This is a genomic window from Microbispora cellulosiformans (assembly GCF_008728085.1).
Lineage (GTDB): Bacteria > Actinomycetota > Actinomycetes > Streptosporangiales > Streptosporangiaceae > Microbispora > Microbispora amethystogenes.
In genome coordinates this window covers 395,705-624,480 of sequence record NZ_VYTZ01000003.1, presented here as the reverse complement: position 1 = coordinate 624,480, position 228,776 = coordinate 395,705, and the positions used below count along the sequence as shown (strand labels likewise).

At 71.7% G+C, this 228,776-nt stretch carries 210 protein-coding genes, 2 tRNA genes and 2 pseudogenes (2 of these 214 running past the window's edge); 85 read left to right on the top strand and 129 right to left on the bottom strand.

All coding sequences use genetic code 11. The annotated features are described in order from the left end of the window. A protein-coding gene (locus tag F5972_RS10860) for a phospholipase D-like domain-containing protein (RefSeq protein ID WP_150933312.1) crosses the window boundary here: on the bottom strand, positions 1–2,077 show its 5' portion. Its footprint begins 515 nt before the window's first position; 2,077 of the gene's 2,592 nt are visible here — the first part of the coding sequence; its start codon is at positions 2,075–2,077; the stop codon falls past the left edge of the window. Beyond that, positions 2,074–3,528 carry a hypothetical protein gene (locus F5972_RS10855; protein ID WP_225311338.1) on the bottom strand — a complete coding sequence of 485 codons (1,455 nt, stop codon included), beginning with the start codon at positions 3,526–3,528 and terminating at the stop codon, positions 2,074–2,076. The genes F5972_RS10860 and F5972_RS10855 overlap by 4 nt, the downstream gene beginning before the upstream one ends. Before the next feature lie 283 nt (positions 3,529–3,811). Here F5972_RS10855 and F5972_RS10850 point away from each other — a divergent pair, with 283 nt between their 5' ends. Further along, a complete protein-coding gene (locus tag F5972_RS10850; protein WP_150933310.1) occupies positions 3,812–4,330 on the top strand; it encodes a DUF2199 domain-containing protein in 519 nt (172 codons plus the stop codon). A 235-nt stretch (positions 4,331–4,565) separates the two neighbouring features. Here the strand turns inward: F5972_RS10850 and F5972_RS10845 are convergent, their stop codons facing one another. The 7 genes from F5972_RS10845 to F5972_RS10815 all read right to left on the bottom strand — a co-directional run bounded on the left by F5972_RS10845 (position 4,566) and on the right by F5972_RS10815 (position 9,505). After that, positions 4,566–5,117, bottom strand: coding sequence for an HAD domain-containing protein (locus tag F5972_RS10845; RefSeq protein ID WP_150933309.1), 552 nt, complete (start codon positions 5,115–5,117; stop codon positions 4,566–4,568). An 18-nt stretch (positions 5,118–5,135) separates the two neighbouring features. Further along, positions 5,136–5,786, bottom strand: coding sequence for a class I SAM-dependent methyltransferase (locus F5972_RS10840; protein ID WP_150933308.1), 651 nt, complete (start codon positions 5,784–5,786; stop codon positions 5,136–5,138). Further along, positions 5,783–6,700 carry a phosphotransferase family protein gene (locus F5972_RS10835; protein ID WP_225311337.1) on the bottom strand — a complete coding sequence of 306 codons (918 nt, stop codon included), beginning with the start codon at positions 6,698–6,700 and terminating at the stop codon, positions 5,783–5,785. Before F5972_RS10835 ends, F5972_RS10840 begins: the two co-directional genes overlap by 4 nt. A gap of 69 nt (positions 6,701–6,769) precedes the next feature. Beyond that, positions 6,770–7,516, bottom strand: a complete 747-nt coding sequence (locus F5972_RS10830; RefSeq protein WP_150933307.1) for a hypothetical protein — start codon at positions 7,514–7,516, stop codon at positions 6,770–6,772. A 44-nt stretch (positions 7,517–7,560) separates the two neighbouring features. After that, the gene (locus F5972_RS38000) at positions 7,561–7,713 is read right to left on the bottom strand and encodes a hypothetical protein (RefSeq protein ID WP_225311336.1); all 153 of its coding nucleotides are present in this window, start codon (positions 7,711–7,713) and stop codon (positions 7,561–7,563) included. Between the two features lie 189 nt (positions 7,714–7,902). Further along, entirely contained in the window at positions 7,903–8,196 is a 294-nt protein-coding gene (locus F5972_RS10820) for a hypothetical protein (protein WP_150933305.1), read from the bottom strand. Between the two features lie 58 nt (positions 8,197–8,254). Then, positions 8,255–9,505 carry a helix-turn-helix domain-containing protein gene (locus F5972_RS10815; protein ID WP_150933304.1) on the bottom strand — a complete coding sequence of 417 codons (1,251 nt, stop codon included), beginning with the start codon at positions 9,503–9,505 and terminating at the stop codon, positions 8,255–8,257. A 111-nt stretch (positions 9,506–9,616) separates the two neighbouring features. On the opposite strand from F5972_RS10815, the gene F5972_RS10810 reads away from it, so the two are divergent. The 3 genes from F5972_RS10810 to F5972_RS10800 all read left to right on the top strand — a co-directional run bounded on the left by F5972_RS10810 (position 9,617) and on the right by F5972_RS10800 (position 14,090). Continuing rightward, the gene (locus tag F5972_RS10810) at positions 9,617–10,177 is read left to right on the top strand and encodes a flavoprotein (protein WP_150933303.1); all 561 of its coding nucleotides are present in this window, start codon (positions 9,617–9,619) and stop codon (positions 10,175–10,177) included. Positions 10,178–10,285: 108 nt separating this feature from the next. Then, positions 10,286–10,699 carry a hypothetical protein gene (locus tag F5972_RS10805; RefSeq protein ID WP_191910056.1) on the top strand — a complete coding sequence of 138 codons (414 nt, stop codon included), beginning with the start codon at positions 10,286–10,288 and terminating at the stop codon, positions 10,697–10,699. A gap of 1,348 nt (positions 10,700–12,047) precedes the next feature. After that, positions 12,048–14,090 carry a protein kinase domain-containing protein gene (locus F5972_RS10800; RefSeq protein ID WP_150933302.1) on the top strand — a complete coding sequence of 681 codons (2,043 nt, stop codon included), beginning with the start codon at positions 12,048–12,050 and terminating at the stop codon, positions 14,088–14,090. A 205-nt stretch (positions 14,091–14,295) separates the two neighbouring features. Here F5972_RS10800 and F5972_RS10795 read toward each other — a convergent pair whose 3' ends face one another. Further along, positions 14,296–14,748, bottom strand: a complete 453-nt coding sequence (locus F5972_RS10795; RefSeq protein ID WP_150933301.1) for an XRE family transcriptional regulator — start codon at positions 14,746–14,748, stop codon at positions 14,296–14,298. Between the two features lie 154 nt (positions 14,749–14,902). Here F5972_RS10795 and F5972_RS37125 point away from each other — a divergent pair, with 154 nt between their 5' ends. Genes F5972_RS37125 through F5972_RS10775 form a run of 5 tightly spaced genes read left to right on the top strand, consistent with a single transcriptional unit; the run spans position 14,903 to position 17,929 of the window. Continuing rightward, the gene (locus tag F5972_RS37125) at positions 14,903–15,163 is read left to right on the top strand and encodes a hypothetical protein (RefSeq protein ID WP_225311335.1); all 261 of its coding nucleotides are present in this window, start codon (positions 14,903–14,905) and stop codon (positions 15,161–15,163) included. Next, positions 15,160–16,008 carry a DUF2637 domain-containing protein gene (locus F5972_RS10790; protein ID WP_191910054.1) on the top strand — a complete coding sequence of 283 codons (849 nt, stop codon included), beginning with the start codon at positions 15,160–15,162 and terminating at the stop codon, positions 16,006–16,008. Before F5972_RS37125 ends, F5972_RS10790 begins: the two co-directional genes overlap by 4 nt. 12 nt (positions 16,009–16,020) lie before the next feature. Next, positions 16,021–17,082 (top strand): toprim domain-containing protein, encoded by a 1,062-nt coding sequence (locus tag F5972_RS10785; protein ID WP_150933298.1) that lies wholly within the window; start codon positions 16,021–16,023, stop codon positions 17,080–17,082. Next, positions 17,051–17,686 (top strand): hypothetical protein, encoded by a 636-nt coding sequence (locus tag F5972_RS10780; RefSeq protein WP_150933296.1) that lies wholly within the window; start codon positions 17,051–17,053, stop codon positions 17,684–17,686. Before F5972_RS10785 ends, F5972_RS10780 begins: the two co-directional genes overlap by 32 nt. Before the next feature lie 27 nt (positions 17,687–17,713). Further along, a complete protein-coding gene (locus F5972_RS10775; RefSeq protein WP_191910053.1) occupies positions 17,714–17,929 on the top strand; it encodes a superinfection immunity protein in 216 nt (71 codons plus the stop codon). 6 nt (positions 17,930–17,935) lie between these two features. On the opposite strand, the gene F5972_RS10770 is transcribed toward F5972_RS10775, so the two are convergent. The 4 genes from F5972_RS10770 to F5972_RS10755 all read right to left on the bottom strand — a co-directional run bounded on the left by F5972_RS10770 (position 17,936) and on the right by F5972_RS10755 (position 22,880). Then, the gene (locus F5972_RS10770; RefSeq protein WP_150933292.1) at positions 17,936–18,748 is read right to left on the bottom strand and encodes a hypothetical protein; all 813 of its coding nucleotides are present in this window, start codon (positions 18,746–18,748) and stop codon (positions 17,936–17,938) included. An 820-nt stretch (positions 18,749–19,568) separates the two neighbouring features. After that, positions 19,569–21,011, bottom strand: coding sequence for a relaxase/mobilization nuclease domain-containing protein (locus F5972_RS10765; protein ID WP_150933290.1), 1,443 nt, complete (start codon positions 21,009–21,011; stop codon positions 19,569–19,571). After that, entirely contained in the window at positions 21,008–21,442 is a 435-nt protein-coding gene (locus F5972_RS10760) for a plasmid mobilization protein (protein ID WP_150933288.1), read from the bottom strand. The genes F5972_RS10765 and F5972_RS10760 overlap by 4 nt, the downstream gene beginning before the upstream one ends. A 172-nt stretch (positions 21,443–21,614) precedes the next feature. Further along, on the bottom strand, positions 21,615–22,880 hold the full coding sequence (locus F5972_RS10755) for a DUF4041 domain-containing protein (protein WP_225311334.1): 1,266 nt from the start codon (positions 22,878–22,880) through the stop codon (positions 21,615–21,617). Positions 22,881–23,499: 619 nt separating this feature from the next. On the opposite strand from F5972_RS10755, the gene F5972_RS10750 reads away from it, so the two are divergent. Then, entirely contained in the window at positions 23,500–23,721 is a 222-nt protein-coding gene (locus tag F5972_RS10750; RefSeq protein WP_142575038.1) for a hypothetical protein, read from the top strand. Positions 23,722–23,774: 53 nt separating this feature from the next. Here F5972_RS10750 and F5972_RS10745 read toward each other — a convergent pair whose 3' ends face one another. The 6 genes from F5972_RS10745 to F5972_RS10720 all read right to left on the bottom strand — a co-directional run bounded on the left by F5972_RS10745 (position 23,775) and on the right by F5972_RS10720 (position 29,973). Continuing rightward, a complete protein-coding gene (locus F5972_RS10745) occupies positions 23,775–24,137 on the bottom strand; it encodes a hypothetical protein (RefSeq protein ID WP_150933286.1) in 363 nt (120 codons plus the stop codon). Between the two features lie 242 nt (positions 24,138–24,379). After that, positions 24,380–24,823 (bottom strand): GH3 auxin-responsive promoter family protein, encoded by a 444-nt coding sequence (locus F5972_RS10740; RefSeq protein ID WP_150933284.1) that lies wholly within the window; start codon positions 24,821–24,823, stop codon positions 24,380–24,382. Between the two features lie 40 nt (positions 24,824–24,863). After that, on the bottom strand, positions 24,864–25,928 hold the full coding sequence (locus F5972_RS37995; RefSeq protein WP_211591410.1) for a hypothetical protein: 1,065 nt from the start codon (positions 25,926–25,928) through the stop codon (positions 24,864–24,866). A 56-nt stretch (positions 25,929–25,984) separates the two neighbouring features. After that, the gene (locus F5972_RS10730; protein WP_150933282.1) at positions 25,985–27,955 is read right to left on the bottom strand and encodes a hypothetical protein; all 1,971 of its coding nucleotides are present in this window, start codon (positions 27,953–27,955) and stop codon (positions 25,985–25,987) included. Continuing rightward, on the bottom strand, positions 27,952–28,668 hold the full coding sequence (locus F5972_RS10725; protein ID WP_150933280.1) for a toll/interleukin-1 receptor domain-containing protein: 717 nt from the start codon (positions 28,666–28,668) through the stop codon (positions 27,952–27,954). Before F5972_RS10725 ends, F5972_RS10730 begins: the two co-directional genes overlap by 4 nt. A 15-nt stretch (positions 28,669–28,683) precedes the next feature. Then, positions 28,684–29,973, bottom strand: a complete 1,290-nt coding sequence (locus tag F5972_RS10720; protein WP_225311333.1) for a helix-turn-helix domain-containing protein — start codon at positions 29,971–29,973, stop codon at positions 28,684–28,686. Between the two features lie 541 nt (positions 29,974–30,514). Between F5972_RS10720 and F5972_RS10715 the strand changes: the two genes are divergently transcribed. After that, positions 30,515–31,705, top strand: a complete 1,191-nt coding sequence (locus F5972_RS10715) for a 3'-5' exonuclease (protein ID WP_263641814.1) — start codon at positions 30,515–30,517, stop codon at positions 31,703–31,705. A 237-nt stretch (positions 31,706–31,942) separates the two neighbouring features. Here F5972_RS10715 and F5972_RS10710 read toward each other — a convergent pair. Then, a tRNA-Pro gene (locus F5972_RS10710) sits at positions 31,943–32,016 on the bottom strand. A 91-nt stretch (positions 32,017–32,107) separates the two neighbouring features. Here F5972_RS10710 and F5972_RS10705 point away from each other — a divergent pair. Next, positions 32,108–32,554 carry a hypothetical protein gene (locus tag F5972_RS10705; RefSeq protein ID WP_150933275.1) on the top strand — a complete coding sequence of 149 codons (447 nt, stop codon included), beginning with the start codon at positions 32,108–32,110 and terminating at the stop codon, positions 32,552–32,554. A 92-nt stretch (positions 32,555–32,646) separates the two neighbouring features. On the opposite strand, the gene F5972_RS10700 is transcribed toward F5972_RS10705, so the two are convergent. Continuing rightward, positions 32,647–32,985, bottom strand: a complete 339-nt coding sequence (locus F5972_RS10700; RefSeq protein ID WP_150933273.1) for a DUF6458 family protein — start codon at positions 32,983–32,985, stop codon at positions 32,647–32,649. A gap of 118 nt (positions 32,986–33,103) precedes the next feature. Here F5972_RS10700 and F5972_RS10695 point away from each other — a divergent pair, with 118 nt between their 5' ends. From F5972_RS10695 to F5972_RS10690, 3 genes are read left to right on the top strand one after another with little or no spacing between them, the layout of a single operon-like run. Further along, positions 33,104–33,823, top strand: coding sequence for a hypothetical protein (locus tag F5972_RS10695; protein ID WP_225311332.1), 720 nt, complete (start codon positions 33,104–33,106; stop codon positions 33,821–33,823). A gap of 2 nt (positions 33,824–33,825) precedes the next feature. Then, a complete protein-coding gene (locus F5972_RS37120) occupies positions 33,826–34,833 on the top strand; it encodes a hypothetical protein (protein ID WP_191910052.1) in 1,008 nt (335 codons plus the stop codon). 7 nt (positions 34,834–34,840) lie between these two features. Next, positions 34,841–35,029 (top strand): hypothetical protein, encoded by a 189-nt coding sequence (locus F5972_RS10690; RefSeq protein ID WP_150933272.1) that lies wholly within the window; start codon positions 34,841–34,843, stop codon positions 35,027–35,029. Between the two features lie 91 nt (positions 35,030–35,120). On the opposite strand, the gene F5972_RS10685 is transcribed toward F5972_RS10690, so the two are convergent. The 8 genes from F5972_RS10685 to F5972_RS10655 all read right to left on the bottom strand — a co-directional run bounded on the left by F5972_RS10685 (position 35,121) and on the right by F5972_RS10655 (position 44,257). Then, a complete protein-coding gene (locus F5972_RS10685) occupies positions 35,121–36,380 on the bottom strand; it encodes an MFS transporter (RefSeq protein WP_150933270.1) in 1,260 nt (419 codons plus the stop codon). Continuing rightward, positions 36,377–37,741: a glycosyltransferase gene (locus F5972_RS10680; RefSeq protein WP_191910051.1), complete on the bottom strand. Its 1,365-nt coding sequence runs from the start codon at positions 37,739–37,741 to the stop codon at positions 36,377–36,379. The genes F5972_RS10685 and F5972_RS10680 overlap by 4 nt, the downstream gene beginning before the upstream one ends. Beyond that, on the bottom strand, positions 37,738–40,005 hold the full coding sequence (locus F5972_RS10675) for a prolyl oligopeptidase family serine peptidase (RefSeq protein WP_150933268.1): 2,268 nt from the start codon (positions 40,003–40,005) through the stop codon (positions 37,738–37,740). The genes F5972_RS10680 and F5972_RS10675 overlap by 4 nt, the downstream gene beginning before the upstream one ends. Continuing rightward, positions 40,002–41,195, bottom strand: coding sequence for a radical SAM protein (locus tag F5972_RS10670; protein WP_225311331.1), 1,194 nt, complete (start codon positions 41,193–41,195; stop codon positions 40,002–40,004). Before F5972_RS10670 ends, F5972_RS10675 begins: the two co-directional genes overlap by 4 nt. A gap of 138 nt (positions 41,196–41,333) precedes the next feature. Continuing rightward, a complete protein-coding gene (locus F5972_RS38795) occupies positions 41,334–41,468 on the bottom strand; it encodes a hypothetical protein (RefSeq protein WP_263641813.1) in 135 nt (44 codons plus the stop codon). 157 nt (positions 41,469–41,625) lie between these two features. Next, the gene (locus tag F5972_RS10665; RefSeq protein WP_150933266.1) at positions 41,626–42,924 is read right to left on the bottom strand and encodes an NAD(P)/FAD-dependent oxidoreductase; all 1,299 of its coding nucleotides are present in this window, start codon (positions 42,922–42,924) and stop codon (positions 41,626–41,628) included. 15 nt (positions 42,925–42,939) lie between these two features. Next, entirely contained in the window at positions 42,940–43,356 is a 417-nt protein-coding gene (locus F5972_RS10660) for an ATP-binding protein (RefSeq protein WP_225311330.1), read from the bottom strand. A 121-nt stretch (positions 43,357–43,477) separates the two neighbouring features. Further along, a complete protein-coding gene (locus F5972_RS10655) occupies positions 43,478–44,257 on the bottom strand; it encodes a SigB/SigF/SigG family RNA polymerase sigma factor (protein WP_150933264.1) in 780 nt (259 codons plus the stop codon). A gap of 189 nt (positions 44,258–44,446) precedes the next feature. Between F5972_RS10655 and F5972_RS10650 the strand changes: the two genes are divergently transcribed. Next, on the top strand, positions 44,447–44,803 hold the full coding sequence (locus tag F5972_RS10650) for an STAS domain-containing protein (RefSeq protein WP_225311329.1): 357 nt from the start codon (positions 44,447–44,449) through the stop codon (positions 44,801–44,803). A 38-nt stretch (positions 44,804–44,841) separates the two neighbouring features. Here the strand turns inward: F5972_RS10650 and F5972_RS10645 are convergent, their stop codons facing one another. After that, positions 44,842–45,552 (bottom strand): GAF and ANTAR domain-containing protein, encoded by a 711-nt coding sequence (locus F5972_RS10645; protein ID WP_150933259.1) that lies wholly within the window; start codon positions 45,550–45,552, stop codon positions 44,842–44,844. 97 nt (positions 45,553–45,649) lie between these two features. On the opposite strand from F5972_RS10645, the gene F5972_RS10640 reads away from it, so the two are divergent. From F5972_RS10640 to F5972_RS10630, 3 genes are all read left to right on the top strand, one after another. Further along, positions 45,650–47,455 carry a SpoIIE family protein phosphatase gene (locus F5972_RS10640; RefSeq protein WP_225311328.1) on the top strand — a complete coding sequence of 602 codons (1,806 nt, stop codon included), beginning with the start codon at positions 45,650–45,652 and terminating at the stop codon, positions 47,453–47,455. Positions 47,456–47,604: 149 nt separating this feature from the next. Next, positions 47,605–48,657 carry a glycosyltransferase gene (locus tag F5972_RS10635; RefSeq protein WP_150933257.1) on the top strand — a complete coding sequence of 351 codons (1,053 nt, stop codon included), beginning with the start codon at positions 47,605–47,607 and terminating at the stop codon, positions 48,655–48,657. Between the two features lie 91 nt (positions 48,658–48,748). After that, positions 48,749–49,990, top strand: a complete 1,242-nt coding sequence (locus F5972_RS10630; RefSeq protein ID WP_225311327.1) for a glycoside hydrolase family 16 protein — start codon at positions 48,749–48,751, stop codon at positions 49,988–49,990. A gap of 46 nt (positions 49,991–50,036) precedes the next feature. On the opposite strand, the gene F5972_RS10625 is transcribed toward F5972_RS10630, so the two are convergent. Next, complete coding sequence (locus F5972_RS10625; RefSeq protein WP_150933254.1) at positions 50,037–51,266, bottom strand: PucR family transcriptional regulator; 1,230 nt, start codon at positions 51,264–51,266, stop codon at positions 50,037–50,039. Positions 51,267–51,349: 83 nt separating this feature from the next. Here F5972_RS10625 and F5972_RS10620 point away from each other — a divergent pair, with 83 nt between their 5' ends. Together F5972_RS10620 and pruA are read left to right on the top strand one after the other, a co-directional pair. Then, positions 51,350–52,261 carry a proline dehydrogenase family protein gene (locus F5972_RS10620; RefSeq protein WP_150933252.1) on the top strand — a complete coding sequence of 304 codons (912 nt, stop codon included), beginning with the start codon at positions 51,350–51,352 and terminating at the stop codon, positions 52,259–52,261. Beyond that, positions 52,261–53,934, top strand: a complete 1,674-nt coding sequence (gene pruA / locus F5972_RS10615; RefSeq protein WP_150933251.1) for an L-glutamate gamma-semialdehyde dehydrogenase — start codon at positions 52,261–52,263, stop codon at positions 53,932–53,934. The genes F5972_RS10620 and pruA overlap by 1 nt, the downstream gene beginning before the upstream one ends. A gap of 48 nt (positions 53,935–53,982) precedes the next feature. Here the strand turns inward: pruA and F5972_RS10610 are convergent, their stop codons facing one another. Beyond that, a complete protein-coding gene (locus F5972_RS10610) occupies positions 53,983–54,996 on the bottom strand; it encodes an NADPH:quinone reductase (RefSeq protein ID WP_150933249.1) in 1,014 nt (337 codons plus the stop codon). 180 nt (positions 54,997–55,176) lie between these two features. Here F5972_RS10610 and F5972_RS10605 point away from each other — a divergent pair, with 180 nt between their 5' ends. Together F5972_RS10605 and F5972_RS10600 are read left to right on the top strand one after the other, a co-directional pair. After that, entirely contained in the window at positions 55,177–55,563 is a 387-nt protein-coding gene (locus F5972_RS10605) for a winged helix-turn-helix transcriptional regulator (RefSeq protein ID WP_150933247.1), read from the top strand. Positions 55,564–55,669: 106 nt separating this feature from the next. Next, positions 55,670–56,239: a copper chaperone PCu(A)C gene (locus F5972_RS10600; protein ID WP_150933246.1), complete on the top strand. Its 570-nt coding sequence runs from the start codon at positions 55,670–55,672 to the stop codon at positions 56,237–56,239. A gap of 4 nt (positions 56,240–56,243) precedes the next feature. Here F5972_RS10600 and F5972_RS10595 read toward each other — a convergent pair whose 3' ends face one another. From F5972_RS10595 to F5972_RS37980, 4 genes are all read right to left on the bottom strand, one after another. Continuing rightward, complete coding sequence (locus F5972_RS10595) at positions 56,244–57,305, bottom strand: hypothetical protein (RefSeq protein WP_150933245.1); 1,062 nt, start codon at positions 57,303–57,305, stop codon at positions 56,244–56,246. An 89-nt stretch (positions 57,306–57,394) separates the two neighbouring features. Further along, positions 57,395–57,682 (bottom strand): PP2C family protein-serine/threonine phosphatase, encoded by a 288-nt coding sequence (locus tag F5972_RS37990; protein WP_225311359.1) that lies wholly within the window; start codon positions 57,680–57,682, stop codon positions 57,395–57,397. Further along, entirely contained in the window at positions 57,634–57,816 is a 183-nt protein-coding gene (locus F5972_RS39315; protein WP_225311358.1) for a SpoIIE family protein phosphatase, read from the bottom strand. Before F5972_RS39315 ends, F5972_RS37990 begins: the two co-directional genes overlap by 49 nt. 439 nt (positions 57,817–58,255) lie before the next feature. Next, complete coding sequence (locus F5972_RS37980; protein WP_225311326.1) at positions 58,256–58,519, bottom strand: alpha/beta fold hydrolase; 264 nt, start codon at positions 58,517–58,519, stop codon at positions 58,256–58,258. On the opposite strand from F5972_RS37980, the gene F5972_RS37975 reads away from it, so the two are divergent. Further along, positions 58,518–58,751, top strand: coding sequence for a hypothetical protein (locus tag F5972_RS37975; RefSeq protein ID WP_225311325.1), 234 nt, complete (start codon positions 58,518–58,520; stop codon positions 58,749–58,751). The two genes, F5972_RS37980 and F5972_RS37975, sit on opposite strands and share 2 nt — an antisense overlap. Before the next feature lie 105 nt (positions 58,752–58,856). Then, a complete protein-coding gene (locus tag F5972_RS10580) occupies positions 58,857–59,273 on the top strand; it encodes a CBS domain-containing protein (protein ID WP_150933242.1) in 417 nt (138 codons plus the stop codon). A gap of 117 nt (positions 59,274–59,390) precedes the next feature. Here F5972_RS10580 and F5972_RS10575 read toward each other — a convergent pair whose 3' ends face one another. From F5972_RS10575 to F5972_RS10565, 3 genes are all read right to left on the bottom strand, one after another. Then, positions 59,391–60,491 carry an ROK family protein gene (locus F5972_RS10575; protein ID WP_225311324.1) on the bottom strand — a complete coding sequence of 367 codons (1,101 nt, stop codon included), beginning with the start codon at positions 60,489–60,491 and terminating at the stop codon, positions 59,391–59,393. Between the two features lie 194 nt (positions 60,492–60,685). Next, the gene (locus F5972_RS10570; RefSeq protein ID WP_150933238.1) at positions 60,686–61,195 is read right to left on the bottom strand and encodes a hypothetical protein; all 510 of its coding nucleotides are present in this window, start codon (positions 61,193–61,195) and stop codon (positions 60,686–60,688) included. Between the two features lie 74 nt (positions 61,196–61,269). Continuing rightward, a complete protein-coding gene (locus F5972_RS10565; protein WP_150933236.1) occupies positions 61,270–63,663 on the bottom strand; it encodes a ThuA domain-containing protein in 2,394 nt (797 codons plus the stop codon). A gap of 362 nt (positions 63,664–64,025) precedes the next feature. Here F5972_RS10565 and F5972_RS10560 point away from each other — a divergent pair, with 362 nt between their 5' ends. From F5972_RS10560 to F5972_RS10550, 3 genes are all read left to right on the top strand, one after another. Beyond that, the gene (locus F5972_RS10560) at positions 64,026–64,436 is read left to right on the top strand and encodes a hypothetical protein (protein ID WP_150933234.1); all 411 of its coding nucleotides are present in this window, start codon (positions 64,026–64,028) and stop codon (positions 64,434–64,436) included. 85 nt (positions 64,437–64,521) lie between these two features. Further along, a complete protein-coding gene (locus F5972_RS10555; protein ID WP_150933233.1) occupies positions 64,522–64,992 on the top strand; it encodes a DUF6789 family protein in 471 nt (156 codons plus the stop codon). After that, the gene (locus F5972_RS10550; RefSeq protein WP_150933231.1) at positions 64,989–65,801 is read left to right on the top strand and encodes an SDR family NAD(P)-dependent oxidoreductase; all 813 of its coding nucleotides are present in this window, start codon (positions 64,989–64,991) and stop codon (positions 65,799–65,801) included. The genes F5972_RS10555 and F5972_RS10550 overlap by 4 nt, the downstream gene beginning before the upstream one ends. A 79-nt stretch (positions 65,802–65,880) precedes the next feature. On the opposite strand, the gene F5972_RS10545 is transcribed toward F5972_RS10550, so the two are convergent. Beyond that, a complete protein-coding gene (locus F5972_RS10545; RefSeq protein WP_150933229.1) occupies positions 65,881–66,306 on the bottom strand; it encodes a PPOX class F420-dependent oxidoreductase in 426 nt (141 codons plus the stop codon). A gap of 544 nt (positions 66,307–66,850) precedes the next feature. Here F5972_RS10545 and F5972_RS10540 point away from each other — a divergent pair. Next, positions 66,851–69,082, top strand: a complete 2,232-nt coding sequence (locus F5972_RS10540) for a M4 family metallopeptidase (RefSeq protein WP_150933227.1) — start codon at positions 66,851–66,853, stop codon at positions 69,080–69,082. Positions 69,083–69,157: 75 nt separating this feature from the next. On the opposite strand, the gene F5972_RS10535 is transcribed toward F5972_RS10540, so the two are convergent. The 4 genes from F5972_RS10535 to F5972_RS10520 form a co-directional block, all read right to left on the bottom strand. After that, a complete protein-coding gene (locus tag F5972_RS10535; RefSeq protein WP_150933226.1) occupies positions 69,158–71,974 on the bottom strand; it encodes an ATP-binding protein in 2,817 nt (938 codons plus the stop codon). A gap of 162 nt (positions 71,975–72,136) precedes the next feature. Further along, on the bottom strand, positions 72,137–72,874 hold the full coding sequence (locus tag F5972_RS10530; RefSeq protein WP_150933224.1) for a lysophospholipid acyltransferase family protein: 738 nt from the start codon (positions 72,872–72,874) through the stop codon (positions 72,137–72,139). A 102-nt stretch (positions 72,875–72,976) separates the two neighbouring features. Next, positions 72,977–74,749, bottom strand: coding sequence for a thiamine pyrophosphate-binding protein (locus tag F5972_RS10525; RefSeq protein ID WP_150933222.1), 1,773 nt, complete (start codon positions 74,747–74,749; stop codon positions 72,977–72,979). Further along, positions 74,746–75,519, bottom strand: a complete 774-nt coding sequence (locus F5972_RS10520) for a cyclase family protein (RefSeq protein ID WP_150933219.1) — start codon at positions 75,517–75,519, stop codon at positions 74,746–74,748. The genes F5972_RS10525 and F5972_RS10520 overlap by 4 nt, the downstream gene beginning before the upstream one ends. 192 nt (positions 75,520–75,711) lie before the next feature. On the opposite strand from F5972_RS10520, the gene dhaK reads away from it, so the two are divergent. From dhaK to dhaM, 3 genes are all read left to right on the top strand, one after another. Then, positions 75,712–76,704 carry a dihydroxyacetone kinase subunit DhaK gene (gene dhaK, locus F5972_RS10515; RefSeq protein ID WP_150933217.1) on the top strand — a complete coding sequence of 331 codons (993 nt, stop codon included), beginning with the start codon at positions 75,712–75,714 and terminating at the stop codon, positions 76,702–76,704. Between the two features lie 160 nt (positions 76,705–76,864). Beyond that, complete coding sequence (dhaL, locus tag F5972_RS10510; RefSeq protein ID WP_150933216.1) at positions 76,865–77,494, top strand: dihydroxyacetone kinase subunit DhaL; 630 nt, start codon at positions 76,865–76,867, stop codon at positions 77,492–77,494. Positions 77,495–77,543: 49 nt separating this feature from the next. After that, positions 77,544–77,918, top strand: coding sequence for a dihydroxyacetone kinase phosphoryl donor subunit DhaM (dhaM, locus tag F5972_RS10505; RefSeq protein WP_150933214.1), 375 nt, complete (start codon positions 77,544–77,546; stop codon positions 77,916–77,918). A gap of 102 nt (positions 77,919–78,020) precedes the next feature. Here the strand turns inward: dhaM and F5972_RS10500 are convergent, their stop codons facing one another. Then, a complete protein-coding gene (locus tag F5972_RS10500; RefSeq protein ID WP_150933213.1) occupies positions 78,021–78,536 on the bottom strand; it encodes a MarR family winged helix-turn-helix transcriptional regulator in 516 nt (171 codons plus the stop codon). A gap of 67 nt (positions 78,537–78,603) precedes the next feature. Between F5972_RS10500 and F5972_RS37110 the strand changes: the two genes are divergently transcribed. Further along, complete coding sequence (locus F5972_RS37110; protein ID WP_191910049.1) at positions 78,604–79,056, top strand: HGxxPAAW family protein; 453 nt, start codon at positions 78,604–78,606, stop codon at positions 79,054–79,056. 143 nt (positions 79,057–79,199) lie between these two features. After that, the gene (locus F5972_RS10490; RefSeq protein WP_150933211.1) at positions 79,200–79,922 is read left to right on the top strand and encodes a VOC family protein; all 723 of its coding nucleotides are present in this window, start codon (positions 79,200–79,202) and stop codon (positions 79,920–79,922) included. 10 nt (positions 79,923–79,932) lie between these two features. On the opposite strand, the gene F5972_RS10485 is transcribed toward F5972_RS10490, so the two are convergent. Together F5972_RS10485 and F5972_RS10480 are read right to left on the bottom strand one after the other, a co-directional pair. Next, positions 79,933–80,187: a Smr/MutS family protein gene (locus tag F5972_RS10485; RefSeq protein WP_150933209.1), complete on the bottom strand. Its 255-nt coding sequence runs from the start codon at positions 80,185–80,187 to the stop codon at positions 79,933–79,935. An 80-nt stretch (positions 80,188–80,267) separates the two neighbouring features. Continuing rightward, a complete protein-coding gene (locus F5972_RS10480) occupies positions 80,268–80,696 on the bottom strand; it encodes a CBS domain-containing protein (RefSeq protein ID WP_117409046.1) in 429 nt (142 codons plus the stop codon). Positions 80,697–80,859: 163 nt separating this feature from the next. Here F5972_RS10480 and F5972_RS10475 point away from each other — a divergent pair, with 163 nt between their 5' ends. Beyond that, the gene (locus tag F5972_RS10475) at positions 80,860–82,254 is read left to right on the top strand and encodes an aminopeptidase P family protein (protein ID WP_150933208.1); all 1,395 of its coding nucleotides are present in this window, start codon (positions 80,860–80,862) and stop codon (positions 82,252–82,254) included. Between the two features lie 138 nt (positions 82,255–82,392). Continuing rightward, on the top strand, positions 82,393–83,040 hold the full coding sequence (locus F5972_RS10470; protein ID WP_150933206.1) for a 4'-phosphopantetheinyl transferase family protein: 648 nt from the start codon (positions 82,393–82,395) through the stop codon (positions 83,038–83,040). Here the strand turns inward: F5972_RS10470 and F5972_RS10465 are convergent. Then, on the bottom strand, positions 83,020–83,961 hold the full coding sequence (locus F5972_RS10465; protein ID WP_150933204.1) for a cation diffusion facilitator family transporter: 942 nt from the start codon (positions 83,959–83,961) through the stop codon (positions 83,020–83,022). The two genes, F5972_RS10470 and F5972_RS10465, sit on opposite strands and share 21 nt — an antisense overlap. 39 nt (positions 83,962–84,000) lie before the next feature. Here F5972_RS10465 and F5972_RS10460 point away from each other — a divergent pair, with 39 nt between their 5' ends. From F5972_RS10460 to F5972_RS10450, 3 genes are all read left to right on the top strand, one after another. Further along, positions 84,001–84,477: a MarR family winged helix-turn-helix transcriptional regulator gene (locus tag F5972_RS10460; RefSeq protein WP_225311323.1), complete on the top strand. Its 477-nt coding sequence runs from the start codon at positions 84,001–84,003 to the stop codon at positions 84,475–84,477. A 116-nt stretch (positions 84,478–84,593) separates the two neighbouring features. Beyond that, positions 84,594–85,241, top strand: coding sequence for an LppX_LprAFG lipoprotein (locus F5972_RS10455; RefSeq protein ID WP_150933201.1), 648 nt, complete (start codon positions 84,594–84,596; stop codon positions 85,239–85,241). Positions 85,242–85,252: 11 nt separating this feature from the next. After that, a complete protein-coding gene (locus tag F5972_RS10450; RefSeq protein ID WP_150933394.1) occupies positions 85,253–86,737 on the top strand; it encodes an MFS transporter in 1,485 nt (494 codons plus the stop codon). Between the two features lie 21 nt (positions 86,738–86,758). Here the strand turns inward: F5972_RS10450 and F5972_RS10445 are convergent, their stop codons facing one another. Next, positions 86,759–87,229, bottom strand: a complete 471-nt coding sequence (locus F5972_RS10445; RefSeq protein ID WP_191910048.1) for a MarR family winged helix-turn-helix transcriptional regulator — start codon at positions 87,227–87,229, stop codon at positions 86,759–86,761. A gap of 61 nt (positions 87,230–87,290) precedes the next feature. Between F5972_RS10445 and F5972_RS10440 the strand changes: the two genes are divergently transcribed. The 3 genes from F5972_RS10440 (at position 87,291) to F5972_RS10430 (ending at position 90,330) form a co-directional block, all read left to right on the top strand. Continuing rightward, a complete protein-coding gene (locus F5972_RS10440; RefSeq protein WP_150933200.1) occupies positions 87,291–87,707 on the top strand; it encodes a cupin domain-containing protein in 417 nt (138 codons plus the stop codon). A 176-nt stretch (positions 87,708–87,883) separates the two neighbouring features. Further along, entirely contained in the window at positions 87,884–88,336 is a 453-nt protein-coding gene (locus tag F5972_RS10435) for a DUF6220 domain-containing protein (protein ID WP_150933199.1), read from the top strand. Then, the gene (locus F5972_RS10430) at positions 88,333–90,330 is read left to right on the top strand and encodes a multicopper oxidase family protein (protein WP_150933198.1); all 1,998 of its coding nucleotides are present in this window, start codon (positions 88,333–88,335) and stop codon (positions 90,328–90,330) included. Before F5972_RS10435 ends, F5972_RS10430 begins: the two co-directional genes overlap by 4 nt. A 37-nt stretch (positions 90,331–90,367) precedes the next feature. On the opposite strand, the gene F5972_RS10425 is transcribed toward F5972_RS10430, so the two are convergent. The 5 genes from F5972_RS10425 to cmk form a co-directional block, all read right to left on the bottom strand. Further along, a complete protein-coding gene (locus F5972_RS10425) occupies positions 90,368–91,015 on the bottom strand; it encodes a response regulator (RefSeq protein WP_150933197.1) in 648 nt (215 codons plus the stop codon). Continuing rightward, on the bottom strand, positions 91,006–92,253 hold the full coding sequence (locus F5972_RS10420) for a sensor histidine kinase (RefSeq protein WP_150933196.1): 1,248 nt from the start codon (positions 92,251–92,253) through the stop codon (positions 91,006–91,008). The genes F5972_RS10425 and F5972_RS10420 overlap by 10 nt, the downstream gene beginning before the upstream one ends. Positions 92,254–92,324: 71 nt before the next feature. Next, a complete protein-coding gene (locus F5972_RS10415) occupies positions 92,325–93,029 on the bottom strand; it encodes an alpha/beta fold hydrolase (RefSeq protein ID WP_150933195.1) in 705 nt (234 codons plus the stop codon). A gap of 101 nt (positions 93,030–93,130) precedes the next feature. Then, positions 93,131–94,549, bottom strand: a complete 1,419-nt coding sequence (gene der, locus F5972_RS10410; RefSeq protein ID WP_225311322.1) for a ribosome biogenesis GTPase Der — start codon at positions 94,547–94,549, stop codon at positions 93,131–93,133. Positions 94,550–94,564: 15 nt separating this feature from the next. Next, on the bottom strand, positions 94,565–95,233 hold the full coding sequence (gene cmk / locus F5972_RS10405) for a (d)CMP kinase (RefSeq protein WP_404803047.1): 669 nt from the start codon (positions 95,231–95,233) through the stop codon (positions 94,565–94,567). Between the two features lie 175 nt (positions 95,234–95,408). Here cmk and F5972_RS10400 point away from each other — a divergent pair, with 175 nt between their 5' ends. Next, entirely contained in the window at positions 95,409–96,668 is a 1,260-nt protein-coding gene (locus tag F5972_RS10400) for a MerR family transcriptional regulator (protein ID WP_225311321.1), read from the top strand. Continuing rightward, positions 96,665–98,035, top strand: coding sequence for an MFS transporter (locus tag F5972_RS10395; protein ID WP_150933192.1), 1,371 nt, complete (start codon positions 96,665–96,667; stop codon positions 98,033–98,035). The genes F5972_RS10400 and F5972_RS10395 overlap by 4 nt, the downstream gene beginning before the upstream one ends. On the opposite strand, the gene F5972_RS10390 is transcribed toward F5972_RS10395, so the two are convergent. The 9 genes from F5972_RS10390 to F5972_RS10350 form a co-directional block, all read right to left on the bottom strand. Next, positions 98,028–99,122 carry a prephenate dehydrogenase gene (locus F5972_RS10390; RefSeq protein ID WP_150933191.1) on the bottom strand — a complete coding sequence of 365 codons (1,095 nt, stop codon included), beginning with the start codon at positions 99,120–99,122 and terminating at the stop codon, positions 98,028–98,030. The genes F5972_RS10395 and F5972_RS10390 overlap by 8 nt on opposite strands. A gap of 102 nt (positions 99,123–99,224) precedes the next feature. Next, complete coding sequence (gene aroH / locus F5972_RS10385; RefSeq protein ID WP_150933190.1) at positions 99,225–99,584, bottom strand: chorismate mutase; 360 nt, start codon at positions 99,582–99,584, stop codon at positions 99,225–99,227. A gap of 120 nt (positions 99,585–99,704) precedes the next feature. Continuing rightward, entirely contained in the window at positions 99,705–101,879 is a 2,175-nt protein-coding gene (locus F5972_RS10380; protein WP_150933189.1) for a pseudouridine synthase, read from the bottom strand. After that, positions 101,879–102,610 carry an SMC-Scp complex subunit ScpB gene (gene scpB / locus F5972_RS10375; protein WP_150933188.1) on the bottom strand — a complete coding sequence of 244 codons (732 nt, stop codon included), beginning with the start codon at positions 102,608–102,610 and terminating at the stop codon, positions 101,879–101,881. The genes F5972_RS10380 and scpB overlap by 1 nt, the downstream gene beginning before the upstream one ends. 135 nt (positions 102,611–102,745) lie before the next feature. Further along, positions 102,746–103,621 carry a segregation and condensation protein A gene (locus F5972_RS10370; RefSeq protein ID WP_150933187.1) on the bottom strand — a complete coding sequence of 292 codons (876 nt, stop codon included), beginning with the start codon at positions 103,619–103,621 and terminating at the stop codon, positions 102,746–102,748. 60 nt (positions 103,622–103,681) lie between these two features. Then, positions 103,682–104,575, bottom strand: a complete 894-nt coding sequence (locus F5972_RS10365; RefSeq protein WP_191910047.1) for a ParA family protein — start codon at positions 104,573–104,575, stop codon at positions 103,682–103,684. 97 nt (positions 104,576–104,672) lie between these two features. Further along, on the bottom strand, positions 104,673–105,605 hold the full coding sequence (locus F5972_RS10360) for a site-specific tyrosine recombinase XerD (RefSeq protein ID WP_263641811.1): 933 nt from the start codon (positions 105,603–105,605) through the stop codon (positions 104,673–104,675). Between the two features lie 34 nt (positions 105,606–105,639). Next, positions 105,640–106,278, bottom strand: a complete 639-nt coding sequence (locus F5972_RS10355) for an NUDIX domain-containing protein (protein ID WP_150933391.1) — start codon at positions 106,276–106,278, stop codon at positions 105,640–105,642. Positions 106,279–106,316: 38 nt separating this feature from the next. Then, positions 106,317–107,987: a CTP synthase gene (locus tag F5972_RS10350; RefSeq protein WP_150933184.1), complete on the bottom strand. Its 1,671-nt coding sequence runs from the start codon at positions 107,985–107,987 to the stop codon at positions 106,317–106,319. A gap of 156 nt (positions 107,988–108,143) precedes the next feature. Between F5972_RS10350 and F5972_RS10345 the strand changes: the two genes are divergently transcribed. Both F5972_RS10345 and F5972_RS10340 read left to right on the top strand, forming a co-directional pair. Next, complete coding sequence (locus F5972_RS10345) at positions 108,144–108,830, top strand: acyltransferase (protein WP_150933183.1); 687 nt, start codon at positions 108,144–108,146, stop codon at positions 108,828–108,830. A gap of 135 nt (positions 108,831–108,965) precedes the next feature. Next, a complete protein-coding gene (locus F5972_RS10340; RefSeq protein WP_150933182.1) occupies positions 108,966–109,544 on the top strand; it encodes a Uma2 family endonuclease in 579 nt (192 codons plus the stop codon). Between the two features lie 103 nt (positions 109,545–109,647). On the opposite strand, the gene F5972_RS10335 is transcribed toward F5972_RS10340, so the two are convergent. Next, entirely contained in the window at positions 109,648–110,253 is a 606-nt protein-coding gene (locus tag F5972_RS10335) for a DUF4126 domain-containing protein (protein WP_150933181.1), read from the bottom strand. A gap of 320 nt (positions 110,254–110,573) precedes the next feature. Here F5972_RS10335 and F5972_RS10330 point away from each other — a divergent pair, with 320 nt between their 5' ends. Then, positions 110,574–111,632 (top strand): serine hydrolase domain-containing protein, encoded by a 1,059-nt coding sequence (locus tag F5972_RS10330; RefSeq protein WP_150933180.1) that lies wholly within the window; start codon positions 110,574–110,576, stop codon positions 111,630–111,632. A gap of 159 nt (positions 111,633–111,791) precedes the next feature. Here the strand turns inward: F5972_RS10330 and uvrB are convergent, their stop codons facing one another. Then, the gene (uvrB, locus tag F5972_RS10325) at positions 111,792–113,903 is read right to left on the bottom strand and encodes an excinuclease ABC subunit UvrB (RefSeq protein ID WP_150933179.1); all 2,112 of its coding nucleotides are present in this window, start codon (positions 113,901–113,903) and stop codon (positions 111,792–111,794) included. Between the two features lie 265 nt (positions 113,904–114,168). Between uvrB and F5972_RS10320 the strand changes: the two genes are divergently transcribed. The 3 genes from F5972_RS10320 to F5972_RS10310 are packed head-to-tail and all read left to right on the top strand — an operon-like array spanning position 114,169 to position 116,801. Further along, positions 114,169–115,206 (top strand): hypothetical protein, encoded by a 1,038-nt coding sequence (locus F5972_RS10320; RefSeq protein WP_150933178.1) that lies wholly within the window; start codon positions 114,169–114,171, stop codon positions 115,204–115,206. Positions 115,207–115,260: 54 nt separating this feature from the next. Next, a complete protein-coding gene (locus F5972_RS10315) occupies positions 115,261–115,914 on the top strand; it encodes a hypothetical protein (RefSeq protein WP_150933177.1) in 654 nt (217 codons plus the stop codon). Then, positions 115,887–116,801, top strand: a complete 915-nt coding sequence (locus F5972_RS10310; RefSeq protein ID WP_150933176.1) for an inositol monophosphatase family protein — start codon at positions 115,887–115,889, stop codon at positions 116,799–116,801. Before F5972_RS10315 ends, F5972_RS10310 begins: the two co-directional genes overlap by 28 nt. A 59-nt stretch (positions 116,802–116,860) precedes the next feature. Here F5972_RS10310 and F5972_RS10305 read toward each other — a convergent pair whose 3' ends face one another. From F5972_RS10305 to F5972_RS10280, 6 genes are all read right to left on the bottom strand, one after another. Continuing rightward, positions 116,861–117,466: an energy-coupling factor transporter transmembrane component T family protein gene (locus tag F5972_RS10305; protein ID WP_150933175.1), complete on the bottom strand. Its 606-nt coding sequence runs from the start codon at positions 117,464–117,466 to the stop codon at positions 116,861–116,863. Then, the gene (locus F5972_RS10300) at positions 117,463–118,137 is read right to left on the bottom strand and encodes an energy-coupling factor ABC transporter ATP-binding protein (RefSeq protein WP_150933174.1); all 675 of its coding nucleotides are present in this window, start codon (positions 118,135–118,137) and stop codon (positions 117,463–117,465) included. The genes F5972_RS10305 and F5972_RS10300 overlap by 4 nt, the downstream gene beginning before the upstream one ends. After that, positions 118,138–119,280, bottom strand: coding sequence for a thiolase family protein (locus tag F5972_RS10295; protein ID WP_150933173.1), 1,143 nt, complete (start codon positions 119,278–119,280; stop codon positions 118,138–118,140). It lies immediately after the preceding gene. A 1-nt stretch (position 119,281) separates the two neighbouring features. Further along, on the bottom strand, positions 119,282–120,775 hold the full coding sequence (locus F5972_RS10290) for a class I adenylate-forming enzyme family protein (protein WP_150933172.1): 1,494 nt from the start codon (positions 120,773–120,775) through the stop codon (positions 119,282–119,284). Between the two features lie 7 nt (positions 120,776–120,782). Further along, positions 120,783–121,394: a biotin transporter BioY gene (locus F5972_RS10285; protein ID WP_150933171.1), complete on the bottom strand. Its 612-nt coding sequence runs from the start codon at positions 121,392–121,394 to the stop codon at positions 120,783–120,785. A 104-nt stretch (positions 121,395–121,498) separates the two neighbouring features. Further along, the gene (locus F5972_RS10280) at positions 121,499–122,170 is read right to left on the bottom strand and encodes a TetR/AcrR family transcriptional regulator C-terminal domain-containing protein (RefSeq protein WP_225311320.1); all 672 of its coding nucleotides are present in this window, start codon (positions 122,168–122,170) and stop codon (positions 121,499–121,501) included. 49 nt (positions 122,171–122,219) lie between these two features. On the opposite strand from F5972_RS10280, the gene F5972_RS10275 reads away from it, so the two are divergent. After that, positions 122,220–123,215, top strand: a complete 996-nt coding sequence (locus F5972_RS10275) for an abortive infection protein (RefSeq protein ID WP_150933169.1) — start codon at positions 122,220–122,222, stop codon at positions 123,213–123,215. Between the two features lie 7 nt (positions 123,216–123,222). On the opposite strand, the gene F5972_RS10270 is transcribed toward F5972_RS10275, so the two are convergent. Further along, positions 123,223–124,413: an ArsB/NhaD family transporter gene (locus F5972_RS10270; protein WP_150933168.1), complete on the bottom strand. Its 1,191-nt coding sequence runs from the start codon at positions 124,411–124,413 to the stop codon at positions 123,223–123,225. 190 nt (positions 124,414–124,603) lie between these two features. Here F5972_RS10270 and F5972_RS10265 point away from each other — a divergent pair, with 190 nt between their 5' ends. After that, positions 124,604–130,390, top strand: a complete 5,787-nt coding sequence (locus tag F5972_RS10265) for a WD40 domain-containing protein (protein WP_225311319.1) — start codon at positions 124,604–124,606, stop codon at positions 130,388–130,390. Between the two features lie 28 nt (positions 130,391–130,418). Here the strand turns inward: F5972_RS10265 and F5972_RS10260 are convergent, their stop codons facing one another. The 6 genes from F5972_RS10260 to F5972_RS10235 all read right to left on the bottom strand — a co-directional run bounded on the left by F5972_RS10260 (position 130,419) and on the right by F5972_RS10235 (position 136,028). Further along, a complete protein-coding gene (locus F5972_RS10260; protein WP_150933167.1) occupies positions 130,419–131,006 on the bottom strand; it encodes a TetR/AcrR family transcriptional regulator in 588 nt (195 codons plus the stop codon). Continuing rightward, on the bottom strand, positions 130,999–131,874 hold the full coding sequence (locus tag F5972_RS10255) for an alpha/beta fold hydrolase (RefSeq protein ID WP_225311318.1): 876 nt from the start codon (positions 131,872–131,874) through the stop codon (positions 130,999–131,001). The genes F5972_RS10260 and F5972_RS10255 overlap by 8 nt, the downstream gene beginning before the upstream one ends. A gap of 147 nt (positions 131,875–132,021) precedes the next feature. Continuing rightward, positions 132,022–132,627: a dephospho-CoA kinase gene (gene coaE, locus F5972_RS10250; RefSeq protein WP_150933166.1), complete on the bottom strand. Its 606-nt coding sequence runs from the start codon at positions 132,625–132,627 to the stop codon at positions 132,022–132,024. A gap of 10 nt (positions 132,628–132,637) precedes the next feature. Continuing rightward, entirely contained in the window at positions 132,638–133,105 is a 468-nt protein-coding gene (locus F5972_RS10245; protein ID WP_150933165.1) for a GNAT family N-acetyltransferase, read from the bottom strand. Between the two features lie 159 nt (positions 133,106–133,264). Beyond that, positions 133,265–134,743, bottom strand: coding sequence for a 30S ribosomal protein S1 (rpsA, locus tag F5972_RS10240; protein WP_150933164.1), 1,479 nt, complete (start codon positions 134,741–134,743; stop codon positions 133,265–133,267). Between the two features lie 208 nt (positions 134,744–134,951). Further along, positions 134,952–136,028, bottom strand: a complete 1,077-nt coding sequence (locus F5972_RS10235) for a polysaccharide deacetylase family protein (protein WP_150933163.1) — start codon at positions 136,026–136,028, stop codon at positions 134,952–134,954. Positions 136,029–136,102: 74 nt separating this feature from the next. Here F5972_RS10235 and F5972_RS10230 point away from each other — a divergent pair, with 74 nt between their 5' ends. Further along, positions 136,103–136,888: a DUF2127 domain-containing protein gene (locus F5972_RS10230; protein WP_150933162.1), complete on the top strand. Its 786-nt coding sequence runs from the start codon at positions 136,103–136,105 to the stop codon at positions 136,886–136,888. A gap of 3 nt (positions 136,889–136,891) precedes the next feature. On the opposite strand, the gene polA is transcribed toward F5972_RS10230, so the two are convergent. Next, positions 136,892–139,573, bottom strand: coding sequence for a DNA polymerase I (gene polA, locus F5972_RS10225; RefSeq protein WP_150933161.1), 2,682 nt, complete (start codon positions 139,571–139,573; stop codon positions 136,892–136,894). Positions 139,574–139,671: 98 nt separating this feature from the next. Between polA and F5972_RS10220 the strand changes: the two genes are divergently transcribed. The 6 genes from F5972_RS10220 (at position 139,672) to F5972_RS10195 (ending at position 145,224) form a co-directional block, all read left to right on the top strand. Beyond that, positions 139,672–140,046 carry a PaaI family thioesterase gene (locus F5972_RS10220; RefSeq protein ID WP_150933389.1) on the top strand — a complete coding sequence of 125 codons (375 nt, stop codon included), beginning with the start codon at positions 139,672–139,674 and terminating at the stop codon, positions 140,044–140,046. Positions 140,047–140,634: 588 nt separating this feature from the next. Continuing rightward, complete coding sequence (locus tag F5972_RS10215; protein ID WP_225311317.1) at positions 140,635–141,789, top strand: branched-chain amino acid ABC transporter permease; 1,155 nt, start codon at positions 140,635–140,637, stop codon at positions 141,787–141,789. A 13-nt stretch (positions 141,790–141,802) separates the two neighbouring features. Further along, on the top strand, positions 141,803–142,792 hold the full coding sequence (locus tag F5972_RS10210; RefSeq protein ID WP_150933159.1) for a branched-chain amino acid ABC transporter permease: 990 nt from the start codon (positions 141,803–141,805) through the stop codon (positions 142,790–142,792). After that, complete coding sequence (locus F5972_RS10205; RefSeq protein ID WP_150933158.1) at positions 142,782–143,711, top strand: ABC transporter ATP-binding protein; 930 nt, start codon at positions 142,782–142,784, stop codon at positions 143,709–143,711. Before F5972_RS10210 ends, F5972_RS10205 begins: the two co-directional genes overlap by 11 nt. Next, entirely contained in the window at positions 143,708–144,628 is a 921-nt protein-coding gene (locus tag F5972_RS10200; protein WP_191910046.1) for an ABC transporter ATP-binding protein, read from the top strand. The genes F5972_RS10205 and F5972_RS10200 overlap by 4 nt, the downstream gene beginning before the upstream one ends. A 119-nt stretch (positions 144,629–144,747) precedes the next feature. Further along, positions 144,748–145,224 (top strand): hypothetical protein, encoded by a 477-nt coding sequence (locus F5972_RS10195; RefSeq protein ID WP_150933157.1) that lies wholly within the window; start codon positions 144,748–144,750, stop codon positions 145,222–145,224. A 57-nt stretch (positions 145,225–145,281) separates the two neighbouring features. On the opposite strand, the gene F5972_RS10190 is transcribed toward F5972_RS10195, so the two are convergent. Together F5972_RS10190 and F5972_RS10185 are read right to left on the bottom strand one after the other, a co-directional pair. Further along, positions 145,282–146,580 (bottom strand): ABC transporter substrate-binding protein, encoded by a 1,299-nt coding sequence (locus tag F5972_RS10190; RefSeq protein WP_150933156.1) that lies wholly within the window; start codon positions 146,578–146,580, stop codon positions 145,282–145,284. A 211-nt stretch (positions 146,581–146,791) separates the two neighbouring features. Continuing rightward, positions 146,792–147,388 carry an ANTAR domain-containing response regulator gene (locus tag F5972_RS10185; protein ID WP_263641810.1) on the bottom strand — a complete coding sequence of 199 codons (597 nt, stop codon included), beginning with the start codon at positions 147,386–147,388 and terminating at the stop codon, positions 146,792–146,794. A 120-nt stretch (positions 147,389–147,508) separates the two neighbouring features. Between F5972_RS10185 and F5972_RS10180 the strand changes: the two genes are divergently transcribed. Next, positions 147,509–147,583: transfer RNA gene (locus F5972_RS10180), tRNA-Leu, on the top strand. Between the two features lie 13 nt (positions 147,584–147,596). Next, on the top strand, positions 147,597–147,770 hold the full coding sequence (locus F5972_RS39310; protein ID WP_150933155.1) for a helix-turn-helix domain-containing protein: 174 nt from the start codon (positions 147,597–147,599) through the stop codon (positions 147,768–147,770). Positions 147,771–147,995: 225 nt separating this feature from the next. On the opposite strand, the gene F5972_RS10170 is transcribed toward F5972_RS39310, so the two are convergent. The 3 genes from F5972_RS10170 to pyk all read right to left on the bottom strand — a co-directional run bounded on the left by F5972_RS10170 (position 147,996) and on the right by pyk (position 153,296). Continuing rightward, positions 147,996–149,822 carry an ABC transporter ATP-binding protein gene (locus F5972_RS10170; protein WP_150933154.1) on the bottom strand — a complete coding sequence of 609 codons (1,827 nt, stop codon included), beginning with the start codon at positions 149,820–149,822 and terminating at the stop codon, positions 147,996–147,998. Positions 149,823–149,917: 95 nt separating this feature from the next. Beyond that, a complete protein-coding gene (locus tag F5972_RS10165; protein ID WP_150933153.1) occupies positions 149,918–151,699 on the bottom strand; it encodes an ABC transporter ATP-binding protein in 1,782 nt (593 codons plus the stop codon). A 163-nt stretch (positions 151,700–151,862) separates the two neighbouring features. Beyond that, positions 151,863–153,296: a pyruvate kinase gene (gene pyk / locus F5972_RS10160; protein WP_150933152.1), complete on the bottom strand. Its 1,434-nt coding sequence runs from the start codon at positions 153,294–153,296 to the stop codon at positions 151,863–151,865. Positions 153,297–153,401: 105 nt separating this feature from the next. On the opposite strand from pyk, the gene F5972_RS10155 reads away from it, so the two are divergent. Next, positions 153,402–154,253 (top strand): hypothetical protein, encoded by an 852-nt coding sequence (locus F5972_RS10155; RefSeq protein WP_150933151.1) that lies wholly within the window; start codon positions 153,402–153,404, stop codon positions 154,251–154,253. On the opposite strand, the gene F5972_RS10150 is transcribed toward F5972_RS10155, so the two are convergent. The 4 genes from F5972_RS10150 to gltB form a co-directional block, all read right to left on the bottom strand. Further along, complete coding sequence (locus F5972_RS10150; RefSeq protein WP_150933150.1) at positions 154,177–154,593, bottom strand: DUF2784 domain-containing protein; 417 nt, start codon at positions 154,591–154,593, stop codon at positions 154,177–154,179. The two genes, F5972_RS10155 and F5972_RS10150, sit on opposite strands and share 77 nt — an antisense overlap. A 102-nt stretch (positions 154,594–154,695) precedes the next feature. Continuing rightward, positions 154,696–156,405, bottom strand: a complete 1,710-nt coding sequence (locus F5972_RS10145) for a S8 family peptidase (protein WP_225311316.1) — start codon at positions 156,403–156,405, stop codon at positions 154,696–154,698. 226 nt (positions 156,406–156,631) lie between these two features. Beyond that, complete coding sequence (locus F5972_RS10140) at positions 156,632–158,116, bottom strand: glutamate synthase subunit beta (protein ID WP_150933149.1); 1,485 nt, start codon at positions 158,114–158,116, stop codon at positions 156,632–156,634. A 60-nt stretch (positions 158,117–158,176) separates the two neighbouring features. Further along, entirely contained in the window at positions 158,177–162,718 is a 4,542-nt protein-coding gene (gene gltB / locus F5972_RS10135; protein ID WP_150933148.1) for a glutamate synthase large subunit, read from the bottom strand. Between the two features lie 169 nt (positions 162,719–162,887). Here gltB and F5972_RS10130 point away from each other — a divergent pair, with 169 nt between their 5' ends. Then, positions 162,888–164,633 carry a bis-aminopropyl spermidine synthase family protein gene (locus F5972_RS10130; protein ID WP_150933147.1) on the top strand — a complete coding sequence of 582 codons (1,746 nt, stop codon included), beginning with the start codon at positions 162,888–162,890 and terminating at the stop codon, positions 164,631–164,633. 171 nt (positions 164,634–164,804) lie between these two features. Here the strand turns inward: F5972_RS10130 and F5972_RS10125 are convergent, their stop codons facing one another. The 4 genes from F5972_RS10125 to F5972_RS10110 form a co-directional block, all read right to left on the bottom strand. Next, a complete protein-coding gene (locus F5972_RS10125) occupies positions 164,805–165,719 on the bottom strand; it encodes a hypothetical protein (protein ID WP_150933146.1) in 915 nt (304 codons plus the stop codon). Further along, a complete protein-coding gene (locus F5972_RS10120; protein WP_150933145.1) occupies positions 165,716–166,435 on the bottom strand; it encodes a VIT1/CCC1 transporter family protein in 720 nt (239 codons plus the stop codon). Before F5972_RS10120 ends, F5972_RS10125 begins: the two co-directional genes overlap by 4 nt. Continuing rightward, complete coding sequence (lgt, locus tag F5972_RS10115) at positions 166,432–167,535, bottom strand: prolipoprotein diacylglyceryl transferase (RefSeq protein ID WP_150933144.1); 1,104 nt, start codon at positions 167,533–167,535, stop codon at positions 166,432–166,434. The genes F5972_RS10120 and lgt overlap by 4 nt, the downstream gene beginning before the upstream one ends. A gap of 88 nt (positions 167,536–167,623) precedes the next feature. Continuing rightward, a complete protein-coding gene (locus F5972_RS10110) occupies positions 167,624–168,691 on the bottom strand; it encodes an ADP-ribosylglycohydrolase family protein (RefSeq protein WP_191910044.1) in 1,068 nt (355 codons plus the stop codon). A 144-nt stretch (positions 168,692–168,835) separates the two neighbouring features. Between F5972_RS10110 and F5972_RS37105 the strand changes: the two genes are divergently transcribed. Beyond that, positions 168,836–169,162 carry a hypothetical protein gene (locus tag F5972_RS37105; RefSeq protein WP_191910043.1) on the top strand — a complete coding sequence of 109 codons (327 nt, stop codon included), beginning with the start codon at positions 168,836–168,838 and terminating at the stop codon, positions 169,160–169,162. A 288-nt stretch (positions 169,163–169,450) separates the two neighbouring features. Further along, a complete protein-coding gene (locus F5972_RS10100; protein WP_150933142.1) occupies positions 169,451–170,233 on the top strand; it encodes a phytanoyl-CoA dioxygenase family protein in 783 nt (260 codons plus the stop codon). Positions 170,234–170,338: 105 nt separating this feature from the next. Here F5972_RS10100 and F5972_RS10095 read toward each other — a convergent pair whose 3' ends face one another. The 12 genes and pseudogenes from F5972_RS10095 to F5972_RS39305 all read right to left on the bottom strand — a co-directional run. Next, positions 170,339–171,088 (bottom strand): DsbA family protein, encoded by a 750-nt coding sequence (locus F5972_RS10095; protein ID WP_150933141.1) that lies wholly within the window; start codon positions 171,086–171,088, stop codon positions 170,339–170,341. A 60-nt stretch (positions 171,089–171,148) separates the two neighbouring features. Further along, on the bottom strand, positions 171,149–171,718 hold the full coding sequence (locus F5972_RS10090; protein WP_150933140.1) for a DoxX family protein: 570 nt from the start codon (positions 171,716–171,718) through the stop codon (positions 171,149–171,151). Positions 171,719–171,856: 138 nt separating this feature from the next. Beyond that, complete coding sequence (gene trpA / locus F5972_RS10085) at positions 171,857–172,651, bottom strand: tryptophan synthase subunit alpha (protein ID WP_150933139.1); 795 nt, start codon at positions 172,649–172,651, stop codon at positions 171,857–171,859. Positions 172,652–172,674: 23 nt separating this feature from the next. Further along, entirely contained in the window at positions 172,675–173,880 is a 1,206-nt protein-coding gene (trpB, locus tag F5972_RS10080) for a tryptophan synthase subunit beta (RefSeq protein ID WP_225311357.1), read from the bottom strand. A gap of 65 nt (positions 173,881–173,945) precedes the next feature. Then, positions 173,946–174,770 carry an indole-3-glycerol phosphate synthase TrpC gene (trpC, locus tag F5972_RS10075; RefSeq protein WP_150933137.1) on the bottom strand — a complete coding sequence of 275 codons (825 nt, stop codon included), beginning with the start codon at positions 174,768–174,770 and terminating at the stop codon, positions 173,946–173,948. Between the two features lie 157 nt (positions 174,771–174,927). Beyond that, a complete protein-coding gene (locus F5972_RS10070) occupies positions 174,928–175,353 on the bottom strand; it encodes a DUF2752 domain-containing protein (RefSeq protein ID WP_150933136.1) in 426 nt (141 codons plus the stop codon). Between the two features lie 17 nt (positions 175,354–175,370). Beyond that, entirely contained in the window at positions 175,371–176,024 is a 654-nt protein-coding gene (locus tag F5972_RS10065; RefSeq protein ID WP_150933135.1) for an RDD family protein, read from the bottom strand. Between the two features lie 58 nt (positions 176,025–176,082). Further along, entirely contained in the window at positions 176,083–176,493 is a 411-nt protein-coding gene (locus F5972_RS10060) for a DUF4190 domain-containing protein (protein WP_191910042.1), read from the bottom strand. Between the two features lie 150 nt (positions 176,494–176,643). Next, complete coding sequence (locus F5972_RS10055) at positions 176,644–177,321, bottom strand: TIGR02234 family membrane protein (protein WP_191910041.1); 678 nt, start codon at positions 177,319–177,321, stop codon at positions 176,644–176,646. Then, a complete protein-coding gene (gene hisI / locus F5972_RS10050; RefSeq protein ID WP_150933132.1) occupies positions 177,318–177,677 on the bottom strand; it encodes a phosphoribosyl-AMP cyclohydrolase in 360 nt (119 codons plus the stop codon). Before hisI ends, F5972_RS10055 begins: the two co-directional genes overlap by 4 nt. Positions 177,678–177,718: 41 nt before the next feature. Continuing rightward, entirely contained in the window at positions 177,719–178,450 is a 732-nt protein-coding gene (locus F5972_RS10045) for a PDC sensor domain-containing protein (RefSeq protein WP_150933131.1), read from the bottom strand. Between the two features lie 109 nt (positions 178,451–178,559). Then, a pseudogene (locus F5972_RS39305) lies at positions 178,560–178,700 on the bottom strand (GntR family transcriptional regulator); the annotation flags it as partial. Between F5972_RS39305 and F5972_RS37970 the strand changes: the two are divergent. Beyond that, positions 178,663–178,869, top strand: coding sequence for a hypothetical protein (locus F5972_RS37970; protein ID WP_204283727.1), 207 nt, complete (start codon positions 178,663–178,665; stop codon positions 178,867–178,869). The pseudogene F5972_RS39305 and the gene F5972_RS37970 overlap by 38 nt on opposite strands. On the opposite strand, the gene F5972_RS10035 is transcribed toward F5972_RS37970, so the two are convergent. The 5 genes from F5972_RS10035 to F5972_RS10015 form a co-directional block, all read right to left on the bottom strand. Further along, positions 178,870–180,150, bottom strand: a complete 1,281-nt coding sequence (locus F5972_RS10035; protein ID WP_150933130.1) for an alpha/beta fold hydrolase — start codon at positions 180,148–180,150, stop codon at positions 178,870–178,872. Between the two features lie 113 nt (positions 180,151–180,263). Then, entirely contained in the window at positions 180,264–180,944 is a 681-nt protein-coding gene (locus F5972_RS10030; protein ID WP_150933129.1) for a response regulator, read from the bottom strand. Beyond that, entirely contained in the window at positions 180,908–182,959 is a 2,052-nt protein-coding gene (locus F5972_RS39165; RefSeq protein WP_150933128.1) for an ATP-binding protein, read from the bottom strand. The genes F5972_RS10030 and F5972_RS39165 overlap by 37 nt, the downstream gene beginning before the upstream one ends. A 69-nt stretch (positions 182,960–183,028) precedes the next feature. After that, positions 183,029–184,849 carry an ABC transporter ATP-binding protein gene (locus F5972_RS10020; protein WP_150933127.1) on the bottom strand — a complete coding sequence of 607 codons (1,821 nt, stop codon included), beginning with the start codon at positions 184,847–184,849 and terminating at the stop codon, positions 183,029–183,031. A 49-nt stretch (positions 184,850–184,898) separates the two neighbouring features. Beyond that, positions 184,899–186,677: an ABC transporter ATP-binding protein gene (locus F5972_RS10015; protein WP_225311355.1), complete on the bottom strand. Its 1,779-nt coding sequence runs from the start codon at positions 186,675–186,677 to the stop codon at positions 184,899–184,901. A gap of 329 nt (positions 186,678–187,006) precedes the next feature. Here F5972_RS10015 and F5972_RS10010 point away from each other — a divergent pair, with 329 nt between their 5' ends. The 4 genes from F5972_RS10010 to F5972_RS10005 all read left to right on the top strand — a co-directional run bounded on the left by F5972_RS10010 (position 187,007) and on the right by F5972_RS10005 (position 189,077). After that, positions 187,007–187,642, top strand: coding sequence for a TIGR03085 family metal-binding protein (locus F5972_RS10010; protein ID WP_150933125.1), 636 nt, complete (start codon positions 187,007–187,009; stop codon positions 187,640–187,642). Positions 187,643–187,733: 91 nt separating this feature from the next. Then, entirely contained in the window at positions 187,734–187,898 is a 165-nt protein-coding gene (locus F5972_RS37100; RefSeq protein ID WP_167521588.1) for a hypothetical protein, read from the top strand. Between the two features lie 160 nt (positions 187,899–188,058). Next, positions 188,059–188,226, top strand: a complete 168-nt coding sequence (locus F5972_RS37095) for a hypothetical protein (protein WP_165900427.1) — start codon at positions 188,059–188,061, stop codon at positions 188,224–188,226. A 599-nt stretch (positions 188,227–188,825) separates the two neighbouring features. Then, entirely contained in the window at positions 188,826–189,077 is a 252-nt protein-coding gene (locus tag F5972_RS10005) for a hypothetical protein (RefSeq protein WP_150933124.1), read from the top strand. A gap of 75 nt (positions 189,078–189,152) precedes the next feature. Here F5972_RS10005 and hisF read toward each other — a convergent pair whose 3' ends face one another. The 9 genes from hisF to hisD form a co-directional block, all read right to left on the bottom strand. Continuing rightward, positions 189,153–189,923: an imidazole glycerol phosphate synthase subunit HisF gene (hisF, locus tag F5972_RS10000; RefSeq protein ID WP_150933123.1), complete on the bottom strand. Its 771-nt coding sequence runs from the start codon at positions 189,921–189,923 to the stop codon at positions 189,153–189,155. 3 nt (positions 189,924–189,926) lie between these two features. Further along, positions 189,927–190,415: a RidA family protein gene (locus F5972_RS09995; protein ID WP_225311314.1), complete on the bottom strand. Its 489-nt coding sequence runs from the start codon at positions 190,413–190,415 to the stop codon at positions 189,927–189,929. Further along, positions 190,412–191,137: a bifunctional 1-(5-phosphoribosyl)-5-((5-phosphoribosylamino)methylideneamino)imidazole-4-carboxamide isomerase/phosphoribosylanthranilate isomerase PriA gene (gene priA, locus F5972_RS09990; protein ID WP_150933122.1), complete on the bottom strand. Its 726-nt coding sequence runs from the start codon at positions 191,135–191,137 to the stop codon at positions 190,412–190,414. The genes F5972_RS09995 and priA overlap by 4 nt, the downstream gene beginning before the upstream one ends. 4 nt (positions 191,138–191,141) lie before the next feature. Beyond that, complete coding sequence (locus F5972_RS09985) at positions 191,142–191,504, bottom strand: hypothetical protein (protein WP_150933121.1); 363 nt, start codon at positions 191,502–191,504, stop codon at positions 191,142–191,144. A 280-nt stretch (positions 191,505–191,784) separates the two neighbouring features. After that, the gene (hisH, locus tag F5972_RS09980) at positions 191,785–192,417 is read right to left on the bottom strand and encodes an imidazole glycerol phosphate synthase subunit HisH (protein WP_191910040.1); all 633 of its coding nucleotides are present in this window, start codon (positions 192,415–192,417) and stop codon (positions 191,785–191,787) included. Next, a complete protein-coding gene (locus F5972_RS37090; RefSeq protein WP_165900426.1) occupies positions 192,414–192,566 on the bottom strand; it encodes a hypothetical protein in 153 nt (50 codons plus the stop codon). The genes hisH and F5972_RS37090 overlap by 4 nt, the downstream gene beginning before the upstream one ends. Beyond that, positions 192,566–193,171, bottom strand: a complete 606-nt coding sequence (hisB, locus tag F5972_RS09975; RefSeq protein ID WP_150933119.1) for an imidazoleglycerol-phosphate dehydratase HisB — start codon at positions 193,169–193,171, stop codon at positions 192,566–192,568. The genes F5972_RS37090 and hisB overlap by 1 nt, the downstream gene beginning before the upstream one ends. Continuing rightward, the gene (locus tag F5972_RS09970; protein ID WP_150933118.1) at positions 193,168–194,244 is read right to left on the bottom strand and encodes a histidinol-phosphate transaminase; all 1,077 of its coding nucleotides are present in this window, start codon (positions 194,242–194,244) and stop codon (positions 193,168–193,170) included. Before F5972_RS09970 ends, hisB begins: the two co-directional genes overlap by 4 nt. Further along, positions 194,241–195,548, bottom strand: coding sequence for a histidinol dehydrogenase (gene hisD / locus F5972_RS09965; protein WP_150933117.1), 1,308 nt, complete (start codon positions 195,546–195,548; stop codon positions 194,241–194,243). Before hisD ends, F5972_RS09970 begins: the two co-directional genes overlap by 4 nt. Positions 195,549–195,761: 213 nt before the next feature. Between hisD and F5972_RS09960 the strand changes: the two genes are divergently transcribed. The 5 genes from F5972_RS09960 (at position 195,762) to F5972_RS09940 (ending at position 202,146) form a co-directional block, all read left to right on the top strand. Next, entirely contained in the window at positions 195,762–196,526 is a 765-nt protein-coding gene (locus F5972_RS09960) for a DeoR/GlpR family DNA-binding transcription regulator (RefSeq protein WP_150933116.1), read from the top strand. Positions 196,527–196,783: 257 nt separating this feature from the next. Continuing rightward, positions 196,784–197,506, top strand: coding sequence for a maltokinase N-terminal cap-like domain-containing protein (locus tag F5972_RS09955; protein ID WP_150933115.1), 723 nt, complete (start codon positions 196,784–196,786; stop codon positions 197,504–197,506). 538 nt (positions 197,507–198,044) lie between these two features. Further along, positions 198,045–199,925 (top strand): HNH endonuclease, encoded by a 1,881-nt coding sequence (locus F5972_RS09950; RefSeq protein ID WP_191910039.1) that lies wholly within the window; start codon positions 198,045–198,047, stop codon positions 199,923–199,925. A gap of 210 nt (positions 199,926–200,135) precedes the next feature. Beyond that, positions 200,136–200,633 carry a Cys-tRNA(Pro) deacylase gene (gene ybaK, locus F5972_RS09945; RefSeq protein WP_150933113.1) on the top strand — a complete coding sequence of 166 codons (498 nt, stop codon included), beginning with the start codon at positions 200,136–200,138 and terminating at the stop codon, positions 200,631–200,633. A 76-nt stretch (positions 200,634–200,709) separates the two neighbouring features. After that, positions 200,710–202,146: an amidase gene (locus F5972_RS09940; protein WP_225311313.1), complete on the top strand. Its 1,437-nt coding sequence runs from the start codon at positions 200,710–200,712 to the stop codon at positions 202,144–202,146. 34 nt (positions 202,147–202,180) lie between these two features. Here the strand turns inward: F5972_RS09940 and F5972_RS09935 are convergent, their stop codons facing one another. Both F5972_RS09935 and F5972_RS09930 read right to left on the bottom strand, forming a co-directional pair. Continuing rightward, a complete protein-coding gene (locus F5972_RS09935) occupies positions 202,181–203,149 on the bottom strand; it encodes an ArsR/SmtB family transcription factor (RefSeq protein WP_150933112.1) in 969 nt (322 codons plus the stop codon). A 68-nt stretch (positions 203,150–203,217) separates the two neighbouring features. Next, entirely contained in the window at positions 203,218–203,706 is a 489-nt protein-coding gene (locus tag F5972_RS09930) for a hypothetical protein (protein WP_150933111.1), read from the bottom strand. A gap of 99 nt (positions 203,707–203,805) precedes the next feature. Here F5972_RS09930 and murA point away from each other — a divergent pair, with 99 nt between their 5' ends. Together murA and F5972_RS09920 are read left to right on the top strand one after the other, a co-directional pair. Next, the gene (gene murA, locus F5972_RS09925; RefSeq protein WP_150933110.1) at positions 203,806–205,110 is read left to right on the top strand and encodes a UDP-N-acetylglucosamine 1-carboxyvinyltransferase; all 1,305 of its coding nucleotides are present in this window, start codon (positions 203,806–203,808) and stop codon (positions 205,108–205,110) included. A gap of 52 nt (positions 205,111–205,162) precedes the next feature. Next, positions 205,163–207,889: a transglycosylase domain-containing protein gene (locus F5972_RS09920; RefSeq protein WP_225311312.1), complete on the top strand. Its 2,727-nt coding sequence runs from the start codon at positions 205,163–205,165 to the stop codon at positions 207,887–207,889. Between the two features lie 282 nt (positions 207,890–208,171). Here F5972_RS09920 and F5972_RS37955 read toward each other — a convergent pair whose 3' ends face one another. Beyond that, positions 208,172–208,432: a chorismate mutase gene (locus F5972_RS37955; RefSeq protein WP_225311354.1), complete on the bottom strand. Its 261-nt coding sequence runs from the start codon at positions 208,430–208,432 to the stop codon at positions 208,172–208,174. A gap of 432 nt (positions 208,433–208,864) precedes the next feature. Continuing rightward, positions 208,865–209,287: pseudogene (locus F5972_RS37950) on the bottom strand (chorismate mutase); the annotation flags it as partial. A 357-nt stretch (positions 209,288–209,644) separates the two neighbouring features. Between F5972_RS37950 and F5972_RS09910 the strand changes: the two are divergent. Continuing rightward, positions 209,645–212,221 carry a serine/threonine-protein kinase gene (locus F5972_RS09910; RefSeq protein ID WP_150933108.1) on the top strand — a complete coding sequence of 859 codons (2,577 nt, stop codon included), beginning with the start codon at positions 209,645–209,647 and terminating at the stop codon, positions 212,219–212,221. An 85-nt stretch (positions 212,222–212,306) separates the two neighbouring features. Here the strand turns inward: F5972_RS09910 and F5972_RS09905 are convergent, their stop codons facing one another. Continuing rightward, positions 212,307–212,798 (bottom strand): hypothetical protein, encoded by a 492-nt coding sequence (locus F5972_RS09905; RefSeq protein ID WP_150933107.1) that lies wholly within the window; start codon positions 212,796–212,798, stop codon positions 212,307–212,309. Positions 212,799–212,996: 198 nt separating this feature from the next. After that, the gene (locus F5972_RS09900; RefSeq protein WP_150933106.1) at positions 212,997–213,770 is read right to left on the bottom strand and encodes a MerR family transcriptional regulator; all 774 of its coding nucleotides are present in this window, start codon (positions 213,768–213,770) and stop codon (positions 212,997–212,999) included. A 202-nt stretch (positions 213,771–213,972) separates the two neighbouring features. On the opposite strand from F5972_RS09900, the gene F5972_RS09895 reads away from it, so the two are divergent. Next, positions 213,973–214,671, top strand: coding sequence for a GNAT family N-acetyltransferase (locus F5972_RS09895; RefSeq protein WP_150933105.1), 699 nt, complete (start codon positions 213,973–213,975; stop codon positions 214,669–214,671). A 37-nt stretch (positions 214,672–214,708) separates the two neighbouring features. Here F5972_RS09895 and rpsD read toward each other — a convergent pair whose 3' ends face one another. Continuing rightward, positions 214,709–215,323, bottom strand: coding sequence for a 30S ribosomal protein S4 (gene rpsD / locus F5972_RS09890; protein ID WP_150933104.1), 615 nt, complete (start codon positions 215,321–215,323; stop codon positions 214,709–214,711). Between the two features lie 66 nt (positions 215,324–215,389). Here rpsD and F5972_RS09885 point away from each other — a divergent pair, with 66 nt between their 5' ends. From F5972_RS09885 to F5972_RS09870, 4 genes are all read left to right on the top strand, one after another. After that, complete coding sequence (locus F5972_RS09885) at positions 215,390–216,109, top strand: DUF2470 domain-containing protein (protein WP_150933103.1); 720 nt, start codon at positions 215,390–215,392, stop codon at positions 216,107–216,109. A 167-nt stretch (positions 216,110–216,276) separates the two neighbouring features. Then, entirely contained in the window at positions 216,277–218,133 is a 1,857-nt protein-coding gene (locus F5972_RS39600) for a cellulose binding domain-containing protein (protein WP_150933102.1), read from the top strand. Positions 218,134–218,272: 139 nt separating this feature from the next. Beyond that, entirely contained in the window at positions 218,273–219,424 is a 1,152-nt protein-coding gene (locus F5972_RS09875; protein WP_150933101.1) for a sensor histidine kinase, read from the top strand. Continuing rightward, positions 219,421–220,059, top strand: a complete 639-nt coding sequence (locus F5972_RS09870) for a response regulator (protein ID WP_150933100.1) — start codon at positions 219,421–219,423, stop codon at positions 220,057–220,059. Before F5972_RS09875 ends, F5972_RS09870 begins: the two co-directional genes overlap by 4 nt. A gap of 6 nt (positions 220,060–220,065) precedes the next feature. Here the strand turns inward: F5972_RS09870 and F5972_RS09865 are convergent, their stop codons facing one another. Both F5972_RS09865 and F5972_RS09860 read right to left on the bottom strand, forming a co-directional pair. Next, positions 220,066–221,496: a M1 family metallopeptidase gene (locus F5972_RS09865; protein ID WP_150933099.1), complete on the bottom strand. Its 1,431-nt coding sequence runs from the start codon at positions 221,494–221,496 to the stop codon at positions 220,066–220,068. A gap of 99 nt (positions 221,497–221,595) precedes the next feature. After that, positions 221,596–224,436, bottom strand: coding sequence for a M14 family zinc carboxypeptidase (locus tag F5972_RS09860; protein WP_225311311.1), 2,841 nt, complete (start codon positions 224,434–224,436; stop codon positions 221,596–221,598). A gap of 386 nt (positions 224,437–224,822) precedes the next feature. Here F5972_RS09860 and F5972_RS09855 point away from each other — a divergent pair, with 386 nt between their 5' ends. Both F5972_RS09855 and F5972_RS37085 read left to right on the top strand, forming a co-directional pair. After that, positions 224,823–226,739, top strand: a complete 1,917-nt coding sequence (locus F5972_RS09855) for a serine/threonine-protein kinase (RefSeq protein WP_150933098.1) — start codon at positions 224,823–224,825, stop codon at positions 226,737–226,739. Between the two features lie 92 nt (positions 226,740–226,831). Next, positions 226,832–228,529: a serine/threonine-protein kinase gene (locus F5972_RS37085; RefSeq protein WP_225311310.1), complete on the top strand. Its 1,698-nt coding sequence runs from the start codon at positions 226,832–226,834 to the stop codon at positions 228,527–228,529. A gap of 26 nt (positions 228,530–228,555) precedes the next feature. On the opposite strand, the gene F5972_RS09845 is transcribed toward F5972_RS37085, so the two are convergent. Next, positions 228,556–228,776, bottom strand: partial view of an RluA family pseudouridine synthase gene (locus tag F5972_RS09845; protein ID WP_117410369.1) — the 3' portion only. The gene runs 709 nt beyond the window's last position; the window shows 221 of its 930 coding nt (coding positions 710–930); its start codon lies off the right edge, out of view; its stop codon occupies positions 228,556–228,558.

Below are 228,776 nucleotides of genomic sequence, written 5' to 3'. Positions count from 1 at the left end.
TGATGAGCAGGTCCTCGGCCAGATCAGGGTCGGCCTCGGCGACCAGGGACTCGACTGCGGTCCAGGTGTGGGCGGCAAGGAGGTCGTTCGGCCCTCCACCGGTGAGGGAGACATCCTGAGTCAGGAGGGCCGTGCAGGTGGCGACAACGGAGCACAGCCGCCCTCTGGTCTCCACGGGCGGGTCGTCCCTGTCCGTGGGGACCAAGGCCCGGGTCAGTCGTCCGAGAGGCTCCCTCCAGGAGTCGTCGGACAACTCCCACGCCCCTGCAGCCAGTAACTTCACAAACATTCCGGCCACCAGCATGCGCAGCGGCAACGGCGCGAGCCCACCGGGCCGGTTCACCGCCTCGACCCACCGGCAGGCCCAGCGCCGGTACACCGGGCGCTTCGAGGTATCGATCTCCGGGGCGGCGCCATCCTCCTCCGGCGGGTTCTCCTCCTCTTCGTTCTCCCCGGTCACGCTCACGGTGACATTCCAGCGCGATATGCGAGAAGAGTCCGGGAGCACTGCGACGGCCGGCCCGTAGACCAGACTGGTGAGCGAGGCCCCATAGACCTTGCCGCACTCCTCCAGGTGGGCGCTCCAGCGATCCTCGATCACCGACCGGGTCGCCGTGCCACGCGCTGGCGCGCCCGCCGGGCGGGCGCCGGAGTCCTGCGACAAAAGCTCCGCCAGGCGGATGAGATCGGCGTTGAAGCGGGCGGCCAGCTCTGCGTCGGTGAAGACCTCCTCCACGGTGTATTCCCGGCGCAGGCGCGGACCTTCGGCTTCCGAGACGCGGCGAGCGCATCGCACCGGGTTGACCGCGAACACAGGCGGGGACTGCACGACACGGCCATCGGCCAGAGCCATTTCTGCGCGGACGACGGAACCAGATGCCTCCGGCAACGTGGACAAGAGCGTGACTTCTCCGGGCGCAATGACGCCTACCGTCTGCCAGGAGCCGGGAGAGCCGTCCGGCGAGCTTCTGACCACGACGTCTGCCCTCTGCGGTTTCGCGAGGGTGACCTCCAGTCCCTTGCCGTTCATCAGCGCGCCGAGCAGGATCAGTGACGGAGACGGCTTCGACATGCGGACCGTAGATCGGCCGGCCACCGTCTCGGACGCCGTGGCCATCCCCTCGGGCATAAGGCCCTCCGACAGAGGCGCCAGGATAGCGAGCTCGCAGTTTCCACCCTCGGCGGTCGAGGCGCACAGAGCACTCCGAGTGAGATTCGGGCTGCCGACGAGTCCATACAACCGGTCATCGATGCGCCACTGGACAAGCTTGCCGTGCCGTACGGCGCTCTCCTTCAGGGACCGCAGTTCCACGTCGTGTTTAATCAGGACGGCGAGCAGTGCGTCACCGTCATAGCTGGTCCAGCGCGGTTGCAGACCGAGGACGGTGGACCGTGGCCGGAGGCGGTCGATCAGGGCCCCTATCGCCTGGGCATCAGTGAAGGGCGCGTACAGGCACAACTCGTCCACGGGTCCGAGCGGAAGCCGGTTAAGGAACGCCTCATTCAGGTTGTCCAGCAGCCGTACCTGCGGTTCCACGGCCTCCGCCGCCGGTCGGGTGACGAGATCGCCGGCGACCTCGCGCAGGAGTTCGGCGGCCCACGGTGTCATCGACACCCGGTCGGCGTCCGCCAGCCGCCGCAGCCATGCTCCTGTCTGCGGAACTACCGGGTGGACGGCGCCGCCGGACGAGATGACTACCGTCCACAGCTCGTCATTGGCACCCCATCCGGACATGGTGGGATTGCCGGAGCCGACGGCGATCCACACCTCGTCCTCCCCAACAAGCAGGGCGAGCTTTGGATGGAACGCCCCTGCACAGGTGACGAGGCTGTGCAGGTAGGAGTTTCCGGCCAGGCGCACGTCGATCGGGTCGTACAAGCCCTGGCCCGCGTCACCGAGCACGCTGATCCGCGCGCCCAGCGCCCTGGCCGTGGGAATGGCGACCTGCTCCAGGAACGGCAGGTCGACGGTGAAGCCGAGCAGCAGGACCTCGTGCAGGGGCGCCTGGTCGGCCCGGTCGCGCCAGTCGTTAAGTAGCGACAGCGGAGAGGAGAAACGCCACGTCGTCCGGTTCATGCCGTCAGCTCCAGCGCCGTCCGGGCCTCGTCGGTCACACCCCAGCCGTTGTCACTCGCTTGCAGAAGGCCGAGCTGGGCGGCAAAGCCGCCGAGCTGTTCGATACGCGTGCCGACGTCACTGTCGCCCTCGTCACTGGTCTTATAAAAGCGGTCGTTGCGCTCATGCACGCGGGAGAACAGCCGAAGTCTCTGTGTCACAGGGTCGATACGCATCTTGGCACGGGCGACTCGCATCGCCTGGGCGAGCATGTCGTCCGCGAGGCGTGCCGCCAGGTCCTTCAGCGAACGGCCGCGATACTCCTCGGTCAGGAGATGAACCCAGGTGGGGTCGAGGATCTCTCCCATCCCTCGCCGCCGTGGTCCCAGGAACGTCTTTTGGGCAATGCCGGACAGTTCGCGGGCGCGCATACCGCCCACCAGCAGCAGCTTGATGTTGGTCAGCGGTGCACGCCGGTCGCCATCGAGCAATTGCCGTTCACGGGGATATGGATGGCCGGACCCGTCCTGCAGCGGCTGAAGCCCGTCTAGAGCCTTCGTCACGCTCACGTCCTCAACCTGGTCGGCGAGCCACGTCCGCAGTTCCTCGCGGGTTCGGTCCGCCTCGCCGTCCTCGCCCCCCATCGAGGCGACCAGGGTCGCCCACAGACGCCGCCAAGCGCCCACTGAGTAGTGGCGCAGCAGCACCCCGCGCCAGCCCTGACTCTGTTCAATCGACGACAGGACCGGATCGCGGTCGATCTGATCGCCGAAGGCCACAGCCGAGCGGAGCATCCCTTCGAACGAGCCACCGTCAGTTCCGTGCAGTTCGACGGAGCGGGCCAGTACCCGGAGAGTGGCCCGCCGGGTCCGGTCATCGGGCTCCCAATGGTCGGGGTCGTGGAGGTTCATCCGGGAGGCGGTGAACAGGTCCCTCAACCACGGAACCTCCGGTCGATGCTCCGAAGACAGGGCCAGATCGCCCAGTTCGACCAGGTCCCTAGCTGACATCGAGTCAGCCTCGGCGTGAGTGAAGAGCGGCTCGAATAACTCCCGAACCTCCGGCGGGCAGGGATGCCGTCCCGGCCGCAGGGCTCCGTTCTCCAGCACGACAGTGCCCAGAACTGTGCTCGGCCCACCGTACTGGGCCCAGAATCCCCACGGTCGCGGTGAGTAGGAGGTCTGTCCCTCACTCGCGCTGTGCGCCACATCCAGCCGCTCACCGTTGAACGCTCGAACCCGGTCGATGCCATGCGCGGGCCCCGGTGGGGTTTCCGCCGGAATGCCGAGGTGCGTCCCGGCGAAGATGACCTCACTCCGTCGCAGTAGCCGCCGACACGCCTCACGGTCCAAGTCCCGTTCGGCGGCGTGAGCCGCCAACGCCGCATACAAGGCGTAGTAGCGGATATAGCGGGTCACGGTGGACACGCCAGGCACGAGCACTTCCACGGCCTGCATGACCGGCGCCTCCACCGACAACGGATATCGGCCGGCCCGCTGGTCAAGTCCTCGGACGGCCCAGTTCGGTCCAAGTACACCCATCACATGACCATCACAACATAAAGCTCCCCTCAAGATCGATACCCCTCGGATTTTTCCCACTACAGACCGTCTCCGGCGGTACGGGAAACGGCATACCCTGGCCTAAAACTCTCGTGTGCCGGCTAACCGAGGCCGCGCTCGCCGGAACCCGCAAGCACCTCGCGAATGGCATAGAGGAGACTTCCGATCCCGCGCCTTCGCTACGCTGACGCCCGTGTCGATCGATTCCGGTTTTCTTTGCTCCTGCTGCGGCGGGCGCCATGACGAGCTTCCGCTGAGCTTCCACATGCCCGCGCCCGCCTACTGGAGCCCTGAGATGACCGGCGCGCCCGGCAGCGTGCTCTCCTCCGACCAGTGCATTATCGAAGCGGAGCACTTCTTCGTCCACGGCCTTATCGAGATCCCCATCATCGACACGGACGAGACTTTCAGCTGGGGCGTATGGGTCTCATTGAGCCGGGACAGCTTCGCTCGGATGAGCCGGCTGTGGGAAACCCCGGGCCGGGAGTCCGAACCTCCCTATTTCGGCTGGCTCTCCTCTGAACTGCCGGTCTACGAACCGACGACGCTCAACCTCAAGACCAACCTCCACACGCGGCCGGTCGGGCTGCGCCCGGCCGTCGAGCTGGAGCCCACCGGCCATCCCCTCGCCGTCGAGCAGCGGACCGGCATCACTTCCGCCCGCGTCCGGGAACTAGCCGAGCTGCTCCTCCACCCGGGTCATCAGATGTAATCACCCCACCGCGGCCGGGATGGGCCAACGGGGGCACGGCGCCGCGGTCGATGCTGTCGCCGTGCGCAAGACGCGGCACCAAGCCACGGACTCGGTTGGCCCAGGTGGCGAACCCTTCACTCCTCATTAGAACTGTGACGGCGCGGAGGCGGGATACGAACTGCCTGCGAGCCCGGCTGCTGAACGCACTTCGCCCTGCTCACGCGACGCTCGTATCAATCGCGCAGTCCTCGGATCATGAAGGGCCGGATGGCATGCCGACGAGCTCGGCCATCCACGAACGGATCGTCTCCAGATGCGCCGGCAGCAGCCCGACCCTGGGATCTGGCTGGACGAGCAAGGTGGGAATGCCTGCTGCCGTCCGGCCTGCGGCCCAAGCATGGTCGGCGGCGGTGAAGTCGTCGTCGATCCAGGCGGCCTGAGCGGTGCCGAGCCAGGCCGAGACGTCGTCCCGCTTCCAGAGGTAGCCGTTGGGGTGGCTCGTCGTGATGTCCTGACGCGCCAGCTCGACATGCGGGAACGGCTCCAGGCCCAGCTTGGCGCCGATCAAGGGGCTGGCGTCGCCACGCCAACTGGTGCACCAGACCGGTGTCAGAGGCAGCTCGCTGATCAGCTCAGCCAGCATGGAGCCGTGCGTGGGATTCAGCCATATGGGGACCGGTGAGCCCGCGTCATAGCCGGTGGGTACGACGCTGTGCCTCACGTGAGTAGCCGGTCCGTTCCCCTCACTGTCGGGGAACGGAATCAGCACGCCGTCGACGTCGATGAGCAGATAAACCTCGGGCACGACAGCCTCCTCGAACCGTCATGATTTCCGGGCGACAATGAGCAAGGTCTTCGGGCCAGCTGGCGGCTCACCCAGGTGCTGGAGGTCGTCGACTCGGAAATCGGCTGCCGACAGCAGCGCGACCCAGCCGAGCACGCTCAGCTCCCAGCGGCGGATCGGCACCCTGTCGCCGGACGGCAACAGCGACGTGCTGCCCCGGTCACTGCGTCTGGGATGCGGAACGGCGAAGGCCAACACTCCGCCAGGCCGCAGCGCCCGCGCGATCAACGGCACGAGCACATTCGGCGAGGTGAGCCCCACGGCGCCGAAGACGGAGTAGCAGACGTCGTACGAATGGCACGACGCCTCCAGGAACTGGGCCGCGTCGTCGGCAACGAAGGCGATCCCCGGCAGGTCCCCGTAGCGCGTGCGCGCCCGTTCGATTTGCCTCTCGGAGATGTCGACGCCGACCCCGGTGGCGCCGTGGACTCCGACAAGGTGAGCGAGATGATGGCCCGCGCCACACCCCAACTCGAGGACGCCCGCACACGCGAGGTGTCCCAGGATCTCGGCTCCTGGCCCACCGTCAGGCTCCGGCGTCCAATACATGCGAGACGGAGCCGCCGCCGGCAATGCGGGCTCGACGGCCTGACGTTGCCGGGCGTGCTCCTGCCATGCCTGGCGGTTCATCGCACGAGCAGCCGTACGGCTTCGCGAAGGTGACGCCGAACGGCCTTGATGTAGACCGGATCGCTGCTCGGGTCGTTGATCCAGTGCACGGTCTGGTCCATGAACCACTCCACGATCCAGACCCGGTGCCAGCCGAGGGCCCACGCCTCGGCGGACAGTCCACCCCGTGGCGCCAAGGCCTCCTGTGGTCCGCCAGCGGCGACGTAGGCTTCGATCAGCCGACGGACCCGTTGGACGTTGGCGGCCTGTTGGGTTCCCGGCCAGGAGGCCAGGTCGAGCAATCCGGGGCCGTTGAACGCGCGGGCGAAGTCCAGCAGCCGCCATCCCGATCGCCCGACGTGCAACGAGCTGGGGTGAAACTCCGAGTGGCACAGCCCGAACGGCGCCAGCTCCGCCCCCTGGGCACGTGCGGGAGCCACCTTGTCCAGGGCGGAGAGCATCTCGGCGATATCGAGAGTGGATTTCCAGCGCCGGACCTGCCGCAGGTAGTCCAGGTGTGCGAGCGCACGCAAGGGCAGGGCCCGCAGTTTGTCGGCATCAAGCGTCGTCGGCAGGATCTCCGATGGGCGAACCCGGTGGAGGACCACCGCCGCCTTGACCCCGTCGTCGTCCGCTGCCTCTCGGACCGGCTCGCCAAGGTCCTGCATCAGCATCCCGAGGACGCCACCGCTGACAGCGCAGGCGTACAGCTCGGGGACGGGCACGCCATGGACAGCGGCCAGCTTGAGGGCCCGGTCCTCGCCCGTGAACGGCTCGGCGGCGAATTTGAAAATGGCCGTGGAGCCGTCGGGAAAGTGCAGGCGTTCCACCGCCGACAGCGACCAAGCCCGCATCGGCTCACGTTTCGGCTCACCCGGGAACCTCGCCTTAGCGCACAGTTCGGCGCACAGCCGGGTGACGGTCGGCTCGTCCACGAGGGTTACTCCTTCGGCATTTGGGGCGTACGGCCCGCGCTCACCGAAGCGCGGGCCGTACGGGATGGGTCAGCTGGCGGTGCGGCAGGCGTAGACCTTGGCGAGCCACTCCTCGCGGAAGCTCGTCAGTTCGGTGCGGAAGGTCTGCATCGAGGCGCCGTACGGCACGCAGGCGCCGCCGGACTGGTTGGGCACGGACTGGCAGCCGTGGACCAGCCGTCCGCCGAGCGCGGCGTGCGCCTTGATCGACTCGATGCGGCGGTACTCGTTGAACCAGGTGCCGTGGTAGACCTCGTCGAGCATGCCGCCCTCCTCCTCGTCCAGCTCGTAGACGACGGAGGTGGCGGCGGGGAAGAACCAGCATGGGCCGACGTTGGAGATGTGGCCGTCCAGCTCGACCTTGTTGAGCGCCATGAAGGTGGCGGCCTCGCGGAGCATCCGCAGGTGGTCGGCGGTGATCTGGGGCAGGCCGAGGGTGGGCAGGTGCTCCTCGCGGAACAGGTAGCTGTAGACCTCCCAGGCCGTGGCCAGCACCCGGCCGGCGTCGGAGGTGGAGAAGCCGTGCTCCTGCACGAACTCCAGGGCGAGCTGTTCGACGGCGGTCTCCGCGGACTCCTCGATGCCGAGAAGCTGGCTGGCGACGAGGTTCCAGTCGCACAGGAGCCAGGTGGAGTTCTCGAACCGGAAGAAGTACTTCTCAGGGTCGACCGTGATGGTGGCTCCGTCCACGGTGATCCCGGGGATACGGTTCCAGCGCGGGTCGAAGGCGACCGGCAATTCGACGGCGAACGCGTCGAGCTGGGCGCTCAGGGTCATTGAGGCACTCTCCTTCTGACGTGGGTTTCCTGGTGGAGGGGGAGCTATCGGGCCTGCCCGGTGAGCAGGCGCTGCCAGAGCTCCATGGCTCTGGCCGTCAGGAGCCACTCCGTCTCGCGTACGGACAGACCGGTCGGCTTGCGGACGGTGCGGCGGATGAACACCAGGCCGCCGGAAACGCACAGCTCGTAGACCACCGGCTGGCACTCACAGGTGTGCCGTCGTACCCGCAGGTGTGTGCACCGCGCCGTCGGTTTCCTCCACACGAGCCTTTCGCAGCCTGTCTGCGGTGGCGCGACGTGGACGCCGTGGAACGGCGCGGGAAGCTGCGCGTCCTTGGGAACGCCGCGAGGTGCACCGCGCGAGACCATACGGGCGCACTCCGGCTAACGGTCTACCTCGGCCAGCACACGCTCGATGCGGTCTGCGGCCTCGGTGACGTTCGTGACGAGAGCGATCCGTTCGGGCCAGGGGAACCAGAAGCTCCACTCCCCCTCCGCATCCGGCACGATCATGATGTGTTCCGTGAGGACGGGAGCCTCAGGGTTCATCACGAACAGGCGGAGCGAAGACCCCTCACCGCTGCGGAGCCGCGCGGCGAAGCCCCGGCCTTCGAGTGCGGCGGCGAGCGACTGGAGCGCGTCGCGGACCACCGCCGGATTGGCAAGCTGCGTACTCATGGCGCGACCGTACGGCCGGCTCACAGGGGCAAACCCAACCAGCGGTTGGGGGTGACATTCAGGCGATGACGCGGGCTCGCGTCGCGAGGTCCAGCAGCGGAGCGGGAGGACGACGCTTCGCCTCGATCATCTCGCTGATGGTCTGCCGTGCGAGCGGGTTGAAGACCACGGTCTCCGTCGACTGTGTCTCCGACATCCGGAGGCAGGTGAGGGCTGCGTCGAAATCCCGCTGCCGCATGTGCCCTCGCGCCAGATCCAGCAGGTGCTGGGCCCGCCGATTCGTCGAGGGAATGGCCGAGACGGTGATGGCCTTGGCCCGGTCGATCGCCGCGCTGGACCGCCCTGTCTCCACCTCTATCGCCACACCGTAGATGGCGACGTTGGCCTGGCCGAACATCGTCAGAGGGTTGTGATGAGCAGGGCCGAGAGCGGAGGCGGCCCGGTGCGCGAGGTCCCAGTGCCGCCAGGCGTCGGCGCCGCGGTGGTTCTTCGCGCAGGCGATGGCGGCGAACAGGTGCAACGAACCCCACGCCGACAGCACTGCCTGCGAGGAGTTCGACCTTGGCTCCAAGTAGGTCGCCGCGGTCGACGCCACTTCGAATGCCTCGTCAGTCTGGCCGCGCCCGAGTGCGGCCATCGTGGAAGTCCAGGCGGAGATCGCCATCAGTTGCGGATCGTCGGTCTCCTCAGCGGCGACCATCGCGCGGTCGGCTGCGCGGGCCGCCAACTCGGCTTCTCCGACGCAGTAGAGGAAACGCTGCGCGAGCTGGAAGGTCTCGGCGAGAAGAGCCCAGGTGGTGCGCCGTATGCTGGGCGCGGCCGCTCGGTGCAGGTTCAGTGCGTCTTGAAGCAGGCCGGGCGCCACCGCGCCCAAAGCGGTGTACGGCCGAGCCGACCCGTGCCAGGCCGACCAGGCGACAGCCAGCCGGCGCCGCAGCTTCTCGCTCTCGGCGGGCAGGTCGTCCACAAGCTGCGGCGGATAGATCGGCGTGGACAGCACCTGGCGAATGGCGGGAACGGCCTCGTGCCGGATCCTGCCGCCCTCGGTGACGGTGCACGTCATGCCCTGAAGCCGGTCTTCGACGATAAGGCTCAGATCTCGTACGCCGAGCACGTTCGCCAAGGCGACGAGGGTGGAGAGCTTGTCCAGGCGCTGCTCACCGCGCTCGACCTGACGCAGCCACTCCTCGGTCCGTCCGCACAACTCCGCGCAGGCGCGCAGTCCAAGGCCTCGACGCAACCGAAGCGCTCGGACGCGCCTGCCGATGCGCCGGTCCAGCTCTCCACTTTCCACGTGCTCAGTCGCCATGGCACGACCTCACGTTGGGGACGTAGTGTTCGCCTCGACCACGGTAACCGTGTCCGTGGGTCAGCGGATAGTAACCAATGGTGATCGCAGAGGAATGGGGAACGGCGGGATATGGCAGAAGGCAAGCCGGTTCTGTATGTGATCGCGTGCGGAGGTCGGCCGGCGGGCGACCTCCCCGCCTTCGTCGAGCGCCTGCAGGCGGACGGCTGGACGGTCTGCGTCATCGCGACGCCGTCAGCGACGAAGTTCGTCGACGCCGAGCGGCTCAGCACACTCACCGGCTACCCCGTACGGCACGACTACAAGCGGCCGGAAGAACCGGACGTCCTGCCGGTGGCCGACGCCATGGCGGTCGTCCCGGCGACCTTCAACACGACCAACAAGTGGGCCCAGGGCATCAGCGACACCTTGGCACTGGGCCTGCTGAACGAAGCCCTCGGGCTCGGCCTGCCGATCGTGGCCGTCCCCTGGCCCAACCACGCGCTCGCGAAACATCCCGCCTTCCCCAACAGCGTGGCCCGGCTCAAGGAATGGGGCGTACGGGTGATCCTCGACTGGGACCGTCTCCCGGCACCCAATTCAGGCGCCCCAGGAGCGGTCTCCTTCCCCTGGGACGATCTCTACAAAGCAGTGCACGCCATACGCGAAGACTTCGACTCTTCATCCAGCTGAAGTTCACTGCCGCGCTCTCGCGCCTCTCTTCCAACTGCTCGACCCTGTGAGCCAGTCAACTCCGTGGCTCGACATCCGGATCGCCTCCACAGGAAGGACACCGACACGATGATGCAGCCCGGCGACTACGGCGTGTCCGGGTCGCTGCAACGAGTAATGAGCGACGTGGCAGCGGAACGAGCCGCCCAGGACGCGATGTGGGGCCTGCAGGAACACCCCGACGGCACCGGGCCCGCGTACGCGCCCGAGGCCGACCTCGCCAAACAGGTCGTAACCGACGCCGCAGCCGAAGGGCGGCTGACCTGGCGGCACATCCTGCACGAAGAGGTCCTCGAAGCGTTCGCCGAAGACGACACCGACCGCCTGCGCATTGAGCTGATCCAGGTCGCCGCGGTCGCGGTTAAGTGGGTGCAGGACCTCGACCGACGCCGATCACGCAGCGGGCCTCAAACCGTATCAGCCGAGCAGATCGTGTCGCCGTGGCCGGATTCCGCAGAGCCGGAGACCACGGCGACTCCTTGAGTGGCGAAGCTGTGATCGCGAGCTTCGAGATGTCCGGCACGACCCGTTCCACCTGGAGATTTACGGGAGACGGCCCCTTGTCCAGCCCGTTGACCGAATGTTCCGGCAGCTTGCACATAGGTAAAGGTAGTTGCGGAGCAGCTTCATCGCACCTACTCCCGTCGGTCCTGTGTATCACCTTCAGATTGCGACCGCACTAGAGAATGCAGCCGAGAGCCTTCAGCGGCAACATGTGCATTCCCAGCGAGATGCAATATTAGAGTGTTACTCCGTCTTGATGCTGGCGTTACACGTCACGGCGACGACGATTGTGAGCAGCGCTCCCTAATTGGCTGTCATTAATCCGGCAGGCCGCGAGGGGAACAACCAGCGGTCGTGACGGCCTCGCAGGCGCGGTCGCGGGAGCCGATTACCAGAAGGGTGTACGCGCGAGGTCGCCTATTGACGCCACACCTCAGCCTCGATAGATTTCCAGTTCCTGCAGTGCATCGTTCCAACAGTAGATAGCTGGTCACAGATGGCGTCCTTACATACTTCCCTCGAAGCCCTCACCACCAAAAAAGTCTGGATAGCCCTATTTTCAGCTCTAGCTTTAGCGGGCTGCTCGGGAGGTGAAGTTTCTGCAAGCTATAGTGATCCACAAGGACTGATAGCCGCATTGGGCATGCCGGGCCTCTCCTGCAAAAAACCCTTAGACATTATTCCTCCACCCGCCTACCAAACGGGCGCTCTGCAGTGTTCGTACCAGGGCACCCCAGGATCACTTACCGTGGTCACATTCAACGACAAGAATGCGTTCCTTGAACTGCGAAAGAAGGACGTGGGGACATACTATGGGGATGTTCATGCACTCATTGGCGACAGCTGGTTTGTGCTGATTACTAATCAGCCCGAATTATTCCAGCGCGCGAGAGAGAGATTGGGCGGCGAAGAAGTTGCTCTTCGAACTGGCGCCCCCGAGTCCTAGTTTCCATTAGAGTTCGCCGCCAGAAGAGGCGTGCGCATCAGTAGGATTTTCGATCCTACGTGTGATTTTATTTCCGTCCGAGGATGAGGCGTCGATAGCAGCGGCCAAGCCGAGGATACAACCGAGCACGCCAAGAGCAGCGCATCGGGGATGTGGGCCAGAGGGCCCGGACCGCATAGCTTCCCATACTTCCAAAGCACTGCAGCCCGGCTCTATACACGCCACCACTATGGCGTGAGTCCGTAGCGAGAACCTACCTGCGACTACTTCAATTCAGAATAAGTCGAGGTACAGCCGGAACGTCGTAGACATCGTCGGCGCTCCTGCATCGGTTGTTGATTTGGTTACCCTCCCTGCGAGATTCAGTTAAGGCAGGATAGCATGACAAACAGATCCAGTTCGGCCTTGCCTTCCCTTAAGCCTTTAGCCAAGAGCGACCCTTCGCGCGTTGGGAAATACCGTCTTGTCGGCCGCCTCGGGACGGGCGGAATGGGAGTGGTTTACGCAGGTGTCGATAGATCTGGTCGACGCGCCGCAGTTAAACTCATCCATAATGTACTGGCTGCTGACGAGGAGTTTAGGGCGCGATTCACTCGTGAAGTGGCGATCCTCGGCCGGATCGAGGGAGCGTGTGTTGCACGAGTGCTAGGGGCAGACACAGCAGCCGAGCGGCCTTGGCTAGCAACTGAGTATATCCCAGGGCCTACACTCGAGGATCACATACAAAATCATGGACGGATTACTAGCGATTGGCTGTTCGGGCTAGCTGCAGGACTTGCAGAAGCAATCGTCGCGATTCACCAAGCGGGTGTGGTGCATCGCGACCTCAAGCCGTCAAACGTCATCCTCTCACCAGACGGCCCGCGAGTTGTGGACTTTGGTATCTCCCGCGCACTCGACCACACCGCTATGACACGAACCGGACTTGTTATCGGCTCCCCCGGTTGGATCAGCCCAGAAGAATATCGGGGCGAGGAAGCTGGACCCGCCGCAGACGTCTACAGCTGGGCGTTGCTCGTTGCCCATGCGGCCACAGGCAGACTTCCTTACGGAACCGGCAGGCCTGAAGTCCTTGCTTTGAAGGTGCTGAACAACAGAGTCGATACGAGTACAATCCCCCACCAGCTTGGCGATCTCGTTAATACTGCTCTCTCCAAAAATCCCTTCGAAAGACCGACGGCAGTTGACGTCTTGGATGGTGTAGTAGAGGCCTGGCGGGCCTATGACGGTGAAACCGCCTCTAGTGGCGTTAATCCTGTTGGTGAAGTCACCGCACGCCTTACCAGGACGTGGGTAATGCCAGACCATGCCACCGCTACCTGGCCCGCCAAGGGGTCGCCCGTTGTGGTGTCCGCATACCGACACTGGGACATCGCTGCCGTGATCAGCGCTACCGCTCTGATCGCAACGGTTGTTGTGAGTCAGGCCAACAATGACCGTGCGGCACCGGCGAGAAAGACTGCGGAGATCGGGGTAGATGCAGGTGCATCATCACCTACCACTGCGATGACGACTGGCAAAACCAACGGCACGGAGAGTTCTGCGATCCCTCAAGAAGGCACTTCCAAGCCATGCGCTCCATTCACTGTTGCGGTCAACGGATGGGTCGGATCGGAGGCCAATGCGGCACTCATCGAATATGTAGCCGGCAAGTACCTCGGTTGCAGGGTTGTGAAGAAGTACATGAATGAGGAGAGGTCTTGGCAGCAACTCGACGCAGGCAAGGTTGACGCGATCCTGGAGAACTGGGCGCATCCGGACCTTAAGGAAAAGTACATTCATCAGCGCAAGACCGTCGTCTCTGCAGGCCTCACTGGTACCAAGGGCGTCATCGGCTGGTACGTCCCTGCCTGGATGGCCGCAAAGTACCCGGATATAACAAACTGGAGAAATCTTAATAAGTATGCACCCCTCTTCAGATCTCGCAAATCTGGCAATCAGGGGCAATTACTAGAAGGCGACCCGTCTTTCATTAGCAATGATAGAGCACTGATCAAGAATCTCAAGCTCGACTATAAGATGGTGTACAGCGGCAGCGAGGCCGCCCTAGTCGAGGCTTTCCGTAAGGCAGAGAAAGAGAAGACTCCGTTACTTGGCTGGTTCTACGAGCCCATGTGGCTATTTGCAGAGCTTGATCTAGTGAAGATCAACCTACCAGCCCATACGGCTGGCTGCGATTACGACCCCGCCGAAGTAGCTTGCGACTACCCTCGATATCAATTGGATAAGATTGTCAGCAAGAAATTCGCTCGATCCGGCAGTCCCGCCTACACCTTAATCAAGAAGTTCACATGGTCCAACAATGACCAGAACCTTGTGGCGAGTTACATTGTTGTGGACAAGATGACCCCTGCGGATGCCGCCGCTAAATGGGTCGAGACCAACTCCGACAAGGTGAAAGAATGGCTCCCATTAAATGCTTAAAATAAGGCGGTCGCCGGACCAGAATCCCACCTAAATCGGATCCCCAGTATGCAGTACCGATCACTAAGGCGACCACGGGATCGATGGGATGCGATCCACCGACCATCAATGCGAAGTGCTCCAGAGGATGCTGCATATTCACATGCGGCATCCCTGATCGTTACCCTGCTTGCCGCCTGCTGGAAAATAGCAGAGGCACAGGAGCTCAGGCTTGACGGCCGTCATGTTGTTGGCCGCGTTCGAGGCGGGCGGCGCTGATGATGAAGTCGGCTACGAGCTGGCGGCCGCCGTCGGACATCTCGACCAGGGCGCGGAGCGCCTCGCGGTTGAGGCCGGATTCGCCGATTAAAGAGGACGCCACTACTTGGTCGGCCGTCGCCTCGGCGTTCTCGTCGTCACCGAAGTAGCCGATCGGCACGCTGAAGAACTTCGCGAGTGCCTTCAACGTCTTGAGCTGGGGATTGTCCGACCTACCCGTCCGCAGCTTCCAGATCGTCGTCGAGGACAGCTCCTCCCCCGTCGCCTCCGAGATCGCCGCCGCCGCCTCGAGGTTGTTCTTCGGCGGCCGGCTGCCCGCCGGCCAGCGGTTCTGGATCAACCACTCGATCTTGTCGGCGAGGGACCGCGTGGTGTTCGCCGCGCTTCGGTCGTCAGCCACTGCTCACCACATCAAGTTGGAGCGACACGCGCCCTGCTTCATCGCTTTTAGTTGACATTCGGTGACGGAGAGTGCCTATCCTGCTCTCGTCATCAACTTTAGTTGATGGAGTCCGCCTCTCCACGCCCGAAGGTTACCGATGCGAGCCACACCGATGCGAGCACCTGACGAGAGCAAAGCTCGTCACGAACGACTCGTCCGCCTCGGCCTTGAGGCCAGCCGCCACCGACCGGCCCGGCTGATCCGCCGCCGTAACGGCCAGTGGGCCCTCACCGTCGGCACCGAGACTGTGTACTGCGCGGGCGCCGAAGGCGTCTACGCCTACGTCACTCATCACGGACTGATCCTCTCCCCCGCCAACGACGAGGGCGTCGCCCGAGCCGCGACCCACCTTGCAGCAGGTGGCGCTCGGTGATCCGCAACCTCACCCGGGCCGTCGTTCTGGCCGCCTGCGTCGTGGCTCCGCTCGTGGTGGCCCTGGCCGTACTGGGCGGGATCGGCTCCTTCGCCACCCTGCGCCACCTCGCCGAGCCGTGGTTCGGCCCGCAGGCGTGGATTGTCCCGATCGGCATCGACCTCGGCATCCTCGCCCTGCTGGCCTGGGACCTCCTCATGGAGTTCGCCGACCTACCCTGGCCGGTCCTGCACTGGATCGCCTGGGCGTTCATCACCGCCACCGTCATCCTCAACATCTCCGCCGCACACGGCGACCCGATCGCCGGCCTGATGCACGCGGCCATGCCCGTCCTGTTCGTCACGGTGATCGAGGGAATCCGCCACCTCATCCGCCGCTGGGTCGGCCTGGCCACAGGCACCCGGCGTGAGCGAGTACCTCTTTCACGCTGGCTCCTCGCCCCGATCTCCAGCTTCATGCTCTGGCGGCGCATGGTGCTGTGGAACGTCACGAGCTACCCCCGCGGCCTCCAGCTCGAATACCTCCACCTCGAAGCCGTCTCCGCGCTTCACCAGGTGCACGGCCGCTGGTTGTGGCGATGGAAGGCACCCCTCTCGGAGCGGACCGCCGTACGACTCCAACTCGCGGGCGCAGCCTTTCCGGTTCCGCAGATTCCGCAGCAGCAGGACTCCGACGACCAGCTCATCCAGGCGGCTCAGGCCATCGTCGCCAGGGCCGAGCAGCGTGGCGTACGACTGAGCCAGATGGACCTGGCCGCCCAGCTCCGCGCTCAGGGCCACCGCATTGCCAACGAGCGCCTGCGCTGGCTGGCCACCGCCATCGGGCTCCGCCGCGAGCCGGTCTAAGGACGCGACCTCATGCTCCTTGCCATCCACGAGCACGCCGAACGCTTCTTCCAGGCCCACGTCTCCACCAGCTGGGTCCCCGACTACCTACGTCAGCGTGGAGTCGAAGACGACGTTCAGCGTCAGTGGCGCATCGGCTACGCCCCGAACGAATGGCGAGCGCTGATCAGACATCTGCGCAGTCTCGGCTTCCCCGACACCGCAATCGAGGCCTCCGGCCTGGCCCGGAGGACCACCCGCGGCATGCTCATCGACTTTTTCCGCGACCGGGCGATGTTCCCCATCACCGAGCGCGACGCGACAGCGATCGCCTTCATCGGTCGCAGCCGTACGAGCGAACCCAGGTACCTCAACAGCCCGAACACCCCTATCTACGCGAAGGGACGGGCACTGTTCGGCCTGCACACGCTCAGCGCCGGGGCCAAGCCGGTCATCACCGAAGGCCCCCTGGACGCGATCGCCATCACCGCCGCTGGCCGGGGCGAGCTGGCCGGACTCGCCCTGTGCGGCACCCGCCTGACCCCCGACCAGGTCAAGACTCTCGACGCAGCCGCCGACCTGCGCACCAGTGGCGTGCTGGTCGCCTTTGACGGCGACCGCGCCGGGCAGCAAGCCGCGGCACGCTCCTACTCGCTGCTCAAAGACGCCGGTACGGCGGAGGCTCTCGTGCTCCCATCGGACTGGGATCCGGCGGCGGTGCTCGGCGATGCCGGCCCCGAAACTCTCGCGGCACTGCTTCGCGTGCGGGTACGGCCCCTGGCCGACCTGGTGACCGACGCCGCCATCGAGCCCTGGCATGACTCCCTGCAGTACGCCGAAGGGCGTGTCGGCGCACTTCGCGCCGCCGGTGCGGCTATCGCCACGATGGCACCCCGTGACGTCGCTCGGCAGGTCGCCCGTGTCGCCGCGCAGCTCAACTTCGACCACGCGACCGTCACCGAGACCACCACCGATTCGGTGACCGCCCGGCTGGCCCTCGCCGATTTCCCGACAGCGCCCACATCCGGCAACACGACCACACGCTCGGGCGAAAGGAGAGCAAGTGAACGACCACTACGCGGACCCACTCCGTGAGGCAGCCGCCCACGGCATGCAGAAGGTGGTGCAGGTCGCCCCTACTGCCGCGGCGGCAGTTCAGGTCGGGCTGCACATGAAGGCTCAGCGCGTACGCGAACAGGCCGAGCGGGAGCGCCAGGCAGCAGACGCCCTCCGCACCAAGCAGCGTGCCGCCCACCGGGCGGCACGCCTGCAGTGGCTGCCCGCCAACGACCCGGCATGGTTGCGCACCGCTGACCTGCTGCAGGTGAGCCGCGCCTGGGGAGCCGCCCTGCCGTACTCGACGAGCGACCCGGGCGCCGAGCGTGCACTGCTGAGGTGCGAGAGCCGGCTCCGCGAACTCCACCCGTACGCCATGAACCGCTATGACCGGCTTCGAGTCGAAGGACATACTCCCGAAGCAGCCATGCGAGAGGTCACCCCGTTGTTCGCCCGGGAGCCACGCCCGCGAACTGGATATCCAGCGCCCGTTCGGCCTCAGCTGCCTCCGGTCGTGAGACTCGCGCAGGAGGATTTCCCGCACACCATCGACAAGGTCGTCGAAGCCGGCGGCAGCGTCAGGGCGACGGCAGGAGCTACGGCGAAGCCAGCGCGGACAGCTACAGTCAATCGCCTTCCGTAATCGGCCGATTACGGAAGGATAGGAGAGGTGGACGCCCTCGCGCACAGCTACCTGTTCTGGATCGGCCTGATCCTGCTGCTCGTTGTGCTGTACCTCCTGCCCACGCTGATCGGGCTCTTACGCGGCGTCGAGAATGTCCTCCTGCTGATCGCGTTCAACTTCTTCGGCGGACTCACCTGCATCGGCTGGCCGGCAGCACTCTTCCTGGCCTTCGCGCTGCCCACGCGCCATGACCGCCAATAGCGTCCGTCAATCACCGCCGGCCAGATGCCGAACCGCGTCGGACTGGCTGCAGATCGCCAGGCGATGCGCGGTCCAGGCGGGGGCCGAGCGTCCTTCCAGGTTCAGGATGACGCCGCTTTCGTCGACCGTGCAGGTGATGCCATACGGCCAGTCGCCGAGGAAGACCCCCAAGATCAGATCCTCCGTACCGCCCTGGACGATTCGGTGCAGCCGCTCAGCTGCGGCACCCGGCGAGGCGATGACGAACAACCATGACTGACCCTCCGGGACTCCCGCGGCCGTACGCTGCCCGCTTCGCCTGACGATCTCCACCTCCAGCTCGGTCACCACCTCCTGCAAGGTGTCGAGCACCACGAGCCCCGGGTCCGCCGCGCGTATTGCTTCCTCGCCGAACAGGCGCACTGCGTCTTCGTGCGGCATGAGTACGCGAGCCGCCATATGACGCCCGGCCAGCAGCTCCAAGACCATCGCACGCGTCACGTTCTCCGCGCCCGGGCCGGTGAGTCCCGTCCCGTTCATTGCCGACAGCGCGACGAGGTAGCCCAAACTCGTCGACTCCTGTTCGAGCATGGAGTCGAGCGTTGTGACGGGCACATCATCGTCGGCCCTTATGACGGTGACCGACTCTGCCGAGGCCTCCACCGGCGGGAACGGCAACGTGTCCCTCACCTCGCTGTAGCGAACCAGTCGATCGCCCTGCCTGGTCAGACGGGTATGCCGCCACCACATCACCGCAGCGCCGACGCACTGACGTCGTCGGTGGTAGGCGATGGCGAGCACAAGCAGCGCGGCGAGGCCCGCAGGAATCGTCAGGGGCAACGTCGACGCCGACGACTCCAGGGCAGTGTTGGCTGCGGAGGGTGCCGGCGTTTCGGTGAGCGTCGGCCGCGGCGCCGGGCTCCTCTTTGGCCGCGTCAAAGTCTTGGCTGAGGGCGTTCGAGGGTTGATTGCCGTTGGCCGGTGGCCAAGCCCGCGTCTCGCCGCCACTTCCTCTAGCACCAGCGGCTTCTCCCTCGTGGCCGTTGCTGCAGGGCTCACCGCAGGATGGGCTGACATCCTCCGGTGGTCGCGCCGTGGCCGATTCCGGACGTGATGCTCCTCCGCTTCACGGTCACGGTTGACGGGTGCCACCGCCTCCAACTTCTCGGGACTCTTTGTAGCCATGGGAGAAGGTGCGGCGGCTGGAGCAGTTGTCGGCTGCCGCGGAACCTGCGGAAGTCGTACGACCTGTTGGGGCTGCTCCGGGGCCGGTCGGGATGCCTGCCCGCGCCACGAGTCCCGTACGGCGCGGCCCACGTCGATGCTGTTGCCGGCGAGCCAGTTCTGCACCTCGCGCTGCATGGCCGCACACAACTTCGTGTTGTCGACGTACCGGCCTGCCGTACCGGTCAGGTGCGGGCAGCCGGGCGGCGGGTCCGCCTGAGCCGTCCCCGCCACGGCCAGCGCTGCGGCGCCTGCCAGCACTCCTGCGGCAGCCGACCGCCACATCGCCGTCCGGCCTCGGAACGGATTGCTGGCTGTCACGACGGCACCCCCGGGTCGATCACGAAGCGAAGATGATCAACCACGATAGGCAGCTACGCCGGTGTAACAGCGCAGCTCACAGCCGAGTCGCACGAGCAAAATAACGATCTCCCAGCTACCTATGCCGAGGTGAGGCGGACGGTGCCGAAGGACCGGCGGAACGCCCGGACGAGCGAGGATTCTGGCCGGTATCCGCGCCGAGCGGTCTGGCGACGGGTTGGGGGAAGTCCGCCGCGGCCAGCCGTACCGGAGCGCCTGCCGCAGGTGACACCACGGCGAGGTGTTGCGCCGCCGCTCGTGCCGCGATCGCCTGGGCCATCCTGCCCTGGGCCGTCCGGAGCTCGGCCACCGCGGCGACCAGCGCCGCAATGTCGGCGATGAGCGATCCCCTGGACCCGCGCGTCCCGGCAGCGAGCCTTCGCACGGCCCTCCGCAGCTCCAGCCCTGCTCGTGTCGGGGGCGGAATCCGCGCGTACGGCTCCCGCGCGGCGCGATCGAAGGCCTCTGCGGCGTTGTGCAGCCTCCGGTCCTTCAGCAGGCGCGCCGCGACATGCAGCAGGTCAGAGGTGGCACCCGGCACGTCCGCCGCGCCGCACGGTTCGCCGGCTGTGGCTTCACGCAGCTGCGCGGCGGCCTTCCGGGCCGCCGTCGTCACCAGCTCCCAGATCTCCCGACGTTCGTCCGCGCCCGTTCCGCCGGGGTGGTGATCGCTTCCGCTGCTCCACCGCGCGCGGAGTTTCGGAAGAGTGAGATCGGCGGCGAGCCTGCCACCGCCGAACCACACCAGCTCGCCGACGCGGTTGCGATGCTCCGGCAACGCCACCGCGTACCCCGTCACCTCGCCGGGATTGCGCTGGCTCATCCGCTGCCGCACCAGCACGCCCGCGGCGTCCAACGACCGGAAGAACTCCTCTTCCGAGGCCGCTCCGGCGGCTGCGGTGACGACGTGCTGCCGCAGCACCGTCCGCGGCACCTCGTCCCACCCGCGCCGCCGGGTCTGTTCCGTCTCGCTGCGGGTCAGCCGGCGCGCCGCAGTTCGGTCTCCAGGTGCGGTCAGGCGCAGGCCGTACCGGCGCTCGGCGGCCTGGCAGGCCTCCCGTACCCGGTAGAAGTCGTTCCAGGTCCGGGGCTTGGTGCCGTCCTGGCGGGCGAGCGTAGCGACGATATGGATGTGGTCGTCGGCGTGCCGCACGGCGACCCAGCGCACTCCGTCGTCATCGTCGGCCGGCGCGAGACCGGTGCGGGTCATGATCTCCTGGGCGACCTGCGCCCACTCGTCATCGCTCAGGATGCGGTCCTGGCGTGCGGCACGGGCGACGCAGTGCCACACCGGCTCGGCGTACCCGCGCTCCCCCAGCGCGGCGAGCGGCTGGTTGAGCAATCCGATCAGATTTCGGAAATCCCGCCCGCCTTCCGTACGGAGCGACGGCTCCAGCTCGGCCGGATGCCGCCATCCGGCGACGATGTGCGGGTTGACGTGCTCGTTGGCCCGGCCAGGGCCGTACAGGTAATACAGCAACCCGCCGACGCGGCGCCCGCGCATCACCTTTCCGATCACCGGATCGTCTTCCGGACCGCTTCCGCGATTCCGTCCAGGCGCTGCACCGAGCGCAAGCACGCGGCGGCGTACGGAACGAGGTTGCCGGGATCAGTGCCGGTCGCGTTGAGCGCAGCGACGGCCTGGTTGAGGTTGACCCCGATGCGGCGCACTTGGCCGGCGGCGTGCATCAGCTCGATCAGCGCCTCGCGCAGCGGGTCCGGCATCGGCGGGTTCACCATCCGCGCCGCCGCGAGGGCCGCCTCAGCCGCGTACGCCCCGTGCGCCAGCCCAAGACGTTGCGCGGCCGTGCGGAAGTCGGCGTACTCCTCCTCGGTCAGAACGAACTTCACCACGTGCGGCCGCGGCACCGCCTGGCGTTGCCGCCGCTGCCGCACCTGTTTGGACCCCGTGCTGGACCCGGTGTCCTCTCCCCCATCGGACATGCTCATGACCGCTCCCCCGACGACCGCGCCCGGTCGCAATCGATCAGAACCCACCCCCGACCGGTAGCGGGAGTGGGCGGTTCTGATCACGAATGTCCCCCGCTGCATCCCGCCGGATGCAGCGGTAATGGGACATTACGAATATCTTGCTCCCGCCCTGCGGGCCGCCCTGCGGGACTCAGACTGCGGGTGCAGTGCCGTGAGCCGACTGCCGCCATTCCAACGCCTCGGGCACATCGCGGTACTCCAGCAGGTGCTGGCCGGCGATCTTCTCCAGCAGGTCGCGGACCTCCGCTGGTGTGGCGTAGAAGAACTCACGGCGAGTGTTGACCTTGTTGACGCGCCGCTCGCGCAGTTCGTCGTGGAGCCGGCCTTCGAGGGAGACGGCGTCGTCGCTGAAGATCAGCGCGTGGGTGTCGAACTTGAACGGCACCGAGGCGTCCCCCAGCTCGCGCACCCGGTCTTCGGGTTCCAGCCGCCGGGTCATGCCGATCTTCACGACGTTCTCGCCGAACGCGCCGATGTTGGAGATCACATACACATAGCCCGCCCGGATGTTGGCCTCGCGCGCCTCCACATCGGCGACCGCGGCGCCGATCTCCTCCAGCTTCGCCTTCAGCTCCTCCGCGCCCGCCGTGTCGCCGTTCGCCAGCAGCTTCGCCAGCGCGGTGCGGTAGTGGGACTCCTCCTTGCGCAGCCGGGCCTTCTCACGTTCGAACTCCCGGCGCGCGGCCTCCTCCTCCCGCTGCCGCTCCCGCTGCGCGCGGACCTGTTCCTTTTCCTCCTCGACCTTGGCCAGGTAGTCGGCGGTCAGCTGCAGCTCGTACACCCGTAAGCGGTGGTAGTCGTCGCCGACCTGGATGTGCATCGTCTTGCCGAGCTTGACGATGGCCTCGCCGGCCTTGCTCAGCCGGTCGATCGCCGACTGCAGCTTGTACGGCCGCATCGTGCGTACGCAGTTGTCAGCCTCGGCGTTGTAGGCGCGCAGCATCAGCTTGGAAAAGTCCCGCACCATCCGCCGCCCCTCGGCAGCGGAGCCGTTGACCGTCCAGTTCGTCGCGCCCAGCACCGCCTGCCCGGCGCGGGCCATGCTCTTGATTTTGTCCTTGACCTCGGCCAGCTTCGCCTTGTACGCGACCGCATCGCCCAGGGGATGCTGGTACTCATAGACACCGACCTCCTGCAGCAGGGCGACGTCCTCGGTCCGCACGACCTGCGCCTCGATCTCCTGCAGCCGGTGATCGGCGTCCTGGATCGCCGCCTGCAATCGGACCTGTTCCACGCGCAGTTGCTCGGTCGCGGCGGTGATCTGCATCGCGTCCAAGCCGCCGAGCCGCTCGACCCACTCCCGCAGCTGGGCGTTCTCCGCTTCCAGCCGCTTCTTGCCACCGAACAACCCGCCGCCGGAACGTTCCGGAACCGGAACTACGGGAGCCTCACGCACCGGTATGGCGTGACGACCGTTCGGCCCAGTATGAGCAGGTGCAGGCGGCGGAACGGGTGCGTGAGCGGGCGGGGCGTCGGCCACCCAGAACTGCCAGCCCGCCGGGGGCGGAGGCCAGGACGGGTCCGGCTGCCATCCAGGAGGAGGCCGCCATCCAGAAGGCGGAGCCGGCCACCCCGGCGGCGAGTTGAACCGGTACTCCGTCATCAGCGCCCTCCCTCGCGTCAACCCGGCTGGTCACCGGTCGAGAAGGAGGACGGCCACCTGATAACGACGGTGCACGGAGATTCGGCGGCCACAGGCAACTGTGATCGAACCGTGAGCACGGGACGCGTCCGGCAGAAGCGGCACGCACGCCTGGCTGCCGGGGTTGGCTGGCAGGCAGCACGGCGAACGTGGTCGAGCGAGGCGATACAGCGAACCGGAGGGGCACCGCGGATCAACCGGCCGGAGTTCCAGCTTCCAGAGCGATTCCGCCTCACGCATCGACAAAATCGGCAACAATGCGCTTGCAAGATATTACAAAGAGTAATCAGCGCACGAATGGCGGCGACCCGCGAGGCAACTCCCAGACCGCCGTCAGTCACATCCGCACTGCTCTGAAGGATATTGAGGCGGCGTGAACCACCCCTGGGTCATCTACCTGCGAGCATGCCTCGCCGTTCGGATACAACGCGCACGAACGGCCCCCACACGCGGAGCCTCGGCCGTCGAGTGGGTCATCATCACGGCCATCATCGCTGGCGTCGCACTGGGCTTGGCCACCCTGATCAAAACCGTGGTGGAACAGAAGCAAGGCGAGATCCAGCAGACCCTCGGAGGCGGCAGCACAGGTGCGTGACCCCGAACCTCCGGTCCGCCATTATCGCCTCGGCGCTCATCATGCGCGGTCGGTCAACGACCGCCCGGCCACACCGCCGCCCTGCAGGCACCCCATTTCACGCGCTTGTCCGTACCGATCTGCCCCTGACAGAGCTTGAAGACCTTCACCGATCCGAACAGGGAACTGTCGGTCGCGCAACCACCCTGCGGCGCCCGCACCTCAAACGGCTTCCGCGCATCGACGGGATTGTCGTTGTGCCAAACAGCCTTGTAAGCCAGGTTGTCCACCTTGGTGTCGCACACCTTGATCATCGATCGATCGGCCGGCACGGTCACCCGACCGTCACCGTAAGCATCGTTCCAGCCAGGCGTCCCCGCCAACGCCGCTCCGGCTGAGCCCAGAACCAGCGTCCCGACGACTAGCGTGACCGACACCCACCCTGCTCGCGATCTCATACATCCCCCCGATAATCACTCGCAGGGAATCACTTTATGTAGTCGATCTAGCACGTCAAGCACTTCCGTGGCCGTGTCGATGGGGCAAGGCTCTGGACGGTAGGCAGCGCCTCAAGGAGGCGCCTGCCCTAGGTGAACCGAGTGATGCGCTGCCGACCCGCAGCGTTGGGGCTACTTCAAGGGATCGGTCGATCGGAGGAAAAGTCACGGCGGCACGCACCTCATCCCCCGTCTGCCCCCTCAGGGGCTTTGGGCAGGTGGAAGGCCAGGCCGGATACCCGGCCTGCCTGGATCACGGGCCCGTGTTGCACTCCCCCAGTGATCACGTTGTGCACCTCTCTCAAGGGCCATGCCTCCGGCATATCCCCCGCTGTCAGCAGGCGTCGCAGGTCCTCGGCGAGGGCAGGCTCAGCCTGGAGCAGATCCTGCAGCCAGGCGCGCCATACACCTTCGACAGCCGCCACGAGCTGCCCGTCTCGCGATCCGCCGGCCTGCAGCAACTCAGTGCGAGAAACATCGAGGTCGTGCGCCACCTGTTCGGTCGCCCTTCCTCGGGCGAGCATCCGGGCGATGCCGTCCTTCACCTCCGTCCACGCATCGGAGACCATGAGGCCGACCAGTGTCGCCGCCCCCGAACTCGCCAGTGCCATCAGCTCAGCCTCCACCACTGGCCCCCTTCCTGCTTGTCGCGGTCCATCGGCGGGTTCATCGATCCGGCTCATCGTCCGGTGGGGCGGGCGGGGGATCGAAGTCGTCGAAGAGAGAAGCAGTGGGTATGTCGAATCGATTGTTGAGCTCGTCGGCCACATCCTGCCTGCCGTGCTTACGTAAGACGTCGGATATCTGCCGGGAAAGGAGCGCTCGTTCGGGATCGCCTTCTGAGAGGTCCATCGACAGAAGAAAGGCACCGAAGTGGTCGGCAGGCGTTCGGGGTGCCGATGTGGGTGGGCCCGCTTCCCCGTTCATCGAATAGGGCTCCGATTCGGTGGCCCGCCCCCCGTTCACCGGCCCTGAGACCAGGTGCAAGAAGGGCTCGGGTACGTGCGCGTTGTTAGCAGCAGAGGAGAGCTGAGCGAGCAGCCCGATGTCCTTCACGGTCTTCTCAACGTGGTCGTCGTTTTTGGCGAGCCACCAGACCACCGCGCTGCCGGGGTCCTTCAGCACGTTCTCGCTCAGGTACGCACGTCTGCTCTGCTGATACCTCATCTCGTGCTCCCAGACGGCGTTCTCCTTGCGCGTCGATGCGAGCTTGGCGAGCCGTTCGCGGTCGTCCTCCGAGAGCGTGAGGGTGACCGATTCGGCCATCACACGAAGGCAGCCCGTGTCGTCCAACTCCATCCGGCCCAAAGCCCCGCTGAGCTCATGCTGAACGAGTGACGCGCGGCCGGGTGGCCTGTTCTCCGTGATCCTCCGCGCACGTGTCAGGATGGTCTCCGCCGCGAGAGCCTCGGCGTTGACGAACGACTCGCCCGTTCCCACCCCGGTCGTCGACCAGCGAACCATGGCGGAGAACACGAAGTCGTAGTCGTCCCAAGCGCTCGGCAGGGCAACCTCGGCGATGCGCTGCTCTCTGCGTTCCGTGGGTGGGACCGGCGGCGGAACGGCGTACGTCACCGACGGCTCGGCATGACGGCGCATCATCTTCACGATGGCCAAGCAAACCGCCCCGAGCACCACGAGCAGGAGGGCACCGAGCCACAGCGGCTGGGGAGCGAAGAGGATGAGGGCGACGAGGATCAGTCCAGAGAAGACGACGAGGTAAATCGTCACGGTTGTACGGCCAGAAGTCATGGGACGCCTTCCTGCATATGTCACGAGGGCTGAGCTCACGCCACCTGAACACCTTGGGCAATGTTGATCTTTTGCAGCACGCGGTCACGAAACCACACCTCGGACTCATCCGGAGGAGGCAGGGAACGTTCCAGCTCACTGGCCATGACGTACAGCCGGGCCAGGGCGTCCGTACGCCGGGCGCCGCCGTCGATCAGCACGTCGAGAAGCGCGTCCTGGTACGGCCCTCCTGCGCCGGCAGCAAGGAGCCATCGCCTGGCCGCAGGACTCCACGCGTCCTCGGGCCGTCGCCCGAAGACCACGTCCCAGCCATTCGTCAACTGCTTCCGTACGGCTTCCTGGGTGACGAGGCTCCTGCTCCGGCCCTCTGTAGCAGTCAGCAGGCCCGGGTCGGTCATCTCCAGGAAGAGGTCGGGATCGGCCTCGTATGTGTTGTTACCGCTGAACTGATAGTCGAGCCGGTCGAACATCAGCCGGAGGAGACGCCGGTCCGCGCGTACGAGCTGGATGAGAGCGTCGCGTGCGCGTGTGGTCCCCTGATGTTCCCGCCTCGCCATGTGGTGCAGGCGGACCACCGCTTCGTAGGGGTGATGCACGGCCATCACCTCGGTGCAGAGGGAGATGATCACCTCGGCGAGGGCGTCGGGCAGACCGGTCCTGGTGGACCACTCGTAGATTTGACGCCGGAAGAACCACCCCTGTCGCTGGTCCTGCAGGGCTTTCGTCAGAAGCTGTACCGCTGCTCGCGTCCCGGCTCGGTTCGCCGCTTTCGCCGTCCACGTGAGCACCAAGGGAACGAGCATCTGCCGGTAGCGGTCCTGCAGGCACAACTCCGTGAAGCGCTCGACCAGCTGATCTCTGTCCGCTTCTGTTAGCTCCGTCGACATGACGGTCGTCCCGACCCATTCGAGCAGGGCCTGCCGCAGGTCCGGCAGCTGCGTCCAGGAGTACACCCGGACGGCCCTGTCGAACTCCAGGACCTTGAATCGCACGCAGCCCTTCCCGTCCCGTTCTGCGCCGATCTCGCGGAACCGCTCAACGAGGCCCGCATGCTGCAGCACCGGGAGGTCTTCCTGCGGATGGCCCACTGTGGCCAGCAGCGACACGGCCGCGTTGTGGACGGCGTCGGCGTGCGCTCCGTGCAGCATCGCGGTGGCGAGTAGCAGGGCGCGCAACGATCCGTCCTGCAGTTCGCGGAGGCTATCTGCTACTTCTGCCTCCCGCCCGCCCAGAGCGGCGTACGCCTCCTGGCACCAGGCGGCGTAATCCTCGGCTCCCCCGGCCTTCGCCCGCGCATCGATGACGAGCCCCGCGAAACGAGCGATGTCCTCCATCGGCGGGCGCCGGCCCAGGAACGCCGCAACCACAGCGGGAGCGGGTTGGCTGATCACCCCAGGGGCGAGGCCGTTCCGGCGCAGGTAACGCCGCAGTACCTCCAGCTCCTGCGGGCGACCGATCATCACCCGGTACGGCACAAGCGCCGGCACCAGGCGTGTGGCTCTGCCGTATGGGAGCAGGACAACGAGACGGGCCTGGTGCCTGTAGACCTCGGCCCGCACGGAGTGAAGCTCTTCGTGAGCCCTCACCCAGACTTTCTCCTCGACCTCGGACAGGTCGAGCAGCAACAGGGTGTCATAGGCGATGCCGTCGAGAGCGAGGAGGGGCCTGCTCTCGTCATCGTTCAGCGGCAACTCCCGGAACGTGTCCTCGCCCGTACGCAGCTCATGCAACAGCATCTGCGCGGCCGCCACCCGGCCGCTGCCCGGTGCCCCGTCGAGCAGGACGGTTCTCTGCGAGGCAAGGATTTCCCGTGCCTGGCCGAACCCGGGAGGAGGGACGAAGTTCCTGCGCAGCCACAGCAGGTGATCCGCAGCGAAGCTCCTGAACGGCTGTCCCTGGCGGTCCGCGAGCGTGTTGAAGTAGTTGTTGTGAACGTGCAGGTCCCCCGGGCCCATGTGCATCTGCGCGTGACGGGTGAAGACGGAATGCTGGAACTGATCGCTCAACGGTCGTCCTCGCTCTTGTCCGAGCCGCCGGACGTGTGACGAATTCCCCCCTCATTGTTCCCTTGCACGTAGGTCGCCCCCGGACCGGAGAAGTGCGGGGAGTTGTTGTACTGGTTCCCTTTGCCCATGTGGATCGGCCCTTGATTCCCCTTCACGACCGTGCCCACGTCGCCGTGGATGTCCCGGCTCTGCACGCCCGTGCCGTGCACGTCCCTCATCTGGTTGTGCACCATGTCAGGGCGTTCGGCAGTAGTACGGTCGTGAAGCGTGGGCACCAGTTCGACCAGCGCCTTCGCGATCCGGGTCAGGCCCGACTCGGCATCCTGAAGATCGAGTCGGATGGACTGGTAATCGGCGAGCCGGCCGAGCTCCGTGGGAAGTTCCGAGGACCTGAGCCGTTCGGTCCTACGGCCGTCGAGGACGGGAATCACAGGAACGCCGTAAGCGAGGGCCTCCAAGATCTCCCTGCGGACCCAGTCGTTCTCATTCCGCAGCGCGGGAGCACCGGCCCAGTCCGGCCCGATCACGGCGACCAGCGCGGAGCAGCTCCGGACGTTGTCGAGCAGTTCCGCGGGATAGGGCGATCCCGGCTTGATGGACTTGGACGCACGGAAGACTTTGTCCTCACCGAAGCGGTGCGACAGCTCTCTGTCGATCACGGCCGCGGTCTTGTCCCCGTCTCCCGTCCGGTAGTTGACGAACACCTCGGGCATTGCGGGTTCTCCTTTCTAAGGCGTGACGATGCGCAGCGCCGTACTGAGCTCAGGGGACAGATCACTCACCTGAGCGTTGCGCGGGTGGCGGCCCAGGACGCGGGCGAGCGAGCGGAGGTCAGCGGCGATGGTGGCGGAACTCACGGTGATGGCGCCGCCCAGCAGGTCACGCGTCAGGGTGCAGGCGTGGTCCACCTCACCTGCGACGGCATAGGCGAGAGCGCGGCGCACCCCGTAACGGACCTTGGTACGAACGGCCTCAGACGCTACCCGCGCGAGCTCTCGGTCGAGGATCTCGGCGGCCTCGCGAGGACGCCCCAGATCGTGAAGGCACCAACCGGTGATCATGGCCACCGGATCGGACAGGTTTGTCGTGCCGATGACCGGCCCGTCACCATCCTCGAGCCGTGGCGTCAACAGCGTCCTGGCACGATCCAGACCGCGCATGCAGGCGTCGTAGTCGCCGTTGATCGCGTGCCCCTGAGCCTCCCGCTGCGCAGCCAGACCCCGGATGCGCGGCGGAACCTGATCGTCCTGTGCCTGCTGGGCCAGACCTATGGTCTGCGCGGCATCCTCCCGGTAGAGGGTGACCAGTGCGCGCCGCACCAGCGCATACGCCGCCAGATGCCGGTCGCCACCGGCCGCGGCCAGTTCGACCGCCCTCCGGGTCCACCACAACGCGCCCTGCTCATTGCCCGTCTCCTGTACGAGCCAACCGACGTACTCGGCGTATCGCGAGCCCAGTCTGAGCAGGCCCTGACGTGTGACCGAATCGGCGGTGACGGCGGCTTCCCTGAGCATGTGCGTCTGCGAGATGAGTGCGGGAAGCACAACCGCCGGATTGGTCACCTGTCCCAGTTGGCGGTACTGGTCGAACAGCGACCGAGAAACCCTCAGCAGTTCCACACTCCCGGCCCTCGAGCCGGTCTCGGTGCCGCCAATGCTCATGCCAGCGATGGACACCGCCCCGACGGCGAGGACCTGCCGTCGGCCCATCGGCTGGAACCAGTTTTGCCCATCCGCGGATAACCGCATCAGCCACACCTCCTCGTCGGCGCCCTCCGTTGCCTGTGGCTCAGCCACCTTGGCCTGGATCGCCGGCGCGAGCCTGACCAGGGCACCCCCGGCGTTGAGCGCGGCGTCGCAGAGGCGGACGAGGTCTCGACTCGGCGCCTTGAGCCCTCGTTCCACCTTGCTGAGCTGACCCTTGCTGTAATGGACCCGATTCGCGAGATCGGTCAGCGTGAAATTGGAGGCAATTCGCAACCTCCGAAGCTCCTGTCCGAAATGGATCGGCTGCCGCACTGTGTGAACCTCCGCACTTCCAGGCCGAACAGCCGGCCCCACAAATCTGCGACGGCAGCAGCCGCCCGGACAAGGTCGGTATCGTTGTTTCCCGTTTCCACTTTTGCAGCCAACTGGAAACAGCACCATATGAAGACCCTGGGCGACCGGTTCTCCCGCGAGATGGGCGGGCGTGATCGGCTGGCAGCGTCCTGAGGCGGTCCCATCGACTTCGACGGCACTAGCAGGTCATCCGATAACTCGCGTAACCAAAACCGTGCGGAGACTCCGAAGTCGAATAGCACGGATCGAGCACCACTAACTGAACCCCCGGTGACACGGGCCAGTCCCACTCGCGCTTGGACGGCCATGCAGCTTGTAGCTGCGAGTAGTGACTCAAGAAACCGGACGGTCGGCAACACAGGCAGGTTTTAGTTCTGTGACGTCACAGGATAATTACGTTCCGGCTATCGGGCCGCGCGCGTCGCCCTGGCGTGCAATGTTGCAGGTGGGACATGGATGCAGGAGGACGCATATGGCTAGCGGGCCCACCGGTTATGCGGTGATCGACGTCGAAACCACGGGCCTCAGGCCTTCATGGCACGATCGGATTATTGAGATCGGTATCGTCCATGTCGCCTTCGATGGGCAGGTGACCGGCGAATGGACCACTCTGGTCAATCCAGAACGGGACCTGGGACCCCAGCACATTCATGGCATCACCGCGTCCGACGTCCGCCACGCTCCCACGTTCAAGGAGATTGCCGGTGCAGCCGTCGCCCTGTTGCAGGGCCGGGTACCGGTAGCGCATAACCTTCTGTTCGACGCGAGCTTCCTTCAGTACGAGTTCGCCCGTATCGGTGTTGAGTCCCCGCGTCTGCATGACGTTGGAGTGTGCACGATGGCGGAGGCTCGACGTTTCCTGCCGGGTGCGCCACGCAACCTGGCCGGCTGCTGCGCCGTTGCTGACATTCAGCTCGACGGGCACCACGACGCCCTCATCGACGCCCATGCGGCCGCGCAACTCTTACGCCGCTACCTCGAACTGTGCCACCCGGACTCTCCCTGGCCGGCGGCGCTCAAGGCCGCGGCGGACGTCACCTGGCCCTCCGTCAGCGGGACCGATGCGGTGTGGGTACGTAGGGGTGTCTCCGCCGAGCGGGATACCCACTTCCTCGCCCGCATCCTGGACCGCCTCCCCCAGGCAGCTCAGCCCACTCAGGCCGACTCTTATCTCGCCCTGCTCGACCAGGTGCTTCTGGATCGCCGCATCTCCGCTGCGGAGGCTGATGCTCTTGTCGATCTTGCAACCACGCTGGGACTGTATCGAGCCGACCTGGACCGGCTGCACCGTGACTATCTCACCGCGATCGCCCGGGCCGCCCTGGCCGACGGCGTGGTGACTGAGGCCGAGCGCCAGGAGCTCGACCTCGTCGCCACCTCGCTCCATCTGCCGCTCAGGGCCGTCGAGGACGCCCTGACCGATGCGGCCGGGACTCCCGGCGCCCTGACGACCCGGTTCGAACTGCCGCCGGGCGCTCTCGTTGTCTTCACCGGCGAGATGGACGACGGCCGTGAAGCATGGGAGCAACGAGCCCGTCAGGCTGGCTACCTCCCGCACCCCAGCGTGACCAAGAAGGTCAGCCTCCTGGTCGCCGCCGATCCGGACACCCTGTCGGGCAAGGCACGTAAGGCCCGCGTATATGGGATTCCCATCGTGACTCCTGACGCCTTCGCCCGGATGCTCGGGTGAGCCCGAAAAGCGAACGCCTTTACGTCGTAGATCAAAATGCCCTAGTTGTGAGCTACCCGTTTGCCCATTCGCGTCCCGCGCTGACGTCAGTGAGCCGGAACACGCGACAGCCTGCGGCAATGGCGGGCAGCGACGTGCCAGCAACTGACGGCTCGTCCGAGCAACAAACGAGCAACGAGAAACAGAAAAGCCGTGATCACTCTCGCGTGATCACGGCTCCGACCTGCTAGAACAGTGTCGGGACGGCGGGATTCGAACCCACGACCCCTTGACCCCCAGTCAAGTGCGCTACCAAGCTGCGCTACGTCCCGTTGCCCTGGCCTCCCCGAGCACATGCAAACCTTAGCGCAGTTTCCGGCGGTGTGCGTACATGACCGGCCGGGTCCACCTAGGCTGGTGATCATGGGGAGGAAGACGCGCATCGACCAGGAGGAGCTCGCACGGCTGGCCGCTGAGGGATGGACGAACGCACGCCTCGCCGACCACTTCGGCGTGACGGAGTCCGGCATCCTGCAGGCGAAGCGGGCAGCGGGGCTGTCGAAGCGCATGACAGACCACAGACGCGCCCTGCCGTGGACGCTCAGGCGTGAGCACAGCCAAAGCGGCCCGGCGACCAACCTGCGGAATCTTTCCGCCGTGGCCCAGGGCCGCCGGATCCCTGCGGACAAACTCAACACCGCCGTACGGTGGGCCACCCGGCTGGTCGACAACGGACTCGACATCGCCTACGACCCCGAGCGGGGTTTCCACGAGGTGCCCGCCGGAGCCGACTCCCACATCGCCCGGGTCCTCGGCGAAGCCCGCCGAGCCACCGAGCAGGCCCAGGAAGCGAGGGGCCAGGCCCGCTGAGCGACCCGCCTGGCCCGGGAGGCGCAGGCCAGGCCGCGCCAAGGGACCGGTGACGTTCACCTGTCCATGGACGCGTCCCGGCTCGCCCAGGCTCAGACGCCGTCGCGCGGAAGGGGCGTGGTCTCCTCGCGCACGTGCACGCGGCGCTCCCCCGGGTGGACGGTGCTGTGCGTCTCGGTCTCGCGCACGTGGGTGTGCGGCTCGGCCGCCGGATCCACGGTGTACATCGTGTCCGGCTCGATGGTCTCCACCGTCTCCTCCGCCACCCGCGGCCGGCGGGTGTAGCGACTGGTGAGCACCATGCCGGCGATGCCCACGAGCATGAGAATCCACCCGATCATCTGCAGGTCGATTCCAGGAACGTCCCATTTGACGGCGAACGCGAGAACCGCGCCGACCGCGATGAAGGCGAGACTGGCCCCGAAGCCCATGGCAACCTCCTCTGCTGGTCAACGGCCCTTTACCCGCAGAATCCGCGATTACGCAATGCGTGAAGCGCGTATTCCCGGGCAGTGCGGATGAACAACGCACTCACCCCTGGAGGCAGATATGACCGCCGTAGCATGGGTGGCCGTCGCGATCGTCGCCGTGCTGGTGATCCTGGCAGTCGGCTACCTGGTGTCCGTGCGCAACCGCCGGCGCCACCTGCAGGACCGGTTCGGCCCCGAATACGACCGGGCCGTACGGGAGAGCGACAGCCGCAAGGAGGCCGAGCAGGAGCTGCGCGCCCGCGAGGAGCGCCACGCCGAGCTGGACATCCGCCCGCTCGACCCGCACACCCGGGACGAGTACTCGCGGAAGTGGACCGACGTGCAGGAGCACTTCGTCGACGCTCCCGGGTTCGCCGTCACCGAGGCGGACGCCCTGGTCACCGCGGTCATGGCGGCGCGCGGCTACCCGACGGACGACTTCGAGCAGCGGCTGAGCGACCTGTCGGTGGCCCACGCGACCACTCTGGACCACTACCGCAACGCCCACGAGATCAGCAGCCGGGCCGCCCGCCAGGACGCCACCACCGAAGAGCTCCGTCAGGCGATGGTCCACTACCGGGCGCTGTTCCAGGAGCTTCTCGGCGACGGCACCGACGCTCCCGTCGACGGCCACGTGAACAGCCACACGAACGGCCACGTCGACAGCCGCGCCAACGGCCATGTGGACGCGGACGGCGCCGCGCGGAACGGCACCGCCTACACGACCGACGAGTACGACGACCACGACGGCGTCCCGGTGAACGGCCACCGGGCCGACGTGCGGAATGCGGGGCGATGACCATGCGGACGAACCGATACGACCAGCGCGACGAGGTCACCGAGCAGCCGACTCCCGAGACCTCCGAACCCCTGGAGGAGCAGGCTCGCCGCGAGCGGGCTCTCGATGACGCCAGACGGGACGAGCACGAGGGTCCCGGCCCGGTCTACGCGCCCAGCGACGCGTACGTCGCCGGCTACCGGGACGGCGCGGTCCAGGACACCACCGACGACACCACCGACGACGCCGCGTACGGCGACGGCACCGTGCGGGGCACCGGCGACGACCCTGACTACACGAACTATGCGGACAGGGACGAAACGGACCGCGCCGACAACCGCTTCCGGAACGCGCACGACCAGGCGGGCGACGACGTCCTCACGTCGTCCGAAGAGTCGCCGCATGGCTCGCTTCATGACTCGCGCCGCGGCTCCCGCCGGGACGGCGTCGAGGGCGACGTCCTCGTCGCGGGCGACCGGACCGGCGACGCCCAGACAGGCGCCTCGGCCGGGTACGAGCCCGCCGGCTACTCCACCGCCGACGGCGACGACGCGGCCGGCGCCTACGAAGACCGGCGGAGCCACGACGACGTGCACCACGGTGTCGGCGACGATGTGACCACCCCCGACGCGGACCGGAACGCCGTGACGTCCGCGGACACCGCCGCCGACGGGCCGGTGGCCTACCCCGCCACCCAGGACAGCGCGTACGCCACCACCCCGGACACCGCCGGAACCCTCGACGGGCCGGTGGCCTACCCGGCCGCGACCACGAACGCCCCGGGCACGGGGGCCGTTCTGGACGACGCGCTGGAAGGCCGGTGGCGTGAGATCAAGTCGGGGTTCGTCGACGATCCCCGTCAGTCGGTCGAGCAGGCGGACGCGCTGGTGGAGGAGGCCCTGTCGGCCTTCACCTCCCGCCGTGAGGCACTGCTCGGCCAGTGGAAGGACAACGAGCGGGGCGACACCGAGGCGCTGCGCCTGGCCCTGCACGAGTACCGCACGTTACTTGCCCAGTTGACCCGGAAGTGAGGTAACAATGCTCGCCATCGCCGCGGCGATCGTCTTCGGGATCGCCTTCCTCCTCGACCTCCTCAACGCGAGTATCGGCATCGGCATGACCGCGCTGATCGCCCTCGGCCTGTGCCTGCTCGCCCTGCACCAGGCCGGCGTCGGCACCGCGGGCGTCAACCGCGGCAGCTGGCGCGGCGGACGCGTCCGCCGCTGACCCGGTGATTCCCCACTGAAGAACTCGTCGGGGCATCGCGGGAGACGCTCCCGCGAGGCCCCGACGAGTTCCCGGTCCCGCCCCAGCGTGCCTATGCCGCCTCCGTGGGCATCGCCTCGACCGGCATGGCCGCCTCAGGGGCACCTTCGAGCCCGCGCAGCGTGGCACTCGTCGCGGCCAGGACGCAGCACAGGGCGAGCGAGCCGCCGATCGCGAGCAGCGCGCCGACGCCGCCGGCACGGTCCGCGAGGACACCGCCCAGCAACGGCCCGAGGGGGGCCAGGCCCATGGTCGCCACCCGGAGCAGCGAGGTCAGCCGGCCCATCATCGCGTCCGGCACGAGCGTCGCCACGAGCACGCGCAGAACCACGTTGAGCGCCGGGGCCGCGATCATCGCCAGGATGAGCGGGACCGCGGGCCAGTAGGCGCCGAACGGGAGGGTCGTCGCGCACACGGCGAGCGCGAACACGCCGACCACCGCCAGCATCAGCCTGCCGGGCGGCAGGAGCGCGCCGATCTTCGCCGACAGGGCCGCTCCGAGCAGACCGCCCAGCCCCAGGCCCGCGAGAACCATGCCGGTCACCGCGGGGTCCCCGCCGCGAGAGCCGACCAGCACGACCACCGGCAGCAGCAGCGCGTTGGCCGCGAGGTTGGCGACCAGGGAGAAGGCCAGGCCGGCCCGCAGCGCGGGCCGGTGCCACAGCCAGCGGGCCGCCTCCGCGATGTCCGCCCGCATCCGGGTCCTGCCGGAGTTCTCAACGTTCGCGGGCCGTCGCGGGACCCTGGCCAGCAGCACGAACACCATAGAGACCGCGTAGGTGACCGCGTCCACGGCGAACGGGACGACCCGGCCCAGGCCGAACAGGAATCCGCCGAGCGGTGGCCCCGCGAGGACCGTCGCGTGGCCGCGCGCCTCGTCCTGCGCGTACGCCGACATGAGCTGGCTCGCGGGGACGACCGCGCGGATCGCCGCGTCGCGGGCGGGCCGGAAGAACGCGTCCGCGACCCCGTTGGTCACGGCCACGGCGATCACGTGCCCCATCGTCACCCGGTCGGCGAGGACCGCCGCCACGAGGGTGGCCATGGCCACGGCACGCGCCCCCTCACCGCACAGCAGGATCCGGCGTCTGTCCCACCGGTCGACCCACACTCCCGCGGGGAGCGAGACGAGGATCCCGGCGGTGATGCGGCAGGCGGCGGCGAGCCCGGCCAGCGCGGCGGAGCCGGTGACGGCCAGGATCAGCAGCGGCAGGGCGAGCCCGGTCAGCGAGGAGCCCAGCTCCGACGTCACCGAGCCCAGCCAGAGGAACTGGAACCGCATGTTGCGCCGCAGGGGCACGGCTTCGCTCATGACCCACCTCTGTCCGCTCCGATGTCGGCGGGCGCGGCGGAGGCGGAAGTCCACGCATCGCCCGGGACCGTCACGTGTGCGGGTGACGCGGCACCAGCGAGGGCCGCACCGGAAGGCGCGGCACCGATATCAGTCCGCAGCGGCCCGTCCGGCACCGTGGCCGTGACGGCCTCGACCGGCCGGCCGTCGTGCGCGGCCGCCCGCGCCGACGAGGCGGCGGCGACCACCGCGTCGGCGGCAGCGGCGGCGCCGCCGGAGGTGTTCAGGCGCGCGCCGAGCTCCCGCACCCGCTCGCCCAGCCCGCCGGCGTACGCGGTGCCGAGCGCCGCGACACCCTCGCCCGCCGGGCCCGGGCCCGGGGGAAACCCGACCGCCACCCCGGCCCGTACGCACGCCTCGGACAGCAGTGGCTGCTCCGAGCCGATCGGCGCGACGGCCAGGGGTTTTCCCCGCATGAGCGCGGCCAGGACCGGCGACGAGGTGCCGTTCGTCAGCACCAGATCCGACAGCTCGATCAGGGGGCCCATCCAGGGTTCGCGCATCACGACGACGTCCGCTCCCGGGGCGGGCCGCGGCTCACCGGAACGGCCCCGCTCGACCACGGCCTGGAACGGGCCGCCGGTGAACGTCGCGTTCAGCCGGGGCCACATGCTCTCCCCCCCGAACACCCGGCCCAGATGCACGTACACGACGGGTTTGCCGATCCGGCGCACCCGCCCGGCCAGCCGGTGCAGCGCGGCCGGGTCGGCGGGGGGCTCCCACGCGCACGGCCCCACGTGGCGCACACCCTCCGGCAGCTCCGCCCCCGGATACTCCAGCGCCGGGTCGCCGCGGAGCAGCAGGCCCGACCCGATCAGCGGAAGGTCCCGCCGCCGGTCCCGGCGGGGCGGCAGCCCGGCCTGCTCCCGCGCGACGCCGTAGAGGCGCAGCATCTCCAGCAGCCGCAGCTCCCGCAGGACGGCGCGTCCGTGCCGCTCCCCCTCGCCACCGCGGCCGTACGGCCACAGGTGCGCCGCGAAGCCCAGCACCACCACCGGCAGGTCGAGCGCGTCGGCGGCGAGGAGCGCGCCGTGGCACAGGATCGAGGTGACCAGCGCGTCGGCCCGGACCTCCCGGGCCGCGCGGGCCGCAGCCCGGTACTGGACGGCGCCGGTCTCGCCCCACCAGGCGGCCGAGAAGGCGCGGACTCCGCCGTACTCGTGCGCGTCCAGCGCGGCGAAGCCCGCCTCGCCCACGACGCCGGCCGCCCCGGGCCGGACGAGAGGGAAGACGGCGTGCCCGCGCCGGCGAAGCTCCCTGCCGACGGCGAGGGCGGGGTAGAGGTAGCCGGCGTCACTCAGCGGGCAGAGGAGGACGTTCACGACAGACCCACCGGGTCGAGGCCGCAGTGCCGCGCGAGGAAGGCGACGACGTCGGCGAGCAGCGAGAGCTTCAGCGACTCGGACCTGGCGCCGTGGCCGACGCCCCGGTCCAGCCGGTGCAGCACGGGGCCCGGGCCGGACGACGCGTGCTGCAGCAGGGCGCACATCTTGCGCGAGTGGCCCGGGTCCACCCGGGTGTCGCCGTCGGCGACGGCGAACAGCACCGGCGGGTACGGCAGGCCCGTGCGCACCCGGTGGTAGGGCGAGTAGGCCAGCAGCGCGCGGAACTCCTGGGGGTCGCGCACGCTGCCGTACTCCGCCCGCCAGCTCGGGCCCATGCCCAGCCGCTCGTAGGACAGCATGTCCAGCAGCGGCGCGACGCAGACGACCGCGGCGTACTTGTCCGGGTGCTGGGTGAGCGCCGCGGCGGCGAGCAGCCCCCCGTTGGACTCCCCCAGGACGCCGAGGCGGTCGGGGGCGGTCCAGCCCCGGCCGATCAGCAGGTCGGTGGCGGCGTCGAAGTCGTCGAAGACGTTCTGCTTGCGCGGGCCCATCCCGGCGCGGTGCCACTCCTCGCCTTCCTCTCCCCCGCCGCGCAGGCACGCGATCGCGTAGACCCCGCCGGCCCGGACCCAGGCCAGCGCCTGCGGCGTGTAGACGGGGGTCATGGAGGTGCCGAAGCCGCCGTACCCGGTGAGGATCGCCGGGCGCCGGCGGTCCGGCACGCCGTACGGCGAGAGGACGAACATCCGCACCGTGGTGCCGTCCCGGGACGGGAAGGCGACCTGCGTGGTCGTCACCGAGCCCGGCTCCGGCGCCAGGGAAAAGGTGGCGGGAGAAGACAGGACGGACGCCGGGGAGACACCCGGCGGCCGAGACGTGCCGAGCCTCCGCGACGGAGGTGCCGTGGCGGGGGCCGCCGGACACGGCCAGGTTTCCAGCGTCCCCGTACGCGCGTCGTAGCGCAGCACCCTCGGCGGCGTGACGTGGTCGTGGTAGCCGAACCAGACCTCGTGCCCGCCCTCGGGCCGCGTGGCGAACCGGCCGATGGTGCCCCTGCCCGGCAGCGGCACCCCGGCCAGTTCCCGGCCGTCGGCGAGATCGTGCAGGGTGATCTCGGACACGGCGTGGCGGGTCCAGGAGACCAGCGCGAGCGGACGCGGCAGCGCCGGGTCGCGCAGCGGCGCGAAGTCCTCCAGCACCGCGTCCGGCCGCTCCGGGATGAGCATGCGCCACCGTTCCGCGCCGGTGTCGGTGACGTCAGCGACGGTGTCTGCGACGGTGGTCACCACGATCCGTCCCCGGGGGGCGTCCAGATCCGTACGCAGCCAGATCGGGTCGCCGGGCGCCGTGCCCGGGGCGATGTGAAGCCTGCTGCGGGCGGGCGTGCCCGTCCGCACGGCGCGCAGCCGGGGCCGGTCGGCGGCACCGGCCAAACCGTCCACGCCTGCCGGGCCGTCCACGTCCGCCGGATCGGCCAGGTCGGCGAGCCACAGATCGGTCGCGGGACGGGTGCCGAGGGTGGACGAGACGCTCAGCCAGCGGCCGTCCGGTGTGACGGCGACGGTGTAGAAGCTCGTCTTCTCCCGGCCCTCGCCGAAGACGAGGACGTCGTCGTCCGGGTCCGCGCCCACCCGGTGCAGGTAGACGCGCCGGTGATAGCGCTCCTCCCCCGGATTGAGCCGGGGATCCAGGCGGCGCACGTAGTAGTAGGCCCGGCCGCCCGGCAGCCAGGCGACCGGGGTCCGCCGCACCCGGTCGAGGGGGCCGTCCACCAGGGCGCCGGTGGCGACGTCGATCACCCGGAGCACGCAGTCCTCCAGGCCGTCGGCGGACACCTGGAAGGCGAGCAGGTCACCCTCGACGGAGGGATGCCACGCCTCCAGCACCGTCCGCCCGCTCGGGTCGAGGGAGAGCGGGTCCACCAGGGGCCGTACGGCGCCGTGTCCGGCGACCAGCAGCACGGGGTGTTCCGCGCCGGGCTCCCGGTGGGTGAAGAAGACGCGGTCCCCGCGGTGCCGGGGCGCCGACGACTGCGGGAACGCGTACAGGCGGGCCAGTGCGATCCGCCACTTCTCCAGGTGCGGCCACGCGGCCCGCTCCGCGTCGAACAGCGCGTCCTGGGCCGCGGTCCACGCGCGGGTCCGCTCGTCGCCGGAGTCCTCCAGCCAGCGGTACGGGTCGACCACCACGTGGCCGTGGAACACCTCGGACCGGTCCTCCCGGGGAGCGGCGGGATACTCCCCGGTGCGGCCCTCGATCATGCCCGCAGCCGGCCGGTCGCGCTGAGGTGGTCGAGGTGCGCCGCGTCCACCCGGTCACGGAACCGCGCCTCCTCCCGCCTGTCCCCCGACCGCCCGTACGTGTCCTCGCAGGTGAACCATCGGTCGTCGGTCCGCTCGCGGGGCAGGTAGCCGTCACGGGCCGTGCCCACCCGCAACTCGGGTCTGCCGGCGGTGGTCCAGGAGCTGTACAGCGCTCCGTCGGGGTTGACGACCGCCCCGTACTTGCCGTCCCGGTAGGAGCACGCGTTGCAGGGCCGCCGTACGCGGGGACGGGGCACCGCGAAGCCGAGGTCGAGCGCGCGGCGCTGCCAGCGGATGAACCGGTCCGCCAGATCGTCGGAGTATGCCAGCGTGTCCTCGTAGCCGACGCCGGCGTCGCCGACGCGGGCGAAGTGGATGGTGCACCGGGAGGGGTCCAGCGCGGCGGCCAGCCGCTCGACCAGCGCGTCGATTCCGGCCACGTTCTGCGGGGAGACGTTGACCCGCAGGTCGCATCTGATCGAGGTGGTCTCCGTCATGGCGGCCATGGCGCCCACGATGGCGTCGAACGTACCGCCGCCCGTTCTGCGCACCCGGATCCGGTCGTGGTCGGGCCGGTCGCCGTCGAAGGTCACCTGTACGTACCGCAACCCCAGGTCGGCGAGCTGCCGGGCCAGCCGCGGCGTCAGCAGCGTTCCGTTGGAGACCATGCCCGCGCGGCGCAGCCCGTAGCCGGCGGCGCGTTCGAGCAGCTCACGGCAGCCCCGCGGGTTCATCAGCGGCTCTCCCCCGAAGATCGTGAGGAGGAGGCCGTCCATCCCCGACTCCGCCTGCCGCCGCCCCACGAACGTGAGGATCTCGGCGATGACGCCGGAGGTCAGCCGGACCGAGGCGATGCGCGGCGGGCTGGTGCCGCCGTCGTCCTGGTCCAGGTTCTGGAAGCAGTAGGCACACCCCAGGTTGCACGCGGTGGCCGTCAGCACGGTGAGGGAGTAGCTGCGGCTGGGCCGTACGGTGAACAGCCCCTGCTCGCGGAGCCCGCGCTCGACGTCCGGGCGCAGCGCGCCCGCCGGGGTCAGATGCGCGTCCCCGAGCCGGGCGACGCCGCCCGGCCCCAGCAACCACCAGCCGCGCTCGCCCCGGATCAGCCGCGGAGGCGCCTCGTCCTCGCGGTTGCTCCCTTCGATCACTGCATCCTCCAAGCGGGGACGACGAGGACACCCGGTCCTTCCTGGGACCGGGCCGGCGAGACGTGCCCAGGCGACGTTCCGGGCGCCGGGGCGCGGGAGGATGTCCGGCCGCGCCCGTCCGGCACGGCCGGCCAAGACCTAGTGGACCTCGATGTTGATCGAGATGCAGAGAGGATTGTCCTCGGACTCCTCGTCGGAGTGCGCGACGACCTCGGGGGCCTCCTCTCCCGTGATCTCCGGCTCGGTGCTCGGGTTGTCGTTCGCCTCGGGCATGGCTACTCCTCGCCTTCCAGGGGGCCGAAGCCGCTCACCAGGGATGACCTCTACCGTAGGGAAGGCCAGTTCGGCGCTGGTATGCCGACGGCATCGCCCCGCCACAGCACCGGCATGAGCGCACGATGCGCCCCGGATGCGCCGAAGACGGGGTAGCTCAGGAGCGGGCCGACAGGGTGAACTCCTTGCGCGGCTCCTCGATGGCCCCCAGTGACACGATCTCCCTGGGGAAGAACAACCCGAGCGTCCAGTCCATGAGGATCCGGGTCTTCTTGTTGAAGGTCGGCATCCGCGTCAGGTGATAGGTGCGGTGCATGAACCACGCGGGGAACCCCCGGAGCTCCCGGCCGTAGATCTGCGCGACGCCCTTGTAGAGCCCCAGGCTCGCCACCGACCCCGCGTACTTGTGCCGGTACGGCCTCCGGGGCTGCCCGCGCAGCGTCGCCAGCACGTTGTCGGCCAGCGTCCTGGCCTGCCGTACGGCGTGCTGGGCGTTCGGCGGGCAGAACTCCCCCGGCCGGGTGAGGTCGGGAACGGCGGCGCAGTCTCCGGCGGCGAAGGCGAAGTCGGTCCCGTGCACGCGCATCCCGGCATCGACCCTGACCCGCCCCTTCTCGTCGACCGGCAGGTCCCCGGCGCGGACGAGCGGGTGCGGCTTGACGCCGGCGGTCCAGACGAGGGTGTCGGTGTCGAACTCGTCACCGTCGCTGAGCACGATGTGGCGGCCCTCGGCCGACTTCAGCATCGTCCCCATCCGGACCTCGATCCCCCGCTCACGCAACTGCTGGGCCGTCCACCGGCCCATGTCCGGCCCCACCTCGGGCAGGATGCGGTCGGTCGCCTCCACGAGCACCCAGCGCATGTCGGCGCGGCTGAGCCCGTCGAAGTACTTGCAGGCGTCGGCGGCCATGTCCTCCAGCTCCGCCAGTGCCTCCACCCCGGCGTATCCCCCGCCGACGAAGACGAAGGTCAGCGCCCTGCGCCGGACCTCGGGGTCGGGTGTGGAGGCGGCCACGTCGAGCCTGCCGAGCACGTGGTTGCGCAGCGCGATGGCCTCTTCGATGGTCTTGAACCCGATGCCGTTGTCGGCCAGGCCGGGCACCGGCAGGAGCCGCGAGATCGATCCGGGCGCCATGACCACGTAGTCGTACGCGATGGTGAGGGCGGGCCCCTCGTGCGGCTCGAACTCCGCCTTACGGTCGGCCAGCCGCACCTGGGTGATCCGTCCGCTGAGGATCTGGCACCGGTTCAGCACCCGCCGGAGCGGGACGACGACGTGCCGGGCCTCGATGTTGCCGGCCGCGGCCTCCGGCAGGAAGGGCTGGTAGGTCATGTAGGAGTCGAGGTCCGCGACGGTGACGAGCGCCTCGCCACGGCGGAGCTTGCGCTGCAGGCGCAGTGCGGTGTACATGCCGACGTATCCGCCGCCGACGATCAGAATCCGTGGGACAGCCATGGCCGACCCTTACCCTCACTCCAGGAGGAAACGCATCACCACGGTGCTCCCGCCGGGTCCGGCGGTGACACGGAGGTCGTCGCTCAGCAGGCGGGCCACCCAGAGGCCCATGCCGCTGGTGGCGTTCTCGGGTGGCGGGTCGTGGCCGGGCACGGCCGGCGGACGCCACTCGCGGCCGTCGTCGTGGACCGCCACCACCAGGGCCGGCCCCTCGCGCCACAATCCCAGCCGGGCCTTCGTCGACCCGTGTGTGACCGCGTTCGTGGCGACCTCGTTGAGCGCCACGAGGAAATCGCCCAGCGCGTCTTCGGGCATACCACGGCGCTGCGCCTCGGCGGCGGCGAACTCCCGCAGATCAGGAAGATCGGCTAAGGAGAAGGTACGCTCCCTCGCCGCTCCGGTGACGTGCGCGGGAACGCCGTCATCTTTCACGCGGTACACGCCTCCCGCCGCCAATCGGGCTATCTCAGGACCTGTGGGCTGTGGGCAGGACGAAGATACCTCGGAGCACCGCCTGAACACAGACGGTGCCCCGGGTATCGTCGCGATCTCCTCATCCCGCGACAAGCTCCGCCCGAAGCTGGTCGAGGGTCTTGCGGAGGATCCGCGACACGTGCATCTGCGATATGCCGAACTCCGCCGCGATCTCGGCCTGCGTCATGTTGCCGTAGAACCGCAGCAGGAGGATGTTCTTCTCCCGCTCGGGGAGAAGGTCGATGAGAGGCTTCAGCGCTTCCTTGTCCACCAGGGTGTCGAGCGCGTCGTCCTCTTCGGGGATCACGTCGCCGAGCGCGGCGGCGTCGTCGTCCGCGCCGATCGGCGCGTCCAGCGAAAGGGTGCTGTACGCCGCGGAGGCGTCCATGGTGAGGAGCATGTCCTCCTCGGACAGGCCCATCTTCTTGGCGAGCTCGGCGACGGTGGGGAACCGGCCGAGTTCCTGGGTCATGTCGGCGACGTGCCGGTTCAGCTCGGCGCGGCGCTCCTGGTAGAGGCGGGGCACCCGGACGGCCCAGGTGCGGTCGCGGAAGTGCCGCTTGACCTCACCCGTCATGGTGACCATGGCGTACCCGCGGAAGCTGTGACCCAGGGTGGGGTCGAAGCCGTTGATGGCCTTCATCAGGCCGACGTACGCGGCCTGAAGGAGGTCCTCCATCGGCTCGCCCCGGTTGAGGTACCGCCGGGCGATGTCCCTCGCCATCGGACGGTGCATTTCGACGATCATTTCACGGAGGCGTTCCCGCCGGACCTCGGACACGTCGTCCCGGGTGAGCTCGTCCAGGAGCTCTTCGGCGGTCGGATTGCTGGCGGTCTCTGCACGGACCTCGGCAGCCATCTGCGCAGTCCCCTCGTATTTTTTCTCGCGAGGGCGCCTACGCGGCTGGGGTGACCAGGCAGAAGGCACGCCTCGCTACAGTATCGAGACGAGGCCCTCTGCTGGACCTCTGCTTCAGTATATTGCCGCAAACTCGGGAGTTTCACCACCCCTCCGGCCCCAGTAATGTTGCGGCAGAGGAGGCGCGAGGTGTCGAACAACGGATTGCTGTCCCTGTCGTCGAGCATGGCGGGAGACATCGTGGTGATCCACGTGAACGGTGTCCTCGACGCCACCACACGTGATCAGTTCTCGGACTTCCTGGACGCGGCGGCGGACGACCACGGCCCCGACATGATCCTCGACCTGGGCAAAGTCACGTTCATGGACTCCCGGGCGCTCGGCCTCATCGTCCATCACTGGCAGCGCTCCACCACCGCCGGCGGCAACTTCGCGCTGGTCTCCGTGCAGTACCCGAACTCCAAGGTGATGTGGGTGACGGGCCTGTCCCAGCGGCTGCCGCTGTTCGACACCCTCGACGAGGCCCTGGCCGCGTTCGCCGCCTGAGCCCTCTGGGCCGTGCGTGCGACCGTCGGGACACGTGATCACTCCGGCGCCGCTCCCCCGTGCTTCTGCTGGTGCTCGGTGACCAGGAGCCGGGCCAGGTCGGCCACCTTCACCTGGTGATGCTGGGACACCCGCCGGAGCTCCTCGAACGCCTCCTCGGCGGAGCAGCCGCTCTTCGACATGATGATCCCCTTGGCCTGGTCGATCACCGAACGGCCTGCCAGCGCCTCCTGCATCTGCGCCGCGCCGGTCAGCACGTCGTCGAACTCCCAGATGTTGGCCAGCGCCACCGTCACCTGCTCGCGCAGCAGGGCCATCAGCGAGCCCCCGGCGGTGAAGACGCCGGGACGCACGCCGTACAGGCCGATGATGGCGACGGCGCTGTCGACCGCGATGGGCACGACCAGGACCGAGCGCACGCCGTGCCGTACGGCGGTGGCGGCGTAGCGGGACCAGCGCGACTCGCGCATCACGTCCGGGATCGACACCGGGCGCCCGCTCGTCAGCGCCTCCCTGGACGGACCCTCCCGCAGGTCGCGCTCGCGGTCGATGAGCGCGGTGAGCTCGCTGTGGGAGGCCGCGAGCAGCACCCGCTCCTCCATCCAGAGCTCGGCGGTGCCGCCCGCGCAGCCGGGGACGCCCCGGGCCACCGCTTCGGTGATCCCGCGCAGGACGCCCTCGGCGGACGTGCCTTCCGTCACACGGCCGAGCGCCGCGAGGTCACGCGCGAGGATGGACGTTGTCTCCATGGTAGAAAGACCATTCCCATAGGTTCGGGGTTAATCCAGGCCGGATCGATTAGACCCGTTGTTTGGCGTAGCGTCTACGTCGAGAGAGGGGGGCAGCTTGCCCGACACCGCCGAGCTCGAGCGCGCGCTGAGCGGGCTCGCCGACCGCATCGCCACGCTGCGGGACGATCCCGACCCGGCCGCGATGCTACGCGAGCTGGACACCGCCGAGGAACTGCTGCGCAAGGCCGTGGCCGAGGTGACGCGCAGCCGCAGGCGCAGGGACGGCGGCAGTCAGCGCGAGCAGAAGCTGCTGCGCCAGGTGTTCCGCGCGCTGCCGATCCCCGTGATCATCATGGACACGGGCGGCACCGTGCGCCGCATCAACAACGAGACCACCCGCCTGCTCGGCAGCCCGGCCGGCTACCTCATCGGCCGCGCCTTCCCGCTCCTCGTCGACGTGGCCGCCCGCGCGGCGTTCCGCCAGCGCCTCGCCGCCGTGCTGCACGGCGAGGACAGCGTCTCGTTCCCGACCCGTCTGGCGCACCAGGGCCGCGCCCACAACGTACGGCTGGTGCTGAGCCGCCTGCGGATGCCGGGCGAGCCGCAGGAGATGCTCGCCGGGGTCGTGCTGCCGGTGGAGGTCCAGCTTCCGGAGCCGGCGGCGGAGGCGGACGTCCCCGACGACACGGACCTTCTCGCGGCGGCCCGGCGGCACGAACTGCTGTCGCGGCTCACCCGGCTGCTGCTCGACGAGGAGAGCCTGCGCGAGCCGGTCGCCCTGCTGCGCGCGGCGCGGCTGCTGGCCACGGAGACGGCCGACTGGGTGATCGCGGACGTCTCCAGGGACGGCGAGCCGGTCAGGTCGGTCGTCATCGGGCCGAGCGACCAGCCGGTCGGCCGGCTGCAGCGGACGGTCGAGGAGGCTCCGCCCGCCGCGGCGCCGGTCGTCGGGCAGGTGCTGACCACTCACAGCGGCGTCGTCCACGAGATGCTGAGCGACGACTCGCTGCTCGGCGCCGGCGTTCTGCAGGCGATGCGGGCGGGCTCCCTGCTCAGCGTGCCGATCCGGACCGAGGAGGAGGTGCGCGGGGTGCTCACGCTGGTGCGCCTGCGCGAGCGGCCTCCGTTCGGCCTCGCCGACCTCGGCCTGATGGAGGAGGCCGGTCTGCACCTCGGCCTGGCGATGCGGGCGCAGCAGGGCTTCCAGCGCCGCTCGCAGGCCGCCGACACGTTGCAGACCGGGGTGCTCCCCCGGACGCTGCCCGACATCCCCGGCTTCGAGATCGCGGCGGTCTACCACCCCGGCTCCGGCATGCGGGCGATCGGCGGCGAGTTCTACGACGTGTTCCCGGTCAAGAACGGCTGGGGCTTCGTCGTCGGGAGCTCGGCCGGGCGCGGTGAGGAGGCGGCGTCAGTGACCGCGATGGTCCGCAACGGGCTGCGCGTGCTGAGCGTGTGGGAGGACGACCCCGGAGAGGCGCTGCGGAAGGTCAGCGACGCGCTCGTCGCGCAGAACACGGGCATGTTCGTGATGGCCGCGGCGGGCTTCGTGCGGGGCCGGAAGGTACGGCTGGCCTCCGCGGGCCACCACCCGGCCGCGCTGGTCCAGCAGGGCGGCGGCGTCCGCTTCTCCGAGGGCGGCGGGGTGCCGCTGGGCTTCGAGGAGGGCTCGGTGCCCGCGACCGAGGACCTCACGCTGTCGGCCGGCGAGACACTGGTGCTCTACAGCGACGGCCTGGTGGGCTCGCAGAGCCCCGCCGGGGACAACTACGGCGAGGATCGGCTCACCGAGGTCCTCGCCCGCTGCGCCGGCCAGCCGCCGAGCACGGTCGTCAAGGCGATCGAGGAGGACCACCGGGGCTTCTGCGGCACGCACGCCGTCGACGAGATCACCGTGCTCACGCTGCGCCGATCTCGCTGAGGCGGGACGCCCCCTCGGCACGGGGGATCGCATGATTTTTCCCGATTAGGTGTTTAGCGCGAATCGGAGTAAGGTAAACATCATCTACATCGATCGTGCCTAGGACGCAGGCACACCTTTTCAAGCGCCTTCCTGTCTTGAGGTGTGCCATGGATATCGCGATCGTCTCCGCGCACGAACTTACGCCCGACACGCCCGCCATCGCGCGTGAGCTGGCCAGGGGCCACCGGGTGACCGTCTACACGCGGTCGAAGACGAAGGGCGACGGCGTCGAGCACGTGCCCGCCGGGCCCGACGTGGAGCTGTCGGAGAGCGACCTCCTTCCCTACATCCCCGACTTCAGCGCCGGGCTGGCCCAGCGGTGGAGGGAGCACCGGCCGGACATCATCCACGCGTACTCGTGGTCGAGCGGCCTGGCCGCGATCGCGGGCTCTGAGGGCCTGGACGTGCCGGTCACCCAGACCTTCCACAGCCACTACGACGAGAGCCGGACCCCCGCGCCGGTGCGCCGGCTGGAGTGCGCGATCGGCCGCCGGGCCAGGGCCGTCATCGCCGCCTGCGCCGACGAGGAGTCCGAGCTGATCCGGATGGGCGTGCCCCGCCGCAACATCTCGGTCGTCCCCCACGGCATCGACATCGAGCGCTTCCGCCGCCAGGGCCCGGCCTTCCCCCGGGGTGAGCGGCCCCGCCTGCTGCACGTGGGTCACGTGGGAGCGGAGTACGCGGTGCACGCTCTGCGGGCCGTGCCCGAGGCCGAACTGGTGATCGCCGGCGGCGACGACCCGAGCATCGAGCGGCTGCGGGCCGTCGCGGGCGAGCACGGCGTGGCCGACCGCGTGCAGATGCTCGGCATGGTCCCGCACACGGCGATGCCCAAGCTCATGCGGAGCGCCGACCTGGTGCTGTCGCTGCCGCCGACCGTCCCCACGGGCACGGCGGCCCTGGAGGCCATGGCGTGCGGCATCCCCGTCATCGCCTCGGCGTCCGGAGCCCACCTCGACTCGGTGGTGGACGGCGTGACCGGGTTCCTGACCCGGCCCGACCGCCCGCTGGAGATCGCCCACCGCATCCGCCGCCTGCTCGGCGACGCCACGCTGCGCACGGCCATCGGGTACGCGGCGGCCGACCGCGCCCGTTCCCGCTATTCGGTCGAGCGCATCAGCATGGAACTGCTCCGCGTATACGAGAAGACGTGCGCCTGACCGACAAGCGGCATTACCAGTTCCACCTCGTTATAAATGTCAATTCCTGTGGTTAACTCGGCTCATGTCACTTCATGGACCTGGTTCAGCCGTGGCGGCGGCGATGCTCATCGTCGCCGCCACCGCATGTTCGAGCGGGGACTCCACGAAGGTGTTCAACGCGGGCGGTGAGTCCGCGGTGCGGCCCCCCGCCTCCTCCCCCGACCTTCCCGGCTCCGCGCCCAACGCGGCCGGAGCGGGCGCGACCCGGACCTCCGTCCCCGGCGACGCCGAATCCGATGACCAGGCGTCCACGGGCGACAGAACCTCCAAGGGCACCTCCAGAACCTCCTCCGCCGTGTCGGCGGAGGCCGACGGACGCTCCGTACACGAAATCGGCGACGAGACCGCGGAGACGGCCGCCGAGAAGATCACGGACGAGCCGGTCGGCATCGGCGCCCCCAAGCCCGGTCCCGCCCCCTCGTCCGGGCCGGCGCCGCGCCCGTCGCTCGTCCAGCGGGCGACGCCCCCGCCCTCGGCCGCGCCGGGCGCCCGGAACAGCGGCACCGGCACCGGCACCGGCACCGGAAAGAGCACCGGCAAGTCCGCGAACAAGAGCACGGACGAGACCTCGGGCGAGACCGGGGAGGAGACCGATCCGCCGATGCGCCTCTCCGCGCCGGCCAAAACCGGCCCCCGGCAGGTGGACATCGTCCAGCCACAGGACGTCCCCGGCAACCCCGTGATCACCGATCGGCCGGCGGGGAGCACCGGGAGCCGGAGCGCCGGGAACGGCACGGCGGCCGGCTGGAGCGGCCCGGTCCTCACCGAGGACTTCGGCGACCAGCTCGACCCGACCAGTTGGACGGCGACCGGTTCGCGCGGAGCGGGCGGCATCGGCGGCGGGACGCTGCGCCTCACCGGCGGGACCGGCCTGACCGGCAAACTCACCCAGCAGTACGGACGCTGGGAGGTCCGCCTGGGTGCCTCCAAGGGCTCGGGCACCCCCGTGGTGTCGTTGCGGCCGGGAAGCGGCGGCGGCGCGGAGATCGGCCTGGCCGCGATCGGCGACCCGGACCGGCAGGCGGCGAACGCCTTCGTGAGTTCGGAGAGCGGGGACCGCACCCACGGCGCGCTGCGGGCCGACTTCACGCGCTGGCACACGGTCGCCGTCGACTGGCTGCCCGACCGGGTGAGCGTCTGGCTGGACGGCGCCCGCGTCTGGGACTACACCGGACGCGTCCCCGCCCAGCGCATGGGCCTGTCGCTGCGCAACGTCTGCGAGGGCTCGGCGACCTGTGACGGGACCCTGTTCGTCGACTGGCTGCGCGTCTACCGGGCCGCGCAGCGCTGACCACCCGGCGCTGACCGCCGCACCGCCCGTGCGCGGTGCGGGCGGGTCAGGCGCCGCCGAGGAGGGCTGCCGCCTTCAGGGACAGGTGGAGCAGCAGGCGGTCCTCCCCGTCGGCCAGGTCGAGCCCGGTGAGGTGGCCCGCCTTGTCGAGCCGGTAGTACAGCGTCTGCCGGTGCACGCCGAGCGCCGCGGCCGTCTCACCGGCGTGGCCCGCGTGGTCGAGGTACGCCTCGACGCTCGCCGCGATCCGGGGCGTGAGGGCGGCCGACTCTGCGGCGAGACCGGCGAGGTCGCGCGGGGACAGCCGGACCAGCAGCCGGTAGACGCCGAGCGTGGCCCAGTCGGCGACCGGGGCGTGCCGCTCGGCGTGTTCGGCCACCCGCAGGGCCAGCAGCGCCTCGCGCCAGCTCTCCCAGGCGTCGCGGGGGTCGTCTCGGGGGCCGCCGATCCCGGCGGCGAGGCCGTACAGGCCGTGCAGCAGCCCCGCGACCCGGGCCGCCTGCGCGGCCGGCGCGAGGATCGCGAGGATCCCCCCGCCCACCCCCTGCACGCCCAACCCCGGCGCGGCCGGCCCCCTGTCACCCGTCTCCGGCCCAGCCGACCCTGACACGCCTGAGCCTGGCGCGGACGGCCCGGGTTCGCCCGTTCCCGCCCCGCCCGTCTCCGGCCCACCCGATCCCAGCCGGCCTGGTCCGGGCGCACTTGGTCCGGGATCGGTCACGTCGGGGTCGGCGAGCACGCCGCGGGGCAGCGTCCGCGGCAGGGTGGGCGGCAGGGCCGCCTCCTGCGCCGGAGTCCGGACCGCGACGGCCGTCACCGGACCGTCGGCCACCACCCCGGCGGCGGCGCGGGCCGCCGGGTCGGCGGAGAAGAACTGGCGCAGCGGGGCGTACCGGCCGCGGGCCTGCGCGGCCAGCAACGCGGCCACCCGGCCGACCAGGGGCCAGGCGGCGGCCAGCCGCTCGTCGGTGAGCTCTCCCGACTCAAGCGCCCACAGGTATCCGTACGTCACCCCGTCGTGCCGCAGCGGCACGCACACCCGGCCGAGCACACCGGGCAGCCCGGGGATCCGCACCGGCCCGGTCGCGGTGGCGATGCCGTACGCCTCGAAGTGGGCCCGCACCTCGTCGGACGCGCGCCTGCGCAGGATCGACTCCTGCCGGACGCTGTCGATGTCCCCGCTCTGCGCGCCGTACGCCAGGAGGTTGAACGATCGGTCCTCGAGCGTCACCGAGGCGCCGAGCAGCCGGGAGATCTCATCGACGATGTCTTGCATACTGACATTGTTGTGCATTTGTCCAAAAATGCTGTGGCGGATGTCCGTGGAACTTTGGTGACGTGCGGATTTAGCCTGTGACCATGCTCGGTTCCCTGCTTCTCGCGGGCTCACGCAGCCCGCTCGCCCGCCGGGCGGTGTCGGGCTTCCCGCTCACGCGCAAGGTCGTCGACCGCTTCGTGGCGGGAGAGTCCGCCGCCGACGCCGTCGAGACGGCGCGGCGCCTGACCGGCTCGGGGCTCTCCGTCACCATCGACCATCTGGGCGAGGAGGTCCGCGACTCCGGGGCCGCCGTCGCCGCCGCCAAGGCGTACGTCTCGCTGCTGGAGGCGCTGCGGCCGCTCGGCCTCGGCGACCGGGCCGAGGCGTCGGTCAAGCTGTCGGCCGTCGGGCAGGCCCTCGACCCCGGCCTGGCCCTGGAGAACGCGCGGCAGATCTGCGCCGCGGCCCGGGAGTGCGGCTCCACCGTCACCCTGGACATGGAGGACCACGCCACCGTCGACGCGACGCTCGGCGCGCTGCGCGCGCTGCGGGAGGACTTCCCGGAGACGGGCGTCGCGATCCAGGCCTACCTGTTCCGCAGCGAGGCCGACTGCCGCGACCTCGCCGGGTCGCGGGTGCGCCTGGTGAAGGGCGCCTACGCCGAGCCCGCCTCCGTGGCCCACCAGCGCAGGGCCGACGTGGACCGCGCATACGTGCGGTGCCTGCGGGTGCTCATGGCGGGCAGCGGTTATCCCATGGTGGCCACGCACGACGACCGGCTGATGGCGATCGCCGAGTCGCTCGCGGTGAGCGCCGGGCGCGGCCCCGGCGACTACGAGTTCCAGATGCTCTACGGCATCCGGGCCGACAGGCAGGCGGCGCTGGCCGCGGCCGGGTCGCGGGTGCGCGTCTACGTTCCCTACGGCGACGACTGGTACGGCTACTTCATGCGCCGCCTCGCCGAGCGCCCGGCCAACGTCGCCTTCTTCCTTCGCGCTCTGAGGGGTGGATGATGGATTCGATCACCGACGTCCCGGTGCCGGCGAACGAGCCGGTGCACGGATACGGGCCCGGCAGCGCCGAGCGCGCGGCCCTGGAGACCCGGATCAAGGAGCTGGCCGGGTCGTCCCTCGACCTCACGATGACGATCGGCGGCGAGCGGCGCATGGCCGGCGGCGCCCCGATCGACGTCGTGCAGCCGCACAACCACGCCGCCGTGCTCGGCCGTACGGCCGACGCGACCGCGGCCGACGTCCGGGCGGCGGTGGACGCGGCGCTGGAGGCCGCGCCGCGCTGGCGGGCCCTGCCGTTCGAGGAGCGGGCCGCGGTCTTCCTGCGGGCCGCCGAACTGCTGAGCGGCCCCTGGCGGGCCACGTTGAACGCGGCGACCATCCTCGGCCAGTCGAAGTCGGCGCAGCAGGCCGAGATCGACGCCGCCTGCGAGCTGATCGACTTCTTCCGGTTCAACGTCTCCTACGCCCGCCGGCTGCTCGCCGAGCAGCCGCAGTCGTCGCCGGGCGTGTGGAACCGGTTGGAGTACCGCCCGCTGGAGGGCTTCGTCCTGGCGATCACGCCGTTCAACTTCACCTCCATCGCGGCCAACCTGCCGGCCGCGGCGGCGCTGATGGGCAACGTGGTGGTGTGGAAGCCGTCGCCGACGCAGCAGTTCTCCGCGCACTTCACGATGCGGCTGCTGGAGGCGGCCGGGCTGCCGCCCGGTGTGATCAACATGGTCACGGGCAACGGCGCGGCCGTCTCCGATGTCGCGCTGCCGCATCCGGAGCTGGCCGGGATCCACTTCACCGGCTCGACGGCCACCTTCCAGCACCTGTGGCGCACGGTCGGGGAGAACATCGCGGGCTACCGCGGCTACCCCCGGATCGTCGGCGAGACGGGCGGCAAGGACTTCGTCCTCGCCCACCCCTCCGCGGAGCCCGGCGCGCTGGCGACCGCGCTGCTGCGGGGGGCGTTCGAATACCAGGGCCAGAAGTGCTCGGCGGCGTCCCGGGCGTACGTGCCGCGCTCGCTGTGGGCGCGCATGCGCGACGACTTCGTCTCGGCCGCCGAGTCGCTCACCGTCGGCGACGTGTCGGGCGACCTGTCCACGTTCATGGGCGCCGTGATCGACGCGCGGGCGTTCGCCAAGCACCGGGAGGCGATCGACCGGGCCCGCTCGACGGACTCGATCGAGGTCCTGACCGGCTCGTACGACGACTCGACCGGCTACTTCGTGCGGCCGGCGGTGCTGGAGTGCGCCGACCCGGCCGACGAGGTCTTCGTGAAGGAGTACTTCGGCCCGATCCTCGCGGTCCACGTCTACGACGACGCCGCGTACGACACCGTGCTCGACCAGATGGAGAGCGTGAGCCCGTACGCGCTGACGGGGTCGATCATGGCCGAGGACCGCTACGCCGTCGAGGCCGCCACGGAGCGGCTGCGCTTCGCGGCGGGCAACTTCTACGTCAACGACAAGCCCACCGGGGCGGTCGTCGGGCAGCAGCCCTTCGGCGGGGCCAGGGCCTCGGGCACCAACGACAAGGCGGGCTCGATCTTCAACCTGATCCGGTGGGTCAACGTCCGCACGGTCAAGGAGACCTTCGTGCCGCCGGTAGTAGGCGGGCCGTACCGCGGCGACGTGCCGCAGGGCGGCTGGCAGCAGCCCGACCTGGGCACCCTCGGCTACTGACCGCCCTCCCCCGCCGCCGCCACACCGACGGCGGGGGACACCGGACCGTCACGCCGTGGGGTCGACGATCACCTTGCCCACCGCACCGTTCTGCAGGGCGAGCTGCGCGGCGGCGGTTTCGGCCAGCGGGAAGCGAATCACCGGCAGCCCGTGCTCCTCGCCCACTCCCATCGCGCCGTCCCGCACCGCCGCCATGACGTCGTCGGCCGCGATCGCCATCCGCTCGGCGCTGGTGAAGAGCAGGAGGAACTGGAACCGGGCGTTGAGCTGCAGGCTCCGCAGGATGTCCAGCTCCACCGTGGGGCTGTCGTCGGCGTAGACCGCGACCGTGCCGCCGTTCTTGAGCACCGCCAGGTCGAGATCGATGTTCTTCGCCACGGCGACCTCCACGATGACGTCCACGCCGTCCTTCGCGACCGCGCGGATCTCGGCCGCCGGGTCGCCCTCTCGGTAGTTGACCACGTGGTGCGCGCCGGCCGCGGTGGCCAGCGCCGCCTTCTCCGGCCCGCTGACCGTGGTGATCACGGTGGCGCCGCTCCATCGGGCGAGCTGGATCGCGGCGTGCCCGACCGCGCCCGCCCCGCCGGCCACCAGCACGGTGCAGCCGTCCAGCGCCTTGGGGGCAAGGCGCCGCGGACCGCCCTCGGCGACGGTGAGCGCCCAGTGCGCGGTGAGCGCGGGCACCCCGAGCGACGCGCCTAACTCGAACGACGCGTCCTCCGCCAGCGGCCGTACCCAGGACGCGGGTACGACGGTGAACTCCTGGGCGGTGCCGGTGTTGTAGCCGAACCCCGCCGTCATCACCCACACCCGGTCGCCGGGCGCGAACGCCTCGACGCCCGGACCGACCGCGTCGATCACGCCGCCGCCGTCGTGGTGCGGGGTCACCTCGGGATACGGCATCGGCCACATGTCGCTGGAGCGTGCCCTCAAGTCGGTCGGGTTGATACCGGAGGCGTGGATGCGGATACGGACCTCGCCGGGCCCGGGCTCGGGCACGTCACGCTCGACGAGTCGCAGGACGGAGGGATCACCGATCTCGCGGTACACGACGGCTTTCATCTTTCCTCCATGGTGGTGTGACTGGGGCGGTCTCGCCGCGGGGTCGAAGCCACGAGCTGCGACCGGGCGGCGCCGGGCATGACTCAAGGCTGCCGACGCCCGCCGGAAAGCACAAACGCCCCGTAACCGACTTACCAAAAGTAAGTTGTCCAGCACGCAGAATCGGCTTACGTTGGGTAAGTGACTTGTCCGGGTACGCACCCGCCGTCCTCCCCGTGGGAACAGAGCGACGCGACCGAATGCCGCCGTGCCAGCCATACCCTGGAGCTCGTCGGCCAGCGCTGGGCGGCCGGCATCCTGCTGGCGCTGGCCCGCGGCTCCGAGCGGTTCACCGAGATCGCCGCGTCGGTGGGCGGCATCTCCGCGCGCATGCTCTCCGTCCGCCTGAAGCAACTCGAGAGCGCGGGGCTGGTCGACCGTACGGTCATCCCCACGACCCCTGTCTCGGTGCGCTACCGCCTCTCGCCGCAAGGAGCCGATCTCGTCACCGCGCTGCGACCCATCTCCGACTACCTCCAGCGGTGGAACGACAGCGTGGTGGACGCGGCCGGCGTAGCCGATGTCTGAGGCCTGATGTCAGGCCGCTGCCCGACGTGGGGAGGTTCCGGGAGGTAGGGGGCGCGATTTCGGGTACCGAGGGCGAAAGACGCTCCGCGAGCGAGCCGAGGTCGACATGCGTAAGTTCCTGGCAGCTCTTCTCGTCGGGGCCGCGGCCCTGACCGCCGCCTGCTCCGACATCAAGCAGGACTGGTACACCCAGACGATCCCGCAGAACGAGGGGGCGAACGCGAACCTGCCCGGAGTGCTGCTCCGCAACGCGTTCGTCATCGGCCCGCAGACACCGGCCGCGCCCGGCGCCGACATGCCGATGTACCTGACGCTGCTGAACGAGAGCGGGCGCTCCGACCGGCTCGTGTCGGTGGACACCGGCGGCGTCTTCCGGGAGGCCCGCCTGCCGGCCGGCGGCCTGGAGGTGCCCGGCGGGAAGTACGTCGGCGGCACGGCGCTCCCCCAGGTGCTGCTCGCCGGCCTCACCCGCCCGCTGACCGCCGGCGCCGTGATCCCCATGACGTTCCGCTTCCAGAACGCGGGCGAGACGCGGGTGAACGTGCCGATCCTCCCGCCGGGCGAGTGGAGGGCGACCTACTCTCCCTGGCCCGGAGTGCCGGAGCCGTCGCCCGCTCCCTCGCCCACCCGCTCGCCGACCCCGCTGCCCACGGGCGCGCCGCCCACGCCGGGCTGACCGGTCAGCGGATCGCCGGGTTCGCCGCGATGATCTCCTCCGCGACGGCGCGCAGGCGGGGAAGGTACGCCGTCACCTCGCGGGCCCGGCGGCGCAGCGCGTCCGGCGAACCGGCGCCCAGATCGGCCGCCAGGTCCGCGAACCCCGCCACGTGCCCCGACACGTGGCCGGTCTCCCCCGGCGCGTCCGCCGCGAGGATCTTCAGGCACCGGGCGTACGTCGCGGCGATCCAGAAGACGGCCTCGCGGTGCAGGCCCCGCACGAGGAGGTCGCGGCTGCCGTCCACGACGACCGGCCGGGCCGCCTCGGTGATGTCGGAGGAGAAGGGGAACGGCGTGCGGGCCACGGCCGCCGCCGCGTCGAAGGCGCTCGTCATCGAGACGAGGTGGGCGCCGATCCGCTCGCGGGTCAGGTGCGCGCAGCCGAGCAGGCCCAGCAGTTCCTCGTAGACGTCCGTCCGGCCGTACGCGTGGAGCAGGTCGCGGACGGCCGGGTAGCGCAGCCGTACGGTGGGGTTGCGCAGACCGGCGGTGAGGAGCACGTGCGTCGTGATCCCCGCGGGGAACAGCCAGGCCGTGACCTGGTCGTGGAACGGCCCGTCCGGGTGGAGCGACGCGAGGCCGCCGGTGATCCTGCGCTCGGCGTCCTCGCACCGCAGGCGGACCCACCGCCGTTCGGCGAAGCCCGCCGAAACGGCGGCCCGCAGGCGGGCCAGCCGCCCGGTCGGGTCGGCGATCAGGGTCGCGGGGTCGTCGGAGCGGAAGGCGCCCGCCAGGTGGCAGGAGGCCAGTACGTCCCGCGCCGAGGCGATCTGGTTCCAGGACAGGTACGTGACCTCCACGAGCACGCCCTCGAACGGGATCTTGCCGAGTTTGGGGGGCGCGACAGGGTCGGTGACGACAACCGCCACGTCGACGTCCGAGGTGGGCGGCAGCACCGCGCCGGGATCGGCCCAGGCCGCCGAGCCGGTCAGGAAGGCCCCGGCGAAGTCGGCGGCGGGGGCGGCCTCGGCGGCAACCCAGCGGGCCGCCGCCGCCCGCGCGTGCCGGACCGGTGTTCCTCGCATGATCCACAGTGAAGCACAGGGACCCGCGCGTCCGCTCAGGGCATCCGGACGGCCGCGTGGGGCCGAGGGCGAGGGAGCGCCGCCGGGGATCAGGTGGGGATCTTGAGCACGACGACGGCGATGTCGTCGCGGGGCAGCCCGGACTGGAAGGCGACCGCCTCGTTCACGACGGCCTCGGCGATCCCCGCCGCCCCCATGGCGCGGGAGGCGCCGAGCAGGCGCCGCAGCCGCTCCTCGCCGTACATCTCCTTGTCCCTGCGTCCCTCGACGACGCCGTCGGTGTAGAAGAGAACCGCGTCGCCGGGGGCGAGGTCGACGTCGACGTCGGTCAGCCTGACCCTGGGCAGCAGGCCGAGGACGTTGCCCGGCCACCCGATCTCGCCGACCGCGTCCCCGCTCGCCCACCGGCCCGCAGGGTGTAGCGGGCCAGGCTGGTGACGACGGCGGCGTCCACCCCCTTGCCGCACACGTCGCCGACGGCGAGCGCCCAGCCGCCGGCGATCTCGTACATGTCGTAGAAGTCGCCGCCCACCAGGTCTCCGCGCCCGGCGGGCCGGAACGCCCCGGCGACCTGGAGTCCCGGGATCTCCGACAGGACCGGGGGGGATGAAGCCGCGCTGCAGTGTGCGGGCCAGCTCCCGCGCCTCCGCCTCCGACCACTCGGCCCGCTGGCGGGCGCGCAGCAGTCCGCGCTCGTACTGCCGGCGGTCCGTCGCCGCGAACAGGCAGAAGGGGTGACCGTGCGGCCCCACGCCTGCCAGGTGACGGCGCGGTTCAGTCCGGCCTTCTGCCGCATGTTCCGGCCGGGGCGCTCGATCGTGCCGGTGGCGGAGCGGACCATGGTCGTGATCGTCAGGTCTTCCGCCAACCGTACTGAAGGGCGTCCCGGAGCGGATCCCAGCGAGATATGCAGCGTTCCCGTCCGCTGGTACCTCCGTGGAGCGGGCACTTCAGGGTGCGGCCCGCCTTGCCGGAAGCGTGGGCAACGCACCGCTCACGGTCCTCAAGCACCACATTTTGATCGCCGCGATGGTCTCGTCGGGCGCGCTCAGGTTGGGGCAGTGCCCGGTCGCCCGCATGAGCACCAGCTCGCTGCCGGGGATCGACTCGTGGACGAACCTGCCGACCTCCTCCGGGGCGATCACGTCCTGGGCGCACTGCAGGATGAGGCAGCGCACCGGCACCCGGGCCAGGTCGGCACGGTTGTCGGACATGAACGTCACCGTCGCGAACCGCTTGGCGATCTCCGGGTCGGTCCGGCAGAAGCTGTTGGTCAGCCCGGCCCCACAGCTCGGGGCGGTCCGGGTTGCCCATGATCACGGGTGCCATGGCGCCGGACCAGCCGAGGTAGTTGCTGTCGAGCGACTCCAGCAGTTCCTCGATGTCGGCCTTGCTGAAGCCGCCGGCGTAGCCCTCGTCGTCGAAACCAATCTCCGTCACGTGTGATTCCGAAAGCGGCCGTGTACGTGGCGCGGTCGGGGGTAGACGGCCTGGATCCCCCGGCCAGCGGGAGCCCCGGCCGCGGCAGGCACATCGAGGAGAGGAGAAGGCATGACGACCGCTCGCGACATCATGACCCCCTGGGCGGAGTTCGTGCGCGCCGACGAGACCGTCTACGACGCCGCGGAGAAGATGGCCCGCCTCGACGTGGGCTCGCTGCCGATCTGCGGCGCCGACGAACGGCTCAAGGGCGTGCTGACCGACCGCGACATCGTCGTGAAGGTGCTCGCCCGGGGCAAGGACCCCCGGTCGTGCCAGGCCGGTGAGCTCGCCCAGGGCGAGGCCGTCACGATCGGCGCCGACGACGACGCGGCCGAGATCCTCGACACGATGGCCTCGCACAAGGTCCGCCGCCTGCCCGTCATCGACGGCAACAAGCTGGTGGGCATCATCGCGCTGGCCGACGTGGCCCGCGCCCTGCCCGACGTGCCCGTCGGCGACCTCGTCGACGCGATCAGCACCGACTGACGCGGGCCGCCGTGCGGCAGTCGATCGCGAGCCCCGGCCGGTGAGCCGGGGCTCCGTGTGTCCGGCACACGTCCGGCACGCGCGGCCGAGCGGGACACGCAGCGGGACACGCACGGCTCAGCGGGGCACGCCGTACGCCTCGTCGCTCACGAGCCTGGCCGCGCCGATGACCGCGGCGTGCTCGCCCACATCGCTCAGCACGATGGGCAGGTTCTTGGTCGCCAGGGGCAGCGAGCGCCGGTAGATGACGCTGCGGATCTCGGCGAGCAGGACGTGGCCCAGCACCGCGAGCCCGCCGCCCAGCACGATGAGGCTCGGGTTGAAGAACGACACCAGGCCCGACAGCACCTCGCCCACACGCCGGCCGCCGGTGCGCACCAGCTGGAGGGACGTGGCGTCGCCGGCGGCCACCGCCTCGGCCACCGCGGCGGCGCTCAGCGTCCCGTCGCGTTCGAGAAGCTCCCCGAGCATGGGCGAACGCCCCGACCTGACCGCTTCGAGGGCGTCGCGGGCCAGCGCCTCGCCGCCGAAGGTCGCCTCCAGGCATCCGCTGTTGCCGCAGGCGCAGACCGCGTCGGAGTCGGCGACCTGGATATGTCCGATGTCTCCGGCGCAGCCGTCCATGCCGCGATAGAGCTCGCCTTTCGCCACGATTCCGCAGCCGACGCCGGCGCCGATTTTGACGAACAGGAAGTTCTCGACCGTGCGCGCCGCGCCCGCGTGTTGTTCGCCGAGGGCCATGACGTTGACGTCGTTGTCCAGCACGACCGGGCATTCGAACCACCGGGCGAGAAGATCGCGAACGGGGTATCCGTCCCATCCCGGCATGACCGGCGTCGCCACGGTGATTCCGCGGCGGAAGTCGACCGGGCAGGGAACGCCGACCCCGACTCCGAGGGGTTGCTCCACTCCCGCCTTGGCGAGTAGCCCGCGAGCGCGTTCGGCCGCGAGTTCGAGCACCGGTTCGGGACCCTGGCGCACGTCGCATTCGGTGCGTTCGAACGCGACGATCCGCAGCCTGCCGTCCGTGATCGCGACGGACACCGCGCCGGTGTCCACGGCGATCGCGACGAATCTGATGTCGCCCGCGATATCGATGACGGTCGAACGCCGCCCTCCGCGGGATGCGGCCGGGCCGATTTCGGCAATAAGGCCCAGGGCCGTCAACCGGCCGAGTTCCGCCCCCATCGTCGTACGTGACACTTCGAAGTGGTCCACCAGCTCAATGCGGGATCGAGGACCGGCATCACGTAATCGCGTGAGTATTCTGGCCTGCAGTTTCGTTTCGGGGCGGCCTGGGACCGATGTATCCACCCGATAAGTTTCTCACCAGGCGCGCGTGGCTTGTCACTCGGCGGGAACGCGAATTCGCGTGCCAATGTGGGACGCGGGACTCTTTCCGACCGCGCCGGTCATCCCGCCTCACCGTGATCGGCGACCTGGCCGAAGGTCCGGTCGCGGGCCAGGTCCGACAGCCGCACCGTGTCCACGCCGTCGCAGACCAGTTCGGTCGAGGCGATCACGGCCCGCACCGCCGGGGTGTCCGGTCCCGGCAGGGCCACGGTCGCGGTCTGCAGGTAGGTCCACTCGCGCAGCGCCTTCAGCGACGCCTCGGGGAGCCGGGCCGAATACTCGATCACCAGGGCGTCGTCCTTGACGAGCAGGTGATCGAGGCTCGTCCTGCTGGGGATGTCCTCGTCGGAGGGGTCGTAGAAGGACTTGGCCGGATGCGTCCAGGAGGTCGTCTCGCCGGGGGCCGTCCGCGGCCGCAGGTCGCACGTGACCGGAGACTCCGCCGTACCGGCCGCGGGCACGGCGGCGGAGGAGGCCGCGGATGGAGCGGCGGACGTGGCGCCGCCGCACGCGGCGCAGAACGCGAGCGACGTCACGGCGAGTGCGACCCGGGCGAGGGCCTGGCGCATGGATCACTCCTGGTCTGGTCGGAAAAGGCGCCGGTGGCCCGGGCGCGGCGCGCGCCCGGGCCACCGGGAGGGGGTCAGCGCCCGCTGACCATGAGGGAGGCCGAGCGGGAGAGGACCTCGCCGGTCGGGTCGGTGATGCGGACCCGGTACTCGGAGCCGGAGACCTCCGGCGCCGCCGTGACGGCGATGGCGAAGGACGTCTCGCCGGTCATGTCGGCCCAGTCGGCCGAGCCCGGCGTCTTCACCTGCCACTGGTAGGCGACGTTCTGGCCCTCGGCCGGCGCGGAGAAGACCGCGACCTCGCCGGCGCCCACGGCCGTCGTCTTGGGCTGGGACACGAAGCCCAGGTGGACGCTCTTGCCGTCGAGGTTCCTCATCCAGGTGACGAGCTCGTGGGCCCGGTCCCGGAGCACGCTGTGCGCGCGCCCGCCCTGGCTGGAGTCGATCAGACGCCGGAGGGTGGTCGCCTGCGTGAGCGCGTCCGCGTAGTCCTTCACCAGGTAGGCGTTGTACGACGCGGTGAGCGCCTGGTTCAGGTCGGCGGCCGTGCCGGCGTCGATGGAACCGTCGGCGGTGCCGGCGGCGACGAGCTTGCGCACCTCGTCGTGGCTGACGCAGTTCGCCTCGGTGCGGCCGGCGGCCCACTTGATGCCCTCGAGCATGTTCTTCTGGAACAGCGGGTCGAGGGTGTTCTGCCAGTTGTGGAGGAGCGCCTGGGTGAAGGAGCGTCCGCCGTCGTAGTTCTGGCACCAGGAAATCGGGTGGTCGGCGCCCTCGACCCGGCCCGCGCCGGCGCCGATGCTGCCGACGTAGGTCGACTCGTTGAGGGTCTGCAGGACGTGCGTCTTCTGGCGCGGCAGGCCGACCCAGTTGTAGAGCTCGTCGACGAGCTTCATCCGCTCGGGGAACTGGCTGGTGGCCGGGTTGGTGTCGTCCTCGGTGACCAGTTCACCGATGTTGCAGGCGCCGCAGGTGTTCTGCAGGCCGCTGCCGTTGGAGCCGTGGTTGTCGAACTCGCCGCCGGTCAGGCCCTTGTACCAGTCCCACCCGTGCATGGAGTCGGTGGCGCCGTGCAGGGCGACGAAGCCGCCGCCCTGGTTGACGAACTGCTTGAGCACGGCCTGCTCGTCGACCTTGACGTTCGGGTCGGCCTGGGTGGGCCGGGCGGTGGAGAACACACCGTTGCCGACGCTGGAGACACCGATGACCACGTCGTACTTCGACAGGCGCTCGATGCTCTCGAACGGGTTCGGCACCGACACGTCGGGGGCGAGGTAGTCGTACACGTCGACGTCGAAGTTGTTGGTCCGGCCCAGGTCCTGGATCACGGCCATGGTGAGCGGGATGTGCTCGTGCCGGAAGGCGCCCGGCTGGTTGCCGAAGAGGAGGACCCGGAACTTCGGCTTCTTGTTGATCACGGACGCGCCCGGGAGCCGGAAGGGGGCGCGGTCCATGCCCGCCGCCGCGCTCACGGTGACGCCGGTGGCGACGTCGGGGTGCTGGACGCCGCGCAGCTCCTCCACCAGGTAGGCGGCGTCCTTCACAAGGGAGTCGCGCATGTAGCCCTCGGGCACGACCTGGGCGGCCAGCGCGCCGAAGCTCGTCAGGGCGGACACCGCGGCGTCACCGCCGGCGTCGGCCTGGGCGAGCAGCGCGAGCAGGCGGTCGCCGTTCGACGCCGAGACCTTCCGGGCGGTGACGTACCGCTGGACCAGGGCCCGGAGGTCGCCGACCGAGGTGGTGATCTGGAAGGTCAGGGTGTACTTCGCACCGTTGCTCGCGGCGTCTCCGAGAGCGACCGCCCAGGTGTGCGCGCCGACGGACAGGGTGGCCGGGTCGAGCGGCAGCGGGTATGCCCACTTGCCGTCGATCCACATGTCCCGCACCGCCGCGCCGCCCGACCCGGGGGTGGGGTCGGTGCGCGTCGGGGTGATGGAGGAGGCCGCCGCGCTGTGCGCCACCTTGCCGCCGGCGACGCCCGGCCACGCCGCGACCGGCGGCTTGGTGTCGATCCGCACGCTGATCGTCTTGGCGGCCGAGGCGTTGCCCGCGGCGTCGACCGCGACGTAGCGGACGGTGCTGTTGCGGTCGCCCCTGACGACGTAGGTCGCCGTGCCGCGGTTGCCGTTCCGCACGGCCGGCACCGTGACGGCGGCGTCCGTGCCCACCGTCACGACGAACGACGCCACGACGTCGTCGTCGGTCGCCGACAGGTTCAGCGTCACCTCGTCGTTGGTGAACCAGCCACCGGTGCCGGTGGTGGTCGACGGGGTGTAGGCGGTGTTCGTCGCGCCGTTGTAGTTCGGCTCGGCGACCGGTGACAACGTGGCATTGTCGAGGACGGGCGCCGCTCCGGACTCCGCTGCGGCGGCGGGACCCGTGGAGCCGAGCACCAGGGCCGGCACCGCGAGCACAGCGGAGGCGAGGGCCGATCGCGACCGCAGTCCGGATCGTGTGCGTGAGGACATGTCACTCCTATGTCGGGACAGAAGTGCATCGCGCTTCGGACGCCGACCCCACGAGCGCCGACCCGGTGAGGCGGTGATCTACGGTTAACGCGACGACTCTCGGAAGTGTGAGCCGCGTCTCTCATCTTTGTCAACGATGCACACTAACTTTCGCCGATTGCATGGAAAGTTACGAGCATCAGTGAAATAGTTCATTGGAACGTGTCAAAGTCCATCCGACTCAAGCGGAAGGGGCCGACACCTCCATCGCCGGGCGAGCTGAGTCCTGTTTGAGGCTGACCGTGGGGGTATGTCGGCTCTGCGGCAGGGACCTGGGCAGGCGTCCGGCCCACCGGCTCTGGCACGACGCGGGAGGGGACGCGATGACCGAGGACACCGGCGCGGGCACGCCACGGCGTTTCACGTTCGACTTCGATCCCCGGTTCGCTCCCCTGCTGTCGGTCCTGGGCGTCCGCCCGGAGACCGCCGGGGTGCTGGTGGGCCCGGGCACCCTGCGCGTGCGCTTCGGGCCCTGGGTGGTCGAGACTCCGCTGGCCAACGTCGCCGGCGTGGAGACGACCGGCCCCTACTCGCCGTTCCGGGCGATCGGGGTCCACGTGTCGCTCGCCGACCGGGGGCTCACCTTCGGCACGAACGCCCGCCGGGGCCTGTGCGTACGGTTCCACGAGCCGGTCCGGGGCGGCGAGCCGTCCGGGCTGCTGCGCCACCCGGGGCTGACGGTGACGGTAGACGACCCCGGAACGCTGGCCGACCGGCTCTCCCAGCGCCTGTGACGCGCGCCCGGGCCACCCCTTCGGCAGATCCCTTGTGCCACACCCATGTGGCACACCCTGTGACACACCCCGGAAAGGAGACTCCGTGATACGCCGACTCGCCCGGGGCGCCGCGGCCGGCGCGCTGGCCACGCTCACGATGAGCGCGGTCATGCTCGCCGGGCAGCGGGCCGGGCTGATGCCGGGCCAGCCGCCCCGGCACATCGTCAGAGCGGCCCTGCCGGGCCACCGGCACCGGCCCAAGCGCGGGGAGAGAACCCTCGGCGCCCTCGCGCACCTGGGCTTCGGGGCCGCGACCGGCGCGGCCTTCGGCGTGCTGACCGGGAACCGGAGGCCCACGGTGCGGTTCGGGGTGGGCTACGCCCTGCTGGTCTGGCTGGGCGCCTACCAGGGCTGGGTGCCCGCGCTGAACATCCTGCCGCCGGCCTCGCGCGACCCCGCGCGCGGCCGTCCCGCCGTCATGGCCGCGGCCCATGTCGTGTACGGCGCCACGCTCGCGCTCGCGGTCGGCGCGCTGCGCCGGGCGGGCGGAACACCAACGAAGGAGGACAGATGACGACCCCGGACAGGCAGCTCGCCCTCGTGACGGGCGCCTCCAGTGGCATCGGTTACGAGCTCGCCAGGCAGTTCGCCCAGCACGGGTTCGACGTGGTGGTCACCGCGGAGGACGACGAGCTGGCGAGCGCCGCCGAGTCGCTGCGGGAGTACGGCGGGCAGGTGATCACGGTGCGCGCCGACCTCACGCGGTACGACGAGGTCGAACGGCTGTGGACGGAGACCGTCGCGGTCGGGCGTCCTCTCGACGCCGTGGCGGTCAACGCGGGCGTCGGGGTGGGCGGCGAGTTCGCCCGCGGCACGTCGCTGGAGGCCGAGCTCGGGCTCATCGAGCTGAACGTCACCTCGTCGGTCCATCTCGCCAAGCGCGCCGTCGCGGCCATGACCGCGCGGGGCGCCGGACGGATCCTGTTCACCTCCTCGATCGCCGCGCTCATGCCGGGACCGTTCGAGGCCGTGTACGCCGCGAGCAAGGCGTTCCTCCACTCGTTCGCGGAGGCGCTTCGGGGCGAGCTGAAGGACTCGGGCGTCACCGTCACCTCGCTCATGCCGGGGCCGACCGACACCGAGTTCTTCGAGCGGGCCGGCATGCGGGACACGAAGGTCGGCGCGGGCCCGAAGGACGACCCGGCCGAGGTCGCGAGGCAGGGCTTCGACGCGCTGATGAAGGGCGACGACAAGGTGATCGCCGGTTCGTTCACGAACAAGGTCCAAGGCGTGGCGAGCAGGATCACCCCCGACCGGGCCAAGGCCGCCATGCACCGCCGCATGGCCGAACCCGGCACGGGCGACGCCTCCGGAGACGAGTAGAGCGCTCGGGGCGGCGTGAGGCCGCGGCGCGGGACCGGACGTCCCGCGCCGCGGCCTCACCGCGTCAGAGGGACGCGGGTCAGGCGGCCATCTCCTTGTAGGCGACGACCTTGCGCACGCTCAGGCGCACGAGGAGGGCGCCGGGGACGCCGCCCCGCTCGCCGCACTCCTCCGCGTGCTCCTCGCCCAGGTAACGGCCGCCGATCTCGGCCGCCCACCGCCGCACCTCGTCGAGATCGTCCGACAGTGCCGCCTCGCCCTCGATCATCACGAACGAGTACGGCGGACGCTGGTCGTCCACGCAGAGGGTGGCCCGGGGGTCGCGGCGCAGTTCCCTGGCCTTGACGCTGCTCTCGTGGGTGGTGAAGACCACGTCGCCGCCGTCCAACGCGAACCACACGGGGGTCGCGTGCGGACGCCCGTCCATCCTGGTGATCGCCAGCGTGCCCGTGCGCGTCTCCGCCATCGCGAACTCGCGCCACTCCGCCTCGGTCATCTGGTCCATGGTCCGAAAGTAACGTCCGCCGGGACGTGCGGGTATCAGCGCGCTCTCACCGCACCGTGCCGTCTCACCGCACCGTGCCGTCTCACCGCACCGTGCCTGTCTCACCGCACCGTGCCTGTCTCACCGCACCGTGCCCGTCTCACTGCTGCGCGCGGTGTCCCTCCATGCCCATCTCCCGCAGCATGCTCAGCTTTTCCCGGCTTTTCCGTATATGTACGGATACTTCTACGGATATTCAGGCACTGATCACGGCTCTAGCGTCACGGCAGAGGCCGCCACCCCCCAGCCGGACCCGGCCCACCACTACGGACCCCTACTCCGGCCGCGACGACAGAGCAAGGAGCACCGTGACGTGACCTCTTCCTAGGTTCCGGGCGACGCGGGCGGGCCATCCTCGCCCCCGCTTCCCCGGAACCACGCGTTTCTCTCCCTCACCCCCCGATCCCACCGTGTCCGCCGCCCGGCCTCTCCCCCGGCGGCGCGACCGCCGTCGCCCGCACACCCACGCGGGCGCGGCGTGGGAGGCAGAGAAAGGACGACGCCCATGAGGCGTGGAGCACTGCTCGCAACGGCCGCCGCGCTGGCCCTGGCCGGCCTGGCCGCCCCCACCACCGAAGCGGCCGCCAAACCCCCGCCGGGCAGCCAGGAGCTGGTGCGGTCCGCCGCGGCCGACCCGGCGCAGCGCGCCGCGGCCGCGGCCGACCAGGCCGTCGCGAGCGGCCTGGACGACCTGCGCGTGACCCCCAACGAGAGCTACCGGCGCAGCGCCGTGACGGCGGGCGCCGGCGGCATGTACTACGTCAGCTACGAGCGCACGTACAAGGGCCTGCCGATGGTGGGCGGCGACGCGGTCGTGGTCGCCGACGGCAACGGACGCGTCCGCGACACCTCGGCCGCCTCAGGCGCCACCACCCTGGGCGTGTCGACCACGCCGTCGGTGAGCGCCGCGAGCGCCACGGAGACGGCGAAGACCGTGCTGACCCGGGTCGACGACAGCGCGGCCCCGCGCCTGGTGGTCCTGGCCTGGGGCCACAAGCCGCGCCTGGCCTGGGAGGCCGTGGTCTCCGGCCTCGCCTCCGGCCATCCGAGCATCCAGCACGTGTTCGTCGACGCGGCCACCGGTGAGATCGCCGACTCCTACGACCAGGTCAGGGAGGGCACCGGCACCGGCTACTACTACGGCACGGTGACCATCAACACCAGCGGCTCCGGCTCGTCGTACTCGATGACCGACTCCACCCGCAGCGGCCTCAAGTGCGGCGGGCAGAACGGGTCGGCCTACACCGGCACCGACGACGCGTGGGGCACCGGCAGCGGGACGAACCTCGAGACCGCCTGCGTGGACGCGCTCTACGCCGTCCAGCGCGAGTGGGACATGCTCTCCAGCTGGCTCGGCCGCAACGGCATCAACGGCAGCGGCGGCGGCTTCCCCACCCGTGTGGGCCTGTCCGACGTCAACGCGTACTGGAACGGCAGCTACACCAACTTCGGCCACTCGCAGGACAACGCCCGCCAGGCCACCTCGATCGACGTGGTGGCGCACGAGTTCGGCCACGCCATCTTCCAGACCACCCCCGGCGCCGCCGGTTCCGGCAACGAGAACGGCGGCATCAACGAGGGCACCGGCGACATCTTCGGCGCGCTCACCGAGGCGTACGCCAACAACCCGAACGACGCGCCGGACTACCAGGTGGGCGAGCTGGTCAACCTCGTCGGCGACGGGCCGATCCGGTACATGTACAACCCGTCGCTCGCCGGCGACCCCAACTGCTACTCCTCGTCGATCCCCAGCACCGAGGTGCACGCCGCGGCCGGTCCGCTGAACCACTGGTTCTACCTGCTCGCCGAGGGCTCCTCGCCCGGCGGCGGCAAGCCGAGCAGCCCGATCTGCTCGGGCGGCCCCTCCTCGGTGACCGGCATCGGCATCCAGAAGGCCGGCAAGATCTACATGGGCGCGCTGCAGCGCAAGACCTCGACCTGGAAGTACGTCAACGTCAGGACCGCGTCCGTGGCGGCGGCGGTCGAGCTGTACGGCGCGAGCAGCACCGAGTGCGCGACCACCAAGGCGGCGTGGAGCGCGGCCGGCGTGCCGGCTCAGTCGGGTGAGGCGAGCTGCAGTTCCTCGGGCAACGACTTCTCGATGTCGCTCAGCCCCACCGCGGGCACCGTGGCTCCCGGCTCGGCGGCCACCACGACCGTCTCGACGTCGACCACCTCGGGGAGCGCGCAGACCGTCGCCCTCACCGCCTCCGGGCTTCCGTCGGGGGCCACCGCGTCCTTCAGCCCGTCGTCGGTGACCTCGGGCGGCTCCTCCACCCTGACCATCGCCACCAGCGCGTCGACGCCCTCCGGCACCTACCCGGTGACCATCACGGGCACCGGCTCGTCGGGCGGCCACACCGCGACCTACACCCTCACCGTGTCGGGCACCTCCGGCGGACGCACGTTCACCAACGGCACGGACTACACGATCAACGACCTCACGACGATCACCAGCCCGATCACGTCGACCGCGAGCGGTAACGCGGTGTCCCCGGTCCAGCTCAGCGTGACCATCTCGCACACCTGCGCCGAGGACCTGCGGATCAGGCTCCAGGGCCCGAACGGCACCTGGTACACCGTCAAGTCCAGCGGCGGCGTCAGCTGCACGTCGTTCGGCACCCGCACCTACTCGGTCGCGGTCACCCAGCCCGCCGCGGGCACCTGGACCCTGGAGGTCAGGGACCAGTACACCCTCGACACGGGTTATCTCGACTCGTGGAGCATCACCGTCTGAGCGACGGCCATGAGGACCCCCGGGACCGGCCCCACCGGTCCCGGGGGTCCTCGCGTTCCGCCGTGGGGATCGTGGTCAGGCGGGCGGCGCGATCTGGGTCCGCGAGCGTACGCCGAGCTTGCGCAGCACGGTGGCGACGTGGGTCTCCACGGTGCGCGTCGACAGGAACAGCACATCGGCGATCTCCCGGTTGGTCCGGCCGAGCGCGACGAGCCGGGCCACCTCCTTCTCCCGCTGCGACAGCCCACCGGCCTTCCTGCCCCGCCCGCCCGGCAGCCGGACCTCCACGCCGATCTCGCGCAGCAGCCGGCGGCAGCGGGCGGCGTCGTGCGTCGCGCCGAGGCGGGCGTACCGCTCGGCCGTCTCCCTGAGGGCGGGCGTCGCGGCGCCGTCCCCCAGGGCGAGCCGGGCCCGCGCCTCGCCCTCCGCCGCCCGCGCCGCGGCGTACGGCTGGGGCAGGACCGCGTACGCCCGTCGGGCGCGGGCGAACAGCCCGGCGGCGTCGGCGTGCCGGCCCTCCGCCGACGCGAGCGCGGCCAGCGCGGCGTCGAGCGCGGCGTGCGCGGCGGGGGCGACCCGGCCCGCGACGCCGCCGGCGTAGTCGGTCGCCAGGTCGTGCGCCGCCCGCATCCGCCCGGCCGCGGCGAACGCGGTCACGGCGGACGGGACGAGGGTCGCGCCCCACACCCAGACGCCCTTGCGGCGCAGCCGGGTGACGGCCCGCTCGGCCTCCGTGGCCGCGACGTCCGCCCTGCCGCGGGCGAGGTGCAGGTCGACGAGGCCCCCGGCGGCGGCCGCCACGACCGGGGCGTGCCGCGACTCCGGCGCGTCCAGTCCCGCGTTGTGGAGGTGCCTGAGGGCCTCCTCCCACTCGCCGGTCGCCAGGGCGAGCAGGCCGAGCACCAGCCAGAGGTCCACCGCGATCAGAGGAGTCTCGGTGGCCAGCTCCCCCAGCGACGCCGCCCGGTCGCGGAGCCCGTCCCAGCGGCCGGTGAGCCACTCCCTGCGGATCGTCGAGGCCTCGACGAGATAGGCGGGATACTGCGCGCCGGTCTCCAGCGCGAGCCGGCGGCCCTCCCGGGCGAACCGCTCGGCCGCCCCGTAGAGCCCCAGGGTGGTCGCCGAGTCGTGCAGGTTGCAGAACGCCCGGGCGGCCTCCCGCCGCACCTCCGTGACGGGGTCGGCGACCGGAAGCCGGGCGGCGACGGCGAAGGCGTCGGCGGAGCCGATCGTCATCTCGAAGGAGGCCCGGTTGGCCAGCACCGCCGCCGCGAGCTCGGGGTTGTCGGCGGCGGCGACGAGCGCCTCGGCGCGGGCCATCCATCCCGCGTGCTCCGACACCGGCTCGTCGCCCCACTCCGGCATCGCCATGCTGGCCCAGCCGCGCGCCGCCAGCGTCGGGCGGTCGCTCAGCTCGGCGAGGGCGGCCATCATCTCCGGTCGTCCGGCGGCGACGTCGCCGGCCTGGTTGGACAGCACCAGGCCGAGGTTCAGGCGCACCTCGCCGCGCACGTCCCCGGACAGGAACTCGCCGCGCAGCAGGTGACGCAGCAGCCGTACCACCCGCTGGTGCGACAGGCCGGTCGCGGCGAGCCGGCTCAGCATGAGGGCGAGCGGGCCACGGGCCGGGGCGGGCAGCCCGGGATCGTCGAGCATCCCCTCGATGACCTCCACGGCCAGGGCGGTGTCGCCGAGCGCGGCGGCCTGCCGGGCGGCGGCCGTGCCGTGGCCGATCCAGGCCGCGGTGTCCCCGGCGTGCCGGGCGTGGAACGCGAGCTGCACCAGCGGCGGCGACTCCATCGCCCCGAGCGCGGTCATCGCCCGGTCGTGCGCCGACCTGCGGTCCGGTCCGGGAACGGCGTCGTAGACGGCCTGCTGGGCGAGCGCGTGGCGGAAGCCGTACCGGCCGCCGGGGTGCTCGTGCAGCACCCCGGCACGCAGCGCCTCGCCGAGCCCGGCGGAGTCGCCGCTCACCGCCGCGATCAGGTTCTCGTCCGCAGGGAGCCCCAGCACCGCCGCCGCCTGCACCGCGCCCACCGCCGCCGGGGACAGGCAGGCCATCTGCTCGGCCATGGCCTCGCGCAGCAGCAGCGGCACACCGGCACGTTCCAGGGCGTCGGGCTCCTCGACGCCGGGCATCGAACGGACCATCTCCTCCACCACGAACGGGATGCCGGCCGTGCGCTCGTGCAGCCGCGCGACGAACCCGGCCGGCAGGTCGGAGCGCTCCAGCAGCGCGCCGGCCAGGCTGCCCACGCCGGACGCGTCCAGCGGGGCCAGGCGGACGACCCGGTGCGTGGTGTCCGGCTGGTGCCGGTAGGCGAGGCCGAGCGGCGGCCCGGGCGGGCCGCCCTCCTCGCGCCTGCGGGTGACCACGACCGCGAGGCCCTCGGGCGGCTGGCCGCCGAGGAACCGCAGCAGGTCGCGGGTGCCGTCGTCGGCCCAGTGCAGGTCCTCGATGACCAGCACGGCCGGGCCGACGGCCGTCAGCAGTGCGCGTATCCCCCGGAACACCCGGTGCCGTTCGGCGCGGGGATCGTTCAGCGGCTGCGGCGACGGCGGCAGCGCGCCGGCCAGTTCGGGCAGATGCCCGCGCAGCGCCCCGGTGACCGGGTTGAGCCGGTGCGGCGCCGGGAGCCGTCCCCTGATGTCCCGCAGCGCCTCGAAGACCGGCCCGTACGGGAAGGGCTCGCGAATCTGGTGGCAGTAGCCGAGCAGGACGGCGCGGTCGCCACGCGGGAGCCGGTCCAGCGCGGCGCGGACGAGCCGGGTCTTGCCGATGCCCGCCTCGCCCTCCACCAGGACGACCGCGGGCGGGCGGGTCATCGCGTCGATCAGGGTCGTCAGCTCGGGTGCGCGCCCGACGAGCGGGGACGAGGGCACGATGCTCATGCACGGCTCCAAGGTGACGATTGCGAGGCCCCCGAGCCAGTTATCCTCGCCCCCTGACCAACGGTCAAGACTTGTACGTAACAGCCTTGTTGCGGAAGCGGTCATATCTCGCGCCCCGGTGTCACACCGGCTCTCGGCGACGGCGAGCCTCTCCTGTGGGGGCTACTTCCGCCGGGAGCGGTCGGCGGCGTCGAGCGCGGCGGCCTCCTCGGGGGTGGGGGCGGTGCCGCCGAGATGGACCGGCTGCCACCACACGCCCTCCGGCCGGTCGGGATAGGTCCGCTGGGCCTCGTCGAGCAGGTCCGCCAGCCGCCGCCGCAGGTCCGCGGTGAGCCCGGCGATGTCGGCGCCGGCGTCCGGGTGCATGGGCTCGCCGACCAGAATCGTGATCGGGACGTGCCGCTGCAGCAGCCGGCGGGGCCGGCCCTTGGTCCACAGCCGCTGGCCGCCCCACAGGGCGACCGGGATCACCGGCACACCGGCCTCGGCCGCCATCCGGACCGGGCCGCTCTTTATCTCCTTGAGCGTGAACGACCTGCTGATCGTCGCCTCGGCGAAGTTCCCGACGATCTCACCGTCCTTCAGGGCGCGTACGGCGGCGTCGTAGGCGCCCGCGCCGGCCGACCGGTCCACCGGGATGTGGTGCATGCCGCGCATGAGGGGGCCCGACACGGGATGCTCGAAGACCTCCTTCTTCGCCATGAACCGGACCAGCCGCCCGGCGGGGTGGGCCGCGAAGCCGGCGAAGACGAAGTCGAGGTAGCTGACGTGGTTGCTCACCAGGACCGCGCCGCCGCTGCGCGGGATCCTCTCCGTACCCTCCATGTGGAACCTGATGTCGAGCAGCCTGAAGGCGGTCAGGGCGGTCCGCAGAACCGGCGGGTACACGATCTCAGCCATGCCTGAAACCGTAACCTACCCGCGCGTAACTTCCGTGGCCGCCCGTTCCCCCCGAGCGTGTCCCGGGAGCGCGTCGCGCACCCGTTCCGCGAGGTCGTCCCCTCAGTGGCCGCGGAACGCCTCCTCCAGCCACCACGCGGGCGTGTCGGCGGTGACCTTCGCGTGGACGACGAGCGGCTTGTCGCGCGGGCCCTTCAACCAGGCGGCGACTCCGGCCAGGTCCTCCTCCGTCCGCACGGTCACCGCCTCGCACCCGAAGCCACGGCCGATGGCGGCGATGTCCACGGGCGGGAAGGTGACGGCGCCGAGCGGGAGCCCGTGCGGGGCGAAGTGGTGCACCTCCGCGCCGTACTCCTCGTCGTCGTAGACCACGACCATCATCGGCAGGCCGAGCCGGACGACCGTCTCCAGTTCGGCGATGCCCATCAGGGCACCGCCGTCGCCCAGCGCGGCGACCGTCACGCGGTCGGGCCGGGCGAGGGCCGCCCCGATCGCGGTGGCGAGGCCCAGCCCGATCGACTGGAACGCCTGGGTGAAGCAGAACGCGCTGCCGTCGGGCACGGTGAGGAACATCGAGGGATAGCCCATGAAGTTGCCGGAGTCGACGGCCACCAGGCGCTCCTCCGGGAGCAGGTCGTCGAGCCCGATCGTCAGCGTGCGGGGGTCGATGCGGCCCCCGGCGCTGGTGTCCTCGTACGGGACGTCGCGCCAGCGCCCCTCGCGGGCGATCCGTGCGGCGATCTCGGGGGTGCGGTAGCCGGGCGCGGGCTCGCTCCGCCCCCCGGGCCCGGCGAGCAGGGCGGTGACCGCACGCGCGGTCTCGCGGACGTCGCCGACGACCCCGAGGTCCACCTCGCGGTGGACGCCGAGGGCGTCGGGATCGAGGTCCACCTGGACGACCGCGGCCTCCGGCCCGATGAGCGTGCCGTGCCGGGTGGTCCACATGGTGAACGAGCACCCCCACCCGACGACCAGATCGGCGTCGCGGATCAGTTCGTTCGCGAGCGGGGTGGCGAACCCGCCGCTGACGTCGATGTTCCAGGGGCTGCCGTGGAAGTGGCCCTTGGCGACCGCCGAGGTGGCGAACAACGCGCCGACCTGCTCGCCGAGCGCCTCCAGTTCGCGCCGGGCGCCCCTCGCGCCCCGCCCGGCCACGAAGACCGGGCGCTTCGCCCCGGCCAGCAGCCGCGCGAACCGGGTGAGCGCGTCGGACGGCTCCGCCGCCAGCCCCTCCGGCTCCCCTTCCTCCGCCGACGTTTCCGCGGCTGGCTCCAGGGGCGGCTCCAGCGGGAACGTGAGCCCCCAGGGCGCGGGGACGCGGCTCGCCACGCCGCGGTGCGCGCCGCCCCGGCCCGCCACCAGTTCGCGTACGGACTCGGCGGCCTCCTCGGGAAGCTCCTCGGCCTGCACGTCCAGCGGCAGGTTGAGCACCACGGTGCGCCGTCCGAGCAGGGCGGCGAGGAAGGCCATCACGGTGTCGTCGAGGACCGTCTCGGCCGACCCGATGCGGGCGCAGTGCGCGCCCACGGCCTCGGCGAGCGCGGCCTGGTCGATCCGGAAGTTGGAGGTGGGCGAGGTCACCTCCGGGGCGAGCACCAGCAGCGGCGTCCGGCTCTTGGCGGCCTCGGTGACGCCGGTCAGCGCGTTGGTCAGGCCGGGCCCCTGGTGGACCGACACGACCGTGACCGTGCCGCTCATCCGCGCGTAGGCGTCGGCCATCGTGGCGGCGCCGCACTCGTGCCGCGCCGCGACGTAGCGCACGCCGTGCTCGGCGAGTGCGTTGGTGACGTGGAAGTTGCCGCTGCCGACGACGCCGAAAGCCGCCCTCACGCCCAGGGAGGCGAGGATCGCGCCGACGGCCTCCGCGACGTTCACCGCTCCACCAGCGCCAGCACGCGGACCGGGCTGCCCGAGCCGCCGACGATCGGCAGCGGGCCCGCGATCACCACCGCGCCCGTCGGCGGCAGCCGGTCGAGGTTGCGCAGCTGGGTCAGGCCGTACTTGCCCGCGCCGAGCAGATACGAGTGGCAGGGGAACGCGGGGTCGAACGAATGCGCGGCGCCCGCGTCGGTGCCCACGGTCTCCACGCCGATGCCCGCGATCGGAGTCTCCTCGGCGAGGAACCGGGCGCAGTCGGCCGACATGCCGGGCGTGTGCGGGCCCGTCTCGTCGGCGTTGAGGAACTCCCCCTGGTCGTGGGCGCGCACGTCCCAGCCGGTGCGGTAGAGCAGCCAGCCGCCGTCGGGCAGCGGGCCGTGCTCGGACTCCCACGCCTTGACGTGGTCGATCTCCAGCAGGAAGTCGGGGTCGTCCGCCGACTGCGCGCTGAAGTCCAGCACGACCGCGGGGGCGATCAGCCGGGCGGGGGCGATCTGCGACACGTCCTCGCCGTCGCGCCCGGTCACCCAGTGGACCGGCGCGTCGAAGTGCGTGCCGGTGTGCTCGCCGGTCGTGAAGTTGTTCCAGTACCAGGCCGGGCCGCGCTCGTCGTACCGGCTGATCTCCTGGAGCGTGAACGGCACCGTCTGGCCGAACGGTTCCGGCAGGGCGAGGATCGGTGTCCGCTCGCTCAACGGCGCGGTGAGGTCGAGGACGTCGATCCCCCCTCCCCGGATGCCGTCCAGCAGATCCCGCAACACCGACATTCCGCCTCCCAACTGTCAGGACACCCCCTGCTGATCCTCCTATACCGTCCCCCCCGGACGCCATATGACTCTCTTTACACAAGTGGAGCCGTACGGACGCGGGCCCCTTGACGCGGCCGGTCCGGCCGGACGAAGGTCGGGAACGGGCCGGCCGGGCCCGCGACTTCACGAGCAAGCACGAGGGAGACGTCTGTGAAGAAGCTGATCAACAGCGCCGGATCGCTCGTCTCCGACGCGCTGCGGGGCATGGCCGCCGCCCACCCCTCGCTCCGCGTGGACCGGGAGAACGCCGTCGTCTTCCGCGCGGCGGGTCCCCGTCCCGGCAAGGTCGGGCTGGTCTCCGGCGGCGGCTCCGGGCACGAGCCCCTGCACGCCGGGTTCGTCGGGCACGGCATGCTCGACGCGGCCTGCCCCGGGGAGGTCTTCACCTCGCCCGTGCCCGACCAGCTCGTCGAGGCCACCAAGGGCGTGGACGGCGGCGCGGGCGTGCTGCACATCGTGAAGAACTACACCGGCGACGTGCTGAACTTCGAGATGGCCGCCGAGCTCAGCGGCGACGAGGGCGTCGAGGTCGCCACCGTGCTGGTGAACGACGACGTGGCCGTGCGCGACTCCCTCTACACGGCGGGCCGCCGGGGCACCGGGGCCACGCTGTTCGTGGAGAAGATCGCCGGCGCGCTGGCGGAGACCGGCGCGCCCCTCGCCGAGGTGGCGCGGGTGGCCCGGGAGGTCAACGAGCGGAGCCGGTCCTTCGGCGTCGCACTGACGCCCTGCACCGTCCCTGCGGCGGGCAAGCCCACCTTCGAGCTCGGCGAGACGGAGATCGAGCTCGGCATCGGCATCCACGGCGAGCCCGGCCGCAGCCGCGCCGCGATGGGCGAGGCCCGCGAGATCGCCCGCATCGCGGTGGACGCGATCGGCGACGACCTGCCGCCGTCCGGCGACACGCTGGTGATGGTCAACGGCATGGGCGGGACGCCGCTCATCGAGCTGTACGTCGTCTTCGCCGAGGTGGAGGCGTACCTTCGGGAGAAGGGCGCGACGGTCGTGCGCAGCCTGGTCGGCAACTACGTGACCAGCCTCGACATGCAGGGGTTCATGGTGACGACCTGCGCGCTGACCGGCGAGCTCACCCGGCTGTGGGACGCGCCGGTGGAGACGCCCGCGCTGCGCTGGGGCCGCTGACCACCCTCCGGCCGGGGACGTGTGCGCCCCGGAGCCGCTTTGGAACGCGTCCTGGCGACCAGCCGTGATCCGCTGGAAGATCCCCCCGGGATCCGTCCCTGAACCCGTCCCGAGATCCGCCCTGAAGATCCGCTCTGAGATCCGCCCTGGGAGCCGCTTCGTGAACACCGAGTTCTTCGCCGCCTGGATCGAGGAGGTCACCGCCGCCGTACGGGCCGGGCGCGACCACCTCACCGAACTGGACGCCGCGATCGGCGACGCCGACCACGGGACGAACCTCGACCGCGGGTTCACCGCCGTCGGCGAGGCGCTGGCCGCCGCCCCGCCGCGGACCCCCGGCGCGCTCCTCGTGCTGGTGGGAACCACGCTGATCCGCAAGGTGGGCGGCGCCTCCGGCCCCCTCTACGGCACCGCCTTCCGGGAGATGGGCAAGGCGTTCGGCGAGGCTCCCGAGATCTCGCCGGCCGAGCTGAGCACGGGCGTGGACGCGGCCCTGGCCGGCGTACGGCGCCTCGGCTCGGCGGCGGAGGGCGACAAGACGATGGTCGACGCCCTCGCTCCCGCCGCCGCGGCGCTGTCCCGTGCCGTACGGGACGGGTTGAAGCCGGAGGAGGCCCTGGAGGCGGCGGCCACGGCGGCGGCGGAGGGGGCCAGGGCCACGGTGCCGCTCCAGGCACGCAAGGGCAGGGCGAGCTACCTGGGACCCCGCAGCGTCGGGCACGAGGACCCCGGCGCGGCCTCGACCGCTCTCGTCTTCGGCGCGCTCAGGGCCGCCGCCTCCCGAGGGTGAGCGCCCCGCGCCCGGCTCAGGTGTTCACGACGGACCACAGGAGTGACGAATGGTCGGCATCGTACTGATCTCGCACAGCGGCGGCCTGGCCGCGGAGGTGGTCGCGCTGGCCAGGCAGATCGGCGGGGCGAAGGTGCCGCTGGCGGCGGCCGGAGGCACCGAGGACGGCGGTCTCGGCACCAGCCCCGACCGGGTGAGCGCGGCGGTCGAGGAGGTGGACCAGGGGGACGGTGTCGTGCTGATCCCCGACCTGGGCAGCTCGGTGCTGACCGCCCGGCTGCTGGAGAGCCCCGGCCGGGTGGTGATCGCCGATGTGCCGTTCGTGGAGGGCGCCGTCTCCGCGGTCGTGGCCGCGGGCGGCGGAGCGTCTCTCGACGGCGTGCTGGCCGCCGCCGAGGAGGCCTGGCACGTCCGCAAGCTCTGAGCCCCCGGCCCCGGCCGCCCTCAGCGGCCGGCTGACCGCCGCTCTCCCCGACGGTGCGGCGGCGGCGCTCCGGGAGGTCGTGGGCCTCGCCGGTCTCCGGCCTCATCGGCTCCTTGTGCGCCGGGCGCGCGGCACGCCGGCGTGCTCGTCACGCCGGATCTCCTCCAGGTACGTCCGCATGAGGCCGCCCGCGCGGGTGAACCAGTCGGACAGCACGGCGATCTCGCCGGGCGTGTAGCCGGCGAACAGCTCGTTCAGCCGCCGGTAGAAGGGCTCGTAGACGGCCGTCACCGTGGCGACGGCGGCCGGGTCGGCGACGACCCGCACCCGCCGCCGGTCCGCCGGGTCCGCCTCCCGGCGCGCGTACCCGGCCCGTTCGAGGCGGTTCAGCACCCCGGTCACCGCGCCCGTGGTGAGACCGGCCTGGCGAGCGAGCGCACCCGCGCTGATCGGGTCGTCCCCCGCCGCCATGACGAAGCCGAGGCAGGTCAGGTCGGTGACGTTCAGCCCGAGCCGCTGGGCGATGTCCTGCTGCCCGACCAGGCTGAGCGCGATCAGCTGGTCCATGCCGGCCAGGGCCTGCGCGGGCGACGCCTCCGGACGCGGCTTGCCGTCCATGCCCAATCTCCTTAGCATCTAAGATGTTTAGTTGGTGAGATAACTCTTCCCCATACTAAGGAGAGCCATGAGCGGCCTGCACGACGACGTCGATCTCGGGCACACGATCGCGGGCTGGACCGGCTGCGTCGTCGTGCTGGCCGGCTGCGCGACGGTGGGTGCGGCGATGTGCGCGGCCTCGCCGCCCGGCGTCCGGCTCGGACTCGCCGTGATCGTCCTGGGCGGCCTGGTCACCTGGGCGCTGCACCTCGCGGGCTGGGGCAAGCCCAGCGGCCCCCGGCCTCCGGAGCAGTGGGACTGGCGGGTGAAGGACCCGATGACTGGCCACGACCGCTGCCTCGCCTGCCGTCTCGCGGGCCGCCCGAGCGCCCCAGTCATCAGCTCAGCGACCAGTTCAATGGACGGAACGCGCCCCCGGCGACACCACCGGCAGCGTCCGGCCCTGCCGGGAGCGGAACGGCGGACAGCCCTCACTTCCACTCCAGGCGACCGATCGCGACACGTCCAACCTCAATCTTGAGCGTGCGGGCATCGCATCCCCGCCCGCGCCGGCGCTTTTATTCCGTGGCGGGCCCCGGGCGCCCGGGGTTATCGTCCTTCGCGGGCGCGTCGGACGTGCCCCGTCCGCGGCCGTGAACCACCAGACCGGAGGTGAGGAGCGGGATGACCTGCGACCTCCACGCGCTCTGCTTCGACGCCCACGACCCGGTCCGTCTCGCGCGCTTCTGGGCCGGAGTCCTGGGCTGGGAGACGACCGGCGACCCCCGGGACGGGGTCGCGCTCCTGCCGGACGACGACACCGGATTCCGGCTTCGGTTCCTTCCGACAAGGGAGCAGAAGTCGGGCCAGAACCCGGTGCATTTCGATCTGAAGAGCACGTCCCCGGAGGAGCAGCGGGAGACGGTGGCGCGGGCGCTCGAGCTGGGCGCCCGGCACATCGACGTCGGCCAACGCCCGGAGGAGGGCCATGTCGTGCTCGCGGACCCGGAGGGCAACGAGTTCTGCGTGAGCGAGGCGGGCAACCGGTTCCTCGCCGAATGCGGCTTCATCGGTGCGCTCGCCTGCGACGGTTCGCAGAAGGTCGGATACTTCTGGAGCGAGGCGCTGGGCTGGCCGCTGGTCTGGGACCAGGACGAGGAGACCGCGATCCGCTCCCCGCTCGGCGGACCGAAGATCACCTGGGGTGGTCCGCCGCTGATGCCGAAGACCGGGAAGGACCGGCTCCACTTCGACCTCGTTCCGTCTCCCGGCGGCGACCAGCAGGCGGAGGTCGACCGTCTCGTCTCCCTGGGGGCGACGCGCGTCGACATCGGTCAGGGTGAGGTCGGCTGGGTCGTCATGGCCGATCCCGACGGCCACGAGTTCTGCGTCCTGCCCACGCGATAGCGCGTGACGGTCACTTCCACTGGAAGTAGACGAACAGGCGGCCGTGGTTCTTGGCGTCCTTGTCGATCCGGTGGTAGAGCGCCTTGATCTCCTTCTTCTCCAGGAAGCGCAGCACCTTCTTCTTGAGCTGGCCGGATCCCTTGCCGGGGATGATCTCCACCTGGGTCGCCTTCTTGCGTACGGCCTCCTGGATGATGCCGTGCAGCGCCCGGTCGATCTCGCTGCCCTTGTTGTAGATGTCGTGGAGATCCAGCTTCAGCTTCACACGAGCCAGTCTAGATCGGCGCCCGCGCGAAGGCACGGGGCGAGACGGCCGAGGGCTGCCCCGCCCCGTGGAGGGCGCCGTCAGCCGTTGATGTAGCCGACCAGGGCCTCCCGCTCGCTCTCCAGTTCCTGGATCGAGGTCTTGACGACGTCGCCGATGCTGACGATGCCCGCCAGGCGGCCGTCCCTGACCACGGGCACGTGCCGGATCCGGTGGTTGGTCATCGTGCGGCGCAGGTCGTCCACGTTGGCGTCCGGGCCGCAGGTGCGCACCTCCGAAGTCATGATCGACGAGACGGGCCGGCCGAGCAGCGCGGCCCCGTGCTCGTGCAGCCGCCGGACGACGTCGCGTTCCGACACGATGCCGTCGATGGACAGGCCATCCTCCGACACCACCACCGCACCGATGTTCAGCTCCGCCAGCCGGGCGAGAAGCTCTGACACCGTGGCGTGCGGTGGAACGGTCGCCACGCCTGTTCCCTTACTCTGCAAGATCGTCCCGATGAGCATCGACACCGCCTTCCAGGGGCACTCGGGGGCCCCGCCCCCTGTCTCCCGCGCCGGCCGCCCGGCACGGCACATCCTGTTTCCCCAGGCAACAGCGGCCGTCCTCCCTCGTCAAGGGCCTACACCCCTACGATGGCCAAATATCGCCGCCACCTGGAGATGATCGATGACCGGCAGGCAGCTCAACACGGGGAGTCACGATCTCCCGATCCCGGCGGCGCTGGACGAGTTCATGCGGGGCGGCTGGGCCGCCGCCGCGGAGACCGCGCCGGCGCCACTGCCCGTCGCCGCGTACGCGGCCAAGCGGCGGGCCCGGCTCGCCGAGCGACTGCCCGGCGAGCGGCTGGTCATCCCCTCGGGCACCCTGCTCGCGCGCAGCAACGACGACGACCACCGGTTCCGGGCGCACAGCGCGTTCACGTACCTGACGGGAGCCCAGCAGCCCGACCAGGTCCTGGTCGTCGAGCCGTCCGGCGAGGCGCGGCTCTTCCTGCGTCCCCGCCCGTCCCGCGCCGGGTCGCAGGAGTTCTACCGCGACCGGCGGTACGGCGAGTTCTGGGTGGGCCGCCGGCCGGGCCTCGCCGAGACCGAGGCGGCGTACCAGATCGAGTGCGCGCCCATCGACGACCTGCCGGCGGCGCTGCGCGGCCCGGCCCGGGTGCTGCGCGGGGTCGACGCCTCGGTCGACGCGCTGGTCTCCCCCGCCCACGGCGACGGCGAACTCGCCGCGGTCCTGGCGGAGTTGCGGCTGGTCAAGGACGAGTGGGAGATCGCGGAGTTGCAGCAGGCGGTGGACGCGACCGTGCGCGGCTTCGAGGATGTCGTGCGCGCGCTGCCCGCGGCCGTCGCGCATCCGCGCGGCGAGCGGTACGTCGAGGGCGTCTTCGGGCTGCGCTCGCGACTGGAGGGCAACGCGGTGGGCTACCAGTCGATCGTCGCCTCCGGGGCGCACGCCTGCGTGCTGCACTGGATCCGCAACGACGGACGGCTCGACCCCGCCGAGATGCTCCTGCTCGACGCCGGGGTCGAGGGCGACAACCTCTACACGGCCGACGTCACCCGCACGCTGCCGCTGTCGGGCCGGTTCGGCCCGGTGCAGCGGCAGGTGTACGACCTGGTGTACGAGGCGCAGACGGCGGCCATCGCCGTGCTGCGCCCGGGGGCGCGCTTCCGCGACTTCCACGAGACCGCGATGCGGGTCATCTCCGACGGCCTGGTCGAATGGGGGCTGCTGACGCGGGCGCAGGCCGGCGCGGGGCTGCACCGGCGCTACACCCTGTGCAGCAGCGGCCACATGCTCGGCCTCGACGTGCACGACTGCGCGCGGGCGCGGGCGGAGACCTACCTCGACGGCGTGCTGGAGGAGGGCCAGGTGCTGACCGTCGAGCCGGGGCTCTATCTCCAGCCCGACGACCTGACGCTGCCGCCGGAACTGCGCGGGATCGGCGTCCGCATCGAGGACGACCTGGTGATCACTGCCGACGGCGCCCGGCTGATGTCGGCCGCGCTGCCGCGCCGCGCGGACGAGATCGAGGAGTGGGTGTCCGCGCTCGCCGGGTGAGGCCGAGGGTGCGGACGGCCCCCGGGCGGGCCCGGTGCGCGCGGGCGAGGCCCGGCGCGAGAGACGCTGAGCGCTTCGGCCGCCCGGAGGAGCACACCAGTTCACTTGATCGTCACATCGCTGTCCTACAGTGACGGTGTGCGCCCTCCACTGGCCGTGGCCGGCCACACCGACGACGTGCTCGAACTCGTCGGCGGCACCCTGACCCCGGCCGAGCGCGAACGCGCCGAACGCTTCACCCGCAGCGGGGACCGCCGCGACTTCGTCGCCGCCCACCTGCTCGTACGGCACTGCGCCGCCGAACTGCTCGGCACCCGGGCCTGCATGCTGACCGTGGTGCAGCGCTGCGAGGAGTGCGGGCAGGCGCACGGGCGGCCCTGGCTGGCCGAGGCCCCCGAAGTGTCGATCAGCCTCGCGCACACCTCGGGATACGTCTGCGCGGTCGCCGGGTACGGCCGGGTCGGCGTGGACGCCGAGCACGTCACGGGCGGCCCCGCCGACGAGAACCTCGTGGCGCTCGCGCTGACCCCCGAGGAGGCGAAGCTGGTGGGCGACGACAACCGCGGCCTCATCCGTCAGTGGGTGCGCAAGGAGGCCCTGGTCAAGCGGGGTGAGCTGACGCTCGGCCGGTTGCGCGAAGCGGACCTGTCGGCCCTGCCGCTGGTTGACGGGCTGACGGTGCCGCTGGAGTGGCAGGGCCGTCACTTCCTCGAATGGACGGCCGGCACCGTGATCGCCTCGGCCGTCACCGACGAGCCCGCCAAGCTACACCTCCTCGGCGGCTGACCGGCCGGGAGTGGGGTCGAGGAACACCTGCTTGATCTCCGGGAACCGCTCGGTGAGCCGTCGCTCCACCTGGTCGGCGGCGATCTCCAGCCGCTCCCCCGTCGTCTCGTCCACGAAGTCGATCTTCGCCGCGACCAGGATCTGGCCGGGGCCCATCAGGACGGCGGCGAGCTCGACGACCCCCTCGACCTCCGGCTGCTCGGCCAGCACGGCCTTGATCTTCTCCTGCAGCGAGGCCGAGGGCGCCTGCCCGATCAGCAGCGAGGCGTTGGTCCTGATCAGGGTCAGCGCCACCCAGAGCAGCAGCAGCCCGATGACGATCGACGCGGCGCCGTCCCACACGGCCGATCCGGTGAGCTGTGACAGCACCAGGCCGACGGCCGCCACCGCGATGCCGATCAGGGCGGCCGCGTCCTCCAGCACGACCGCCTTGAGCATGGTGTCGGAGGTGCGCTCCAGCAGCCGGCCCGGGCTCACCCGCCAGCGCCGGGCCTCGGCCCGCAACTGGCGCAGGGCCCGCAGGAGGGAGATCGACTCGATCGCGAACGACACCGCGAGAACGATGTAGGACACGCGGATGTCGCCGAGGTCCTCTCCCCTGGTGATGGTCTGCCAGCCGTGCGTGAGCGAGAAGCCGGCCCCCACGACCAGCGTGAAGCAGGCCGCCACGATCGCCCAGAGATAGGCGGCACGCCCGTGCCCGAGGGGATGACGGGCGTCGGCGGGCCGCTCGCCGTGCCGGATCGCGGCGAACAGCACGACCTCGGTGGCGGTGTCGGCGGCCGAGTGGGCGGCCTCCGACAGCATCGCCGAGGAGGAGCTGATCAGGCCGGCCACGAGCTTGGCCAGTGCGATCGCGAGATTGGCCAAGCCCGCTACCACCACGGTGCCCAGGCTCTCGCCGTTCTCGCCGTCAGGCATACCCGCTCCATCCGTTCACTTGATCTTATGCTGGTCGATATGGACGACCACCGCTGGCTGACCCCGCACGAGCAACGCGCCTGGCGGGCCCACCTGGCTGCGCACCGACTTCTCTTCCTTCAACTCGACCGAGAGCTCCAAGGGAGCGGCCTTTCGCTGAACGACTACGAGATCCTGGTCAACCTCTCCGAGAGCCCCGGCCGCCGCATGCGGATGAGCGAGCTCGCCGACGCGACCATCCAGTCGCGCAGCCGCCTGTCCCACCAGATCTCCCGGATGGAGGCGGCCGGGCTGGTCACCCGTGAAGAGTGCGAGGACGACCGGCGGGGCACCTTCGCCGTCCTGACCGACCAGGGGTGGGAGATGATACGGCGGGTGGCGCCGGACCACGTGGACAGCGTCCGCCGGCACTTCATCGACCTGATGACGCCCGAACAGGTCTCCGCGCTGGAACGGATCTATGCGCCCGTCATCGACCATCTTCAGGGGGTCCGCGGCGTCCGGCGGAACGACTAGTGATGGCGACGGGGTGTCGGGGGAACCGCACCGATCCCGAGTTCCCCTGACAAGGTGCGTCAAACCGATTCTCCCGGGAACGCGTGCCACCCCCGCCCGCTCGCTACGATCCGGCTGTGCGAACAATCCTCGGGCTGGTCGTGGCCGGCCTCCTGCTCGTGACCGCCTGCGACGCGAAGAGCGAGACGGCCCTGCCGGACGGTCCCGCCCTGATGAAGCGGTCGGCCGAGGCGATGCGGGCGGTCAAGACGGTCGCCTTCACGATCGAGACCAAGGACAAGCCCGCCGTGCCCGTACGGCACGCCGAGGGCAGCCTCACCAAGGAGGGTGACGCCAAGGGCACCGTGCAGATCGAGATGCTGGGCCTGCAGGAGATCGACTTCGTGCTCGTCGGCGACACGGTCTACTTCAAGGGCCCGACCGGCGGCTACCAGACGATGACCCGGCAGCAGCTCGCGGCGATCTACGACCCCTCCGCCGTGCTGACCGGCGTGCCCGGCCTGCTGTCGGCCGCCCAGGACGTGCGGACGCAGGCGGAGGAGAAGGTCGGCGACGCCGCCGCCTACCGCCTGACCGCCACCCTGCCGCAGGACGCCCTGGCCGCGCTGGTGCCCGGCGTCCAGCAGAAGGTCGCGGGCACCCTCTGGATCGACAAGGCCACCAGTCGCCTGCTCAAGATCGACCTGCCGCTCGGCGGCGGCTCGGCCGCCGTCACCCTCGCGGACTACGACGCCCCCGTGACCGTCGCCCCGCCCACGCCGTGACCGGCCCACCCGTGCGGCGCCGGCGCCTGGCGCTGGCCGTCGGCGGCGCCGCCGTGCTGCTCGCCGCGCTCGACGCGTACGTCGTCGTGACCATCCTGGTGGACGTCGCCGCCGACGTCGGTGTGCCGCTCAACCACCTGGAGAGGGCGACCCCGGTCGTGACCGGGTTCCTGCTCGGATACGTCGCGGCGATGCCGCTGCTGGGCCGGCTGTCCGACCGGTACGGCAGGCGGACGCTGATCCACGGGTGCCTGGCCGGGTTCGCCGCGGGCTCCCTCCTCACCGCCCTGGCGGCGAGCATCCCGGTGCTGGTCGCGGGCCGTACGCTCCAGGGGGTCGCGGGCGGCGCGCTGCTGCCGATCACGATGGCCCTCATCGGCGATCTGTGGGACGAACGCGCCCGCCCGGTGGCGCTCGGCGCGGTGGGCGCGGCGCAGGAACTCGGCAGCGTGCTCGGCCCCCTGTACGGCGCGGGCCTGGCCGCCCTCGCCGGATGGCGCGGCGTCTTCTGGGTCAACCTCCCGCTCACGCTGATCGCCGCCGTCGCCGTGCAGGCGGCGGTGCCCGGCGGGCGGGAGCCGTACGCCACGGGTCAGCCGCGGGCGGGTGCTTCCCGGCTGGACCTGGGCGGCGGGGCGCTGCTGGCGCTGGCGCTCGGACTGCTGGTGGCCGGGCTCTACAACCCCTCCCCCGGCGCGACGGTGCTGCCGCCGTGGGGGTTGCCGTGCGTGGTCGCCGGAGCGGTGGCGGCCGTGCTGTTCGTGGTGTGGGAGATCCGCTCGCCGGTCCGCCTGCTCGACCTGACGGGCGTGCCCCGCGGGCCGCTGTTCGCCACCCTCGCGGTGAGCCTGCTCGCCGGGGCGGCGCTGCTGGTCACGCTGGTCGACGTGCAGCTCGTCGCGCAGACGCTGCTCGGCCGCGACGCGGTGGGAGGCGCCCTGGTGCTCACCCGGTTCCTCGCCGCGCTGGCGGTGGCGGCGTTCCTCGGCGGATTCCTGGTGCGGCGGTTCGGCGAGCGGCCGGTGGCCGTGGCGGGCATGGCCCTGGCCGCTGCGGGCTACTGGATGATCTCCCGCTGGCCGCTCGACCTTGCCTCGGCCGGGGTGCGCATGGACGTCGACCTCGTGGTGACCGGCATCGGGCTCGGCGTGGTGATCGCCCCCGTCTCCTCCGCGGCGCTGCGCGTGGTCCCGGCGGCGCGGCACGGCGTCGTGTCGGCGGCGGTCGTGGTGGCCAGGATGATGGGCATGCTGCTGGGCGTCGCCGCGCTCTCGGCGTGGGGCTTCCACCGGTTCCAGTCGCTCACCGCGCATCTCGACACGCCGCTGCCGTTCGGCGTGGACGCGGGCGAGTACGCCCGCAGGCTCGCCGCCTACACCGCGAAGGTCCAGGCGGCGCTGCACACGGAGTACACCGAGATCTTCCTGATCACCTGCGGGCTGTGCCTGCTGGGGGCGGTCACCGCCCTGGCCCTCCCCCGGCGTTCCGCGGGCTGAGCCCGGCGCCCCGGGCCCGGGTCAGGAGGCGCCGAACCAGCCGGGCACGTCGAGGCGGAAGACGTCCGCGGGCGTCACCCTGCGCAGGTCGGCTTCCAGTTCCCTGAGCCGTTCCGGGCCGATGACCTCGGCCCAGCGGGCCCGCAGGTCGTCGAAGATGCGGGCCGAGCGGGTCAGCAGGTCGACGCCCGCCGGCGTGAGCCGCACGATCTTGCGGCGGGTGTCGCGGGCGTCGCGGGCGCGCTCCACATAGCCCAGGCGCTCCAGCGTGTCGATGGTCTTGCCCGCCGCCTGCTTGCTGACGCCCAGCGTGCGGCCGAGGTCCACGGCGGTCGTGCCCTCGACGCCGATCGCCTGCAGGACGAATCCGTGCATGGGCCGGGAGTGCGGGTGCCCCTGACGGGCCAGCTCCGCGTGCAGATCATCGATGAGCACGCGAAACCCCAGGAAGAGCCGCAGCGGCAGCTCGAATCCGGGTGGGTCGATTGACACGATAGACAACCTGGTTCACTATTAAGGACAACAACGTTGTCTATTCTAGGAGACACCACCGATGTCTGTCATCCACTCCGCCGACAGCCGCGTGAGCACCACGCCGAACGGCGTCATGACCACCCTCGCCTCCCCGACGCAGGGCGGGGCGGCGCACGCCGTGTGGCGTGTGGACATGCCCGCGGGCAACAGCGGGCCCCTGCACTCCTGCGACCGCGAGCAGGTCTGGACCTTCCTGTCCGGCGGCGCGACCGTCGACCTCGACGGCGAGACCTACGGCGTCGGGGCCGGGGACACGATCGTCCTGCCGGCCGACCTCAGCCGCAGGATGCACAGCGACGCGGAGTCCGGCTTCAGCGCGATCGCCGTCGCCCCGGCGGGCGCCGAGGTCTACATTCCCGGCGGGGTCACCGCCGAGGACGCCTGTGACCTCGCGCCCAAGGGCACCGACCGGATCGTCCCGCCCTGGATGCGCTGACCACCCGCCCCGTCTCACCGCGCCTCGCCTCGCCTCGCGTAACTTCCCGGCGGGGCGGGACGGGTGTCCCGGGCGCCCGGGACACCCGCGGGTCCACCATGGCCCCGTACCTTTCCGGCGCTCGCCGCCCCGCAGAACCCCCGGGGCTCCGCCCGTACCTCACAGGAGGCCCCACAATGCGCAAGGTGTTCTTCGGTTTCGCCGTCGTGCAACTCGTCGCCGTGCTCGCCCAGTTCTACCTCGCCACGTTCGGCGCGTTCGAGAGGCCGACTCCGGCGCCGGGCGACCCGGGCGCGGCCATCGGCTACCACGCCATGAACGGCACGATGGTCATCCCGCTCGTCTCGCTGCTGACCGCGATCGTGGCCCTCGCCGCCCGCGCGGGCGGCCGGACGGCGGGCCTGGCGATCCTTCCGTTCGTGCTGGTGGCGGTGCAGCTGTTCGTCATCTTCCCGCTGGCCGAGATGGCCGGGGCGTCGGAGACCGGCACGACGACCGCCGGCCTGTTCGTCCTGGGCTTCCACGCCCTCGACGGCGTGGCGATCCTCGCCGCCGCCGTCGTCCTCGTGCGGCGGGCCCACGCCCTCACGAAGAGCACCGCCGCGGTCCCGGCGCACGCCGCGGCGTGACCACCGCTCGGCTGATCGCTCTCGATCAGATCCTCTTCGTCCTGGTCGCGGCCGCCTGGGCCGCGACCGCCGGGATCGCCCTGACCGGCCTGCGGCAGCCCGCCGCGGCCGGGCGGCGGACCCTCCTGATCGCCGCGGCGTCGTGCGCCGCGGCGATCGTCATGACCGCACTGCGGGTCGCCGTCACCGCCGGCCTGGCCGGAGCGGGCTGGTGGTTCGTGGCCGAGAAGGTCACCCTCGCGCTGCCCCTGGTCGTCGTGCCCGCGCTCGTCTCGGCCGCCGTCAGCCTGCCCCGCCTGCTGCGCGGCACGGCGACCGGCTCCACAGGCGGCTCCACGGCCGGCTCGGCCCGCGTCGTCGCGTTCCCTCTGCTGGTCACGGCGTACGGCGCGGTGGCCGGGATCGCCTGCGGGGTCGTGATCTCCTATCCGGTCACCACCGGAGGGGCGGCGGCGGTGCTCGCGCTGTTCGCCGCGGCGTCCGCCGTGACGTGGCGGCTGCTCGGCCCGGCCCGCTCTCCCCGGCACGCCTGGCAGGCCGCGGGAACCTGCGTGCTCGCCCTCGCGCTCGCCCTCACGATCGGCGGCGGGTGGCCGAGCGGCCACCTCCACACGGGGCACGACACGGGCGGGCGCGGCGTCTCCGTCGACCTGCTGCGCGGCCCCGCCCCCGCCTCCGCGGGCGGCCCGGCCGGGGCCAGGGAGCGGATCCGCCGCTTCACGCTCACCGCCCAGCCCGCCACCGTACGGCTGCCGTCCGGCGGCGGCGCCGAGGCGTGGTCGTTCAACGGGCAGGTGCCGGGGCCGGTGCTGCGGGTGCGGCAGGGCGACCTGGTCGAGGTCGTCCTGCGCAACCGGCTGCCGGTGCAAGGAGGCAGCGGCCAGGAAAACACCGGGCAGCCGAACCCTGGGCAGCCGAACACCGGGCAGGGCGTCACGATCCACTGGCACGGGTACGACGTGCCGGCCGCCGAGGACGGCGTGCCGGGCGTGACCCAGGACGCCGTCTGGCCCGGCCAGACCCACGTCTACCGGTTCCGCGCCGAGGACGCCGGCACGTACTGGTACCACAGCCACCAGAACTCCAGCGTCGCCGTGCCGCGCGGGCTGTTCGGCCTGCTGGTCGTCGACCCGGCGACCCCCGTGCCGGAGAGCGAGGACCACGTGCTCGCGCTGCACACCTTCGGCTCGCGCCCGACGCTCTCGGTGGACGGCGCCGCGCCGTCCGACCTGCTCACCCGCCTCGCGCTGCCGCCCGGCGCCCGTACGCGGCTGCGGGTGGTGAACACCGACACCCAGCCCGTGGTCCTCGGCCTGAGCGGCGCGCCATACCGGATCGCGGCGGTGGACGGCGGGGACGTGCCGGGGGCGACGGACCTCGACGGCGCGCGCCTGCACCTCGCGGCGGGCGGGCGCTACGACCTCACCTTCACCGTGCCCTCCGGGCCGGTGCTGCTGACGGCGGGAGACCGGCCCACGTTGCTGGTCAACGGACCGGCGACGCCTCCGCCGGCGGCCGGGCCGGTCGTGGACATCACCCGGTACGGCACGCCCGCCGTCCTGCCCGCCCGGTTCGACCGGGAGACGACCTGGGTGCTGGATAAGACGCTCGCCGTCTCCGGCGGCCTGCCGAGGCTCGCCCAGACGGTGAACGGAAAGGCGTGGCCGAACATCCCCACGCCGGTCGTCCGGCAGGGGGAGACCGTCAGGATCCGGGTGGTGAACCGGGGCACGGACACCCACCCGATGCATCCGCACGGCCATCACGTGCGGATCCTGTCCCGGAACGGCGTGCCGGCGACCGGGCTGCCGATGGACACCTTCGACGTGGCCCCCGGCGAGGTCTGGGAGGTCGCCCTCGTGGCGGACAACCCCGGCGTGTGGATGTCCCACTGTCACGATCTCGCGCATGCCGCGCAGGGCATGGAGTTCCATCTCGCGTACGAGGGGGTCAGCACGCCGTACGACATGGCGAACGGCAACCACCCGGCCTGAACCCCCGCCCGCCTGGGCCCGCCCGGGCGGCGTGCCGTCAGGACCGCAGGTAGGCCAGCACCGCCAGGACGCGGCGGTGCTGGTCGCCGTCCTCGGCGTGCAGGCCGAGCTTGGCGAAGATGCCGCGGATGTGCTTTTCCACCGCGCCCTCGGTGACGACGAGACGGCGGGCGATCGCGGGGTTCGACCTGCCCTCGGCCATCAGCCCGAGGACCTCCCGCTCGCGCGGCGTCAGCGAGGCCAGCGGGTCGTCCCGGCGCCGCCGCACCATCAGCTGGGCGACGACCTGCGGGTCGAAGACCGTCCCCCCGGCGGCGACCCGGCGTAGGCCGTCCATGAACTCCTCGACGTCCACCACCCGGTCCTTCAGCAGGTAGCCGACCGCTCCCCGCGCGTCGGCCAGCAGGTCGTCGGCGTACGACACCTCGACGTACTGCGACAGGATCAGCACGGGCGCGCCCGGCACCTTCTCCCGCGCCTCGACCGCGGCCCGCAGGCCCTCGTCGGTGAACGACGGCGGCATCCGGACGTCCACCACCGAGACGTCGGGCCGGTGGGCGACGACGGCCTCGACCAGCCCCTCCCCCGTTCCGGCCGTCTCGACGACCTCACAGCCGAACTCCTCCAGCAGGCGGACGAGCCCCTCCCTGATGAGGACGGCGTCGTCGGCCACCACTACGCGCACGGAACCTCCGCCGTGATCGAGGTCGGCCCACCGGCGGGCGAGCGCACCGTCAGCTCGCCGTCGACCGCCCGCAGCCGGTCGGCCAGGCCGGACAGGCCGTGTCCCTTGGCGACGTGAGCGCCGCCGACCCCATCATCACCGATCGTGAGCAGCAGCACGTCCCCGATCCGGGTCAGCCCGACCATGCAGGACGTCGCCCTGCTGTGCTTGGCCACGTTGGTCAGGGCCTCGGCGGTGACGAAGTAGACCGTGTTCTCGATCAGCGCGGGAAACCGCTCGGTCGTCTGGACGTCCAGCTCCACCGGCACCGTGCAGCGACCGGCGAGGGCGGCGAGCGCGGGGGCGAGACCGCGGTCGGCGAGGATCGGCGGGGCGATGCCGCGCGACAGCGCCCGCAGCTCGTCGAGCGTCTCGCGGGTGGCGCCGATGGCCTTGCCGATCGTCTCGTGCGCGGCGGTCGCGTCCCGCTTCAGCTCCCGCTGCGCCCGCGACAGCTCCATGGCCAGGTGGACCAGGCGCTGCTGCGGGCCGTCGTGGATGTCCCGCTCCAGGCGGCGCAGCGCGTCCGCCTCCGCGTGGGCGGCGGCGTTGCGGCCCTCGGTCAGGTCGTCGATGCGCTCCTGCAGCTCCGCGATCCCGGTCAGCAGCGCCCGCCCGAGCGACGCCTGGATCAGCGCGCAGGACCGGACGACCGGGTAGAGCGTGAGCGCGAACAGGGCGCCCATGCCCAGGTAGAAGACGCTGTCCACGACGTAGCCGCGGCCGAGCCCGAGCAGGTCGGGAAGGCTGTGGTTGTCCGGCATGTTCGAGAAGAGCCAGCCGTACAGCGGATAGGTCAGCCCGAAGACCGTCGTGGCCCACCAGGTGACGGTCACGCAGAACGCGGCGACCGCGACCGGGAAGGCCAGCAGGGCGTGCAGCGCGTCGAGCCAGGGCTGGCCCCCGGCGAGCGGTGTGACCGTACGGCGCAGGATGCCCGCGCCCTCCGGCGCGCGCGGATAACGCGGCCGGGGCAGTTCCCGGCCCAGGACCGGCCGCATGCGCAGCCGTTCGACGTCCCCCATCCCCCTGGCCATGAGGAGGGTGAGCGCGAGGATCGGCACGCCCAGCCAGACCACCAGCAGGCCCGCACCGGCGGACAGACCGCCCACCGTGAGGACGAACGTGATCGACGCGAGCGGAAAGCCTATGAGGACGTAGACCGTGTCACCGGTCAGACGGGAGAGAAGTCGGCGCATGCCCCCAACGCTATTGACCCGGACGCCGATGATCGATCCGGCGGGCGGCAGTCCCGGGGGTAGGGCCTGCCCTACCATGCCCCGGCGGCCGGCGGGGTCTCCGCCGGGACGGGCGCGGCGGCGTCGAGCAGGGCCCTGAGCAGGTCCCGCGGCGCGTCCCGCATGAGGTTGTGCCCGCTGTCCAGCGCGTGCACGGTCCACGCGGGGTCCTCGCGCAGCCGCTCGTACATACGCGTGAAGGGAGACCGCACGTCCCGGCCGGCGTACACGTAGACCCGCCGCCGGACGCTCGCGAGACCCCCGGTGAGCCGGAGCGGCTGCAGCAGCGAGGCGACGGGGTGCGGGGTCGCCCGGGGGTCGAAGAACGGCAGAGTCCGTGTGGCGTAGCCGGTCTCCTCCACGTCGGCGTACCACTGCCGCTCCTGCTCGGAGGCGAGGGTCCAGCAGGAGTCGCCGTCCTCCGGCACGAAGGCGTCCAGGTAGGCCAGGGCGGCGACCCGCTCCGGCAGGCGGTCGGCCACCCCGGTGATCACCATGCCGCCGTAGCTGTGCCCGGCCAGCACCGCGTCACGGACGCCCTCGGCCTCCAGCACGCCGGTCACGTCCTGGATGTGGGTGTCCAGGTTCACCCCGCCGTGCAGCAGGTGGGCGCGTTCGCTCACGCCGCTGAGCGTCAGCGGAAGGGCGCGATGGCCGTGGCCGCGCAGGTCCTCGACGAGGTCCTGGAAACACCAGCCGCCGTGACACATGCCGGGGATCAGGACGAAGGTCGCCATGGTCGTGCTCCTCACTGCCGCCTGGGACGTGCCCCGCGACCATCCGGAGATCGGGTGGTCGGAGGCACGCCCAACGGTACGCAGGGGCGCGGCCGGTGGGGTTACTTCTTCTTGCGCTTCTCCCGGATCTTCATCGTGACGTCGATCGGGGAGCCGGCGAAGCCGAACTCCTCGCGGATGCGGCGCTCGATGAAGCGGCGGTAGGTCTCCTCCAGGAACGCCGAGGTGAACAGCACGAACTTCGGCGGCTCGGTCGAGGCCTGGGTGGCGAACAGGATCTTCGGCTGCCTGCCCCCGCGCACCGGCGGCGGCGTGGCCTGCACCAGCTCGGTGAGGAACTGGTTGAGCCGGGCCGTCGGCACCCGCGTGCCCCACGACTCCAGCGCCCGCTCGATGGCCGGGGCCAGCTTCTCGACGTGACGGCCGGTCTTCGCCGAGATGTTCACCCGCAGCGCCCAGGGCGTGCGGACGAGCTGCCGGTCGATCTCCTTCTCCAGGTAGTAACGCCGGTCCTCGTCGACCAGGTCCCACTTGTTGAACGCGACCACCATCGCCCGGCCCGACTCGATGACCAGGCCGATGATCCGCAGGTCCTGCTCGGTCAGCACGTCGGAGGCGTCGATCAGCACGACCGCGACCTCCGCCCGCTCCAGCGCGGCCCGGGTGCGCATCGCCGCGTAGAAGTCCGCGCCCTTGAGCTCGCGGTCGCGCCGCCGGATGCCGGCGGTGTCGATGAAGCGGTACGTCGTGCCGCCCAGCTCGACCAGCTCGTCCACCGGGTCGCGGGTGGTGCCGGCCATCGGGTCGACCAGCACCCGCTCCTCTCCGGCGACCTTGTTGAGCAGCGACGACTTGCCCACGTTGGGCTTGCCGAGCAGCGCGATCCGGCGCGGGCCGCGCCGGTCGCCGAACGTCTGCGGCGGCGTCTCCGGCAGCGCGTCGAGCACCACGTCGAGCAGGTCGCCGCTGGCGCGGCCGTGCAGGGCCGAGACCGGGTACGGCTCGCCCAGGCCGAGCGACCACAGCCCGGTCGCCTCCAGCTCCATCTGCTGGTTGTCGACCTTGTTGGCGGCCAGCACGACCGGCTTGCCCGAGCGGCGCAGGACCGCCCCGACGGTCTCGTCGGAGTCGGTGACCCCGATGCTCGCGTCCACCACGAAAAGGATCACGTCGGCCAGCTCGGCCGCGATCTGCGCCTGCTCCGCGATGCGCAGGGCCATGCCGGTCGCGTCCGGGTCCCAGCCGCCGGTGTCCACCAGCGTGAACCGGCGTCCGCGCCAGGTGGCCTCGTAGGTGACCCGGTCGCGGGTCACCCCGGGCACGTCCTCCACGACCGCCTCACGACGGCCGATGATGCGGTTGACCAGCGTCGACTTGCCGACGTTGGGGCGCCCCACCACGGCGACGACCGGCAGCGGGCCCGCATCGGGCTCCCGCTCCGCCTCCTCGGCGGACAGCTCGGCGAGCTCGGCCTCGATCCAGCCGCCCTCGTCCTCGTCGTACTCCACCGTCACGTCCATACCCTGCCTCATCCGTCAGACCCGCTCCTTGACGATCCGGAGCACCTCGGCGATGACCTCGTCCAGGTCCAGCGGCGTGGTGTCGAGCTCCACCGCGTCCGCGGCCTTCGCCAGCGGGTCGGCCTTGCGCGTCGAGTCGAGGGTGTCGCGGCGGGCCATCGCGGCCCGCTGCGCCTCCACGCTCGTCCCCTCCAGCTCCGCCGTACGGCGGTGCGCGCGGGCCTCGGCGCTCGCGGTGAGGTAGATCTTGACCGGCGCGTCCGGCGCGACCACAGTGCCGATGTCACGTCCCTCGACCACGATCCCGCCGTCAGGCAGGGAACCCGCGATGATCTCACGCTGCAGGTCCACGAGCCGGCGGCGCACCTCGGGCACCGCGCTCACGGCCGACACCGCGCCGGTGACCTCGGCGCCGCGGATCGGCCCGTTCACGTCGAGGCCGTCGACGGCGACACCCGGCGCGTCCGGGTCGATGGTCATCGTCAGCGCGGGCTCGGCCGACCTCGCGGCGATCGCCGCCGGGTCCTCAAGGTCGACGCCCCGCTGGAGCATCCACCACGTGACGGCCCGGTACATGGCGCCCGTGTCGAGGTAGCGCAGGCCGAGGGCCCGCGCGACGCCCCGCGACGCGCTCGACTTGCCCGACCCCGAGGGACCGTCCATCGCGACGACCAGACCCGACACCGGTCTCTCCTTCTCCTTCGGAATCGTCGTCCCCGAGGCTACCGGGATACCGCCGGAAACCTCGCATCGGCGGCCGGGCGAGGGGCTCCGCCGGTCCGGTGGGTGTTGACCTTGCCCCTGGGTGAAGCCCCAGCATCGTCGGCACCGGCCATGGCGGCCGGGACGAGGAGGAGTGGTGCGAGAGCTGCTGACCATCGGCGCCTTCGCGCGGGCCGCCCGGCTGTCGCCCAAGGCGCTGCGTCTGTACGACGAGCTCGGGCTGCTGCGGCCGGCCGCGGTGGACGGCGAGTCGGGATACCGCTACTACCACCCCGGTCAGCTGGAGCAGGCCCGCCTGATCTCCTCGCTGCGGCGGCTCGGCATGCCGCTGGCGCGCGTCCGGCAGGTGTGCGACCTGTCCGCGCCGGACGCCGCCGAGGCGGTGGCCGCCTACTGGCGGCAGGTCACGGCCGATACCGCGGCCCGCGGCCGGCTCGCCGCCCTCCTCGTCGGCCACCTGTCGGGAAGGGACGGCGTCGTGGAGGCGAGCACGACCATGCCGGAGATCCGTTACGCCGCCCGGTCGGAACCGGGACCGGTGCGGACGAGCAACGAGGACGTCGCGTACGCCGGAGAGCGCCTGCTGGTGGTGGCCGACGGGATGCGCGGCCCGGGCGGCGACCGCGCCGCCGCGGCGGCCGTCGAGGCGGTCAGGCGCCTGCGGAGCCGGTCCGCCCGCGACGCCGGCCCTCCCGGTGACGTGCCGGACGGTGCGCCCAAGACGTCGCCCGAGGACCTGCCCGACGCCCCGCCCGGTGGCGTGCCGGACGGCTCACCCGAGAACCTGCCCGAGGACCTGCTCGGTGCGCTCGCCGACGCCGTCCGCGACGCCGAGCGGGCGATCCGGGACATCGCCGCCTCGACGCCGTCGGGAGAGACCGTCACCACGCTGACCGCGCTCGTGTGGGCTGGGTCGCGGTTCGCCCTGGCGCACATCGGCGACAGCCGGGCGTACCTGTTCCGCGACGGGGGGCTGTTCCGGCTCACCGAGGACCACACCTACGTGCAGTCACTGGTCGGCGAAGGGCGGCTCACCCCCGAGGAGGCCGCCTCCGACCCGCGGCGCCCGCTCCTGGTGCGCGCGCTGACCGGCGCGGGGGCCTCCCTCCCCGACCTGTCGCTGCACGAGGCCGTTCCCGGCGACCGGTATCTGCTCTGCTCGGACGGGCTGCCGGCCGTCGTGCCGGACCGCGTGCTGCGGGAGACGCTCGCCGGTCCCGGCGGCCCGCGCGAGGTGGTCGACGAGCTGATCGACCTGGCGTACGCGGCGGGCGCCCCCGACAACGTCGCCTGCGTGGTCGCAGACGTGACCGCTGCGGTGGCCGATGTCGTCACCGCCGCCGTCACCGCTGCCGACGCGCCCGAGGCCGCCGGCGACGGCGGGACCACGCGATGAGCGCCACGGCGGAGCGCCCGTCCCGCCCTTCCGCGACGACCTCCGCGCGGGCCCTCACGATCGACCTGCGGCCGCTGGCCGTCCCGGCGTTCCGGCGGATGTGGGCCGCCTCGGTGATCTGTGCCGTGGGCGGGTCGTTCAGCGTGGTCGCGGTGCCGACGCACCTGTTCACGACGACCGGCTCGTCGGCGGCCGTGGGAGCCGCCGCGGGGGTGTCGCTCGCCGCGCTGGTCACGGCGGCGGTGTGGAGCGGCGCCCTCGCCGACGTGCTGGACCGCCGGACGATGTTGCTCGCCGCCGACCTCGGCCTGGCGCTGACGTACGCGGCGCTGTGGGCCCTGACGGTCCTGGGCGGCCGCTCCCTTCCCGCCCTGCTGGTCGCGGTGGCCTTCCAGGGGCTGGCGTACGGGACGGTCATGACAACGGCCGGGGCCACCGTGCCCCGCCTCGTCCCGCCCGAACTGCTGCCCGCGGCCAACAGCCTCAACTCGCTGGTCCGGTACGGCGGGTCGATCCTGGGGCCGATGCTCGCGGGGGTGCTGATCCCCGTCCTCGGCCTCGGCACGCTGTATCTCTTCGACGCCGTCGCGCTGCTCGCCGTGGTGTGGGCCGTCGCCCTGCTGCCCCCGCTGCCCCCGCTGCTGGCCGCCGCGGACCGGACGGGCGACGAGCACGGCGACCGTGCCTCCCCGGCCGTCGGCCGGGCACTCGCCGGATTCCGTTGCCTGGCGGGCAATCGGCTCCTGGCCTCCGTGCTGGCCGTGGACCTCGCGGCCATGGTCTTCGGCATGCCGTCGGCGCTGTTCCCCGAACTGGCCCGCCACGTCTTCGGCGGCACGGCCGGGGGCGGCCCGGAGACGGGGCTGCTCTACGCGGCCTATCCCGCCGGGGTCTTCGCCGCCGGGCTGCTGTCGGGCGCGTTCACCCGCGCACACCGCCACGGCGCGCTCGTGGCGGGCGCCGCCGCCGCGTGGGGGGTCACGGTCATGATCGTCGGCCTGGCCGGCGGGCTGTGGATCGCGCTGCCGGCGCTCGCGCTCGGCGGCGCGGTGAACTTCGTGCTGAGCACGTTCCGCACAACAATCATCCAAACGCACACCGCCGACGCCGTACGCGGGCGCGTCCAGGGCGCGCTCACCGTCGTGCTGGTCGGAGGGCCGCAGGTCGCGAACCTGCTCCACGGCGTGACCGGCACGCTGTACGGCCCGCGCGTCGTGATCTTCACCGGCGGGCTGCTCACCGTGGCCGCCGTCGGGGCGATCGCCTGGGCGGCACCCGTGCTGCGCCGCCACGTCGCCCCCGCCCCGCCGCCGTCGTTGCCGGAGACCCGGAGGTCACCGGCCGCGACAGGGGCCCAGGTCAGTTAGCGACCTGCCAGCCGCGCTCGCGCAGGGCCTCGGACAGCGGGGCCGCCGCCTCCGGCTGGACGTACAGCTCCGCGGCGCCGAGCGGCAGGCCGGGGGCGTGCTCCAGCCGGATGTCCTCGATGTTGACGCCCGTCTCGCCCGCCGCCTGCACCAGGCGGGCCAGCTCGCCCGGACGGTCGCCGATGAGCACCTGCACCACCGCGTACGTGCGCGCCGGGCCGCCGTGCTTGCCGGGGATCCTGCCGGTGCCGCGCACCCCGCGCGCCAGCAGGTCGGCGATCTGGTCCATGGCCGTGCCGTCTCCCGCCAGCGCGCGCAGCGATCTGGCGGCGGCGCCGAGGTCGGCCGCCACCGCCTCCAGCACCTCGGCCACCGGCAGCGCGTTGCCCGAGAGGATGCCCATCCACAGCGCCGGATCGCTGGCGGCGATCCGCGTGACGTCGCGCACGCCCTGGCCGGACAGCCCGAGCGCCGTCTCCGGCGCCTCGGCCAGCCGGGCGGCCACGGCGGCGGCGGTCACGTGGGGCGCGTGCGAGACGACCGCCACGGCCCGGTCGTGCTCGCCGGCGTCCACCCGCACGGCGTTGCCGCCGCACAGGTCGATCAGCTCCCGCACCGCGGCCACCGCCTCGGGGGCGGCGTCCTCCGTCGGGCAGTACGCCCACGGACGGCCGAGGAACAGGTCGGCCCGCGCAGCCGCGGGACCGGACCGCTCGCGGCCCGCCAGCGGATGCCCCGCGACGTACGTCGTCAGGTCGCAGCCGAGCTGGGCCGCCTGGGCCAGCGGAAGGGCCTTAACGCTGGCCACGTCCGTGTAGAAGCGGGCACTGCCCTGCTTCTGCAGGTCGAGCAGTTGCTGGGCGACGAACTGGGGCGGCACCGCGAGGACCGCGAGATCCACCTGCGGCGTGCCCGTCCAGTCCTCCCCCGCGCCCAGCTCACGCGCCAGCCGCACGGCTCCCGCGTCCCGGTCGGCGAGGAAGACCCGCAGGTCCCGCTGCCGCAGCGCCAGTGCGATGGACGTGCCGATGAGGCCCGTCCCGACAACGACCACGCTGCCGATCCCGGCGCCCTCGATGGGAGTCATCGTGTTCTTCCTGCCGTCACCGTCCCGGGGACGCGTCCCGCGGGCGGATGCCTGTGGATGTGGGAAGCCCGTTCTACCGGATCTCCGGCCCGGGCCGTCTTCCTACTGGGCGATGTCCACGCGAAGCGCCACGGCGCCGCGCAGGTACACGTGCTGGATCTCCTGCCGCGGCCGGTCGGTCTGCACGTGGGCCATGAGCCGCACCACGCGCGGGAGCGCGCCCGGCACGTCGATCTCGGTCGCGCACAGCAGGGGAACGTCGTGGAACCCGAGCTTGCGCGCGGCGAGGGCGGGGAACTCCGCGGTGAGGTCGGGCGTGCACGTGAAGATCACGCTGATGACGTCGTCGGTGGTGAGGTTGTTGCGGCCCATCACCTCGCTCACCAGCTCCGTCGTCCCGGCGAGGATCGCGTCTCGATCGTTGCCCTCGACCTGGATGGCTCCGCGAACCGCCCGCACCATGTCGTTCCCCTCTCGCTGAGATGGGCCGGCCCGCCGTCGAGGGCGAGCGCGGCCCATCTACCGCCTGTTCGGCTTATTCTGCCCGTCTTGCGGGTGTATGCCCGTAGTTCGGCCGCCAGGCTACAGGCCGACCGCCGCGTACAGCTCGCCGATCTCCTGAACGGTGAGCGTGCGGATCGTGCCCGGCTTCAGCCGGCCGAGCTTGACCGGGCCGAACTCGATGCGGGCCAGGTCGATCACCCGGTGCCCGACGGTCTCCAGCAGCCGCCGGACGATGTGCTTGCGTCCCTCGTGCAGGACGATCTCGACCAGCGCCTGCTGGCCGTGCTCCTGCACGATCCGGAACTCGTCGACCTTGGCCAGGCCGTCCTCCAGCTCCACGCCCTTGCGCAGCACCTTGTGCAGGTCGCGCGGGACGGGACCGGGCACCTTGGCCCAGTATTTCTTCTGCACGCCGAAGCTCGGGTGGGTCAGCCGGTGGGCCAGCTCGCCGTCGTTGGTGAACAGCAGCAGGCCCTCGGTCTCGGTGTCGAGGCGCCCGACGTGGAACAGCCGGGGCGCGAGGTCCTGCACGTAGTCGTGCAGGCACGGCCGGCCCTCGGGGTCGTCCATCGTGCTCACCACGCCGATCGGCTTGTTGAGCGCGTAGTAGACGGTCTCGGCGGAGGTCGGGATCCGCTTGCCGTCCACGTGGATGACCTGCTTGTTGGGATCGACGCGGGCGCCGAAGCGGCGCACGGTCTGGCCGTCCACCGTCACCCGGCCGTCGCCGATCAGCTCCTCGCAGGCCCGCCTGCTGGCCACCCCGGCCTGGGCGAGCACCTTCTGGAGCCGGTCGCCGCCCGGCACCTCCGTGGTGTCGCGCTCGTCGGTGTAGTTCTCGTCGTAGAAGTCGGGGTCGCGCAGCGGCTGCCGGGACGTCTTGAACGGGTTGCTCTGCGCCGCCTTGCTCCCCGCTCCCCGGCCCCCGGCGCCCTGGCCGCCCGAGCCCGGACCTCCCGAGCCCCGGCCCCCTGCGGAGCCGGCGCCGAAGGAACGGCCCGCGCCGCGCGCCGGGCGTCGTGCGCCCCCGTCGGCGCCGCCGAAGCGGCCCCGCGTCGCGCCAGCGGTACGGCCGATCGTCTGCACCTCGTCACGCCGGGTCCCGCCACGGGCCGCCCGGAAGCCGCCCCGCTCGTTCCGGTCGCCCCGCTCAGTGCGGTCGCCCCGCTCAGTGCGGTCGCCCCGCTCAGTGCGGTCGCCCCGATCGGCGCGGCTGTCCCGGTCGGCACGGTGGTCCCGGTCGGTGCTGCTGCGGCCGGTGCCGAAGTCACGGTCGCCGCGGGCTTCGCGATCGTCGCGCCAGGAGCCCCTGGCGGCGCCGCCGGCGCTCCGGGCGGCATAGCCGTCGCCGCGCTCCTCACCGCTCCGGAAGGGGCGGTCGGAGCCGCGGTCGGTCCCACGGTCACGCAGACCGTCCCGGCCGCCTTCCGGCTTACCGTACCGGCCGCGCGTCCCGGCGCCCTCCGTACGGAACGTGGAGCGGCCCGCGGACGGAAACTCGCGGCCACCGCGATCCCGGCCGGCGTCACGGCCAGAGTCCCGGCCGAAGTCCCGGCCGGACTCACGACTGGAGTCGCGGCCGAAACCACGGCCGCCGTCGCGGTCACGGTTGAAGCCGCGTTCACGGTCGAAGCCACCTGAGCGGTCGAAGCCGCGCCCGCCGTCGCGGTCCCGCCCGAAACCACCACGGTCACGGTCGGAACCACCTTCACGGCCGGGCCCACGGTCGCGGCCGAAGTCACGGTCGTGGCCGGAGCCGCGGCCGCCGTCGCGGTCGCCGGAGCGGCCACCCTCGGGCCTGCCGTACGCGCCGCGCGAGCCGCCGCGCTCGGCGCGGAACGACGTGCGGTTGTCGTCGCCGAAACGCCGTCCGCCGGGGCGGGCGTCGCGGCGGTCGCCGCCACGGGAGTCCCCACCACGGGAGTCTCCGGCACGGGCGTCCCTGGCGGGGCGGTCGCCGTACCGGTCGCCGCGCGGGGCGTCCTCGTCGCGGGACCGCCTGAAGTCGGGCCTGGAGTCGTATCGGGAGTCGTATCGGGAGTCCGGCCTGAAATCGGGCCGGGAATCGGACCTGGAGTCGGAACCGTACCCGGACCGGGAACCAGGGACGCGGGAACCGCCGCGCCGGTCGCCCTGGGGCCGGAAGCCGCCGCCGGACCCGCCACGGGATCCGCGCGCGCTCGCGCCCTGCTGACCGGTGCTCCGGCTCCGACCGCGTCCCTCACCGGACGGGGTGCCACGCCTGTTGTTCACTACTTCTGCTCCTCAAGAATTTCCACGTCGTCCGGGAGGAACGGGGCGAGCTCGGGAAGCTCGTCAAGGCTTCGCAGCCCCAGTCTCTCCAGGAAGTAACTCGTCGTCCGGTAGAGGACCGCCTGGCTCTCCGGGTCGGTTCCGGCCTCTTCCACGAGGCCTCGTGCGACCAGCGTCCGCATGACGCCGTCGCTGCTCACGCCGCGCACCGCCGCCACCCGGGCCCGGCTGACCGGCTGCCGGTAGGCGACCACGGCGAGGGTCTCCAGCGCGGCCTGCGTGAGCCGCGCCTGCTGGCCGTCCCTGACGAACCTCTCCACCAGCGCGGCACACTCCGCCCTGGTGTAGAAGCGCCAGCCTCCGGCCACCTCCCGAAGGTCGAAACCCCGCCCGGACGCCGTGTATTCCGCCGAGAGCGTGCGGAGCGCCGCGGCGACCTCCGCCGTCGGGCGTTCGAGCACCTGCGCGAGAGTGATCTCCGCGACCGGTTCGTCCACCACCATCAGGATCGCCTCAAGCGCCTGCGCGAGTGAAGGACCCCCCGAAGACCCCTCCACCGTCCCCTCCGAAGGCGTCTCCTCGCCGCCCGGCGCGGCGTCGTCCGGCAGGAACGGCGCAGTCTCGCCAGGAGTTGCGGCGTCACCGGCGGGACCGGGCGTCACCTCAGGGACGTCGGTGCCGACTGTGCCATCCGTGCCGTCGGTGGGACGGGGGGTGCCGCTCGCTGTCATCGCTCCTCGCTCGTCATGGTCCCGCCTCCGCCGCGCCGTCTCGGCCTCATCGCCTCGTCGCCGCGTCCGGGTCGCTCCGGGAACGTGTGGCCGGGCTCACCGCCCTGCCGCCGTCCCGCTCCCGGCGCGGGCGGGTCATTCCTCCGGTGCGCCGGACGGCTCCGCCGGTTGCTCCTCGCGCCGGCCTTCGTCGTAGTCGTCCCCGACCGTGACGTCGCCGTCGGCGGTTCCCGTCCAGGTGACGTACAGATCGCCGAGCGGTTCGACCTGCTCGAAGGAGACCGCGGCCTCCCTGAACAGCTCAAGGACGGCCAGGAACCGGGCGACGACCTCGAAGGTTCCCGAGCAGTCGGCGGTCAGTGCCCGGAAGGTCGCCGTCTGCACCCGCCTCAGCCGCTCCACAAGGATAGCCGCTTGCTCCCGGACGCTGGCGAGCGGTTGATAGATGTGCGCGACCGACACCGACGGCGGCGCCTTGGGTGTGAACGCCCTGGCGGCGATCTTGGCGAGCTGCCCGGGCCCGATGCCGAGCACGAGTTCGGGCAGCAGGTCGGCGAAGCGCTTCTCCATCGGCACCTCGCGCGGGAAGCGCAGCGCCTCCTCGGCCATCCGTCCCGAGAAGATCTTCGCGACTTCCTTGTACGCCCGGTACTGCAGGAGCCGGGCGAACAGCAGGTCGCGGGCTTCCAGCAGGGCGAGGTCCTCCTCGTCCTCCACCTCGCCGGTGGGCAGCAGCCGGGCCGCCTTGAGGTCGAGCAGGGTGGCCGCGACCAGCAGGAAGTGGCTCGTCTGGTCGAGGTCCCACTCGGGACCCCGCGACCGGATGTACGCGATGAACTCGTCGGTGACCTTGTGCAGGGAGACCTCGGTGATGTCCAGCTTGTGCTTGGAGATCAGCCCGAGCAGCAGGTCGAACGGGCCTTCGAAGACGTCCAGATGGACCTGGAAGCCGCCCGGCGCGCTCTCCTCGCTCCCCTGGTCCGTCTCCTGGCCGGTCGTCACGCCTGCCATTGTCCTCCCCCGGCGCGAGCGCCGGCACCTACGTCGTCGCCGGCACTTACATCGTCAGGGTCAGACGCGGGCGGGCCACCGGGCCAGCAGCTCACGGGCCAGCTCGCGGTAGGCGGTGGCGCCCATCGAGCCGGGGTCGAACTGGGTGATGGGCTCTCCGGCGAGGGTGGCGTCCGGGAAGCGCACCGTACGGTTGATGACGGTGTGGAACACCTTGTCGCCGAAGCCCTGCATGATCGTCTGAAGGACCTCGCGAGCGTGCAGCGTCCGGGGGTCGTACATGGTCGCGAGCAGGCCGTCGATCTCCAGGCTCTTGTTGAGCCGCTCCTGGACCTTGCCGATCGACTCCATCAGCAGCGCCACGCCGCGCAGCGCGAAGAACTCGCACTCCAGCGGGATCATCACGCTGTGCGCGCAGGTCAGCGCGTTGACCGTCAGCAGGCCGAGCGACGGCTGGCAGTCGATCAGGCAGATGTCGTAGTACGGCAGCAGGGGCTCCAGCACCCGCTGCAGGGCGTACTCCCGCGCGACCTCGTTGACGAGCCTGATCTCCGCGCCGGACAGGAAGATGTTGCTCGGCAGCAGCTGCATGCCCTCGACGGTGGTGTCGAGCAGGACGTCCTCGACGGTGACGTCGGGCTCCTCCATGAGGAGGTCGTAGACCGTCGCCTCGAGCGGCCGGGGGTCGATGCCGAGCCCCACCGACAGCGCTCCCTGCGGGTCGAAGTCCACCAGCAGCACCCGCTGCCCCACCTCGGCGAGCGCGGCGCCGAGGTTGATGGTGGTCGTCGTCTTGCCGACGCCGCCCTTCTGGTTCACCATCGCGACGATGCGCGCGGGCCCGTGCGTCTCCGGCGGCGTCGGATCGGGAAACGCCGGGGTGGGACGGCCGGTAGGCCCGATCGCACCGCCGGGAGACCTCGCGGTCCACGTCGGCTCTGTGGTCGCAGTCACCTGTTGGTCCTCCCCTGACGGCCTCGAACCTGATCGAATCTAAAGGGTCGGCACGTATGCGGCAAGGCGGCGCGCCACGCGCCCGCGGATGCGTGCCTCAATGCAGGGCGCGGGGATGCGCCGCCGCGTAGACCTCGCGGAGCTTGTCGACCGTCACCAGGGTGTACACCTGCGTGGTGGTCACCGAGGCGTGGCCGAGCAGTTCCTGGACAACCCTAACGTCGGCTCCGCCGTCGAGGAGGTGGGTTGCGAACGAATGTCGCAACATGTGCGGCGACACACCGGACAGCCCGGCCCGTTCCGCCGCCACCTGCAGCACCTCCCACGCGCCCTGCCGGGTCAGCCGGCCGCCCCGCGCGTTGAGGAACAGCGCGGAGGTTCCCCGGCCGTGCGCGGCGATCCCGGGCCGCGCCCTGACCAGGTACGCGTCGAGCGCCTGGCGGGCGAAGCGGCCGAGGGGCACGATCCTGGTCCGCCCGCCCTTGCCGCGCAGCCGCACCTGGTCGTGATCCCCGCCGCGGTGGCGGTCCCCGGCATGACCCGCGGGCACGTCGTCCACCGCCAGCCCCACCGCCTCGGAGATCCGGGCGCCGGTGCCGTACAGGACCTCCAGCAGCGCCCGGTTGCGCAGGGCGAGCGGGGCGTCGTCCGGCCCGCACGCGGCGATGAGCCGCTCCACCTCCGCCACGGTGATCGCCTTGGGCAGCCTGCGGAGCTGGCGCGGCGGGCGCACCTCGTGCGCCGGGTCGTGCCCGGCCACACCCTCCCGCAGCGCGAAGCGGTGCAGGCCGCGTACGGCCGACACGGCGCGGGCGGCCGAACTGGCGACGAGGGCCGGGTGGTCGTCGTCACCCTCCCGCAGCGCGGCGAGGAAGGCGACCACGTCCGCCTCGGCGACCTGCCCGAACGTCTCCAGCCCGCGCGCCCGGAGATACTCGACGTATCGGCGCAGGTCACGCCGGTAGGACGCGAGCGTGTTGGCAGACAGCCCCCGTTCCACCGCCAGATGGGCGAGGTAACTGGACAGCACCGCCTCGGGCTCGCTCAGGACGTCTCCTACGGAATCATGCCTCCGGCGCGCCGGCGGGACGAAGACCCTTGAATCCGTCGGCGGAAGCAGCGTACGCCGCGAGGATACCGGCGACGGCGGGAGAATTGTGGATCATTCCGCTCAGCGCCTTCTCGACCGCCGTGACCAGGGGAATCCAGACCGCCGGCATGTCGGTCTCCTCGTGCTCGCGCACGTAGGTGTTCTCCTCGTCGGGGATCGGCTCCACGTCGCGGGCGAGGAAGATCCGGATGCGCTCGTCCGACATGCCGGGCGACGTGGCGAGGTCGACCAGCGTGTGCCAGGTGCGCGCCCGGTAGGCGGCCTCCTCGGCGAGCTCGCGGGCCGCGCACTCCACCAGCGGCTCCCCCGCCACGTCGCGGATACCGGCCGGGAGCTCCCACATCAGGCGCCGCATCGGGTGACGGTACTGACGGATCAGCAGCACCCGGTCCTCGTCGTCGAGCGCGACCACCGCGACCGAGCCGGGGTGGACGACGTAGTCGCGGTCGGCGACGACGCCGCCGGGCATCTCCACGGTGTCGGTGCGCACCGAGATGACCCGCCCGGCGAAGTGCCGGGTGGTGGCGACGACGTTCCAGGACTCCTCGACGTCCTCCACCTTCACCGCGTCCACGTTCTCCGCGTCCTCCATATTCGCCGTGTTCGCCGTGTTCGCCGTGTCCTCCACGCTCACTTGGCCCGTCCCGCCTTCGCCGCGTTCTCGCGCTCGCCCGCGTACTCGAGGGCGGCCTGGACCAGACCCGTGAACAGGGGGTGCGACCGGGTCGGCCGGGAGCGGAACTCCGGGTGCGCCTGCGTGCCGATGAAGAACGGGTGCAGGTCGGTCGACAGCTCGGCGTACTCCACGAGCCGGCCGTCCGGCGACAGCCCGGAGAACACCATGCCGGCCTTCTCCAGCTGGTCGCGGTAGGAGTTGTTGACCTCGTAACGGTGCCGGTGCCGCTCCTCGACCTTCGCCTTGCCGTACAGGCGCCGGGCGAGGGAGCCGTCTGTGAGCTTGGCCGGGTAGAGGCCGAGCCGCATCGTGCCGCCCATGTCGCGCTCGCCGGCGACCACGTCCTTCTGGTCCGCCATGGTCGAGATGACCGGGTTCGCGGTCTCGGCGTCGAACTCGGTGCTGTCGGCGTCCTCGATCCCGGCCAGGTGGCGGGCCGCGTCGATGACCATGCACTGCATGCCGAGGCAGATGCCGAGCAGCGGGACGCGCTGTTCGCGGGCGTGCCGGATGGCGCCGACCTTGCCCTCGATGCCGCGCACCCCGAACCCACCGGGGACCAGCACGCCGTCCACGCCGTCCAGCTCGCGGGCCGCGCCCTCGGGGGTCTCGCAGTCGTCGCTCTTGACCCAGCGGATGTTCACCCGGGCGTCGTTGGCGAAGCCGCCCGCGCGCAGCGCCTCGGTCACCGACAGGTACGCGTCGGGCAGGTCGATGTACTTGCCGACCAGCGCGATCGTGACCTCCTTGGCGGGCCGGTGGACCCGGCGCAGGAGCTGGTCCCACTCGGTCCAGTTCACGTCGCGGAACGGCAGGCCGAGCCGGCGCACGACGTACGCGTCGAGCCCCTCGGTGTGCAGCACCTTCGGGATGTCGTAGATCGACGCGGCGTCGACGGCGGAGACCACCGCGTCCTCGTCCACGTCGCACATCAGGCTGATCTTGCGCTTGAGCGAGGAGGTGATCGGGCGGTCGGACCGGCAGACGATCGCGTCGGGCTGGATGCCGATGCTGCGCAGCGCGGCGACCGAGTGCTGGGTCGGCTTGGTCTTCAGCTCCCCGCTCGGGCCGATGTACGGCAGCAGCGAGACGTGCAGGAAGAAGACGTTGTCGCGGCCCACCTCGTGGCGGACCTGCCGTACGGCTTCCAGGAACGGCAGCGACTCGATGTCGCCGACGGTGCCGCCCACCTCGGTGATGACCACGTCCACGTCCGGCCCGGCCATGCCCCGGATGCGGTCCTTGATCTCGTTGGTGATGTGCGGGATCACCTGGACGGTGTCGCCCAGGTACTCCCCGCGCCGCTCCTTGGCGATGACGTTGGAGTAGACCTGGCCGGTGGTGACGTTCGCGGAGCCGTGCAGTTCGGTGTCGAGGAACCGCTCGTAGTGGCCGACGTCGAGGTCGGTCTCGGCGCCGTCGTCGGTCACGAACACCTCGCCGTGCTGGAAGGGGTTCATCGTGCCGGGATCGACGTTCAGGTAGGGGTCGAGCTTCTGCATCGTGACGCGGAGACCGCGAAGCTTGAGGAGGCGCCCGAGGCTGGAGGCCGTGAGCCCCTTGCCGAGACTGGAGGCGACGCCGCCGGTGACGAACAGATGCTTGGTTTGTGCGGCGCTGCGCAAGGAAGACTCCCGTGGTCGTTCGTAGAACCGGCGCTCCGGATGGACGCCGCCTGCCCACGGGCTCTCAGAATATCAAACGCTGGGCAACATTGGGCTTGTCACGTGCACTAATCCGCAATAGCGGGACAAGCCGACCAAGCGGTAACTTGTCGCGTTATGTCGTTCGTGAAGCGCACCGTCGGCCGCATGGTCCACCGCTGGTGGGCCTACGTGCGGGAGGCGGCGGCCGTGACCCCCGCCGCCACCGGCGGATACCGGTTCCGCAGCCTCGGCGAGGGAGTCTGCATCTCGTTCCCCCAGGGCGCGATCTTCGGTGAGCAGTGGATCGAGATCGGCCCGCACACGCTGGTCGGGGAGCGCGTCTCGATCTCGGCCGGCATGGGGCCCGGCGTGGACCTGGGCCCGGACCCGATCGTCCGGATCGGCGGGGGCTGCTCGATCGGCCGGGGCAGCCACATCGTCGGCCACCAGTCGATCGACATCGGCGACGACGTGTTCACGGGCCCTTACGTCTACATCACCGACCAGAACCACGTGTACGACGACCCCGAGACGCCCATCGGCCGCCAGTGGCCGCGCAACAGGCCGGTCTCGATCGGCTCGGGCTCCTGGATCGGCACCGGGGCGATCATCCTGCCCGGGACCCGGATCGGCCGCCAGTCGGTGGTCGCGGGCGGCGCGGTCGTACGCGGCGAGTTCCCGGACCACTCGGTGATCGCCGGCGTGCCCGCCAAGGTCGTCCGCCGGCACTCCCCCGGCGTCGGCTGGCACAGCCCCTCCGCGATCGCCCGCACCCCGCTCTCCCCACCCCACTCCGCAGGCCGACCCGCCCCCCTCTCTTGAGGTGGACGCCGCCGTGTCATTGGCCCGCGAACGCGCTGAGCGGAGATCCCCATCTCTCGAACCCGTCGCTCACGGTTACGACTCGTGGCAGGATGGTGATGTCGAGTGATCGCCACTGGGAGAGGAGGCCCTCGGATGACCGCGGCTTTTCCTGAGTGGTTCTATCCCGGCCCGCCCGGCGGGTGGACCGCCGACATGCTCGACCGTCTACCCCCAGACGCGCCCCCACACGTCGAGCTGATCGATGGGTCCCTCATCATGATGTCCCCCCAGACGGCTTTCCACATGTTCACGCTGAGGCTGCTTGAGCGGGAGCTCACCCCTCCGCAGGACTTGTGCGTCGTCCGCGAGATGAGCGTCACCTTGGGCCTACGTCAGCGACCCGAACCGGACCTCATGATCGTGAAACGCAGCGCGCTTCCCGATCTCAAGACGACATCCTTCAAGCCTGAGGACGTTCATCTCGTCGTCGAGGTGGTCTCTCCTGAGTCGGCGGAGAGGGACAGGGTGACAAAGCCGATCAAGTACTCGAACGCCGGGATCAGATACCTCTGGCGGATAGAGCAGGAGGACCAGCACGCCGTCGCGTACACGTTCGAGCTCGAGCCGAGCGTCAAGGCGTACGTGCCGACGGGCATCCACCGCAAGCGCCTCGTCACCTACGCGGGGTTCGACGTGGACATCGACCTGGACCTGAGCCAGTTCATGGGCTGAGCCGCCCTCCTGCCGGTTCGCGCCCGGCCCGGCGCCGGCTCGGACCTGGCGATGTCGGGGCGGGCCTGGGGGCGGCACGGGGGTCGGGCGGGCGGCGTGGGGGTCAGACGGGTGGGGACGCGGCGCGGGCGCGGCGCGCCTCTCTGAAGCGCCGTACGCGGCGCAGCACCCGCCAGGCGACGAACGCCAGCACGGCCAGCGCCACCACGACGAGCACCGGCAGAAAGATCGCGATCAGGCTCATCCCGATCGAGCCGACGTCCTCGACCGTGCTCACCACCGGTGCGCCCACTCCGGCCGTCGTGGCGTTGACCACCGGCCGGGCCCCGGCCTTGAGCAGATGCACGGCGAGGGCCACCGCGATGCCCAGAATCCAGCCCACCGCCGGGTGATCGGCCATCCAGGCCGAGTTGTCGACTTTGGCCGCGGCGGCCGTGGCGCTGAAGACCACCCCACCGGACGCCGGCCGCACCGCCGTCTGGATCAGGTCGTTGACGTGGTCGACCACCGGCACCTTGTCGAGGACGAACTCGGCGACCAGCAGCACCGCGATGATCGCGAGGACCCAGGTGTCGGACAGCCAGGCGTACTCGTGCGGCAGCCGTACCGCGTCGGTCACGCGCGCCAGCACGCCGACGAGCAGCAACGGGATGTACGCGTTGAGCCCGGCCGCGGTCGACAGCCCGAGCCCGGTGAGCGCCGCGAACATGAGCCACCTCCTCGATGCGGCGGGAAACCCCCGCCTCCCCCTCAACGGACGACCCCGGCTCCATGTCCCCGGCGGTGCGTTCCTGTCCAGGCTTCGGCGGCCCCGCATCCGCCTGACTTGCCGACGGATGGCCAGAAAAACATCACTATTTCGGTGATTTCCGGATGACCGCGATCGATGGAACGTGACAACACGCCCGCATCGACGTCCTTCCCTCCCCCAGCGGGCGTCCACCGAGGGCCGGCCCCGGCTTCCTCGTCCCGGCCGTGACCCGTCTCCTCACTCCTGAGTCCTCGTCTCGACAACCCCGGAGGTTCTCCGTGATCACTTCGCTGAGGCGCGCCGTGGCGCCGATCCTGACGGTGGTGGCGGTGCTGGCCTCCACGCCGCTCCCCGCCGACGCCCACGTCAACGTCCAGGCCGGCACTCGGGCCGCCGCCCGGGCGGGCGTCCAGGACCGCATCGACGCCGCGCTGCACCAGTGGATGACCGCCAACGGCGTCAGCAACGCCGGGCTCGCCGTGATGCGCGACAACGCCCTCGTCGGCTCCTACGGCTACAACGAGATATCGGCGGAGTCACCCGTCAACGTGGCCTCGCTGTCGAAGGCGATCACCGCCGTATGCCTCATGTCGCTCGTCGAGAACGGGCGGCTCCGGTTCGACACGCGGCTCGCGGCGATGCCGCCGGGTTTCCGGCTGCGCCTGGGATACCGGGCGAGCCGGAGGGCTCGCAGCATCACCATCGAGCAGCTTCTCCGGCACACCAGCGGGATCACCTACGACCCCACGCAGAACGGACTGGTCGGCGTCAGGAACGCCTCCTCCTCCGACGTGCCCCTCGTGCGCCGCGCGCTGGCGCGGCCGATCAGCGCCAAGCACGACGAGGTCTACAACAACATCAACTACGCGATCCTCGGCCTCGTGATCCAGAGCGTCACCGGGGAGCCGTACGAGAGTTACTGCCGCCGGATGGCGCTGGCGCCGCGCGGCGCGGCGGGCAGGATCGGCCCGGGCACCCGCGCCATGAAGGCGTTCGGCGGCTGGGAGATCTCGGCGGTCGACTACGCGATGTTCGCCCGCGCCTTCGACCCGCGCGCCCGGCTGCTCAGCCCCGCGGCGCACCGCTTCATCGACGCCTCCGCCGTCAGCGGCAAGCCGGCCGCGTCCCTGGGCGTGTACGTGGTGCCCACGGCGCACGGGCGCAACGTGTTCCACCACGGGAACTGGCAGTCCAGGGCGACCCGGCCGAACGCCTTCAGCGCCTTCTTCGCCATGTGGGACAACGGCATATCGGTGGTGGTGACCTACGACCGCAACCTGACGGACGCCGCCCGCGTCTCACTGGACAACACGTTGCGGCAGGCCGCCTACAGCTGAGACCGGGACATCCGGCAGGCCACATCGGCCACCATCGGCGGCGTCGCGCACCGGGCCGCGTCCCAGGGCCGCACACGGCCCCCGCGCCGCCCGAACGGCTGGCCCCGGCTCGGACCGGCGTCACGTCACGCCGGTCCGTGCCGTGAGGGCCGGGCGGGGTTACTTGACGCCGGCCTCGCGCATGTCGCGGACCTCACGCTTGAGTTCCTTGATCTCGTCACGCAGCCGGGCGGCCACCTCGAACTGCAGGTCGGCGGCGGCGGTGTGCATCTGCTCGGTGAGCGACTCGATCAGGGACTCCAGCTGAGCGCGGGGCATCTCGCCCGCGATCGCCTTCGCGTGCTGGCCCGCGCCGCGGGACGCGACCCCCGGCACCGGCGCCTTGCCCCGCGACTGCTGACGGCCGGCACCGCCGAGAAGCTGGGCGGTGTCGGCGTCCTCGCGGACCAGGCTGTCGAGAATGTCGGCGATCTTCTTGCGCAGCGGCTGCGGGTCGATGCCGTTGGCCTCGTTGTAGGCGACCTGCTTGGCCCGGCGCCGGTTGGTCTCCTCGATCGCCCGCTCCATGCTCGGGGTGATCTTGTCGGCGTACATGTGGACCTGGCCGGAGACGTTTCGCGCCGCGCGGCCGATGGTCTGGATCAGCGAGGTCTCCGAGCGCAGGAAGCCCTCCTTGTCGGCGTCGAGGATCGACACCAGCGACACCTCGGGCAGGTCGAGGCCCTCACGCAGCAGGTTGATGCCGACGAGCACGTCGAACTCGCCCATCCGCAGCTCGCGCAGCAGCTCGATGCGGCGCAGCGTGTCGACCTCGCTGTGCAGGTAGCGGACCCGGATGCCGTTCTCGAGCAGGTAGTCGGTCAGGTCCTCGGCCATCTTCTTGGTGAGGGTGGTGACCAGGACGCGCTCGTCCCGCTCGGCCCGGGCCCGGATCTCCTCCATGAGGTCGTCGATCTGGCCCTTGGTCGGCTTAATGACCACTTCGGGATCCACCAGGCCGGTGGGGCGGATGACCTGCTCGACCACGTCACCCTTGCTGCGGCCCAGCTCGTACGGCCCGGGGGTGGCGGACAGGTAGACGGTCTGGCCGATGCGCTCCAGGAACTCCTCCCACTTCAGCGGGCGGTTGTCCATGGCCGACGGCAGGCGGAACCCGTGGTCGACGAGGGTCCGCTTGCGCGAGGCGTCTCCCTCGTACATGGCCCCGATCTGCGGGACGGTCTGGTGCGACTCGTCCAGCACGAGCATGAAGTCGTCGGGGAAGAAGTCGAGCAGCGTGTGCGGCGCCGTCCCGGGCCCCCGCCCGTCGATGTGGCGGGAGTAGTTCTCGATGCCGGCGCAGGTGCCGACCTGGCGCATCATCTCGATGTCGTAGGTGGTGCGCATGCGCAGCCGCTGGGCCTCCAGCAGCTTGCCCTGCCGTTCGAGGTCGGCCAGCCGCTCGGCGAGCTCGGCCTCGATGCCGCCGATGGCCCGCTCCATCCGCTCGGGACCGGCGACGTAGTGCGACGCGGGGAAGATGTGCAGCTCGTCGTCCTCGGCGACGACCTCGCCCGTCAGCGGGTGGAGCGTCGCCAGCTTCTCGATCTCGTCGCCGAACATCTCGATGCGGACGGCCAGCTCCTGGTAGACCGGGATGACCTCGACCGTGTCGCCGCGCACCCGGAACGTCCCCCGGGTGAAGGCGAGGTCGTTGCGGGCGTACTGCATGTCGACGAGCTTGCGCAGCAGCTGGTCGCGGTCCATCTGCTGGCCGACCTTGAGCTTGACCATGCGGTCGACGTACTCCTGCGGGGTGCCCAGGCCGTAGATGCAGGAGACCGAGGCGACCACCACGACGTCGCGCCGGGACACCAGCGACCAAGTGGCCGAGTGGCGCAGCCGCTCGACCTCCTCGTTGATCGAGGAGTCCTTCTCGATGTAGGTGTCGCTCTGCGGGACGTACGCCTCGGGCTGGTAGTAGTCGTAGTAGGACACGAAGTATTCGACCGCGTTGTTGGGCAGCATCTCGCGCAGCTCGTTGGCGAACTGGGCGGCGAGCGTCTTGTTCGGCTGCATGACCAGCGTCGGCCGCTGGACCCGCTCGATGAGCCACGCGACCGTGGCCGTCTTGCCGGTGCCGGTCGCGCCGAGCAGGACCGTGTCCTTCTCCCCGGCGTTGACCCGGCGCTCCAGCTCCGCGATCGCCGTGGGCTGGTCGCCGGACGGCGTCATGTCGGTGACGACCTGGAAGGGCGCGACCCTGCGCTTCAGGTCCGTCATGGATGTCATCGCCGCTCAGCTCCTCGCTCGCCCCGCCCACCGGCGGGAACCGGGGACACGCCCCGCCCTCCGCCGTTCACACCTCCATAACCTACGCGCGGCCACCGACATTTCCGGTCCCCTCCGCACACCGGGGCCCCGCTCACGGCCCCGGGCGGGGGCAGCCGCACGTCACCCCGCCGTACCTTTGCCGGGGCATGACGCTCTCGTTACGATGCCAGCCGGGGCCGGGGATCACGAGATGCCGGGAATCACGGGATGGCGGGGCTGACCTATGGCGGGACTGCGAGCTGCCGTCGGCCAGGCCGCCGCGTGGGCGGGCAAGAACGTCGACGGCGCCATCGCCCTGGTGCTGGCCGTGGTGGTGGGCGTGCTGGGCGTGCTGCCCGACGACGTGCTCTCCGACAAGGTCAAGTCGCAGCTCGTCAGCGGCACCACGCTGGTCGTCCTCGCCCTGGTGGCGACCGCGCTGCTGCGCGACCGCGCCCGGCAGGAGCCGGTGGAGGAGGCCATGCACGCCACCTCCGGCGTCCTCGCGCGGCTGCCCGAGCGCCTGGGCCGCCTCGACCAGCTGGAGGAGCTGGTCGCGGGCACCCGCAGGGCGCTGGAGGACATGGCGGTCATCCGCATCCTCGGCAGCCGGCACGAGATCGCCCAGGCCCACGCGGACGCGCGGCGGGGCACCGACCACTGGACGTTCAAGGGCGGCACCGGCACCTACATGCGCGCCGTCACGCTCCCCGAGTGCGTGGCCGCCGCGCGGCGCGACCGGCGGCACCTCACGATCCGGATGGAGATCATCGACCCGACCGACGAGGCGGTGTGCGAGAGCTACGCGCACTACCGCAGGTCGTTGTCGGACCGGCCGGACGGCACCGGCGAGATGTGGACGACCGAACGCGCCAGGAAGGAGTCGTACGCGAGCGTCCTGGCCGCGTTCTGGTACCGCCAGCGGTACGGCCTGCTCGACATCGCGGTCGGCCTGTCCCCGGTCATGACGACCTTCCGCTGGGACATGTCGGACCGCTCCCTCATCATGACCTCCGAGGACCCCAACCGGGCGATCATCGCCTACAGCGGCTCGTTCTTCTACGGCAGTTGCGGCGCCGAGCTGCGCACCAGTTTCGAGCAGGCCCGCCGCCTGCCGATCGACCGCTACCGGTCGGTGCAGCTGAGCGACGAGCCGACCGTCGAGGAGGTCCGCAGGCTGTTCGACGGCGTCGAGCTTCCGCTGCCCAAGTCGTTCACCGACCGGGACGTGGTCGAGGTCACCCGCAAGGCCCTGCGCGCCAAGGACCCGTACGCGCCATGAGACGCCGGCCTTCGACACGCCGGCCACCGAGACGCCGGCCATGAGATACCGGCCATGAGATACCGGGAGGTGCTCGGCGTGCTGACGGGCGGGAACGCCCGCGAGTGGGCGCTCGGCGTGCTCAGCGAGATCGCGGCGGGCGGCACCCCGATCCTGGGTGTGCGGCACCCGCTCGGGTTCCTCTGCCTGCCCTTGGAACGCGACGGCGGCCTCGGGGTGTGCGTGCACATCTGGACCTCCGCCGCGCGGCCCGCGCGCAGCACCACCTCACAGATCCACTGCCACAGCTGGGACCTGATCAGCCACGTCCTGTACGGCCGGGTGTGCAACGTGCAGGCCGCGCTGACCGACACGGCCGAGTCCCCCACCCACCGCGTGTTCGAGGTGGTCAGCGCCCCCGATGGCGACGTTCTCCGGCCCACCGGCAGGACGGTCCGGTACGCCCCGGGGCGTGCCGAGGTCTTCGGCGCGGGAGACACCTACACCCTCGTCGCGGGCGCCTTCCACAGCAGCGTCATCCCCGGCGACGGCGAGGCCGCCACGGTGGCCCTCGGCCGCGTCCGGCCGGAACGGGGAGACCTGTCGCTCGGGCCGCTCGCCACGCCCCTCCACCACGTCAGGCGGGAACGCCTCGACGCCGCCGACACCGCACGTGCCGCCGAGCTGGCCAGGAGAAGCCTGTGGACCTCGAACACGCAAGGCGGATAGCCGTGGAGGCCGCCCTGGCCGCCGGGTCGGCGCTGCGGGAGAGCGTGCCGGGCGCGGCCGCCGCCCGGCCGAAGGGCGCGTCGGGCGACGTCGTGACCGACCTCGACCTGGCCGCCGAGAAACTGATCATCGAACGGCTCCGGGCGGAGTTCCCGGCCCACCGGATCGTGGCCGAGGAGTCGGGCGTCCACGCCGGTTCCCCTGCCGGTTCCCCTGCCGGTTCCCCTGCCGGTTCCGCAGCCGGTTACGCTGCCGGCCCGCACGGGGACGGACCGGAAGGCGACGGGTGGACCTGGCTGGTCGATCCCCTCGACGGCACCAACAACGTGGCGATCGGCCTCCCGGCGTACGTCGTGGGCCTGGCGCTGTGCGCGGGCTCCCGCCCGGTGGTGGGCGTCGTGCACGAACCGGTGTCCGGCCACACCTGGTCGGCCGTACGCGACGCCGGGGCGCTCGGGCCCGCCGGGCCGCTGACCGGGCCGCCGCGGCGGGACCTCCCGCACGGCCCGGTGCTGGGCTGGACGCAGGGCCACGGGGTCTCCCGGCGCGACCCGGCGGCGCGGTCGCTGAGGATGACGATGGAGGTCCGCGCCCGGCGGGTGCTCCAGCTGTGGGCGCCGCTGCTGTGCTGGGCGATGCTCGCCCGCGGCGACATCGACGGCATGATCGGCTACCACGCCGAGGGGCTCGACCTGCCCGCCGGGGCGCTGATCGCGCAGGAGGCGGGGGTGGAGATCCGCGGGTTCGACGGCGGGCTCTTCGAGGCGTCGGCCGAGGGGCCGCCCGAGGACCGCAGTTTCGTCGCCGCGCCGCCCGCCCTGGTCGGAGACCTCCTCGACCTGGTCGCCGAGGCCCGGCGCCTCGCACCGGCCCTCCCCCCGATCTAGCCGGAGGGTCCGGGACACCCGCCACCCGGCCGCAAGCCCCGAGCGCGGCAGCCGGGGGGTCAGTCGTCCAGGCCGCGGGCGGCGAGCGCCTCGCCCAGGGCGTCGGCGTGCCGCAGGGCGCCCACCACGAGCGGGACGGCGAAGGCGCGCGGGCTCCGTTCGACCCCTCTGGCGCGCTGGGCCTCCCTGACCCGGGTGGCCAGTTCCGCGACGACCGGCACGCTGCGCAGCGTGAGAGACAGCAGCAGCGACAGGCGGTACGGATCGAGCCCGGCGAACCTCGCGGGGGCGAGGCACCGTTCCAGGAAGGCCATGAGATCGGCCGTACGCGTCGTGAGGGTGACCAGCCCGGCGAGGGCGATCGCGAGCACGACGCGGAGCGTGGACGACACCGCGCCGGGCAGGTCCGCCACCACCAGTTGCACCCCGAACAGGGCCAGGGCGAACCAGCGGACCGGCCGCACCTGCGCCCAGGCCGCCGTCACCCCCACGCCCGACACGGCGTACAGGGCCGCCACGACGACGGCGGCGACCGCCAGCGCGGCGGGCGGGCGCAGCAGCAGGAGCACAGTGCAGCACACGGCGAGCCCAGCGAGCTTGACGCCCGCGGGCAGCCGGTGCAGGGGCGAGCCGCCGGGCACGTAGGCGCCGGTGAGGCCCTTCACGCCATCATCTTCCGGTAGTGGCCGATCGCGGTCGCGGGATCCGCGTCGGCGACGATCCGGCCCTGGTCCACCACGAGCACGCGGTCGAAGTCCTCCAGCAACGGAAGGTCGTGGGTGACCACCACCACCTGCTGCGGCAGGCTCCGCAGCACGCCCGCGACCTGCCGGGAGTGCCGCAGGTCGAGCAGGGTGGTGGGCTCGTCCATGACGAGGATCTCCGGTTCGAGCACGAGGACCGAGCAGAGGGCGAGCAACTGCTTCTGGCCGCCGGACAGGTGGTGCGCGGGGTGGTCGGCGTGCTCCGCGAGGCCGTACCTCTCCAGCGTCTCCCGCACCCGGCGCTCGGTCTCCTCGCGCGGCAGGCCCTTGCGCCGCAGCGAGAAGGCGACGTCCTCGGCGACCGTCGGCATCACGATCTGCGCGTCGGGGTCGGTGAACAGGAACCCGACCCCGCGCCTGATCCGGGCCGCGTGACGGCGCGTGTCGAGCCCGAACACGGTGACGCTGCCCGAGGACGGCAGCACCAGGCCGTTGAGCAGGCGGGCGAGCGTGCTCTTGCCCGAACCGTTGGCCCCGACCACCCCCACCCGGCGCTCGGTCAGCGTGGCCGTGACGCCGCGCAGCACCTCCCGCTGCCCGAGCCGCACATGGACGTCCGTCAGCCGGATCACTCAAACCACCTCGAACAGGGCGGCGATCCCCAGACCGCCGCCGACCGCGACCGCCGCCAGGCCCAGCGTGCCCGGCGGCGCCCCCTCCCCGAGGAGCCGGCTGAACAGCCGGGTCACCACGACCGCGCCGCTCGCGCCCCAGGGGTGGCCGAGGGCGAGCGCGCCGCCGCCGGCGCACACCCGGTCCGCGTCGGCGCCGAGCGGGTCGAGACCGAGCGCGTCGGTCACGGCGAGCACCTGCGCCGCGAACGCCTCCACGATCTCCACCGCCGCCACCCGCGCCAGGTCCGTCCCGGTCCGCTCCAGCACCCGCCGTACGGCGGGCACCGGCCCCCAGCCGGGCAGCGCGGGGTCGCAGCCGGTCACGGTCCCGGCCAGCAGGCGCAGGCCGGGCAGCCCGGCCGCGGCGCGCAGCCGCTCCGGCACGACCGCCACGGCCGCCGCGCCGTCGCTCACCGGGGAGGAGTTGCCGGCCGTCACCGTGCCTCCCGGCACGAACGCGGCGGGCAGCCGGGCCAGCGACGCGGGCCGCAGGACGCGCGGCCGCTGGTCGTCGGTCCGGCCGCCGATCGGGACGATCTCCCGCTCGAACCGGCCCGCCTCGCGGGCGGCCAGCGCCCGCTCGTGGCTCCGGCGGGCGTAGTCGTCCTGGCGCTCCCTGGTCACGCCGTACGCGGCGGCGAGCGCTTCAGCCGCCGGGCCCATCTCGGGGTCCGGGTGGCCCTCCGGCGCGAACGGCGCTCGTTCGTACGGCACGCCCTCCCGCCGATGGACCCGCACCGGCGCGGTCGAGGCGCTCTCGGCCCCGCCGGCGACGACGAGGGCGGCCTCCCCGCAGCGTACGGCCTGGGCGGCCAGCAGGATCGCGGCGAGCCCGCTGCCGCACTGCCGGTCGACGGTGACGCCCGGCACCTCCGGCCCCAGCCCGGCGGCCAGCGCGCAGACCCGCGCCAGGTTGCCCCCGGGACCCGTGCAGTTGCCCAGCACCACGTCGTCCACCGGAACGCCGAGCGGCGCGACGTCGCGGACCACCGCCTCGACGACCGGCGCGGCGAGCCGGTGGACCGGCACGGTCGCGAAGGCGTGACCGGCGGTGCCGATGGGGGTACGGCGGGCCGCCACGATCACCGGCTGGTCGTCCATCTCAGCCGAGCCGCCAGATCTCCGGGCCACCGATCACCGTGCCGCCGGTCTCCGGGTCGCCGGCGAAACGGGCGGCGAGGTGGGCGGCGAGCAGGCCGCGGGCCGGCTTCCCGGCGGCCGTGCGGGGCAGGGAGCGCGTGGCGTACCAGCGCCGGGGCCGCTGCGCCGGATCGAGTTCGGCGCGCGCCACCTCCTCCAGAGCCGCCCGCGAAAGTGCCTCGATTCGCACGGCGCCCTCGCCGATCCCCTCGGCGTCGCTCGCATCGGTGCCGTCGGCGATCACCCCGGCCGCACTCTCGACGACCGTTTCCACGACCGCGGTGACGACCGCGCCGAGGTAGGGGTGCGGCGTGCCGACCACGACCACGTCGTTCACTCCAGGCACCTTCCTCAGCACCTCCTCGACGTCCTCGGGCACCACCGTGGCGCCGCCGGTCTGGATCGCGCCGTCACCGCGGCCGCGCAGCCGCAGGACCTCGCCCGGCCGGTACGGCTCTGCGAGGTCGCCGACCGTCGTCCAGCCGTCGCCGTCCCGGCGCAGGGGCCCGGCGGCCCCCGCCAGATAGCCCTCGCACAGCCAGGGGGAACGCACCCACACCTCACCCAGGGCGTGCCCGGGCTCCGGCCTGACGTCGATCTCGACGCCGGGGAACGGCCGCAGCCCGCGGCCGTCGGCGTCCACGGCGACGAACGACAGCTCGGTCGCGCCGTAATAGGACACCACACGCACTCCGGCCCGCGCCGCGCGGGTCCGGGCGCCGGGGTCCAGGGCGGCCCCGCCCACCACGGCCGTACGCAGCGGGCCGCCGGTCGCCTCCAGCACGTCCAGCACCGCCGGCAGCCGGTGGGGCACCACGTGGACCGCGGTGGCCCGGCTCAGCTGCCCGGCCAGCGCCGCGGGAGACCACCGGCCGGGCACCACGGCGGTGGCTCCCGCCGCCAGGGTGTGCGCCGCCGCGAAGCCGTACAGGGAGGAGACCAGCGGGCCGGGGATCAGCACGACGTCGTCCGGGCCGATCCCGGTCAGCTCGTCCAGGTGGGGGAACGACCCGGTCCAGGAGGCGCGGGTGCGCACCACCGCGCGCGGCCTTCCGGTGCTGCCGGAGCTGAAGCAGGCCCAGGTCAGGTCGCCCGGGGCCGGATCGTGCCGTACGGGCGGGCCGTCCGCCCCGGCCAGCGGGGCGTCGAAGCGGGCGGCGACGGGCACCGCGGCCATGACCTGCTCGCGCCGCTCCGCGCTCCACGTGTGGTCGCACAGCAGCGGCGTGGCGCCCGCGAGGTCGGCGGCGAGCACGGCGACGAGCAGGTCCACCGGATCGGCCTGGCCGGCCGCGACCAGCGCGCCGCGCCCGGCGCCCCGGTCACGCAGACGGCGGGCGGCCCGTCCGGCGCGGCCGGCGAGCTCGGCGTAGGTCAGGTCGCCTCCGGGGCCGGACACCGCGACCTGATGCGGACGGGTGGTGGCGTGGCGCAGGACCCGGTCGGCTACCGGCACGGGGGGATCACCGTCCCCCGGCCCGCAGCCGCTCGCGGTGCACCGCCGGGATCGCGTCCGGGTAGGCCCGCTGGGTGCCCCGCGCCACGATCGTCGCCAGCACCGCCTTGATCAGGTCGCCGGGCAGGAACCCGGCGCTCAGCAGGGCGGTCTTGCCCAGGGGAAGCCCGGTGACCAGCGCCTGCACGGGGATGCCGCACAGGTAGACCACCCCGACGCCGCCCGCGAGGCAGGCGGCCAGCATCCGCATCGTGCCCGGGGCGCGGCCGCCGCGCTCGACGATCCAGCCGGTCAGGGCCGCCCCGGGGAGCCAGCCGATCAGGAAGCCGGCCGAGGGGCCGGCGAAGACGCCGAGGCCGCCGCGTCCGCCGGCGAGCAGTGGAAGCCCCGCGGCGACCAGCACGAGCAGGACCGCGACGGCGAGGGCGGACCGCCAGGTGCCCAGGATCGCCCCGGCGAGCATGACGCCGAGCGTCTGCAACGTGATCGGCACCACGTCGCCGAAGACGTTCAGCGTGCCCGGCAGGCCGAGCACGGCGATCAGCGCGGCGAAGACGCTGACCCTGGCGATGTCTCCGGCGGGGAGACGCCGCCGCGATGGGCGCTGTTCATCTGTCACGGGACGATCCCATACCAGGACCACCCTCCTGGCTCATGAGGATTTCGACAACTTTTTCCCGCGTCGTTCTCAACGGTGTCCATAGGCAACGTCCGGCAGGAAGATCAGGGCGCGCCGGGCCGGGCGGCGGCGATGCCGTCGAGGACGCGTTCGAGCCCCTCGGCGAACGCCTCCTCCGGGCCGACCGCCTCGAACTCGGCGATGATCCACGCCAGCGTCGGATATCTCCCGGTGGCGACCGATCGGGCGAGGTAGGCCAGCTTCTTCTCCCCCGGCTCCGCCTCCGGGCCACTCAGCAGTTCCAGTTGCAGGAAGCCCGCGATGTAGGCCCGGACCGCGTCCACCGCGTGAACGGTGAGCCGCGCCGGCAGCCCCAGCCGGGCCACGGCCGCGAACAGCCGCTCGGAGTAGGCGAGCCCGTTCGGCCCGTACGGCTGGCGGGTGCCGAGCAGCGTGACGTACCAGGGGTGACGCCGGGCCGTGCGCTGGGTGTCCCACGCGATGGCCCGCAGTTCGTCGCGCCAGTCGCCGGGCGGAGGCGGCGGGATCTCGCCGCAGACCGCGTCCATCATCAGGTCGAGCAGGTCGTCCTTGGAATCGAGGTAGCCGTACAGGCGCATGGGGCCGGTCCCGAGCGCGGCGGCCACCCGGCGCAGCGACACGGCCTCCAGCCCCTCGACGTCGGCGAGGGCGACGGCCGCGGCGGTGACGGCCTGCCTGCTCAGCCGTACGGACCGGCGTTCACCCGGCTCGGGCCGCTCCCAGATCACACTCACTCGATACAGTGTATCGTGTCGATACACCGTATCGAGAAGGGGTGGAGCCATGCGGAAGGCGATCAACTACGACGTGGGCGTCCGGACGACCGCCGACCGGCCCTCGCGGCCCCGCTTCGACGCGGGCCAGGTGCGCGAGGAGATGCGGGTCATCCGCCACGACCTCGGCTGCGCCGCCGTACGGATCTTCGGCGAGGACCTCGACCGGCTGACCGTCGCGGCCGAGCACGCCCTCGCCGAGGGGCTGGAGGTGTGGTTCTCGCCCGACGCGCACAACGCCCGTCCAGGCGATTGGCTGCCCTACCTGGCGCGGTGCGCGAGGGCCGCCGAACGGCTCCGCGCGGGCTCGGACCGGGTGGTGTTCGTCACCGGCCGGGAGCTGACGTTCTTCATGCGCGGGCTCGTCCTCGGCCGGGACGCGTTCGCCCGGATGCGCATGTTCACCTCCGTCCCCCGGCTCCTCGCGAACCTGGCGCTCAAGGGCTCGTTCAACCGGCGGCTGAACGGCTTCCTGGCCCGCGCGGCGCCGGTCGTGCGGGCGGAGTTCGGTGGCCTGGTGACGTACGCGGCGGGGCCGTGGGAGGAGGTGGACTGGTCGCCCTTCGACGTGGTCGCCGTGGACCACTACAGGGACGCGGGCAACGCCGCCGCCTACCGCGAGCGGATCCGGGCCTACCAGGCGCACGGCAGGCCGTTCGCGGTCACCGAGTTCGGCTGCTGCACCTACCGGGGCGCGGCGGCGCGGGGCGCGACGGCCTGGAACGTCGTGGACCGCGCGGCGGAGCCCGCCCGGCTGCGGGAGCCGCTGGTCCGCGACGAGCACGAGCAGGCCGCCGAGATCACCGGGCTGCTGGACGTCTTCGCCGAGGAGGGGGTGGACACGGCCTTCCTCTTCACGTTCGCGTCCTACAGCTATCCCCACCGTCCCGACCCCGCCCACGACCTCGACCTCGCGGCGTACGGCGTCGTCCGCTGTCTGCCGGACGGGTCGTGGGAGCCGAAGGAGGCGTTCCACGCGTACGCCGCCTGGCCGGGCCGGCCCTGAGACGCGCTCAGCCGGTGAGGACCAGGACGGTCACCGTCGCGGCGAGTCCGGCCACGGCGAGGCCCGCGCCGGTGGCGACGAACTTGGCCAGCGGCACCCGCACGTCTCCCCGGCGGCACCACTCGAACCACAGCAGGGTCGCGAGCGACCCCCACGGCGTGATCACCGGGCCGAGGTTGGTGCCCGCGAGCAGCGACAGCAACTGCGTGTGGTTGGCCGCCGGGATGACCTGCTCGCCCGCGACGTACGCCGGGAGGTTGTTGACCACGTTGGACAGCGCGGCCCCGGCGGCGGCCGCGCGGTAGGCGCCGTCTCCGTCGCTCCCCACGCCGATGAGCGCGCGCATCACGTCCGCCAGGCCGAGGCGGCTGAGCGTCGGGACCACGAGGAACAGGCCGGTGACGAAGACCAGCAGCCGCCAGGGGACCAGGCCCCACACGAGCTTCGCCCGGTCGCGCCAGGCGAAGGCCGCGACCACCGCGACCGCCGCGACGAGGGCCGCGACGCCGATCTCGACGCCCGCCAGGATCGCGGCGATGAACAGCAGGCAGGCCACACCGGAGACGCCGAACAGCACCCGGTCGGCCACCGGGACCGGCGGCGGCGGCTCGTACCGGTCCTCCCCCCGCTCGCCGCGCCGCCAGTAGAACACCCAGAGGAAGGCCATCGTGACCGCGATCGAGACGAGCTGGGGCGCCCACATCCGCGCGGCGAACTCCTGGGTGGTCAGCGCGACGCGGTTCATGGCGAGCAGGTTGGTGAGGTTGGAGACCGGCAGCAGCAGGCTCGCGGTATTGGCCAGCCACACCGTGGTCATCACCATCGGCAGCGGGGCGATCTTCGCGCGGGGCGCCAGGGCCAGCATGACCGGCGTCAGCAGCACGGCCGTCGTGTCCAGGTTCAGGAATATCGTGACCAGGGAGGCGAACGCCGCGCACAGCAGGAAGAGGCTCGCGTAGCTGCCCCGGCCGACGATCGCGATGCGGGTCGCGATGACGTCGAAGACCCGCGCCTCCTTGGTCAGCTCGGCGAGCACGATGACCGCGCCGAGGAACAGCAGCAGGGGCGCGATGCGCTCGACGCTCTCCCTGGCGGTCTCGGCCGGCAGCAGGCCGGTGGCCACGAACACCAGGCCCGCCGCGAGCAGCCCGAACCTGATCCAGTCGAGAACGCTCAGCCTCCGCAGCCCGGTCGCCACGCGGACACCCTATCCCGCAGGCCGAGATGATCGAACCCCTCCAAACCGTCGGTGACAGCGGGAATACTGGGCCCCATGACGCACGTCGATGGGGGCGGCCGGTGGGCGATTGCGGCGAACAGGGCATGAGCGGGCGAATCACCAGGCAGCGGGCGGTCCGCCTACCCGGGCCGCCGGGTGAGGGGGCGGCGTGAGCGGGCGCGGGGACGCCAGAACGGAGATCTTCGTCAGCTACTCCCCCGCGGACGAGCGGTGGGCGACGTGGATCGCCTGGCAGCTCGAAGCCGCCGGCTACCGCACGATGCTCCAGGCGTGGGACTTCGTGCCCGGCACCAACTTCATCGACTTCATGGACCGCGGCGTCAGCGAGGCCGACCTGGTCGTCGCCGTGCTCACCCGTAACTACCTGGGCTCGCGGTACGGCAGGCTGGAGTGGCAGGCGGCGCTGCGCGCCGATCCGGACAACCCGTCCAACAAGCTCGTGACGGTCCGGCTGGAGGACTGCCCGCTCGACGGGCTGCTGTCCACGATCACCTGGGTCGACCTCCTCGGCGTGACCGACCCCGGCGAGGCGCGGCGGCTGCTGCTGACCCGGATCAGGCAGGCCCTGGCCGGGCGGGCCAAACCGGACGAGCCGCCCCGGTTCCCGGCCGCGTCCGCCGACGGCTCACCGGGCCCGCACGGCTCGCCGGGTCCACACGACCCGCGTGCCCTCCGGCCGCCCGCCGACCCGGTGCCCGCCGTACGGATCCCCAGGGCGCGCCGGGCCCCGGCCGCCGAGCCGGCGTTCCCGACTGCCGACCGCGCGGGCGGCGCGTCGTCGGTCACCGTGCTGCACGTCGCCGGGCCGCGCTTCGGGCGCGGGCTCGCGGAGGCGGACGAGCCGCTCGACGCGGGCGAGTTGCAGGCGAGCGTGTGGGCCGACCTGACCCGCCTCGCCGACGCCGGGGTGCCCCGGCCCGACCTGCTCGTGGTGACCGGCGACCTCACCGAGTCGGGCAGCATCCGCGAGTGCGAGCAGGCGCTGGCGTTCCTCACCGGGCTGCGCGTGCTGCTCGGCCTCGAACCCGGGCGCCTCGCCGTCGTTCCCGGGCCGCGCGACGTCACCAAGGCGGCGTGCCGGGCCTACTTCGCCACCTGCGAGGCCGACGACGTGCGCCCGCAGCCGCCCTACTGGCCGAAGTGGCGGCACTTCTCCACGCTCTTCGGCGAGCTCTACCAGGGCCTCGACGGCCCCGCCTTCGACAGCGCCCAGCCGTGGACGCTGTTCGAGCTGCCCGAGCTTCGCACGGTCGTCGCCGGGATCAACTCGACCATCGCGATGAGCCACCGCGAGGAGGACGCCCACGGCTTCGTCGGCGAGGCCCAGGCGGCGTGGTTCGCCGAGCGGCTGCGGCCGTACGACGGATGGCTGCGCATCGGCGTCGTCGCCCATGCCCCGCGCCCCGGCCTGCGCGACGCCGACACCCTGCAGCGCCTGCTCGGTTCCCGGCTCGACCTGCTCGTCCACGGGCGGGACGCGCGGCGCGACGGCCCGGCCGAGGCCGGGGAGCTGGACGGCCTGCCGTGCGTGCCGGCGCTCGCTCCGGGACGCCACCAGATCCTCCAGTTCACACCCGAGGGGCTGCGCCGGTGGACCCGCGACCGGCCGGAGCTGCGCGAGCCGGAGGCCCTGGCCTACCGCTGGCGCGGGTGGCGCCCGCAGAGCCCTCCGCCGCCGGTCGCGGAACCGCCGGAAGTGGCCCCCGAGGAGCCCGCCGGCCCGGCCGACCTGCTGCTCGACCTCATCGCCGAGGTCTGCGAGACCCGGTTCGAACGCGCCAAGATCAAACGGGTGGCCGGCGACCCGCCGCGCCTGCTCGTCACCCACCCCGAGGACGGCTTCGTCCGGCAGGTCCTCGTCGGCGCGCACGCCGGGGAGCCTGGCGAGGAGCACGTCGAGGCGTTCCTCGGCCACGTCCACGCGGCCGGGCTGGAGCACGCGGCGGAGCTGGTCTACCAGGGCCCGCCGCCGCCCCGGGCGTTACGCGACGACGCCCTGCGGCGCGGGCTGCGCCTACGCAGCTTCACCGAGTTCCAGGGCCTGCTCGACCTGTCGGCGTACGTCGCCGGGCAGACTGCGCGGCTGCGCGGCGACCGGCGCTACCCGCCCGAGCTGTACGTGCCGCAGCGGTTCCGCGAGCTCGACCGCAACGGCGGCGAGGTGCGCGACGACCTCGGCGGCGAGCTGATGCGGCTGCTCGCCGCCGACCACGGGCGGTTCGTGCTCGTGCTCGGCGACTTCGGCCGGGGCAAGACGTTCTCGCTGCGCGAGGTGGCCCGGCGCATCCCCGCCGAACTGCCGCACCTCACCCCGATCCTGATCGAGCTGCGCGCCCTCGACAAGGCGCACTCGGTCGCCGGGCTGGTCGCGGCGCACCTCGCCAACCACGGCGAGGAGCTGATCGACCTCAAGGCGTTCCACTACATGCTGCGCCAGGGCCGCATCGTGCTGCTGTTCGACGGCTTCGACGAGCTGGTCACCCGCGTGACGTACGAACGGGCGGCCGACCACCTGGACACCCTGCTGCGCGCTGCGGAGGACAAGGCCAAGATCGTCGTGGCGGGGCGGACCCAGCACTTCAAGTCGCGTAGCCAGGTGATGACCGCGCTCGGCGAGAAGGTCGGCCTGCTGCCCAACCGCCGGGTGCTCGGCATCGAGGAGTTCACCGAGGAGCAGATCCGGGCGTACCTGTTCAACCGGTACGGCTCGCGGGAGGCGGCCGACGACCGGATGGCCCTGCTCACCGGCATCGCCGACCTGCTCGGCCTGGCCCACAACCCCCGCATGCTGAGCTTCATCGCCGATCTGCCGGAGGAGCGGCTGCGGGCCGTCGCGCGGGCCGGAGAGACGATCAGCGCCGCCGGTCTCTACCAGGAGATCCTCGACACCTGGCTGGCCTTCGAGGAGGAGCGGGTCGGCGGCGTGGCCGGGGCCCCCGGCGGGCTCACCCGCGAGGAGCTGCGGCGGGCCACGACCACGCTCGCGCTGCGGCTGTGGGAGACCGGCGAGACCTACCTGCGGCCGGCCGAGCTGGCCGAGGCCGCCGACACGCTCACCGGCCTCGCCGCCGACCCGCGGGCCCCCGTGCCGTACGGATCGGGCGGGGCGGCGGGGGCGGCGCGGCTGACGCCGGAGCAGGCCGTACACGCGGTCGGAGCGGGCAGCCTGCTCGTGCGCACCGACGAGGGGTTGTTCGGCTTCATCCACGCCTCGGTCGCCGAGTGGCTGGTCGCCCGGCATCTGGCCGAGTCCCTCGGCGGGCCTCCGAGCGGGACCGCCGGCGAAGCCTCCGGCTGGCTGGGCCTGCGGCCGCTGTCCACGCTGACCGTCGACTTCCTGTGCGACCTCGCCGACGCGTCCCGGCTGCAGGCCTGGGCGGCCAGGACGCTCGCCTCCCCCGCCTCCGGCGACGTCGCGCGGGCCAACGCCATCAAGGTGACGACCCGGCTGCGCACCTCGGCGCGCACCGACCTGCGCGGGGCGCGGCTCAGCGGCGAGGACCTGTCGTACCGCGAACTGCAGGGCGTGGATCTCACCGGCGCCGACCTGACCGACACCCGGCTCGTCGGGGCCGACCTCTCCCACGCCGTGCTCAGGGACGCGCGGCTGGCCGGTGCCCGCCTGGACGAGGCCGTGCTGGTGGGCGCCGACCTGCGCGGCGCCGACCTCACCCGGGCCCGGCTCGCCCGCGCCGACCTGCGGGACGTCGCCGTCGAGGGCAGCCGCTGGGACCGGGCCGCGATCGTCGGCGCCACCGGCGTCCCCGTCGCGGCGCCGGAACTGCGCGGCGCGGCCGTCGCACCCGCCGTACCGGCCGGGCCCGGCGGCCGCGGGAGAGCGGGCGACCCGGTCGGCGCCGAGCCGGCCCCCGCCGTCGTGGGCGTGCCGTACGGCTACCACTTCGAGAGCAGCCGCCTGCCGGAGCCGGTCGCCTACCACCCCGACGGCGGCGTGCTCGCGCTCGGCGGTGAGGACGGCGGCGTGCTTGTCTGCGACGCCGTCACCGGGTCGGCGCTGCGCACGCTGCACGGCCACCGCGGCCGCGTCTACAAGGTCGTCTACGGCGAGGCCGGTCTGGTGACCGGCGCGAGCGACGGGACCGTGCGGGTGTGGGACCCGCACACCGGAGCGCCGTCCCACGTCCTGCACGGCCATCCCGAGGGGGTGTGGCCGGTCGTGACCTCCGGCGACCTGATCGCGGCCGGCGGCGCCGACGGGATCGTGCGGGTCTGGGCGTCCGGGGAGCTCGTGCGGGAACTGCCGGGTCACAGCGCCCCGATCTACACCGCCGTGTTCCTGCCGGGACTGCTGGTGACCGGCGACCGCGCGGGGGTGATCCGCGTGTGGGACCTCGCCACCGGGCAGGTGCGCCATCACCTGACCGGTCACAGCGGAGCCGTCTACCGGCTGGTGCTCAGCCCCGACGGCACCCGCCTGGCCGCCGGGGACGGGCAGGGTGTGCTGCGCCTCTGGGACCCCCGCACCGGCGCCGCGCTGCACGAGCTGACCGGGCACCCCGGGCGGATCTACTCCCTCGCCTTCCACCCGGAGGGCCGGCTGCTCGCCTCCGGCGACACCGAGGGAGCCGTACGGCTGTGGGACCCGGTCACGGGTGAGGCGGCCGGCAGCCTGCCGGGGCACCGCGGCGCGGTCTACCAGGTGCTGTTCGACCCCACCGGGGAGCTGCTCGCCACCGGCGACAGCGACGGCGTCGTGCGGCTCTGGGACTCCGTCACCGCCCAGGCGCGCGCCGAGCTGACCGGGCACCGGGGATCGGTGTGGCCGTTCGCCTTCCGCCCGGACGGCCGGCAACTCGCGACCAGCAGCAACGACGGCACCGCCCGCCTGTGGGACCCGCATACCGGGCAGTGCGCCCAGACGCTGCGCGGGCACGGGCGCCGCATCACCTCGGTGCGCTTCTCCGCCGACGGCGGCATGCTCGCCGCCTGCGGCAACGACGGCTACGTACGCCTGTGGGACCCGGCGACGGGACGGCGCCTGCGCTCGCTCACCGGGACGGCCGACCGGCTGGTGTCGGCCGTCTTCAGCCCAGCCGGGCCGCTGCTCGCGACCGCGAGCAACGACGGCGGGGTCTACCTGTGGAACCCGGTGGCGGGGGTGTACGAGCGCGAGCTCAACGTGGAGACCGACCACGTGTGGGCCGAGGCGTTCAGCCCCGACGGGGAACTGCTGGCCACCGCCAACGACGACGACAGCGTGCGGCTGTGGTATCGCCCCACCGGGCGGCAGGTCGCGAACCTCTCCGGCCACCGGGGACGGGTCAGGTCGATCGCCTTCGATCCCGGCGGGCGGTTCGCCGCCACCGGCTGCGACGACCGCCGGGTGCGGCTGTGGGACCTGCGGACGGGCCGGTGCACGGCGACGCTGGACGGCCACGGCGACCGGGTGTACGCGGTGGCCTTCTCCCCCGCGGGCGGCCTGCTGGCCAGCGCGAGCAACGACGGCACCGCCCGCCTGTGGGACCTCGCCTCCGGCGAGTGCGCGCACGTGCTCGACGGCGGCGGCCGGCTGTGGACGGCCGCCTTCAGCCCGTCCGGCGACCTGCTCGCCACGGCCGGCGACGACCTCGCCGTCCACCTGTGGGACCCGTCGACCGGCGCGCGCGTCGGCTCCCTCGCGGGCCACGGCCGCCGGATCTGGTCCGTCGCGTTCCATCCCTCGGGCGACCTGCTCGCCAGCGGCGGGGACGACGGCGTGGTGATCCTGTGGGACGTCCCCCGGCGTACGCGCCGCACGACCCTGCTCGGCCTGCCGGAGGGGTGGGCCGCCTTCTCCCCCGGCGGGCTGTACAAGCTGGAGGGCGACGTGACGGGCCAGTTCTGGTTCGTGATCGGCATGTGCCGGTTCGAGCCGGGCGAGCTGGACGAATACCTGCCGGAGGTCCGCCGGCTGGCCCTGGACGAGCCCTTCTGACACGCCGGGGGTCTACTGCTCGGGGGGTTCAGCGCCCGGGCGTGCCGTCGGCGGCGCTCATCTCGCGGGCGGTGCGGAGCCCGGAGACGACCATGTGGGCCAGCAGGGCGTAGCTCTCGTCCAGGTCCTCGGCGAGACGGAACGCGCCCTCCGCCTCCAGGACGGCGAAACCGTGCGTCACGGCGCGCAGGCAGCGGACCGCGTGGATCGCCGCCGAGCCCTCCAGCCCGTACGCCCGCAGCGCCGCGAGCATGACGCCGACGAGCCGGTCCCCCGCCTCGGCCGTCTCCGGCAACGGCGCCTGGACCAGGACCGAGTAGCGGTGCGGGTGCCGGGCGGCGTACGACCGCCAGCCGTCCATCAGGGCGCGCAGCGCGTCGTCGCCCGACCGGCCGAGCACCGCCTCCGCCGCGATCTCGGTCAGCTCCGCCAGCACCCGCCCGGAGACCAGGCCACGCAACTCGGCGAGGCCGCGTACGTGCTTGTAGAGCGAGGGGGTGGCGACCCCCGCCCGCCCGGCGACCGCGGACAGGGTGAGCGCGTCCGGGCCCTCCTCGTCCACGATCCGCAGCGCGAGACCGACGACGGCGTCGGGAGACAGAGACGCTCTAGGCACGAGCCTCCTCCTTGAGGAACGCGAGCACGGCGGCGGCGACCTCGCCGGGGTACTGCGCGTGCGGGTAGTGCCCGGCGCCGTCGATCATCGCCACCTTCCCGAGCCCGGCCGGCATGCCGGCGACCACGCCGTCCGCCTCGGCGCGGGGGTCGGCCCAGTCGGGGTCGCGGGTCCCCACGACGACCAGGGCGGCGCAGCGGACGCGGCCGAGGTGCGCGCCCGCGTCCTTCGGGGCGGACGCGCCCATCGCGCTGACCACGGCCATGCGGCCCGGCCTGCCCAGGTCGTCGCCCAGGGCGGTCAGGTAGCCCGCCCAGTCAGCGGGCTTGACGCCGGGGTAGGCGTGGCCGAGATACCTCTTCCACAGCCCGGCGCTGCGGAAGATCGCCACACCCATCAGCAGCGTCATGCCCCTGCGGTAGTGCCCGTTGCGCAGCAACCCGCCCAGGTCGGGCTGCTGCGGCCGGGTGAACGGGGCGATCTCCACGAGCGCGCCGACCAGCTCGGGCCGCCGCGCCGCCGCGATGGTGGCCGCCCCTCCGGCGAACGAGTGCCCCACGACCACGGCGGGACCGCCCAGGTGCTCGATCAGGGCGACGATGTCGTTCGCGGTGTCGGTGCGCGTGTAGGAGCTCCAGCCGAGGCTCGACTCGCCGTGCCCCCGCAGGTCCATGACCGCCACGCGGTAGCCGGCGGCGGCCAGCGCGGGCGCGAGGAAGCGGTAGGCGCGCCTGCTGTCCCCCATGCCCGGGGCCATCACGACCAGCGGGCCCTCCCCGATCACGTCGTACGCGATCTCTCCGTCGCCGATCTTCAGGAACCGCGTCACGCCGTTCTCGGTCACGTCGCCCTCCAGGCTCATGCTCATAGCCTCAAAGCTAATACCATTAGCCAAATTCGTCAAGGCGTGACGAGGCGACAGCCCGTCGGGGGCTGGTATAGCGCGGGCGCCTTTACCTTGTAGATTCGCAAGATGGCCGGGCGCGCCTCTTTCAGGTGCCGGCTTCCCCGCAGGTCAGCGCTGGGAGGAGGCGCGGGTGCTCAGGTCCTGCCAGACCCTGTCGACCTGGGCCTCCAGCTGGTCCAGGGAGCCCTCGTTGCCGATCACGATGTCGGCGATCCTCAGGCGGTCCTCGCGCGAGGCCTGGGCCGCGATCCGGGCGCGCGCGTCCGCCTCGGACATGCCGCGCGACCGCAGCAGCCGCTCCAGCCGGACGTCGTCCGGCGTGTCCACGACGATCACCACGTCGTACAGGGGGGCCAGGTTGTTCTCCGCCAGCAGCGGCACGTCGTAGACGACGACCGCGTCGTCCGGGGCCTCCCGCTGCAGTTGCTCACTGCGCTCGCCCACCTTGGGGTGGACGATCCCGTTGAGGATCCGCAACTTCTCGGTGTCGGCGAAGACGATCGAGCCGAGGCGTTCCCGGTCAAGGGCTCCGTCGGGGCGGAGCACGCCCTCGCCGAACGCCGCGACGATCTGCGCGAGCCCGGGGGTGCCGGGTTCCACGACCTCTCTGGCGATCTTGTCCGCGTCGACGACGACGGCGCCGCGGGCGGCGAGCCGGCGCGACACCTCGCTCTTGCCCGAACCTATGCCGCCCGTGAGCCCAACCTTCAGCACGTCCCGCAGCCTATCGGGCAGGCTGGGGCTCCCGGCGCAGGTGGACCAGCATGAGGTGGTCCTGCACCCGCTCCCGCTGGGTCTCGCGGTAGCCGAGACGCCGATAGAGCCGCAGGTTCCCCTCCGACAGATGCCCCGTGAACAGGTCGAACGCCGCCGCCTCGGGTACGGCCTCGTGGATCGCGGCCAGCAGTGCGGTGCCGATCCCCTGCCCCTGCCGGTCGGGTGCGACGACGAGGCGGCCGACCAGGCACGTCGTGCCGGACAGCTGGCCCCGGACCGCGCCGACCACCCGCCCGCCGTCCGTCGCCTTGAGCACGATCGCCGCCTCGATCACCGTACGCACCTGGTCGAGCGACTCCACGAGCGGCGCGATGAACGGGTCGCCGTAAAGCTGGGCCTCGGTCACGTACGCGGCCCGCTGCAGGGTCAGGATCTCCCCGGCGTCCCCGGGCACGGCCTTCGTGATCTCCACCACGCCGCCACCCTATCGGCGATCGGCCGGGCGCCACCGGCAGGCCGGGCGCACACAGCGGAAGGGCCCCGCCGAAGCGAGGCCCTTCCTTTGGTGTTCCGGTGTCCGGCAGGCCGTGCATCAGTCCGTTGGGACCATGCGTCAGCCCGCCGGGACCGTGTGTCAGCTCTGGCCGCCGGCCAGCTTCTCGCGCAGGGCCGCGAGGGCCTCGTCGGAGGCGAGAGCGCCACCGCCGCTGCCGCCGCTGGACTGCGAGGTGGTCTCGCCACCGCCGCTGTAGGACGACGGAGCGGCCTCGCTGGCCGCCGCCTCCTCCTGGCGGGCCTTCTCGATCTGCGAGCGGTGGGCCTCGAAGCGGGACTGGGCCTCGGCGTACTGCCGCTCCCACTCCTCGCGCTGCTTGTCGAAGCCCTCGAGCCACTCGCCGGTCTCGGCGTCGAAGCCCTCGGGGTAGATGTAGTTGCCCTGGTCGTCGTAGGTCGCCGCCATGCCGTACAGCGTGGGGTCGAACTCGACCTCGGCGCCGACGCCCTCGTTGGCCTGCTTGAGGGACAGCGAGATGCGGCGGCGGTCCAGGTCGATGTCGATGATCTTCACGAAGATCTCGTCGCCGACCTGCACGACCTGCTCCGGGATCTCCACGTGGCGCTCGGCCAGCTCGGAGATGTGGACCAGGCCCTCGATGCCCTCCTCGACCCGGACGAACGCGCCGAACGGCACCAGCTTGGTGACCCGGCCGGGCACAACCTGGCCGATCTGGTGCGTACGGGCGAACTGCTGCCAGGGGTCCTCCTGCGTCGCCTTGAGCGACAGGGAGACCCGCTCGCGCTCCATGTCGACGTCGAGAACCTCGACGGTGACCTCCTGGCCCACCTCGACGACCTCGGACGGGTGGTCGATGTGCTTCCAGGACAGCTCCGACACGTGCACCAGACCGTCGACGCCGCCGAGGTCGACGAACGCGCCGAAGTTGACGATCGAGGACACGACGCCCTTGCGGACCTGGCCCTTCTGGAGGGTGTTGAGGAACGTCTGGCGCACCTCGGACTGGGTCTGCTCAAGCCAGGCGCGGCGCGACAGGACCACGTTGTTGCGGTTCTTGTCGAGCTCTATGATCTTCGCCTCGAGCTCGCGCCCGACGTACGGCTGCAGGTCGCGGACCCGGCGCATCTCCACGAGGGAGGCGGGGAGGAAGCCACGCAGGCCGATGTCGAGGATCAGGCCGCCCTTGACGACCTCGATGACCGTGCCGGTGACAATGCCGTCCTCGTCCTTGATCTTCTCGATCGTGCCCCAGGCGCGCTCGTACTGGGCGCGCTTCTTGGACAGGATGAGGCGGCCTTCCTTGTCCTCCTTCTGGAGGACCAGGGCCTCGACGTGCTCTCCGACCTCGACGACGTCGGCAGGGTCGACGTCGTGCTTGATCGAAAGCTCGCGAGACGGGATGACGCCCTCGGTCTTGTAGCCAATGTCGAGCAAGACCTCGTCTCGATCGACCTTGACGACGGTGCCTTCAACGATGTCGCCGTCGTTGAAGTACTTGATGGTCTCGTCGATCGCGGCGAGGAAGGCCTCCTCGGAACCGATGTCGTTGACCGCTACCTGCGGGGTGCTCGAGGTGGCCTCAGTGCTGCTCGTCATGTGTGGAATTGCTCCGAACCGGACAGATGTCGTTGTGACAGAAGCGCGGCGGGCCTGTTTTCGTTCACCGGGGTGCCGTTTGTTCCTGGTAGCGACCAGATGACCGAGCGCGAGCCCGCTCCGTCCGTGACGCGCGCGAGCCCACAGCGCAGCGATCAGCATATGAGACATGGCGAGCCGGGTCAATCCGAGGCATCCGGACGTTCGCCTAGTACGTGATCACCGACGTGGCCCGGCCCGGCGAGAGCGTTGCCCGGAGTTTGCGCGGCACCGACACCCGCTCCGGATCGCCGTCCGACGTGTAACGCTCTCTTGGGTGTTTGCCGAGCCACTCCAGCCAGTAGGTCGTGCACCACCGCCGGCAGTCCCCGCGTTTTCCGTTGGACTGGATCCTCGGGATCGCGTAGCGCGGGAAACTTTTCGCGAAAGGCGAAACCGTGGGCTGCGCTCCGGCCAGGAAGACGGCGTCGAAGTCGTACCGCGTGCCGTCCCACTTCCCTTCGTGCGCCCGGCTCAGCTTCCTCGGGCGCGAGCCGTACGGCAGCGCGAAGGTGGCGGAGGGGGGCGCGCCGATCTTCTTCAGCAGCCGCTCCTGCCGGACGATCTGCTCGCTCACCCCCTTGTTCGACAGCCGGTGGAGATCGGGGTGGGAGTAGGTGTGGTTGGCCACCTCGAAGCCGTGGTCGAGCAGCCACTTCACGGCCTTCTTCTGCTCCGCCCGGTCGCGCAGGCCGAACGGGTCCCGGTTGACCCAGAAGGTCGCCGTGGGCCGGAAGTTCGGATACTTCGCGGCGACCTCGTAGATGACCCCGACGGCCGTGTCGTTCTTCGGCATGCCGTTCCGGTCCGTCGCGAAGTGGCTGGGATGGCCGTCGTCGAAGGTCAGGACGACGGGATGGGTCCCGGCGGGGATGTCGATCCGCCCGGCGACCAGTTCGGCCGCGGTGATCGGCACGTAGTCGTTCTTGGCCAGGCGCTCCAGTTCCTTGCGCAACTGGCCGGGGGTCCGGTCGATCGAGGCGATCCGCTTGGGCAGGATGCGGTGATACATGATCACGGGAACCAGCCCGGCCTCGTTCGCCTTGACCTTCTTCGCCGACTCGGCGGTCGCGCGCACCGGTGGCACGCTGGGCTGCGGCGATGAGGCGGGCGGCTGCGACCGGACCTTCGACCGGCCGTCCCCCTGGACTCCGTCTCCCGGTGACCGGGTCAGCAGCACGAGCACGACGAGGCCGACCACGACGATGACGACGGTGGCGACGGCGATGCTGGCGGCGACGGTCATCCGGGCGAGGTTGCGCACAGTTATTTGACCTTACTGCCCGCCGTGTCCCTATTCATCTGTGTTGCAATTTTTCTGTGGACTGGAGCCTGCGTGCCTGCGGACGGCACGGACACGTCACCTACGCGCCGGACGAGGACGCGCTGCGGGCCCGGCTACACGCCGAGACCCCGCTGGGAGAGGCGTGGCGCTGCCTGCGCTGCGGCGACTTCACCCTGGGCCCGCCGCGCGGCGCGGGACCGGCCGGGGACGCGCCGGTCGTGCTGCGGGGCCGGGCGCTGCGCGACGCCGCCGTGCTGCGGACGATCGCCGTCTTCCGCTGGGCCAAGGCGGTGCTCGTGCTGGGCGGCGCGTACGGCGTCTGGCGGTTCCGCGCGCATCACGACGCCGTGCGGCGGGCGTTCGACGAGGACCTCCCGCTGATCGAACCGCTGGCCCACCGGCTCGGGTGGAACCTCGACCAGTCGGGTGTGGTGCACACCCTGCGGACCGTGCTGGCCGCGCGCACGAGCACCCTGGCCGGGATCGTCCTCGCCCTTCTCGCCCTCGCGGCGCTGATGCTCGTCGAGGGCGCCGGCCTGTGGCTGCTGAGGCGCTGGGGAGAGTACTTCTCGGTGATCGTGACGTCGGCGTTCATCCCGGTGGAGATCTACGAGATCGCCGAGAAGGTGAGCCCGTTCCGCATCGTGCTCCTGCTGGTCAACATCGCGGCCGTGCTGTACATCGCCCTGAGCAAACGCCTGTTCGGCCTGCGCGGCGGGCGGACGGCGTACGAGGCGGAACGGCACGAGGCCAGCCTCCTGGAGGTCGAGGAGGCCGGCCTGAGCAGGGCCGGACGGGCCCACAGGCCCGCCCGCTCATGACCGTCAGTGGCCGGCGTCCTCCCAGGTGACGCCGACGCCGACGCCGACCTCCAGCGGCACGCTCAGGTCGTAGGCCCGGCACATCCGCTGCCGCACGATCTCGGTGAGCTCCTCCAGCTCGCCCGGCGCGACCTCGAACACCAGCTCGTCGTGGACCTGGAGCAGCATGCGGGAGCGCATGCCCGCGATCGCCTGCTGCACGTTGAGCATGGCGAGCTTGATGATGTCGGCGGCCGAGCCCTGGATCGGCGCGTTGAGCGCCATCCGCTCGGCCATCTCCCGGCGCTGCCGGTTGTCGCTGGTGAGATCGGGCAGGTAGCGGCGGCGGCCCAGGATCGTCTCGGTGTAGCCGTCCTTGCGGGCCTGGGCGACGATCGCCTCCAGGTAGTCGCGGACGCCGCCGAACTCCTCGAAGTACTCCTCCTTGAGCGCCCGCGCCTCCGCCACCGGGATGTTGAGCTGCCCCGAGAGCCCGAAGTCGGACAGCCCGTAGGCGAGGCCGTAGTTCATCGCCTTGATCCGGGCCCGCAGGTCGGCGTCCACCTGCTCGGGCGGCAGGTCGAAGACCCGCGACGCGGTCGCCTTGTGGAAGTCGTGCCCGGACTCGAACGCCGCGATCAGCGACTCGTCCCGCGACATGTGGGCCATGATCCGCAGCTCGATCTGGCTGTAGTCGGCGGTCAGCAGCGTCTCGTAGCCCTCCCCCACCACGAAGCCCCTGCGGATGCGGCGGCCCTCCAGAGTGCGGATCGGGATGTTCTGCAGGTTCGGCTTCTCGCTCGACAGCCGCCCGGTGGCCGCCACGATCTGGTTGAACGTGGTGTGGATCCGCCCGTCGTCGGAGATCTCCTTGATCAGGCCCTCGACCGTGGTGCGCAGCTTGGTCTGGTCGCGGTGGCGCAGCAGGATCACCGGAAGCTCGTTGTCGGTCTGCTGGGCCAGCCACGCGAGCGCGTCGGCGTCGGTCGTGTAACCGGTCTTGATCTTCTTCGTCTTCGGCAGGGCGAGCTTGCCGAACAGGATCTCCTGCAGCTGCTTGGGCGAGCCGAGGTTGAACTGCTCCCCCACGGCCTGGTGGGCGGCCTCGGTCGCCTGCTTGACCGCCGCGCCGAACTCGGCCTCCAGCCCCGCGAAATACTCCCGGTCGGCGGCGATGCCGGCCCGCTCCATCTCGGCCAGCACGCGCACCAGCGGCAGCTCGACGTCGGTCACCAGGCGCGTGCCGCCACGCTTGGACAGGTGGCCCTCCAGCGCGTCGGCGAGATCGCGCACGGCCTGGGCGCGCAGGGCCAGATCTCTGGCCACACCCTCGTCGGCGTCCTCGAACAGGGACGTCTGACCGCCGGGGGCGGACTCCGCCCGCAGCTCCCGATGGATGTAGCGCAACACCAGGTCGTCGAGCGGGAACGACCGCTGCCCCGGCATGGCCAGGTAGGCGGCGAGCGCGGTGTCGCAGGTCAGGCCGCGCAGGTCGTGGCCCTGCGCCCACAGCGCCAGCAGGGCGCCCTTCGCGTCGTGCACGGCCTTCGGCCGGCTCTCGTCGGCCAGCCACGCGCCCAGCGCCGCCTCGTCCTCCTCGGTGAGCCGGGTGGGGTCGAGGTAGGCGGCGCCGCCGGGGGCGGCGATCGCGATGCCGTCGAGCCGCCCGGTGCCGCTGCCGTACGTGGCCTTGAAGGCCAGCCCGGCGCGGTCGGCCGGGAGGGCGGCGAGCCAGGCCGCCACCTGGCCCGGCTCCGGCACGGTCACCTCCAGCTCGAAGCCCTCGCCGGCCTCCGGCTCGGTGGTGCCGAGGGTCTTGAACAGCCGCTCCCGCAGCTCGCCCCGGATCTGCAGCGAGTCGAGGAGCTTGTTGACCTCCTCGCGGTCCCACAGGCCCATGGTCAGCGCGGACACCTCGGCGTCGACCGGGGCGTCGCGCTTCAGCTCGGTCAGCATCCGGTTGTGGATCACCTGGCCGAGGTGCTCGCGGAGCTTGTCGCCGGCCTTGCCCTTCACCTCGTCGGCCCGCCGGACCAGCTCGTCGAGCGAGCCGAACTCCGCGATCCACTTGGTGGCGGTCTTCTCCCCCACGCTCGGGATGTTCGGCAGGTTGTCGCTCGGGTCGCCGCGCAGGGCCGCGAAGTCCGGGTACTGCGCCGGGGTCAGGCCGTACTTCTCGATCACGGCCTCCGGGGTGAACCGGGTCATGTCGCTGATGCCGCGCCGGGTCATCAGCACCGTGACCTTGTCGTTCACGAGCTGGAGCGCGTCGCGGTCGCCGGTGACGACGAGCACGTTCATGTCCTCGGCCGAGGCCCGGGTCGCCAGCGTCGCGATCACGTCGTCCGCCTCGAAGCCCGCCAGCGACAGGTGGGGGATCCGCAGCGCGTCGAGCAGCTCGAAGATGAGCTGCATCTGGCCGCGGAAATCCTCCGGCGTCTCGGCCCGGTTCGCCTTGTACGGCTCGTACGCCTCGTGCCGGAAGGTGGGCTCGCTGCGGTCGAAGCAGACCGCGATGTGGCTCGGCTGCTCGTCACGCAGGATGTTGGCCAGCATCGAGGTGAAGCCGTAGACGGCCTCGGTGTGCTGACCGTCCGTGGTCATGAGATTGGCGTCCTTCAGCGCGTAGAACGCGCGATAGGCGAGGGAATGCCCGTCCAGGAGCAGCAGACACGGACGGGTGGGGGTCGCTTCACTCTTCGGCACACCCGCAGCCTAGTCTCCCTCTACGACAGAAAACCCGTGGTCTTCCCACCGGAGGCGTCCCCTTGACCTTGACGAATCCCGGCCAGTTCGTGGCGGAGATGAACGCCTCCCTGGGCCTGCACCGGCGCATGGGCATCGAGATCCTCGAGGCGAGCGCGGAGCGGGTGGTCGGCCGCATGCCCGTCGAGGGCAACACCCAGCCGTTCGGCCTGCTGCACGGCGGCGCCTCGTGCGTGCTGGCCGAGACGCTCGGCTCGACCGGCGCCGCCCTGCACGCCGGGCCGGGACGCAGGGTCGTCGGCATCGAGATCAACGCCACCCACCACCGCGCCGCCACCTCGGGGCACGTCACCGCCGTCGCCACCCGGGTGCACGGCGGGCGCACGCTCGCGACGTACGCCATCGAGATCACCGACGGCGAGGGCCGGATGGTGTGCACGTCCCGTCTCACCTGTCTCATCAGGCCCGAATGAGCAGGCCCGCGCCCGCCCCGGGAGGTCGGCATGCGGACAAGAGGCGCAACCGACTTTCGGCACGCATTGAGGGTCAAACCGGAACGGCTTGCGACTCTCTTTGCACGCGGGTCGCTCCGGTCGCTAGCGTTGTGGCTCCAGAGCCCGTGGGGAACCGAGTAGACAACGTGCGGAGCCGGGGAAGCTGTGTACGGTCCCAAAGGTCACCCCACGGGCTCATCGTCGCTCCGTGCCGCCCGTTCTCCAGCACCGTCGCCTCGAATGACTCATGACAGCCCGCTGACCTGCGAAAGCTTTTCTCACGTCAGTGACACACCATGGTCACCGATTGGTGACGAAGAACCCTGAACCGGGCGTCCCAGGCTTATGCTCCGGCCACAACGAGACAGAACCTGTCCGACGTTGCGCGTCCGCTGTTGGGGCACGACCCCGCCACGACCTGAATCAGAGGGAGCACCATTGCGCAGAGCCGTGATCGCGTTCACGGCCTTCATGGGTGGACTCGTCTTTCTCCTCACCGCCCCCGCGTGGGCGGACGGAGAGGCACTGAAGGGCACACTCCAAAACCAAGGCCAGCCGGTGAACGGCGTGAAGATCAGTGTGGTGGCGGAGGACGGCAAACCCGTCGACGACGCCACCTCGGGTGCCGACGGCAAGTGGGAGGTGCCCGTCCCCAAGGCGGGCAAGTACAAGGTCACCCTGGACACCTCCACGCTCCCCGCGGGGGTCGCCCTGAAGTTCCAGAACAGGTCCACGCTCGACGTGCAGGTGTACGACGGCAGCGTACGGAACGTCCTGTTCGCCCTCGTGCCGGCAGGTGCGAAGGGCGGCGCCGCGCCCGCCGACGACGGGGGGACCTCCTTCTGGGACCGGGTCGCGCAGCTCACCTTCGAGGGCTTCAACCTCGGGCTCATCATCGCCCTCGCCGCGATGGGCCTGTCGCTGGTGTTCGGCACCACCGGCCTCACCAACTTCGCCCACGGCGAGCTGCTCACGTTCGGCGCGATGTGCGCCTACTTCTTCAACGTCGTCGTGGGGGTCCACCTCGTCTGGGCCGCGCTGATCTCCGTCGTGATCGGCGGGATCTTCGGGTACGGGCAGGACCGGTTCTTCTGGGGCCGGCTGCGCAGGCGAGGCAGCAGCCTCGTGGCCATGATGATCATCTCGATCGGCCTGGCCCTGTTCCTGCGGTACGTCTTCCTGTTCTTCTTCGGCGGTGAGGGCGCGCCGTACGCCGACTACAACGCCCAGCCGGGCATCCAGGTCGGCCCGATCTCCGCCGCGCCGAAGAACTTCGTCGCCATGGGCATCGAGCTCCTCGTGCTCGTGATCGTCGGCCTCGCGCTGCTCAAGACCCGCATCGGCAAGGCCGCCCGCGCGGTCGCCGACAACCCCGCGCTGGCCGCCTCCTCCGGCATCAACGTCGACCGGGTCATCCGGATCATCTGGACCGTCGGCGGGGCGATCGCGTCGCTCGCGGGCATCATGCTCGGCCTGTCGCAGAACGTCAGCTACCAGATGGGCTTCCAGATCCTGCTGCTCGTCTTCGCGGGTGTCACCCTCGGCGGGCTCGGCACCGCGTTCGGCGCCCTCGTCGGCTCCATCGTCGTCGGCCTGTTCATCCAGCTGTCCACCGTCGTGGTGCCGACCGAGCTGAAGACCGTCGGCGCGCTGCTGGTGCTCATCCTCGTCATGCTCTTCCGGCCGCAGGGCATTCTCGGCCGGCGCGAGCGCATCGGCTGATCGGAGACCACACGTGGACTGGAACGCAATCCTCATCACCACGGTCAAGGCCTCGATCGGCCTGGAGACCGTCGTCTACGCGCTCGCCGCGATCGGCGTCAACATCCAGTTCGGCTACGCCGGGCTGCTCAACTTCGGCCAGGCGGCCTTCCTCGGCGTCGCCGCGTACGGCATGGCCGTCACGGTGGCCACCTTCCACCTGCCGTTCTGGCTGGGCATCGCGATCGGCCTGGCCGCCACCGTCGTGCTGGCCTTCCTGCTCGGCATCCCGACCCTGCGGCTGCGGGCCGACTACCTCGCCATCGTCACCATCGCGGCGGCCGAGATCGTCCGGCTCGTCTTCAGGTCGGTGAAGTTCAGCAGCGTCTTCGGCGGCTCGGACGGGCGGCAGAACTTCTCCGGCGACTTCTTCGCGATGAACCCCTACTCCCCCGGCACGTACGGCATCGGCCCGATCAGCTTCAACGAGCGGGTGACCTGGATCCTGACCGTCGGCTGGGTGCTCATCGCGATCTGCTGCGGGCTGGTCTACCTGCTCATGAAGAGCCCGTGGGGCCGCGTGCTCAAGGCCATCCGCGAGGACGAGGACGCCGTGCGCAGCCTCGGCAAGAACGTCTTCTCCTACAAGATGCAGGCCCTGGTGCTCGGCGGCCTGGTCGGCTGCCTCGGCGGCTTCCTGTTCGCGCTCGGCCAGGCGTCGGTGCAGCCCGACCTGTTCAGCACCGAGTTCACGTTCTACGCGTACACGATCGTGATCCTCGGCGGCGCGGCCCGCGTCTTCAGCCCCGTCGTCGGCGCCGCGATCTTCTGGGTGCTGCTGGTCTTCGTCGGGAACACGCTCAGCGAGGCCGTCTCGGCCGGAATGCTCCCCTCGCTGTTCACCGTGAACAACATCGGCGCCGTCCGGTTCATGCTGGTCGGCCTCGGCCTGATGCTCCTGCTCATCTTCCGGCCTCAGGGCATCTTCGGCGACAAGAGGGAGATCGCGCTCGATGCACGCTGACAGCACCACGACGAGGAAGGCGGCGGCGCTGGCGGCCTTCGCCGACCTCGATCGCGAGCCGGGGGTCGCCAAGCCCGACCCCATCCTCGTCGTCGACAACGTCGTACGCCGTTTCGGCGGCCTCACCGCCGTCGACGTGGCCCACCTGGAGATCCAGCGCGGCTCGATCACCGCGCTCATCGGGCCGAACGGCGCCGGCAAGACGACGTTCTTCAACCAGCTCACGGGCTTCGACAGCGCCGACGAGGGGTCCTGGGCCTTCAACGGCAAGCAGCTCAAGGGCGTGCCCGCGCACCGGGTGGCCCGCACGGGCATGGTGCGCACGTTCCAGCTCACCAAGGCGCTGTCGAAGCTCACGGTGATGGAGAACATGCGGCTCGGCGCGCAGAACCAGCGCGGGGAGAACTTCTTCCGCGCGCTCGTCCCGGGCAGCTGGCGCCGGCAGGAGGACGAGATCACCGAGCGGGCCGAGGAACTTCTCGAACGCTTCAAGCTCAACACCAAGCGCGACGACTTCGCGGGCTCGCTGTCCGGCGGCCAGCGCAAGCTGCTGGAGATGGCCCGGGCGCTGATGGTCGGCCCCGAGCTGGTCATGCTGGACGAGCCCATGGCGGGCGTGAACCCGGCCCTGACCCAGTCGCTCCTCGCGCACGTGAAGGACCTGCGCGAGGAGGGCATGACCGTGCTCTTCGTCGAGCACGACATGGACATGGTCCGCGACATCAGCGACTGGGTCGTGGTGATGGCGCAGGGGGCCGTGATCGCGGAGGGGCCGCCGGACACCATCATGTCCGACCAGCGGGTGGTCGACGCGTACCTGGGCGCCCACCACGACGCGCCGATGTCGGCGGAGGAGTTCGAGGAGCAGCTGCAGGAGGCCGAGGCCGAGCTGGAAGCCGAGATCGAGGAGAAGGCATGAGCGCAGCCGAGCCGGACCGCTCCGTCACACCGGAGGACGCCGTCACACCGGGCGGCACCGTCGAGCCGGAGCCGGCCGAGGCGGCGTCCGCGTCGTCGGACGCCTCGACAGACACCTCGACAGACACGGAGGCCGGTGACGAGAGCGTCTCGCGGGCGGCCGTCACCGACCGCTCCGAGCACGTCGCGGGGGCCGAGAGTGCGCTGCTGCGCGCCGACGAGCTGTACGCGGGCTACATTCCGGGCGTCAACATCCTCAACGGCACCGACCTGTACGTGAAGAAGGGCGAGCTGATCGGCATCATCGGCCCCAACGGCGCCGGCAAGTCGACCCTGCTCAAGACCCTGTTCGGGCTCGTGCCCGTACGCAGCGGCTCGGTCACCCTGGACGGCGAGGACATCACCAACCTCAAGGCGCACGCTCTGGTGTCCCGGGGGGTGGGCTACGTCCCGCAGACGAACAACGTCTTCCCCAGCCTCACCATCGAGGAGAACCTGGAGATGGGCGCCTTCCAGGTGCCCGGCAGGTTCAAGGAGCGGTTCGAGTTCGTCTGCGAGATCTTCCCCGCCCTGCGGGAACGCCGCAAGCAGCGCGCGGGCTCGCTGTCGGGCGGTGAGCGGCAGATGGTGGCCATGGGCCGCGCGCTGATGACGGAGCCGTCGGTCCTGCTGCTCGACGAGCCCTCCGCGGGCCTGTCGCCCAAGCTGCAGGACCTGGTCTTCATCCAGGCCCAGCAGATCAACAAGGCCGGCGTCACCGTGATCATGGTGGAGCAGAACGCCCGCCGCTGCCTGCAGATCTGCCACCGCGGCTACGTGCTCGACCAGGGACGCAACGCCTACATGGCCAGCGGCCGCGACCTGATCAACGACCCCAAGGTCATCCAGCTCTACCTAGGCACGCTCGCCCGGGCCTGAGCCCGGCGGCACGACCCCCTTCGCAGGACCCCGGCGGAACGTCTCCGCCGGGGTCCTCGTCGTGGAGCTGTGACCGGATCCGCATCCGTCCGGCATCCTTCGCGCGCACAATGAGGCGTATGACGCGAAGCTTCCCACGGGCGGCGGTGGTCGTCACAACGGTCACCACGCTCGTCGTGAACCTGTCCGCCTGCCAGGCCCCGGATCACGCGCCCGCGCCGCGTGCCGCGGCCACCTCGCCGGACGCCGCCGGCGCCGTCTACGTGACCGGGGCGAAGGCCGGGGACGACCCCTGCGCCCGCGTCGTGTCGGCCATCGGCTATCTGGGGCTGTCGCTGCTGCCCGCCGGGCAGGAGGAGGCCCAGCACTGGGACGGCGACGTACGCGGCCGTTTCGGTTACCTCCGCGGGACGCTGGCGATGTACGGCTCCGGGCTGCCCGCCCCGGCCGCTCCGGCCGTCGCGGCCATCGACGACCTCGCCGGAACCCTCTCCCTCGCCCGTACGGCGGACTCCCGGCGGCCCCGCCTGCTGCGCGAGTACCGTACGGCGTCCGCCGCCGTCCTCACCGCCTGTGGCCGTCCTTCACCCGGATGACGCAGCAGGGGCGGGCCGGTAGGACCGGCCCGCCCCTGTCACCGTCATGCCGCCAGATCAGCCGGCGATCTTGCCGGTGTTGAAGGCGACGTTCTTGTTGTTGTTGTCGGCGCCGTACTCGTAGACGCCGATCGTGGCCTCGGCCGGGTCACCGGCGTCGTTGAACTCGATCGGGCCCGACGCGCCGTCGTAGTCGATGTCCTTGCCCGCGGCCAGCATGTCGGCGCAGGACTTGAAGTCCTTGCACTTCTCACCGCCGCTGGACACGTCCTTCAGCTTCGCCGCGATGTCCTTGCCCACGTCGCTCTTGGCGGCGAGCGCCGCGAGCGCGGTGACGATCGTGGCGTCGTACGACTCGGGGCCGTAGTTGAAGTCCTTCAGCTTCGGGTCGACCGACTTCAGCTTCTCCTTGAAGTCGTCGGAGACCTGGGCGCCCGGCTGGGTGCCCTTCGCGCCGTCGAGCGTGCCCTTGGGGAACCCGTCCTTGCCGGTGCCGTAGTTGGACAGGTTGCCGTCGACGAAGTAGTACTTCACCTTCTTGGCGGTCAGGCCCTGCTTGACCAGCTCGGGGACGATCTTCTTGGTCTCGTCGAACCCGATCAGCGCGACGGCCTTGGGGTTCTTCTCCTTGATCTTGGCGACGTCGGCCGAGTAGTCGGCCGCCTTCGGGTCGTAGATGACCTTCTCCACGACCTCGCCGCCGCCGCCCTCGACCGCCTTCTGCACGTTGTCGGCCAGACCCGTGCCGTACGCGTCCTGGAGGGCGAGGATGCCGACGGTGTCGTTGCCGTCGGCGAGGATCAGGTCGCCGAGCACGCGGCCCTGCAGCACGTCCGGCGGCGCCGTACGGAAGTACAGGCCCTTGTCGTCGTACGTGGTGAACTGGTCGGAGGTGTTCGCCGGCGAGATCTGCACGACGCCCGCACCAGTGATCTTGTCGATGACCGACAGCGACACCGAGGACGACGCGGCACCCACGACCACGTCGGCCTTCTGCTGCAGCAACTTGTCGACAGACTGGGAGGCAATGTTGGTGGAGGTGTCACCCGAGTCCGTGTCGATCTCGGTCACCGGCTTGCCGAGAACACCGCCGGCGTCGTTGATCTCCTTGACGGCCAGCTTCACACCCGCGAACTCCGGCGGGCCGAGGAAGGCGAGCGAACCGGTCTGGGGCAGCAACGTGCCGATGGTGAGGACGCCGTCGCCCTGCGCGGCGGCGGGGGCCGAGGAGGCCGCCGGAGCCGGAGCCGAGGCGCTCGGGGCGGCGCTGTCCTCGCCACCGCCACAGGCCGCCAGCGCGAGCGTGGCGGCCGCGGCGACGGCCAGAGCCCGCCCGAGGGGGGCAATGCGGATCATGAAAGCATCTCCTTCATCCAGGCCCGGGAATCCGTCAGCGCTGCCGACTGTCCCGATCGAATGGCTGAAAGGTACATAGCCGGGGGTGCCCCCGACCAGGGATGCATCAGAACTGTCCGCACTTGGATGCGGAGTCGTAATAACTCCTCAACTTAGCGGCGCACGCCCCTGACCAGGAGTCTTCTCCTAGACGATCAGCGCAGGCGCGTGGTCAGGCGGGTGCCGGGGCCCCGCCGCCGTTCTCGTTCACCACGATCTGCGCCACCTGGCGCATGCTCATGCGCCGGTCCATCGACGCCTTCTGGATCCACCGGAACGCCTGCGGCTCGGTCCACCCGTGCTGGGCCATGAGCAGGCCCTTCGCCCGCTCCACCAGCTTCCTGGTCTCCAGCCGCTCCGACAGCGTGGAGACCTCCTTCTCCAGGGCGGCGATCTCCTCGTGCCGGCTGACCGCCATCTCGATCGCGGGGACCAGGTCGCCCTTGGTGAACGGCTTGACCAGGTAGGCCATCGCCCCCGCGTCCCTGGCCCGCTCCACCAGGTCGCGCTGCGAGAACGCGGTGAGGATGAGACAGGGGGCGATCCGTTCGGAGACGATGCGCTCCGCCGCGGAGATCCCGTCGAGCACCGGCATCTTCACGTCCAGGATCACCAGGTCGGGGCGCAGTTCCGTGGCCAGCTTGACCGCCGTCTCCCCGTCACCGGCCTCCCCGACAACGGCGTAGCCGTCCTCCTCGAGCATCTCCTTGAGGTCGAGGCGGATCAGCGCCTCGTCTTCCGCGATCACCACTCGCCGCTGCGTACTCACGCACAAGAGGTTACCGATGTCCGCTACATTGGAACCACGCCAGGGGCCTCGTGAGTGATCACCTGTTTGGTAGGCTGCTGCGCGACGGGTTCGGACAAAGTAGGTAAAGTCCGGATTGAAGCCCCGGTACCCCAATTGGCATGAGGGAGCGGATTCAAAACCCGTACAGTGTGGGTTCGAGTCCCACCCGGGGCACTTTTCACCTCTCGTGTTCGCTCGGAAACTGTCGGTGGTGACTGCCACGATCGGGCGCGTGTACGATTCCTCGACTCGTCGCCGGGCTCTCCGTCTCCTCGACTCCGGTCTGACCCTGGCTCAGGCGAGCCGTCGCCTGGGCATCTCCCCCTCGACGCTCCGTGAGTGGCGGGACCACCCTGGGTAAGCGGATCTGGTCACTGCGGATCATGTGTGCGGACTCGTGGCTGTGCGGCGAGACGCTGGACCGCCTCGGCGTCGCGTGGCGCCACAACAAACGCGACGAGATCTCGATCGCCAGACGCGACGCCGTGGCCCGCCTCGACCGGTTCGTGGGCCCGAGGTATAGACCCGCGCTCCTCCGCACCGCACTCCTCTGCGCCGCCCCGCGTACCGGGGCCCGCTGGCAGGGTCAGGCGAGGCTGTCGAGCCAGGCGTGGTGGAGGCGGGCGAACCGGCCCGAGTCGGCGATCAGCTGGCCGGGCGGGCCGTCCTCCACGATCCGGCCGTGCTCCAGCACGAGCACCCGGGCGGCGATCTCGACGGTGGACAGGCGGTGGGCGATGATCAGCGCGGTCCGGTCGGCGAGGATCGTCCGCAGCGCCCGCTGCACAAGCCGCTCGCTGGGCACGTCGAGGCTGGAGGTCGCCTCGTCCAGGATCAGCACGGCGGGATCGGCGAGGAAGGCCCGGGCGAACGCGACAAGCTGCCGCTGCCCCGCCGACATCCGGCCGCCGCGCTTGCCGACCTGCGTCTCGTATCCCTCGGGGAGGGTGGAGACGAACGTGTGGGCGCCGATGGCCTCCACGGCCCGCACGATCTCCGCGTCCGGCGCGTCGGGCCGCCCGAACCGCACGTTGTCCGCGATCGTCCCGCTGAACAGGTAGTTCTCCTGGGTGACCATGACCACGTGGCGGCGGAGGGTGTCCTCGTCGAGGTCGCGCAGGTCCACGCCATCGAGGAGCACCCGCCCGGCGACCGGGTCGTGGAACCGGGCGACGAGCTTGGCCAGCGTGGTCTTGCCCGCGCCGGTCGTGCCGACGACGGCGACCGTCTGCCCGGCGGGGATCTCCAGGTCGAGCAGCGGCAACACCGGCGGGCCCTCGGCATAGGCGAACCGGACGGCTTCGAAGCGCAGTCCCCCGGCGGCGTGCGGCAGCGGCACCGGCCGGGCGGGTTCGGCCACCGCGGGTCGTTCCTCGAGCACTCCCGACAGCTTCTCCAGCGCCGCCCCCGCCGACTGGAGGGCGTTGTAGAACTGCGAGATCTCCTGCATCGGCTCGTAGAACTGGCGCAGGTAGAGCAGGAACGCGGCGAGCACGCCGACCGTGACCGCGCCGCGCAGCGCGAGCAGGCCGCCGTACAGGAGGACGACGGCGACCGTGACGTTGCCGATCAGCTTGATGCCGGGCATGAACACGGCCACCAGGCGCGAGCCGCGCACGTTGGCGTCGCGGTAGTCCGCGTTGAGCCGTTCGAAGATCTCCTGGTTGCGCGGCTCCCGGCGGAACGCCTGCACCGCCCGGATCCCGGTCATCGTCTCCACGAAGTGGACGATGACCAGCGCGACGGCCTCCCGCGTACGGCGGTAGGTGACGCTCGACTCCCGGCGGAACCACCGGGTGAACAGCAGCAGGACCGGCAGCGGCAGCAGCGCCACCAGACCGAGGCGCACGTCGAGCACCAGCAGCATGACCGCGGTGCCGCACAGGGTGAGCACGGCGGTGACGAGGCCGTCGAAGCCGGAGTCCAGCAGTTCCGCGATCGCGTCCACGTCGGAGGTCAGCCGGGAGATGACCCGCCCCGAGGTGTACTTCTCGTGGAACGACAGCGACAGCCGCTGGAAGTGGTCGAAGACCCGGCGGCGCAGTTCCAGCAGGACGTCCTGGCCGATCCGGCCCGCCATCTGCAGGAACGCCTGCCGGGTGAACGCCTGCGTGAGCGCGGCCAGCAGCACCGCGGCGACGACGGCCAGCAGGGCCCCCGCACCGTGCCCCCGCAGCATCGGCGGGATCCCGTCGTCGATGCCCTTCTTCACCAGGTACGGCAGGGCCAGCCCGGCCGCGTTGGACACGACGATGACCGCGGTGAGCACGGCGATCGCCCGTCGGTGCGGCCGGAGCAGGTCGCCGAGCAGACGGCGCGACCGGGTGCGCAGCAGCAGGGAGACCCGCTCGGAGATCTCGTCCCGGTCCTCGGCCGCGACCCCCCGCCAGGCGGTGCTTCCCGCTTCGCCCATCGGGGCGCTCACATCCGCCGGGGTCGCGCCGGAGGCGCGCAGTGGGCGCTTCCCTCGTCGCTCGGTGTTTCCCGCTTCGGTGTCGGTTTCCTGGGTCATGGCGCGGATCTCTCGGCGTCGAGGCCGGCGTCCTGGGCGAGCAGTTCGCGATATTCCGGCACCGTGGCCAGCAGGTCGCCGTGGCGTCCCACGTGGGCGATGGTGCCGTCGCGCAGCAGCGCCACACGGTCGGCGAGCAGCACCGTCGAGGCGCGGTGGGCCACGACGATGCCGGTGGCGTCGGCGAGCACGCGGCGCAGTGCCTCCTCCACCAGCGCCTCGGTCTCCACGTCGAGCGCCGACAGGGTGTCGTCGAGCACGAGCACGCGCGGCCGGCCGAGCACCGCCCTGGCCAGCGCCAGTCGCTGCCGCTGGCCGCCCGACAGCGACATGCCCTGCTCGCCGATGCGGGTGTCGAGCCCCCACGGCAGGTCGTAGGCGAACGTCGCCTGCGCGATCTCCAGGGCCTGCCTGATCTCCTCCTCGCCGGCGTCTCCGCGGCCGAGCGTGACGTTCTCACGCACGCTCATGGAGAACAGCGTGGGCTCCTCGAACGCGGTGGCGACCACCGAGCGCAGCGAGGCCAGTGACAGGTGCCGTACGTCGTGCCCGTCGATGGTGACGCGACCCGCGGTGACGTCGCAGAGGCGGGGCACGAGGGTGGTCAGCGTCGTCTTGCCCGAACCGGTGGCCCCGACGACGGCGATGGTCTCCCCCGGCCGCACCTCCAGCCAGACGTCGCGCAGCACCGGGCGGTCCGCGCCGGGGAAGCGGAACTCCACGCCCTCGAAGCGGACGTGGCCGCGTGGGCGCTCGATGACGGCCGTGCCGCCGCGGATCTCGGGAACCGTGTCGAGCACCTCGACGACCCGGTCCGCCGAGGTCATCGCCTCCTGTCCCATGGCGAGGATGTAGCCGAGGGAGGCGACCGGCCAGACGAGCTGGAGGACCAGCGTGGTGAACGCGACCAGCGTGCCGAGCGTCAGTGCGCCGGCCCCGACCGCGATCGCGCCGAGCAGCAGGACCAGCGCGAGCGTGACGTTCGGCACCACTTCGAGGAAGGTGAAGAACCGGGAAGCCAGGCGGACCTTCCCCAGGGCGGTGCGGCGGACCTCCCGCGCGGCGGCGGCGAAGCCGCCGAAGACGTGCTCGCGCCGCCCGAACGCCCTGATGGTGCGCACTCCGACGGCCGACTCCTCGACGAGCGTCGCAAGGTCGCCCTGCTGGTCCTGCAGCCGCCGGGAGATGCCGATGTAGCGCCGCTCGAACCGCAGCGACAGGGCCACGACGGGGAGCGCGGAGGCGGCGACCAGCAGCCCGAGCGGCCAGTACATCCGCAGGAGCACGACCGTCACCGCGGTGAGCTGCAGGATGTTCATGATCAGGAACAGCACGCCGAACCCGAGGAACCGCCGGATCGTGGACAGGTCGCTCGTCGCACGGGACAGCAGCTGGCCCGACTGCCACCCGTCGTGGAAGCTCATCGGCAGCCGCTGGAGCTGCCGGTAGACGTCGTCGCGGATCGCGGTCTCAAGGCCGAGGACCGGCCCTGCCTGCGACCACCGGCGGACGAACGTAAGAACCGCCTCGGTCACGCCGAGGCCGAGGGCGAGCAGCCCGAGCGGGACCAGCCCGGTCCGATCCCCGTGGGCCACCGGCCCGTCGATGATCTCCTTGCCGACGAGGGGGATCACCGTGCCGGCCGAGATGCCGCCGAGCGCCGCGAACCACGAGACGACCAGGCTGCCGGCGTACGGCCGCAGGTAGGCCCGCAGCCGCCACAGCGAGCGCCATGACGACCGGCCGTGGACGGGCCCGTGGGTCTGGGGGGATGCCATCAACGGGCGCAGCGCTCCTCCGGCGTCTGACAGGACGGATTACTCGCTCCTGCCATGCTCCGTCGAAGAACACCGCGCCCGCAAGCGGTTTACCTCCACCGCCGGGGATCACAGCTCCCGCGGAGGCCCGGCCCGTGCGGGCCGGCCCCGCGGGCCGCCGGCGTCAGCCCGCCGGGTGGGCGACGAGCGAGCCGACCGTGTGGACGCGCAGCGCGTTGGTGGACCCGTGGTTGCCGGGCGGGGAACCCGCCACGACGACGATCTTGTCGCCCTTCTCGCACACGCCGAGCGCGAGCAGCGAGGCCTCCACCTGGCGCACCATGTCGTCGGTGTGGTGGACGAACGGCACCTCGAACGTCTCGACGCCCCAGGTGAGCGCGAGCTGGCCGCGCACCTGCGGATTGGAGGTGAAGGCGAGCAGCGGGATCGACGAGCGGTAGCGCGCCAGGCGGCGGGCGGTCTCGCCGGACATCGTGAACGCCACCAGGGCCTTGGCCTTGACGATCGCGCCGACCTCGGCCGCCGCGCGGGCGATGGCGCCGCCGGTCGTCTCGGGCAGCCGGTCCAGGTTGTGGGTGGCCTGCAGCGTGGTGCCCTCGGCCGCGACCGCGATGCGGTCCATCGTGGCCACGGACTCGATCGGGTAGGTGCCGACCGAGGTCTCGCCGGACAGCATCACCGCGTCGGCGCCGTCCATCACCGCGTACGCGACGTCGGACGCCTCGGCGCGGGTGGGCCGCGGGGCGCTCATCATCGAGTCGAGCATCTGGGTGGCCACGATGACCGGGTGGGCCTTCTCGCGGCACAGCTCGATGATGCGGCGCTGGACGATCGGCACCTGCTCCAGCGGAAGCTCGACGCCGAGGTCGCCGCGGGCGACCATCACGCCGTCGAAGGCGTCGACGATCTCCTCCAGGCACTCGACGGCCTGCGGCTTCTCGATCTTGGCGAGGAGCGGGAGCCGGACGCCCTCCTCCTCCATGATCGCGTGGACGAGGGCCGCGTCCTCCGGCGACCGGACGAACGACAGGGCGATCATGTCGACGCCGGTGCGCAGGGCCCAGCGCAGGTCCGCCTCGTCCTTCTCCGTGAGCGCCGGGGCGCTGACGGCGACACCGGGGAGGTTGAGGCCCTTGTTGTCGGAGATCATGCCGCCGATGACGACGCGGGTGACGACGCGCGGCCCCTCGACCGCGGTCACCTCGAGGTTCAGGCGGCCGTCGTCGACGAGGATGGTGTCGCCGGGACCGACGTCGCCCGGCAGGCCGGCGTAGGTGGTGGACACGATGTCACGGTCCCCGGGGACGTCCTCGGTGGTGATGGTGAAGACGTCGCCGAAGCCGAGCCGGACGGGGCCGGAGGCGAAGCGCCCGACGCGGATCTTGGGACCCTGGAGGTCGGCCAGGATGCCGACGGCACAGCCCAGCTCGTCGGCGGCGGCCCTGACCCGGTCGAACACCTCCTTGTGCAGCTCGTGGCTGCCGTGGGAGAGGTTGAAACGGGCCACGTTCATGCCCGCCTTGATGAGCTCGCGAAGGCGCTCCGGCGAGGAGGTGGCGGGCCCGAGGGTACAGACGATCTTTGCTCGACGACTCACAGCACTACCCTAATTGGTACAGACCACTCGATGTGACGGCACATACAGCCGTCGCCAAATGTTCAGACACTTCACGCGATCACCCGCGTGCCCTAGCCTGCAGCCATGGAACGTACCCGGGCATGGGGGGCGATAACGGCGCTGTTCACCCTGGCGGCGTGCGGAGGCCAGGCTACCGAATCCCCCACGCCTCCGCCGGGTGTTTCGGTGTCCCTGAACCAGTGGCGCAGCGACGAGGCGGCCCACGAGCTCGAGGTCTCCGTGCGCAACGACGGCGACACCCCCGTCAGGTTCGTCGACGTGCAGCTCGTCACCGGCTCCTTCGCCACGCTCCCGCCGACCCGGGTGGACTCCACGCTGGGCCGGACCCCGCGCACCGACCTGCGGATCCCCTACGGCGAGGCGCGGTGCGACCCCGCGACGATCCCGCCGGTCCGCCCCGCCACCGTCGTGGCGACCGTGCAGGCGGGCGAGGGGCCGGCGCGCAGGGCGGAGTTCCCCGTACGCCATCCGGACCCGCTGCTGGCGGGGCTGGTCAAGGCCGAGTGCGGGGCGTACCTCCTGCGCCGGGCGGCGGACGTGACCTTCGGCGACACGTGGACCAGGGCGGGCCGGACGCTGCGCGGGGTGCTCCTGGTGACCAGGAGGCAGGGCGCGGAGCCCGTGACGATCGACGAGCTGGGCGCCACCACGCACTACGCCGTCCGGCCGCTGTCGGGCCGCAGCCGTCCGGTGGCCGTGCTGGAGCCGGGGACGCCGCGCCTGGAGATCCCGGTTGAGGTCACGCCCGCCCGCTGCGACTGGCACGCCTTCGCCGAGGCGAAGAAGGCGTACCTGTTCCCGGTCTACGGGACGGTGGGGACGGGCGAGCGGCGCTACCTCATCGCGACGCCTCCGGCGCCGGTGCAGCAGACGTTCCTGTCGTACGCGAAGGACGTCTGCGGCGTCGGCGGATGACGACGGCCAGACCGGCCCAGGAGACGAGCACGACGGCGATCACGGCCAGCCGGACGACCGCGACGTACTCCTCGGGATAGACGATCCCCTCGATGTAGGTGTCGATGAAGCCGCCGGGCAGCAGGCCCCGCTCCCCCGCCCGGGCGCGTCCCCAGTTCTCCAGCGCCGTCAGCGGGCACTCCACCAGCCCGGTGAGCTGGACGAGCGCCCAGGCGCAGAGCGCGAGGTGCGGCCAGGCCAGCCGGGGCCGCCACCAGGCGGCGAAGCCGCCCAGGGCGATGTAGGCGATGACCAGGAAGTGCGCGGCCATCGTGGCCTGCCAGACGTACCGGTAGATCATGATCTGCCCTCCCGAACACGCCGAGGGTAGATCGCCGCCCGGCCGCCGGGCATCCGGCGGCCTACTCAGTTCGATACTCAGACGGGTCGATGCTCAGGCGGGTCAGCGCGTGACGGTCGCGGCCCGGGCGGCGTCGACCAGGCCGTGGCCGAAGAAGCCGTTCCTGCTCGCGGGGCCCTCGCATACCTGGGTCTCCCCGGTCCCGTAGCGGTAGGTGCGCGGCGAGGGGCAGCCCTTCGGCGTCGCCGTGGCGTAGAGCAGGCGCTCCACCTCCGCGGGGTCCATCTGGAGCCCGCCCGGGCCCGGCTTGCCGAACCGCCCGACGATGAGGGCCGCCACGCCGGTCACGTGCGGCGCCGCCATCGAGGTGCCCTCCATGTACTGGTAGTAGGCGCATTTGCCGGCATGGCACTCGCGGATCACCGAGTTGTCCTTCGGCATGCCCTTGGCGTCGAGCCGGCCCTGCGCGCGCAGGACGTGCTCGGGGGCGGCGGCGAGGATCTCCCGGTCCTTCCCCCGCAGCGCGGTGCCGCCGTCGAAGACGTCGCCGCCGGGTGCCGCGATGTCGGTCTGCTCGGTGCCGTAGTCGGAGTAGGGCGCCTTGCGGCCGCTCGGGCCGACCGCGGACACCGAGATGACGCCGTCGAGCTCGGCCGGGACGTTGCGGCAGGAGTTGTCGACGGACCGGTTCTTCTCCGAGCCCTTCGGGAAGTCGGGGCTGGAGGTGTCGGTCTTCGGCTTGCCGAGGTCTCCCCCGGCGTTCCCGATGGCGGTGATCAGGGTGACGCCGTGCGACCGGGCGTAGTTCACCGCCCGCCGCATCCCCTCCAGGATCGCCCGCTGCTCCGACCGCTCGGCGGGCGTGTCGCCTGGATTGTCCGGGCAGTTGAACGTCCAGGGGTCGACGTAGAAGCTCATGTTGACCACGTCGACGCCGATGTCGGCGGCGTACTCCAGGGCGTCCAGGGTCGGCTTGAGGAAGAAGAAGCCCGAGTCGGTGCCGGCGCGCAGGTTGACCAGCGACACGTCGGGGGCGACGCCGGCGACGCCGATGCCGTTGATGGGCGAGCCGATCGTGCTCGCGACGTGGGTGCCGTGGCCGTCGTCGTCGACGTCGGCCGGGTCCTTGCACCCCTGGTACTCGCAGGGTCCGTCGAGCTTCCTGCCGTTGGGGTCGGTGGGCTGGTCGGTCACGAAGTTGCGGCTCAGCGCCCGGTTGAAGTTCGGCGCGATGTCCGGGTGCCGGCCGTCGACGCCGGTGTCCATCACGCCGACCAGCACCTTGTGGCTGCCCCTCGCCTTCGCGTAGGAGCCCGTGGGCGTGGCGCCGATCATCTTCATGTCCCACTGGCGGCCGGCGAGCGGCTCCGCGCCTCCCGCTCGCCTCTCCCCCGCCCGCGCGGCCCCGTCCGGCCGTGTCGCGCCGGGGGACGTACGCCCCGCGCCGGCGGTCCGGCCGATGGGGCGGTCGCGGGCGACGCCGACCACGGCGGGGTCGGCGCCGATCCGCTCGGACGCGGAGGTGCGCACGAGGAGATAGCCGAGGCGGTCGTCGTGGGCCCGCACCGTGCCGCCGGCGGCCTCGGCCGCCCGCTGCGCGGCGGCCCGCCCGCCGTCCACGTAGAAGACCAGGTAGTCACCCGCCTGTCCGGCCGCGGTCGCGGACCCCGACGGACTCGGCGTGTCCAGCGCGACCGGCGAGGTAAGTGCGACCGGTACGCCCGGTATCACTGGTGCGCTGGACGGGGCGCCCAGCCCGCCGAGCAGTGCGACCGACATGATGGCCCCGGCGAGCCGCCCCCGTGCGTGCAACGCTCCTCCTCGATTCCGGGCCCGTGATCGGGCTCAGCATCTTCCCGGCAGCCGGCCGCGCGCCGCAACCCGCCGGACCGCGTGGCCCGAGGGCCGCACGGGCCGGCCGCCGCGCGGCCTGGCCTCCCGAGATGGAGGTATTCCCGGTTTGCCGGGTGACGCCGCCGGACACGGTCCAGTCGCCTGGAGGCCGCGCCGGCGGCGCACGTGGTGATCAGACGAGCGATCAGACGAGGGGCCGCGCCGTCGGGGGGATCGGCACGGGCAGGACCGTACGGCCGCTCAGGTGCCGGTCGACCGCCGCCGCCGCGGACCGGCCCTCGGCGATCGCCCACACGATCAGCGACTGGCCGCGGCCCAGGTCGCCGGCCGCGAACACGCCCTCCACCGACGTCTCGTACGAGGAGTTCCGGGCCACGTTGCCACGGGCGTCGAAGAACGACTCCGGGTCGCCCGACAGGGCGGCGAGGTCGTTCAGCAGCGGGCCCTTCTCCGGGCCGAGGAAGCCCATGGCGAGCGTGACCAGGTCGGCCGGGATCTCCCGCTCGGTGCCGGGGATCGGCGCGAACCCCGCCGCCGGGCCCTCGACCTCGACCAGGCGAAGCGCCCGCACGTTGCCCTCGTCGTCGCCGGCGAACCCGGTGGTGGACACCGCGTACACGCGGTCGCCCGCCCCGGCCTCCAGCTCCTCGTGCGCGCTCTCCATCTTGAACAGCATCGGGTACGTCGGCCACGGCTGGCTGCCCGGACGGGCCGCCGGCGGCCTCGGCATGATCTCCAGCTGGGTGACCGACAGCGCGCCCTGCCGGATCGCGGTGCCGATGCAGTCGGCGCCGGTGTCGCCGCCGCCGATCACGACGACGTGCTTGCCCTCCGCCGAGATCGGCGACTCCGGGTAGTCGCCCTCCTGGGCCTTGTTGGCCGGGGGAAGGTACTCCATCGCCTGGTAGACGCCCTTGAGCTCGCGGCCGGGCACCGGCAGGTCGCGCCACGCCGTGGCGCCGCCCGCCAGCACGACGGCGTCGAACTCCGCGCGCAGCTCGGCCGCTGTGACGTCCACGCCCACGTCGACGCCGGTGCGGAACTCGGTTCCCTCGGCCTCCATCTGGGCGATGCGGCGGTCGACGTGCCGCTTCTCCATCTTGAACTCGGGGATGCCGTACCGGAGCAGCCCGCCGATCCGGTCGGCCCGCTCGAACACGACCACGTCGTGCCCGGCGCGGGTGAGCTGCTGCGCGGCGGCGAGGCCGGCCGGGCCGGACCCGACGACCGCGACCTTCCGGCCCGTCCTGACGGCGGGCGGCTGCGGCGTGACCCAGCCCTCGGCGAAGGCCCGGTCGACGATCTCGACCTCCACCCGCTTGATCGCGACCGGGTCGGAGTTGATGCCGAGCACGCACGCCGACTCACACGGAGCGGGGCACAGGCGGCCGGTGAACTCCGGGAAGTTGTTGGTCGCGTGCAGCCGCTCGATCGCCTCGCGCCAGTCGTCGCGGTAGACGAGGTCGTTCCACTCGGGGATGAGGTTCCCGAGCGGACAGCCGTTGTGGCAGAACGGGATGCCGCAGTCCATGCATCGGGCCGCCTGCTTGGTCAGCGCGGGCTTGGGGAAGTCCTCGTAGACCTCGCGCCAGTCGCGGATGCGCACGTCGACCGGGCGGCGCGCCGGCAGCTCGCGCCCGTGTGTCAGGAACCCCTTCGGGTCAGCCATCGGTGTACCCCCCTTATCGTCGCGTGGGAATTGCGGTGGTGGTGACGACGTTCATCGGCGTCACCCGTGGGCGGCGGCCATGACCGCCTCGTCGATGTCGCGCCCTTCGGCCTCGGCGGCGGCCCGCGCCAGCAGGACCCGCTTGTAGTCGGACGGCATGATCTTCGCGAACCGGCCGAGCGCGGCGTCCCAGTCCGCCAGCAGCGCCTTGGCGACCGTGGACCCGGTCTCCGTGAGGTGCCGGTCGACGATCTCCCGCAGGAACTCGGCGTCCTCGTCGTTCAGCGCCTCGAGCTCGACCATCTCACGGTTGACCCGCTCGGGCCGCAGGTCCAGCACGTACGCCACGCCGCCCGACATGCCGGCGGCGAAGTTGCGGCCGGTCGCGCCGAGGACGACGGCCTTACCGCCGGTCATGTACTCGCAGCCGTGGTCGCCCACGCCCTCGACGACGGCGGTGGCGCCGGAGTTGCGCACGCAGAACCGCTCGCCCACGATGCCCCGGACGAAGACCTCGCCGGACGTCGCGCCGTACAGGCCGACGTTGCCCGAGACGACCTGCGTCTCGGCCTCGAACGGCGCGTCGGGGTGCGGCCGGACCACGATCCGGCCGCCCGACAGGCCCTTGCCGAGGTAGTCGTTGGCGTCGCCGGTCAGCCGCAGCGTGACGCCGCGCGGCACGAACGCGCCGAACGAGTTGCCCGCCGAGCCGGTGAACGACACGTCGATCGTGTTGTCGGGCAGGCCCGCGCCGCCGTACCGCCTGGTCACCTCGTGGCCGAGCATGGTGCCGACCGTGCGGTTGACGTTGCGGATGGGCAGCTCCAGCGTGACCGGCTCGCCGAGGTTCAGCGCGCCCTCGGCGAGCTGGATCAGCGTGTTGTCCAGCGCCTTGTCGAGACCGTGGTCCTGCTCGGCGACCCTGCGGCGCGGGGTGCCCTCGGGCAGCTCCGGCTGATACAGGATCGGCGACAGGTCGAGGCCGGCGGCCTTCCAGTGCTCGACGGCGCGGGTGGTGTCGAGCAGGTCGGCCCGCCCGATGACCTCGTCGAGCGAGCGGTAGCCGAGCTCGGCGAGGTACTCGCGCACCTCCTGGGCGACGAACTCGAAGAAGTTCACCACGAACTCGGGCTTGCCGCTGAACCGCTTGCGCAGCTCGGGGTTCTGCGTGGCCACGCCCACCGGGCAGGTGTCGAGGTGGCAGACCCGCATCATGACGCAGCCGGAGACGACCAGCGGAGCGGTGGCGAAGCCGTACTCCTCGGCGCCGAGCAGCGCCGCGATGACCACGTCGCGGCCGGTCTTGAGCTGGCCGTCGGCCTGCACGACGATGCGGTCGCGCAGCCCGTTGAGCAGCAGCGTCTGCTGGGTCTCGGCCAGGCCGAGCTCCCAGGGGGCGCCCGCGTGCTTGACCGAGGTCAGCGGGGAGGCGCCGGTGCCGCCGTCGTGGCCGGAGATCAGCACGACGTCGGCGTGGGCCTTGCTGACGCCCGCCGCCACGGTCCCGACCCCGACCTCGGCGACCAGCTTCACGTGGACGCGGGCGCGCGGGTTGGAGTTCTTCAGGTCGTGGATGAGCTGGGCGAGGTCCTCGATCGAGTAGATGTCGTGGTGCGGCGGCGGCGAGATGAGGCCGACGCCGGGGGTGGAGTGCCGGGTCTTGGCGATCCACGGGTACACCTTGTGGCCGGGCAGCTGGCCGCCCTCGCCGGGCTTGGCGCCCTGCGCCATCTTGATCTGCAGGTCGTCGGCGTTGACGAGGTATTCGCTGGTCACGCCGAACCGGCCGGAGGCCACCTGCTTGATCGCGCTGCGCCGCTCGGGGTCGTGCAGCCGCTCGGGGTCCTCGCCGCCCTCGCCGGTGTTCGACTTGGCGCCGAGCCGGTTCATCGCGATGGCCAGCGTCTCGTGCGCCTCCATCGAGATGGAGCCGTACGACATGGCGCCGGTGGAGAACCGCTTCACGATCGACTCGACCGGCTCGACCTCGTCGATCGGGATCGGCGCGCCGGCGGGACGCAGCTTGAACAGGCCGCGCAGCGTCATGAGCTTCTCGGACTGCCCGTCCACGAGGGACGTGTACTCCTTGAAGATCTCGTACCGCCGGGTGCGGGTGGAGTGCTGGAGCTTGAAGACGGTGGTCGGGTTGAACAGGTGCGGCTCGCCCTCGCGGCGCCACTGGTACTCGCCGCCGACCTCCAGCCGCCGGTGCGGGTTCTCCGCGCGGGGATAGGCCCGCGCGTGCCGCTCCAGCGCCTCCCTGGCCAGCACGTCGAAGCCGACGCCGCCGAGGCGGGAGGTGGTGCCGGTGAAGCACCTGTCGATGACCTCGGCGCCGAGGCCGAGGGCCTCGAAGATCTGCGCGCCGGTGTAGGAGGCGACCGTGGACACGCCCATCTTGGACATGACCTTCAGGACGCCCTTGCCGTACGCCTTGATGAGGTTGCGCACGGCCTTGCGCGGGTCCAGGTCGAGCTGACCCGTCGCGATCATGTCCTCGACCGTCTCCAGGGCGAGGTAGGGGTTGATCGCGCTCGCGCCGTACCCGACGAGAAGGGCCATGTGGTGGCACTCGCGGGCCTCGCCGGTCTCGATCACGAGGCCGACCCGGGTGCGGGACTTCTCCCGGATGAGGTGGTGGTGCACCGCGCCGGTGAGCAGCAGCGACGGGATCGGCGCCCGCTCGCGGGAGGACCCGCGGTCGGACAGCACGATGATCCGGGCGCCGTCCTCGATGGCCCGGGAGACCTCCAGGCGGATCTCCTCCAGCCGCCGCACCAGCGCCTCGCCGCCGCCTGCGGCGTCGAACAGGCCGGACACGACGTACGGCTGGAAGCCGGGCAGCGCGCCCTCGTCGTTGATGTGGACGATCTTCGCGAGCTCGTCGTTGTCGATCACCGGGTAGGGCAGCACGAGCCGGCGGCACGAGGCCGGGCCGGGGTCGAGCAGGTTGCCCTCGGGGCCGATCGTCGACTGCAGCGAGGTGACGAGCTCCTCGCGGATGGCGTCCAGCGGCGGGTTCGTGACCTGCGCGAAGAGCTGGCTGAAGTAGTCGAACAGCAGCCGCGGCTTCTCGCTCAGCACGGCGACGGGGCTGTCGGTGCCCATCGAGCCGATCGGCTCGGCGCCGTTGCGCGCCATCGGCGTGAGGATGATCCGGAGCTCTTCCTCGGTGTAGCCGAAGGTCTGCTGCCGCTTGACCAGCGCCTCGTGGGTGGGGTGCTCGTGCTCGCGCTCGGGCAGCTCCTCGAAGCGGACCAGGCCCGCGTGCAGCCACTCGCCGTACGGCTCGGCGGCGGCGAGCTCGGCCTTGACCTCGTCGTCCTCGATGATCCGGCCGCGCGCGGTGTCCACGAGGAACATCCGGCCCGGCTGCAGGCGGCCCTTGCGGACGACCTTCTCCTGCGGGATGTCGGACAGCACGCCGGCCTCGGAGGCGAGCACGACCAGGCCGTCGTCGGTGACCCAGAACCGGCCCGGGCGCAGGCCGTTGCGGTCGAGGACCGCGCCGACCAGCGTGCCGTCGGAGAAGGTGATCGACGCGGGGCCGTCCCACGCCTCCATGAGGGTGGAGTGGAACTCGTAGAAGGCCCGGCGGGCCGGGTCCATCTCGGTGTGGTTCTCCCACGCCTCCGGGATCATCATCAGCACGGCGTGCGGCAGCGACCTGCCGCCGAGGTGCAGCAGTTCCAGCGTCTCGTCGAACGAGGCGGTGTCGGAGCCGTCCGGGTCGCAGATGGGGAACAGCCGCCGCAGGTCGCCCGGGATCAGGCCGGTGGCGAGCATCGCCTCGCGGGCGCGCATCCAGTTGCGGTTGCCGCGGACGGTGTTGATCTCACCGTTGTGCGCGACGTACCGGTAGGGGTGGGCCAGCGGCCAGGAGGGGAAGGTGTTCGTCGAGAAGCGCGAGTGGACCAGCGCGATGGCGCTGACGTAGCGCTCGTCGGACAGGTCGGCGAAGAACGGCTCGACCTGCAGCGAGGTCAGCATGCCCTTGTAGACGATGGTCCGCGAGGACAGCGAGGAGAAGTAGACGTCCGCCTCGTGCTCGGCCCGCTTGCGGAAGGCGAACACGATCCGGTCGAGGTCGACGCCGGTCTCGCCGCCGGGGGAGGTCACGAACAGCTGCGCGAAGTGGGGCATGACCGCCCGCGCGGTGGCGCCGGGCAGGTCGCGGTCCACCGGCAGGTCGCGCCAGCCGAGGATGCTCACGCCCTCCTCGGCGGCGATCTCCTCGATGAGGCCGATCGCGGTCTGCCTGGCCTGCTCGTCCGCCGGCAGGAACGCGGTGCCCGCGGCGTACGCGCCCTCCGCGGGAAGCTCACTGTGCCATCCCAGCCCGGCCGTCACGGCGCGGAAGAACGCGTCGGGGATCTGGGTGAGGATGCCCGCTCCGTCGCCGGTGTCCGGCTCGCTGCCGCTCGCGCCCCGATGGTCGAGGTTGCGGAGGGCCGTCAGTGCCTTGGCGACGATGTCGTAGCTGCGGCGACCCTGCACGTCGGCGACCATGGCGACGCCGCAGGCGTCGTGCTCATAGGCGGGGTCGTAGAGTCCCTGAGGCTCGGGGAGACCTCCGGGAAGGCCAAGGCGGGCAGCAGGCATGTAGTCACTCCCGTCGTCAACTTCTGCGTGGAACAGAGGGACGACGCTGGCCCTGCTGCGGTTGTGGTGCTTAGAGATTACAACACGCTGCCGGAATAGTGCCCCCCCGGTCCACTTCGCGAACCTTCACAGGTCAGCGCGGTGGATAGGGCCTCGATAGGGTTTGTCCATGGGTGGTCATGAGGCGATCGACGAACTGCTGGCGGAGGCCGGCGTGGACGGCCTGCACCTGCGCGGAGCACTGGCGCTCCTCTCAGGCGGCCGCTGGTGGACCCTGTCCGACCTGGTACGGGAGACCGCGACGCCACGGCGGACGATCGAGTCGCTACTACGGGTGCTCCCCCTTGAGCACAGCGGCGATCGTGTCCGTATACCCATGGATCAGGTCAACCGCTTCAACGCGGGGGTCGAGCCGGAAATTTCCGATCTCGGGAATCCGGTGTCCGAAATGGTCCCGGAACACGCCGAAACCCTCGCCCGTCTGGAGCGGCTGATCGCCGAGGCCCCCCGGGGCCGGCACGCGCTCGACCACGTCTCCGCGACCGCCGAGACCGTGCTGCGCCGCGCGCTCCTGCTGGGGCGGCGGTTCTGGCTGCCCGGCGCCCGCCTGCTCTGCGTCGGCGACCACGACCTGACCTCGCTGGCCGTACGGATGGTCCACCCGGAGGTCGAGGTGGCGGTGGCCGACATCGACGACCGCATCCTGGAGTTCATCGACGCCCAGGACCTCGGGGTGCGCACCCGGTGGGCCGACCTGCGCCTCGGCCTGCCGCCGTCGCTGCGCGGCTGGGCCGACCTCGCGATCACCGACCCGCCGTACACACCGGAGGGGATCGGGCTGTTCGCCGCCCGGGCCGCCGAGGGCCTGCGCGACCGCGAGCGGGGACGCATCCTCGTGGCGTACGGCGCCTCCGAGCGCACCCCGATGCTCGCGCTGAAGGTGCAGAAGGCGCTCGTCGACCTCAACCTGCTGCACGAGGCGATATTTCCGCACTTCAACCGGTATCACGGGGCGGAGGCGATCGGCAGCGCGGCGGACCTCTACGTGCTGCGTCCCACCACGAAGACCTGGCCCGCGATCGCCGCGCGACTCGACCGCCTCGCCACGGCCATCTACACGCAGGGCCCCCAGGCCGTGGAGTCCGCCCCCGCCGGACGTCCCGACAGGGCGGCGGCGAAGGCGGCGGGCAGCGCGGCCGGCCCGGGTGCGGCAGGCGCGGCGGACAGGGCGGCGGACGAGGCGGCGGTGACCGCGTTCGGGCCGGGCCTGCTCGCCGGGGACTGGCCGCGCGGCCTGCTGCCCCAGGTGCCCCGCACCCGGCTCGCGACGCTGCTGGCCAAGCCGTACGCCGCCGACCCGGAGCGGGTGGCGATCGCGGTGCCGGCCGGGCTGGAGGCGGCCCTCCCCCGCCTGCTGCTCGCGACCCGGGCCCGGCACGTGCGGGTGCTCCTCGCCGCCCCGGTCGCCGGGCTGCCCGCGCTGGCCGCGTTGCTCGCCCCGGTCTACGAACTCTCCGCCGAGGGCCGTGTCCTCGACGCCGTACGGCTCGCGCCTCCGGAGGGCGGGCCGGACCGGATCATCCGCGCGATCCTCGACAGCGCGCACGGCAAGCTCGCCAACACCTGGCGGGAGGCGCTCACCAGGCCCGACCTCGTCAGGGCCGGCCTCACCCCGACGCCCGGACCCACCGCACCGTCCGGGCACGCCGAGGCTCCGGCGGCCACCGGGAAGGTCACGGCCGAACCTGCCACGACAGCCCGGCACGCCGCCGGGACGGCCGGGCTCACCAAGCGGCAGGCCAGGGCCGCCGTCGAGGAGGCCGCTCCCTGGGCCGGCGACGCGACCCCGCTCGAACTCCCGCTCCACCGCCTCACCCAGATGGCGGCGGAGATCACCACCCCCACCCCGGCCTGACCCTCGCCGAAGATCCACCGGCAGGGCGAGTCCCGCACGGCGACCAGCCGAGGCGCCGCGTTCCCTCCCCCCGCTCCCAGCCGCCGGGATACCGGCGGGCGGGTGCGAACGGCGCGTTTCCGGGACTCCGGCCGGTGCGCCGACGGGCTGCCGGCCCCCGCACCGGGCGTGCTACTGGGCGGAGGGGGACGGCGGCGCTGTCGCGGAAGGGGCCGGAGAGGCGCCGGGATCGGACGGCGGGTCCTCCGCGGGCTGGGCGGTGTCGGCCGGGCCCGGCGGCTGCGCGGGGTCCGACGGGACGCCGGCGACCGCGACCACCCGGCGGAAGACCGCTCTTTCCGCCTCCCGCACGGCCAGGCCGAGCATGACGAAGTCGTCGTTCTCCCCCGGTTCGGCGCCGTCGGTCCTGCCGATCCAGGCCACGCCGAGATAGTGCCCCATGACCTGGGCGCTGGCCTCGCTGTAGGTGCCGAACTTCGCCCGGGGGGATTCGAGCGGCTGCACCCAGGAGCCCCGGTAGAGATCCGCCAGCGACGTGGCCAGCGACTCGGCGGCGGCGACGGACGACAGGTTGAACAGCGTGTACTGCGCGAGGTAACCCCCGTCGGCCGTGGCGTACAGGCCGCGGACGGCCTGGGTGCATCCGGCCTTCGCGAGGGAGTCGGCGAGGTCGGCGCCCCACACCGCTCCCCCGCAGGCCTGGTCGAGACGGCTGGTGAGGCGGCGCAGCGTGATCTTGCCCGCGCTGAGCGTCCGGGCGCCGAACACCTCCTGGACGCTCAGCGGCGCGCCGTCCGCCTTGCGGTCCGCGATCGGGGCGAACTCCTTCAGCGACGGCCAGGACTGGAAGGACGACGGCAGCCCCTGGCCCGCGATGTCCGCCGTCGCTCCCGTCGGCGCCGCGGGTCCGCCTCCGCCCAGCGCGTTGACCACCAGTGTCAGCACCAGGGCGATCGCCAGCACGCCCACGGCGGTCACCGACCACACGAGCACGCGCTGCTGCCGGTCGTCCAGCCCGAGTTCGGTGAGGGTGGATCCGGCCCAGCGCTCGGCCGTCGCGGACGACCGGCGCTTGCGCTTGGTCATAGACCGCCGGTTCCTATCAGCGAGCCCAGGCCCCAGGTCAGCGCCGCCGCCACGGCCCCCACCACGAGCTGGCGGAGGCCGCTGAACCACCAGCTTCTGGCCGTCACGCGCGAGACCACCGCGCCGGCGACGAACAGCGCCACCATGGACGCGGCGGCCGGGATCCACAGGCTACGCGCGCCGAGCAGGTACGGCAGGAGCGGGACCAGGGCGCCGAGGGCGAACGACAGGAACGACGACCCGGCGGCAAGCAGCGGCGACGGCAGGTCGCCGGGGTCCACGCCCAGCTCGGCCCGCGTGTGGACGGCGAGCGCCTCCTCCGGGTCGCGGGAGATCTGGCGCGCGACCTCCCTGGCGGTCTCCGGATCCACGCCCCGCTGGACGTACATCTGGGCCAGCTCGGCCTCCTCGGCCTCGGGATGCCGCTCCAGCTCCCGCCGCTCCACGTCGATCTCGGCCTCGGCCAGCTCGCGCTGGCTGGCGACCGACACGTACTCGCCGCCCGCCATGGAGAACGCTCCGGCGGCCAGGCCGGCGATGCCCGCGAGGGCGATGATCCTGGTCTCTGCGGTGCCGCCGGCGACGCCCGCGATGAGCGCGAAGTTGGACACCAGGCCGTCCATCGCGCCGAACACCGCGGGCCGCAGCCATCCGCCGGTGACGTCCCTGTGCTGGTGGTGTGCCTCGGCCCGTGCCCCCGTCCTGGCCTCGGTCATCGCCGCCCGGCCTCCGGTTCCGGCATGGTCCCGCCGTCGCCGGTGGCGCCGGCGCCCGCCGGCGCCCTGTCCCCCTCACCGGAGTCCGCCGGAGCGTCATCGGATCCCGCGGAGGCGGAGTCCACCGATGCGGAGTCCACCGACGCGGGGCCGGTGCCGTCGGTCGCCGTCGTGTCCTCCTGGGCGGTGGGCGGGCCGCCGGCCTCCCCGCCGCCGAGCTCGGGCTCGTCGGCCTGGTCCCGCTGGTGAGCGGGGTCGGCGCCCTCGCCGTCCCCCGCGAGGACGCCGACCGGCTCCTCACCCGTCCGGTTGCGGGACAGCAGCAGGTACGCGACGGCGCACAGGAAGATGACGATCGAGGTCCACTGGTTCAGCCGCAGGCCGAGGATCTCGTGCGCGGGATCGACCCGCAGCCCCTCGATCCAGAAGCGGCCCAGCGTGTAGCCCGCGATGTACAGCGCGAACACCCGGCCGTGGCGGAGGCCGAAGCGGCGGGCGGCCAGGATCAGCACGCCGGCGAGCGCCAGGTCCCACAGCGACTCGTACAGGAAGGTCGGGTGGTAGGTGCTCGCGCCGGGGACGGTGCCCGGGCGGCCCGGCTCGATCTCCAGAGCCCACGGCAGGGTGGTGGGGCCGCCGAAAAGCTCCTGGTTGAAGTAGTTGCCCCAGCGGCCGATGGCCTGGGCGACGGCCACGCCGGGGGCGAGGGTGTCGGCCACGGCCGTGAAGGAGATGCCGCGGCGGCGGCAGGCGATCCAGACGCCGAGCGCGCCGAGCGCGACCGCGCCCCAGATGCCGAGGCCGCCCTCCCAGATGAACAGGGCGTCGATCGGCCGCTTGGGCGCGTCGGAGCCGAAGTAGATCTGCCAGTCGGTGATGACGTGATAGAGACGTCCGCCGACGAGGCCGAACGGCACGGCCCAGACCGCGAGGTCGGTGACCGTCCCGGGGGCGCCGCCACGGGCGCGCCAGCGGCGTTCGCCGATCCAGACGGCGACGACGACGCCGAGCACGATGCACAGGGCGTACGCGCGGATCGGGATCGGTCCGAGATTCCAGACCCCCTGTGACGGGCTGGGAATCGAGGCGAGGAGGGGCATGTAACGTGACGTTACCGCAAGAGGGGGCGAGTCCGGTGCCCGCCGCGTTCATCGGTACAAGGACGTGCTCCGGCCGCCCTGGGCGGGGTCACTCCGGGGGCGGAGACGTGCGGAGGGCGGCCAGGCGGGCCGCGAGGTCCGGCAGTCCGGGATACTCGCCGAGGTCCACCAGCCCGAGCCAGCCGAGCGCGGCCACCCCTTCCGGTTCGCGGGCGCCGAGGACCCCGCCGACGAGCGCGGCGACCGTGTCGGTGTCGCCGCCCAGGGACACGGCGTACGGCAGCGCCGCGGCGAGGGTGGGGGCCTCCCGCATCACGTGGACCACGGCGGCGACGGTCTCGGCGGCGTCCAGCGAGACCCCCTCGGACGGGGGCGTCCACCGGCCGTGAGCGGCGTCCACCACGGCTTCCATCGCAGCTTGCGTGACGGCTCCCGTCAGTGCGTCAGCAGGTGTCCGGTGGCCGCCCGCCGTCACACCGTCCGCCCTGCTGTCCATCACGGCGTCCGCAGGCTCGGGAAGCCCGACCGCCCATCGGGCCTCGTCCGCCGCCACCTCCAGCAGGGCGGGCACGCTCTCTCCCTCCACGGCGTGCGACGCCATCGCCGCGATCACACAGGCCGCCGCCACGGCCGCGGGCGCGCGGTGCGTCGCGGCGGAAACGACCTCGCAGAGCCGGCGGCGCAGAGCGGGCCGGTCGGGCGGCACGGCCCAGCCGATCGGGGCGGCGCGCATGGCCGCGCCGTTGGTCGGCCGGTCTCCGGCCGTGGGTACGGGCGGCTCACCCGTGGCGTGGAAGTGCGCCAGGGCGTGCCGGGTGGTGGGTCCGAGGCCGCGCACGGCCGGAGCCGCCTCGGCGAGGCGGGTCAGGAACTCCAGGGAGGTGGGGCGGCCCCCGGTGTCGGCCAGGCACCGCGCGACCAGCACCATCTGTGCCGTGTCGTCCGAGGTCGACCCGCGCGGCCATCCCCTGTCCGGGACGGGGAGCCGGACGACCCGCTCGGGGTCGATCCGCTCCGGCCCGCGCCCCTCCCACGGCACACCGAGCGCGTCGCCGGCCGCGAAGGCCGTCATCGCCCGGTGGATCCGTACGGCGACGTCCCGCCGGGGGTCACCGACTGGTATGGAGTGTGGGGCGAAACGGTCGTCGCGGGTCATGCCGGAATCGTGACCCGCCACGCCACGGCGAAACCCGCGACGGCGCGGTAGGGGCGTCCGGCCCTTCGAGAGGCGACGCATGGGCCGTCGGCCGGTCCCACAGGTCCCTGGTGAGCCGAGCGCCGAAACGGGCAGACTCCGATCATGAACGACACACTCACGCCCGAGGCGGTCATGGTGGAGACGAGCGGGCAGGTGCCCGCGGGAGCGGTCACCGAGGCGCGGGAACGCATCGCGTCGGTGTCCAGGTTCACCGCCAAACCGATCCTCTACGCCAGGGTCAGCCTCGCCTACAGCCCGTCGCTCAGCCCGGGAGAACGGTGCGCCGCGCGGGCGGTCCTCGACGTCAACGGGCAGCCCGTGCACGCCCAGGCCGAGGCGGAGACCATGCACCTCGCGATCGTGGAGGTCCAGCACCGCCTCCGGGTGGGCCTGGACCGCCTGTCCTACCGTCCGGCCCACCGAGGCTGAACTTCTCCGGCCGGCGCGGCTCCGCCGGGGCGTCACGGCCGAGTGGCCGGTGGCGGCCCGGCGGACCGAGGCGCCGCGAACTGCGGCAGGGCGCGACGGAAGTTGGTCCAGGGACAGACTGACCTCTGGATGAACCGTCGCGCCCAGCCGAGGTTGGCAATGAGTTCGGAACGGGCACCCGCACTGGTCGCTGCCCGCATACTCGGCTTCATCGAGCACACCGCTGATCACGACCGGGACTCCCATAAAGCTTTGGCATGACGGCGCCGCGGCGAAGATGCTGTGAGCATGTTGAGCGACGCGCAGGTGAGGACGTTCATCACAGACGGCTTCGTCCGAGTCCAGGGCGCGTTCCCCAGAGAGATCGCGGACGAGTGCCGCGAGATCATCTGTCGGGACCTCGACGCCGATCCCGGCGATCCGGCCACATGGCCGCGGCCGGTGGCGGCACGCCCGGACTACGCGCAGGCGCCGTTCGAGACCGCGGCCAACACGCCGCGTCTGCACGCCGCATTCGACGACCTCGTGGGAATGGGGCGGTGGTTGCCCCGCACGAGCCTGGGAGGCTTCGTTATCCGCTTCCCAGGGGACGAACCGGCCGTCGTCGACGGGTGGCACGTCGATGTGAGCTTCCCCGGCCACGACTCCGATCCGGGCGACTACCTGACCTGGCGTGCGAACGTCGAGTCCAGGGACCGCGCACTGCTGATGTTCTTCCTGTTCTCGGACATCGATGAGAACGCCGCGCCGACTCGCCTGCGCGTGGGTTCTCACCTGGACGTGGCGCGGATCCTGGAACCTGAGGGCGAGGACGGCTTGGACGCCAGGGAGCTGGCCCGGCGTGCGGAGAGCGCCGCCACGCGTCGTCCGGTCGTCCACGCCACGGGCAGCGCGGGTGACGTCTACCTCTGTCACCCGTTTCTGGTGCACGCCGGCCAGCCGAACCTCGGAAAAGAGCCGCGTTTCCTTGGCCAGCCGAAACTCGGCCCGGCCGAGCCGCTCCAGCTCGACCGGGCGGACGGGGCCTTCTCCCCAGTCGAGGCTGCGATCAGGCGAGGCCTTGGACGGTGATCACCCACTTTTGGCCATAAGCCAGGCGGGGCCCCCGGAGCCGCGCCCTGATCCGTGTGCACAGCATCCGGACCAGGGCTCCCGACCGGGGCGTACGCCCCCGGGTCAGCTCTTGGCGGCGTTCACCACGGCGTCGCGCAGCGCGCTCGGCACGAACGCGGTCGTGCTGTCGAGCTCCTTGCCGTTGATCTTGATGGTCGGCGTGCCGCCCAGCTTCTGCGTGCTCATGACCTGCTGCGTGTACGTCTGGTGCGCCTGGACGTTGCCCTGCTTGCGTACGCAGTCGTCGAAGCCGGAGGAGGTCACGCCCGCCTCCTTGCCCCACGCGATCAGCTGGTCCACGGAGAACCCGCTGGAGGTCTCACTTGGCTGGTTCTTGTAGAGCTTGTCGTGGAACGCCACCCACTGCCGGCCGTCCGTGACGCACCGGGCGGCCGAGGCCGCGCGCAGCGAGTTGCTCTTGGTCGGCTCCTGCGTGAAGATCGTGATCACGTGGTAGGCGACCTTCGCCTTGCCCTCGGCGGCCAGGTTCTTCAGCGTGGCGCCGCTGGTCTCCTCGAACTGCTTGCACGCCGGGCACTGGAAGTCCTCGTACACGTCGACCACGGGCGTGGTGACCCCCGGCTGGGCCATGACGACGGTCCCGTCCTCCTGCACGGTCACCGCGGCGAGGCCGCCGGTGACCTTCTCCGAGGCGCCCTGCCGCACCGACCACACGACGAAGGCGGCCGCGACCACGACGACCACCGCGATGGTGGCGATCATCGTGACGCGCCTGCGCTGGTCCTGCTTGCGCAGGGCCTCCCGCTGCGCCGCGATGCGCGCCTTGGCCGCCTCGCTCGTCCGCTTGCTCACGAACCTTCCCCCCTGCTGTCACCGCGGCCGGACCCAGTGCCGGACCCGCGGTCCTGCCTCTCAGTCGCGGTCGTCCCGGCCCTCGTCCGGACCGTCCTCGTCCACCGGCTCCCGGGTTCCCCCGAAACCGAGAGCCGAGTCAAGCGACAGGCGGCTCACCGGCTTCACGACGATCCACGCCGCGCAGGCGAGCAGCCCGATGTCACGTGCAAGTTCCCAGAAGTAGTTCGGGTCCTGACCCGCGGCGAGGGTGCCGTCGCCGCCGAAGCAGCCGCAGTCGATGCGCAGCCCTCTGGCCCACGCGGACCCGATGCCGATGACGAACGCCACCATCAGCACGCCGCCGACTCCCGCCGCCACCCGGGTGAACAGGCCGACGAGCAGCAGCAGGCCCGCGATGATCTCCACGACGGGCAGGGCGTACCCGACGACCTGCGCCAGGGACTCCGGCAGCAGCTGATAGGCGCGCACCGCCTGCACCGACAGGGCGGGCGCTCCGATCTTGAGCGCGCCCGCGACGATCAGTACGGCCGCCAGCACGACGCGCGCCGCGGTCGTGACCCAAGGGAGCGCCGGTTTCGCGGACGGTAACCGGCCGGACACCTGAGCGCCGGATGCCAACTGAACCATCAGACTCCTCGCCCGGTAGGCAACACCGACTGAACAGTACCGGGACCCAACCTCACCATGTGCGGGATAAGAGCATGGTAAGCGGTGGCGTTTCCGCTGCTCGCGGCGGTACCGGGGGGAGAAAGCCAGAGATTCGGCTCAGCGCCGGACACCCCTGGCGAGTTCCTCCCCGAGTTCGCGTACCGCCGCAAGACCGGACGTCTCGTCCGGCGCGTCGAGCAGGCGCCGGATGAAGGCCGACCCGACGATGACCCCGTCGGCGTACGACGCGACCTCGGCGGCCTGGGCGCCGTTCCCGACGCCGAGACCCACGCAGACCGGCAGCGACGTGTGCGCCCTGGTCTTCTTGACCAGTCCCTCGGCCGCCGAGCTGACCGACTCCCTTGCGCCGGTCACGCCCATCAGCGAGGCCGCGTACACGAAACCGGTGCAGCAGGCGGCGACCCGGGCGATGCGCTCGTCCGGCGAGCTGGGCGCGACGAGGAAGACCGTGCCGAGGCCGGACTCCCGGCTCGCGTCGAGCCAGGGCCCGGACTCCTCGGGCGTCAGGTCCGGCGTGATCGTCCCGACGCCGCCCGCCGAGGCGAGGTCCCGGGCGAAGCGCTCGGCGCCGTAGCGGTCGATCGGGTTCCAGTACGTCATCACCAGCGTCGCGGCCCCGGACTTCGCCACGCCCTCGACGGTGCGCAGCACGTCGGCGATGCGGGTGCCGTTCTCCAGCGACCGGTGCACCGCGTCCTGGATCGTCGGGCCGTCCATCAGCGGATCGGAGTACGGCAGGCCGATCTCGATCACGTCGCAGCCGGCCTCGACCATCGCGGTCGCGGCCTTCACCGCGCCGTCCTTGGTCGGAAAGCCGGCCGGCAGGTAGCCGACGAGCGCGGCCCTGTCCTCGGCGCGTGCCTTGTCGAACACCGCCTGGAGTGTCGTCATCGGGATGCCCTATCGATGCTGGATCAGAGGTTGAAGTACTTCATGGCGGTGCCCATGTCCTTGTCGCCGCGTCCGGAGAGGTTCACCAGGATCACGGCGTCCGGGCCGAGTTCGCGGCCGAGCCGCAGCGCGCCCGCGAGCGCGTGGGAGGACTCGATGGCCGGGATGATGCCCTCGGTGCGCGCCAGCAGGGCGAAGGCCTCCATGGCCTCCTCGTCGGTCACGCCCTCGTAGGTGGCGCGGCCGCTGTCCTTGAGCCACGCGTGCTCGGGGCCCACACCGGGGTAGTCGAGACCGGCGGAGATCGAGTGCGACTCGATCGTCTGGCCCTCGTCGTCCTGCAGGACGTAGGTGCGGGCGCCGTGCAGCACGCCGACGCTGCCCTGGGTGAGGGTGAGCGCGTGTTCGCCGGTCTCCGCGCCCCGACCGCCGGCCTCGTAGCCGTACAGGCGGACGCCCTCGTCCGGGATGAAGGCGTGGAAGAGGCCGATGGCGTTCGACCCGCCGCCGACGGCGGCGCAGACCGCGTCGGGCAGGCGGCCGGTGAGCTCCCGCACCTGGCGGCGCGCCTCGACTCCGATGATCCGGGCGAAGTCCCGGACGATCTCGGGGAACGGGTGCGGCCCGGCGACCGTGCCGAACAGGTAGTGGGTGTGCTCCACGTTGGTGACCCAGTCGCGGAACGCCTCGTTGATGGCGTCCTTGAGGGTCTGGCTGCCGTTCGTGACCGGGACGACCGTCGCGCCGAGGAGCTTCATCCTGGCGACGTTGAGCGCCTGGCGCTCGCAGTCGACGGCGCCCATGTAGATGACGCACTCCAGGCCCATCAGCGCCGCGGCGGTGGCGGTGGCGACGCCGTGCTGGCCCGCCCCGGTCTCCGCGATGACCCGCCGCTTGCCCAGCCGCCTGGTCAGCAGCGCCTGGCCGAGCACATTGTTGATCTTGTGGGCCCCGGTGTGGGTGAGGTCCTCGCGCTTGAGCACGATCCGCGCGCCGCCCGCGTGCTCCGCGAAACGCGGCACCTCGGTCAGCGTCGTGGGACGGCCCGCGTACGTGCGCAGCAGGTGGTCGAACTCGCGGACGAAGTCGAGATCGGTCTTGGCCTTCTCGTACTCGGCGGCCACCTCGTCGAGGGCCGGGATGAGCGCCTCGGGCACGTACCGGCCGCCGAATATGCCGAACTTGCCCCGGACGTCCGGATCGTCGCCGCCGACCCCGCCCCCGGCCAGGTCGGCGGGGGTGATGATGGTCTCGTCCGTCGAGGTCACTCGGCCTCCTTCTGCGGTGCTGTCGTTCACGGGTGCCTCTCGGAGCCGGTGTCCTGCCGCGAGGCCGGGTGCGCGCCCGCGGTCACCAGGTCGTTGACCGCGGCCTTGGGGTCCTTGCCGGTGACGAGGCTCTCGCCCACCAGCACCGCGTCGGCCCCCGCCCGCGCGTACGCGAGCAGGTCGTGCGGCCCGCGCACCCCGGACTCCGCGATTTTTATGACGCCGTCCGGCACCTTGGGCGCGAGCCTGGCGAACACCTCGCGGTCCACCTGCAGCGTCTTCAGGTCGCGGGCGTTGACGCCGACGACCTTCGCGCCGGCGTCCACCGCGCGGGTCAGCTCCTCCTCGGTGTGCACCTCGACGAGCGGGCAGAGCCCGATCGACTCGGCCCGCTCGATCAGCGAGACGAGCGCCTGCTGGTCGAGAGCCGCCACGATCAGCAGGGCGAGGTCGGCGCCGTGCGCCCGGGCCTCCCACAGCTGGTAGGAGGTGACGATGAAGTCCTTGCGCAGGACGGGCACGTCGACCGCGGCCCGCACGGCCGCGAGGTCGGCGAGCGTGCCGCCGAACCTGCGCCGCTCGGTCAGCACGCTGATGACGTGCGCGCCGCCCTCCTCGTAGTCGGCGGCGAGCGCGGCGGGGTCGGCGATGGCGGCGAGCGCGCCCTTGGACGGGCTCGACCTCTTCACTTCGGCGATCACCGAGACCCGGTCGCCGCCGAGGGCGGCGTAGGCGTCCCGGGGCTCGGGGGCTCGGGCGGCGATGCGCTTGAGCTCCTCGATCGGCACGTCGCGCTGCCGCTCCTCGAGGTCCTCCCGCACGCCCACGATGATGTCGTCAAGAACACTCACGCGTCCTCCTCGCCTTCGGCTCGGAGCTCGCGCGAATCACCTGTCCGCTCGCTCACGCGCAAGGGTCCCTCCGGTCGGCTGCTCTCGGTCGGCTGCTCTGCGTTCCTGCCCTGCGATGGTATCGGCCCGTCTCGCGTCGATCGGCCACAGGGTCGCGTCACGGAGCGAGGAAATGCCCGAAAGGCACATTACGCACTACCCAGAAGACGGCCGCGACGGCGATCAGTCCCCACAGGTAGACGGGGCGTGCGGCACCCGGGCCCACGGGCCGCCCCTGCCATGATCGTAACGTCCACCTGGCCCATGCCGCGATCACGACAGGAACGCAAACGACAAAGAGAAGGTTCATGCGCGCGGCGCCGGCGAGGTCGGCGTGCGCGAGATCGTGCACGGCGCGCAGGGCGCCGCAGCCCGGGCAGTACAGACCGGTGAGGTAGTAGAAGGGACAGACGGGGTAGTGACCCGGCTCGTGCGGGTCGACCACCGCCAGGTACGCCACCGCCGCGGCGAGACCGGCCGCGGCGCCGAACGGCGCGCGCAGCGACCGTATCCGGTCCCGCGCGCGCCGTCCGGTCACGTCCACGTACTCAGCCTATCGGCTCAGGCGCGCACGACCACGGTGCCGACGATCTTGTCGGCGAAGGTCTGCCGCTTGGCGTCCCACAGCGGCCAGAGGAAGCCGATGTAGCAGGGCAGGCCGTCGACGATGTGGCAGAGGGACCGGACGAAGGCCATGCCGAAGCCGATGTACTCGCCCGTCTGCTCCTTGACCGTCTTGATGCCGAGGACCTTCTTGCCCACCGTCTGGCCGGTGGTGCCCTCCTGGTACTTCAGCCACAGGGTGACGCCGATCGCGACGACGAAGCCCAGAAGGTAGATGATCACGCCGATTCCGCCGCCGCCCGTCGACGTGACCTCCCCGGTGTTCGGGTCCACCTGCAGGGAACTGGCGGTCATGGAGCCGCCGATCATGTAGAGGATGCCGGACGGGATGCCGACGATCAGGGCGTCGATCAGGTAGGAGCCGACGCGCAGGCCCCAGTGGGCGAGCTCGGGGCCGCCGTAGCCGCCGGAGGGCGGGCCGTACGCGCCGGGGCCGTACTGGCCGCCCTGCGGGGGCGAGGGGTAGGAGCCCTGCGGCGGCGGGGGGTAGCCGCCCTGGGGCGGCGGGTACCCGCCCTGCCCACCGGGCTGCTGGGGGGGCTGCTGAGGGGGGTAACCGCCCTGGTTGTACGGGTCGTTTCCGTAGGTCATGTGGAGCTCCAGCGAAAGTGGGAGAAGGAACGCGAAGGGGGGAGACCCGGGGCGGGGACTAACCGGCGACGTGCGAGACGCTCAGCGCCGCCAGCAGACCCAGCCCGATCGCGTACAGGATCCAGACGGCGGCGCCGGCATAGGACAGGATCAGCCCGGCGATCGCGAGGCCCCGGCCCTGTTCCCCCGTCCGCCGTGTCTGGTTCAACGCGACGTGACCACAGATGACGCCGGCGATCCCGGGAACCCCGCAGAAGAGCAGGCCGAGAACGCCGAGAACGAGCGATGCGACGGCCATGCCGTTCGTGCGGGGACCATGGGGTTGGTGGTACCCGTACGGAGGGGGCGGTGGCGGATAGCCGTACCCGTTTCCATAGCCGTGGCCATAGCCGGAGACCGGCGGCACGCCGCCCGCGCCGGGCGGGTGGCCGTGGCCGCCCGAGTCACCCGGCAGGTACCCGTGGCTCATCCGGTCTCCTGTGCGATCAACTAAGTCGCCGCGAAGCCTATCGACAGCCGGGCGACCCGTCGGAGCGGAACCACAGTTTGTGGGCGATTTGTAATCTGAGGTGGGAACGGTCCAACGTCCGCGGCCCATCCGGCACCGGGGCGGACCGGCTCAGCGGCGGTCGTCGGTGGGGTCGTCGGTGGGGTCGTCTCCCTCGTCGAGCGCGTCCCACATGGCGCGGTCGGCGTCCCGCGCGGGAGCCCTTCCCGGCTCCGTGCGGGCGTGACCGGCGCCCCTTTCGTACCTGCCCGACATGCCGGGCCAGCGCGCGCCGCGCACCGCCGCCACCACCCCGGACCCGAGCAGGACGAGCCCGCCCGCGGCGGCGAGCAGCGGCCAGACCCAGGCGCGCGACTCCACCGGGACCGCGGCGCCGGAGATCGTCGCCGTCGTCGCGTGCGCGCGGGCCGCGGCGGCGACCGTGGCGTCGCGGGTGCCGTCCCAGGCTCCGGCCGCGACCGCCGCGCCGAGCAGGGCGACGACCCCGCCGATCGCCCGCCGCCCGATCCCCCTCGCCGCCGGCACGGCCACCGCGGCGGCGAGCGCGGCCAGCGCGGCGGGTGAGAGCCAGGCGACCAGGTCGCCGCCGGTGAGGCCGTCCTGTCCCGCTTCCCCGGGGCCCCCGGCGGCGCCGAGCGTCACCCACCGCCTGCCCGCGGCGAGCAGCGCGAGCCCGCCGCCGGCGGCGCAGGCGGCCAGCCAGACGAGCAGCGAACGCCCCGCCGTACGGCCGGCCCGGCCGGGCGCGGCGGCGTGACCGGGGGCGGGTGCGGGGGCGGGAGTGGTCACGGCGCGCCGGTCACGTCGAGGACATCGAGGACGTCGGCGTCGAAGCAGGTGCGGTCACCGGTGTGGCAGGCGGCCCCCACCTGGTCGACCTTCAGCAGGACCGTGTCGCCGTCGCAGTCGAGCGCGACGTGCCTGACCCACTGCACGTGGCCGGAGGTGTCGCCCTTCACCCAGTACTCCCCCCGGCTGCGGGACCAGTAGGTCGCCCGGCCGGTGGTGAGCGTGCGGTGCAGCGCCTCGTCGTCCATCCAGGCGAGCATCAGCACCTCGCCGGTGTCGTGCTGCTGGACGATCGCGGGCACCAGGCCGTCCGGGGTGCGCTTGAGCCGGTCGGCGATCTTCGGGTCGAGGGCCATGTGGCCAATTGTGCCGCAGCGCCCTGCCGCCCCCGCCGCCGCTACCGGGCGGCGGTGACGAGCGACAGCGGAAGGTCGCCCACCCGGCGTACGCCGAAGCCCTCGGCGCCTCGGTAGACCGACCCGGCGACCCAGCTCGCGGTGTTGGAGGCGATCACCCGGCCCTCGGCGTTCACCAGGAACGCCGGCCCCGGGATCTCGCGCAGCGCCGGGAACACCGCGCCCTCGAAGCGCCGGACGAACACGTCGGCCGCGGCGACTCCGGCGAAGCCCCCGCCCGCCGCCACGGGCACCGACAGCGTGAGGCTGTACTCGTCGGTGCACAGGTAGTCGACGTACGGGCCGCAGATGGTGCGTTCAGCGCCCGAGGACGGACCGGTGTACCAGTCCCAGTGGGTGTAGTCGTAGAACGCGCTGCTCGCCGGGTCCATGTCCCGCAGGAGCTGCACGGGGCCGCCGGAGGGGTTCTCCCGCCACCACACCAGATACCACGGCGCGTCGGCCAGCAGGCCGGGCGCGGCGATGAAGCCGATGCTGGCGATGAGCGCGGGCAGGTGGGAGCCGCGCAGCCGGGCCCACAGCAGCGGGCGCAGCGCCGCGAGGTCGCCCGCCACCGGACGGCGTTCCCCGCCGCCCGGCCGTACGCACGCGGCGGCGGCGGCGCGGACCTCGCGCGGCGCCCCGAAGACGTCCTCGGTCGCCTCGCGCACCCGGGCGACCACCGCGGCGGTGTGGTCGCGCCCGGTCTGTGCGAGGGACACCGGTGTGCTCATGCTCTACTCCCGCAGCCGCAGCCGAAGTTCGATGAGGTGTCGTGTCGAGCACGTGCCGCTCGGCGGCGGCCCTGGCCTGCTCGCCGTCGCCGCGCCGGATGGCCTCGGCGATGGCGCGATGCTGTGCCGCCGTCTCGTCGTGCCCGCTCAGGGCCTCATGGGGAAGCCAGAGCAACGGTCCGATGTCGGCCTGTAACCGGATCTCCTCCCGGGTGAGGCGTGCGGACTGGGAGGCGGCCGCGACCTCGATGTGGAAGCGCCCATCGAGCCTGCGCAGCCGCGCGCAGGCCCCTGAGGCGTCCGAGGAGTCCGGGGCCCCGCCGGAGATGCCGGTGCGCGTCGAGGGCCGCGAGGCCCAGATCCTCCTCCTGCGCGGCTACTGGAATCCGATGGGCCTCGCCGCCGCGCTGCAGGCCTGATCAGGTGGGCGGGGTGGCGGCGGTGTAGGGCGGGAGCGGGAGCCGGTGGCCCAGCAGGTAGGCTCGCACCACCGCGAGATAGACGGCCGGCTGGTCCATGGCGATGGCATGGCCGGCGTGGGGGACGTAGACCAGGGTCGAGTCGGGCAGGGTGCGCCGGTAGTCGTAGGTGACCTGCCAGTCCTTGTAATCGCACTCGCCACGCATCACCAGCGTCGGAATGGTCACGGTACGCAGGCGGGGACGCGGATCGGGCAGGGTCCGGGCGTCGGCAATCGTCATCTGGTTGACGTAGAAGCCGGGGCGGTTGGCCGGGAGCGACGCCGGTGGACGGCCGGGGCACTGCGCGGCGGACACCGAAGCCTCCAGGATCCGGCGGAAGAGCTCGTCGGCCTCGTCGTCGCCCAAGAGGGCGTGGGCGGCGGACGGGTTCACCTCGGCCAGCAGCTGGGCCGCCGACATACGGGGGCTGGAGGCGAGGCTTTCGGCCCGCTCGCGCTGACGCGGTGAGAGCCGGTCCCACAGTTCGCCGCTGGCGCGTTCCCGGAAGGCCCCGTACCACAGGACGCCGGGTGAGCTCAGCACGGCCTTGGCCACGTGCTCGGGGTGTGCGGCCAGATAGTGTCCGGCCAGTTCGCCGCCCCACGACTGCCCGATCAGGATGATCTTGTCGGCGCCCAGCCGGCGGCGGATCGCGTCCAGGTCGGCGACCTGCCGTGCGACGGTATATCCGCGGATGTCAGACAGCCGGGTGGAGCGTCCCGAGCCGAGCTGGTCGTACGCGTACACATCGAAGCCGTCGGCGGCCAGCGCGCGCCCGGCAGGGGAGATTCCGTCGTTGGCGGTCCCGGGCCCGCCGTGCAGGAACACCACAGGCGCCGGACGGGGTCTGCCGACGGCGGGAATGTGACTGTAGGCGATACGGGAGCCGGTCGGCAGGTCCCAGAACCGGACGTCGGAACCGGGGGGCGGGCCGACGGGGCGGGGCATTGGCCGGAACAGCGGGACCCCGGCCGCCGCGCCGAACACGACGGTGGCGACGGCGGCGGCCAGGGCGGCGGGTCGCTGGCTGCGCTGGAGTCCGAACAGCGCGAGTCCCGCCCAGCACGAAAGGAAGAAGGTCGCGAAGAACGCCACAAGGGCCGCCGCGACCAACACCGGGACGAGCGCGGTCGCGAAGGCCGCGCAGAAGAACGCGGCCAGGGCCGCGACGACCGCCGCGACCAGCGCCACCAGGATCATGAGCACACCGCCGGCGCGCCGGAGGAAGATCATTGGCATACCGTCCAGGCTAGGTACGCCGTTCGCGTCGTTCCTCCTGCGTGACGACGAATCGCACAGGCCCCGCGCCCCGCCGGACGGCGGGGTCCGTCCCCCCTGCGCGGCGGGGGCCGTCAGCGAACGCCGGGGCGTACCAGCCCCGTCTCGTAGGCGGCGATCGCGGCCTGGACACGGTCGCGCACGTTCAGTTTGCGCAGGATGACCGCCACATGGTCCTTGACGGTGGCCGGGCTCAGGGACAGCTCCCGGGCGATCTCGGCGTTGCTGCGTCCGCGCGCGACCTGGACCAGGACCTCGGTCTCCCGCGGCGTCAGCGTCGCCGGCGGCGCGGAGCCGGGCGAGCCGCCCGGCGCTGCGGCGTAGTGGTCGATGAGCCGCCGGGTGACGGCTGGGTCGAGGAGAGCGTCCCCGGCGGCGACGACCCGGACGGCATCGACGACGCGCTGCGGCTCGGCGGTCTTGAGCAGGAAGCCCGACGCTCCGGCCCGCAGCGCGCCGAACACGTACTCGTCCAGGCCGAAGCTGGTGAGGAGCAGGACCCGCACCTCGGGGGCAGCGGCCGTCACACGCGCGGTCGCCGCGACACCGTCCAGGCCCGGCATGCGGACGTCGAGCACCGCGACGTCCGGGCGCAGGTCGAGGGCCTGCCGCACGGCCGTCTCTCCGTCGCCGCACTGGTCGACCACCCGCAGACCGGGCTCGGCGGCGAGAATGGCGGCGATGCCCGCGCGGACGATCGGCTGGTCGTCGGCGACCGTCACGCGGATCGCGCCGGATCGGTTTGTGGGAGCCACACCCGCACCGTACCGTCGGCGGTGATGCTCAGCGTCCCGCCCCCTGCGTCGATCCGGTCCCGCAATGGGCGCGGCACGCCGGGGGCGCCGGGGCGGCGTGGGCCGATGGTCAGGTCCAGTCCGTCCGGGACGTGGTGAAGGCCGATCGGCGTCTCGTCCTCGATGAGCGCCTCGACGGTGCGGTAGGCGATCACCTCGGCGGACGCGGGCAGAGGGCGGACGGGGCCGGTCACGCGCAAGGCGGCGCGATGACGCGTGGCCAGCGTGCGGATCCCGGCCAGGGTTGGCGGCGGGTCGTCGTCGGCGGGTGCGGCGCGCAGCTCGGTGACCAGGTCCTGCATGACGAGCATCGCCGCCCGCGACCGCGTCAGGACGTCCTGGAGGTCCTCGCGTTCGGCGGCGGAGACCGCGGCACGGACATGGGCGCACGCGGTGCCGCGCAGGCCCCGCAACAGCCGCGCCCGCTCCTCGTTCGCGGCAGCGGCCGCGTGGTCGTCGACGGCCCGGTGCAGCGCGGTCCAGGCGTCGCTTCCGGCCCGCCGCCGCCGTCCCGCACGCAGGCCGAAGGCCCAGCAGACCAGGGCGGGGACGAGCGCGGCCGCGGTGAAGACGGCCCAGGCGGTGAAGCGGTGCGCCACACCGTCTGCGGCCAGCGCCGCCCCGGCGACGGCGGCCACCACGAGCGGCACCGGCCAGCTTCCGGCCACGCGACGCCGCGCTCTCGACGCTGCCGCGTGGACCAGCAGAAGATCCGCCCACCAGCACCACAGCAGCACGTCGGTTCCGTGGGACGGCGTCCAGCCGTAGTGCTCGCACAGCAGCCACGCCAGCACGACGGCGCAGGCCGCCATCGCCGCCGCGCACGGGGCGCTGCGCCGCCACACCAGCGGTGCGGCGTGGGCGGCAAGCACCCCGGCCAGCAACGCGTCGGCCACGGCGGACCCACGGAACACATCCGGCCCTCCGGCGGGAATCAGGCATGCTCCCAAGGGCAGTGCGAACGCCAGGACCACGAGCGCGGCGTCGGCGGAGGCCGGCCCCCGCAGCCGCAGCCAAACCCTGGGTGCTACCGTGTGCGTCCGCCGTCCGGCGGCCCGCGCCCGCACCGGCGGCTCCCCGGCAGCGCCCGGAAGCGACATCCGGACGAGCCACCCGCCCTCGTGCGGGCCCGCGTCGAACCGTCCGCCCGCCTCGGCCACGGAACGCCGCAGAGCGTCCAGCCCCGTGCCGGCGCCGAGGCCGTCGCCGGCCGCCGTCCCTCCGCTGTCCCTCACCTCGACGAGGAGGACGTCGCCGTCGGCGTCCACTCGTGCCCGCACGGTGGCGCCGGCGGCGTACCGGGCGGCGTTGGTCAACCCTTCTCTGAGTACGCGATAGGCGAGCGCCGCGCCTTCCCGGGTGACGACCCGGACGCCGCGGCGGTAGCCGGCCTGCGCGAACGCGGCGGCGAGGGCGTCCAGCTCGTGCAGCGTGCGCGCGGGGTCGAGCGACGCGCCGAGAGCGTCGAGTTCCGCCAGTGCGGCGCGTCCGGCCTCCGCGGCGTGCCGGAGCGCCGCCGCCCGCAGGTCCGGGGCGTCCAGCCGGAGCGCGGCACCCGCCGTCACCACAACCCCCGTGAGACGGTGCCCGGCCACATCGTGCAACTCGGTGGCGAAGCGTGCCCGCTCCGCCCGTGCCGCGTCGCGCGGGACGGCCGCCGCGTGCCGCAGTAACTCCCGGCGGCCCAGCCGGGCGGCCGCGCGGCGACGGCGCGCACGGCCCGCCGTCCAGATCCCGGCGCCCACGCCCAGCGCGAGGACGCCGCCCGCCGCCGTCACACGCGCCGGCGCGCCGCCCCAGGCGACCAGCAGCACCGCGACCGCCGTGACCACGGCCATCGCCGAAAGCGAGACGCCCAGCGTCCGTGCGCGCGCCACGGCGAACAGCAGCGCCGAGACCGCCACGACCAGCGCCGGTACGGCCAGACCGCCCATCACACCGAGATGCGCCACCGCACCGATCACCATCATTCCCATGTGCATCAGGCCCCGCGAACACGGACTTCGACCGGCGGTGTCGCTGACCTCGGGCTTTCGCGCCGGATTTCAGCGAGCGGTGGTGGCGGTGGTCCAGGAGGCGTACAGGTCGGCGTACACGCCGGGCTGGGCGGCGAGCACGGCGTGGGGGCCGCGCTGGACGATCCGGCCGTGCTCGAACACCAGGATCTCGTCGGCCGCCTGGGCGGTGGACAGGCGGTGGGCGATCGAGACCGCCGTACGGCCCCGGGTGACCCCGTCGAGCGCCCGGGCGAGCCGCACCTCGGTGGCGGGGTCCACGGCGGAGGTGGCCTCGTCGAGCAGCAGCAGGTCGGGGTCGGCGAGGTAGGCGCGGGCCAGCGCGACCAGCTGCCGCTCGCCGGCCGACAGCGACTCGCCGCGCTGGCCGACAGGGGTGTCCAGACCGGCCGGGAGGCCGTCGAGCCAGTCGGCCAGGCCGAGCTCGGTCAGGGCCCGCGTGATCTCCTCGTCGGTCGCGGAGGGACGCCCGAAGCGGATGTTGCCGGCCAGCGTCGAGTCGAACAGGAAGCCGTCCTGCGGGACCATGACGATCCGCTCCCGCAGGGAGGCGAAGCCGACCTCGCGCAGATCGACCCCGTCCACCAGGATCCGGCCGGAGGTCGGGTCCATGAGCCGGGTGAGGAGCTTGGCGAAGGTCGTCTTGCCCGAGCCGGTCTCCCCCACGACCGCGACCCGCGTGCGCGGGGCGATCTCGGCCGACACCTCGTGCAGGACGGGCGGCCCGCCCGGGTAGGCGAAGCCGACCCCCTCGAAGCGGACCGCGATCGGGCCGCGCGGCAGCGTCGCGCCGTTCTCCGGGTCGGCCACGTCGGCCGGGGTGTCGAGCACGCCGAGGATCCGGCGCCAGCCGGCGATCGCATTTTGCGCCTCGTTCAGCACCTCGGTCGCGGTCTGCAGCGGGCTGACGAACAGGGTGATCAGGAACAGGAACGCGATGAGCCGCCCCGCCGTGATGGACCCGGCGACGCCCAGCTCGACCCCGGCGACGACCACCAGCGCGACGGCGGCCGAGGCGACCAGCTCGGTGGTCGGGAACGTGAACCCGACGATCTTCTGGGCCCGGGTCTGCGCCGCGCGCATCCCGTCCACCGCCTGGTCGATCCGCTCGGCGGTGCGGTCCTCCGAGCCGTACGCGCGGATCACCGCGCTGCCGACGACCGACTCGCTGACCGCGGCGAGCACGTCGCCGGCCCGCTCGCGCACCCGGGTATACGCCCTGGCCACCAGGCGCTGGAACCTCGGCAGGGCCAGCATCACCGGCAGGAAGCAGGCCCACACCAGCAGCGTGAGCTGCCAGGAGTAGACGGCCATGAGCACGGTCGCGACCAGCAGCTGGCCGACGGACACGATGACCATCAGGCCACCCCACTGCATGAAGGCGCTGATCTGGTCGACGTCTCCGGTGACCCGGGAGACCAGGCCGCCGCGCCGCTCGCTGTTCTGCGTCAGGACCGACAGGTCGTGCACGTGCCGGAAGCCCTTGCCGCGCAGGGTGGCGAGGCCCGACTCCGTGGAGCGGTAGAGCCGCACGTTCATGAGGTAGCCGCACACCGCGGTCAGCGCCACCGCGACCGCGCAGAGGGCGACGGCGTCGCGGATGAACGGCACGTCGGGCGCGCCCTGCCCCAGACCCCGGTCGATCACCTGCTGCACGGCGACCGGCACGACGACCTTGCCCAGCGTGGCCAGCACGGCCAGCGCCAGAGTCCCGGCGATCCCGCGGCGGAACTCCGGCGACAGCCGCAGGCCCTGCCGGAGTGTCTCCACCGCCCCGCGGTCGGCCGACCGCAGCGCGGAGGTCTCCCCCGTCTTCCCCGTGTCCTTTCCCGTGTCCGTGACGGCGGTCACCGGGCCACGCTCCCTTCCGCAAGCCGCACTGAAAGCCCTGAACGGTTCGTCATGCCACGACCTCCTCGCCGCTGTCGAGCGCGGCCCGTTCGGCCTCCTCGCGCTCGTACGCGGTGACGAGGGCGCGGTAGCCCGCGCAGCGGGCCAGCAGTTCCTCGTGCGCGCCCTGGTCCACGACGACGCCCTGCTCCAGGTAGACGACCTCGTCGGCGAGGGCGATCGTCGCCATCCGGTAGGCGACCACGATCACCGTGGCCTCGGCCGCGCCGTCGCGCAGGCCGTACAGGATGCGCTTTTCGACCTGCGGGTCGACGCTGGAGGTGGCGTCGTCGAGGATCAGCAGCCGGGGCTCGCGCACGAGGGCGCGGGCCAGGGCGAGGCGCTGCCGCTGCCCGCCGGACAGCGTCGCGCCGCGCTCTCCGATGCGAGTGTCGAGGCCGGACGGCAGCGCGCTGACGAACCCGTCGGCCTGGGCGAGGCGCAGCGCGGCCCAGACCCGCTCGTCCGGGACGGCCTCGCCGAGCGTGACGTTGCCGCGCACGGTGTCGTCGAACAGGAACGTCTGCTGCGGGACGAGCGCCACCGAGCGGCTGACCTCTCCCCTGGCCACGTCGCGCAGGTCGATCCCGTCGACCCGTACGACGCCCTCGCCGGGGTCGACGAGCCGCGCGAGCAACTGGGTGAGGGTCGACTTGCCGGCGCCGGTGGGGCCGACGATCGCGGTCGTGCGGCCCGGCGTGACCGCGAAGGTCACGTCCTTCAGCACCGGGCTCCCGGGGACGTACGCGAAGCCGACGCCCTCGGCGGCCAGCTGGGCCGGGCCGGGGGCGTCCAGGCGGGCCGTGCCGTGCTCCATGGAGCCGGTGGCGTCGAGGACGTCCCTGATCCGTGTCCAGCCGACGACGCTGCGCGGCAGCTCGGCCAGCACCCAGCCGAGCGCGCGGATGGGGAAGGACAGGAGCGTGAAGAGGTAGGCCACCTGGATCAGGTCGCCGGCCGCGACGCCGCCCGACTCCAGGCGCAGCGAGCCGACGAGCAGCACGGCCAGCACGCCGAGCGTGGGCAGCGCCTCCAGCAGGGGGTCGAACAGGCCCCGGACCCGGCCGACGGCGATGTTGGCGTCCCGCAGCGCGTCGGCCTTCGCCTGGAACCGGATGGTCTCGGCGTCCTCCCGGCCGAGGGTCTTGACGACGAGCGCGCCGTCGAAGCTCTCGTGCGCGACCTCGCTCACCTCGGCCCGCAGCGCCTGGGCCCGCATGGCCAGCGGCGAAAGCCTGCGCTGGTAGACCAGGTTGAGCACGGCCACGGCGGGGAAGATCAGGAAGCCGACGACGGCGAGGACGGGGTCGACCAGCACGATCGCCACGGCGGCCGTCACGAGCATCACGACCACGCCCACCGCCATCGGCAGCGGCGCGAGCGGCGCCCAGGCCGCCTCGACGTCGGAGTTGGCGTTGGAGAGCAGCTGCCCGGTCGGGTGGCGGTGGTGCCAGGCGAGCGGCAGCCGCAGGTACTGGCGGGTGACCGCGCGGCGCGAGTGGGCCTGCATGCGGTACTGGTGGATGCCGGCCATGATCCGGCGGCCCATGACGCCCGCGGCCTTGAGCACCGCGACGCCCACGATCAGCGCCGCCGCGGCGACGAGCCCGCCGGTGGTGGCCTCGTGGTCCCGGAACGCCGGCAGCACGGCGTTGTCGGTCGCCCAGCCGAGCGCCCAGGACGACGCGACGGTCATCCCTCCGTAGAGGGCGCTGGCGAGGACCGCGCCGATGAAGATCCGCGGCTCCGTCCTGATCGCCACGCCGAGGACCTTGAGACCCTGGAGCATGATCGAGCTGCCGGGCGGCGCGGGAGACTCCTTCGTCGGCACGCGGTGTGCTTCCTTCCGGTCGGGGATCGTCCGGGTCCGCTCCCTGTGAGCGTCCCGGACGGGGACGATACCCATGCGGGCGGGCCGCCGGATCGGTCCCAGGGCCCACGCCCGCCCAAGCCATTGGTCCTAGTGCCCGGGCCCCTCCCGCCAGTCCTGCCCCCGGGAAGATCCCGGGGCAGACCCCGGCAGTCGCGGCCCTAGTTACTCCCTATCATCCTGATCAAGCGGTTTATTCCGGCCGCTCCGTTTCGGGGCGGCCGGGGCGCCGGCCGTAGGCTGATCACGTGACTCACGCCCGTACGGAGCGCGCGGCGCTCTGCGACCTGCTCGACGACCTCGGCCCCGGCGCGCCCACGCTGTGCGAGGGCTGGGCCACCCAGGACCTCGCGGCCCATCTCGTGCTCCGCGAGCGCCGCCTCGACGCGGCCCCGGGAATCGCGCTGCCGCTCCTGGCGGGCCACACCGCCGCCGTGCAGGAGCGTCTCACGCTGCGCCACTCCTACCCCGAACTGGTGGGGCTCGTGCGGAACGGCCCGCCGCGCTGGACGCCGTACGGACTGGTGCCGGCCCTGGACGCGGTCGTCAACACCGTCGAGCTGTTCGTCCACCACGAGGACGTGCGCCGGGCGCAGCCCGGCTGGGAGCCCCGCGAGCTCCCCGAGGACCTCCAGGAGACGTTCTGGCGGCGGCTGCGGGGCGGCGCCCGCTTCTTCATGCGCGGGGCGCCGGTGGGCGTCGTGCTCCGGCGCCCGGACGGGGCGAGGACGGCGGGCCGCATGGCCGAGCCCGCCGTCGTGGTCACCGGCGAGCCGGCCGAACTGCTGCTGTTCGCCTTCGGCCGGCAGGAGCACGCCCGGGTGACCTTCCAGGGGGACGACCAGACGGTCGCCCGGCTGCGGCAGGCCAGATTCGGCCTGTGATCAGGCCACAGTGGGAACTGCCCGGAATTCCCACGTAAACATCTTGATATGGGGCAGCATGTGATCCAGACATGAGTGTTTGGGAGCCCCGATGAACCTCAAAAAGGTCCTGACCTATGTGGCCGTCGCCTTTGTGATCTTCTACTTGTTCACCCAGCCGGCGAACGCCGCCGCCGCGGTCAGGAACCTGTTCGGAGGCATCACGACGGGCGCGGAGCGCCTTTCGGCCTTCTTCACCTCGCTCGTGTCGGGCTGACCGCCCGGGGCCGCGGGAGGCCGGGCCGCGCCCGTCTCAACCACGCCTCCGGTCCGTCTCACGATGAGAGCGGAACGGGCTCGTGTCCTCGCGGCTAGTTATGATCATTCCTGCCGCCGGGTACAAACGTCCGGGAAACCGACAGCAGGAGGCCCCCCCGATGAAGTTGAAGAAGGTTCTTACGTACGCGGCCATCGCGTTCGTAGTTTTCTACCTCTACAACCAGCCGCACGCGGCGGCGGGCGCCGTCCGTGGTGTGTTCGACACCGTCAACACGGGAGCCAGCCGGCTCGCCACCTTCTTCACCTCGGTCCTACCCCGGTCCTAACCCGGTCCTGAGGCCGATCCTCGCGGCGTCCGGGCCGCGAGACCCCTCACGGGGCCGTGAAGGAACCCGTTCCGGCACGGCCACGCTCTCCCGACAGGGCCCACAGGGCCGGCAGGGCAACCGCCCTCGCTCCGCCGGCCTCTTCCCACCCGTCTCCGCGACCCGTCCCCTCAACGCGTCACTCGGCGCGCCGGGCACGCCACGCTCCGCGACCGGAGTCGCGGCCCATCGGGCGCGGTCCTTCCCGCACACCCGGGAGTGGGGAGGCGCGCGCCACCAGTCCACCCCCTTTACCCGTACGGACCGCTATTACACCAGTCCGTCTCGAACCTGCCGGACCGGCGGAGTCGCCGTCACGGCCCAGCCCTCTTCACGCCTCGTCCCGGCAAAGCACGACCTCTCGCCACCAAGACGAGAAAGGGATACGAAATCCCTTATGCCGGATTCATCCGCATATCGCCCTGTTTATAGCTGAACGCCTGGACGCCCACGGCAGGCCCGGTGACCATTGGAGATGCCGATCCGGATCGCCGCGTCCGCGCCAGTCCAGGCAGGCCAGTCAGGACACGTTCAGCAGGACAGGAGGCAGTATGCCCGCCATGCGATTCCCGAGCCCGCTCGGTCTCGCGGTCCTCGCCGCCATCGGTCTCACGGCCGCGCAACCGGCGCCCAGAGCGTTCGCCGAGACGGTCGTCCCCGTCGGCCACACCGGTTCCGCCTACCAGGTGTCCGGCCGGGGCTGTGACGGCCCCTACCAGGCGCAGTGGCAGTACCAGTCGCAGGCGTCCTCCTCGCTCGGCACCGGCCCCGCGGCCTTCCCCACGGCCATCGTGGAGATCGACGACGACTGACCGGCGAATGGTCTTCGAGGACGCGAGGACGTACGGGGCGGGCCGGGCGGTGAGGGCCCGGCCCGCCCCGCTGGTTCAGCGGACCGGGTGACCGGCCGCCCGCAACGTGTCCTTGACCTCGTGGATCTTGAGCTGGCCGAAGTGGAAGACCGAGGCGGCCAGCACGGCGTCCGCTCCGGCCTCCACGGCGGGCGGGAAGTCCTCCAGCCGCCCGGCGCCGCCGGAGGCGATCAGGGGGACGCTCACCGCGGCCCGTACGGCCCGCAGCATCTCCAGGTCGTATCCCGCCTTGGTGCCGTCGCCGTCCATCGAGTTGAGCAGGATCTCTCCGACGCCCAGTTCCTCGCCGCGCCTCGCCCACTCCACCGCGTCGATGCCGGTTCCCCGGCGCCCGCCGTGAGTGGTCACCTCGAACCCGGAGGGCGTGGGCGGGCCGTCGACCACCCGGCGCGCGTCCACCGACAGCACGATGCACTGGGACCCGAACCGTCGGGACGCCTCGGTCAGCAGTTCCGGCCGGGCGATCGCGGCGGTGTTGACGCCGACCTTGTCGGCGCCCGCGCGCAGCAGGCGGTCCACGTCGTCGGCCGACCGCACGCCGCCGCCGACGGTCAGCGGGATGAAGACCTGCTCCGCCGTACGGCGCACCACGTCGAGCATGGTCTCCCGCTCACCGGATGACGCGGTGATGTCGAGGAAGGTCAGCTCGTCGGCGCCCTCGGCGTCGTACCGCGCGGCCAGTTCGACCGGGTCGCCCGCGTCCCTGAGGTTCTCGAAGTTGACGCCCTTCACGACGCGTCCGGCGTCGACGTCGAGGCAGGGGATGATGCGCACCGCAACCGTCATCGCTCAGCCCCCGCCGCCGCGTACCGCGCGGTACGCCTCGACCTCGACCTCGACCAGCATGCGATGGTCGACGAGCCCGGCGATCTGCACGCTCGTGCAGGCGGGCCGCACGTCGCCGAAGATCTCCCCATGCGCCTTGCCGACGGCGTCGAAGTCGTCGGCGTTCACGACGAACATGCGGGTGCGCACCACGTCGGCCCGCGTCGTGCCGGCCTTCTCGACGGCGTCCAGCGCGATCGAGAAGGCGGTGAGCGTCTGCCGGTAGGCGTCGCCCACGTGCTGCACCTCCCCGCCGACGGTGGCGGTGCAGCCGGACACGAGCACGTGCGGCCCGGCGACGACCGCGCGGGCGTAGCCGTACCGGTCCTCCCAGGGACCACCGGAGGAGATCCGGCCCTCGGGCATCTGCGCCGAGGGCGGCTGGACCGGCGCCTGTGCGGGCGCCTGGGCAGACGTCTGCGCGGACGCCGGGGCAGGTGTCGGGGTGCTCATCCGGTCGTCACCGCCGCGAGTGCCTCCTGCAGCGTGAACGCCTGGGCGTACAGCGCCTTGCCCACGATCGCGCCCTCGACGCCGTCCGGCACGAGCGTCGCGATGGCCCGCAGGTCGTCGAGCGACGACACCCCGCCGCTGGCGACGACCGGGCGGTCGGTCCGCGCGCAGACCTGGCGCAGCAGGTCGAGGTTGGGACCGCGCAGCGTGCCGTCCTTGGTCACGTCGGTGACGACGTAGCGGGGGCAGCCCTCGGACTCCAGGCGGTCGAGGACCTCCCACAGGTCACCGCCCTCCTTCGTCCAGCCGCGGGCGGCCAGCGTGGTGCCGCGCACGTCGAGCCCCACCGCGATGCGGTCGCCGTACTCGGCGATCGCCTTGGCGCACCACGCCGGGTCCTCCAGCGCGGCGGTGCCGATGTTGACCCGGCGGCAGCCGGTGGCCAGCGCGGCCTCCAGCGAGGCGTCATCGCGGATCCCGCCGGACAGCTCGACCTGCACGTCGAGTCTGCCCACGACGGAGGCCAGCAGCTCGCGGTTGCTTCCCCGGCCGAACGCCGCGTCGAGGTCGACCAGATGGATCCACTCCGCGCCGGCCTCCTGCCAGGCGAGGGCGGCGGCGAGCGGGTCCCCGTACGAGGTCTCCGTCCCCGCCTCGCCCTGCACGAGGCGTACGGCCTGGCCGTCGGCGACGTCGACGGCTGGGAGCAATACGAGCGACATTGGGTCATGACCTCCGGTCGAAAACGATGGTGACGAGCACCGGGAGCAGCAGGATCGAGCCGAGGAAGACGCCCAGCCGGGCCATCCACGACTCGAACAGGATCCAGGCGAGCGCCTGGACGAGGAACCACAGTGTGACCGCGACCCCGTTCTCGGTGCGGCGGCGGCGGGCGAGATACCCCCGCTGCCGGGCGACCCGCACCGGGCGGGCGGGCCGCGGGAGCACCGCGGCCCGGATGGGCCCGACGAGCCTGTCGCGCAGCTCGCGCCGCCTGGCGGCTCTCGCCTCGCGTTCGGCGCGGGCCGCCGCGAGGCGCTCGCGCTCGGCCTCGCGCTCCGCCCTCCGGCGGGCCCGCTCCTTGCTCATCGAGCCTCCCGCTCAGGTCTCTCGGTCACGGCTCTGTTCTTGTGGTCACGACTGTGTGCAAGCTGTGTGCAAGCTGTGTTCACGGCTGCGATCGGGCCTGGTCGCAGCCGTGGTCAGGGCTCTGGTCACGGTTATAGCCCGGCCCGGTCGCATTCACGTCCGTTTCCGGACTCATTCCCAGGTCGGTGCCCATCTTCTTGCCTGTCTTCGTTGTTCATGTCGCGCGCCGCCGCTCCCCAGTGTCGCACCGCCGTACCGGGATGCCGCGTGCCGCGCGCGCTCACAGCGTGGTGAGCCAGTTGGACAGCAGCCGGGCGCCCGCGTCCCCGGACTTCTCCGGGTGGAACTGGGTCGCCATGAGCGGCCCGTTCTCGACGGCGGCCACGAACGGCACGCCGTGCTCGGCCCAGGTGACCAGCGGTTCGCGGAAGCCGTCGCCCGTCTGGAGCAGCCACTCCCGTACGCCGTAGGAGTGCACGAAGTAGAAGCGGGTCGCCTCGTCCAGCCCCTGGAACAGCACGCTGCCCTCGGGGGCGGTCACGGTGTTCCAGCCCATGTGGGGCAGCACGGGCGCGTCGAGCCGCTCGACCGTGCCCGGCCACTCGCCGCAGCCCTCCGTGTGGACGCCGTGCTCGACGCCCTTCCCGAACAGGATCTGCATGCCGACGCAGATGCCGAGCACCGGCCGGCCGCCCGACAGGCGGCGCCCGACGATCTGGTCGCCGCGCACGCTCTTCAGCCCCTCCATGCAGGCGGCGAACGCCCCGACGCCGGGGACGACGAGCCCGTCCGCCTCCAGGGCCGCGTCGAAGTCGGCGGTGACCGTCACGTCGGCGCCGACCCGGGCGAGCGCCCGCTCCGCCGACCGGAGGTTGCCCGAACCGTAGTCGAGCACCACCACGCGCCTGCTCACTGCCACCACATCACTCCCGCGGTCAGGGCCAGGGCCGCGCCGACGCCGGCGATCGCCGCCAGCAGCTTGATCCCCTGCCGGATGCCGGAGACGACCCCGCCGATCAGGAAGAGCGCGATGAAGATCATTCCTCCGGACGCGAAGGTCATCAGAGGACGCCCTTCGTGCTGGGCACCCCGGTCGCCCTCGGGTCCCGCTCCGACGCCTCCCGCAGCGCCCGCGCGAGCGCCTTGAACTGCGCCTCCACGATGTGGTGCGCGTTGCGCCCGTACGGCACGTGCACGTGGAGGCAGACCGCCGCCTGCGCGACGAACGACTCCAGGATGTGCCGGGTCATGGTCGTGTCGTACTCGGGCCCGATCATCGGGGCCATGCCCTCGGGCTCGGTGTGGACGAGGTACGGCCGGCCGGACAGGTCGACGGTGACCTGCGCGAGCGCCTCGTCCAGCGGGCAGGAGGCGCTGCCGAACCGCCGGATGCCCGACTTGTCGCCCAGGGCCTCGCGGAACGCCGCGCCGAGCGCGATCGAGGTGTCCTCGATCGTGTGGTGGGCGTCGATGTGCAGGTCGCCCTCGGTCTTCACGGTGAGGTCGAACAGGCCGTGCTTGCCCAGCTGGGCGAGCATGTGGTCGTAGAACCCGACGCCGGTCGCCACGTCGACGATCCCGGTGCCGTCGAGGTCCACCTCGACCAGCACCGACGTCTCCTTCGTCGTACGCTCGACCCGCCCGCGGCGCTCGTCGATCTCGGTCATGCGAGGACCCCCTCCAGCGCGGCGCGGAACGCCGCCATCTCTTCCGGCGTGCCGACCGACACGCGCAACCAGCCCGCGGGCCCGGTCTCCCGGATCAGCACCCCGCGCTCCAGCAGTCCCTCCCAGACGGACCGCCGATCGGGAAACCTGCCGAACAACACGAAGTTGGCGTCAGAGTCGGCGACCGTCAGGCCGCGTCCCCGCAGCCAGTCCACCGCGGCGTCCCGCTCGCCGCGCAGCGCGTCGACCGTGCCGAGCAGCTCCTCGCGGTGCGCGAGCGCGACCCGGGCCGCCGCCTGGGTCAGCGTGGACAGGTGGTACGGCAGGCGGACCAGCAGCAGGGCGTCGACCACCGCCGGGTCGGCGGCGAGGTAGCCGAGCCGGGTGCCGGCCATCGCGAACGCCTTGGACATGGTCCGCGTCACCATCAGCCGGGGATTGCCGGGCAGCAGCGTCAGCGCCGACGGCGTGCCGGTCCGGGCGAACTCGGCGTACGCCTCGTCCACGACGACCATGCCGGGCGCGGCGGCGAGGACCCGCTCGATGACCTCCAGCGGCAGGGACGTGCCGGTCGGGTTGTTCGGCGAGGTCAGGAACACCACGTCGGGGCGGTGCTCCTCGATCGCGGCCACGGCGGCGGCGGGGTCGAGCGCGAAGTCCTCCTCGCGCAGCCCCTCGATCCACCGCGTGTTCGTGCCGCCCGCGATGATCGGGTGCATCGAGTAGGACGGCTCGAACCCCATGGCCGCGCGGCCGGGGCCGCCGAACGCCTGCAGGATCTGCTGGATGATCTCGTTGGACCCGTTGGCCGCCCACATCTGGCGTGCGGTCAGCCCGTGGCCGAGGTAGTCGGCGAGATCCTTGCGCAGCTCGACGGCGTCCCTGTCGGGGTAGCGGTTGAGCGTGGCCCCGCCCTGCCGTACGGCCCGGGCGAGGTCGTCGATCAGCGCGGCCGACGGCGGGTAGGGGTTCTCGTTGGTGTTGAGCTGCACCGGCACGTCGAGCTGCGGCGCTCCATAAGGGTGTTTGCCGCGCAGGTCGTCGCGGATCGGCAGGTCGTCGAGGGTCGTCATGAGGGCACTTCCCAGTCGAAGCGGGCGCGGACGGCGGCGCCGTGGGCGGGCAGGTCCTCGGCGTCGGCGAGCGCGCAGACGTACGGCGCGGCCCCGGCCAGCGCCTCGCGGCTGTAGTCGACGACGTGGATGCCGCGCAGGAACGTCTGCACCGACAGCCCCGAGGAGTGGCAGGCGCAGCCGCCGGTCGGCAGCACGTGGTTGGACCCGGCCATGTAGTCGCCGAGCGACACCGGCGCGTACGGCCCGATGAAGATCGCGCCTGCGTTGCGCACGCGGGCGGCGACCGCGGCCGCGTCGGCGGTCTGGATCTCTAGGTGCTCGGCGGCGTAGGCGTCCACGACCTTCAGGCCGTCCTCGACGTCCGAGACGAGCACGATGCCCGACTGGCGACCGGCCAGCGCCTCGGTGATGCGCTCGGAGTGGCGGGTCGCGGCGACCTGACCGGGCAGTTCCTTCTCCACCGCGTCGGCCAGCTCGGGGCTGGTGGTGACCAGGACGGCCGCCGCGATCACATCGTGCTCCGCCTGACTGATCAGGTCGGCGGCGACGTGGGCGGGGTCGGCGGTCTCGTCGGCGAGGATCGCGATCTCGGTCGGGCCGGCCTCGGAGTCGATGCCGATGCGGCCCTTGAGCAGGCGCTTGGCCGCCGCCACCCAGATGTTGCCCGGGCCGGTCACCATCGCGACCGGGCGGCACTCCTCGGTGCCGTAGGCGAACATCGCCACCGCCTGGGCACCGCCCACCGCGTACACCTCGTCGACGCCGAGCAGCGCGCAGGCGGCGAGGATCGTGGGGTGCGGCAGCCCGCCGAACTCCTTCTGCGCGGGCGAGCTCACGGCCAGCGAGCCGACCCCGGCCTCCTGGGCCGGGACGACGTTCATGACCACGCTGGACGGATAGACGGCCCGGCCGCCGGGGACGTACAGCCCCACGCGGTCGACCGGCACCCAGCGCTCGGTGACCGTGCCGCCCGGCACGACCTGCGTGGTCGTGTCGGTGCGCCGCTGGTCGCGGTGGACCAGGCGGGCGCGGCGGATCGACTCCTCCAGCGCGGCGCGCACGGCCGGGTCCAGCTCCGCGAGCGCGCGGGTGATCGCCTCGGCGGGCACCCGGGCCGACTCGACCTCGACGCCGTCGAAGCGCGCGGTCAGCTCCCGTACGGCCGCCGCGCCGCGATGGCGGACCTCCTCGCAGATGGGCCGCACCTTCTCCAGGGCGGCCTCGACGTCGAGTTCGGCTCGGGGCAGCACGTCGCGCAGGTCGCCGGGCAGGGACCCGCGCAGGTCGATACGGGAAATCACCGTTCCAGTCTACGGACGACCACAGGCGCATCCGTGTGTGTCCAGCATTCGGGACGGGCGTTTCACCGGCGCACGTACCCCTCCGGAGCTGGGACATCGTGCCTGTTGCCCGGATTCGGGCCCGACGCTTGACAGGTTTTCGGGCACCGATCCACACTCTCGGGCGACATCGGTCATGTTCGGTCGGCCTGGAATGGCCGGAAAGAGGGTCGTGTGCTTCCCGCCCAGCGCCACCAGCGGATCATCGAAACCCTCGGGCGGAAGGGGACCGTACGCACCGAGGACCTCGCCGCGCTGCTCGGCGTGTCCCACGAGACCGTACGGCGCGACCTGGCGGTCCTGGAGCGCCGCGCGCTGCTGGTCCGCGTGCACGGCGGGGCGACCTCGGCGCCGTCGGGCACCGGGGAGGAGCTGTCCTACCTGGAACGCTCGACCAGCCAGTCCGAGGCGAAGGCCGTGATCGGCGGGCTCGCGGCGGGGCTGCTGCGGCCGAGGCAGACGGTGATCATCGATGTGGGGACCACCGCGGTCCACCTGGCGCGGGCCGTTCCCCCGTCGTTCCGCGGGGTGGTCGCCACCTGCTCGCTGCTGGTGGCGGCCGAGCTCGCCGGCCGTCCCGGCGTCGAGGTGCTCGTGGCGGGCGGGCGCGTGCGGCAGGGCGACCTGGCCGTCTCCAACGCCCGGACGGTGGAGTTCTTCGAGGACCTGCGCGCCGACGTCGCCTTCCTCGGCTCGGGCGGGGTGGACGCGCACGCCGGGCTCACGGACTACTTCCTGGACGAGGTCGCGACCAAGCGCGTGATCCTCGCCCGCACCGCGCGGACGTACGTGCTCGCCGACACGGAGAAGCACGGCAGGGTCGCCGCCTACCGGGTGTGCGGCCTGGACGGCCCGTCCGGTCTCGTCACCGACGCGGAACCTTCCCCCGCCCTCGCGTCCGCCCTGGTCAGGGTGGGTACAGAGGTGATCTGCCCCTGACCGGCCGGCCGCCGGGCCCGACGCCGACGAGCCGTTCATCGGGCTGACCGTCCAGGCTGATTGTCCAGGCTGTTCACCCGGGCTTGCCGTCCGGGCTTTCCGTCCCGGCTTGCCGTCCGGACGGCGCTCGGCCCGGCGCGCCCGATGAGCCGCCCCCGTGTGAGACGATGATCGTTACCAGCGGATCGTTCCCGGCCTGTGACGCCAGGACCTGGGGGCGGCATGGTGACGAGATCGCGACGGAGGGCCTTCGAGCTATGGCTGTCATCCACAAGACCACGCTGACGCCCGGCAAGCTGGAGCTCCTCGCCTCGTGGCTTCCGTCCCAGCCCTGGTACGAAGGCGGGGAGCGCCACCCGGAGCTCGCCAGAGCCGGCGGCTTCCGGCTCGACGACCCGCAGGGCGAGGTCGGCATCGAGTTCATGGTCGTCACCGACGACTCCGGTGACGAGCCGCTCTCCTACCTCGTGCCGCTCACCTACCGGGGAACGCCGCTCGACGGAGCGGATCATGCCCTCATCGGCACCACGGAGCACGGGGTCCTCGGACCGCGGTGGGTCTACGACGGCACCCATGACCCGGTCCTCGTCGCACAACTCTTGGCACTCCTCCAGGGCGAGGCCGAGCCGCAGGCCCAGAGCGAGAGCAACACCCCGGACCCCACTGTCGTCAGCGGCTTCACGGGACCTCGGAGCACCGGCCCGGTCACGTCGGCGGCCGCGACCAGCGGACCGAGATGCACCGACATCGCCGTACGGGCAGGCACGGTCGTGCCGGAAGGCACGGTCGCGCCGGGAGGCTCAGCGGAAGTTCCGCAGCGCGACCAGGACGGAGGGCTGGTGATCCGAGTGAACCGCGTGCTGCTGCCCGGCGAAGAGGACACGACGGGGGCTCAGGGACACGTGACGGCCGGCTGGCGCCTGCCGGACGGCACCGAGGCCCGCAGCGTGTTCGCCACCGTCCAGACCGCGGCCCCCTGACGCGACCCGCACCCCGACCACTCCACCCGACCGCGTCTCCACACCTGCCCTGCCGCGCATCCTGACTAGGCGGCACCGAGGCCAGGCGCCTACCTGCCGCCGCCCAAAACGCGGCACCCCGACGCGACCCGCACCCCGAGCGCACCGCTCTGCCGCACCTTTGCCCCTGCACCGCCCTGCCGCGCCCCTGAGCTTGAACCATCGTCCCGGGACGGCACCGAGGTCCCAGGCCTATTCGCCGCCGTCCGGCACGTGACGCCCCGACGCACCCTCGCTCATCAGCCTGCCCACCCCAACGCGCCGCAGCGCTCTGCCCATCGCACTCATGCCGGCGCAGTTGCGACTCTCCCCTGCTGCGGGCTGTTCCAAGTGTGGCTACGACATGGAGCGAAAAAGGCAATTAGGAAGAATTCCCCGGAGAATTGATTCGATCGACGACAACCTGCAGCTCCAACAATGTAGCTGGCAAGGCTGTTCTCGCCAGCAGGCGCATGGGAGAATTCATACAGGGTTTCGAATTAACAAACGGGGAGGTGCCATGGGTCTGTTCGGCTTTGGCCCTGGCGACCTTCACCGTTCGAATAATTGTGACGACGCCGAGCACGAAGCAACCGGCAGTGGGACGGCCGGTCCTGGCGCGGGCCGCGGATACAACAGCAGCGGATCGGATTGCGGATCCAGCGACCATGGATTCGGAGGCACCGGATTCGGGGGTACCAGGGCTTCGGCGGACTCGGACACCGACGGTCGTAGCAACCACCGGGAACGGTCGTCCTGGATGCTGGTGGCATCGTTGCGCGAGACGGCGCAGGCGTTGGCGTTGATGCCGGCCCCGGATGCGCCGGAGATTTGTCTGGCCGAAGCCGAGGACCTGCTGTTCGCCCGCGACCGCATTATGAGTGCGCTGGCCGAGCGCGTCGGCCGCGTACATCGAACGGGACAGGCCAAGCAGCATGGGCATGCCTCGACGCGGACCTGGTTGCGCACCGCTGGGGGAATGAGCACGCCTGAAGCGAGTCGTTTGCTGACTCTCAGCGAGGAACTGACCCGTCTGCCCGAGGTGGCGCGGCGGTTCGCCACAGGCGAGATGGCGGCCGGGGTGGCGGAGGCCATCTGCGCCGCGACGGCCGGGCTGTCGGATGACAATGCCGCGCTGGCCGAGCCGATTCTGGTGGAATTGGCTGAGAAGGCGACCGCGGCGGAGGTATCCAAGGCGGGACGGTATCTGCGGGCGCTGCTGGACCCCGACGGTGAAGAGCAGGATGAGCAAGCCGACTACCAGCGGCGCTTCATGACGGTACGCCCTACCAAGAACGGCGGAGTGGAAGGGCAGTTCTACCTTCCCCGCGAGGCGGCCGCGCGCCTGATGACGTTGCTGCAGACCTATGGCAAGCCCAGAGCCGAGGGAGATGACCGGCCGCGACGGGTACGCAACGCGGACGCGTTCATCGCACTCCTCGGGCAGAAGGTCGCCGCTGAGCTTCTCGTGATGGTCAGAGCGGAGTCCCTGCCCAACGACCCCGTTCCCGCCGACGGCACTGGTTCCGCCGACGGCACTGGTTCCGGCAAGGGACCGGCCCCCGCCAAGGGTCCCGTTTCCGGCAAGGGGCCCGTCCCTGAGGGCGGCCCCGTTCCCACCGGGAATCCGGTTCCCGCGAAGAAGGCCGAACCCGACTGCTCTGGGTGCAGCGGCTCGGACGACACCGCTGCGGCCGATGACGATCCTGCTGGCCCGGTATCCGGTGACAGCCCCCAATCCAGGCGCGTCCAGCCTGCCCATGGCGACGGCGTTCCCGCCCCCGCCGCCGGTGTCTCCGCCACCCCTGCCCCCGCCACGACCAGCCCCGCCGCCGACGGCGCATCGGCGGCCCAGCAAGGTTGGCCCGGACAAGTCAGGCATGAGCAGACCACGGCCTCAGGAGCAACCCCGGACGAACCGGAAGGGACACCAGACGAACCGGAGGGAGGGCCGGGTACACCGACGGCTTTGGCGTGGGCGCTGCTCGGGACCGCACCCGGGCTGTTGCTGGCGACCGGGCAGATGCTCCCCCTTGCCAGCGTGCATCGTCTGGCTCGCACCAGCGCCCTGGTCCGGATCGTGATGGATGCCGACGGGCAGGTGCTCGACATGGGCCGCAAGGTCCGCCTCGCCACGCCCGCCCAGCGCCGGGCGGTCTTCGCCCGGTACGCCACCTGCTGGGTCGAGGGCTGCCCCCTGCCCGCCACGATGTGCGAGATCGACCACGCCGACAACTGGAGCAGCGGCGGGCTAACCGACCTGAAGCTGCTGGGACCGGCCTGCCAGTTCCACAATCGTGACCGCTACCGCCGTCCCGGCCGCTACTTGCGCCGGAAGGTCGGCGAAGATCGCTGGGCCTTCACCTTCCTTGGCCGCTTCGCCTTCCGGCAACGCGAGTGAGCCCGCTGGTACGGCCGGCCCTGGCCCGCCTGCTCGGCTTTCCGGCTGTCTGCCTCGGCCAGTTCGGCACGGGCAGGCTCGGCGTGCAGTCGTGGCCGGGCGAGTGCGAAAAGCGGCGGGGACGGCGGGATGCGGCGGCAGTAGGGACGGCAGGGGCACTGGGACGGCTGGGACGGGAACGTCGGTGGTGCCGCCGTTAGGCTTGCGGTCGTGAGCAAGACCAAGAGCAAGGGCGGCCAGAGCACTCCGGCGACGGTCGCCCTCACGCAGGCGAAGGCGGAGTTCACCCTCCACCCCTACGACCACGACCCGAACGCGCAGGCGTACGGCGAGGAGGCGGCCGACGCGCTCGGAGTGCCGTACGAGCGGATCTTCAAGACGCTGGTGGCGGAGACCGAGGCGGGCCTGGCGGTCGCGGTCGTGCCGGTGGCGGGCAAGCTCGACCTCAAGGCGTTCGCGGCGGCGCTGAAGGGCAAGCGGGCGGCGATGGCCGACGCGGCCAAGGTCGAGCGGACCACCGGCTACGTCGTCGGGGGCATCAGCCCGCTCGGCCAGCGCAAGCGGCTGCCGACCGTGGTGGACGAGTCGGCGCTCGGCTTCGAGACCGTCTACTTCTCCGCCGGGCGGCGTGGCCTGCAGATCGAGACGGCACCGGAGAACCTCGTCCGGCTCGCGCAGGCGGTGACCGCCCCCATCGCCAAGCTGTGAACCTGTCGACTGTTGCCATCGCCGGTACGGCTCACCCGCCTCGACACTGGCGATAGCCGGAGGGATCGGGGGAAGTGTGAGCGAACACGGCGAACAGGCCGGCCACAACAGCGGGGCGGCGGACCTGACGGCGACGGAGATGGCCGCGCTGCTGCGGGCGCGGGAGGTGAGCGCCATCGAGCTGACGCAGGCGTGCCTGCGGCGGATCGAAGAGACGAATCCGCAGGTCAACGCCATCGTGACGCTTACCGCGGAGCGGGCGCTCGACCAGGCCGCGCGGGCCGACGAGGACCTCGCACGTGGCATGGTGCGCGGGCCGCTGCACGGCATCCCGGTCGCGCACAAGGACCTCGCCGACACCGCCGGCGTGCGGACGACGTACGGCTCGCGGGCGTTCGCCGACCATGTGCCCGTCGAGGACGATCCCCTGGTGCGACGCATCCGCGAGGCGGGTGGGATCATGCTCGGCAAGACGAACACCCCCGAGTTCGGCACCGGGTCGCACACGGTCAACGAGGTCTTCGGCGCGACGCGCAACCCCTACGACCTGTCGAAGAGCGCGGGCGGCAGCAGCGGCGGGGCCGCCGCGGCGCTGGCCTGCCGGATGGTGCCGCTCGCCGACGGTTCGGACATGGGCGGTTCGCTGCGCAACCCCGCGTCCTTCTGCAACGTGGCGGGCCTGCGGCCGACTCCCGGCCGGGTGCCGTCGAAGTCGCCGACGGCGGCCTGGTTCACGTTGAGCGTGGCGGGAGCGATGGCCCGTACGGCCGGTGACCTGGCACTGTTCATGTCGGCCATCGCCGGGTTCGACCCGGTCTCGCCGCTTTCGATCCGTGAGGACGGGTCGGCGTTCGCCGAACCGCTGGACATGGACCTCACGTCCGTCCGGGTGGCCTTCAGTCCCGATCTCGGGGGCCTGCCGGTCGACCCGCGTACCGCGGCGGCGACGGCGCGGGCGGTGGAGGCGCTGACCGGCCTGGGCGTGAAGGTCGAGCAGGTGGACCTGGACCTGTCCGACGCGGAGGAGGCCTTCCGCGTCTACCGGTCGTGGCACTACGCGCTCACCTTCGGCGACTTCCCCGAAGTGGGCCCCAACGTGGCGTGGAACGTGAAGCAGGGACGGAAGGTCACCGGAGCCGAACTCGGGCGGGCCGAGCGCCTGCGCACCCGGCTCTGGCACCGCATGCGGCGCTTCTTCGGCCGGTACGACTTCCTCGTGGCGCCCGTCAGCCAGGTGCCGCCGTTCCCGGTCGAGCAGCCGTACGTCACGGAGGTGGCCGGGGTGGAGATGCCCGACTACCTGGCCTGGATGCGCTCCTGCTACTGGATCAGCGTGCTGCACGCGCCCGCGATGTCGGTGCCCTGTGGTTTCACGTCCGACGGGCTCCCGGTCGGCCTGCAGATCGTCGGCCGGCCGTGGGCCGACATGGACGTCCTGCGCCTCGGGCACGCCTTCGAGCAGGCGACCGGCTTCTGGCGGACCGCTCCCCGCCTGCCCGAGCCGACCGGCTGACCGGCTGACCGGCTGACCGGCTGACCGGCAGGTGCTATCCGGCGGCGGCGTCGCCCCGCAGGAGGGCCTCTCCCAGCGGGGTCAGCGCGTGCAGGACGGCTCCGCCGGCCCGGGTCGTGGCGACCAGCCCGGCGTTGCGCAGGACCGTGGCGTGCTGGCTGGCGGAGGCGAGGGACACCCCCACCCGCTCGGCCAGGGAGGTCGTCGTCGCCGGATCGCGCAGCGCGGCCAGAACCGCCGCCCGGGTACGCCCGAGCAGCGGGCCGAGGGCGTCGGCGAAGCCGGTCCGGTCGTTGTGGCACAGCGGGTAGACCAGCACGGTGGGCTGGTCGGGCCGCCAGGCCAGCAGGGATGTCGGCGCGAAGTACGAGGGGACCAGCAGCAGCCCGCGGCCGCACAACGGGACGTGGTAAGCGAGCGGCGAGGGAATCTCCAGCACGGGAGGCCGCCAGCGCCACCAGGGATTGATCGTGGCGAGCAGCGCGTCGATGCCGCCGCGGAGCAGGGTCTCGGCGCGCAGGGAACGGTCGGCGGCGACACCGGCCTGGACCATAGGCCATATGGGGGCCAGTGACGAGCCGAAGTAGGCGTGCAGGTCGGCGGTGAGCGTCCGCCGCGCCGCGGCGTCCCCGGAGGCCAGCTCCCGCAGCCAGCGGCTCGGCCTCGGAGACGGGGGCAGTTCGCTCAGGTCGGCGGCGAGCAGCGTCGCGGGCACCTGGCCGACCAGCTCGACTCCGCTGGCGAAATCACGCGCCTCCGGCTGCAGCAGGAAGTCCGGGAGGAAGCCGTCGGGCGGGACCACCTCCAGGAGCACGCCCGCCCGCGCCGCCAGGCCGCCCTTCACCACGTGGCGCAGCCGCCGCAGGCCGGGGCTCGACCGGCTTCCCCCGCCCGGCCCGGTACGCAGCCGCCGCACGCTGAGGGCTGTTTCCAGCACCGCGTCCGGAGTGGCGGCGACGGTGATCTGGCGCAGGTCGGCGTCGGTGAACTCCAGTCTCAGCATGACACTGATCACGATACTGCCGGGAAAGAGCCGGCCCGCGGGCGTGAGGCCGCACACCGCCGGTGGCGTCAGCCTTCGCGCTGACGGTAGCTCACGGCGAACTCGACGACCCAGAAGACCGCGGTGGACAGCAGGGGCCAGGCGAACAGCACGCCGTACGCCGTCACTCCCAGGGACGTCGTGGTGGTGAAGCCGCCGGGTCCCGCCGCCTGGACGGTCCCCTTCGCGGACGTGCCGACCGTCAGGGCGACGTACCCGGCGAGCAGGCCGCCGGCGGCGAGCCCCACGAGCATCTCGACCGGCGGGTGGCGGCGCGACAGGACGTACCCCGCGATGCCGGAGGCCAGGCCGAACGCGCCGGTGACCACGGCGAACCAGCCGTCGGCCTCGATGAGCGACTGCGTCTCCGGGTCGACGGGCTGGCGCGTCCCCTCGAAGATCACGTAGCGGGTGGCGGGGGCGAGCACCGACCACACGTACCCGGCGACGACGCCGAGAAGGGCCAGCACCAGGACGGTCACGACGACGGTCGCCAGATTGCCCCTCACATGCCGCACCGTCCCGATAGTACTCACATAGCGATCGAATTCGGTCCCGTACTCTTGCAGGACCGAGTGCGGGGGACGCACGGCATGGGTGGGGCCAAGGGAGGCCGAGTGAGCGAAGAGGTTTGGCAGATCGACCCGTCGGGCCCGTTGCGGGGCGACGTGGAGGTCAGGGGATCGAAGAACGCGGTCTCCAAGCACATGGTGGCGGCGATGCTCGGAACCGGTCCGAGCACCCTGCAGAACGCGCCCGAGGTCGGCGAGGTGGGGCTGACCGCCGCCATGCTCGAAGCCCTCGGCATCCACGTGGACATCACCCCTGGTGAGATCACCATCGAGCGTGGCAGCGACATCCGGCCGCGGGTCCCGGAGGAGTACACCGGCCTCAACCGCATCCCGATCCTGATGCTCGGCCCGCTGCTGCACCTGGCGGGCGAGGCGTTCGTGCCGCTCGTCGGCGGCGACCCGATCGGGAGGCGGCCGGTCAACTTCCACGTCGAGGCGCTGCGGTCGATGGGCGCCGAGATCGAGGTCGGCGACAACGGCATCACGGCCAAGGCGGCCCGGTTGCGCGGCAGCCGCATCTCGCTCCCCTACCCCAGTGTGGGCGCGACCGAGACGATCCTGATGACCGCCGTCCTCGCCGAGGGCAAGACCGTCATCAAGGGCGCCGCCATGGAGCCCGAGGTGGTCGAGCTCGCGCTGTTCCTCCAGCGCATGGGCGCCATGATCGAGCTCAGCCCCGACCGGCGCATCGTCATCGAGGGCGTCGAGCGCCTGCACGGCGCCTCCACCTGGCTGGCCGGCGACCGCATCGAGGCGTTCTCGTACCTCGTTGCGGGGCTGGTGACGGGCGGCGAGGTGCGGGTGCACGGCTGCCACCAGGACCGGCTGGTCACGGCCATCACGACGCTCGCCAGGATGGGCGCGCGGTTCGAGATAACCGACGACTGGCTGTGCGCCTCCGCCCCGGACGGCCTGCGCGCGGCGGCCGTGCAGACCGACACCCACCCCGGTTTCATGACGGACTGGCAGACGCCGCTCATGGTGCTGTTCACCCGCGCCGAGGGCATGTCGGTGCTGCACGAGACGGTCTTCGAGAACCGCCTGGTGTACGTACCCGCACTGCAGAAGATGGGCTGCGAGATCGAGGTGTTCGCCCAGTGCCTCGGCGGGCCGGCCTGCCGCTACCACGACACCAACGCCAAGCACTCGGCGGTCGTGCGGGGCATCTCCAACCTGCGCGGGGCCGACGTCACGCTGCCCGACATCCGCGCCGGGTTCTCCGCGGTGCTGGCCGCCGCCGTCGCCGAGGGCACCTCGACCCTGCGCGGCGTCAACCACATCGAACGCGGATACCACAGGCCGTTCGAACAGTTCACCTCTCTGGGGTTGAAGATCAACAGGCTGACGTAAAGCTTTCCGCCTCCCGGGTTTGGGAGAACGCCGGAGGTCGCACTGATATCCCGTGACCTCTCGTCTCCTCGGCCACGCTGGTCTCGGGCGCGTCAGTCTCGGGCGCGCCCTCCTCTCGCTGAGCCTGTGCGGCGCGGCCGGAGGCGGACTGGTCGCCGGGCTGGTCATGCCCTTCGTGGGCGGGGCCGGCCTGGCGGCCAAGCGTGCCGCGTCCGCGTTCACCGAGCTGCCCGCGCCGCTGCGGGAGGAGCCGCTGCCCGAGATGACGCGGCTGCTCGACCGCGACGGCCGGCAGATCGCCCAGTTCTACTACCAGAACCGGCAGTCGGTGCCGCTGAGCGCGGTCGCCCCGGTCATGCGGCAGGCCATCGTGGCCATCGAGGACTCCCGGTTCTACGAGCACGGCGGCCTCGACCTCAAAGGCACGCTGCGGGCGCTCGTCACCAACACCCGGGCGGGCGGCATCCGGCAGGGCGGCTCGTCCATCAGCCAGCAGCTCGTCAAGAACATCATGCTGAGCCAGGCCGAGACGGAGCAGGAGCGCGCGCAGGCCCTCGTACGCACCTTCCGCCGCAAGCTGGACGAGCTGCGGTACGCGCTGGCGCTGGAGCGCAAGTACACCAAGGACCAGATCCTGGAGCGTTACCTCAACATCGCCTACTTCGGCGCGGGCGCCTTCGGCGTCCAGGCGGCGGCCCGGCGGTTCTTCGGGGTCGACGCCGCCGACCTCACGCTGACGCAGGCGGCCACGCTGGCCGGCGCGGTGCGCACGCCGTACGACACCGACCCGTCCCTGGGCGACGACCACAGAGGGCGGCTGCGCGCCCGGCGCGACCTCGTCCTGAGCCGGATGGCCGAGCTCGGGCTGATCGGCCGGGACCGGGCCCTCGACGCTGCGGCCGCGCCGCTGGCGTTGCACCTGCGTCCCGAGCCCGGCGGCTGCGCGGGCAGCGCGTACCCCTTCTTCTGCGTGTACGTCGAGCGGGAGGTGCTGACGAACCCCGCGTTCGGCTACACCAGGGCCGACCGGGAGCGGCGCCTCCAGAGGGGCGGCCTCACGATCTGGACGACCATCGACCCGGCCGCGCAGCGGGCCGCGGACCGGGCCCTCGCCGCGCGGGTCAGCCCGCGCGACAACCAGGTGGCGTCCGAGACGATGATCGAGCCGGGCACCGGACGCATCCGTGCGATGGCGGTGAGCAAGCGGTACGGGCGCAACCCGCACGACCGCGCCCTCGGGCGCAACACCACCTACAACCTCGCGGCCGACGTCGCGCACGGTGGCGGCCTCGGCCTCCAGGCGGGCTCGACGTTCAAGGTGTTCACGCTGACCACCGCGCTGAAGCAGGGAATGCGGTTCGGCGACGGCTTCACGATCCCCGGTTCGTACGTCCCGTCGTTCGGCTACCGCGACTGCTCGGGCCGGGCGGTGAACGACCCTCACACGGTCATCCACAACGCGGGCGGCGAGGGCGGCGGCGGGCCGTACAGCCTGGAGATGGGCACCTGGCAGTCGGTCAACATCTTCTACATGCGGCTGGAGCGCGAGGTGGGGCTGTGCGACGTGGTCGCGACGGCCCGGTCGCTCGGCATCCGGCGCGCGGACGGCACGCCGCTCCGCGAGGTGCCGACGTTCACGCTGGGCGCCAACGAGATGGACCCCACGACCGTGGCGGCGGCGTACGCGGCGCTGGCCGCGCGCGGCCGTTACTGCAGGCCGATGGCCATCGCGGCGGTGGTGGAGCACGACGGCACGCGGACCGAGGTGCCGCCCGCCTGCGTGGCCGCGTTGGAGCCGGCCGTCGCCGACGCGGTGAGCCACGTGCTCACGGGGGTGTTCACCAAGGGCACGATGCGCGGGCAGTCCATCGGCCGCCCCGCCGCGGGCAAGACGGGCACGAACAACGGTTACACCTCGGCCTGGTTCGCGGGGTACACGCCCAGCCTGGCCGCCGCCGTCAGCGTCGGCGACATCCGCGGCTCCTACCGCTATCCGCTCACCGGCGTCACCATCGGCGGCCGGTACTACGGCTCCGTGCAGGGCGCCTCGCTGCCCGGCCCGATCTGGGTGGACTCCATGCGCGCCGCCCTGCGGGGCGTTCCGGCGCACGGCTTCACCCCGCCGGACATGTCCAGGTTCGGCGGCGGCTTCACGCCGGGCCTGAAGGAGGCGCTGGAGAAGCAACGCAAGAAGCAGGAGAAAGAGAAGAAGAAGCGGGAGGCCGAACACCGGCGGCACGACGACGCCGCGTCCCAGGCGGGCGGGCCGGCGTCCGGAGGCACGGGGACCCCCGGGAGCCGGGCCACCCCCGCGCCCGGAAACGGCAGCCATCCCCTGGCCGCCGGAAGGCTCCCCTTCTCCGCCGGAAACGGCCGGGTTCCTTTGGGCTCAGGAGGCGGCCGGGCGGCCGCCGCCGTTTCCCCGATGCGCTTCCCGGCGGCCGGCCACGATTTCTCCCAGACCTTCGCCCGGATGTTCAGCCCTGACGTAGCCCGCACCTTCGCCCGCGTTTTCGGCCACAACCCGGCGGTCGCTTCCACCGCCCACACGCCGGTCCGTGGCCCCGCTCGCCGCACGCCCCGCCGTACGGGTTCGGTCGGCGCGCCGGCGGCCACCGGCAGGACGAGCAGCAGTACAGGCAGCAGTACGGGCGGCGGTGTGGGCGGCAGCACGGGAGCCAGGAGAGACGGCAGTGCGCGGGGCAGGACGAGCGATGCCCGCCTCTACGCCGCTTCTCCGCGACACACCCAAGAAGACACCCGGCGAAACAGGCACTGAAGCTGACGCTCATCGGCACCTGTGGAGCACGCACGAAGCAGGCCGTACGTGTAGGGGGAGTCGCGGCGCGGGGCACGGCGTCGGCGTTGTTACCGCGAGGCGGCTTCACCCCCGGCCGGGGTCACCGTCACCGAGTGCGCAGTGGAGCCTGACGCGATCAGTGGGAGTCGCGGCGCGGGGCACGGCGTCGGCGTTGTTACCGCGAGGCGGCTTCACCCCCGGCCGGGGTCACCGTCACCGAGCGCGTAGCGGAGCCTCACGCGAACAGTGGGGCCCGGGCGCTCACATGCCGTCTGCGTCCCGGTCCCGGGCTCGCTCCTCCTCCGCCGCGTGCAGGCCCGCCTCGATCACCGCGTTCATGATCGGCGCGAGCCGCCGTACGCCCAGGCGGGGAGCGCGCCGCGCCATGCCCGCGACCAGGCGGCGCTCGCGCTCCATGTCCCGTCCCTGGAAGCCGCCGACGGGCTTGAGCCGCTGGATCCGCGCGGCCAGCAGGGCCCGTCGTTCGAGGAGGACGGCGAGGGCCGCGTCCACCCGGTCGATCTCCCCCCGGGCCTCGGTGAGGGTCCGCGGGGACTGCGGACGGACGAGGGCCGCGAGGACGGTCGCCGCCTCGTCGGCCGCCGCGCGCGCTTCGGGTGGTGCGGCGGGGTCGAGCAGCAGGCCGTCGGCCCCCGCCGCGACGGCCGCGCCCGCGAGGCCGCCGTCGCGGCCCAGCGCGGCGAGCACCGGGCGGCCCGTCCGCTCCCGCGCGGCGCGCACGAGCGCGAGGTCGGGCGCAGAGCGGAAGGCTGAGTCGAAAGCCGCGTGGGCGGTCGCGTCGGGAGCGAGGCCGAGTGCGAGGCCGGCGCCGGAGTTGGAATCGGAGGCGGAATCAGAGGCAGGGCCGGAGTCGGGGGCGGGCGCGAGATCGGACGGCGAAAGGTGGGACGGCGGCAGGTGGGACGCGGTGCCGGCCGGTTCCGTACGGCCACCGCTCTCGCAGAGCACGATCGCCTCGTTGCCCTCGGCCGCGCAGTCGTCGGCGGCGGCCAGCCACTCCTCCAGCGTCGCCGCCCGTCCTCGCTGATCGATCCCCCGCTGGAGGATCACGGGCAGCCCGAGCCGGGCCGCGGCGCGGACGAGACCGGGGTCGCGGGCCCAGGCCGGCCCGATCACCACCGCGTCGGCGTGCCTGGCCACGGCGGGCAGGTCGGCGGCCGAGAACGGCTCCACCAGCAGCGGCCCGGCCCAGCGCGCCCTCGCCTCCCCGGCAGTCTTTCCGGCAGCCCCGGAAAGCCCGGAAGGCCCAGCCGCTCGGTCGGATCGGGCGTCTGATGAGTCGCCGTCGGCGGGCAGACGCAGCCAGCGGGCGTTCTCCCCGCCGATCACCACCACGGGGAGCCCGTGACCGATCATCAGGTCGCCGATCCGTACGGCGTCTCGGTCGAGCTGGGCTGTCTTCGACATGCGGGCTCCTCGCAGGCCGGGAAATTCCGGCCAGAAAGCTCTGGCCAGCGGTTCTGACAACGAAAAAGGCAGAGACGCTGGCGTCCCTGCCTCAAGCCGGCTCCGGATGGTCGCTAGCTCACGATCGCGACCGGCCCTCCCGGAACCGGCCTCGTAAACGAGCTGTACCTACCCATATCTAGGACCTTAGCAGCGACGGGCCACGACTCGAACCGATTTGTCTCGGATCTCGGGATGGCGAGCGGTGGGAGCGGTTGATCCCTTTGCCATCCGTGGGACGATTCATGGGTCCAGGAAGGGGTTCGAGTGGCGCGTGCGGAAAGCCGGCTCGTCGGAGGCCGGTACCAGTTGATGGAGCCGATCGGCCGGGGTGGCATGGGAGTGGTCTGGCGGGCCCACGACCAGTTGCTTGACCGCCCTGTCGCGGTCAAGGAGGTCCGCTACGACAGCGCCATGGGCGACGAGCTCAGCGACCTCAACCGCCGCACCATGCGCGAGGCCCGCGCCGCGGGGCGTCTGACCCATCCCAACGTGGTGGTCGTCCACGACGTGATCGAGGAGGACGACCGGCCCTGGATCATCATGCAGCTCGTGCAGTCCCGGTCGCTGGGACAGGTGATCAGGGAGGACGGCCCGCTGTCCCCCGAGCGCACCGTCGAGATCGGGCTGCAGATCCTCGACGCGCTGCGCGCCGCCCACCGCCAGGGCGTTCTGCACCGGGACGTGAAGCCGGAGAACGTGCTGCTCACGGATGACGGCCGGGTGGTCCTGACCGACTTCGGCATCGCCCGGCTCGAAGCCGACAACACGATGACCCGCACCGGCCTCGTCGGCACTCCCGCCTTCATCGCCCCCGAACGGCTCCGCGGCGAGGCCGCGCAGCGCGAGTCGGACCTGTGGTCGCTCGGCGCCACGCTCTACACCGCGGCGGAGGGCAGGCCCCCGCACGACCGGGGCATGGCGATGGCCACCATGCACGCCGTGCTGAACGAGGACCCCGCCCCGGCCCGCCGGGCGGGCGCGCTCGGTCCGGTGCTGATGCGCATGCTCGCCAAGGAGCCCGCCGACCGGCCGGGATACGACGAGCTCGCCCGGCAGCTCAAGCGGGCGGCGCGGGACCTCGCTCCGCCGCCGGCCCGGTCCGACGGCCCGTCCGCGCCCGGTTCTTCCTCCGCTCCCGCGGAGGCCGCCGCGCCTGCTTCGCCGCGGCCCACGAAGCCGGAGGCGTCCCCGAGCCCGAAGTCCCAGACCCGGGAGCCCCAGTCTCCAGAGGCACAGACCCCCGAGGCACAGCCTCCGAAATCCCAGCCTCCGCAGTCCCGGACGTCCGCGTCCAGGTCCGAGCCGGGCAAGGCCTCCCGGGGTGTGACGCCGTACCCTCCGGCCGCGCGGCGCGACGACCCTTCCCCGGCGTCCAGCCGGAACGGCGACGGGCCGGACGCCAAGTCCGGCCGGAACGGCGACGGCACGGGTCAGTCGGCGGGTCAGTCGGCGGGTCGTGGAGTGGCCGGCGACATCGCGAGCCCGGGTGAGACCACCTCGCCCATCCCTGTCGTCCAGGACGACGACTCCCCCGGCTCGGCCGAGGCCGTCTCGGCTGAACCTGGCTCGGCTGAGGCCGGCCGGGGCGAGGGCCGTACAGGGCAAACGGCCTCGGACGCGGCCGGGCGGCCGAACGAGATGCCGGAGACCGGCGTGCAGGCCGCCCCGCCCGCGCGTACGAAGCCCTCGGCCGGCCGGCGGGACGAGGCCGGGAAGAACGGCGAGCCCGCCGCTGGCCGGGGACGGCCGCAGGAGGCGGGCGCGCGCGACGGCAGCACCAGGATCTCCCCCGCCGTCGGCGGGAACTCCGCCGGGAAGCCCACCGGACAGCCCACCGAGGAGACCACGAAGGACCCTTCGAAGAGGACGTCGTCACGTCCGGCCGCCGCGTCCGGAGCGGCCGCGGCCACCGCGCGAGACGGCGCGAGCGAGCATCGTCGTACGGACGCCAGGGCGGGCACCACAGCGGACACCGCAGCGGCCGCCCTGGGTACGGGCGCCGGAGTGGCCGGCGTCGGCACAGGCATCGGCGGAGCTCAGGGGGCGCCTGCAGCGTTCTCCCAGGAGGGGGCCGTCTGGCAGCACGACACCACCACGACGCCCGGCACGTCGCGCGCGCCCGGTGGCCTGCTGAAGGCCGCGCTGATGCTCGTCGGGCTGGTGGTCATCGTGGGTGTCGCCGGCTACCTCGGCGTACAGGCGGGCAGGAGCGGCTCGGAGGAGAAACCCTCCTCCGGGTCTGCCGCAGGCCCGGCCGAGACGGGGAAGAACACCCAGGAGGCCACTGCCGCGGCGTCGTCCTCGGCCGCGCCGTCCTCCGCCGAGCCGTCCGCGACCCCCTCGGAGGAGGCGACGGCCTCGCCGTCCCCCAAGCCCTCCAAGAGCTCCGAAGCCCCCGGGCCGGGGGACGTCCCCGACGGCTGGCACAAGTACAAGCACTCGAGCGGCTTCTCGCTCGCGCTGCCGAAGGGATGGCACGTCGACGGCAGCGGCAACGGCGAGGTTCGCTTCCGCGGTGACTCGCACACCTATCTGGAGGTCCACCACACCTCCAGTCCCGAGTCGGACGCCCTGAAGACCTGGCGGCGCGACGTGCCGGGAATGAGCGGGAACTTCCCCGGCTACAAGCTCGTCGAGATCCGGGAGGTCAAGGACTTCTGGAAGACCGCGGCCGACTGGGAGTTCACCTTCGGCGACAGCCGGTTCAGGTCACGCGTGATCGACCGCGGATTCGTCACCGACAAGAACAACGGCTACGCGCTGCTCTACAAGACCCAGGACAAGGACTGGAAAAAGAAGAAGAAGACCTTCGAGACCATCGCCGCCACTTTCAAGCCTTGAGCAGCGACCGCCGGACGCGCCACCCCATGACCGCCGGGCACCCCTACTCGGGCCCGGCGGTCACGGCACGGCGGCGGGATGCGGGTCAGGGCTGGCCGACGTAGTCGACGAGGACAGTCGCCGCACGGGCGGTCCAGCTGGTGGGCATGGGCGTGAACGTCACCTTCCCCGACCCGTAGCACGGCAGCGTCGCGGTGACCGGGATCTCGGCCTTGACCCCGTAGTAGCGCAGCGCGAGCGCCCGCGAGACGGTCGACGGGTCGCCCAGGTCCACTGTGATCGTGGTGCCGCCGCCGCCGGTGTAGCCGGCACTCGCCGCCGACGACGAGATCGCGAGGGGCCGCACCTCCACGCTCTGCCCGGCGAGCGGATGACCGGTCTGTCCTGGGTATACCGGCCCGAAGCACGCCATCTTGATGGTCGCGTGACCGGTCTGACCATTGACGTAGCCGTAGAAGTACTGGTTGGGGGCGATGGGAGCGGGGTCGATGACCTCGGCCGAGGCGGGGAGCGCGGTGGCCGCCACGAGGGCGGCGGCGGCCAGGGGGACGAGGCGCGCTACGGCGGTGCGGAACACGGGACCTCCGGCGGACGACAGGGACGGGGGCGTGCGACCCGCACGGTAGGCCGGTCCTTCCGGCGGGTCAACGCTCCGGCTCCCCCGCTGGATCCGGGGCTCGGGAGACGCGGCGGACCCCGTGAAAGGTTCACCCCGCCCGCACCCCGACGACCGCCTCCGGCATCCGGCGCGGCCGGACCGGGTCTGGTGACGGGCTCAGCCCGCCCGGCGGGCCTGCTCCAGGTAGGCGACCAGGCCGGACATCCGCTCGGCCGGCCAGGGCAGGTTCGCTCCGATCTCCGCGCTGTTGTCCCGCCACATCCTGCGGGCCGCCGCCGCGGTCTCCGCGCCTGCGGGCCCTTCCGGATGGAACCGGCCCGCCAGCGCGTCCCAGCGGCGTACGAGGTCCCGGGCCCGCGGGTCGTCCGCGGGGATGCCGTCGGCCAGGTGCCGCAGGCCCTCCTCGACGAGGCCGGCCCACTCGCGCCTGGCGGCCTCGACGCCCTCGGGGCCCAGCGCGTCCCGTCGCTCCGTGAGCCGGCCGCGCTGCTCTTCAGTGAAATATGTCTCGAACACTGACATGACCTCCAACGTCGTCATCAACCGATCCGGATCGGGGCCGTACGGGTCGCCGGTCTGCCGGAGCAGGTCGCCGATCCGCTGCCGCAGCACGCCGATCCGTTCGGCGTGCTGGTCGAGCTTGCGCAACTGCTCAGCGAGCAGGTCACGCAGCGACTCCGGGTCGTCCGCCGCGCCCGCGAGGACGGCCGCGACCTCCTCCAGCGACAGCCCGAGCCCGCGCAGGGCCCGCACGCGGTAGAGCCGGCGCAGGTCACGTTCGGTGTACCGGCGATGGCCGGCGGCTGTGCGCTCGCTCGCGACGAGCAGTCCTATCTCGTCGTAGTGGTACAGCGCGCGCACGGTCGTCCCGGTCGCCCGCGCCAGTTCTCCGATGGACCACCGTCGTCCGGCATCGTCTGCCCCGCTCACGCCGGAAACGCTACGACCTCCCGCGACGGGAGGTTCAAGGGCCGAAAGCCGCTTGGGTGGCCGAAGTGGCGACGGTCCTGGCCTTCCACGCGCACCCGGACGACGAGGCGCGGACGGCAGGTCAGGAACCCGCCTGACTAGACTGCGGCTGGACGCAGGTCGCGGCCCGGCATGGAAGGCACTGAGCGGAAGGCACTGGGCGATGATCGACCGCGACACCGTCGCACTCGACGACCCGGTCGGCGAGTCGCTCCGCGGCCACCACGCGCACCTCGGCCGCCGGCTCGGCCGGGCGGCCGGCTACCTGCCGGAGGTCGCGAGCTTCTCCACGGTGTCCGCCGAGCCGGACCCGGCGGAGTGGGACGACCTCGCGCGCCTGCTCGGTCGCGGCGGGTTCGCCGACCTGTTCAGCTGCCCGGCGACCCCGCCCGCGGACTGGGAGCCGCTTTTCACGCTCGACGGCCTCCAGCTGGTCTTTCCCGCGAGCCCCGTCCGTGCCGATGTCGAGGCCGACTCGGAGATAGTCGAACTGGGCGCCGGCGACGTGCCGGAGATGCTCGATCTCACCGCGCGGACCCGGCCGGGACCGTTCTGGCCCCGCACTCACGAACTCGGCACCTACCTGGGAATCCGCGAGAGCGGCGCCCTGGTCGCCATGGCGGGCGAACGGCTCCGCCCACCCGGATGGACCGAGATCAGCGCCGTCTGCACCGCCCCCGAAGCGCGCGGGCGGGGACATGCCGCCCGGCTGGTGAACGCCCTGGTCGCACGCATCACCGCGCGAAACGAGCGCCCGTTCCTCCACGCGGCCGAAGCCAACACCTCCGCGATCGCCCTCTACGAGCGGCTCGGCTTCGCGGTCCGCAGGCGCGTGACCTTCCGCGGCTTCCGTACGCCGTGACAGACGCCGGTGTGCGGAGAACCGTAGGGCCGGGGCGTCAGCGGGAGTAGTGCTCGACCACGAGCTGTTCGTCCACCGGGACCACGATCTCCTCGCGCGCGGGGCGGCGCAGCAGGGTGAAGCGCAGCCCACGGTGGTCGACGTCCAGATAGGGGGCGATCCGTTCGTCGGCGTACGTTCCCTCGGCGGCGGCGACGAACGGCTGCATCCTCACCGACCGGTCCCGTACGGCCACCGACTGGCCCGGCTTCACCTGGTAGCTGGGAATGTCCACCTTGCGGCCGTCGACCGCGATGTGCCCGTGGTTCACGTACTGCCGGGCCGCGTAGATGGACGGCGCCAGGCCGGCCCGCAGGACGAGGGAGGCGAGCCGGGTCTCCAGGAGCGCCACCAGTTCCTCGCCGGACCGGCCGGGACGGCCGACGGCGAGGTCCCAGTAGCGGCGGAGCTGACGTTCGGACACGTCGTAGTACCAGCGGAGCTTCTGCTTCTCCAGTAGCCGCACGCCGTAGTCACCGATAGTGCGGCGGTTGGTCGCGCGGCCGTGCTCGCCGGGCGGATAGGGCCGGGCCTCGAAGTACTTCACCGCCTTGCGGGTGAGCGGAACGCCCGCCCGTCGCGACAGCCGCACCTTCGGTCCCGTGTAACGCATTACGCCCTCTTTCCAAGTTAGGTAAGCCTTACTAAGGTGAGCCTAACCTACATCGAAGGAGCTCCCATGCGGCATCCCGTCACCGCTCCCCCGGTCCCCGAGCGCGTACGCACTCTCGCGGCCCTGTCGGCGCCCACCCACGTCTCGGTCGCCGGGTCGGACGTGCCTACGGCCGCCGCCCGCGGCGGCGTGGACGGCAGGGGCCGGCCGGTCCTGCTGGTGCGGCCGGGCGAGGTTCTCTACGGCGCGCCCGCCGAGACCCTGGTGACGGTCGACCTCTCCGCGACCAGGGAGGTCGGCGGTGTCGAGCGGCCCCGCGCCCTGCTCAAGGTGCGCGGCTGGACGCGGCCCGTGCCCGCGGCGCAGGCCCGCGCCGCCGCCGTCGCCATCGCGGAGGCGTGCCCCGACGGGGACCTCTTCGCGGCCGTCGAGGGCGGTGCTCCCGCGCTGGTGCGCGTCGACGTCTGCCACGTGATCTATCTGACCGGCGGGGACTCGGGCGTCCTCGACGCCGAGACGTACCTCGCCTCGGCCCCCGACCCGCTGCTGCCACCGGCCGAGCGCATGGTGCGCCACGTCAACGGGTCCCACGCGCAGCAGCTCAGGGAGGCGGCGGAGAGACTGACGGGCGAGGCGACCCCCGGCGAGGTGTGGCTGTGGGAGCTGGACCGCTACGGCGCCACTCTGCGGCCGGGACCCGGCCATCTCATCCGGGTCCCCTGGGCGGCGCCCGCCACGACTCCCGAGGAGCTCGAACACGCCCTGGCCTGTCTGCTGTCGCCGTGACATGACCATGACGGCATGATGAAAGTTGCAACTCCATACGAAATCGACCCCAGGTCAGGAGGTTGCGAGGGGTCTTCTCGTTGACCGTACGGGGCGGCGGGGAACAGGATGCGGCTCGATCTGCGCCCGGCACGGGCGACAGCGCGATCGCTCGAAGGAGCTCCTCCATGCACGCCTCGCTCACAGGCCGGCGGCGCGTCGGACTGGCCCTGCTGACGTCCGCGGCGCTCGCCGCCGCGTCGGTCACGGCCGTCACCGTCGCACCCGCGTCGGCCGCGACATCCGCCACCGTGACGGTGAACACCGGCACGAGCCTGGGCACGATCCCCGCCGCGGGGCACGGGGTCAACGTCGCCGTCTACGACGGGAACATGAACAGCGCCCCCATCGCGGGCCTGCTGCGCGACGCCGGTTTCACCGCCGTCCGCTACCCCGGCGGCTCGTACGGCGACATCTACCACTGGAAGACCAACACCGCCGACGGCGGCTACGTGGCGCCGAACACCGACTTCGACACCTACATGGGCACGGTGCGCTCGGCGGGCGCGCAGCCGGTCATCATCGCCAACTACGGCTCGGGCACCGCCCAGGAGGCCGCCGACTGGGTGAAGTACGCCAACATCACCAAGGGGTACGGCGTCAAGTACTGGGAGATCGGCAACGAGGTCTACGGCAACGGCCACTACGGCTCGGGCTGGGAGCAGGACAACCACTCCGACAAGAGCCCGAAGGCGTACGCGAACAACGTGCTGCAGTACATCTCGGCGATGAAGGCCGTCGACTCCTCCATCAAGATCGGCGTGGTGCTCACCACCCCGGGCGGCTGGCCGGACGGCATCGTCGGCTCCGGCGACAGCGCCGACTGGAACAACACGGTCATGTCGATCGTGAAGGACAAGGCCGACTTCGTCATCGTCCACTGGTACCCCGGCGCCACCTCGGCCGCCGACAGCCTCGGCAAGGTCTCGCAGATCTCGACGATCACGAGCACGGTCCGCTCCCTGATCTCCAAGTACGCCGGGAGCAGGGCGTCGAGCATCGGCATCTCGGTGACCGAGCTGAACCCCAGCTATCAGCTGACCACCGCGACCGCGGCGCTGTTCGCCACCGACAGCTATCTGACGTGGTTCGAGAACGGCGCGATGAACCTCGACTGGTGGAACCTGCACAACGGGACCAGCCAGGGCCCGGCCACCGGCGACGACGGGACCCCTGACTACCACGACGAGGGCATCCTGTCCTCCGGCGCCTCCGGCGAGCCGGCGGCGAACACGCCGTTCCCGCCGTACTTCGGCCTGTCGATGGTGGGCAAGGCCGGGTCGCCCGGTGACACCCTGGTCAAGGCGTCCTCGTCCACCTCGCAGCTCGCCGCGCACGCCGTGAAGACCTCGAACGGCGTCAACGTCGTGCTGATCAACAAGGACCTGAACAACTCCACGACGGTGTCGCTGTCCTACTCCGGCTTCTCCCCCGGCAACGCGGCGACCGTCGTGCAGTGGCGCAAGGGCGCCACCTCGATCAGCACGAGCAGCGCGTCGTCGGCCACCTCGATCACGCTCCCGCCCTACTCGGTGACCGTGCTCAAGGCGAGCGGCGGCGGCACGTCGTCGCCCTCCCCGTCGCCGTCGCCGTCCGCCTCGCCGTCCCGCTCGCCGTCCGCCTCGCCCTCGCCGTCCCCGTCTCCGTCGGTCTCGCCGTCGGGCTCCCCCAACCCGGGCCAGGGCTGCACGGCGACGTACACGGTGACCAACTCCTGGCCCGGCGGGTTCCAGGCCGAGGTGACGGTGAAGAACACCCGGACCAGCGCGATCTCCGGCTGGACCGTCGGCTGGTCGTACCGCAACGGCCAGACGATCAGCTCCTCCTGGAACGCCACGGTGTCCCAGTCGGGGGCCGCGGTCACCGCGAAGAACGTGAACTACAACGGCTCCCTGGCGGCCGGCGCGTCCACGTCGTTCGGCTTCACCGGCAACGCGACCGGCGCGAACGACGTGCCCTCGCCGGTCACCTGCTCCGCGAGTTAGACCCGCTCCCCGTGCCTCTCACCCTGCCCCGCACCTGCGATCGCGGGCGGGGCACGGGTGTGCCTGCGGCGGCGGCATGACTCCGGTCATGGTCCCGATGGCGGGTTGCATCCGCCCCGTGGCGATCTAGGGTCGGAGCATGGCGGGTTTCGACTGGCTTCGGGACGCCGACCGGCCGTTCCTGTTCAACCTCGTGTTCTGGGCGGTCACGGCGGTCATGGCGGCCGGCCTCGTGCAGGCGGTGCTGCTCGGCGTCGGCAGCGTCCTGGAGTATGTGCTGTTCGCCGCCAACCTCGGGCTGGTCGTGGCGCTGTGGCCGCTGCTGCCCTGGGACCGGGCGGAGGGCCGCCGCTGGGCGGCCCCGCTGTTCCTCGTGGCGACCACCATGCTGGGCATCAGCGGCGCCTACAGCACCCAGCTCCCCCTGATCCTCATCGCCGTGGCCAACCTGGCCTTCATCTACAGCATGCGGGCCGCGACGATCATCCTGTCCTGCCTCGCGGTGGTGATGTTCGCGGCGGTCCCCCTGATCTTCCACAAGACCGTGCTCGACGGCCTGCAGGAGATGGGCCTCGGCGCGGTGCTCGCGGCGTTCGTGCTGGGCATGACCTCCTCCACGCTGGCGGCGCGGCGCAGCCGGGAGGAGGCGCGGGGGCTCCTCGAACGCATCAGGGAGCTGGCCGTCGCCGAGGAGCGGGCGAGGATGGCGGCGGAGATGCACGACTCCGTCGGCCATCACCTGACCGTCGTCAAGATGGGCCTGGAGAACGCCGAGCGCTTCCGGGAACGCCGCCCCGACGCCGCCTGGGAGGAGGTCCGCCAGGCCAAGGAGCTCACCGTCGAGGCGCTGGCCGACGCCCGGCGCTGGGTGCGCGCGCTGCGTCCGCTCGCGCTGGACGGCCGGGTGGGCAGCGCCGCGCTCGAACGGCTCGCCGCGTCGTTCGACGGCACCGGCATCAGCGTACGGTTCGAGGTGCGGGGCGAGGAACGGCTCCTCACGCCTGACGTCGAGCTCGTCCTCTACCGGGTGCTGCAGGAAGGGCTCACCAACGCGCTCCGACATGCCGGGGCCGAGCACGTGCGGGGCACGCTCACCTTCGGCGACGACCGGGTCGTGCTCGTGGTCAGCGACGACGGGAAGGGCCGGGACGACCGGTCGTCCGGCGGCTTCGGGCTGACCTCGCTGTCGGACCGGGCCAGGGCGCTCGGCGGCACGCTCACCGGCGCCAACGCGACGCGCGGCGGGTTCGAGCTGCGCGCCGAGCTGCCGCTCACGGAGGTCGTGGCATGACGCGGGTCAGGGTGGTGCTGGTCGACGACCAGGCGCTCATGCGGCAGGGGCTGCGCAAGCTGCTGGAGGTCGAGGACGGCGTCGAGGTCGTGGGCGAGGCGGCCGACGGGTACGAGGCGCTGCTGGTCATCGGCGAACGCCGCCCCCACGTCGCGCTGGTGGACATGCGGATGCCGGGCATGAACGGCGTGGAGCTGATCACCCGCCTGGCCGCCGAGCACCCGCAGGTGGCCGTCATCGTGCTCAGCACCTTCGACGAGGACGAGTACATCTTCGGCGCGCTGCGCGGCGGCGCGACCGGTTACCTGCTCAAGGACTGCTCGCCCGAGGAACTGGTCACGGCCGTCCACCGGGTGAGCCGCGGGGAGACGGTGCTGGGCAGCCCGGTGGCCGCCCGGCTGGTCGCCGAGCTGCGGCAGCTCCCGCTGCAGGGCTCGGCCGGCTTCCCCGGGCGGGAGCTGTTGTCGGAGCGCGAGCTGGAGGTCGCGCGGATGGTGGCCGCCGGGGCGGCCAACCGGGAGATCGCCGCGCGCCTTTCGATCAGCGAGGGCACGGTGAAGAACCACGTCTCCAGCGTGCTGCGCAAGCTGGGCCTGCGCGACCGGATCCAGCTCGCCCTGCGGCTCCGATCGTGAACCGGCTCACCAGGCGGTGGGCTTGCCCTTCTGGTAGAGCCACACGTCGAAGAACGCCTTCAGGTCCAGGCCCGAGACCTTCTCCGCCGCCCTGACGAAGTCGGCGGTGCTCACGGTGCCGTACCGGTGCTCGGTGGCCCAGTCCCTGACGAGTTTGAAGAACGCGGGGTCGCCGATCTTGCCGCGGAGCGCGTGCAGCGTCATCGCGCCCCGGTTGTACGGCACGTTGCCGAACATGTCCTCCGGGCCGGGGTCGGCCGTGACGATCTGCCAGAACGACGAGGTCGCCGCGCGGCCGTAGTTGCTGGAGCTGTTGAACGTCTGCTGCGCCGTCGCGCCGCCGCTGTGCTCGGTCCACAGCCAGGTCGCGTACGTCGCGAAGCCCTCGTTCAGCCAGATGTCGGACCACCTGCCGAGGGACACGCTGTCGCCGTACCACTGGTGGGCGAGCTCGTGCGCCATCGTGCCCACGCCGGGCGCGCTGGAGAAGATCGGCTTGGTCTGGCTCTCCAGGGCGTACCCGACGTCGGGTGCGCGGTCGATGATCGCGCCCGCCGTGTCGAACGGGTACGGCCCGAAGACCGAGGAGAAGTACTCCAGGATGTCGGGGATCCGGGCGACGGCGTTCGCCGACTGCGTCACCAGGCGCGGGTCCACCGCCGTGTAGACGGGGATGCCGCTGGGAGTGGTCGTCTCGCTGACGACGAAGTTGCCCAGGGTCACCGTGGCGAGGTAGGTCGCCATCGGCTCGGTCGAGTCCCAGACGAACGTGGTCTTCGCGTTCTTGGTCGTCTTCGAGATCAGGCGGCCGTTGCCGACGACCGTGACGCCCTCGGGGACCGTCGCGCGGAAGGTGAACGTGGCCTTGTCCTTCGGGCTGTCGTTGGACGGCAGCCATGCCGGGGCCCCCTGCGGCTCACCCGGCACGAACACGCCGTCGTCCGTCGGCACCCAGCCCTCGATCGACTCGTCGGGGTCGGTGATGACCGGCGGCGTCCCCCTGTACGCCACCGTGACGGTGAAGGTCTCCCCGGTCTTGAGCTTCGGCCGCGGGGTGATCACGAGCTCCTGCCCGTCCCGGTGGAACGCGGCCGGGTGCTTGCCGACCTTGAGAGACGTGATCTCCGGGCCGCGGAAGTCGAGGTCGAACTGGTCGAGGTCCTGGGTGGCGACCGCGGTGATCACCGTCGTGGCGTCCAGGATCCTGTTGGCGGGGTCGTACGCGAAGGTGACGTCGTAGTGCCGCACGTCGAACCCGCCGTTGCCCTGGTCGGGGAAGTACGGGTCACCGAGCGAGGGGGCGCCGGCGGAGTAGCGCGGCTCCCCGGGGTTTCCGGGCGCTGCGAGGGAGGCGGTCGCCTGGGTCGCGGTGAGCAGCGCGGCCGCGAGCGCCGCGCCGCCGAACCGCGCCGCCCGGCGGGTACGAGGCGATGTCATGGGGATCCTTTCGATACTTCCGGCTCGGTACTTCCGGCAGGACCGGGCGGCCGGAGGCCGGCCGCCCGGTGGAGGGTTGAGGGTGCAGGGTGCGGTGGATCAGGCCACGACGGAGCGGAGCGGGATGCCCGCCGCGCCGAGGTCGCGGACCAGGTCGCGGACGAAGGGGTGCTCGTCGGCCGCCAGGCCGTCCGGGTTCGGGATCGTGACGTACGCCGAGTCTCCCGCCGTCGCCGTGCTCGCCGCGCCGGTGTACCGGGCCACCACGGCCTGGGTGCGGGCGAGGTCGGCGCCGGCCACCTCGATCACGATCGGCCGCCACTCACCGCCCAGGTTGGCCGGTTCCTCCGCCTTGGCCGCGGCGGCGCGCAGCGACTCCACCGCCGGCCCGCTTGGCGTCGGGGCGGCGAGGGTGCGCTGCTGCGCACCGGGCGCCCCGGCCGGGTAGAGCAGCGCGTTCGCGAGGAGATGGATGCCGTTCTCGTTGTACGCCCGGAACAGCGGGTTGTAGGCGAACAGCACGGCGCGTCCGGCGCCGTTCGGCTCGTCCACGAGGGAGGCCGTGCCCTTGAGCGCCTCGGCTCCCACGGTGTAGCCGTTGGACCAGAACGTGTCGCCGGAGGGATAGGTGAGCACGTTCACGCCGGTCTGGCTCGGGTTCAGGATGGGGTCGCCGTTGTTGAACTGGAAGTCCTCGGCGGGACGGCCGAGCGCGACCGGGCTGCCCGCGCTCACGTCGACCCGGAAGTGCGAGCCGATGACCTGGTAGCCGGTCGGCTTGGCCTTCTCGGTGGTGGAGGTGAGGCCCGCCGCCCGGGCGACCCGGGTGCCCTCGTTGCGCAGCCCGACGTACGTGCCGCCCGCGGCCACCCACTGCCGGAGGTTGGCCAGGCCCTGCGTGGTCAGCCCGCCGTTGGAGCTGCTGCCGTCCGGCACGAGCAGGACCGTCCGCTCCGTGAACGCCGGGGTGTTGCCGTTGACGTCGGCGGTGGTGACCGGTGTGAGGTCCAGGCCCCAGCGGGCCCCGAGCACGTACCGCGCCTCGCCGTACGAGCCGGAGGTCGTCGAGACGCCGGTGCCGGCGAACAGGCCGACGTCGGGCGTGCGCAGCGCGGGGCCGGAGACCTGCCCGGGCCGGCCCTCGACGGTGACGCCGAGCGATTCGGCCAGCTTGTCCAGCTCGTCGCGGCTGATCGCGGTGAGGGGCAGGCCGACGAGCCCGCTCCGGGTGTCGCGCGTCAGCGGGATTCCCTTGGCGAGCAGCCGGAAGGTCAGCTCCGACGCGGCGGCCGAGTCCATCGGGTAGGTGTAGGACCCGCCGCGCTGCGCCCCGAAGGCCACGCCGCCGTCGATGTCCCTGACGGGGTCGGCCTTCGGCGACACCACGTCGCCGGTGGTGATGGTGTCCACCCCCGCGAGCAGCGGGTTGCTCCACGAGGAGACGTCGTAGAAGTACGGGAACGGGACGAAGGGGTCCTCGCCCATCACCGCCTGGATCCAGTGCTTCTGCGGCTGGTCCATCGGGATCCAGTAGGCGCCCTCGGGCACGGTCACGTCGTGCGCCGTGCGCCCGCCGAACACGTGGGCGGTCGGCACCTGAACGGGCTTCTTCACCCGGTAGACCTCGACGTCCATGCGGCGGAGCCGCTGGACCAGCCTGCGTACGTCGCCGAGTTGCCGGCCGGGCAGCAGGAAGTAGGACCGGATCGTGATGTCGGGCACCGGGAACCGGACGGTGTTCGTGGGCTGGACGACCTCGTTCGGCTCCAGGGCGCCGGCGGCGCCCTCGGCGAGCGCGGTCCGCCAGATCGAGAAGTAGCCGTCCAGGACCTCGCGCCGGTTGTCGGCGGCCCAGCCCGTGGTGGCCCACTGGGTGTTGAACTGCTGCTGCACCCGGTCCTCGACGGCCGATGTGCTGCCCTTCTCGAACGTCATGCCGGCGGCGCCGAAGCCCGCGGCCGGGACGCTGTCGCCGTACCCCATGTAGAACAGGTCGTACGTGTCGTAGTTGAAGTAGCACTCGGTGGTGACCGCGCCGCCGCAGGCGCCGTTGTAGCCGAAGCCCGCGCCGTTCGCCGCGCCGATGCGGTTGATCCAGTTCACCGGCTGGTCGGCGATCTCGTGGTGGATCGGGTCGGCGTTCGGCGGGAAGAAGTACTGCCGCCCGCCCATCTCGTGCGCGTCGACGAAGACCTGCGGCGGGTACGCCCGCAGCATGTCGATCTTGGCGTCGGTCTCCGGCTGGGTGCGGGCGAACCAGTCCCGGTTGAGGTCGAACCCGTAGTCGTTCTGCCTGCGGTTCGCGTCGCGGCCGTCCGGGTTCTGGGTGGGCACGATGACCGTGAGCAGGTTGTCGTTGCGCTTGACCACGTCGCAGGACAGGCCGGCGGCCAGTTCGTACAGGGTCTTGAGCGCCGCGTCGGCGCCGCTCTTCTCACCGCCGTGGACGTTGCCCGCGATCCAGACGATGGCTGGCGCCTCCTCGGCGATCCGCGCGGCCTTGTCCGCCCGCAGCGTCCTCGGGTCGCGCAGCGAGCGGATCTGGTCGGTGATCTTCTTCAGCTGTCCCGGGACCACGTGGTGGGCGTCGGACACGATGGCGTAGGGCAGGCCCTGGCCGGACACGCTGCGCGCCATCGTGCCGGTGACCACCCGGTCGGAGGCGCGCCCGACGGCCTCCACATATTTCGTGATCTCTTCGGTCGTGAGCACCCGGGGCTGTCCCTTGCCCAGCGGGAAGCCGAAGAACTGCTCGGGGGTGGGCACCGTGTCCAGGTGCGCGCTCGAATCACCGCACGGCGCGGGGGGGTTCTTTCCGGCGGCCGGATCGGCCTGCGCGGGCGGGACCGGCGTCAGCGCGAGCGCGGCCGACACCAGGACCGCGGCGCCGAGCGCCATGCCATAGGGGGATCTTCCGCACATGGTCGTGCGCAACCGCATTTCGCCTCCAGGCGGGGGACGGGATGTCTCGGGGGGAGTTCCGTCCGGGAAACGACAAAGTCACTGCGGACAGTATTAGAGGGGAATAAACCGGACAAGAGTGGCAGGATGTGTCGAAAATGCCACGACGTAACGAAAGAAAGTGTGAGATGTGACATTTTCGCAGGTCAACGCTATAAGACCAGACCAAATCCAACTTTTATAACGCGCCATAACGACTGCGCATCGGGTTCGCCCACGTCGGCATACGGTGGCGGCGGCACGGTGTGCGCACGTCCCCGCCCGCTCCCGTCCTCCCGGCGCCCGCCGGCGCCGGGGATTTCCGTCACGGCGGACGGCCGGCCGTCCGCCTGTGGGACCATTCAGGGGGTTTCGAGGAGGGACGGGTGGACGAGGAGCGTCGGGTGGCGGGCAGGTATCGCCTGCTCGAACCGATCGGCCGCGGGGGCATGGGCGTCGTCTGGCGTGCCCATGACGACCTGCTCGCCCGTACGGTGGCCGTGAAAGAGGTGCTCTACCATCCCACCTCCGAAGAGGATCGGGACACCTTCAACCGGCGGACGATCCGCGAGGCGCGGGCGGCGGGCCGCATCGACCATCCCAACGTCGTCGTCGTGCACGACGTCATCGAGGAGGACGGCCGGCCCTGGATCGTGATGCAGCTCGTCCAGTCGCGCTCCCTCGGCCAGGAGCTGCGCGACCAGGGCCCGCTTCCACCCGACCGGGTGGCCGCCATCGGCCTGCAGGTCCTCGACGCGCTGTGCACCGCGCACGCCGCGGGCGTGCTGCACCGGGACGTGAAACCGGAGAACGTGCTGCTCAGCGGGGAGACCCGGGTCGTGCTCACCGACTTCGGCATCGCGACCATGCCGGAGGAGACCGGGCTGACCATGACCGGGGGCATCACCGGCACTCCCGCGTTCCTGCCGCCCGAGCGGCTCAACGGCTATCCCGCGACCCCCGAGTCCGACCTGTGGTCCCTCGGCGCGACGCTGTACGCCGCGGTGGAGGGCAGGACGCCGTTCGACCGCAACTCGGCGGTGGCCACGATGGCGGCCGTGCTGCACGACGATCCCGCGCCGCCTCTGCGGGCGGGGGCCCTCACGCCCGTGCTCGAAGGCCTGCTGCGTAAGGATCCCGCTCACCGCATCTCCCCGGGCGAGACCGCCGCCCTGCTCAACGCCGCCATAGCGGCCGGCCCCGGACCGGCGGCCGCCGCGCCCCCGCCCGGCTCCTGGCGCCCGAACCCGTCCGGCCCGCAGCAGCCGTCCGGCGGTTCCTGGCAGCAGACGCCCCCCGGGTCTCCGCTGCCACCGGGTGGCAGCCACTGGCACCCACACCCGTCCGGGCCGCAGCAGCCGTCCGGTGCGCACTGGCAGCAGACACCGCCCGGCGCCCAGCCGTACGGCGGGCCCTGGCACGGCGCGCCGCCGGGTCCGGGGCAGCCCGGCTCCGGCGCGTACGGCGCCGCCTCCACGCACCCCCCGCACTCCCTGCCCCCTGCTCCCCCGCAGTCCCCCGCCCGGCGGGGCCCGGCGGGCAGAGTGGCCCTGCTGGTCCTGATCCCGGTGCTGCTCGTGGGCGTCGTCGCGGGCGGGTGGTTCGGCTACCAGCAGTTCGCCGCGGGGCCGGCGGTCCGGGACTCCACGTCGGCCTCCGAGAACGGCACCACCGGAGACACCACGGGCGAGCCCACTGGGGACTCGACTGGAGACTCCACATCCTCGGACGGCGCCGGCGAGCCGAGCCCCCACACCGGGACCTCCTCCGGTCCTCCGTCGCCCGAGCAGTCAGCAGAGCCGTCCCAGGAACCGTCCCAGGAACCGTCCGCGAAGCCGTCTCCGCGTCCGCCCGCCACGGTGCCCGCCGGCTGGAAGGTCCACCGCGACCCGCTCGGCTTCTCGATCGCCCTGCCCTCCGGCTGGGTCCCGTACGGCAGGGAGGCCACGCGGGTGCGCTTCCACGCCCCGAACGGCCGGGACTACCTCCAGGTGGACCTGACCCCCTGGGAGACCGACGACCCGGTCAGCGCCGTGCGCACGGTCGAGGAGGCCTCGACCGAGAAGGGATACCTGCGCGGCTACGAACGCATCGGCATCACGCCGGGCACCTACCTGGGCGTGCCCTCCGCCGACTGGGAGTTCACCCACACGGTCAGCACCGGGAAGGTGCGGGTGCTCGACCGCGCCTTCCGGCTCGGCGACGGCCGGTGCGTCGCCCTCTACTGGCAGGTGAGTGATGCCCGATGGACTTCCGGGTTGTCGTACTTCAAGGCCTTCACCCGCACCTTCCAGCCCGGATGACGATCCGGCGACGCGTGCGGGCCGGAAAGCAATTTGTCCCAGAACGGTAACGATGTCGCATGCGTTCCCCCAAGTGGGGTAGCGCGACAAGCATGGCTGAAGCGCAGACCTCCGAACGTGTCGTGGCAGGACGCTATCGCCTGATCGAGCCGCTGGGGCGGGGCGGCATGGGCACCGTGTGGCGCGCGGTCGACCAGGTGCTCGAACGCGAGGTCGCCGTCAAGGAGCTACACCAGTCCGCCGAGATGACCGGGACCGAGCGGGACGTCTTCACGGTCCGGACCTTCCGGGAGGCCCGGGCGGCCGGACGGATCAGCCATCCGAACGTGGCGGCGGTGTACGACGCCTTCGAGGAGGGCGGCTACCCCTGGATCGTGCTCGAACTGGTCCCGTCCCGGACGCTGGGATCGGTGATCCGCGAGGAGGGGCCGCTCCCGCCGCGCCGGGTGGCGGAGATCGGCTCGCAGGTGCTGGCCGGCCTGCGCGTCGCCCACGCGAACGGAGTGCTGCACCGGGACGTCAAGCCCGACAACGTCCTGCTCGCCGAGGACGGCCGGGTCGTGCTGACCGACTTCGGCATCGCGGCGATGGAGGACGACTCCCCCGTCACCCGCACCGGGATGCTCGTCGGAACACCGGCGTTCATCGCCCCCGAACGGGCGGCGGGGCGGCAGGCGCAGCGGGCGTCCGACCTGTGGTCTCTCGGGGTGACGTTGTTCCTGGCCGTGGAGGGGCGCTCGCCGTTCAACCGGGGTCACGCGCTCGCGACGCTGGCCGCCGTGATGTACGAGGACGCGGGCCCGCTGCACCGGGCCGGGCCGCTGGCCCAGGTCATCGCGGGGCTCCTCGTCAAGGACCCCGATCTCAGGATGACGGCCGACCAGGCGGTGCTGCACCTGCACGCGGTGGCCACCGGCCGGGTGACCGACCCGGTGGTGCCGCGTCCCCGGCAGGCGCCCCGTCTCGCCCGGTTCGTGCCGATGTTCGACCAGGGCGGCGCGACCGCCCCCACCCCCGTTCCCGTGTCCGTCCCCACGCCCCTGCCCGCGTCCGTCCCCGCATCGGTCGCCGGCCGCACTGTCACCCCCACGCCGCCTTCTACGCCGGTCTCGGCGAATCCGCGCCGCAGGCCCTGGGCGGTGGCGGTCGGAACGGGCGCGCTCGTCGCCCTGGTCGGGGTGGCCGCGGGCGCGGCGGCCTTCGCGACCGCCCGGACCGCGGGCGGCTCCCAGGGGGCGGCCGCCGTCGTCAGCGTGCCCACCGTGACCGTCTTCGCGACCAAGACCGCCAAGCCCGAACCCGGCGACACCGGGGGCTCGGCGGCCTCCGGATCCACAGACGGTGCCTCCGGCCGTACGGCGACCAGGCCGGTGGCGAACTCCGGAAGCGGCTCCTACGGCGGGAACGGGCGGCGGGCGCAGGAGAACCACGGCGGCAGGTCCGCGGAAAGGTCGAACACCGCCAACAAGCCCAAGCCGAAGAGCCAGACGAAGCCCGGCGGTAAGGCCAAGGCCCCAAAAGGCAAGCCCGCCGAGGCGGGCCCCGGCACGCGGAAGCCCGCCAAGGGCCCGAACGCCGGGGCGGCCCAGCCGCCCACCGGCAAGGGAAGCCAGGGCACGGGAAACTCGGGAGACCCCGGCAAGGGAAAGCAGGACACGGGCAAGCCGGGAAACCAGGGAACGCAGGGAAGCGGAAAGGGCACGGGTAACGGCAACGCGGCCGGGACCGGCGACGTCTCCGAGGACTTCCCGGACGGTTACACCCAGCCGGAGACGGACTGGAACGCCTGAGCGACGCGGGTGTTCAGCCCTCGTGTTCAGCCCTCGTCGCCGAGGATCTCCAGCGCGCGGCCCAGGTCGTCGGGGTAGTCGCTGGTGAACGTCATCCACTCCCCCGTCGCCGGGTGCTCGAACGACAGCGACACCGCGTGCAGCCACTGCCGGCGCACGCCGAGGCGGGCGGCCAGGGTGGGATCGGCGCCGTAGAGCAGGTCGCCCACGCACGGATGCCTGAGCGCGGCCATGTGGACCCGGATCT

What these genes read in the sequence shown, in the direction of transcription:
- F5972_RS10840 (WP_150933308.1), bottom strand. Translation starts at nt 5,786, where the DNA reads ATGAACCGCCAGGCATGGCAGGAGCACGCCCGGCAACGTCAGGCCGTC.
- F5972_RS10830 (WP_150933307.1), bottom strand. Translation starts at nt 7,516, where the DNA reads ATGACCCTGAGCGCCCAGCTCGACGCGTTCGCCGTCGAATTGCCGGTC.
- F5972_RS10820 (WP_150933305.1), bottom strand. Translation starts at nt 8,196, where the DNA reads ATGAGTACGCAGCTTGCCAATCCGGCGGTGGTCCGCGACGCGCTCCAG.
- F5972_RS10815 (WP_150933304.1), bottom strand. Translation starts at nt 9,505, where the DNA reads ATGGCGACTGAGCACGTGGAAAGTGGAGAGCTGGACCGGCGCATCGGC.
- F5972_RS10810 (WP_150933303.1), top strand. Translation starts at nt 9,617, where the DNA reads ATGGCAGAAGGCAAGCCGGTTCTGTATGTGATCGCGTGCGGAGGTCGG.
- F5972_RS10805 (WP_191910056.1), top strand. Translation starts at nt 10,286, where the DNA reads ATGATGCAGCCCGGCGACTACGGCGTGTCCGGGTCGCTGCAACGAGTA.
- F5972_RS10800 (WP_150933302.1), top strand. Translation starts at nt 12,048, where the DNA reads ATGACAAACAGATCCAGTTCGGCCTTGCCTTCCCTTAAGCCTTTAGCC.
- F5972_RS37125 (WP_225311335.1), top strand. Translation starts at nt 14,903, where the DNA reads ATGCGAGCACCTGACGAGAGCAAAGCTCGTCACGAACGACTCGTCCGC.
- F5972_RS10785 (WP_150933298.1), top strand. Translation starts at nt 16,021, where the DNA reads ATGCTCCTTGCCATCCACGAGCACGCCGAACGCTTCTTCCAGGCCCAC.
- F5972_RS10760 (WP_150933288.1), bottom strand. Translation starts at nt 21,442, where the DNA reads ATGAGCATGTCCGATGGGGGAGAGGACACCGGGTCCAGCACGGGGTCC.
- F5972_RS10725 (WP_150933280.1), bottom strand. Translation starts at nt 28,668, where the DNA reads ATGCCCGAGGTGTTCGTCAACTACCGGACGGGAGACGGGGACAAGACC.
- F5972_RS10705 (WP_150933275.1), top strand. Translation starts at nt 32,108, where the DNA reads ATGGGGAGGAAGACGCGCATCGACCAGGAGGAGCTCGCACGGCTGGCC.
- F5972_RS10700 (WP_150933273.1), bottom strand. Translation starts at nt 32,985, where the DNA reads ATGGGCTTCGGGGCCAGTCTCGCCTTCATCGCGGTCGGCGCGGTTCTC.
- F5972_RS10695 (WP_225311332.1), top strand. Translation starts at nt 33,104, where the DNA reads ATGACCGCCGTAGCATGGGTGGCCGTCGCGATCGTCGCCGTGCTGGTG.
- F5972_RS37120 (WP_191910052.1), top strand. Translation starts at nt 33,826, where the DNA reads ATGCGGACGAACCGATACGACCAGCGCGACGAGGTCACCGAGCAGCCG.
- F5972_RS10690 (WP_150933272.1), top strand. Translation starts at nt 34,841, where the DNA reads ATGCTCGCCATCGCCGCGGCGATCGTCTTCGGGATCGCCTTCCTCCTC.
- F5972_RS10685 (WP_150933270.1), bottom strand. Translation starts at nt 36,380, where the DNA reads ATGAGCGAAGCCGTGCCCCTGCGGCGCAACATGCGGTTCCAGTTCCTC.
- F5972_RS10675 (WP_150933268.1), bottom strand. Translation starts at nt 40,005, where the DNA reads ATGATCGAGGGCCGCACCGGGGAGTATCCCGCCGCTCCCCGGGAGGAC.
- F5972_RS38795 (WP_263641813.1), bottom strand. Translation starts at nt 41,468, where the DNA reads ATGCCCGAGGCGAACGACAACCCGAGCACCGAGCCGGAGATCACGGGA.
- F5972_RS10665 (WP_150933266.1), bottom strand. Translation starts at nt 42,924, where the DNA reads ATGGCTGTCCCACGGATTCTGATCGTCGGCGGCGGATACGTCGGCATG.
- F5972_RS10655 (WP_150933264.1), bottom strand. Translation starts at nt 44,257, where the DNA reads ATGGCTGCCGAGGTCCGTGCAGAGACCGCCAGCAATCCGACCGCCGAA.
- F5972_RS10645 (WP_150933259.1), bottom strand. Translation starts at nt 45,552, where the DNA reads ATGGAGACAACGTCCATCCTCGCGCGTGACCTCGCGGCGCTCGGCCGT.
- F5972_RS10635 (WP_150933257.1), top strand. Translation starts at nt 47,605, where the DNA reads ATGGATATCGCGATCGTCTCCGCGCACGAACTTACGCCCGACACGCCC.
- F5972_RS10625 (WP_150933254.1), bottom strand. Translation starts at nt 51,266, where the DNA reads ATGCAAGACATCGTCGATGAGATCTCCCGGCTGCTCGGCGCCTCGGTG.
- F5972_RS10620 (WP_150933252.1), top strand. Translation starts at nt 51,350, where the DNA reads ATGCTCGGTTCCCTGCTTCTCGCGGGCTCACGCAGCCCGCTCGCCCGC.
- pruA (WP_150933251.1), top strand. Translation starts at nt 52,261, where the DNA reads ATGGATTCGATCACCGACGTCCCGGTGCCGGCGAACGAGCCGGTGCAC.
- F5972_RS10610 (WP_150933249.1), bottom strand. Translation starts at nt 54,996, where the DNA reads ATGAAAGCCGTCGTGTACCGCGAGATCGGTGATCCCTCCGTCCTGCGA.
- F5972_RS10600 (WP_150933246.1), top strand. Translation starts at nt 55,670, where the DNA reads ATGCGTAAGTTCCTGGCAGCTCTTCTCGTCGGGGCCGCGGCCCTGACC.
- F5972_RS10595 (WP_150933245.1), bottom strand. Translation starts at nt 57,305, where the DNA reads ATGCGAGGAACACCGGTCCGGCACGCGCGGGCGGCGGCGGCCCGCTGG.
- F5972_RS39315 (WP_225311358.1), bottom strand. Translation starts at nt 57,816, where the DNA reads ATGTACGAGATCGCCGGCGGCTGGGCGCTCGCCGTCGGCGACGTGTGC.
- F5972_RS37975 (WP_225311325.1), top strand. Translation starts at nt 58,518, where the DNA reads ATGAACGTCACCGTCGCGAACCGCTTGGCGATCTCCGGGTCGGTCCGG.
- F5972_RS37980 (WP_225311326.1), bottom strand. Translation starts at nt 58,519, where the DNA reads ATGTCCGACAACCGTGCCGACCTGGCCCGGGTGCCGGTGCGCTGCCTC.
- F5972_RS10580 (WP_150933242.1), top strand. Translation starts at nt 58,857, where the DNA reads ATGACGACCGCTCGCGACATCATGACCCCCTGGGCGGAGTTCGTGCGC.
- F5972_RS10570 (WP_150933238.1), bottom strand. Translation starts at nt 61,195, where the DNA reads ATGCGCCAGGCCCTCGCCCGGGTCGCACTCGCCGTGACGTCGCTCGCG.
- F5972_RS10565 (WP_150933236.1), bottom strand. Translation starts at nt 63,663, where the DNA reads ATGTCCTCACGCACACGATCCGGACTGCGGTCGCGATCGGCCCTCGCC.
- F5972_RS10560 (WP_150933234.1), top strand. Translation starts at nt 64,026, where the DNA reads ATGACCGAGGACACCGGCGCGGGCACGCCACGGCGTTTCACGTTCGAC.
- F5972_RS10550 (WP_150933231.1), top strand. Translation starts at nt 64,989, where the DNA reads ATGACGACCCCGGACAGGCAGCTCGCCCTCGTGACGGGCGCCTCCAGT.
- F5972_RS10545 (WP_150933229.1), bottom strand. Translation starts at nt 66,306, where the DNA reads ATGGACCAGATGACCGAGGCGGAGTGGCGCGAGTTCGCGATGGCGGAG.
- F5972_RS10540 (WP_150933227.1), top strand. Translation starts at nt 66,851, where the DNA reads ATGAGGCGTGGAGCACTGCTCGCAACGGCCGCCGCGCTGGCCCTGGCC.
- F5972_RS10535 (WP_150933226.1), bottom strand. Translation starts at nt 71,974, where the DNA reads ATGAGCATCGTGCCCTCGTCCCCGCTCGTCGGGCGCGCACCCGAGCTG.
- F5972_RS10530 (WP_150933224.1), bottom strand. Translation starts at nt 72,874, where the DNA reads ATGGCTGAGATCGTGTACCCGCCGGTTCTGCGGACCGCCCTGACCGCC.
- F5972_RS10520 (WP_150933219.1), bottom strand. Translation starts at nt 75,519, where the DNA reads ATGTCGGTGTTGCGGGATCTGCTGGACGGCATCCGGGGAGGGGGGATC.
- dhaM (WP_150933214.1), top strand. Translation starts at nt 77,544, where the DNA reads ATGGTCGGCATCGTACTGATCTCGCACAGCGGCGGCCTGGCCGCGGAG.
- F5972_RS10500 (WP_150933213.1), bottom strand. Translation starts at nt 78,536, where the DNA reads ATGGACGGCAAGCCGCGTCCGGAGGCGTCGCCCGCGCAGGCCCTGGCC.
- F5972_RS37110 (WP_191910049.1), top strand. Translation starts at nt 78,604, where the DNA reads ATGAGCGGCCTGCACGACGACGTCGATCTCGGGCACACGATCGCGGGC.
- F5972_RS10490 (WP_150933211.1), top strand. Translation starts at nt 79,200, where the DNA reads ATGACCTGCGACCTCCACGCGCTCTGCTTCGACGCCCACGACCCGGTC.
- F5972_RS10480 (WP_117409046.1), bottom strand. Translation starts at nt 80,696, where the DNA reads ATGCTCATCGGGACGATCTTGCAGAGTAAGGGAACAGGCGTGGCGACC.
- F5972_RS10475 (WP_150933208.1), top strand. Translation starts at nt 80,860, where the DNA reads ATGACCGGCAGGCAGCTCAACACGGGGAGTCACGATCTCCCGATCCCG.
- F5972_RS10465 (WP_150933204.1), bottom strand. Translation starts at nt 83,961, where the DNA reads ATGCCTGACGGCGAGAACGGCGAGAGCCTGGGCACCGTGGTGGTAGCG.
- F5972_RS10460 (WP_225311323.1), top strand. Translation starts at nt 84,001, where the DNA reads ATGGACGACCACCGCTGGCTGACCCCGCACGAGCAACGCGCCTGGCGG.
- F5972_RS10440 (WP_150933200.1), top strand. Translation starts at nt 87,291, where the DNA reads ATGTCTGTCATCCACTCCGCCGACAGCCGCGTGAGCACCACGCCGAAC.
- F5972_RS10435 (WP_150933199.1), top strand. Translation starts at nt 87,884, where the DNA reads ATGCGCAAGGTGTTCTTCGGTTTCGCCGTCGTGCAACTCGTCGCCGTG.
- F5972_RS10420 (WP_150933196.1), bottom strand. Translation starts at nt 92,253, where the DNA reads ATGCGCCGACTTCTCTCCCGTCTGACCGGTGACACGGTCTACGTCCTC.
- F5972_RS10415 (WP_150933195.1), bottom strand. Translation starts at nt 93,029, where the DNA reads ATGGCGACCTTCGTCCTGATCCCCGGCATGTGTCACGGCGGCTGGTGT.
- der (WP_225311322.1), bottom strand. Translation starts at nt 94,549, where the DNA reads ATGGACGTGACGGTGGAGTACGACGAGGACGAGGGCGGCTGGATCGAG.
- F5972_RS10395 (WP_150933192.1), top strand. Translation starts at nt 96,665, where the DNA reads ATGAGCGCCACGGCGGAGCGCCCGTCCCGCCCTTCCGCGACGACCTCC.
- F5972_RS10390 (WP_150933191.1), bottom strand. Translation starts at nt 99,122, where the DNA reads ATGACTCCCATCGAGGGCGCCGGGATCGGCAGCGTGGTCGTTGTCGGG.
- aroH (WP_150933190.1), bottom strand. Translation starts at nt 99,584, where the DNA reads ATGGTGCGGGCGGTTCGCGGAGCCATCCAGGTCGAGGGCAACGATCGA.
- scpB (WP_150933188.1), bottom strand. Translation starts at nt 102,610, where the DNA reads ATGACAGCGAGCGGCACCCCCCGTCCCACCGACGGCACGGATGGCACA.
- F5972_RS10370 (WP_150933187.1), bottom strand. Translation starts at nt 103,621, where the DNA reads ATGGCAGGCGTGACGACCGGCCAGGAGACGGACCAGGGGAGCGAGGAG.
- F5972_RS10355 (WP_150933391.1), bottom strand. Translation starts at nt 106,278, where the DNA reads ATGGAGGACGCGGAGAACGTGGACGCGGTGAAGGTGGAGGACGTCGAG.
- F5972_RS10345 (WP_150933183.1), top strand. Translation starts at nt 108,144, where the DNA reads ATGTCGTTCGTGAAGCGCACCGTCGGCCGCATGGTCCACCGCTGGTGG.
- F5972_RS10340 (WP_150933182.1), top strand. Translation starts at nt 108,966, where the DNA reads ATGACCGCGGCTTTTCCTGAGTGGTTCTATCCCGGCCCGCCCGGCGGG.
- F5972_RS10335 (WP_150933181.1), bottom strand. Translation starts at nt 110,253, where the DNA reads ATGTTCGCGGCGCTCACCGGGCTCGGGCTGTCGACCGCGGCCGGGCTC.
- uvrB (WP_150933179.1), bottom strand. Translation starts at nt 113,903, where the DNA reads ATGACATCCATGACGGACCTGAAGCGCAGGGTCGCGCCCTTCCAGGTC.
- F5972_RS10320 (WP_150933178.1), top strand. Translation starts at nt 114,169, where the DNA reads ATGGCGGGACTGCGAGCTGCCGTCGGCCAGGCCGCCGCGTGGGCGGGC.
- F5972_RS10315 (WP_150933177.1), top strand. Translation starts at nt 115,261, where the DNA reads ATGAGATACCGGGAGGTGCTCGGCGTGCTGACGGGCGGGAACGCCCGC.
- F5972_RS10295 (WP_150933173.1), bottom strand. Translation starts at nt 119,280, where the DNA reads ATGGACGACCAGCCGGTGATCGTGGCGGCCCGCCGTACCCCCATCGGC.
- F5972_RS10275 (WP_150933169.1), top strand. Translation starts at nt 122,220, where the DNA reads ATGCGGAAGGCGATCAACTACGACGTGGGCGTCCGGACGACCGCCGAC.
- F5972_RS10255 (WP_225311318.1), bottom strand. Translation starts at nt 131,874, where the DNA reads ATGAGCATGAGCCTGGAGGGCGACGTGACCGAGAACGGCGTGACGCGG.
- rpsA (WP_150933164.1), bottom strand. Translation starts at nt 134,743, where the DNA reads ATGACGAGCAGCACTGAGGCCACCTCGAGCACCCCGCAGGTAGCGGTC.
- F5972_RS10235 (WP_150933163.1), bottom strand. Translation starts at nt 136,028, where the DNA reads ATGACCGTCGCCGCCAGCATCGCCGTCGCCACCGTCGTCATCGTCGTG.
- F5972_RS10220 (WP_150933389.1), top strand. Translation starts at nt 139,672, where the DNA reads ATGAACGCCTCCCTGGGCCTGCACCGGCGCATGGGCATCGAGATCCTC.
- F5972_RS10205 (WP_150933158.1), top strand. Translation starts at nt 142,782, where the DNA reads ATGCACGCTGACAGCACCACGACGAGGAAGGCGGCGGCGCTGGCGGCC.
- F5972_RS10200 (WP_191910046.1), top strand. Translation starts at nt 143,708, where the DNA reads ATGAGCGCAGCCGAGCCGGACCGCTCCGTCACACCGGAGGACGCCGTC.
- F5972_RS10195 (WP_150933157.1), top strand. Translation starts at nt 144,748, where the DNA reads ATGACGCGAAGCTTCCCACGGGCGGCGGTGGTCGTCACAACGGTCACC.
- F5972_RS10190 (WP_150933156.1), bottom strand. Translation starts at nt 146,580, where the DNA reads ATGATCCGCATTGCCCCCCTCGGGCGGGCTCTGGCCGTCGCCGCGGCC.
- F5972_RS10170 (WP_150933154.1), bottom strand. Translation starts at nt 149,822, where the DNA reads ATGGGCGAAGCGGGAAGCACCGCCTGGCGGGGGGTCGCGGCCGAGGAC.
- F5972_RS10165 (WP_150933153.1), bottom strand. Translation starts at nt 151,699, where the DNA reads ATGGCATCCCCCCAGACCCACGGGCCCGTCCACGGCCGGTCGTCATGG.
- F5972_RS10155 (WP_150933151.1), top strand. Translation starts at nt 153,402, where the DNA reads ATGGAACGTACCCGGGCATGGGGGGCGATAACGGCGCTGTTCACCCTG.
- F5972_RS10150 (WP_150933150.1), bottom strand. Translation starts at nt 154,593, where the DNA reads ATGATCTACCGGTACGTCTGGCAGGCCACGATGGCCGCGCACTTCCTG.
- F5972_RS10140 (WP_150933149.1), bottom strand. Translation starts at nt 158,116, where the DNA reads ATGGCTGACCCGAAGGGGTTCCTGACACACGGGCGCGAGCTGCCGGCG.
- gltB (WP_150933148.1), bottom strand. Translation starts at nt 162,718, where the DNA reads ATGCCTGCTGCCCGCCTTGGCCTTCCCGGAGGTCTCCCCGAGCCTCAG.
- F5972_RS10130 (WP_150933147.1), top strand. Translation starts at nt 162,888, where the DNA reads ATGGGTGGTCATGAGGCGATCGACGAACTGCTGGCGGAGGCCGGCGTG.
- F5972_RS10125 (WP_150933146.1), bottom strand. Translation starts at nt 165,719, where the DNA reads ATGACCAAGCGCAAGCGCCGGTCGTCCGCGACGGCCGAGCGCTGGGCC.
- F5972_RS10120 (WP_150933145.1), bottom strand. Translation starts at nt 166,435, where the DNA reads ATGACCGAGGCCAGGACGGGGGCACGGGCCGAGGCACACCACCAGCAC.
- lgt (WP_150933144.1), bottom strand. Translation starts at nt 167,535, where the DNA reads ATGCCCCTCCTCGCCTCGATTCCCAGCCCGTCACAGGGGGTCTGGAAT.
- F5972_RS10110 (WP_191910044.1), bottom strand. Translation starts at nt 168,691, where the DNA reads ATGACCCGCGACGACCGTTTCGCCCCACACTCCATACCAGTCGGTGAC.
- F5972_RS37105 (WP_191910043.1), top strand. Translation starts at nt 168,836, where the DNA reads ATGAACGACACACTCACGCCCGAGGCGGTCATGGTGGAGACGAGCGGG.
- F5972_RS10100 (WP_150933142.1), top strand. Translation starts at nt 169,451, where the DNA reads ATGTTGAGCGACGCGCAGGTGAGGACGTTCATCACAGACGGCTTCGTC.
- F5972_RS10090 (WP_150933140.1), bottom strand. Translation starts at nt 171,718, where the DNA reads ATGGTTCAGTTGGCATCCGGCGCTCAGGTGTCCGGCCGGTTACCGTCC.
- trpA (WP_150933139.1), bottom strand. Translation starts at nt 172,651, where the DNA reads ATGACGACACTCCAGGCGGTGTTCGACAAGGCACGCGCCGAGGACAGG.
- F5972_RS10065 (WP_150933135.1), bottom strand. Translation starts at nt 176,024, where the DNA reads ATGACCTACGGAAACGACCCGTACAACCAGGGCGGTTACCCCCCTCAG.
- F5972_RS10060 (WP_191910042.1), bottom strand. Translation starts at nt 176,493, where the DNA reads ATGAGCCACGGGTACCTGCCGGGTGACTCGGGCGGCCACGGCCACCCG.
- hisI (WP_150933132.1), bottom strand. Translation starts at nt 177,677, where the DNA reads ATGGCCCTCGACCCGAAGATCGCCGACCGGCTCAAGCGCACCCCGGAC.
- F5972_RS10045 (WP_150933131.1), bottom strand. Translation starts at nt 178,450, where the DNA reads ATGAGCACACCGGTGTCCCTCGCACAGACCGGGCGCGACCACACCGCC.
- F5972_RS10035 (WP_150933130.1), bottom strand. Translation starts at nt 180,150, where the DNA reads ATGCCAATGATCTTCCTCCGGCGCGCCGGCGGTGTGCTCATGATCCTG.
- F5972_RS39165 (WP_150933128.1), bottom strand. Translation starts at nt 182,959, where the DNA reads ATGGGAATGATGGTGATCGGTGCGGTGGCGCATCTCGGTGTGATGGGC.
- F5972_RS10015 (WP_225311355.1), bottom strand. Translation starts at nt 186,677, where the DNA reads ATGCTCCAGGGTCTCAAGGTCCTCGGCGTGGCGATCAGGACGGAGCCG.
- F5972_RS37100 (WP_167521588.1), top strand. Translation starts at nt 187,734, where the DNA reads ATGAACCTCAAAAAGGTCCTGACCTATGTGGCCGTCGCCTTTGTGATC.
- F5972_RS37095 (WP_165900427.1), top strand. Translation starts at nt 188,059, where the DNA reads ATGAAGTTGAAGAAGGTTCTTACGTACGCGGCCATCGCGTTCGTAGTT.
- F5972_RS10005 (WP_150933124.1), top strand. Translation starts at nt 188,826, where the DNA reads ATGCGATTCCCGAGCCCGCTCGGTCTCGCGGTCCTCGCCGCCATCGGT.
- hisF (WP_150933123.1), bottom strand. Translation starts at nt 189,923, where the DNA reads ATGACGGTTGCGGTGCGCATCATCCCCTGCCTCGACGTCGACGCCGGA.
- F5972_RS09995 (WP_225311314.1), bottom strand. Translation starts at nt 190,415, where the DNA reads ATGAGCACCCCGACACCTGCCCCGGCGTCCGCGCAGACGTCTGCCCAG.
- priA (WP_150933122.1), bottom strand. Translation starts at nt 191,137, where the DNA reads ATGTCGCTCGTATTGCTCCCAGCCGTCGACGTCGCCGACGGCCAGGCC.
- F5972_RS09985 (WP_150933121.1), bottom strand. Translation starts at nt 191,504, where the DNA reads ATGAGCAAGGAGCGGGCCCGCCGGAGGGCGGAGCGCGAGGCCGAGCGC.
- F5972_RS37090 (WP_165900426.1), bottom strand. Translation starts at nt 192,566, where the DNA reads ATGACCTTCGCGTCCGGAGGAATGATCTTCATCGCGCTCTTCCTGATC.
- hisB (WP_150933119.1), bottom strand. Translation starts at nt 193,171, where the DNA reads ATGACCGAGATCGACGAGCGCCGCGGGCGGGTCGAGCGTACGACGAAG.
- F5972_RS09970 (WP_150933118.1), bottom strand. Translation starts at nt 194,244, where the DNA reads ATGACGACCCTCGACGACCTGCCGATCCGCGACGACCTGCGCGGCAAA.
- F5972_RS09955 (WP_150933115.1), top strand. Translation starts at nt 196,784, where the DNA reads ATGGCTGTCATCCACAAGACCACGCTGACGCCCGGCAAGCTGGAGCTC.
- F5972_RS09950 (WP_191910039.1), top strand. Translation starts at nt 198,045, where the DNA reads ATGGGTCTGTTCGGCTTTGGCCCTGGCGACCTTCACCGTTCGAATAAT.
- F5972_RS09935 (WP_150933112.1), bottom strand. Translation starts at nt 203,149, where the DNA reads ATGCTGAGACTGGAGTTCACCGACGCCGACCTGCGCCAGATCACCGTC.
- F5972_RS09895 (WP_150933105.1), top strand. Translation starts at nt 213,973, where the DNA reads ATGATCGACCGCGACACCGTCGCACTCGACGACCCGGTCGGCGAGTCG.
- rpsD (WP_150933104.1), bottom strand. Translation starts at nt 215,323, where the DNA reads ATGCGTTACACGGGACCGAAGGTGCGGCTGTCGCGACGGGCGGGCGTT.
- F5972_RS09885 (WP_150933103.1), top strand. Translation starts at nt 215,390, where the DNA reads ATGCGGCATCCCGTCACCGCTCCCCCGGTCCCCGAGCGCGTACGCACT.
- F5972_RS39600 (WP_150933102.1), top strand. Translation starts at nt 216,277, where the DNA reads ATGCACGCCTCGCTCACAGGCCGGCGGCGCGTCGGACTGGCCCTGCTG.
- F5972_RS09875 (WP_150933101.1), top strand. Translation starts at nt 218,273, where the DNA reads ATGGCGGGTTTCGACTGGCTTCGGGACGCCGACCGGCCGTTCCTGTTC.
- F5972_RS09870 (WP_150933100.1), top strand. Translation starts at nt 219,421, where the DNA reads ATGACGCGGGTCAGGGTGGTGCTGGTCGACGACCAGGCGCTCATGCGG.
- F5972_RS09865 (WP_150933099.1), bottom strand. Translation starts at nt 221,496, where the DNA reads ATGACATCGCCTCGTACCCGCCGGGCGGCGCGGTTCGGCGGCGCGGCG.
- F5972_RS09860 (WP_225311311.1), bottom strand. Translation starts at nt 224,436, where the DNA reads ATGCGGTTGCGCACGACCATGTGCGGAAGATCCCCCTATGGCATGGCG.
- F5972_RS37085 (WP_225311310.1), top strand. Translation starts at nt 226,832, where the DNA reads ATGGCTGAAGCGCAGACCTCCGAACGTGTCGTGGCAGGACGCTATCGC.